The sequence below is a fragment of the Agrococcus phoenicis genome (assembly GCF_047302415.1).
Lineage (GTDB): Bacteria > Actinomycetota > Actinomycetes > Actinomycetales > Microbacteriaceae > Agrococcus.
The window spans coordinates 2358904-2580763 of the sequence record NZ_CP154854.1 but is presented as its reverse complement, the minus strand read 5'-3'; the positions used below and the strand labels follow the sequence as shown (position 1 = coordinate 2580763).

The 221860-nt window shown below is 72.7% G+C and carries 225 protein-coding genes, 3 tRNA genes and 3 pseudogenes (2 of these 231 running past the window's edge); 123 read left to right on the top strand and 108 right to left on the bottom strand.

What is annotated here, in order from left to right; translation table 11 throughout:
• The 3 genes from AA0Z99_RS12420 to AA0Z99_RS12410 form a co-directional block, all read left to right on the top strand.
• Positions 1-732, top strand: the 3' portion of a protein-coding gene (locus AA0Z99_RS12420) for a DUF998 domain-containing protein (protein WP_413317812.1). It extends 438 nt beyond the left edge of the window; the window shows 732 of its 1170 coding nt (coding positions 439-1170); the start codon falls outside the window, past its left edge; its stop codon occupies positions 730-732.
• Positions 729-950, top strand: a complete 222-nt coding sequence (locus AA0Z99_RS12415) for a DUF5302 domain-containing protein (protein ID WP_413317811.1) — start codon at positions 729-731, stop codon at positions 948-950. Before AA0Z99_RS12420 ends, AA0Z99_RS12415 begins: the two co-directional genes overlap by 4 nt.
• Before the next feature lie 87 nt (positions 951-1037).
• Positions 1038-1862, top strand: coding sequence for an SDR family oxidoreductase (locus AA0Z99_RS12410; RefSeq protein WP_413317809.1), 825 nt, complete (start codon positions 1038-1040; stop codon positions 1860-1862).
• A gap of 45 nt (positions 1863-1907) precedes the next feature.
• On the opposite strand, the gene AA0Z99_RS12405 is transcribed toward AA0Z99_RS12410, so the two are convergent.
• Complete coding sequence (locus AA0Z99_RS12405; RefSeq protein WP_413317807.1) at positions 1908-2639, bottom strand: MBL fold metallo-hydrolase; 732 nt, start codon at positions 2637-2639, stop codon at positions 1908-1910.
• A gap of 111 nt (positions 2640-2750) precedes the next feature.
• Between AA0Z99_RS12405 and rmuC the strand changes: the two genes are divergently transcribed.
• Positions 2751-4250, top strand: a complete 1500-nt coding sequence (gene rmuC / locus AA0Z99_RS12400; protein ID WP_413317805.1) for a DNA recombination protein RmuC — start codon at positions 2751-2753, stop codon at positions 4248-4250.
• 4 nt (positions 4251-4254) lie between these two features.
• Positions 4255-4905, top strand: coding sequence for an NUDIX hydrolase (locus AA0Z99_RS12395; protein ID WP_413317803.1), 651 nt, complete (start codon positions 4255-4257; stop codon positions 4903-4905).
• 37 nt (positions 4906-4942) lie between these two features.
• On the opposite strand, the gene AA0Z99_RS12390 is transcribed toward AA0Z99_RS12395, so the two are convergent.
• Together AA0Z99_RS12390 and AA0Z99_RS12385 are read right to left on the bottom strand one after the other, a co-directional pair.
• Entirely contained in the window at positions 4943-6331 is a 1389-nt protein-coding gene (locus AA0Z99_RS12390; RefSeq protein ID WP_413317801.1) for a sodium/glutamate symporter, read from the bottom strand.
• 43 nt (positions 6332-6374) lie between these two features.
• Positions 6375-7502: an NAD(P)/FAD-dependent oxidoreductase gene (locus tag AA0Z99_RS12385; protein ID WP_413317799.1), complete on the bottom strand. Its 1128-nt coding sequence runs from the start codon at positions 7500-7502 to the stop codon at positions 6375-6377.
• Between the two features lie 168 nt (positions 7503-7670).
• Here AA0Z99_RS12385 and AA0Z99_RS12380 point away from each other — a divergent pair, with 168 nt between their 5' ends.
• A complete protein-coding gene (locus AA0Z99_RS12380; RefSeq protein WP_413317797.1) occupies positions 7671-8525 on the top strand; it encodes a MurR/RpiR family transcriptional regulator in 855 nt (284 codons plus the stop codon).
• 23 nt (positions 8526-8548) lie between these two features.
• Positions 8549-9691 carry an NAD(P)/FAD-dependent oxidoreductase gene (locus tag AA0Z99_RS12375; RefSeq protein ID WP_413317795.1) on the top strand — a complete coding sequence of 381 codons (1143 nt, stop codon included), beginning with the start codon at positions 8549-8551 and terminating at the stop codon, positions 9689-9691.
• 9 nt (positions 9692-9700) lie between these two features.
• Here the strand turns inward: AA0Z99_RS12375 and AA0Z99_RS12370 are convergent, their stop codons facing one another.
• From AA0Z99_RS12370 to AA0Z99_RS12360, 3 genes are read right to left on the bottom strand one after another with little or no spacing between them, the layout of a single operon-like run.
• Positions 9701-11281, bottom strand: coding sequence for an AMP-binding protein (locus tag AA0Z99_RS12370; RefSeq protein WP_413317793.1), 1581 nt, complete (start codon positions 11279-11281; stop codon positions 9701-9703).
• Positions 11278-12045 (bottom strand): enoyl-CoA hydratase/isomerase family protein, encoded by a 768-nt coding sequence (locus AA0Z99_RS12365; RefSeq protein ID WP_413317791.1) that lies wholly within the window; start codon positions 12043-12045, stop codon positions 11278-11280. The genes AA0Z99_RS12370 and AA0Z99_RS12365 overlap by 4 nt, the downstream gene beginning before the upstream one ends.
• A 3-nt stretch (positions 12046-12048) precedes the next feature.
• Positions 12049-13614 carry a sodium/proline symporter gene (locus AA0Z99_RS12360; protein ID WP_413317789.1) on the bottom strand — a complete coding sequence of 522 codons (1566 nt, stop codon included), beginning with the start codon at positions 13612-13614 and terminating at the stop codon, positions 12049-12051.
• 187 nt (positions 13615-13801) lie between these two features.
• Here AA0Z99_RS12360 and AA0Z99_RS12355 point away from each other — a divergent pair, with 187 nt between their 5' ends.
• Positions 13802-14701 carry a LysR family transcriptional regulator gene (locus tag AA0Z99_RS12355; protein ID WP_413317787.1) on the top strand — a complete coding sequence of 300 codons (900 nt, stop codon included), beginning with the start codon at positions 13802-13804 and terminating at the stop codon, positions 14699-14701.
• Here AA0Z99_RS12355 and AA0Z99_RS12350 read toward each other — a convergent pair.
• On the bottom strand, positions 14683-15615 hold the full coding sequence (locus AA0Z99_RS12350) for an EamA family transporter (protein ID WP_413317785.1): 933 nt from the start codon (positions 15613-15615) through the stop codon (positions 14683-14685). The two genes, AA0Z99_RS12355 and AA0Z99_RS12350, sit on opposite strands and share 19 nt — an antisense overlap.
• Before the next feature lie 39 nt (positions 15616-15654).
• Here AA0Z99_RS12350 and AA0Z99_RS12345 point away from each other — a divergent pair, with 39 nt between their 5' ends.
• Positions 15655-16206 (top strand): MarR family winged helix-turn-helix transcriptional regulator, encoded by a 552-nt coding sequence (locus AA0Z99_RS12345; RefSeq protein WP_413317783.1) that lies wholly within the window; start codon positions 15655-15657, stop codon positions 16204-16206.
• A gap of 37 nt (positions 16207-16243) precedes the next feature.
• Positions 16244-16816, top strand: coding sequence for a MarR family winged helix-turn-helix transcriptional regulator (locus tag AA0Z99_RS12340; protein ID WP_413317781.1), 573 nt, complete (start codon positions 16244-16246; stop codon positions 16814-16816).
• Positions 16817-16832: 16 nt separating this feature from the next.
• On the opposite strand, the gene AA0Z99_RS12335 is transcribed toward AA0Z99_RS12340, so the two are convergent.
• From AA0Z99_RS12335 to idi, 8 genes are read right to left on the bottom strand one after another with little or no spacing between them, the layout of a single operon-like run.
• Positions 16833-18410 (bottom strand): SDR family oxidoreductase, encoded by a 1578-nt coding sequence (locus AA0Z99_RS12335; RefSeq protein ID WP_413317779.1) that lies wholly within the window; start codon positions 18408-18410, stop codon positions 16833-16835.
• A gap of 43 nt (positions 18411-18453) precedes the next feature.
• Complete coding sequence (locus AA0Z99_RS12330; protein ID WP_413317778.1) at positions 18454-19341, bottom strand: prenyltransferase; 888 nt, start codon at positions 19339-19341, stop codon at positions 18454-18456.
• The gene (locus AA0Z99_RS12325) at positions 19334-19675 is read right to left on the bottom strand and encodes a lycopene cyclase domain-containing protein (protein ID WP_413320865.1); all 342 of its coding nucleotides are present in this window, start codon (positions 19673-19675) and stop codon (positions 19334-19336) included. Before AA0Z99_RS12325 ends, AA0Z99_RS12330 begins: the two co-directional genes overlap by 8 nt.
• The gene (locus tag AA0Z99_RS12320) at positions 19675-20034 is read right to left on the bottom strand and encodes a lycopene cyclase domain-containing protein (RefSeq protein ID WP_413317776.1); all 360 of its coding nucleotides are present in this window, start codon (positions 20032-20034) and stop codon (positions 19675-19677) included. Before AA0Z99_RS12320 ends, AA0Z99_RS12325 begins: the two co-directional genes overlap by 1 nt.
• Positions 20031-21596 carry a phytoene desaturase family protein gene (gene crtI, locus AA0Z99_RS12315; RefSeq protein ID WP_413317774.1) on the bottom strand — a complete coding sequence of 522 codons (1566 nt, stop codon included), beginning with the start codon at positions 21594-21596 and terminating at the stop codon, positions 20031-20033. Before crtI ends, AA0Z99_RS12320 begins: the two co-directional genes overlap by 4 nt.
• A complete protein-coding gene (locus tag AA0Z99_RS12310) occupies positions 21593-22522 on the bottom strand; it encodes a phytoene/squalene synthase family protein (RefSeq protein WP_413317772.1) in 930 nt (309 codons plus the stop codon). Before AA0Z99_RS12310 ends, crtI begins: the two co-directional genes overlap by 4 nt.
• Positions 22519-23538 carry a polyprenyl synthetase family protein gene (locus AA0Z99_RS12305; RefSeq protein ID WP_413317770.1) on the bottom strand — a complete coding sequence of 340 codons (1020 nt, stop codon included), beginning with the start codon at positions 23536-23538 and terminating at the stop codon, positions 22519-22521. Before AA0Z99_RS12305 ends, AA0Z99_RS12310 begins: the two co-directional genes overlap by 4 nt.
• On the bottom strand, positions 23535-24098 hold the full coding sequence (idi, locus tag AA0Z99_RS12300) for an isopentenyl-diphosphate Delta-isomerase (protein WP_413317768.1): 564 nt from the start codon (positions 24096-24098) through the stop codon (positions 23535-23537). The genes AA0Z99_RS12305 and idi overlap by 4 nt, the downstream gene beginning before the upstream one ends.
• A gap of 59 nt (positions 24099-24157) precedes the next feature.
• Here idi and AA0Z99_RS12295 point away from each other — a divergent pair, with 59 nt between their 5' ends.
• On the top strand, positions 24158-24697 hold the full coding sequence (locus tag AA0Z99_RS12295) for a MarR family winged helix-turn-helix transcriptional regulator (protein ID WP_413317766.1): 540 nt from the start codon (positions 24158-24160) through the stop codon (positions 24695-24697).
• Between the two features lie 83 nt (positions 24698-24780).
• Positions 24781-25692: a DMT family transporter gene (locus tag AA0Z99_RS12290; protein WP_413317764.1), complete on the top strand. Its 912-nt coding sequence runs from the start codon at positions 24781-24783 to the stop codon at positions 25690-25692.
• A 274-nt stretch (positions 25693-25966) separates the two neighbouring features.
• On the opposite strand, the pseudogene AA0Z99_RS12285 reads toward AA0Z99_RS12290, so the two are convergent.
• Positions 25967-27226 (bottom strand): annotated as a pseudogene (locus tag AA0Z99_RS12285) (ATP-dependent DNA helicase); the annotation flags it as partial.
• Between the two features lie 218 nt (positions 27227-27444).
• Between AA0Z99_RS12285 and AA0Z99_RS12280 the strand changes: the two are divergent.
• Positions 27445-28254, top strand: a complete 810-nt coding sequence (locus tag AA0Z99_RS12280) for a class II glutamine amidotransferase (protein ID WP_413317762.1) — start codon at positions 27445-27447, stop codon at positions 28252-28254.
• A gap of 48 nt (positions 28255-28302) precedes the next feature.
• Here AA0Z99_RS12280 and AA0Z99_RS12275 read toward each other — a convergent pair whose 3' ends face one another.
• The 4 genes from AA0Z99_RS12275 to AA0Z99_RS12260 all read right to left on the bottom strand — a co-directional run bounded on the left by AA0Z99_RS12275 (position 28303) and on the right by AA0Z99_RS12260 (position 31365).
• Positions 28303-28521 (bottom strand): DUF3618 domain-containing protein, encoded by a 219-nt coding sequence (locus AA0Z99_RS12275; RefSeq protein ID WP_413317761.1) that lies wholly within the window; start codon positions 28519-28521, stop codon positions 28303-28305.
• Positions 28518-29012 carry a phage holin family protein gene (locus tag AA0Z99_RS12270; RefSeq protein WP_413317760.1) on the bottom strand — a complete coding sequence of 165 codons (495 nt, stop codon included), beginning with the start codon at positions 29010-29012 and terminating at the stop codon, positions 28518-28520. The genes AA0Z99_RS12275 and AA0Z99_RS12270 overlap by 4 nt, the downstream gene beginning before the upstream one ends.
• A complete protein-coding gene (locus tag AA0Z99_RS12265) occupies positions 29012-29317 on the bottom strand; it encodes a hypothetical protein (protein ID WP_413317758.1) in 306 nt (101 codons plus the stop codon). Before AA0Z99_RS12265 ends, AA0Z99_RS12270 begins: the two co-directional genes overlap by 1 nt.
• 107 nt (positions 29318-29424) lie before the next feature.
• Positions 29425-31365, bottom strand: coding sequence for a M13 family metallopeptidase (locus AA0Z99_RS12260; protein ID WP_413317756.1), 1941 nt, complete (start codon positions 31363-31365; stop codon positions 29425-29427).
• Between the two features lie 135 nt (positions 31366-31500).
• On the opposite strand from AA0Z99_RS12260, the gene AA0Z99_RS12255 reads away from it, so the two are divergent.
• Positions 31501-32859 carry an MATE family efflux transporter gene (locus AA0Z99_RS12255; protein WP_413317753.1) on the top strand — a complete coding sequence of 453 codons (1359 nt, stop codon included), beginning with the start codon at positions 31501-31503 and terminating at the stop codon, positions 32857-32859.
• A 202-nt stretch (positions 32860-33061) separates the two neighbouring features.
• On the top strand, positions 33062-34318 hold the full coding sequence (locus AA0Z99_RS12250; protein WP_413317751.1) for a serine hydrolase domain-containing protein: 1257 nt from the start codon (positions 33062-33064) through the stop codon (positions 34316-34318).
• Positions 34319-34354: 36 nt separating this feature from the next.
• On the opposite strand, the gene AA0Z99_RS12245 is transcribed toward AA0Z99_RS12250, so the two are convergent.
• Both AA0Z99_RS12245 and AA0Z99_RS12240 read right to left on the bottom strand, forming a co-directional pair.
• Positions 34355-35992, bottom strand: coding sequence for a hypothetical protein (locus tag AA0Z99_RS12245; RefSeq protein WP_413317749.1), 1638 nt, complete (start codon positions 35990-35992; stop codon positions 34355-34357).
• 10 nt (positions 35993-36002) lie between these two features.
• Complete coding sequence (locus AA0Z99_RS12240) at positions 36003-36893, bottom strand: ABC transporter ATP-binding protein (protein WP_413317747.1); 891 nt, start codon at positions 36891-36893, stop codon at positions 36003-36005.
• Between the two features lie 60 nt (positions 36894-36953).
• Between AA0Z99_RS12240 and AA0Z99_RS12235 the strand changes: the two genes are divergently transcribed.
• The 3 genes from AA0Z99_RS12235 to AA0Z99_RS12225 all read left to right on the top strand — a co-directional run bounded on the left by AA0Z99_RS12235 (position 36954) and on the right by AA0Z99_RS12225 (position 39193).
• Positions 36954-38153: an MFS transporter gene (locus tag AA0Z99_RS12235; protein ID WP_413317745.1), complete on the top strand. Its 1200-nt coding sequence runs from the start codon at positions 36954-36956 to the stop codon at positions 38151-38153.
• The gene (nucS, locus tag AA0Z99_RS12230) at positions 38150-38845 is read left to right on the top strand and encodes an endonuclease NucS (RefSeq protein WP_413317743.1); all 696 of its coding nucleotides are present in this window, start codon (positions 38150-38152) and stop codon (positions 38843-38845) included. The genes AA0Z99_RS12235 and nucS overlap by 4 nt, the downstream gene beginning before the upstream one ends.
• 90 nt (positions 38846-38935) lie before the next feature.
• Positions 38936-39193, top strand: coding sequence for a DUF6480 family protein (locus tag AA0Z99_RS12225; RefSeq protein ID WP_413317741.1), 258 nt, complete (start codon positions 38936-38938; stop codon positions 39191-39193).
• A gap of 34 nt (positions 39194-39227) precedes the next feature.
• Here AA0Z99_RS12225 and AA0Z99_RS12220 read toward each other — a convergent pair whose 3' ends face one another.
• From AA0Z99_RS12220 to AA0Z99_RS12180, 9 genes are all read right to left on the bottom strand, one after another.
• Positions 39228-39866, bottom strand: a complete 639-nt coding sequence (locus AA0Z99_RS12220; RefSeq protein WP_413317739.1) for a hypothetical protein — start codon at positions 39864-39866, stop codon at positions 39228-39230.
• 106 nt (positions 39867-39972) lie between these two features.
• The gene (gene hemL, locus AA0Z99_RS12215; protein WP_413317737.1) at positions 39973-41274 is read right to left on the bottom strand and encodes a glutamate-1-semialdehyde 2,1-aminomutase; all 1302 of its coding nucleotides are present in this window, start codon (positions 41272-41274) and stop codon (positions 39973-39975) included.
• Entirely contained in the window at positions 41271-42266 is a 996-nt protein-coding gene (gene hemB / locus AA0Z99_RS12210; RefSeq protein ID WP_413317735.1) for a porphobilinogen synthase, read from the bottom strand. The genes hemL and hemB overlap by 4 nt, the downstream gene beginning before the upstream one ends.
• Before the next feature lie 131 nt (positions 42267-42397).
• Entirely contained in the window at positions 42398-43780 is a 1383-nt protein-coding gene (locus tag AA0Z99_RS12205; protein ID WP_413317733.1) for a tripartite tricarboxylate transporter permease, read from the bottom strand.
• On the bottom strand, positions 43780-44205 hold the full coding sequence (locus AA0Z99_RS12200) for a hypothetical protein (protein ID WP_413317732.1): 426 nt from the start codon (positions 44203-44205) through the stop codon (positions 43780-43782). The genes AA0Z99_RS12205 and AA0Z99_RS12200 overlap by 1 nt, the downstream gene beginning before the upstream one ends.
• Positions 44202-45158 carry a hydroxymethylglutaryl-CoA lyase gene (locus tag AA0Z99_RS12195; protein ID WP_413317730.1) on the bottom strand — a complete coding sequence of 319 codons (957 nt, stop codon included), beginning with the start codon at positions 45156-45158 and terminating at the stop codon, positions 44202-44204. Before AA0Z99_RS12195 ends, AA0Z99_RS12200 begins: the two co-directional genes overlap by 4 nt.
• On the bottom strand, positions 45155-46420 hold the full coding sequence (locus tag AA0Z99_RS12190; protein WP_413317728.1) for a hydroxymethylglutaryl-CoA reductase, degradative: 1266 nt from the start codon (positions 46418-46420) through the stop codon (positions 45155-45157). Before AA0Z99_RS12190 ends, AA0Z99_RS12195 begins: the two co-directional genes overlap by 4 nt.
• A gap of 80 nt (positions 46421-46500) precedes the next feature.
• Positions 46501-48264, bottom strand: a complete 1764-nt coding sequence (locus AA0Z99_RS12185; RefSeq protein WP_413317727.1) for a helix-turn-helix domain-containing protein — start codon at positions 48262-48264, stop codon at positions 46501-46503.
• Positions 48265-48376: 112 nt separating this feature from the next.
• Positions 48377-49213: a helix-turn-helix transcriptional regulator gene (locus AA0Z99_RS12180; RefSeq protein WP_413320863.1), complete on the bottom strand. Its 837-nt coding sequence runs from the start codon at positions 49211-49213 to the stop codon at positions 48377-48379.
• A gap of 177 nt (positions 49214-49390) precedes the next feature.
• Between AA0Z99_RS12180 and AA0Z99_RS12175 the strand changes: the two genes are divergently transcribed.
• Complete coding sequence (locus AA0Z99_RS12175; RefSeq protein WP_413317725.1) at positions 49391-50335, top strand: SDR family oxidoreductase; 945 nt, start codon at positions 49391-49393, stop codon at positions 50333-50335.
• 40 nt (positions 50336-50375) lie between these two features.
• On the opposite strand, the gene AA0Z99_RS12170 is transcribed toward AA0Z99_RS12175, so the two are convergent.
• The 3 genes from AA0Z99_RS12170 to AA0Z99_RS12160 form a co-directional block, all read right to left on the bottom strand.
• The gene (locus AA0Z99_RS12170) at positions 50376-51437 is read right to left on the bottom strand and encodes a serine hydrolase domain-containing protein (RefSeq protein ID WP_413320861.1); all 1062 of its coding nucleotides are present in this window, start codon (positions 51435-51437) and stop codon (positions 50376-50378) included.
• A 57-nt stretch (positions 51438-51494) separates the two neighbouring features.
• Positions 51495-53156 (bottom strand): ATP-binding cassette domain-containing protein, encoded by a 1662-nt coding sequence (locus AA0Z99_RS12165; RefSeq protein ID WP_413317723.1) that lies wholly within the window; start codon positions 53154-53156, stop codon positions 51495-51497.
• A gap of 202 nt (positions 53157-53358) precedes the next feature.
• Entirely contained in the window at positions 53359-53928 is a 570-nt protein-coding gene (locus tag AA0Z99_RS12160; protein WP_413317721.1) for a helix-turn-helix domain-containing protein, read from the bottom strand.
• Between the two features lie 87 nt (positions 53929-54015).
• Here AA0Z99_RS12160 and AA0Z99_RS12155 point away from each other — a divergent pair, with 87 nt between their 5' ends.
• Genes AA0Z99_RS12155 through AA0Z99_RS12145 form a run of 3 tightly spaced genes read left to right on the top strand, consistent with a single transcriptional unit; the run spans position 54016 to position 56026 of the window.
• A complete protein-coding gene (locus AA0Z99_RS12155) occupies positions 54016-55077 on the top strand; it encodes an NAD(P)/FAD-dependent oxidoreductase (RefSeq protein WP_413317719.1) in 1062 nt (353 codons plus the stop codon).
• Positions 55074-55742 carry a class I SAM-dependent methyltransferase gene (locus AA0Z99_RS12150; RefSeq protein WP_413317717.1) on the top strand — a complete coding sequence of 223 codons (669 nt, stop codon included), beginning with the start codon at positions 55074-55076 and terminating at the stop codon, positions 55740-55742. The genes AA0Z99_RS12155 and AA0Z99_RS12150 overlap by 4 nt, the downstream gene beginning before the upstream one ends.
• Positions 55739-56026 (top strand): DUF1905 domain-containing protein, encoded by a 288-nt coding sequence (locus AA0Z99_RS12145; protein WP_413317715.1) that lies wholly within the window; start codon positions 55739-55741, stop codon positions 56024-56026. The genes AA0Z99_RS12150 and AA0Z99_RS12145 overlap by 4 nt, the downstream gene beginning before the upstream one ends.
• 34 nt (positions 56027-56060) lie before the next feature.
• Here AA0Z99_RS12145 and AA0Z99_RS12140 read toward each other — a convergent pair whose 3' ends face one another.
• The 7 genes from AA0Z99_RS12140 to hemE are packed head-to-tail and all read right to left on the bottom strand — an operon-like array spanning position 56061 to position 63259.
• A complete protein-coding gene (locus tag AA0Z99_RS12140; RefSeq protein ID WP_413317713.1) occupies positions 56061-56552 on the bottom strand; it encodes an aminoacyl-tRNA deacylase in 492 nt (163 codons plus the stop codon).
• Positions 56545-57402 (bottom strand): uroporphyrinogen-III synthase, encoded by an 858-nt coding sequence (locus tag AA0Z99_RS12135; RefSeq protein ID WP_413317711.1) that lies wholly within the window; start codon positions 57400-57402, stop codon positions 56545-56547. The genes AA0Z99_RS12140 and AA0Z99_RS12135 overlap by 8 nt, the downstream gene beginning before the upstream one ends.
• A gap of 38 nt (positions 57403-57440) precedes the next feature.
• Positions 57441-58379 (bottom strand): hydroxymethylbilane synthase, encoded by a 939-nt coding sequence (gene hemC, locus AA0Z99_RS12130; RefSeq protein ID WP_413317709.1) that lies wholly within the window; start codon positions 58377-58379, stop codon positions 57441-57443.
• Positions 58376-59758, bottom strand: a complete 1383-nt coding sequence (locus AA0Z99_RS12125; protein ID WP_413317707.1) for a ferrochelatase — start codon at positions 59756-59758, stop codon at positions 58376-58378. Before AA0Z99_RS12125 ends, hemC begins: the two co-directional genes overlap by 4 nt.
• Positions 59755-60471, bottom strand: a complete 717-nt coding sequence (gene hemQ / locus AA0Z99_RS12120; RefSeq protein ID WP_413317705.1) for a hydrogen peroxide-dependent heme synthase — start codon at positions 60469-60471, stop codon at positions 59755-59757. Before hemQ ends, AA0Z99_RS12125 begins: the two co-directional genes overlap by 4 nt.
• Positions 60468-62150 carry a protoporphyrinogen oxidase gene (gene hemG, locus AA0Z99_RS12115; RefSeq protein WP_413317704.1) on the bottom strand — a complete coding sequence of 561 codons (1683 nt, stop codon included), beginning with the start codon at positions 62148-62150 and terminating at the stop codon, positions 60468-60470. The genes hemQ and hemG overlap by 4 nt, the downstream gene beginning before the upstream one ends.
• Complete coding sequence (gene hemE, locus AA0Z99_RS12110; RefSeq protein ID WP_413317702.1) at positions 62147-63259, bottom strand: uroporphyrinogen decarboxylase; 1113 nt, start codon at positions 63257-63259, stop codon at positions 62147-62149. The genes hemG and hemE overlap by 4 nt, the downstream gene beginning before the upstream one ends.
• A gap of 105 nt (positions 63260-63364) precedes the next feature.
• On the opposite strand from hemE, the gene AA0Z99_RS12105 reads away from it, so the two are divergent.
• Both AA0Z99_RS12105 and AA0Z99_RS12100 read left to right on the top strand, forming a co-directional pair.
• On the top strand, positions 63365-63904 hold the full coding sequence (locus AA0Z99_RS12105; RefSeq protein WP_413317700.1) for a PadR family transcriptional regulator: 540 nt from the start codon (positions 63365-63367) through the stop codon (positions 63902-63904).
• Positions 63901-64281: a hypothetical protein gene (locus tag AA0Z99_RS12100; protein ID WP_413317698.1), complete on the top strand. Its 381-nt coding sequence runs from the start codon at positions 63901-63903 to the stop codon at positions 64279-64281. The genes AA0Z99_RS12105 and AA0Z99_RS12100 overlap by 4 nt, the downstream gene beginning before the upstream one ends.
• 16 nt (positions 64282-64297) lie before the next feature.
• On the opposite strand, the gene AA0Z99_RS12095 is transcribed toward AA0Z99_RS12100, so the two are convergent.
• Genes AA0Z99_RS12095 through AA0Z99_RS12085 form a run of 3 tightly spaced genes read right to left on the bottom strand, consistent with a single transcriptional unit; the run spans position 64298 to position 65719 of the window.
• Positions 64298-64612, bottom strand: coding sequence for a hypothetical protein (locus AA0Z99_RS12095; protein WP_413317696.1), 315 nt, complete (start codon positions 64610-64612; stop codon positions 64298-64300).
• The gene (locus tag AA0Z99_RS12090) at positions 64605-65162 is read right to left on the bottom strand and encodes a hypothetical protein (protein ID WP_413317694.1); all 558 of its coding nucleotides are present in this window, start codon (positions 65160-65162) and stop codon (positions 64605-64607) included. The genes AA0Z99_RS12095 and AA0Z99_RS12090 overlap by 8 nt, the downstream gene beginning before the upstream one ends.
• Before the next feature lie 2 nt (positions 65163-65164).
• Entirely contained in the window at positions 65165-65719 is a 555-nt protein-coding gene (locus AA0Z99_RS12085) for an RNA polymerase sigma factor (protein ID WP_413317692.1), read from the bottom strand.
• 169 nt (positions 65720-65888) lie between these two features.
• Here AA0Z99_RS12085 and AA0Z99_RS12080 point away from each other — a divergent pair, with 169 nt between their 5' ends.
• The 9 genes from AA0Z99_RS12080 (at position 65889) to AA0Z99_RS12040 (ending at position 73549) form a co-directional block, all read left to right on the top strand.
• The gene (locus AA0Z99_RS12080) at positions 65889-66365 is read left to right on the top strand and encodes an Asp23/Gls24 family envelope stress response protein (RefSeq protein WP_413317690.1); all 477 of its coding nucleotides are present in this window, start codon (positions 65889-65891) and stop codon (positions 66363-66365) included.
• Positions 66362-66550, top strand: a complete 189-nt coding sequence (locus AA0Z99_RS12075) for a hypothetical protein (RefSeq protein WP_413317688.1) — start codon at positions 66362-66364, stop codon at positions 66548-66550. The genes AA0Z99_RS12080 and AA0Z99_RS12075 overlap by 4 nt, the downstream gene beginning before the upstream one ends.
• Positions 66547-66855 (top strand): hypothetical protein, encoded by a 309-nt coding sequence (locus AA0Z99_RS12070; protein ID WP_413317686.1) that lies wholly within the window; start codon positions 66547-66549, stop codon positions 66853-66855. Before AA0Z99_RS12075 ends, AA0Z99_RS12070 begins: the two co-directional genes overlap by 4 nt.
• 27 nt (positions 66856-66882) lie before the next feature.
• Positions 66883-67470, top strand: a complete 588-nt coding sequence (locus tag AA0Z99_RS12065) for a hypothetical protein (protein ID WP_413317684.1) — start codon at positions 66883-66885, stop codon at positions 67468-67470.
• Positions 67467-68012 carry a hypothetical protein gene (locus AA0Z99_RS12060; protein WP_413317682.1) on the top strand — a complete coding sequence of 182 codons (546 nt, stop codon included), beginning with the start codon at positions 67467-67469 and terminating at the stop codon, positions 68010-68012. The genes AA0Z99_RS12065 and AA0Z99_RS12060 overlap by 4 nt, the downstream gene beginning before the upstream one ends.
• Before the next feature lie 72 nt (positions 68013-68084).
• Complete coding sequence (locus AA0Z99_RS12055) at positions 68085-68270, top strand: CsbD family protein (protein WP_413317680.1); 186 nt, start codon at positions 68085-68087, stop codon at positions 68268-68270.
• Between the two features lie 105 nt (positions 68271-68375).
• The gene (locus AA0Z99_RS12050; RefSeq protein ID WP_413317678.1) at positions 68376-69821 is read left to right on the top strand and encodes a glutamyl-tRNA reductase; all 1446 of its coding nucleotides are present in this window, start codon (positions 68376-68378) and stop codon (positions 69819-69821) included.
• A gap of 15 nt (positions 69822-69836) precedes the next feature.
• Positions 69837-71312, top strand: coding sequence for an MFS transporter (locus AA0Z99_RS12045; protein WP_413317676.1), 1476 nt, complete (start codon positions 69837-69839; stop codon positions 71310-71312).
• Positions 71313-71476: 164 nt separating this feature from the next.
• On the top strand, positions 71477-73549 hold the full coding sequence (locus AA0Z99_RS12040) for a glycogen debranching N-terminal domain-containing protein (protein ID WP_413317674.1): 2073 nt from the start codon (positions 71477-71479) through the stop codon (positions 73547-73549).
• A gap of 22 nt (positions 73550-73571) precedes the next feature.
• On the opposite strand, the gene AA0Z99_RS12035 is transcribed toward AA0Z99_RS12040, so the two are convergent.
• Genes AA0Z99_RS12035 through AA0Z99_RS12020 form a run of 4 tightly spaced genes read right to left on the bottom strand, consistent with a single transcriptional unit; the run spans position 73572 to position 77903 of the window.
• Positions 73572-74405: a carbohydrate ABC transporter permease gene (locus tag AA0Z99_RS12035; protein WP_413317672.1), complete on the bottom strand. Its 834-nt coding sequence runs from the start codon at positions 74403-74405 to the stop codon at positions 73572-73574.
• Positions 74402-75601 (bottom strand): carbohydrate ABC transporter permease, encoded by a 1200-nt coding sequence (locus AA0Z99_RS12030; protein ID WP_413317670.1) that lies wholly within the window; start codon positions 75599-75601, stop codon positions 74402-74404. Before AA0Z99_RS12030 ends, AA0Z99_RS12035 begins: the two co-directional genes overlap by 4 nt.
• 20 nt (positions 75602-75621) lie before the next feature.
• Positions 75622-76869, bottom strand: coding sequence for an extracellular solute-binding protein (locus tag AA0Z99_RS12025; RefSeq protein ID WP_413317669.1), 1248 nt, complete (start codon positions 76867-76869; stop codon positions 75622-75624).
• A gap of 11 nt (positions 76870-76880) precedes the next feature.
• Entirely contained in the window at positions 76881-77903 is a 1023-nt protein-coding gene (locus tag AA0Z99_RS12020) for a LacI family DNA-binding transcriptional regulator (protein WP_413317667.1), read from the bottom strand.
• 117 nt (positions 77904-78020) lie between these two features.
• Between AA0Z99_RS12020 and AA0Z99_RS12015 the strand changes: the two genes are divergently transcribed.
• Positions 78021-79931, top strand: a complete 1911-nt coding sequence (locus tag AA0Z99_RS12015; RefSeq protein WP_413317665.1) for a glycogen debranching N-terminal domain-containing protein — start codon at positions 78021-78023, stop codon at positions 79929-79931.
• A 9-nt stretch (positions 79932-79940) separates the two neighbouring features.
• Positions 79941-81362, top strand: coding sequence for a hypothetical protein (locus tag AA0Z99_RS12010; protein ID WP_413317663.1), 1422 nt, complete (start codon positions 79941-79943; stop codon positions 81360-81362).
• Here AA0Z99_RS12010 and AA0Z99_RS12005 read toward each other — a convergent pair.
• From AA0Z99_RS12005 to AA0Z99_RS11980, 6 genes are all read right to left on the bottom strand, one after another.
• Positions 81266-81784: a hypothetical protein gene (locus AA0Z99_RS12005; RefSeq protein ID WP_413317661.1), complete on the bottom strand. Its 519-nt coding sequence runs from the start codon at positions 81782-81784 to the stop codon at positions 81266-81268. The two genes, AA0Z99_RS12010 and AA0Z99_RS12005, sit on opposite strands and share 97 nt — an antisense overlap.
• On the bottom strand, positions 81772-82320 hold the full coding sequence (locus AA0Z99_RS12000; protein ID WP_413317659.1) for a hypothetical protein: 549 nt from the start codon (positions 82318-82320) through the stop codon (positions 81772-81774). The genes AA0Z99_RS12005 and AA0Z99_RS12000 overlap by 13 nt, the downstream gene beginning before the upstream one ends.
• Complete coding sequence (locus AA0Z99_RS11995; protein ID WP_413317657.1) at positions 82317-83102, bottom strand: hypothetical protein; 786 nt, start codon at positions 83100-83102, stop codon at positions 82317-82319. Before AA0Z99_RS11995 ends, AA0Z99_RS12000 begins: the two co-directional genes overlap by 4 nt.
• A 67-nt stretch (positions 83103-83169) precedes the next feature.
• Complete coding sequence (locus AA0Z99_RS11990; RefSeq protein ID WP_413317655.1) at positions 83170-84159, bottom strand: carbohydrate ABC transporter permease; 990 nt, start codon at positions 84157-84159, stop codon at positions 83170-83172.
• On the bottom strand, positions 84156-85286 hold the full coding sequence (locus tag AA0Z99_RS11985; RefSeq protein ID WP_413320859.1) for a carbohydrate ABC transporter permease: 1131 nt from the start codon (positions 85284-85286) through the stop codon (positions 84156-84158). The genes AA0Z99_RS11990 and AA0Z99_RS11985 overlap by 4 nt, the downstream gene beginning before the upstream one ends.
• 486 nt (positions 85287-85772) lie before the next feature.
• Positions 85773-87113, bottom strand: a complete 1341-nt coding sequence (locus tag AA0Z99_RS11980; protein ID WP_413320857.1) for an ABC transporter substrate-binding protein — start codon at positions 87111-87113, stop codon at positions 85773-85775.
• A 290-nt stretch (positions 87114-87403) separates the two neighbouring features.
• Here AA0Z99_RS11980 and AA0Z99_RS11975 point away from each other — a divergent pair, with 290 nt between their 5' ends.
• Positions 87404-88423, top strand: coding sequence for a LacI family DNA-binding transcriptional regulator (locus AA0Z99_RS11975; RefSeq protein WP_413317653.1), 1020 nt, complete (start codon positions 87404-87406; stop codon positions 88421-88423).
• Between the two features lie 36 nt (positions 88424-88459).
• Here the strand turns inward: AA0Z99_RS11975 and AA0Z99_RS11970 are convergent, their stop codons facing one another.
• Positions 88460-89194, bottom strand: coding sequence for an ATP-binding cassette domain-containing protein (locus AA0Z99_RS11970; RefSeq protein ID WP_413317651.1), 735 nt, complete (start codon positions 89192-89194; stop codon positions 88460-88462).
• A gap of 43 nt (positions 89195-89237) precedes the next feature.
• Here AA0Z99_RS11970 and aztB point away from each other — a divergent pair, with 43 nt between their 5' ends.
• The 6 genes from aztB (at position 89238) to AA0Z99_RS11940 (ending at position 95305) form a co-directional block, all read left to right on the top strand.
• Complete coding sequence (aztB, locus tag AA0Z99_RS11965) at positions 89238-90152, top strand: zinc ABC transporter permease AztB (protein ID WP_413317649.1); 915 nt, start codon at positions 89238-89240, stop codon at positions 90150-90152.
• On the top strand, positions 90149-91423 hold the full coding sequence (locus AA0Z99_RS11960) for a hypothetical protein (RefSeq protein ID WP_413317647.1): 1275 nt from the start codon (positions 90149-90151) through the stop codon (positions 91421-91423). Before aztB ends, AA0Z99_RS11960 begins: the two co-directional genes overlap by 4 nt.
• A complete protein-coding gene (gene aztC / locus AA0Z99_RS11955) occupies positions 91420-92361 on the top strand; it encodes a zinc ABC transporter substrate-binding protein AztC (RefSeq protein WP_413317645.1) in 942 nt (313 codons plus the stop codon). The genes AA0Z99_RS11960 and aztC overlap by 4 nt, the downstream gene beginning before the upstream one ends.
• Before the next feature lie 112 nt (positions 92362-92473).
• On the top strand, positions 92474-93709 hold the full coding sequence (gene aztD / locus AA0Z99_RS11950) for a zinc metallochaperone AztD (protein ID WP_413317643.1): 1236 nt from the start codon (positions 92474-92476) through the stop codon (positions 93707-93709).
• Positions 93710-93839: 130 nt separating this feature from the next.
• The gene (locus AA0Z99_RS11945; protein WP_413317641.1) at positions 93840-95081 is read left to right on the top strand and encodes an inorganic phosphate transporter; all 1242 of its coding nucleotides are present in this window, start codon (positions 93840-93842) and stop codon (positions 95079-95081) included.
• Positions 95078-95305, top strand: a complete 228-nt coding sequence (locus tag AA0Z99_RS11940) for a hypothetical protein (RefSeq protein ID WP_413317639.1) — start codon at positions 95078-95080, stop codon at positions 95303-95305. Before AA0Z99_RS11945 ends, AA0Z99_RS11940 begins: the two co-directional genes overlap by 4 nt.
• 57 nt (positions 95306-95362) lie before the next feature.
• Here AA0Z99_RS11940 and AA0Z99_RS11935 read toward each other — a convergent pair whose 3' ends face one another.
• Complete coding sequence (locus AA0Z99_RS11935; protein WP_413317637.1) at positions 95363-96133, bottom strand: RDD family protein; 771 nt, start codon at positions 96131-96133, stop codon at positions 95363-95365.
• 73 nt (positions 96134-96206) lie between these two features.
• Here AA0Z99_RS11935 and AA0Z99_RS11930 point away from each other — a divergent pair, with 73 nt between their 5' ends.
• Positions 96207-97211, top strand: a complete 1005-nt coding sequence (locus AA0Z99_RS11930) for a pirin family protein (RefSeq protein ID WP_413317635.1) — start codon at positions 96207-96209, stop codon at positions 97209-97211.
• Positions 97212-97217: 6 nt separating this feature from the next.
• On the opposite strand, the gene AA0Z99_RS11925 is transcribed toward AA0Z99_RS11930, so the two are convergent.
• Positions 97218-98006: an alpha/beta fold hydrolase gene (locus tag AA0Z99_RS11925; protein ID WP_413317633.1), complete on the bottom strand. Its 789-nt coding sequence runs from the start codon at positions 98004-98006 to the stop codon at positions 97218-97220.
• A gap of 79 nt (positions 98007-98085) precedes the next feature.
• Here AA0Z99_RS11925 and AA0Z99_RS11920 point away from each other — a divergent pair, with 79 nt between their 5' ends.
• Positions 98086-98730 (top strand): TetR/AcrR family transcriptional regulator, encoded by a 645-nt coding sequence (locus tag AA0Z99_RS11920; protein ID WP_413317631.1) that lies wholly within the window; start codon positions 98086-98088, stop codon positions 98728-98730.
• A 9-nt stretch (positions 98731-98739) separates the two neighbouring features.
• On the opposite strand, the gene AA0Z99_RS11915 is transcribed toward AA0Z99_RS11920, so the two are convergent.
• The gene (locus AA0Z99_RS11915) at positions 98740-99321 is read right to left on the bottom strand and encodes an HhH-GPD-type base excision DNA repair protein (RefSeq protein ID WP_413317629.1); all 582 of its coding nucleotides are present in this window, start codon (positions 99319-99321) and stop codon (positions 98740-98742) included.
• A 192-nt stretch (positions 99322-99513) separates the two neighbouring features.
• On the opposite strand from AA0Z99_RS11915, the gene AA0Z99_RS11910 reads away from it, so the two are divergent.
• The 10 genes from AA0Z99_RS11910 to AA0Z99_RS11865 all read left to right on the top strand — a co-directional run bounded on the left by AA0Z99_RS11910 (position 99514) and on the right by AA0Z99_RS11865 (position 109587).
• Entirely contained in the window at positions 99514-99774 is a 261-nt protein-coding gene (locus AA0Z99_RS11910) for a hypothetical protein (protein ID WP_413317627.1), read from the top strand.
• 76 nt (positions 99775-99850) lie between these two features.
• Positions 99851-101248 (top strand): glucose-6-phosphate dehydrogenase, encoded by a 1398-nt coding sequence (locus AA0Z99_RS11905; RefSeq protein ID WP_413317625.1) that lies wholly within the window; start codon positions 99851-99853, stop codon positions 101246-101248.
• The gene (locus AA0Z99_RS11900) at positions 101245-101979 is read left to right on the top strand and encodes a DUF3159 domain-containing protein (RefSeq protein WP_413317623.1); all 735 of its coding nucleotides are present in this window, start codon (positions 101245-101247) and stop codon (positions 101977-101979) included. The genes AA0Z99_RS11905 and AA0Z99_RS11900 overlap by 4 nt, the downstream gene beginning before the upstream one ends.
• A gap of 265 nt (positions 101980-102244) precedes the next feature.
• Positions 102245-102649, top strand: coding sequence for a GntR family transcriptional regulator (locus AA0Z99_RS11895; protein WP_413317621.1), 405 nt, complete (start codon positions 102245-102247; stop codon positions 102647-102649).
• Positions 102600-103349 carry an ABC transporter ATP-binding protein gene (locus AA0Z99_RS11890; protein ID WP_413317619.1) on the top strand — a complete coding sequence of 250 codons (750 nt, stop codon included), beginning with the start codon at positions 102600-102602 and terminating at the stop codon, positions 103347-103349. The genes AA0Z99_RS11895 and AA0Z99_RS11890 overlap by 50 nt, the downstream gene beginning before the upstream one ends.
• The gene (locus AA0Z99_RS11885) at positions 103346-104173 is read left to right on the top strand and encodes a hypothetical protein (RefSeq protein ID WP_413317617.1); all 828 of its coding nucleotides are present in this window, start codon (positions 103346-103348) and stop codon (positions 104171-104173) included. Before AA0Z99_RS11890 ends, AA0Z99_RS11885 begins: the two co-directional genes overlap by 4 nt.
• Before the next feature lie 104 nt (positions 104174-104277).
• A complete protein-coding gene (locus AA0Z99_RS11880; protein ID WP_413317615.1) occupies positions 104278-105450 on the top strand; it encodes a M24 family metallopeptidase in 1173 nt (390 codons plus the stop codon).
• Positions 105451-105469: 19 nt separating this feature from the next.
• Entirely contained in the window at positions 105470-106738 is a 1269-nt protein-coding gene (locus AA0Z99_RS11875; RefSeq protein ID WP_413317613.1) for a M20 family metallopeptidase, read from the top strand.
• Between the two features lie 78 nt (positions 106739-106816).
• Positions 106817-108298, top strand: a complete 1482-nt coding sequence (locus tag AA0Z99_RS11870; protein ID WP_413317611.1) for an MFS transporter — start codon at positions 106817-106819, stop codon at positions 108296-108298.
• Positions 108299-108414: 116 nt separating this feature from the next.
• Positions 108415-109587 (top strand): zinc-dependent alcohol dehydrogenase, encoded by a 1173-nt coding sequence (locus tag AA0Z99_RS11865; protein WP_413317609.1) that lies wholly within the window; start codon positions 108415-108417, stop codon positions 109585-109587.
• Positions 109588-109652: 65 nt separating this feature from the next.
• On the opposite strand, the gene AA0Z99_RS11860 is transcribed toward AA0Z99_RS11865, so the two are convergent.
• Positions 109653-110282 carry a DUF6226 family protein gene (locus tag AA0Z99_RS11860; RefSeq protein ID WP_413317607.1) on the bottom strand — a complete coding sequence of 210 codons (630 nt, stop codon included), beginning with the start codon at positions 110280-110282 and terminating at the stop codon, positions 109653-109655.
• 83 nt (positions 110283-110365) lie between these two features.
• On the opposite strand from AA0Z99_RS11860, the gene AA0Z99_RS11855 reads away from it, so the two are divergent.
• The 3 genes from AA0Z99_RS11855 (at position 110366) to mgtE (ending at position 113254) form a co-directional block, all read left to right on the top strand.
• Positions 110366-110731, top strand: coding sequence for a PadR family transcriptional regulator (locus tag AA0Z99_RS11855; RefSeq protein WP_413317605.1), 366 nt, complete (start codon positions 110366-110368; stop codon positions 110729-110731).
• A gap of 8 nt (positions 110732-110739) precedes the next feature.
• The gene (locus tag AA0Z99_RS11850; RefSeq protein ID WP_413317603.1) at positions 110740-111834 is read left to right on the top strand and encodes a hypothetical protein; all 1095 of its coding nucleotides are present in this window, start codon (positions 110740-110742) and stop codon (positions 111832-111834) included.
• A gap of 61 nt (positions 111835-111895) precedes the next feature.
• The gene (mgtE, locus tag AA0Z99_RS11845; RefSeq protein ID WP_413317601.1) at positions 111896-113254 is read left to right on the top strand and encodes a magnesium transporter; all 1359 of its coding nucleotides are present in this window, start codon (positions 111896-111898) and stop codon (positions 113252-113254) included.
• Positions 113255-113350: 96 nt separating this feature from the next.
• Here the strand turns inward: mgtE and AA0Z99_RS11840 are convergent.
• A tRNA-Leu gene (locus AA0Z99_RS11840) sits at positions 113351-113434 on the bottom strand.
• A 94-nt stretch (positions 113435-113528) separates the two neighbouring features.
• Between AA0Z99_RS11840 and AA0Z99_RS11835 the strand changes: the two genes are divergently transcribed.
• The 7 genes from AA0Z99_RS11835 (at position 113529) to pknB (ending at position 122579) form a co-directional block, all read left to right on the top strand.
• On the top strand, positions 113529-114206 hold the full coding sequence (locus tag AA0Z99_RS11835) for an FhaA domain-containing protein (RefSeq protein ID WP_413317599.1): 678 nt from the start codon (positions 113529-113531) through the stop codon (positions 114204-114206).
• Positions 114203-114760, top strand: coding sequence for an FHA domain-containing protein (locus AA0Z99_RS11830; protein ID WP_413317597.1), 558 nt, complete (start codon positions 114203-114205; stop codon positions 114758-114760). Before AA0Z99_RS11835 ends, AA0Z99_RS11830 begins: the two co-directional genes overlap by 4 nt.
• 2 nt (positions 114761-114762) lie before the next feature.
• Positions 114763-116004 carry a PP2C family protein-serine/threonine phosphatase gene (locus tag AA0Z99_RS11825; RefSeq protein ID WP_413317595.1) on the top strand — a complete coding sequence of 414 codons (1242 nt, stop codon included), beginning with the start codon at positions 114763-114765 and terminating at the stop codon, positions 116002-116004.
• Positions 116001-117422: an FtsW/RodA/SpoVE family cell cycle protein gene (locus AA0Z99_RS11820; RefSeq protein ID WP_413317593.1), complete on the top strand. Its 1422-nt coding sequence runs from the start codon at positions 116001-116003 to the stop codon at positions 117420-117422. The genes AA0Z99_RS11825 and AA0Z99_RS11820 overlap by 4 nt, the downstream gene beginning before the upstream one ends.
• Positions 117419-118903 carry a peptidoglycan D,D-transpeptidase FtsI family protein gene (locus tag AA0Z99_RS11815; protein WP_413317591.1) on the top strand — a complete coding sequence of 495 codons (1485 nt, stop codon included), beginning with the start codon at positions 117419-117421 and terminating at the stop codon, positions 118901-118903. The genes AA0Z99_RS11820 and AA0Z99_RS11815 overlap by 4 nt, the downstream gene beginning before the upstream one ends.
• Entirely contained in the window at positions 118900-120651 is a 1752-nt protein-coding gene (locus AA0Z99_RS11810; RefSeq protein ID WP_413317589.1) for a protein kinase domain-containing protein, read from the top strand. Before AA0Z99_RS11815 ends, AA0Z99_RS11810 begins: the two co-directional genes overlap by 4 nt.
• Before the next feature lie 89 nt (positions 120652-120740).
• Positions 120741-122579 carry a Stk1 family PASTA domain-containing Ser/Thr kinase gene (gene pknB, locus AA0Z99_RS11805; protein WP_413317587.1) on the top strand — a complete coding sequence of 613 codons (1839 nt, stop codon included), beginning with the start codon at positions 120741-120743 and terminating at the stop codon, positions 122577-122579.
• Positions 122580-122610: 31 nt separating this feature from the next.
• Here the strand turns inward: pknB and AA0Z99_RS11800 are convergent, their stop codons facing one another.
• From AA0Z99_RS11800 to AA0Z99_RS11790, 3 genes are read right to left on the bottom strand one after another with little or no spacing between them, the layout of a single operon-like run.
• Positions 122611-123300, bottom strand: coding sequence for an anthranilate synthase component II (locus tag AA0Z99_RS11800; protein WP_413317585.1), 690 nt, complete (start codon positions 123298-123300; stop codon positions 122611-122613).
• A complete protein-coding gene (locus tag AA0Z99_RS11795; RefSeq protein WP_413317583.1) occupies positions 123297-123512 on the bottom strand; it encodes a hypothetical protein in 216 nt (71 codons plus the stop codon). Before AA0Z99_RS11795 ends, AA0Z99_RS11800 begins: the two co-directional genes overlap by 4 nt.
• Complete coding sequence (locus AA0Z99_RS11790) at positions 123512-124258, bottom strand: class E sortase (protein WP_413317581.1); 747 nt, start codon at positions 124256-124258, stop codon at positions 123512-123514. The genes AA0Z99_RS11795 and AA0Z99_RS11790 overlap by 1 nt, the downstream gene beginning before the upstream one ends.
• 40 nt (positions 124259-124298) lie before the next feature.
• Here AA0Z99_RS11790 and AA0Z99_RS11785 point away from each other — a divergent pair, with 40 nt between their 5' ends.
• Positions 124299-124562, top strand: a complete 264-nt coding sequence (locus tag AA0Z99_RS11785) for a cell division protein CrgA (protein ID WP_072314728.1) — start codon at positions 124299-124301, stop codon at positions 124560-124562.
• A 58-nt stretch (positions 124563-124620) separates the two neighbouring features.
• Here AA0Z99_RS11785 and AA0Z99_RS11780 read toward each other — a convergent pair whose 3' ends face one another.
• Both AA0Z99_RS11780 and AA0Z99_RS11775 read right to left on the bottom strand, forming a co-directional pair.
• Positions 124621-125487 carry a rhomboid family intramembrane serine protease gene (locus tag AA0Z99_RS11780; protein ID WP_413317579.1) on the bottom strand — a complete coding sequence of 289 codons (867 nt, stop codon included), beginning with the start codon at positions 125485-125487 and terminating at the stop codon, positions 124621-124623.
• Positions 125488-125493: 6 nt separating this feature from the next.
• Positions 125494-126033 (bottom strand): peptidylprolyl isomerase, encoded by a 540-nt coding sequence (locus tag AA0Z99_RS11775; RefSeq protein ID WP_413317577.1) that lies wholly within the window; start codon positions 126031-126033, stop codon positions 125494-125496.
• A gap of 193 nt (positions 126034-126226) precedes the next feature.
• Here AA0Z99_RS11775 and AA0Z99_RS11770 point away from each other — a divergent pair, with 193 nt between their 5' ends.
• Complete coding sequence (locus AA0Z99_RS11770; RefSeq protein WP_413317575.1) at positions 126227-126826, top strand: hypothetical protein; 600 nt, start codon at positions 126227-126229, stop codon at positions 126824-126826.
• An 87-nt stretch (positions 126827-126913) separates the two neighbouring features.
• Here AA0Z99_RS11770 and AA0Z99_RS11765 read toward each other — a convergent pair whose 3' ends face one another.
• From AA0Z99_RS11765 to dnaA, 19 genes are all read right to left on the bottom strand, one after another.
• Positions 126914-127099, bottom strand: a complete 186-nt coding sequence (locus tag AA0Z99_RS11765; protein WP_413317573.1) for a hypothetical protein — start codon at positions 127097-127099, stop codon at positions 126914-126916.
• A gap of 39 nt (positions 127100-127138) precedes the next feature.
• Positions 127139-127573: an NUDIX hydrolase gene (locus AA0Z99_RS11760; RefSeq protein WP_413317571.1), complete on the bottom strand. Its 435-nt coding sequence runs from the start codon at positions 127571-127573 to the stop codon at positions 127139-127141.
• A gap of 52 nt (positions 127574-127625) precedes the next feature.
• Complete coding sequence (locus tag AA0Z99_RS11755) at positions 127626-129017, bottom strand: threonine/serine ThrE exporter family protein (RefSeq protein WP_413317570.1); 1392 nt, start codon at positions 129015-129017, stop codon at positions 127626-127628.
• Between the two features lie 137 nt (positions 129018-129154).
• Positions 129155-129227: transfer RNA gene (locus AA0Z99_RS11750), tRNA-Ala, on the bottom strand.
• A gap of 29 nt (positions 129228-129256) precedes the next feature.
• Positions 129257-129333 (bottom strand) — tRNA-Ile (locus AA0Z99_RS11745).
• Positions 129334-129439: 106 nt separating this feature from the next.
• Complete coding sequence (locus AA0Z99_RS11740; protein ID WP_413317568.1) at positions 129440-129847, bottom strand: DUF3566 domain-containing protein; 408 nt, start codon at positions 129845-129847, stop codon at positions 129440-129442.
• Positions 129844-132501 carry a DNA gyrase subunit A gene (gene gyrA, locus AA0Z99_RS11735; RefSeq protein WP_413317567.1) on the bottom strand — a complete coding sequence of 886 codons (2658 nt, stop codon included), beginning with the start codon at positions 132499-132501 and terminating at the stop codon, positions 129844-129846. The genes AA0Z99_RS11740 and gyrA overlap by 4 nt, the downstream gene beginning before the upstream one ends.
• A gap of 15 nt (positions 132502-132516) precedes the next feature.
• On the bottom strand, positions 132517-134577 hold the full coding sequence (gene gyrB / locus AA0Z99_RS11730; protein WP_413317565.1) for a DNA topoisomerase (ATP-hydrolyzing) subunit B: 2061 nt from the start codon (positions 134575-134577) through the stop codon (positions 132517-132519).
• Between the two features lie 219 nt (positions 134578-134796).
• A complete protein-coding gene (locus AA0Z99_RS11725; RefSeq protein WP_413317563.1) occupies positions 134797-135678 on the bottom strand; it encodes a class C sortase in 882 nt (293 codons plus the stop codon).
• 67 nt (positions 135679-135745) lie between these two features.
• On the bottom strand, positions 135746-137152 hold the full coding sequence (locus AA0Z99_RS11720) for a SpaH/EbpB family LPXTG-anchored major pilin (protein WP_413317561.1): 1407 nt from the start codon (positions 137150-137152) through the stop codon (positions 135746-135748).
• Between the two features lie 87 nt (positions 137153-137239).
• Positions 137240-139801: an LPXTG cell wall anchor domain-containing protein gene (locus AA0Z99_RS11715; protein ID WP_413317560.1), complete on the bottom strand. Its 2562-nt coding sequence runs from the start codon at positions 139799-139801 to the stop codon at positions 137240-137242.
• A gap of 332 nt (positions 139802-140133) precedes the next feature.
• Positions 140134-141030 carry an NAD(P)-dependent oxidoreductase gene (locus AA0Z99_RS11710; protein ID WP_413317558.1) on the bottom strand — a complete coding sequence of 299 codons (897 nt, stop codon included), beginning with the start codon at positions 141028-141030 and terminating at the stop codon, positions 140134-140136.
• Positions 141027-142472: a four-carbon acid sugar kinase family protein gene (locus AA0Z99_RS11705; protein ID WP_413317556.1), complete on the bottom strand. Its 1446-nt coding sequence runs from the start codon at positions 142470-142472 to the stop codon at positions 141027-141029. The genes AA0Z99_RS11710 and AA0Z99_RS11705 overlap by 4 nt, the downstream gene beginning before the upstream one ends.
• 100 nt (positions 142473-142572) lie before the next feature.
• Positions 142573-143271 carry a FadR/GntR family transcriptional regulator gene (locus AA0Z99_RS11700; protein WP_413317554.1) on the bottom strand — a complete coding sequence of 233 codons (699 nt, stop codon included), beginning with the start codon at positions 143269-143271 and terminating at the stop codon, positions 142573-142575.
• A 45-nt stretch (positions 143272-143316) separates the two neighbouring features.
• Positions 143317-143811: a DUF721 domain-containing protein gene (locus AA0Z99_RS11695; RefSeq protein WP_413317552.1), complete on the bottom strand. Its 495-nt coding sequence runs from the start codon at positions 143809-143811 to the stop codon at positions 143317-143319.
• On the bottom strand, positions 143804-144901 hold the full coding sequence (recF, locus tag AA0Z99_RS11690) for a DNA replication/repair protein RecF (protein ID WP_413317550.1): 1098 nt from the start codon (positions 144899-144901) through the stop codon (positions 143804-143806). Before recF ends, AA0Z99_RS11695 begins: the two co-directional genes overlap by 8 nt.
• Positions 144902-145789 (bottom strand): phosphogluconate dehydrogenase (NAD(+)-dependent, decarboxylating), encoded by an 888-nt coding sequence (gene gnd / locus AA0Z99_RS11685; RefSeq protein WP_413317548.1) that lies wholly within the window; start codon positions 145787-145789, stop codon positions 144902-144904. It lies immediately after the preceding gene.
• Between the two features lie 27 nt (positions 145790-145816).
• Complete coding sequence (gene dnaN, locus AA0Z99_RS11680; RefSeq protein WP_413317546.1) at positions 145817-146959, bottom strand: DNA polymerase III subunit beta; 1143 nt, start codon at positions 146957-146959, stop codon at positions 145817-145819.
• Between the two features lie 673 nt (positions 146960-147632).
• Entirely contained in the window at positions 147633-149042 is a 1410-nt protein-coding gene (gene dnaA / locus AA0Z99_RS11675) for a chromosomal replication initiator protein DnaA (RefSeq protein ID WP_413317544.1), read from the bottom strand.
• A gap of 333 nt (positions 149043-149375) precedes the next feature.
• Here dnaA and rpmH point away from each other — a divergent pair, with 333 nt between their 5' ends.
• The 8 genes from rpmH (at position 149376) to AA0Z99_RS11635 (ending at position 155658) form a co-directional block, all read left to right on the top strand.
• Entirely contained in the window at positions 149376-149513 is a 138-nt protein-coding gene (rpmH, locus tag AA0Z99_RS11670; protein ID WP_021010601.1) for a 50S ribosomal protein L34, read from the top strand.
• A gap of 11 nt (positions 149514-149524) precedes the next feature.
• A complete protein-coding gene (rnpA, locus tag AA0Z99_RS11665) occupies positions 149525-149848 on the top strand; it encodes a ribonuclease P protein component (protein ID WP_413317541.1) in 324 nt (107 codons plus the stop codon).
• Between the two features lie 8 nt (positions 149849-149856).
• Complete coding sequence (gene yidD, locus AA0Z99_RS11660) at positions 149857-150135, top strand: membrane protein insertion efficiency factor YidD (protein ID WP_413317539.1); 279 nt, start codon at positions 149857-149859, stop codon at positions 150133-150135.
• Positions 150136-150139: 4 nt separating this feature from the next.
• Positions 150140-151102, top strand: coding sequence for a membrane protein insertase YidC (yidC, locus tag AA0Z99_RS11655; RefSeq protein WP_413317537.1), 963 nt, complete (start codon positions 150140-150142; stop codon positions 151100-151102).
• A 2-nt stretch (positions 151103-151104) separates the two neighbouring features.
• Positions 151105-151590 (top strand): protein jag, encoded by a 486-nt coding sequence (locus AA0Z99_RS11650; protein ID WP_413317535.1) that lies wholly within the window; start codon positions 151105-151107, stop codon positions 151588-151590.
• 170 nt (positions 151591-151760) lie between these two features.
• A complete protein-coding gene (gene rsmG / locus AA0Z99_RS11645; RefSeq protein ID WP_413320854.1) occupies positions 151761-152342 on the top strand; it encodes a 16S rRNA (guanine(527)-N(7))-methyltransferase RsmG in 582 nt (193 codons plus the stop codon).
• A 1385-nt stretch (positions 152343-153727) separates the two neighbouring features.
• Positions 153728-154561 carry a ParA family protein gene (locus tag AA0Z99_RS11640; RefSeq protein WP_413320852.1) on the top strand — a complete coding sequence of 278 codons (834 nt, stop codon included), beginning with the start codon at positions 153728-153730 and terminating at the stop codon, positions 154559-154561.
• Entirely contained in the window at positions 154558-155658 is a 1101-nt protein-coding gene (locus tag AA0Z99_RS11635; RefSeq protein ID WP_413317533.1) for a ParB/RepB/Spo0J family partition protein, read from the top strand. Before AA0Z99_RS11640 ends, AA0Z99_RS11635 begins: the two co-directional genes overlap by 4 nt.
• A 64-nt stretch (positions 155659-155722) precedes the next feature.
• Here the strand turns inward: AA0Z99_RS11635 and trxA are convergent, their stop codons facing one another.
• The 5 genes from trxA to AA0Z99_RS11610 form a co-directional block, all read right to left on the bottom strand.
• Positions 155723-156034, bottom strand: coding sequence for a thioredoxin (gene trxA, locus AA0Z99_RS11630; RefSeq protein ID WP_413317532.1), 312 nt, complete (start codon positions 156032-156034; stop codon positions 155723-155725).
• Entirely contained in the window at positions 156031-157005 is a 975-nt protein-coding gene (trxB, locus tag AA0Z99_RS11625) for a thioredoxin-disulfide reductase (RefSeq protein WP_413317530.1), read from the bottom strand. Before trxB ends, trxA begins: the two co-directional genes overlap by 4 nt.
• 44 nt (positions 157006-157049) lie before the next feature.
• Positions 157050-157424: a hypothetical protein gene (locus AA0Z99_RS11620; RefSeq protein ID WP_413317528.1), complete on the bottom strand. Its 375-nt coding sequence runs from the start codon at positions 157422-157424 to the stop codon at positions 157050-157052.
• Between the two features lie 138 nt (positions 157425-157562).
• Positions 157563-159224, bottom strand: coding sequence for a murein biosynthesis integral membrane protein MurJ (murJ, locus tag AA0Z99_RS11615; RefSeq protein ID WP_413317526.1), 1662 nt, complete (start codon positions 159222-159224; stop codon positions 157563-157565).
• A complete protein-coding gene (locus tag AA0Z99_RS11610) occupies positions 159221-161263 on the bottom strand; it encodes a DUF6049 family protein (RefSeq protein ID WP_413317524.1) in 2043 nt (680 codons plus the stop codon). Before AA0Z99_RS11610 ends, murJ begins: the two co-directional genes overlap by 4 nt.
• A 66-nt stretch (positions 161264-161329) precedes the next feature.
• On the opposite strand from AA0Z99_RS11610, the gene AA0Z99_RS11605 reads away from it, so the two are divergent.
• From AA0Z99_RS11605 to dnaB, 6 genes and pseudogenes are all read left to right on the top strand, one after another.
• On the top strand, positions 161330-162787 hold the full coding sequence (locus AA0Z99_RS11605; protein ID WP_413317522.1) for a CCA tRNA nucleotidyltransferase: 1458 nt from the start codon (positions 161330-161332) through the stop codon (positions 162785-162787).
• Positions 162788-162940: 153 nt separating this feature from the next.
• The gene (rpsF, locus tag AA0Z99_RS11600) at positions 162941-163372 is read left to right on the top strand and encodes a 30S ribosomal protein S6 (protein ID WP_413317520.1); all 432 of its coding nucleotides are present in this window, start codon (positions 162941-162943) and stop codon (positions 163370-163372) included.
• A 2-nt stretch (positions 163373-163374) separates the two neighbouring features.
• Positions 163375-163917 carry a single-stranded DNA-binding protein gene (locus tag AA0Z99_RS11595; protein WP_413317518.1) on the top strand — a complete coding sequence of 181 codons (543 nt, stop codon included), beginning with the start codon at positions 163375-163377 and terminating at the stop codon, positions 163915-163917.
• Positions 163918-163974: 57 nt separating this feature from the next.
• Entirely contained in the window at positions 163975-164229 is a 255-nt protein-coding gene (gene rpsR / locus AA0Z99_RS11590) for a 30S ribosomal protein S18 (protein WP_072314759.1), read from the top strand.
• 12 nt (positions 164230-164241) lie between these two features.
• Positions 164242-164694, top strand: a complete 453-nt coding sequence (gene rplI, locus AA0Z99_RS11585) for a 50S ribosomal protein L9 (RefSeq protein WP_413317516.1) — start codon at positions 164242-164244, stop codon at positions 164692-164694.
• 406 nt (positions 164695-165100) lie between these two features.
• Positions 165101-166432 (top strand): annotated as a pseudogene (gene dnaB / locus AA0Z99_RS11580) (replicative DNA helicase); the annotation flags it as partial.
• 196 nt (positions 166433-166628) lie between these two features.
• On the opposite strand, the gene AA0Z99_RS11575 reads toward dnaB, so the two are convergent.
• Positions 166629-166910, bottom strand: a complete 282-nt coding sequence (locus tag AA0Z99_RS11575) for a Fe-S cluster assembly protein HesB (RefSeq protein ID WP_413317514.1) — start codon at positions 166908-166910, stop codon at positions 166629-166631.
• Positions 166911-167054: 144 nt separating this feature from the next.
• On the opposite strand from AA0Z99_RS11575, the gene AA0Z99_RS11570 reads away from it, so the two are divergent.
• Positions 167055-168140, top strand: a complete 1086-nt coding sequence (locus AA0Z99_RS11570; protein WP_413317512.1) for an NYN domain-containing protein — start codon at positions 167055-167057, stop codon at positions 168138-168140.
• A 42-nt stretch (positions 168141-168182) separates the two neighbouring features.
• Positions 168183-168868, top strand: a pseudogene (locus AA0Z99_RS11565) (DNA-formamidopyrimidine glycosylase family protein).
• Between the two features lie 5 nt (positions 168869-168873).
• Here AA0Z99_RS11565 and AA0Z99_RS11560 read toward each other — a convergent pair.
• Positions 168874-169155 (bottom strand): YciI family protein, encoded by a 282-nt coding sequence (locus AA0Z99_RS11560; protein ID WP_413317510.1) that lies wholly within the window; start codon positions 169153-169155, stop codon positions 168874-168876.
• A gap of 90 nt (positions 169156-169245) precedes the next feature.
• On the opposite strand from AA0Z99_RS11560, the gene AA0Z99_RS11555 reads away from it, so the two are divergent.
• Entirely contained in the window at positions 169246-170133 is an 888-nt protein-coding gene (locus AA0Z99_RS11555; protein WP_413317508.1) for a type II CAAX prenyl endopeptidase Rce1 family protein, read from the top strand.
• A gap of 33 nt (positions 170134-170166) precedes the next feature.
• Here AA0Z99_RS11555 and AA0Z99_RS11550 read toward each other — a convergent pair whose 3' ends face one another.
• The gene (locus AA0Z99_RS11550; RefSeq protein WP_413317506.1) at positions 170167-170742 is read right to left on the bottom strand and encodes an NADPH-dependent FMN reductase; all 576 of its coding nucleotides are present in this window, start codon (positions 170740-170742) and stop codon (positions 170167-170169) included.
• A 123-nt stretch (positions 170743-170865) separates the two neighbouring features.
• Complete coding sequence (locus AA0Z99_RS11545) at positions 170866-172086, bottom strand: amidohydrolase (protein WP_413317504.1); 1221 nt, start codon at positions 172084-172086, stop codon at positions 170866-170868.
• 96 nt (positions 172087-172182) lie between these two features.
• Between AA0Z99_RS11545 and AA0Z99_RS11540 the strand changes: the two genes are divergently transcribed.
• The 6 genes from AA0Z99_RS11540 to AA0Z99_RS11515 all read left to right on the top strand — a co-directional run bounded on the left by AA0Z99_RS11540 (position 172183) and on the right by AA0Z99_RS11515 (position 176511).
• Positions 172183-172767 (top strand): hypothetical protein, encoded by a 585-nt coding sequence (locus AA0Z99_RS11540; protein ID WP_413317502.1) that lies wholly within the window; start codon positions 172183-172185, stop codon positions 172765-172767.
• Positions 172764-173030, top strand: coding sequence for an ABC transporter ATP-binding protein (locus tag AA0Z99_RS11535; RefSeq protein ID WP_413317501.1), 267 nt, complete (start codon positions 172764-172766; stop codon positions 173028-173030). The genes AA0Z99_RS11540 and AA0Z99_RS11535 overlap by 4 nt, the downstream gene beginning before the upstream one ends.
• Positions 173027-173650, top strand: a complete 624-nt coding sequence (locus AA0Z99_RS11530; RefSeq protein WP_413317499.1) for a hypothetical protein — start codon at positions 173027-173029, stop codon at positions 173648-173650. The genes AA0Z99_RS11535 and AA0Z99_RS11530 overlap by 4 nt, the downstream gene beginning before the upstream one ends.
• Positions 173650-174486, top strand: coding sequence for a sulfurtransferase (locus AA0Z99_RS11525; RefSeq protein ID WP_413317497.1), 837 nt, complete (start codon positions 173650-173652; stop codon positions 174484-174486). The genes AA0Z99_RS11530 and AA0Z99_RS11525 overlap by 1 nt, the downstream gene beginning before the upstream one ends.
• A gap of 65 nt (positions 174487-174551) precedes the next feature.
• Positions 174552-174974 carry a Fur family transcriptional regulator gene (locus tag AA0Z99_RS11520; protein WP_413317495.1) on the top strand — a complete coding sequence of 141 codons (423 nt, stop codon included), beginning with the start codon at positions 174552-174554 and terminating at the stop codon, positions 174972-174974.
• Positions 174975-175005: 31 nt separating this feature from the next.
• The gene (locus AA0Z99_RS11515) at positions 175006-176511 is read left to right on the top strand and encodes a catalase (RefSeq protein ID WP_413317493.1); all 1506 of its coding nucleotides are present in this window, start codon (positions 175006-175008) and stop codon (positions 176509-176511) included.
• 61 nt (positions 176512-176572) lie between these two features.
• Here AA0Z99_RS11515 and purB read toward each other — a convergent pair whose 3' ends face one another.
• Together purB and AA0Z99_RS11505 are read right to left on the bottom strand one after the other, a co-directional pair.
• Positions 176573-177952: an adenylosuccinate lyase gene (gene purB / locus AA0Z99_RS11510; protein WP_413317491.1), complete on the bottom strand. Its 1380-nt coding sequence runs from the start codon at positions 177950-177952 to the stop codon at positions 176573-176575.
• Between the two features lie 9 nt (positions 177953-177961).
• On the bottom strand, positions 177962-178474 hold the full coding sequence (locus AA0Z99_RS11505; RefSeq protein ID WP_413317489.1) for a low molecular weight protein-tyrosine-phosphatase: 513 nt from the start codon (positions 178472-178474) through the stop codon (positions 177962-177964).
• A 121-nt stretch (positions 178475-178595) separates the two neighbouring features.
• On the opposite strand from AA0Z99_RS11505, the gene AA0Z99_RS11500 reads away from it, so the two are divergent.
• Positions 178596-178853: a hypothetical protein gene (locus AA0Z99_RS11500; protein ID WP_413317487.1), complete on the top strand. Its 258-nt coding sequence runs from the start codon at positions 178596-178598 to the stop codon at positions 178851-178853.
• 31 nt (positions 178854-178884) lie between these two features.
• The gene (locus AA0Z99_RS11495) at positions 178885-180321 is read left to right on the top strand and encodes a hypothetical protein (RefSeq protein ID WP_413317485.1); all 1437 of its coding nucleotides are present in this window, start codon (positions 178885-178887) and stop codon (positions 180319-180321) included.
• Between the two features lie 7 nt (positions 180322-180328).
• On the opposite strand, the gene AA0Z99_RS11490 is transcribed toward AA0Z99_RS11495, so the two are convergent.
• Complete coding sequence (locus AA0Z99_RS11490) at positions 180329-180733, bottom strand: phage holin family protein (RefSeq protein WP_413317483.1); 405 nt, start codon at positions 180731-180733, stop codon at positions 180329-180331.
• A 77-nt stretch (positions 180734-180810) separates the two neighbouring features.
• Between AA0Z99_RS11490 and AA0Z99_RS11485 the strand changes: the two genes are divergently transcribed.
• The 4 genes from AA0Z99_RS11485 to AA0Z99_RS11470 are packed head-to-tail and all read left to right on the top strand — an operon-like array spanning position 180811 to position 185309.
• A complete protein-coding gene (locus AA0Z99_RS11485) occupies positions 180811-181869 on the top strand; it encodes a histidinol-phosphate transaminase (protein WP_413317481.1) in 1059 nt (352 codons plus the stop codon).
• Complete coding sequence (locus AA0Z99_RS11480) at positions 181866-183002, top strand: thiamine pyrophosphate-dependent enzyme (RefSeq protein ID WP_413317479.1); 1137 nt, start codon at positions 181866-181868, stop codon at positions 183000-183002. Before AA0Z99_RS11485 ends, AA0Z99_RS11480 begins: the two co-directional genes overlap by 4 nt.
• A complete protein-coding gene (locus tag AA0Z99_RS11475) occupies positions 182999-184009 on the top strand; it encodes an alpha-ketoacid dehydrogenase subunit beta (protein ID WP_413317477.1) in 1011 nt (336 codons plus the stop codon). The genes AA0Z99_RS11480 and AA0Z99_RS11475 overlap by 4 nt, the downstream gene beginning before the upstream one ends.
• A gap of 13 nt (positions 184010-184022) precedes the next feature.
• Positions 184023-185309 (top strand): dihydrolipoamide acetyltransferase family protein, encoded by a 1287-nt coding sequence (locus AA0Z99_RS11470; RefSeq protein ID WP_413317475.1) that lies wholly within the window; start codon positions 184023-184025, stop codon positions 185307-185309.
• Here the strand turns inward: AA0Z99_RS11470 and nadE are convergent.
• Entirely contained in the window at positions 185306-186148 is an 843-nt protein-coding gene (nadE, locus tag AA0Z99_RS11465) for an ammonia-dependent NAD(+) synthetase (protein ID WP_413317473.1), read from the bottom strand. The two genes, AA0Z99_RS11470 and nadE, sit on opposite strands and share 4 nt — an antisense overlap.
• A gap of 128 nt (positions 186149-186276) precedes the next feature.
• Here nadE and AA0Z99_RS11460 point away from each other — a divergent pair, with 128 nt between their 5' ends.
• From AA0Z99_RS11460 to AA0Z99_RS11415, 10 genes are all read left to right on the top strand, one after another.
• Positions 186277-187401: a metal ABC transporter substrate-binding protein gene (locus tag AA0Z99_RS11460; RefSeq protein ID WP_413317471.1), complete on the top strand. Its 1125-nt coding sequence runs from the start codon at positions 186277-186279 to the stop codon at positions 187399-187401.
• The gene (locus AA0Z99_RS11455; protein WP_413317469.1) at positions 187398-188219 is read left to right on the top strand and encodes a metal ABC transporter ATP-binding protein; all 822 of its coding nucleotides are present in this window, start codon (positions 187398-187400) and stop codon (positions 188217-188219) included. Before AA0Z99_RS11460 ends, AA0Z99_RS11455 begins: the two co-directional genes overlap by 4 nt.
• The gene (locus AA0Z99_RS11450) at positions 188216-189142 is read left to right on the top strand and encodes a metal ABC transporter permease (RefSeq protein WP_413317467.1); all 927 of its coding nucleotides are present in this window, start codon (positions 188216-188218) and stop codon (positions 189140-189142) included. The genes AA0Z99_RS11455 and AA0Z99_RS11450 overlap by 4 nt, the downstream gene beginning before the upstream one ends.
• Complete coding sequence (locus AA0Z99_RS11445) at positions 189142-190023, top strand: metal ABC transporter permease (RefSeq protein WP_413317465.1); 882 nt, start codon at positions 189142-189144, stop codon at positions 190021-190023. The genes AA0Z99_RS11450 and AA0Z99_RS11445 overlap by 1 nt, the downstream gene beginning before the upstream one ends.
• The gene (locus tag AA0Z99_RS11440) at positions 190020-190415 is read left to right on the top strand and encodes a Fur family transcriptional regulator (protein WP_413317463.1); all 396 of its coding nucleotides are present in this window, start codon (positions 190020-190022) and stop codon (positions 190413-190415) included. Before AA0Z99_RS11445 ends, AA0Z99_RS11440 begins: the two co-directional genes overlap by 4 nt.
• 83 nt (positions 190416-190498) lie before the next feature.
• Positions 190499-191437 carry a hypothetical protein gene (locus AA0Z99_RS11435; protein ID WP_413317461.1) on the top strand — a complete coding sequence of 313 codons (939 nt, stop codon included), beginning with the start codon at positions 190499-190501 and terminating at the stop codon, positions 191435-191437.
• A 197-nt stretch (positions 191438-191634) separates the two neighbouring features.
• Positions 191635-191871: a 50S ribosomal protein L28 gene (gene rpmB / locus AA0Z99_RS11430; RefSeq protein WP_128190402.1), complete on the top strand. Its 237-nt coding sequence runs from the start codon at positions 191635-191637 to the stop codon at positions 191869-191871.
• Entirely contained in the window at positions 191871-192041 is a 171-nt protein-coding gene (rpmG, locus tag AA0Z99_RS11425) for a 50S ribosomal protein L33 (protein ID WP_072314797.1), read from the top strand. Before rpmB ends, rpmG begins: the two co-directional genes overlap by 1 nt.
• A complete protein-coding gene (rpsN, locus tag AA0Z99_RS11420; protein ID WP_413317458.1) occupies positions 192041-192346 on the top strand; it encodes a 30S ribosomal protein S14 in 306 nt (101 codons plus the stop codon). Before rpmG ends, rpsN begins: the two co-directional genes overlap by 1 nt.
• Positions 192347-192427: 81 nt before the next feature.
• Entirely contained in the window at positions 192428-192622 is a 195-nt protein-coding gene (locus tag AA0Z99_RS11415; RefSeq protein WP_413317456.1) for a hypothetical protein, read from the top strand.
• A 36-nt stretch (positions 192623-192658) separates the two neighbouring features.
• Here AA0Z99_RS11415 and AA0Z99_RS11410 read toward each other — a convergent pair whose 3' ends face one another.
• Positions 192659-194077 carry a PLP-dependent aminotransferase family protein gene (locus tag AA0Z99_RS11410; RefSeq protein ID WP_413317454.1) on the bottom strand — a complete coding sequence of 473 codons (1419 nt, stop codon included), beginning with the start codon at positions 194075-194077 and terminating at the stop codon, positions 192659-192661.
• Positions 194078-194182: 105 nt separating this feature from the next.
• On the opposite strand from AA0Z99_RS11410, the gene AA0Z99_RS11405 reads away from it, so the two are divergent.
• From AA0Z99_RS11405 to AA0Z99_RS11385, 5 genes are all read left to right on the top strand, one after another.
• Positions 194183-194887 (top strand): YczE/YyaS/YitT family protein, encoded by a 705-nt coding sequence (locus tag AA0Z99_RS11405; protein ID WP_413317452.1) that lies wholly within the window; start codon positions 194183-194185, stop codon positions 194885-194887.
• 186 nt (positions 194888-195073) lie between these two features.
• Positions 195074-195358 (top strand): HU family DNA-binding protein, encoded by a 285-nt coding sequence (locus AA0Z99_RS11400; RefSeq protein ID WP_413317450.1) that lies wholly within the window; start codon positions 195074-195076, stop codon positions 195356-195358.
• 80 nt (positions 195359-195438) lie between these two features.
• Entirely contained in the window at positions 195439-197439 is a 2001-nt protein-coding gene (locus AA0Z99_RS11395; protein ID WP_413317448.1) for a cytochrome c oxidase assembly protein, read from the top strand.
• Positions 197436-198188, top strand: a complete 753-nt coding sequence (locus AA0Z99_RS11390; protein WP_413317446.1) for a histidine phosphatase family protein — start codon at positions 197436-197438, stop codon at positions 198186-198188. Before AA0Z99_RS11395 ends, AA0Z99_RS11390 begins: the two co-directional genes overlap by 4 nt.
• 4 nt (positions 198189-198192) lie before the next feature.
• Entirely contained in the window at positions 198193-198585 is a 393-nt protein-coding gene (locus tag AA0Z99_RS11385; RefSeq protein ID WP_413317444.1) for a PPOX class F420-dependent oxidoreductase, read from the top strand.
• Between the two features lie 4 nt (positions 198586-198589).
• Here AA0Z99_RS11385 and AA0Z99_RS11380 read toward each other — a convergent pair whose 3' ends face one another.
• Positions 198590-199075, bottom strand: coding sequence for an N-acetyltransferase family protein (locus AA0Z99_RS11380; RefSeq protein ID WP_413317442.1), 486 nt, complete (start codon positions 199073-199075; stop codon positions 198590-198592).
• Positions 199076-199138: 63 nt separating this feature from the next.
• Entirely contained in the window at positions 199139-200014 is an 876-nt protein-coding gene (locus tag AA0Z99_RS11375; RefSeq protein ID WP_413317440.1) for a rhodanese-related sulfurtransferase, read from the bottom strand.
• A gap of 63 nt (positions 200015-200077) precedes the next feature.
• Here AA0Z99_RS11375 and AA0Z99_RS11370 point away from each other — a divergent pair, with 63 nt between their 5' ends.
• On the top strand, positions 200078-200647 hold the full coding sequence (locus AA0Z99_RS11370; RefSeq protein WP_413320850.1) for a thioesterase family protein: 570 nt from the start codon (positions 200078-200080) through the stop codon (positions 200645-200647).
• Positions 200648-200656: 9 nt separating this feature from the next.
• Here AA0Z99_RS11370 and AA0Z99_RS11365 read toward each other — a convergent pair whose 3' ends face one another.
• The gene (locus tag AA0Z99_RS11365) at positions 200657-202330 is read right to left on the bottom strand and encodes a phytoene desaturase family protein (protein ID WP_413317438.1); all 1674 of its coding nucleotides are present in this window, start codon (positions 202328-202330) and stop codon (positions 200657-200659) included.
• Between the two features lie 84 nt (positions 202331-202414).
• Here AA0Z99_RS11365 and AA0Z99_RS11360 point away from each other — a divergent pair, with 84 nt between their 5' ends.
• Both AA0Z99_RS11360 and fgd read left to right on the top strand, forming a co-directional pair.
• On the top strand, positions 202415-206527 hold the full coding sequence (locus AA0Z99_RS11360) for a bifunctional proline dehydrogenase/L-glutamate gamma-semialdehyde dehydrogenase (protein WP_413317436.1): 4113 nt from the start codon (positions 202415-202417) through the stop codon (positions 206525-206527).
• Positions 206528-206552: 25 nt separating this feature from the next.
• Complete coding sequence (gene fgd / locus AA0Z99_RS11355) at positions 206553-207545, top strand: glucose-6-phosphate dehydrogenase (coenzyme-F420) (protein WP_413317434.1); 993 nt, start codon at positions 206553-206555, stop codon at positions 207543-207545.
• 38 nt (positions 207546-207583) lie between these two features.
• Here fgd and AA0Z99_RS11350 read toward each other — a convergent pair whose 3' ends face one another.
• Positions 207584-208891 carry an FtsX-like permease family protein gene (locus AA0Z99_RS11350; RefSeq protein WP_413317432.1) on the bottom strand — a complete coding sequence of 436 codons (1308 nt, stop codon included), beginning with the start codon at positions 208889-208891 and terminating at the stop codon, positions 207584-207586.
• The gene (locus AA0Z99_RS11345; protein ID WP_413317430.1) at positions 208888-209838 is read right to left on the bottom strand and encodes an ATP-binding cassette domain-containing protein; all 951 of its coding nucleotides are present in this window, start codon (positions 209836-209838) and stop codon (positions 208888-208890) included. Before AA0Z99_RS11345 ends, AA0Z99_RS11350 begins: the two co-directional genes overlap by 4 nt.
• Positions 209839-209976: 138 nt before the next feature.
• Here AA0Z99_RS11345 and AA0Z99_RS11340 point away from each other — a divergent pair, with 138 nt between their 5' ends.
• Positions 209977-210825 (top strand): type II CAAX prenyl endopeptidase Rce1 family protein, encoded by an 849-nt coding sequence (locus AA0Z99_RS11340; protein ID WP_413317428.1) that lies wholly within the window; start codon positions 209977-209979, stop codon positions 210823-210825.
• Positions 210826-210910: 85 nt separating this feature from the next.
• Positions 210911-211258 carry a VOC family protein gene (locus AA0Z99_RS11335; RefSeq protein WP_413317426.1) on the top strand — a complete coding sequence of 116 codons (348 nt, stop codon included), beginning with the start codon at positions 210911-210913 and terminating at the stop codon, positions 211256-211258.
• A gap of 33 nt (positions 211259-211291) precedes the next feature.
• On the opposite strand, the gene AA0Z99_RS11330 is transcribed toward AA0Z99_RS11335, so the two are convergent.
• Complete coding sequence (locus AA0Z99_RS11330) at positions 211292-211936, bottom strand: hypothetical protein (protein WP_413317424.1); 645 nt, start codon at positions 211934-211936, stop codon at positions 211292-211294.
• 38 nt (positions 211937-211974) lie between these two features.
• Here AA0Z99_RS11330 and AA0Z99_RS11325 point away from each other — a divergent pair, with 38 nt between their 5' ends.
• Entirely contained in the window at positions 211975-212991 is a 1017-nt protein-coding gene (locus tag AA0Z99_RS11325; protein WP_413317422.1) for a nucleoside hydrolase, read from the top strand.
• A gap of 89 nt (positions 212992-213080) precedes the next feature.
• Positions 213081-213980, top strand: coding sequence for a DUF368 domain-containing protein (locus AA0Z99_RS11320; protein WP_413317420.1), 900 nt, complete (start codon positions 213081-213083; stop codon positions 213978-213980).
• 10 nt (positions 213981-213990) lie between these two features.
• Here AA0Z99_RS11320 and AA0Z99_RS11315 read toward each other — a convergent pair whose 3' ends face one another.
• Together AA0Z99_RS11315 and AA0Z99_RS11310 are read right to left on the bottom strand one after the other, a co-directional pair.
• Complete coding sequence (locus AA0Z99_RS11315; protein ID WP_413317418.1) at positions 213991-215157, bottom strand: MalY/PatB family protein; 1167 nt, start codon at positions 215155-215157, stop codon at positions 213991-213993.
• Positions 215158-215195: 38 nt separating this feature from the next.
• Entirely contained in the window at positions 215196-215693 is a 498-nt protein-coding gene (locus tag AA0Z99_RS11310) for a beta-class carbonic anhydrase (RefSeq protein ID WP_413317416.1), read from the bottom strand.
• Between the two features lie 38 nt (positions 215694-215731).
• On the opposite strand from AA0Z99_RS11310, the gene AA0Z99_RS11305 reads away from it, so the two are divergent.
• Entirely contained in the window at positions 215732-216082 is a 351-nt protein-coding gene (locus AA0Z99_RS11305; protein ID WP_413317414.1) for a pyrophosphatase, read from the top strand.
• Between the two features lie 46 nt (positions 216083-216128).
• Positions 216129-217448, top strand: coding sequence for an FAD-dependent monooxygenase (locus AA0Z99_RS11300; protein ID WP_413317412.1), 1320 nt, complete (start codon positions 216129-216131; stop codon positions 217446-217448).
• A 208-nt stretch (positions 217449-217656) separates the two neighbouring features.
• Here AA0Z99_RS11300 and AA0Z99_RS11295 read toward each other — a convergent pair whose 3' ends face one another.
• A complete protein-coding gene (locus AA0Z99_RS11295; protein WP_413317409.1) occupies positions 217657-218073 on the bottom strand; it encodes an NUDIX hydrolase in 417 nt (138 codons plus the stop codon).
• A gap of 95 nt (positions 218074-218168) precedes the next feature.
• Positions 218169-218606, bottom strand: coding sequence for an Lrp/AsnC family transcriptional regulator (locus tag AA0Z99_RS11290; protein ID WP_413317407.1), 438 nt, complete (start codon positions 218604-218606; stop codon positions 218169-218171).
• Positions 218607-218697: 91 nt separating this feature from the next.
• Between AA0Z99_RS11290 and ddaH the strand changes: the two genes are divergently transcribed.
• The 4 genes from ddaH to AA0Z99_RS11270 form a co-directional block, all read left to right on the top strand.
• Positions 218698-219537: a dimethylargininase gene (gene ddaH / locus AA0Z99_RS11285; protein ID WP_413317405.1), complete on the top strand. Its 840-nt coding sequence runs from the start codon at positions 218698-218700 to the stop codon at positions 219535-219537.
• 26 nt (positions 219538-219563) lie between these two features.
• The gene (gene rocD, locus AA0Z99_RS11280) at positions 219564-220790 is read left to right on the top strand and encodes an ornithine--oxo-acid transaminase (RefSeq protein ID WP_413317403.1); all 1227 of its coding nucleotides are present in this window, start codon (positions 219564-219566) and stop codon (positions 220788-220790) included.
• A gap of 158 nt (positions 220791-220948) precedes the next feature.
• Positions 220949-221542: an alternate-type signal peptide domain-containing protein gene (locus AA0Z99_RS11275; RefSeq protein ID WP_413317401.1), complete on the top strand. Its 594-nt coding sequence runs from the start codon at positions 220949-220951 to the stop codon at positions 221540-221542.
• A gap of 50 nt (positions 221543-221592) precedes the next feature.
• Positions 221593-221860 carry the 5' end (the start) of a hypothetical protein gene (locus AA0Z99_RS11270; protein WP_413317399.1) on the top strand. Its footprint extends 332 nt past the window's final position, so 268 of the gene's 600 nt are visible here — the first part of the coding sequence; the start codon lies at positions 221593-221595; the stop codon falls past the right edge of the window.

The following is a 221860-nucleotide window of genomic DNA, read 5'->3' as shown; positions in this document are numbered from 1 at the left end:
CTGGCCTGCGCGATCGCCGCGGGTGCGGCGGCCTACCTCGCCCACCCCCTGGGCGACGACATCTCGACGCGCACCCTCGGCGTGCTCATGCCCACCTTCCTGGTCGTGGGGGTGCTCTTCTCGATGCTCACGGCATCCAACGAGGAGTGGTGGGAGGTGCACTTCTCCGAGCTGGGCGCCGACGGCGGCATCTCGGGCTTCGCCTTCAACATGACGCTCGTGCTCTCCGGCGTGCTCGTGGCCACCATGGGCGGCTGCGTGCGCGCCGACCTCGATCGCATCACCGGCCGGGGCGAGCGGGGCGGCGCCGAGTGGGTGGGCCGGCTGCTCGCGCTCATCGGCGCGTGCATGGTGCTCACCGGCATCGTGCGCGTCGACATCGCGCAGTGGCTGCACATCGGCTTCGCCGCCAGCATGGTCGTGGTCTTCCTCGTGCTGTGCGTCAGCCTGCCTCGCCTCGCGCCTCGGCTGCCGACCGTCGTCCACGTCGTCTCGATCGCGATGGTCGCCGGCATCCTCGTCGCGCTCGTGCTGTGGGTGCCCTTCGGCTACTACAACTTCACCGGCTTCGAGTTCGCGGCCTGCGGCATCATCTTCATCTGGCTGATCGTCTTCGTGCGCGCGCTCGACGCCGCGACCGCCGACCGCGACGCGAGCGCTGCGGCCGCATCTGCCGGAGACGGTGCGTCGGAGTCGACATCGGGCACGCGAGGCGGCAGGGTGGAGGCATGACGACCCACGATGCCGAGCCGGAAGAGGTCACGACCCCTTCGGACACCCCTGAGGGCAGCGAGACGCCCGAGGAGGCGCAGCGGCGCAAGTTCCGAGAGGCGCTCGAGAAGAAGAAGCTCGGCCACCACGGCCAGGGCATGGCAGGCCAGACGAGCGTGCAGGGCGCGCACACGGGCCCCGCCGTGCAGAAGCGCGTGCACCGCCGCAAGAGCGGCTGACGGCTCGCGCCCCTCGCGCCGCTCGCCGTCGTCTGACACGGTGGATGCGCGGCACCGCGGTGCCGCCGACGAGCGAAGGAGCACGCGATGACGCGAACCGCCATCATCACCGGAGCCGCATCCGGCATCGGCCAGGCCACGAAGGCCCTCCTCGACGGGCGCGGATACCGCACCGTCGGGGTCGACCTGCAGGGCACCGACGTCGACGGCGACCTCTCGAACCCTGAGGGCCGGCAGGCAGCGGCAGCAGCGGCGCTCGAAGCCGCAGGAGGATCGGTCGACGTCGTCGTCGCGTGCGCGGGCATCTCGGCGCCCATCGCGAAGACCGTGTCGGTCAACTACTTCGGCGTGACCGAGTTCCTGGAGGCCCTGCGCCCCGCGCTCGCCCGGTCGGCCGCGCCGCGGGTGGGCATCACCTCGTCGTTCTCGTCGCTGCAGCCGACGTCGCCGGCGCTCGTGGACGCGCTGCTCGCGGGCGACGAGGCGACGGCGGTCGAGATCGGCGGCCAGGCGGCAGCGCAGGGCGAGCAGGCCGGCTTCGTGAACTACAGCGGGTCGAAGCGGGCGATCTCCCGCTGGGTGCGAAGGGTCGCGCCGACGCCCGAGTGGGCCGGTGCAGGCATCGCCGTGAACGCCGTGGGGCCCGGCATCGTCGAGAGCCCGATGACGGCAGAGCTCCTGCGCGACTCGCTCGAGATGCTCGACGCGCAGCTGCCGATGCCGCTGAACTACCACGCGAAGCCCGAGACGATCGCGGGCCTGCTCGCATGGCTGGTGAGCGAGGAGAACACGCACGTCACCGGCCAGACCGTCTACATCGACGGCGGCGCCGAGGCGCTGCTGCGCGGCGACGACATCTTCAGCGCGCTGCCCGACGTGGGCGGGCAGGCGCCGGGCGACGCCCCCGCCTAGCGGCGTCGGCGCACGGCCCGGTCAGCGGGGCGGCAGCCAGCCCGCTCAGCCCGCCGCGGCGAGGTACTCGAGCTGCGCCGCCATCGACGCGCGCGCGGCGAAGCGGATCTCGTCGTCGACATCCGCGTAGACCCGGTCGGTGACCGCGTCGACGTCGGCCGCCTCGGCGCTCATGCCGAGCTCGGCGAGCGCGTCGCGCACCTCGGCGAGGCGCTGCTCGCGGTGGGCGCGGTACTCGCGGGCCGCCTCGGCGATCGAGGGGCGCGGATCGCCGTGGCCGGGCAGCACCTCGAGGTCGCCGAGCGCCTCGAGCTTGTCGAGCGTCGCGAGGAACGCGCCGACCGAGCCGTCGGGGTGCATGATCACGGTGGAGCCGCGGCCGAGGATCGTGTCGCCCGTGAGGACCGCCTGACCGGGCACCACGATCGAGACGGAGTCGGCCGTGTGGCCGGGTGTCGCGAGGATCTGCAGCTCGACGTCGTCGACCGGGATCCACTCGCCGTCGACGAGCGGCTCGCCGCGCAGGCAGTGGTCGGTCTCGAGCGCGCGCAGCTCCGCGCCGGTCGAGCGCGCGAGCTCGGCCGCCCCCTCGCTGTGGTCGGCGTGCCCGTGCGTGACGAGGATCAGTCGCGGCCGCAGCGCCACGAGCGGTTCGAGGTGCTCGGGATCGGCCGGCCCAGGATCGACGACCACCTGGCCGCCGAGCACGTAGGTGTTCGTGCCGTCGAGGGTCATGAGGCCAGGGTTGGGCGCGAGGATCCGCTGGATGTCGACCATGCCGACGACCCTACGCGCGACGGGCGTCACGCGGGCTGGGCACGCTGCACCGCGGTCGCCCGCCCCGGCGTGCCGCGGCTCGATGTGGGCGGCCTCTGATGGCATGGGGCCATGGATCCCCTGATCGTCGCCGTCGCCCTCCTGGCCGTCGTGGCGGCCGGCGTGCTCGGCGCTGGGCTCGGCATGCGCGCCGGCGCCGCGCGCGCTGGCGGAGCGCTCGAGGCGACGCGCAGCCGGCTCGAGGCGCTCGAGCAGGAGCGCGACCGAGAGCGGGACATCGCCGAGCGACGGCACGCCGCGCACCTCGAGGAGGTGCGCGAGGAGGCCCAGCGCCGCATCGCCGACGAGCGCGAGCGCGGTCGCGAGGCGATCGCCGCGCTGCAGGCCGACGCCCAGCGCCGTGCCGACGAGTTCGCGCAGCTCTCCAGCGCCGCGCTCGAGCGCAACTCCGCCCTCTTCCTCGAGCGCGCCGAGGAGCGCCTGCGTCGCTCCACCACCGAGGGCGCCGCAGAGCTCGCGAAGCGCGAGGCCGCCGTCCAGCAGCTCGTCGAGCCGCTGTCGAGGTCCCTCGAGTCGGTGCGCGGCGAGGTGACCGCCGCCGAGAGGGCGCGCGCCGAGGCGAACGCCGCGCTCGCCGAGCAGCTGCAGGCGATGCGCTCCTCCTCCGAGCAGCTCACGCTCGAGACGCGCCAGCTCGTCAACGCCCTGCGGGCCCCGCAGGTGCGCGGCCGCTGGGGCGAGCTGCAGCTGCGCCGGGTGGTCGAGGCAGCCGGCATGCTCGAGCACGTCGACTTCACGGAGCAAGCCCATCACGTCACCGACGACGGCGCCCTGCGCCCCGACATGCTCGTGCACCTGGCCGGCGACAAGCAGATCGTCGTCGACGCGAAGGTCGCCTTCAGCGGCTACCTCGAGGCGATGGAGGCGCGCGACGACGCGACGCGGGACAAGCGGCTCGACGCCCATGCCAGGCACCTGCGCGACCACATCGACCAGCTCGGCTCGAAGGCCTACTGGGAGGCGGTGCCCGGCAGCCCGGAGTTCGTCGTCATGTTCGTGCCGGCCGAGCCCTTCCTGAACGCGGCGCTGGAGCGCGACCCCTCGCTCTTCGAGCGCGCCTTCGACCGCAACGTCGTGCTCGCCACCCCTGCCACGCTCGTCGCCCTGCTGCGCACCGTCGGCTACACGTGGCGGCAGGAGCAGCTCGCCGGCGAGGCCATGCAGGTGCTGGAGGTGGGTCGCGAGCTGCACAAGCGCCTCGGGACGATGGGCACGCACCTGACCACGCTCGGCACCCGCCTGAACAAGACGGTCGAGGCGTACAACGCGTTCAACGCATCCCTCGACCGCAACGTGGTCACGCAGGCCCGCCGCTTCTCGAGCCTGCAGGGGCTCGAGCCCTCGCTGGAGGGCAACGCGCCGCTCGAGGTGCTCGCGGTGCCCGCCCAGAAGGCCGACCTGCACGAGCGCAGCGCGGATCCCGCGGGAGCGTCGGACATCGAGGGGGCGTCGGACACCGAGGGAGCGAGCGAGGGCACGCGCGCCGACCGCGAGATCCGCGAGATGACGCGCGGGTTGAGCACAGGAGCGGCCGACTCGGCGATAGCGTGAGCGCGTGACCGCCATTCGCACCGCCGCGACGCTCGTGCTCATGCGCGACGGCGCCGGCGCCATCGAGGTGCTGCTGCTGCAGCGGCCCGACCGCGGCTCGTTCGCCGGTGGTTGGGTGTTCCCGGGCGGCAAGGTCGAGCCCGTCGACGCGGTCTCCGACGACCTCGAGCTGACCGCGCGCAACGCCGCCGTGCGCGAGACGGCTGAGGAGACCGGCCTGGTCGCCGCGCCCGAGTCGCTCGTGCCGCTCTCGCACTGGTCGCCGCCCGTGCAGCTGGACACGAAGTTCCTCACCTGGTTCTTCGTGGCCGAGGCGCCCGACGGCGAGATCGTGCCGCAGCCCTCCGAGGTCGTCGACCACGTCTGGATCCGGCCGGCCGATGCGCTGAAGCGACACGGCGCCGGCGAGCTGCGGCTCTTCCCCCCGACCTGGGTCACGCTCGACACCCTGATGGCCTACCCGACGGTCGACAGCGCGCTCGCGGCGCTGCGCAGGCACGACCTGCGCGTCTACGCGACCAAGCAGGACGCGGCGCGAGGGCTCGCCATCTGGGAGGGCGACGAGGCCTACGAGGGCGAGGCGCCGGAGACCGACGAGGGCCCCCGCCACCGGCTGCACGTGGGCTCGCTCCCCTGGAGGTTCGAGCACCGCTGACCCGGCCCGCGCCGGGCCGGCGGCCCCGTTCCGCGGGTCACGGCGTCGTCGGCACCCGCTCGCTCGCGGCGCCGCGCGTGCGCGGCGACTTCCAGATGCCGGTGACCCTCGCGACCACGATCAGCGCCGCGCACACCGCGGCGCATCCGAGGCCGACCCACAGGTTGCCCCAGCTCGCGACCGCGACCGGGAAGAGCGCCGTGATGAGGCCGCCGCCCACGAAGGGGCTCGCGAAGGGCGCCCTGAGGGCGAAGCCGCGGAACGCGTTGGTCTTGAAGTTCGGGTCGGCGGCGCGCAGCAGCACGAGCCCGACCGAGACGACTCCGGTCATCGCGCCGAAGTTCACGATGCTGTTCTCCACCCAGTCCTTCGCGAAGATGCGCGGGCCGATGAAGGCGAAGATCGCGACGCTCATCGCCGCGACCACCACGAGCGAGATCACGAGCGCCTGCCAGTTGTCGATGAGGACGGGGAGCGAGAGCGACGCGACGGCGGCGACGACCAGGAAGTCGAGCGCGATGCCCGCGATGGCGTTGAGCGTCGCCTTGTCGACGAGCTCGTAGGCCGGCGTGCGGCGGATCACGACGTGGACGATGAGGCCGCCGATCATCGCGAGCGGGAAGAGGGGCACGCCCGTGATCACGAGGTCGACGAGCAGCTTGAGGCCCGTGCCGATCAGCACGGCCGCCGCGATGAGCGCGAAGTGGAACGCGAGGTTGTCGAGCGATGCGCGGTTCAGGCGCCCCTGCGACTCGACGCGCGCCTCCGCCACCGGGAGGATGTCGGTGGAGGGCTCGCCGCCGTCGCCTCGGGCGTGCACGAGGTGCCCTCGGCGCACGGCGATGTTGATCATCACCATGCCGGCGACGATGCCGAAGATGAGGCCGGCGGTCGCCGAGCCGAGCCCGAGCGAGGAGCCCGCGGCCCACCCCAGCGCGCTGTAGGACTCCTCCATGCCCGCAGCCGTGCCGTGGCCGCCGGGCCACGAGACCTCGAAGATCGTCGAGAACAGCGGGTTGGTGCCGAACGCGGGCGTGAAGATCAGGAAGGTCAGCAGCGCGGGCACGGCGACGATGGCGAAGCTGCTGAAGTAGGAGTAGAAGACGTGCGGCGCGGCCTCCTTGATCGCCTCGCGCGCCTTCGGGAGGCGCTCGCCCAGCAGCATGGGGGCGAAGACGATGGTGATGAGGATGCCCGCGAGGCTCGACCAGGTCGTGTTGAGGGCGTCGGGGACGACCCCGAGCGCGTGCGGGCCGAGCAGCAGGCCGATGAGGCCGCCGATGAGCGCAGCGGGGATGAAGTAGCGGCGCAGCGGGCGGATGAGCGCGCGCAGCAGGACACCGGCGAGCAGCAGCACGCCGAGCAGGCTCACGGCGATCAGCAGCGAGCTCAGCATCCCTGCGTCGATCGCGACGAGGTCGGGCATCGAGGCCTCCTGGGTCAGGTCGGTCGGGTCGAGGACATGGGGGTCAGCGGAACCGCTCGGGGCTGAACGGCGCGAGCAGCGGCGAGGCGGTCTCGTGCAGCAGCTGCTCGGCGAGGTGGCGCGAGACCGCGGGGGCGATCGCCCAGCCGTGCCCCGACCATCCGGTGGCGACGGAGAGGTTCGCGCCGCAGCGGCCGATGACGGGGATCTGGTCGACGGAGGCGCTCTCGGCTCGAGACACGTCGGCGCTCACCACCTCGAGATCGGTCAGGTACGGGAAGACCGACTGCAGCACGGCGACGTTGCCGCGCACGCGCTCCTCGTCCACCGCCCCGCCCGTCGCCGTGGCGCGGCCGCGCCACCCGCCGCTCAGCATGAGCTCGTCGCCGAGCGACTTGACCGAGAGCGGGCGGCTCTCGTGCCCGGTCAGCATCGGGATGCGCGGCGCAGCCGAGGTGCGCAGGCGCAGCGCCTGCGGGTAGACGGTCCACAGCGGCAGGTCGTGCCCGGTGGCCTGCACCAGCAGGTCGCGGACGCCGACGTTGTTCGTCAGCAGCAGCTCGCGGCCGACCGCGATGCGCTCGCCGTCGGCGGTGATCACGGCACGCACCTGAGCGGAGGCGTCGAGCTCGAGGCGCTCGACCGCCGTCTGCTCGCGGATCTGGACGCCGAGGGCGCGGGCGGCGCTCGCGTAGGCCTGCGTCGTCGCAGCATGCGATGCGACGCCGTCGGTCGCGACGAAGGATGCCCCGCGCACCGCCTCGGAGATCCCCGGGTACTCGGACGCCACGCGCGCTCGGTCCCACACCTCGGTGGCGATGCCGAGCGCCGACTGCACGCGCGCATGGGCGTCAGCGGCCTCGATGCCCTTGAAGCCCGTGCTCGCTGCACCGTCGATGAGGTAGGTGCCGCCCGTCCGGACGAAGCCGGTCGGCGCACCGAGCTCGTCGTGCAGCGTCGGCCAGGTGGCGTTGGCCTCGGCCATCAGCGGCAGCTCGCGCAGGTCGCGGCGGTTGGCGCGCACGCCGCGCTGCCCGAAGCCGCCGGAGGCGCCACTCGCGATCGTCGCGGATTCCAGCACCAGCACCGTCTGCGCGCCGAGCTTCGCGAGGTGGTAGGCCGTGGCGATGCCGTGGACCCCTCCACCGACGATGACGAACTCGTGCTCCACCTGATCTCCAGACTGCTCTGCCTGCACCGCGACCGCGCCGCTGCCCGGGCTGCGTCGCGACTCCGCGCCTCGCCGAGCGATCAGCCTGCCTTCGGGTGCTGGCTATCGTAGGCTTTCTTTCACCCAGCGTCAAACATGAAGCTATTCTTTCAGCGAGAGGATGTTCCCATGTGGCCGAACCCCATCGCCGCCCTGACGCGGCGCGAGCAGTCCGTCGCGATGCTCGCGCTCGAGCGGCCGCTCCAGTTCGCGACCGCGAGCGGCAGCGAGATCGCGCAGCAGACCGGCACGAGCGAGGCGACGGTCGCCCGAGCGGCCCAGAAGCTCGGCTTCCAGAACATCAAGGAGATGAAGGCGTTCTGCGCCGAGCAGCTCCAAGACCCCGCGAACCTGCAGCACGTGCTGCACGGGCGGCTCGAAGCAGCCTCGGGCTCGACCGATGACGCGCCGGACCCGACGGCACCGGCTGCGATGGTCGCGGTGCTGCGCGCGGCGGCAGCGCTCACGCTCGGCGTCGCGTCCAGCCTCGACTGGGCGGTCGCCTCGCGCGCCGTCGAGGCGTGCAGCGAGGCGCCGAAGGTCACCGTCTACGGGCTCGGCACCGCCGCGTTCCTCGCCGGGTACGCCGATCTCGAGTTCGCCCGCATCGGCCTCGACTCGCGCGCGGTGACGGGCGGCGGCCACACGAACGCCGACGCCGCCTTCCGCATCGGCGCCGACCACGCCGTCCTCATCATCGCGCCGCGGGCGATGTTCCCCGACGTCGAGCGCTTCGCCTCGGCGGCGCTGCGCACGACGCCCAGGGTGTTCGTCGTCACGCAGGGCGCCGTCTCGGCAGAGCTGCGATCCGCTGGAGCCCAGGTGCTGCGGCTGCCGCCGACGCACGGGAGCGCGGCCACGGAGGCGACGAGCTGCATCGCGCTCCTCGACGCGCTCGTGGCCGAGATCGCCCGGCGCGACCCCGAGCGCGCCATGGAGGCGCGCGAGCGCGCGCAGCGCCATCGCAGCGAGTTCTCCCGATGAGCGCGGCCACGCGAGACGACCCGATGCGCGTCGCCGTCCTCGGAGCGGGGTTCGTCGGGGTCGCGCTCGCGCAGGCGCTGGTGCGCCGCGGGTGCAGCGTGACGCTCATCGACCCCGCGCAGGAGATCGCCGGCGCGTCCGCGACGACGTTCGCGTGGCTCAACAGCCACCGCAAGCGACCCGATGCGTATCAGGCGCTCAACCGACGAGGGCTCGACGCCTGGCGCGAGCGCTTCGGCCCGGAGCACGCGGCGCACGTGCGGTGGAGCGGGCACGCGGTCGTCGTGTCGCATCCCGAGCACGTCAGCGCGCTGCGCGAGCGCGTCGCGCACCTGCGCTCCCTCGACTACCCCGCGGCGCTCGTGCCGCTCGCGGACGCGGCCGCGGAGGTGCCCGGCGCGGCCGTCCCCGGTGCGATCGCAGCCGAGTTCCCCCTCGAGGGCCACTGCGCGCCGGCGCCGATCCGCGCAGCCATCCTGGCGAGCCTCGAGGCCTCCGGGCGGTGCACGCGCATCGAGGATCGTGCCGTCGCCGTCGAGGGCGAGGAGGTGGCCCTGGCATCAGGGCGCCGCATCCGCGCGGACCGCGTCGTGATCGCCGCGGGCAACGGCAGCGCGGCGCTCGCCGCATCGGCAGGCTTCGCGCTGCCGATGGTGCCGCAGGCGGCCGGCGGGGCCGCGTGGGGCTACCTCGCGCGCATCGCGGTGGCCGCGCACGGCATCGATCGCGTGCTCTCGACCGACGAGGCGAACATCCGGCCGGACGGGCCCGACGCGCTGATCGCGCAGTGCCTGGACCTCGATCGCACGGCGGGCCCCGACGTGCAGCCGTCGCCCGCGCTCGCCGCGACCTTCGCGCGCCGGATGCGGCAGCTCCTGCAGCGCGAGGACGTCGCGGTCGACCAGGTGCGCGTCGGGCACCGCGTGGTGCCGGTCGACGGGCAGACCGTCGCCGGCCCGCTGGACGGCACCGCCCGCGGGAGGGTGTGGGCCGTCGTGACGCACAGCGGCATCACCCTGGCACCGCTGCTCGCCGAGACCATCGCGGCCGAGCTGGTCGAGGGGAGCGCGAGCCCGCTGCTGGACGGCTTCCGCCCCGCGCGCTTCGCCGACGGCGCAGCGCCGACGGCGGTCGCGACCGCCGCGCGGCGACCCGGTGAGCAGTAGCCCGCGGCGTCAGCGAGCGCGCTCGCTCGCGCCCTCGAGATCCCGCGGCAGGCGATGCTTCGCGATGCGCTGGCTGGGCGTCAGCGGCATCGACTCCACCACGCGCGCATAGCGAGGCACCTGGAACCTGGCGAGCCGCTCGCCGCCCCACGCGAGCACCGCTGCGGGATCGACGCGGCGCCCCTCGGCGGCCGTGCACAGCAGCAGCATCTCCTGCTCGCCGACCTGCGCCTCGACGCCGACCACCGCGCACCGGTCGATGTCGGGGTGCAGCCCGAACACGCTCTCGATCTGCCACGCCGAGATGTTCTCGCCGCGCACGCGGATGCTGTCGCTGTTCCTGCCGGTGAAGTGCAACCGACCCGCATCGTCGAGGAAGCCGAGGTCGCCGGTGCGGAACCACTCGCCGTCCCGGGCGCCGGAGCTCGCAGCAGCGTTGCCGAGGTAGCCCTCGGTCAGCAGCCCGGGGATCCTGCCGCGCACGCGCACCTCGCCGATCGCACGGCCATCGGCGTTCGCCGGCGCGGCGCCGACGCTCGCCGAGGGGTCCTGCGATCCGTCGATGGCGATCTCCACCCACGGCAGCGCCTCACCGACGCCGCCGTCGACCTCATCCCTGTTGACGGTCACGATGCTCGAGGTCTCCGTCATCCCGTAGCACTCGTGGAGCGCGAAGCCGAAGCGCTCGCGACAGGCCGCACGGATCTCGCGCGTCGCACCCGCACCCCACGCGACCCGCACGCGGTTCTCCCGCTCGAGCGCGGTCGCCGGCAGCTGCAGCAGGATCTGCAGCACCCCGCCGAGGTAGTGGATGTGGGTCGCCTCGAGGTCGACGACGTCCTGCCAGAAGCGGCTCGCGCTGAACCTCGGCGCGAGCGCCAGCTCCAGGCGCTCGAACAGGGGCAGGAAGACGACCTGCGCGCCCCCGATGTGGAACAGCGGCTCCCAGACGTAGAAGACGTCGCCCGCGCGCGCCGCGGTGACCTCGAGCGCACCGAGCGCGGCCGCGCGGAGCATGGTCTCGCTGACGAGCGCGCCCTTGGGCGGGCCGGTGGTGCCGGAGGTGTACATGAGCAGGCTCGCCCCGCCGCGCTCGGCCACGGGGCTGGATGGCAGCAGGGTGGCGACCCCCGAGGCGAGGAGCGGCCCTGCCTCCTCCGCCCCCGGGAGCGCGCGCGGCACGCCGGGGTCGATCCCGAGCTCCGCCGCGAGCGGCGCCTGCCGCTGCACGATGACGTCGGTGGCGCCGGAGTCGCGGAGCTGGTGGCGCAGCGGCTCGCCCTGCAGCTGCGGGTTGAGGGGGATCCACAGCGCACCGATGCGCAGCAGCGAGAAGATGAGCACGACGTGGTCGATGCCGACGGGCAGCGCGATCGCGACCCGAGACGATGCACCGAGCCCGAGGCCGCGCAGGTGCGCGACCGCCTCGTCGACGCGGCGATCGAGCTCGCCGATGGAAACGCTGCCGATGCGGTCGCGGGAGTAGCGCCGATCGGGGTCCGTCGCCGCCACTTCGCGCAGCGCGTCGGCGAGCCGAGGCCCGTCGATGAAGCGCGCGGCCTCCGCCAAGGTCGTGCTCGAGGTCGTCACCGGCGCTCGGCGCCCTTGCTCGCGACGAAGTCGCCCGCCGTGCGCTGCGGCTCGCCGTCGCCGTACGCCTGCGTGTCCGCAGCGAGCGCAGCGGCGAAGGCGTCCTCGAGCCCGGGCATGAGCGTCTCGCGGATCCGTCGCTTCGTGAGCGCGAACGCCTGCGTGGGGAGCGCGGCGAGCTCGGTCGCCAGCTCGATGCTGCGCGAGAGCACCTCGCCCTGCGGCCGGAGCTCGGCGATGAGGCCGAGGTCGAGCGCCTCCTGCGCGTCGAGCAGCCGGCCGGTGAGCATCATCTCCGCCGTCTTGCTGTGCCCGAGCGACTGCCAGGTGAGGTACATCCCCGTGATGCTCGGGATCCCGGAGCGCACCTCGGGCTGACCGATGCGGACGCCCGCGTGCCCGATCCGCAGGTCGCACAGCAGCGCGAGCTGGTAGCCGGATCCCGCGGTGACCCCGTTGAGCGCGGCGATCACGGGCTTCGAGGTGGAGAGCACCGCGTCGTAGACGGTGCGGAACGTGTCGAGCCACTCCTCGACGTCCGCCTCGGTGAAGCGCGCGACCTCCTTGAGGTCCTGGCCGGCGCAGAACGCGCGGTCGCCCGCTCCGGTGATGACGACGCCGTCGACCGCGGGGTCCGCGTCGAGCGACGCGAGCTGCACCGCCATGTCGCGCTGCATCTCCTGGGTCCAGGCGTTCATCGCCGAGGGGTTGGTGAGCGTGATGATGCCGATCCGGTCCTGGATCGTGATCTCGAGCGTGGCCATGGCTTACTCCTTCGTCGATTCGTGGTTCGCGGGGGCGCTCGCGGCGGATGCGGCGGCGACGTCGGTCTGCAGCGCGTCGAACTGCGCGGTGATGACCTTGGGCTGCTTGGGCCCGAGCCAGCTGCCCAGCCACAGCGCGAGCATGCCTGCGATGAAGCCCGGGATCAGCTCGTACAGCCCGATCGTGTCGACCATGCGGTAGACGATGACCGTCGATCCGCCCGCCACGATGCTGAGCAGCACGCCGAACCAGGTCGCCTTCCGCGAGTAGAGCGAGGCGAGCAGCGCCGGGCCGAAGCTCGCGCCAAATCCCGCCCAGGCGTAGGCCACGAGGTCGAGGATCGTGCCGCCCTGGAGCGCGACGACCACGCCGACGACGGTGCAGGCGAGCACGGCGATGCGGCTCAGCCAGACGACGGTCTTCGCGGGGGCGTCCCGGTTCACGAACGCGCGGTAGAAGTCCTCGGTCAGCGTCGCCGAGGCGACCACCAGCTGCGAGTCGGCGGTGCTCATGACCGCCGAGAGGACTCCGGCGAGGAAGATCCCCGCCACCCAGCTCGGGAACAGCTCGGAGACGAGCGTCATGTAGGCGTCCTGCGGGTCGGCGAGGTCGGGGCCGAGGATCGCGATCGCCGCGAGGCCGATGACGCCGGCCGAGCCGAGCAGCGTCACCGAGAGGAAGAGGCCGAGGCGCGCGCCGCCGCGCGCGGACTTCGCCTGCTTCATGCCCATGAAGCGCGCCAGGATGTGCGGGGAGCCGAAGTAGCCGACCGCCCACGCGAGCCCGGAGACGATGGCGACGAACGGGACGGCGCTGGTGGTCACCCAGGAGCCCTCCACCTGCTCCACTCCTGCCAGCGGCGACCACAGGTCGGGGTTCTGCGCGCCCACGGCGTCGATGAAGCCGCCGACGCCGCCGACGGTGACGACCGCGACCACGGAGAGCACCAGCAGGCTGCCGAACATCAGGCAGCCCTGGATGACGTCGGTGTAGCTGCTGGCCAGGTACCCGCCGAGCGAGGAGTAGATCATCACCACGAGCGCGCCGATGATGGTGCCCGTCACGACGGAGCCGCCGAAGATCTGCTGGAAGATCACGCCGGTGGCGATGAAGGCCGAGCCGAGGTAGATGACGTAGAAGATGATGATGAAGACGGCCGAGACCGAGCGCAGCGCGTTGCTGCGGAAGCGGTTGGCGAAGAATCCGGGCAGCGTCACCGACTCGCCCGCGGCGGTGCGGCGCCAGTCCCCGACTCGGCTCGAGTACTCCCGCAGACGGCCCGCGAGCACCCGCCAGCTGAGGTAGAAGCCGAGGGTGAGGCCGAGGATCAGCCAGATGTTGCTCATGCCGCTGATGTAGAAGGCGCCCGGCAGCCCGAAGAACACCCACTGGCTCGAGTCGGTCGCCTTGGCGCTCACGGTCGTCACGAACGTCCCGAGGCGGCGCCCGCCGATGGCGAAGTCGCCGATGTCGTTGTTCTTGCGATACGCCCAGATGCCGATCGCCAGCACGGCGATGAGGTAGACGACGAAGACGACCATCGTCGATGGGTCAGCGGTGTTCGACATGGTGCAACTCCGTCGTCGTAGTCGGATCTCCGGCGTCGGCGGGCTCACGAGCACGTCGCCGATGCCTAGCAACTCTAGGAAGCCGTCGCCCCCGCAGCGCTCCCCCAGGGCCAGAGTTGCCGTCGCTCGCCATCAGCCGCGCTTACGCTCGCGCAGCGCCAGCGCCGCACGGGCGTAGGCTCCCGGCGTGGCCGTCGACATCAGAACGCTCCGCACCATGCGGTGCATCATGCGCGCCGGATCCTTCGCCGCGGCGGCTCGCGAGCTGGGCTACACGGCCTCCGCCGTCTCGCAGCAGATGGCCGGCCTCGAGCAGGCGCTCGGGATCCAGCTGTTCGAGCGGGAGGCGAGCCGGGTCGTGCCGACGGAAGCAGCGCACTACCTCGCGCAGCGCTCCGACGAGGTCTTCGAGCTGCTCGACCAGGTGGAGATCGACATCGCGCGGCTCGGTGCGGGGCAGGCGGGGCGCCTGCGCGTCGGTGCGTTCAACTCCGCCGGCGGGCCGCTGCTGGGCACGGCGATCGCGCGGTTCCTCGTGCGTCGTCGCGAGGTGGAGATCACGCTCGACGAGGGCGAGCCGCACGCGCTCTTCCCGCTCGTGGCCAACGGCAGCCTCGACCTGGCCCTGGGCTTCGAGTACGACCTCGTGCCCTCGGCCTTCCCCGCCAACCTGCGCCTGACGGAGGTGATGACGGAGGGGCTGTGCATCGTCGCGCCCAGGAAGCATCGATTCGCGCGCAAGCCCCGGGTCGGGCTGCACGAGCTGGCGAGCGAGACCTGGGTGGCGCACGGCGAGGAGACGCCGTCGCACCAGTGCCTGATGGCGCTCTGCCGACAGCACGGCTTCACACCGCGCATCGCCTTCCGGAGCAACAACCCGGGCACGGTGCAGGGCATCGTCAAGGCCGGGCTGGCGATCGCGCTCATGCCGGAGATCACGCTGCGCGACGCGACGGATGCCACGGTGGTGCTCGCGATGGCCGAGCGCCTGCCGCAGCGGAAGATCATGTCCGCCGTCCGCGCGAGCGACCCGAACCCGCTGGTCGACGCCTTCGTGACCGCCCTGCGTCAGGTCGCCGCCGACTGAGCGGTCGCGTCGATCGGCCGCGGCGCGGTCGGCCGGCGTCTCCGAGCCGCCGTCTGGCCGACCGCCACGCCGGCGAGCACGACCGCGATGCCCAGCCACTGCCATCCGGTCAGCGCCTCGCTGCCGAGCGCGACACCGAGCAGCACGCCGGTGACGGGGTTGAGCAGCCCGAGCAGGCCGACCTGACCGGCCGTCAGGCGGCGCAGCGCGCTGAACCAGCACACGAAGGCCACCGCGGTCGCGACCACCGAGATGTAGGCGTAGCCCAGCACCGCGGTCGCCGGCAGCCCGGTCGGCACGCCCTCGAGCAGCAGCGCGAAGGGCAGCAGGACGAGCCCACCGGCGGTGAGCTGCCAGGAGGAGGAGGCGACCGCGTCCACCTCGCCGCTCCAGCGCTTGCCCAGCACCGAGCCGAACGCGTACATCGCCATGCCGGTCACGGACGCGGCCACGCCCCAGCCGTCGATCGCGCCGACGGAGGCGGCCATGAGCAGCACGACGCCCAGCAGCCCCATCGCCGCGCCGAGCAGTCGCCTCGCGGTGGGCCGCTCGGCGACGAGGCCCCAGGCGATCAGCATCATCGCGATGGGCGACAGGCTCATGAGCATCGCCGCGATCGAGGTCGGCAGCAGCTTGGCAGCGACGTAGACGAGCACGAAGAACGCGCTGCAGTTCAGCAGCCCGAGCACGACCGACCTCCACCACCACGCGCCGCGCGGCAGCCGCCGGCGCAGCACGAGCAGCAGCAGCCCGGCCGGCAGCGACCGCAGCATCGCGGCGGTCAGCGGCTCCTCGGCGGGCAGCCAGTGGAGGGTCACGAAGTAGACGGAACCCCAGGAGAGCGGGGCGAGCGCGCCGATGAGGATCCACCGCAGCGCGTCGGTGCCGCCAGCCGCCGGCGATCTCGTTTCCATGGAAACCACTCTAGTTTCCATCGCAACTACACTGCAACCATGCAGCGCGACGCCGTGACGACCATGATCGACGAGTGGGCGCGCGAGCGCCCCGACCTCGACGCCTCCCCCGTCGCCATCATCGGGCGCCTCAGCCGCATCGCTCAGCACGTGACCGGCGAGCTCGTCGCGCTGTACCGGCGCTTCGGGCTCAGCGAGGGCGAGTTCGACATCATCGCGACGCTGCGCCGCACCGGCGCGCCGCACGCGCTCGCCCCCTCGGCGCTCGCCGGCGCCACCATGGTCACGAAGGGCGCGGTCTCGAAGCGGCTCGACTCCCTCGAGGCGAAGGGGCTGGTGGAGCGTGCCGCCGATGCGCTCGACGGCCGCGGTCGCGTCGTCCGGCTGACGGATGCGGGCCTGCAGCTCATCGACGAGGCCATGCCCGCGCACCTCGAGAACGAGCGCCGGATCCTGGCGCCGCTCTCGGAGCGCGATCGGCGCGAGCTCGAGCGCATCCTGCGGGCCTGGGCGCTGCACGTCGAAGGCGCTGCTGCCGCGGCTGCCGCGCCCTCGGCCGTCAGCCGCGAGCGCGACGGCGAGGATCGTTAGACAGAGCAACTATGAGCCGCGTTGCTAGCATGGCGCCGTGCCGCTGACCGCCGACGACGCCCGAGGAGCCCCGGGCGATGACGACGGCCGAGCCATGCTCGATCCGCGCCGGCTGAGCGCATCCGCACCGATCGTGCGCGAGCGCGGGATGAGCGATGCCGAGGTGGAGGAGATCGTGGAGCTCTTCCACGCCCTGCGCCGCTGGCATCGCACCTCCCAGGCGCACAGCGAGGCCGGCCGGCGCTTCATGCACCTGGGGGAGAACGACATGCGCGCCGTGCGGTACGTCATGGCGGTCGGCCGCGAGGGCACCATCGTCACCTCCACCATGATCGCCGCGCACCTGGGCATCTCCGGCCCCTCCGTCACGAAGATGCTGGATCGGCTCGCCGCCGCCGGCCACATCGAGCGACTGCCGCACCCCACCGATCGACGCGCGCTCTCGATCGTCGTGACCGACGAGACGCGCAGCTCGGCGACCAGCTCGGTCGGCGCCGACCACAGCCGGCGCTTCGAGGTGGCGGCGTCGCTCAGCTCGGCGGAGCGCCGCGCAGCCACCCGCTTCCTCAGCGCCCTGGCCGACCTGCCGGTCATCGAGCACGAGCGCTGAGCCGGCGCCCTCAGCATCAGCCCGCGGGATCCTCCGCAGGGGGCTGCGCGGCGTGGCGACCGGCGTCCGGCGCGGCCGCCGCCTCCTCGGCAGCTGCGACGATGCGGCTCGCCATCACCTCGAAGATCACCTGGTGCGCGGGCACGAGCGACCACCAGTAGAGGCGGCCGGAGAGCCCGCTGGGCAGGAAGATCGCGCGCTGCCGGTAGCGGCTGCCTCCCTCGTGGGGCTCGACGCTGAACTCGATCCAGGCGCGACCCGGCACCTTCATCTCGGCGCGCAGCCGCAGCAGCCTGCCGCGATCCAGCCGCTCGACCCGCCAGAAGTCGACGACGTCGCCCTCCCGCAGTCGATCGGGGTCGCGGCGACCGCGGCGCAGCCCCACGCCGCCCACGAGTCGATCGGCGAGCCCGCGGATGCTCCACAGCAGCGGCACGGAGTACCAGCCGCGGTCGCCGCCGACCGCCTCGATCACTCGCCAGACCGCCTCGGGCGGCGCGTGCGTCGTGCGCTCGCGCGCGTCGTCGAGCACCGTGGAGCCCGACCAGCTCGGGTCGCTCGGCAGCGGATCGGAGGGTGCCCCGACCGAGGAGGCCGAGCGCCAGCTCGACTCGATGTCGCCCGATCGCTCGCGCGCGATCGCCAGCCGCACCGCCTGCCGATAGCCGGTCAGGCCACCCTCCGGCGGCGGGATGAGCGCGTCGATGCGCCGCTCGCCGACCACGCAGTCGTGGAGCAGCGATCCGATGAGCGGCATCGCGATCGCGCGCGGCACCGGCGTCACGAGGTTGACCCACTGCGACGCGAGCCACGGCGTGAGCACCGGCAGCGGCGCGATCGGCCGCTGCGGCAGCCCGGCCTCCACCGCGTAGCCGTTCATCACCTGGCCGTAGCGCAGCACGTCCGGGCCGCCGATGTCGAAGGCGCCGTGCACCTCGCCCTCCAGCGACGCGGCGGCCACGAGGTAGTGCAGCACGTCGCGCACGGCGATCGGCTGCACGAAGTTGCGCACCCAGCGCGGGGCCGGCATGTAGGGGAGCACCTCCGTGAGGTGGCGGATCATCTCGAACGACGCGGAGCCCGAGCCGATCACGATGCCCGCCTGCAGCACGATGGTGGGCACGCCCGAGTCGAGCAGCGCATCCCCCACCGCCACTCGCGAGGCGAGGTGCTTCGAGAGGTGCTCGCCCTGCGGGTGCAGGCCGGAGAGGTAGACGATGCGCTGCACGCCCGCCGACTTCGCGGCGGCGGCGACGTTGCGCGCCTGCTCGAGCTCTGCCGCCGCGAAGTCGCCGCCGGCGCTCATGGCGTGCACGAGGTGGAAGACCACGTCGATGCCCTCCATGGCGCGACGCGTGTCGCCCGGCACCTCGAGGTCGCCGCGCACCACCTCCACGGCATCCGCCCACGACGCGTCGCGCAGCCGGCCAGGGTCGCGGGCCAGCACGCGCACGGCGTGCCCGGCCTCGACCAGGCGCGGCGCCAGCCGGCCGCCGACGTAGCCGGTGGCGCCCGTGACGAGCACGCGCCTGCCCTGCGGCTCGCCCGCCTCCACCGCGCCGCTCGTGTCGCTGTCGCTGTCGCTGTCGCTCATGCTGTGCCCTTCGTGTCGGTCTCGCCCATCACGGGCCCCTCGCTCATCGGACGCCGAGCGCCCAGGCGATGCAGAGCATCGTCACCAGGAAGCCGCAGCCGTAGTTGACCCACAGGAAGCGGCGCCACCCGCGGTTCGCCTCGGCGCTGTCGGCATCGCCCACCGAGCGGAACGGCAGCGCGAGCCACAGGTAGGGCACGGCGACGAGCGCTCCCAGGGAGGCCGGCCACGGCGCGAGCAGCATCAGCAGCCCGGCCGCCAGCCAGAGCCCGATCGCCAGCCGCACGGTCGCCGTCGCGCCGAGCGCCGTCGCGATCGACGCGATGCCGCCCTCGCGGTCGGGCACCACATCCTGCACCGCGCCGAACGCGTGGCTGGCCATGCCCCAGCAGAAGAAGGCGACGAGGATCGCGACGAGCTGCGGGCTCCACTCGGCGCCCGCGAGCACGAGCCCGTAGACCGCGGGGCTCACGAAGTGGGTGCTCGAGGTGATCGAGTCGAGCACCGGCACCTCCTTGAAGCGCAGGCCGGCCGCGGAGTACGCGACGACCGCGAAGAGGCTCACTGCCAGCACCGCCCACGAGAGGGGGTCGCCGAGCACCACGAGCGCGACGACGAAGGGCAGGCACAGCAGGGCCGACCACCACAGCGTCGCCGCGTGGGTCGAGGGCGGCAGCAGCGCGCCCTCGATGCCGCCCTTGCGCGGGTTCTTGGCATCGGATGCGTAGTCGAAGACGTCGTTGATGCCGTACATGGCGAGGTTGTACGGCACGAGGAAGAAGAGGGTGCCGATGATGAGGCGGGCGTCGATCGCGCCCGTCGTCAGCAGCATCGCGGCAGCGAAGGGGAAGGCCGTGTTGATCCAGCTCACCGGGCGGGAGGCGAGCAGCAGGCGGCTGGCGAGGCTGCGCTGCTCGGTGACCTCACGCATCCGTCTGCCCCCGCCCGCTCGCCGCGGAGCCCAGTCTGCCAGCCGGGCGGCGCGCCGGCCACAGCCGCCAGGTGGCAGCGGCGACGAGCACGGCGATGAGCGCGTAGCCCAGATCCTCGACGGGGGCGAGGCCGATGCGCACACCCAGCAGCAGCGCCTCGTCGAAGCGGAAGAGGTCGGCGGCGATCATGAGCGAGTCGAACACGACCGTCAGCAGCAGCACCGCCGCCGCCGCGATGGCGACCGCGGCCCAGCCGCGGCGATCGCGCCGCAGCGCCCAGGCGGCGAGGCCGACCGCGATCACGAGGGCCGGCGCGAGCAGCAGGGCGTACATCACGGGCGCTGCCCTCCCCCGCTGCCGGCCTGCGCGCCCCGACGAGCGCGGGCGGCGAGCACCCGCTCTGCGGCGCAGATCGCGACGATCGACACGTAGGCGAGGAAGGTGACGAAGGCGAGCTCCTCGATCGGCAGGTGCGGGAGCACCTCGAACCCCGTCATCCAGGGCGATTCGCCGAGCCGGAAGTTGCCGGTCGCGATGCCGCCCAGGTCGATGAGCAGCATCGCGAGCGCCGTGACGACGACCGTCGCGATCGCGCGCGGCGCGTCGCGGAAGAGGGCGAGCCGCCAGCGCGCGTCGATCGCGCCGACGCCGAGCGCGGCGAGCAGCAGCGCGCCGAGGTAGGCGAGGGTCATCGAGTGGTCGCCGAGGGCTGCAGCGGGCCCGTGCTGCGGTCGCCGCGCACGTGCTTGACGACCAGCTCGGCCGAGATGAGGCACATCGGCACGCCGATGCCGGGCACCGTCGTCGCGCCGGCGAGCAGCAGGTCGCGGACCCTCCCGTGCTTCGTCGAGCCGCGCAGGAACGCGCTCTGCCGCAGGGTGTGGGCCGGGCCGAGCGCGGTGCCGCGCCACGACGCGAAGTCGGCGGCGAAGTCGGCGGGGCCGATCGTGCGCCGCGCGACGACGCGGGAGCCGAGGCCGTCGATGCCCGCCCAGTCACCGATCTGCGCGATGGCGCGGTCGGCGATCGCCTCGACGGCCGCGTCGCCGGCGCCGTCGATGCCGCCGTGCCCGAGGCGCGTGTCGGCGGGCACCGGCACGAGCACGAACAGCGCCTCCTGGCCCGCTGGGGCGACCGAGGAGTCGGTGGCGGAGGTGCGGCTCACGTAGAGCGACGCGGGATCGGTCACGCCGTCGGCCGGGTCTGCGGCCTGCGCGCCGAAGATGCGGCCGAAGCCCTCCTCCCAGTCGCGCGTGAACAGCAGCGTGTGGTGCGCGAGCTCCGCCAGCTCGCCCTCGACCCCGAGCATGACGAGCACGGCGGACGGTCCCGCGACGCTCCGCGCCCAGCGCTTGCGCGCGCGCTCGGCGACGCCCGGCACGTGCGCGAGCAGTTGGGTGTCGGTGGCGTGCCCGTCGGCGGCCGAGACCACGATGTCGGCGTCGATGCGCTCGCCGCCGGCCAGCTCGACGCCGCGAGCCGCGCCGTCGACGACGAGGATCCTGTCGACCGCGGTGCCCGTGCGCACCTCCACGCCGGCCCGGATCGCCAGCTGCGCCAGCGCATCCACCACCCGCGTGAAGCCGCCCTGGGGGTACCAGACGCCCTCGACGAGGTCGAAGTGGCTCATCAGGTGGTACATGGAGGGGGCGGAGCGCGGCTCGGTGCCGAGGAAGACCGCGGGGTAGCCGAGCGCCTGCCGCAGGCGCCGATCGGTGAACGAGCGGTCGACCTTGCGCTCGAGCGACTCGACGAGCAGGCGGCCGAGGCGCGGCAGCCGAGCGCCGAGCCCGAGCCCCGCGAAGGCCTTCGGCGAGTCGAAGCGGTTCGACAGCAGGGAGGCCGTGGCGAGCGCTGCCGTCTCGCTCGCCGAGTCGAGGTAGCGGCGGAGCGCCTCGCCCGCGCCCGGCTCGATCGCCTCGAAGCGCGCGACGGTCGTCTCGAGGTCGCCGGAGATCTCGAGCGCCTCGGCCTCGCCCTCGTACAGCACGCGGTAGGCCGGGTCGAGGCGCACGACGTCGACCTCGTCCTCGAGGCGCGAGCCCAGCAGCCGGAACGCGTGCTCGTACGGCTCCCGCATGAGCATCCACGAGGGGCCGGTGTCGAAGGTGAACCCGCCCGAGCGCCACACGCCCGCGCGACCGCCGAGCGCCTCGCGCTGCTCGACGAGCGTCACCTCGTGCCCGTCGCGCGCGAGCAGGCCCGCGCTCGCGATGCCGGCGACACCGCCGCCGATGACGACGATGCGGCTCATCGGGCGGGCTCCGCGTCGGCCGAGCGCTGCTCGATGCGCCGTGGGCGGGTCGGCCGCGCGCGGCTGAGCCCGGCGCCGAGCGCAGCGCGCGCGACGATCGCTGCCTTCTGCGCGGGCGGCACGCTGATGCGGCGGGTCGGCAGCACCGCCGCCGGGGTGGCGCGGATGCGCCGAGCCAGCGCCGCGAAGATGTCGTGCGCCGCGATGACGGCGGGTCGGGCGCCGCCCGGCAGCAGCGCCACGGTGCTGCGGGCGATGCGCAGCTCGCCCTCGAGGCGGTCGAGCACCTGGCCGACGGCCTCGTCGGTCGGCGCCGAGGGGTCGACGCCCGGCAGGTAGGCGCGGCCGAGGCCGGCGGAGTCGGCGCCGAGGTCGCGCAGGAAGTTGACGATCTGGAAGGCGCTGCCGAGCGCACGGGCCCCGCGCGCCACGCGTCGCGCCTCCGCGTCCGGCAGCCGCGCGCCACCCAGGAAGCAGCGCACGCACATGATGCCGACCACCTCGGCCGAGCCGTAGACGTAGGCGCGCAGCTCGCGCTCGTCGGCGAAGGCGACGGGATCGAGGTCGCGGCGCATGGCGGCGAAGAACGGCGCCGTCTGCCCGGTGGTGATGCCGACCCGGCGCGCGGTCTCGGCGAAGGCGTGCACGACGAGGTCGGCGCTGAAGCCGCTCTCCAGCGCGCGCTCCACCTCGTGCTCGAGCTCGTCGAGCACGCGGCGGCAGCCCTCGGCGTCGAGCCCCGACTCTGCGCCCGGGCCGTCGACGATCTCGTCGGCCACGCGCACGAGCGCGTAGACCGTCTCGATGTCGCCGCGCATCTGCGGCGGCAGCAAGCGGCTCGCGAGCCCGAAGGACGAGGAGTAGGCGCTGATGACGGCACCGCTCGCCCTGCGCGCGGTCGCGGTGTAGAGCTCGAGCCCCGTCACCGGGCGCGCTCCGCGCAGCGGGAGAGGATGTCGAGCAGGTCGTCGCGCAGGCGCTGCTCGACGGGTGCGACGGCGATCAGCTCGCGCACCTCCGCGCAGCCGTCGGCGATGCGCTGCTCGACGGCGGCGAGGGCGCCGCTGCCGCGCATCACGGCGCGCACGCGGGCGGCGGCGCCGGGGTCGGCGGTCGGGTCGCCGTAGTGCTGGGCGACGGATGCCCACGCGGCGTCGCGCCGCGCCAGGGCCGAGAGGAGCGTGGGTGCGCCCGCGCGGATGTCGCTCAGCGCGCTCTTGCCCGTGACCGCCTCGTCGCCGAAGACCCCGAGCAGGTCGTCGCGCAGCTGGTAGACGACGCCGAGCCGCAAGCCGATCTCGCCCAGCGCCTCGACGGCTGCGTCGTCGCGGCCGCCCAGCAGCGCGCCCACCTCGAGCGGCGCGCGGAACGAGTAGTCGGCGGTCTTGTCCTCGAGGATGCGCGTGATCACGTCCTCCTCCGGGGCGCTGCCTGCGAGCAGCACATCGTCGTGCTCGCCCTCGGCGGCATGCACCATCGACCGCTCGACCACGTCGAGCACTCGGATGCGCGTCGCGGCGGCCACGTCGATGCAGCCGAGCGCGGCGAGGGCGCGCACGAGCAGCGCGTCGCCCGCGACGATCGCGGTGGTGAGCCCGAGGCGGGTCGCCGAGGCTGCGTCGAGGCCCGCGGCGGTGGCCGTGCTGCTGGCCGCGTGCGCGACGGTGGGCTCGCCGCGGCGCTCGGCATCGGCGTCGATCACGTCGTCGTGGACGAGCAGCGCGGCGTGCAGCAGCTCGATCGCGGCTGCCGCCGTGATGACCGCGTCGCGGTCGACGGCGTCACCGGCGGCGATCAGCACCAGGCGCGGGCGCAGCAGCTTGCCGCCGCCGACCGCGCCGGCCGCCGCGGCCTGCACCGGGTGCGGCCGAGTGGGCGCCGCGAGCGCCGCGATCGTGCGCTCGACGTCGGCGAGCATCGTGCCTGCGCCGACGACGGTCATGCGGCACCGGCGAAGAGCGGCAGCTGGTCGGCCTGGAGCACGAGCCACGGGCTGAACGCCCACGGCGTGGCGCGGATCCCGGCGATCAGGCGCTCGGGCTCGACCCACTGCCACTCGACGGTCTCGTCCGGGTCGGGGTGCAGCTCGCCGTCGACGCGGGCGATGTAGACGGGGCAGCGCTCGTGCTCGACGATGCCGCTGGCGTCGACGGCGCGGTACTGGAAGTCTGGCAGCGCCAGCTCCGGCTCCGTGATCTCGACGCCCAGCTCCTGCCGCACCCGGCGCCGCACCGCGTGCTCGATCGCCTCGCCGGGCGCGGGGTGGCCGCAGCAGGCGTTCGTCCAGACGCCCGGCCACGCGCGCTTGCCGAGCGCGCGACGCGTGACGAGCATCCGCCCCGCCTCGTCCAGCAGGTGGCAGGAGAAGGCCAGGTGGAGCGGCGTCGCGGCGGTGTGGACCTCGGCCTTGGGCGCTGTGCCCACCGGTGTGCCGCTCGCATCGAGCAGCACCACGAGCTCCACGTCCGTCACCGGCTCGGGCGCTCCCAGCGTCGTCGTCATGACCCCAGCGTACCAATACTTAGACTGTGCAACTATCAGTTTAGGAATAGAATGGCGGCATGACGACACCGCTGGGAACCCCCGATGAGCGCGCCGTCGTGGATCCCCGCAACCATCCCATGGCGGCGGATGCGATCCGAGAGCTGGGTCTCGCGGATGCGGACATCGACGAGGTCATCGACATGTTCGAGGCGCTGCGCGCGTGGCGCACGGCTGCCGACGAGGAGCAGGAGCAGAGCCGCCGCCTCATGGGCCTCGGGGAGAACGACATGCGGGCGCTGCGGTTCCTGATGACCGCGGGCCGCGGCGACGGTGTCATCACCTCCACGATGCTGGCCGAGCACCTCGGGCTGCAGGGCTCGTCGGTGACGAAGATGCTCGATCGCCTCGAGCGCGCCGGGCACGTGCGCCGACAGCCGCACCCCACGGATCGTCGCGCGCTCTCGATCGTGGTGACGCCCGCGACCGCCGCGAGCGCCACCGAGGGCGTCGGCGCGGCGCACCTGCGGCGATTCCGCGTCGCAGCCAGCATGCCGAGCGCCGAGCGGCGCGCGGTGACGCGCTTCCTGACGGAGATCGCCGCCCGCACCGGGCTCTGAGGCTCGGGGTCGGCCCGCGCGGCCCGCGGGCGCGATCCACTTGCCTCGCGGTGGCGCGCTCGCTCCCGTGAACACTGGCAGGCATGACGGGCGAGCGAGCGGCGACGCGGCCATCGGCGACGACAGCGGCGGGCGTGCGCTGGGGGCTGCTCGGCGTCACCGCCTTCTCCTTCACCGTGATCTGCACCCGGGTCGCCGTCGCCGAGCTCGATCCGCTGCTCGTCGGCGCCGCGCGCGCCGTGGTCGCGGCGTCGATCGCGGCCGTCGCGCTCATCGCCACCCGCCAGCGCCTCCCCCGCGGACGCCAGTGGATCCAGGTGCTCGTGGTCGCCGGCGGCGTGGTGGTCGGCTTCCCGCTGCTCACCTCCTTCGCGCTCACGACCGCTCCCGCGAGCCACGGCGCCGTCGTCATCGCGGTGCTGCCGGCGGCGACGGCGCTCGCGGCCGTCCTGCGCGGTCGCGAGCGCCCGGGCCGCGCGTTCTGGCTCGCGGCGGCGGCCGGGGCGGTCGTCGCCGTCGTCTTCGCCTCGCTCGGCAGCGGCGAGCCGGGGAGGTTCCACGCCGCCGACCTCCTCCTGCTCGGCGCGGTGGCGGCAGCGGCGATCGGCTACGCCGAGGGCGGACTGCTCGCGCGCGAGCTCGGCGCCTGGCAGACGATCTCGTGGTCGCTCGTCGTCGTCGCGCCGCTCATGCTGCTCCTCACCGCCGCCTCCGCGGCGAGGGCGCCCGTCGAGGCGAGCCCGGCGGCTTGGTCGGCGTTCGCGTACTTCGCGGTCGTCAGCATGTTCCTCGGCTTCATCGCCTGGTACCGGGGGCTGGCGATCGGCCCGATGGCGCGCGTGAGCCAGCTGCAGCTCGTGCAGCCGGTGCTGTCGCTCGTCTGGGCGGCGCTCATCCTCGGGGAGCCCCTGACGCCGCCGACCCTGATCGGCGGGCTCGCCGTGATCGCGTGCGCCGCCGTCGCCGTGCGGGCTCGGCGACGCCCGCCCGGGTAGCCGAGCGCACCGCGACGGCGCGTCAGAACGGCGTCGGCCCGTCGGGCGCGAAGCCCGCGTCCACGCGATCCCTCGCGTCGTCCTCCGCGGCGGACTCAGCTGGCGCGTCGTGCGCGGCCGGGGTCGTGGCGAGGGGGCCGGAGGCCGTGGTGGGCGGGCCGTAGGCCGTGGTGGGCGGGCCAGAGGCCGTGGTGGGCGGGCCAGAGGTGGCATCGCGAGGATCCGCCGGCGCATCGCGCAGGTCGTCCCGCGCGGCGCGCGCCGCGTCGCGCTCCCGCACCTCGTGGATGAAGCGGCGCACCCGCTGGTCGACGATGATGTCGCGCGGCTGCAGCGGCCGCGAGAGGTAGAGGCCCTCGAGCGAGGTGAGGCGGGAGAGCGCCACGTAGGTCTGCCCGGGCGCGAACGCGCGCGAGCCGAGGTCGACGATCGCGCGGTCGAAGGTCTTGCCCTGCGACTTGTGGATCGTCACCGCCCAGGCGAGCCGCAGCGGGAACTGCGTGAACTCGGCCACCACATCCCGCTTGATCTCCTTCGTCGTCGGCGAGTAGGAGTACCGGAACTGCTCCCACACCGCCGGCTCGACCTCGTGCTGCTCGCCATCGACCTCGACCCAGACCGTGCCGCCGATGTCGACGACCTTGCCGAGCGAGCCGTTCACCCAGCGCCCGGCGGAGTCGTTGCGCAGGAACATCACCTGCGCGCCGATCTTCAGCTGCAGCTCGGCGTCGGCCGGGTACTGCCGCCCGCCGAAGTCGCCGGAGACCTCGGCGACCGCGGTCTTCGACCGCCCCGCCAAGCGGGCGAGCTCGCGGGAGTTGATGCGCGTGACGGTGTCGTTGCGGGTCGCGAGCGTCAGCACGTCGTCCCCCGGCGGCGTGCGCGCGCCCGCATCGTTCAGCAGCTGGGCGATCTCGGCCGTGACCGTGCCGTGCCGCACCGCGTTGAGCGCCTGCTTGAACTCCAGGTCGCTCTGGCGATGGATGTGCACGAGCTCGACCACCTCGAGCGGCTCGTCGCGCCAGACTCGGGCGTCGAAGAACCACATCGACTCGTAGTGGTCCCCGAAGTAGGCGCGCTCCTCGGCGTCGCCGGGCACGGGCGCCAGCTGGTACGGATCGCCGAACATCACGACCTGCACGCCGCCGAAGGGCACCGAGCGCACGCCGCGCGCCTGCCGCAGCGAGCGGTCGATGGCATCCATGAGGTCGGCGTTCACCATCGAGATCTCGTCGATCACGAGCAGGTCGAGCTTGCCGAGCATGCGCTTGAGCTCGGCGCTCTGCCGCAGCGGCGCGTCGGCGATCACGCCGAGCGGCAGCTTCAGCAGCGAGTGGATCGTCTGCCCGCCGACGTTGAGCGCGGCCACGCCCGTGGGCGCGCAGACGATGATCTGCTTCCGCGAGCTCTCGGTCAGGTGCCGCAGCAGGGTCGACTTGCCCGTGCCGGCGCGACCGGTGATGAAGAGGTGCCCGTCGCCGTGCTCGATGCGCTCATAGATCGCCAGCTGCTCCTCGGTCAGCACGACGGTCATCCCACCATCCTCGCGCACGTCCGGCGCCCTCGGTGCGAGCCGGCGCGCGCGTCTGCGGAGACGAAGCGCCGGGAGGCCTCGCCGGCGCGCGCGACGCGGGCGGCGTGCGCGAGGCGGGCGGCCTGAGCGAGGCGGGCCGTGTGACCGACTGTGACGCCGCATCCGCCCCCTGCTTGACGGATGCGAGAGGATGGAGCCAGGAACGGAGGAACGCGCCCATGTGTCGACTGCTCGCGCACGTCTCACCGACACCTGCCACGACGCAGGAGGTCATCGGGAGCGCGTCCTGCGTGGAGTGGCAGCGGCTCGGCCGCCTGCACACCGACGGCTGGGGCACCGCGTGGATCGACGGCGACCAGGTGCGGCGCTATCGCGACGCGGCCCGCGGCCTCGACAGCGCCGACCTCACCGGCGCCCTCGTCGACACACCCACGCGCGCTCGCCTCACCCACCTGCGGCTCGCGACCGAGGGGCTCGCGACCCGGGTGGCGAACACCCACCCGTTCCGCGTCGGCGAGATCGTGCTGGCCCAGAACGGCTCGGTCGCCCCGATCTCCCGGCTGCGCGCGAAGGTGACGGATGCCGAGCTCGCGCGCGTGGGCGGCGAGACCGACACGGCGATGGTCTTCGCGCTGATCCTCCGCAGGCACGAGGCGGGCGAGCCCCTCTTCGACGCCGTGACCGCGACCGTCACCGAGCTGCGTCGCGAGTTCCCGACCTCGGCGCTCAACCTGCTCGTGCTCTCGCCCGAGGAGCTGATCGCCACGCACGCCAACCAGGGCGCGCCCATCCCCCACGACCTCTTCGAGGAGTCGGGGCTCGGCGACGACCTGCCGGCCGATCACGTCGACCACTACTACCAGCTGTCGTGGCGGCGGGCCGAGGACGGCGCGATCGCCGTCACCTCGAGCGGCCTCACCGGCGACGGCTGGAACCGCATGGCGCCGGAGACCGCCGTGCGCATCGACCTCGCCTCGCTCGAGGTCTCGCGCCGCGAGCTGCACGAGCACGCGGCGCTGTCGGCCTGATCGCGGAGGGCGATCCGCGCCGCGCGCCTGCGCTGCCGGTGGCAGCCGTCAGCGGCGGCTGAAGAGCGCGACCGCGATGCCGCCGACGATGAGCACGGCGGCACCTGCCGCCGCGGCGATCCACGGCGTCGGATCCTCGTTGTAGGAGTCCTGCGCCTTCCCGACGGCGCGGTTCGCGACCTTCTTCGGGTTGACGCGCTCCTCGAGCTCGTTGAGGTGCTGGCGCAGCTCCTCGCGCTTGCGGTCGACCTCGCGCTGTTCGGTCATCGCTGCACTCCGTTGGTCTGAGGTCCGGTGTTCGTGTGGGAGCCGGTGCTGCTCGCGCTCGACGACCGGGCGGGGATGTCGTCGAGCGGGTCGCTGCCGTCGGCCGCGTGGCCGAGGCCGCGCACCATGTTGACGTCGTCCTTGATGGAGTCGACCGCCTCCAGGTCGCTGAAGTCCTTGTTCTTCTTGATCGAGGCGAACCCGGCGAGCGCCAGGATCGCGACCAGCAGCAGCAGGACGCCGGAGACGATCAGGGCGGAGAGCCAGGGGGCGAAGGCCTCGTTGAGGCCCTGGTAGCCCGCGTAGATCAGCCAGCTGAGCAGGAAGACGCCGAAGACACCGGCGACCGCGAGCAGGGCGCCGCCGACGCCGAGGCCCTTCGCCTTGCCGGCGATCTCGCCCTTCAGGTTGTCGATCTCGGCCTTGACGAGCTCGACCACGAGCTTCGGGGTCTCGGCGAGCAGATCGCCGAGCGACTTGCGCGTCACCATCAGACGTCCTCAGGGCGCGCCACGTCGGTGCCGTGACCGCCACGGCGCGAGCCCTTGCCCTTGCCCTTGGTGCGGTGCGTGACCTTGCCGATGGCGTCGCTCGCCGCATCCGTCGCCGTCTCGACGAGCTTGGGGCCCTGCGTCTCGACGAAGTGCTGCACCTCGTGCCGCTGCTTCGAGACCGTGGGCGAGTTCCACACCTTGTCGGCCGCGCTCGCGATCTGCTCGTAGCGCTGTCGACCGGCCTTCGCGCCGAGCACGTAGCCCGCGCCCAGTCCGACCACGAAGAGGATCCTGCCGCGCATGTTCGCTCCTGCCGTTCGGGTGCCAGCAGCGCTGGCGTTCAACTGCCCCAACGATACCCAGCGCATCCCTGGACGCGCTCACAGTCTTCGTACCCCAGGGGCACGCATCACCAGATGACGACGCGCGCCTCCGGGTCGAGCCACAGGCCGTCGCCGGCCTGCACGTCGAACGCCTCGACGAAGGCGTCGATGTTCTTCACCACCTGGTTCGTGCGGTGCTCGTTCGGCGAGTGCGGGTCGATCGAGACGAGGCGCACGGCCTCCTCGGGCCGGATCTTCATCTGCCACGCGTAGGCCCAGGAGAGGAAGAAGCGCTGCGCACCCGTGAGGCCGTCGATCACGGGCGGCTCCTCGCCGCCGAGCGAGCGCAGGTAGGCGCGCCACGCGATGCTGAGGCCGCCGAGGTCGCCGATGTTCTCCCCGATCGTGAGCGCGCCGTTGACGCGGTGGCCCGGCGCTGCGGCCGGCTCGAGCGCGTCGTACTGCGCGATGAGGGATGCGGTGCGCTGCTCGAACGCGGCGCGGTCGGCATCCGTCCACCAGTCGACCAGGCGGCCGTCGCCGTCGTACTTCGAGCCCTGGTCGTCGAAGCCGTGCCCGATCTCGTGCCCGATGACCGCGCCGATGCCGCCGAAGTTGGACGCCGCGTCCCGCCCCGCGTCGAAGAACGGGGGCTGCAGGATCGCCGCGGGGAAGACGATCTCGTTGAAGCCCGGGTTGTAGTAGGCGTTGACGGTCTGCGGGTTCATGAACCACTCGTCGCGATCGATCGGCCTGCCGATCTTCGCGAGCTCGCGGTCGTGCTCGAATCGCGTCGCCGCCTGCACGTTCGAGACCAGGTCGTCGCCGATCTCCAGCGAGCCGTAGTCCTTCCACGCGAGCGGGAAGCCGATCTTGGGCGTGAACTTGTCGAGCTTCTCGAACGCGCGCTGCCGCGTCTCCTCGCCCATCCACTCGAGCGTCGCGATCGAGTCGCGGTAGGCCTCGACCAGGTGCTCGATGAGGACGTCCATCGCCGCTTCCGCCTCGGGCGGGTAGTGCCGCTCGACGTAGATCTTGCCGACCGCGTCGCCGAGCAGCCCCTCGACGAGCGAGATGCCGCGCTTCCAGCGCTCGCGCTGCTCGGTGGCGCCGGTGAGCACGGTGCCGTAGAAGTCGAACTGGGCGCGCGAGATCTGCGTGGTGAGGTAGCTCGCGAAGGAGCGCAGGATGCCGATGCGCAGCCAGGAGCGCCACTCGTCGATGCGCTCGTCGACGAGCATCGAGGCGAGCCCCTCGAAGAAGCTCGGCTGGCGCACCACCGCCTCGGCGTAGACGCCGGCCGGGGCGTCGATGGCCTCCAGCCACGGGCGCAGGCGCGGGTGCTCGTCGAGCAGGCGCTGCAGGTTGTAGGTCTGCTCGTCGTCGCGGCTCTGCACGTTGTCCCAGTGGTGGGTCGCGAGCTCCGTCTCCAGCGCGAACACGACCGCGGCCTCCGACTCGGCGCCCTCGGCACCGATGTGGCCGAACATCGTCTGCAGGTGCTCCAGGTAGGCGGCGCGGATCTCGGCGAACGCCTCCTCGCGGTAGTACGACTCGTCGGGCATGCCGAGCCCGCCCTGGTTCACGTGCACGAGGTAGCGCGACGGGTCACCGGGGTCGGTGTCGACCCACTGGCCGGCGAGCGTGGGGCCGCCGATCGACTCGAGCTCGCCCAGCAGCGCCAGCAGCCCGTCGATGTCGGTGACGGCCTCGGCGCGCTCGAGCAGCGGCCGGATGGGCTCGATGCCCTTCGCGTCCGCCGCCTCGACGTCGAGGAAGGAGGCGTACAGGTCGCCGACCTTGCGCGCATCGGTGCCCGGCTCCGCCTCCTGCATCTCGATGACGATGTCGCGCACGGCCGCCTCGGCCGCCTCGGCGAGCACGGCGAAGGAGCCCCATCGAGCCTTGTCCGCGGGGATCTCGGTGCGCTCGATCCAGCGGGAGTGCACGTGCAGGAAGAGGTCGTCCTGGGGACGGATCGCGTCGTCGAAGTCGTCGACGGGGAGGCCGGAGGGCAGAGTCGTCATGTCCCTCAGCCTACGGCTCGCGCCGTCGAGCGGCCTGCTGATCGAAGGGCGCCACGAGCGCGCGCGGCCCGGCCGCGACGGGCCCGAGCGCAGCGGTCGGTAGCGTGGACCGGTGCGGATGCAGCCGGGCGCCCCATGAGGCCGAGGACGAGGGATCGCGAGGGGGATCGCGACCGCGACCGCTCGCGCGGTCGGCAGCGCGATCGGGAGATCCTGCGCCTGGCCGTGCCGGCGCTCGGCGCGCTCGTGGCAGAGCCGGCGTTCCTGCTGGTCGACACGGCGCTCGTCGGCCACCTGGGCGCCGAGCAGCTCGCGGGCGTCGGCATCGGCGTCGCGGTGCTCTCGACCGCCGTCGGCCTGCTGATCTTCCTCGCCTACGGCACGACGCCCGCCGTCGCGCGCCTCCTCGGCGCCGGCGATCGGCCCGCGGCGATCCGCGCCGGCATCGACGGCATCTGGCTGGCGATCGTCGCCGGTGCCGGGCTGCTGCTCGCGACCCCGCTCGCGCATCCGCTCGTCGCGCTCTTCGGCGCCGAGCCCGCCGTCACCGAGCACGCGGCGGTCTACCTCGGCATCTCGATCCTGGGCCTGCCGGGCATGCTCATCGTGCTGGCCGCGACGGGCCTCCTGCGCGGCCTGCAGGACACCCGCACACCGCTCGTCGTCGCCACGGCAGGCTTCGGCGCGAACGCCGCGCTCAACGCGCTGCTCATCTACGGCCTCGGCCTCGGGGTCGCCGGCAGCGCGATCGGCACCGTCGTCGCCCAGTGGGGCATGGCGGCGTTCTTCCTGTGGTTCGCCGTGCGCGAGGCCCGCCGAGCGCGCGTGCCGCTCGGGATCCGCTGGGCCGACCTCGGCCGCACCGCGTCGACGGGCGGCTGGCTGTTCGTGCGCACGCTCTCGCTGCGCGCCGCGCTGCTCGCGACGACGGCGGTCGCGACGCAGGCGGGCACGACGACGCTCGCGGCGACGCAGATCGCCTTCACCCTCTTCTCGACCCTCGCCTTCGCGCTCGACGCGCTCGCGATCGCGGGCCAGGCGATGGTCGGGAGGTCGCTCGGCGCGGGCGACGTGGCAGAGGTGCGCGCGGTGACGCGGCGGCTGCAGCGCTGGGGCGTGGGGTTCGGATGCGTCGTCGGCGGCGCGCTCCTCGCCGTCGCCTGGGTGCTCGGGCGGGTGTTCACCTCCGACGCGGCGGTGCTCGAGGCGCTGCCGCTCGCGCTCGTGCTCCTGGCGCTCGCGCAGCCGGTCGCCGGCTTCGTCTTCGTGCTCGACGGCGTGCTGATCGGCGCCGGCGACATGCGCTACCTGGCATGGACGGGCGTCGTGAACCTGCTCGTCTACCTGCCGCTGCTGCTGCTCGCGCTCGTGCCGGGGTGGAGCGCGCTCGCGGTGATCTGGGCCGCGTTCTCGTTCGCCTACCTGGGCGCCCGAGCCGTGACGCTCGGGCTGCGCGCCCGCAGCGACGCGTGGATGCGGGTGGGCCGCAGCTGACGCGCCGGCAGCCACGCCCGCGGCCGAGCCCGCCTGCCGGCGCGCCTCGCGCCTCCGCCGATCGACCGAGGCGATCTCCCTCCGCTGATGGATGCGCCTGGCCGCCCTCCCTGCCAGCGTTGACGCGTCGGCGCGGTGCAGCCCAACGGGGCGGCGCCTGGATCCCATCCAGCGCACGACGTCGCGAACAGGAGCAGAGCACATGCGCACATCGAAGCTGCTGATCACCGCCGGGGCGGTCGCCGCCGTCGCGGCCCTCACGGGCGCGAGCCTCGCGCCCTCGGGCCAGCCCACCGCCGCGCCCGACGACGCCGCGCTGCACGAGCAGCTGTGGTCGTCGCCCGCGGTCGAATCGCTGCGCTCGGACGACGCGCAGGGCGCGCAGCAGCGGCCGGGGCAGCCCGGGCCGCCGCAGGACCCCTTCGCGCAGGTCGAGGCCGCGCTCGACGAGGTGGTCGCGGCCGGCGCGGTCGGCGCGGTCGCCCGCGTCGAGACCGCCGACGGCGCGTGGTCGGATGCGGCGGGCACGCGAGCGCTCGACCGTCGCCCGCCGGTGCTGGACCACAGCGGTTTCCGCGCCGCGAGCACCACGAAGATGATGATCGCCGCGCTGGTGCTGCAGGAGGTCGAGGCCGGGACCTGGAGCCTCGACACCCCGATCGGCGAGGTCGTGCCGGGCATCTTCCCCGAGCACCCGGGCGTCACGCTGCGCCAGCTGCTCAGCCACACCGGCGGCACGCCGAACGGCACCGTCGAGCTGCTGCTGGCGAGCATGGAGGATCCGACCTCGATCGACGAGCTCGTCGCCGTGCTCGGCGACCGCTACCCCGACGAGGCGCACATCGCCGCGGCGAACGCCGGCGCCTGGACGCCGGAGGGCGAGTACGCCTACTCGAACGCCGCCTACGTGGCGCTCGGCGTCGCGCTCGAGGAGGCCACCGGCGAGCGCGTCGCCGACCTGCTCGAGGAGCGCATCTTCGACCCCCTGGGCCTGCGCCAGACCAGCTACCCGGATCAGCCGGGCCTGCGCGGCAACGCGATGCAGGAGGCGATGTGGGACGGGCAGCGCTGGCACGACCTCCAGCACTTCGACCCGACCTTCTTCTCGCACGCGGGCGCGCTCGTGACGAGCGCGCGCGACCTGTCGGCCTTCACCGAGGCGCTCATCACCGGCGAGGTCGTCTCGCCCGCGCTGCTGGCGGAGATGCTCGAGCCGGTGACCGAGGCGACCGGCTACGGCCTCGGCATCTACCGGGTGCCGGACCCCTGCGTGCCGGGCGACTACCTCTACGGCCACGACGGCGGCGCGATGGGCACGGTGAGCGTCGCCTACACCTCGGCCGACGGGTCGCGACAGGTGACCTTCGCGATCACGGGCATGGATCGCTCGGGCAGCCCCGAGCCGCTGTACGACATCGCAGGCGTGCTGCAGCCGATGCTCGCGGCCAGCTGCGGCTGACGCCGCGCGTCGCGGTCGCGTGGGCGCGCAGGCGCCTCACGCGACCGCGTCGCGGCGATGGAACCCCACCGCCGCGACCGCGAGCAACGCGGACGCGGCGCCGAGCAGCCACCACGAGCCCGACCAGTCGGGCGAGGCGGCGAGCGGATCGGCGATCCAGTGGAACGGGCTGATGCGCTCGAGCCACACCCACGCGTCGCCGAGCAGCGGCGCGAACTCGCCGCTCAGCAGCAGCCCGACCAGCAGCACCCATCCCAGCCAGGCCACCGTCGACGGCAGCAGGGCGACGAGCGCGGCGCCGACGGCGAGGTAGATCGCGACCAGCGGCAGCATCGTCAGCACCGCAGCACCCAGCTCGCCCCAGCGGTCGTCGCCGCTCGCGCTGAGCACGATGCCCGCCACGAGCGCGAACGCGGCGAGCACGCCGACCCCCGTGAGGCCGCCGAGCAGCACGTGGCTGCCCAACCACCCGAGGCGGCGGACGGTCGTCGCGAGCACGAGCTCGCCGTGCGCCCGCTCCTCGTGCCGCAGGCGCAGCGCGCCCTGCATCGCGGCAGCGCTCGCGACCGCTCCCGCGATGGCGGCGAGCGCCATGATGAACGCCGACGCGCTGTCGCCGTCGCGGTGGTCGCCGAGCTGCTCGACGATCACCCGCAGCTGCGGGATGTCGGCGATCGCGCCCGCCACGACCGGAGCGAGGCGCCCGACGAGCACTCCCAGGGCGGCACCGGTGAGCACCCACGCGAGCAGCTGCCCGCGCAGCAGCCGTGCCGTGAGCCCGAGGGGAGCGCCTGCGGCGCTCGCGCCGAGCATCGCGCTGCCCCTGGCGCGCCCCACCGGCTCGGGCAGCAGCGAGCGACCGAGCTCGTGACGATCCTCGATGGCGATGACGAGCCCGAGGAGGACCGATCCGACGGCGACGAACAGCAGCAGCGGCGTGCCGTCCGGCTGCCAGGGGGCGTCGGCGAACGGATGCGCCTGGGCGCCCCAGCCGATCGGCGAGAGCCAGACGGGCCAGGCGGCCTCGACCCGCGCGAGGTCCGCGCTCGGGGTGCCGAGCGCATCCCCGACGCCTCGCGCGAAGAACCACGCGGCGACGACGATCGAGGCGGCGCCGTTGGCTGCGCGCGAGGTCGGCAGCGCACGGCTGGCGATGAGCCCCGTGAGCATCGCGATGGCGCCGACGCCCACGAGCGCCGCCGCCATGAGCAGCGACCCGGTGGCGTCCAGGCCGAGCCCGAGCGACACCGCGAGCGTCGCCCCGCAGACGACGAGCAGCTCGACCGCGCCGGCGAGGAGCGTCGCCGTGAGCGGGGCCCACCTCCCCACGGCAGTGCCGCGCACGAGCTCGGCCCGCCCCGCCTCCTCATCGCCGCGGGCGTGCCGCACGGCGAAGAAGGTCATCATGAACGCCACCATCACGGCGAGGTAGGCGAAGGTGGACACGAACATCACGGCGCCGAGTCCCGTGCCAGCAGGAGCACCGCGCAGCAGCAGCAGCGCGGGCTGCGCCGACAGCAGCGCGACGAGGCCGCGCCGGGCCTCCTCGTCGAAGGCCGCGCTGAGCCCGCCGAGGACCGCCGCCCACAGGCCGGCGATCGCCGCCAGCCACAGCAGCACCGTGAGCAGGTCGCGCCGCAGCGCGGCGATCAGGAGCAGGCCGGTGCCCGTCACCGCCGAATCCTCACGGCTCGGACTCGTCGCGCGCGCTGCCGTAGTGGCGCAGGAAGAGCTCGTCGAGGCTCGGCGGCGCGAGCGTCACGGCGAGCGCCTCGTGCTCACCCAGCCAGCGGAGCACCGCGGGCACGTCGGCGCCCGCCACGGAGCCGCGCACGTGCTCGCCCTCGACGACGACATCGGTGATCGGCACGCCGACCGGCGCTGCGCCCCGATAGGCGATGACGCTGTGCTGCAGGTGGCGCAGATCCTCGAGCGTGCCCGCCTCGACGATGACGCCGTCGCGGATGATGGAGACCCGCGAGCAGAGGCGCTCGACCTCGCTGAGGATGTGGCTGGAGAGCAGCACGGTCGCGCCCCGCTGGGCGACGCGACGGATCTCGGCCTGGAAGACGGTCTCCATCAGCGGGTCGAGCCCGCTCGTCGGCTCGTCGAGGATGTAGAGGTCTGCCTCGCTGGCGAAGGCGGCGATGAGCGCGACCTTCTGCCGGTTGCCCTTCGAGTAGGTCTTCGCGCGGCGTCGGGGGTCGAGCTCGAACGCCTCGATCAGCCGCGCTCGGTCGGCAGCCGGAGCGCGGTGGCCGCGCAGGCGCGTGATGGTGTCGATGACCTCGCCGCCGGTGAGGTTCGGCCACAGCGTCACATCGCCGGGCACGTACGCGGTGCGACGGTGGATCGCGACGCCGTCGCGCCAGGGATCCATGCCGAGCACCGTGGCGGTGCCGCCGCTCGCGCGCAGCATGCCGAGCAGCACCCGGATGGCCGTGGACTTCCCCGCGCCGTTCGGCCCCAGGAATCCGTGCACGTCGCCCTGCTCCACGACCAGGTCGAGCCCGTCGAGCGCTCGCACCCGCCCGAAGCGCTTCTCGAGCCCGCGGGTCTCGATCATCGAGGTCATGGCGCAGACGCTACTCCCGCCGTCGCGGCGCGCCGCTCTCCGGCACGGCAGAATGGCCCGGTGCACTCCGTGACCTCGTGGCGCAACGCCGTCTTCGCCACCTTCTTCGCCATGGGCTTCGGCTTCGCGAGCTGGATGGCGCGCGTGCCGCACGTGCGCGACCAGCTGGGCGTGACGACGGGCGAGATGGGGCTGATCCTGCTCGGCATCTCGATCGGCTCCGTCACCGGGCTGCTGCTGGCGAGCCACATCATCCACGCCCTCGGCACCCGCCTGGTGGTCTCCGCCGGCATGGTGGTCGTCTCGGTCGGCCTCGCGATCGCGGGGTGGGCGGCCGACTCCAGCACCCTGTGGCTGCTCATCGCCGGCTTCATCCTCGGCGGCAGCTTCACCGGCATCACCGATGTGGCGATGAACATCTCCGGCGCCGCCAACGAGCGCGCCCTCGGCACGCCGATCATGCCGATCTTCCACGCCTTCTTCTCGCTCGGCACCGTCGCCGGCGCGGGCGTCGGCGGGCTCTGCGAGCTGCTCGGCATCGGCATCGGCTGGCAGGCGACGGGCGTCGGCCTCCTCCTGACGACGCTCGCCATCACGGTCTTCCGGTTCCTGCCCGCCGACGTCGAGGCGGAGGACGAGGAACCCGTCACCCTGCGCGAGCGCCTCGCGGTCTGGAAGGACCCGCGCACCATCATGCTCGGCCTGCTCGTGCTCGGCATGTCGCTCACGGAGGGCAGCGCCAACGACTGGCTCGCGCTCACCATGGTCGACGGCCACGGCTTCTCCAACGAGGGCGGCGCCTTCATGCTCGCGCTCTTCCTGACCGCGATGACGCTGGGCCGCGTGCTCGGCGTCAAGCTGCTCGCGCGCTTCGGCCGCGTGCCGGTGCTGCGGGCCACCGCCGCGATCGCGGCCATCGGCCTGCTGCTCGTGATCTTCGCCGAGCCCACCCCCCTCGTCATCACGGGTGTCGTGCTGTGGGGCGTGGGGGCGAGCCTCGGCTTCCCCGTCGGCATGAGCGCCGCCGCCGATGAGCCCCGCATGGCCGCGGCGCGCGTCGGCACGGTCTCGGCGATCGGCTACATCGCGTTCCTGGCCGGGCCGCCGCTGCTCGGACTGCTCGGCGACGTCGTGGGCCTGCGCCTCGCGCTGCTCGCGGTGCTCGCCTTCGTGCTGCTGTCGCTGCTCACGAGCCACGTCGCCCGCGAGCGCGGCACCGCGGCCATCGCCGTCGTCACGCCCCCGAAGGAGACCGCATGAGGATCGTCGTCGCCCACTGCTCCGTCGACTACGCCGGGCGCCTCTCCGCGCACCTGCCGCTGGCACCGCGCGTGCTGATGCTGAAGGCCGACGGGTCGATCCTCGTGCACTCCGACGGCGGCTCCTACAAGCCGCTCAACTGGATGAGCCCGCCTGCGGTGCTCACCGCATCCGCCCCCGATCAGGACCAGGCGGATGCCGGGGTCACCGAGGTCTGGAAGGTCACGCACAAGAAGACGGGCGACTCGCTCATCGTGTCGCTCCACGAGATCCTCTCGGACACCTCGCACGAGCTGGGCATCGACCCGGGGCTCGTGAAGGATGGCGTCGAGGCGCACCTGCAGGTGCTGCTCGCCGAGCAGATCGAGCGCCTGGGCGACGGCTTCGAGCTGTGGCGGCGGGAGTACATGACGGCGATCGGGCCGGTCGACATCCTGGCGCGGGACGACGCGGGGGCGACCGTCGCGGTCGAGATCAAGCGCCGCGGCGAGATCGACGGCGTCGAGCAGCTGACGCGCTACCTCGAGCTGCTGAACCGCGACCCGCGCATCGCGCCGGTCACGGGCGTCTTCGCCGCGCAGGAGATCAAGCCGCAGGCGCGCACGCTCGCCGAGGATCGCGGCATCCGCTGCGTCGTGCTCGACTACGACGAGATGCGCGGCATCGACTCGGGGCGGGCGCGGCTCTTCTGATCGTCCCGGCGGCTTCCCGAGGCGTGGTTGCTAGCCTGTGCTCACGGTCGCGGCAGCACGCGCTGCGGCGACGAACGAAGGCGGGGGACCGTGTCGAACATCACGCCAGACGACGCTCGCGACGACCCTGAGGCAGGAGCCCGGGCCGCCGACGAGCACTCCGGCTACAGCATCGAGGGCGACACGCCGCCAGCCGAGGGAACGGGTGTCGGACCGACGAACCCGGGCCTCGACCGCGATCGCGGCAGTGAGGGCGTCAGGAACAAGGCCTGGCTGATCGCGATCCCCGCGGTGCTCGTGATCGCCGTGCTGCTGGGTGTCGTCGGGCGCATCGTCGGCTTCCTCTGACGCGGCCGGCGCCGAGCGGCGCCAGCGGGTCGCGCTACCGCGCGTACGGGTCGATGCGGTCGCGCCAGCCCTCGCTGCGCTCGGGCAGCCGATCCTCGCGAGAGGCGTAGGGCCCGACGCGCTCGGGGATCGAGGCCGAACCGGTCGGCACGGCATCCTCACGAGAGGCGTACGGCTCGACGCGCTCGGCCGTCGGCACGCCGTGCTCCGGCAGCGGATCCTCGCGGGAGGCGTAGGGCTCGACGTGGTCGCGCCAGTCGCCGCCCGACGCGATGCCGCCGAAGTCGTCGTCGACGAACGGCGAGGCATCCATCGCCGCGCGCACCGCGGCGCCGCCGTCGCTGCGCCCGTGAGCGCTCCGCTCGTGGTCGCCGCCGTCGGGGACGCGCACGCCGGCCTCCTGCCCCGTCGGCTGCGGATTGCTGAACGCCACCGCGAACGGATGCTCGGTCGCGGTCGGCTCCGGCCGCTCGAGCGCGACGCCGTCGGCATCGGCTCGGGTGCCGCACGCCGGGCACTGCAGCGCGGCGACGCGGCCGTCGGGATCGACGTCGATCACGCAGCCGCCGATCACGACGTCACCGGCATCGGTCACGTCGGCGATGGTGCCGTAGCCCCACACGATCTCGCGCATGGTGCTGCCGCAGGTCGGGCATTCCAGCTGGGTCGCCATGCCGCCCACCGTAACCCCGTTGCGCGCTGACGGCCAGGGGTCGGATGCGAGCCGGCGCCGCTCGAGGCTCAACGCGGGTCGCGAGCGACCACGACCGGCCTGGGCGTCACCGGGTGGCTGCCGCCGCAGCGCGGGCTGCGGCCGGCAGCGCGTCGACGATCCGCGCGAGCGGCTCGTCGCCGTGCGAGGCCATCACGAACCACGCCTCGAAGACGCTCGGCGGCAGGCTCACACCCGCCTCGAGCATCGCGTGGAAGAACGGCGGGTAGCGGAAGGCGTCCTGCGCGCGCACCTCATCGAAGTCCGTCGGCGCACCCTCGCGGAACGCCACCGAGAAGAGGCTGCCGATGCGCGTGATCGCGTGCGGCACGCCCTCGGCGCGCAGCGCATCCGTCAACGCCTGCGTGATGACGTCGGCCGCGGCGTCGAGCCTCGCGTAGACGCTGTCGGTCGTGAGGCGCAGCGTGGCGAGGCCCGCGGCGACCGCGACCGGATTGCCCGACAGCGTGCCCGCCTGGTAGACGGGGCCGGTCGGCGCCAGCAGCTCCATGAGCTCGGCCCTGCCGCCGAGCGCCGCGAGCGGCATGCCGCCGCCGATGACCTTGCCGAAGGCGATGAGGTCGGGCGCCTCATCCCCCACCCACTGCTCGAGGCCCCACATGCCGCCGCGATGCACGCGGAAGCCCGTGAGCACCTCGTCGCTGATGAGGAGCGCGCCGTGCGCGTGAGCGGTGCGCGCGAGGAAGCCGTTGAAGTCGCCGTCGGGCTCGACGACGCCCATGTTGGCCGGCGCGGCCTCGACGATGATGGCCGCGATCTCGTCGCCGCGCTCGGCGAAGACCGCCTCGACCGCGGCGCGGTCGTTGTAGGGGATCACGAGGGTCGTCGCGGCGATGGCCGCCGGCACGCCCGCCGAGCCCGGCAGCGCGAGCGTCGCGAGCCCGCTGCCCGCGGCCGCGAGGAGCCCGTCGGAGTGCCCGTGGTAGTGGCCGTCGAACTTGACGAGCAGGTCGCGGCCGGTCGCGCCGCGCGCGAGGCGGATCGCCGTCATGGTCGCCTCGGTGCCGGTCGAGACGAACCGCAGCCGCTCGACGGGCCCCACGCGGCGCTCGACCTCCTCGGCCAGCAGCGCCTCGCCGGGCGTGGAGGCGCCGAACGACAGGCCCCGGCCCGCGGCATCCTGCACGGCCGCGACGACCTCGGGATGCGCGTGCCCGAGGATCGCCGGGCCCCAGCTCGCGACCAGGTCGACGAGCTCGCGCCCCTCTGCATCCGTCACGTGCGCGCCCTTCGCCCCGACCAGGAACGCGGGGGTGCCGCCGACCGAGCCGAAGGCGCGCACGGGCGAGCTCACGCCGCCGGGGATCGCGAGCTTCGCCCGCTCGAACAGCTCTGCGTTGGTGCTCACGGCCGTGCCCCCATCCCTCGCGCCTGCAGCCACTCGGCCTGCTCGATCGCCCAGTACGTCAGCACCGTCTCGGCGCCCGCCCGCACGATGCTCGTCAGGCTCTCGGTGATCAGGCGATCGCGGTCGATCCAGCCGTTCGCGGCCGCTGCCTCGACCATCGCGTACTCCCCCGACACCTGGTAGGCCCAGACGGGCACGTCGGATGCGGCGGCGACGTCGGCCAGCACGTCCAGGTAGAGCCCGGCCGGCTTCACCATCACGATGTCCGCGCCCTCGCCGATGTCGAGCAGCGCCTCGCGCAAGCCCTCGCGGCGGTTCCCGGGATCCTGCTGGTAGGTCTTGCGGTCGCCCGTCAGGCTCGAGTCGACCGCCTCCCGGAACGGGCCGTAGAGCGCGGTGGCGTACTTCGCGCTGTAGGCGAGGATCGCGGCCTGCTGGTGGCCGGCGGCGTCGAGCGCCGCGCGCACGTGGCCCACCTGGCCATCCATCATGCCGCTGAGGCCGAGGATGCTGCTGCCGGCCTCCGCCTGCGCGATCGCCATGTCGGCGTAGCGCTCGAGCGTGGCGTCGTTGTCGACCGAGCCGTCGTCGGCGAGGACGCCGCAGTGGCCGTGGTCGGTGAACTCGTCGAGGCACAGGTCGGTCTGGATGACGGTCGCGTCGCCGAAGCGCTCGGCGAGGAACGCCGTGGCTTGGTTGAGGATGCCGCCCGGATCCGTGGCGCCGGAGCCCACCGCATCCTTGTGCTGCGGCACGCCGAAGAGCATGACGCCGCCGATGCCGGCGGCGATGCCCCGCTCGACCTCGCGTGCCGCGGTGTCGAGGGTGTGCTGCACCTGGCCGGGCATCGAGCTGATGGCGCGCGGCTCGCTCAGCCCCTCGGCGACGAACATCGGCAGCACGAGCTGGGCGGGGTGGATGCGGGTCTCGGCGACCAGGCGGCGCATGGGTGCGCTCTGCCGCAGCCGGCGGGGGCGGATGGTGGGAGGCATTGCCTCCAGGATACTCGCGCGGCTCGGCTCGGGCCCGGCGAGGTGCGCGGGAGCCCCGCTGCCCCGGCCGCCGACCGAGACGACGAGGGGGCCGAGCCGCGCGCTGCGGATCGACCCCCTCGTCGGCCCGCTCAGGCGAAGAGCGCCTGGATCGCGGGCACCGAGAGCGCCGCGACGTAGAAGCCCATGAACTGCACGCCCGTGTGCATGTTGAACATGCGGTTCAGCATGCCGCCGACCAGGCCGACCGTGAGCGTCACCAGCAGCGCGACGATGCCGCCCTCGTAGAGGCAGATGACCACGATGAGCGCCGCGAAGGCACCGATGATCGCCTCGTGCGAGACCTTGCGCATGACCCACTTCGCAGCCCGGTGCGCCTGCGTCATCGCGAAGGGGTAGCTGATCAGCACGGCGATGATGACGGCCACCATGCCGAACACGAGGAACTGCCACGGCTCGAGCATGTCGTGCAGGTTGTTCGTCGTGCCCGCCTCGGTGTCGATCGTGTAGACCGGCGGCGCGTTGAACAGCGGGCTCGCGACGCTCGCCGCCATCGGCGACAGCGGCAGGCCGATCGCGATGAGCGGGATGAGCGTCTCGGCGATGTAGGTCGACTCGGTCGTGCCGTTGCGGATCGACATGCGGGCCGTGAGCCGGTGGTAGCCGTTCTTGAAGCGAGCGCCGAAGAGCTCGCCCATCAGCACCGTCATCGCCACGGGCGAGAAGACGAAGGTCGCGCTCGAGATGCCGGCGGCGGTGGCCGTGTAGCCGAGCTGCTTCCGGTCGAGCACCGTGAGCGGGTTGGGCATGCGGCCCTTCCAGGTGCGCGTGTCGCGGGCGAGCTCGAACGTGCGCTGCTCGGCGCGACCGATGAGCGTGCGCCCCGCGGGGCTCGAGGCCAGGAAGAGGTCGGCGATGAGCGGCCCGGTCGCGATGCCGAGGAAGAACGCGATCGTGAGGCCCTTGTCCAGCGTCGCGGTCGCGAAGCCCTGGAGGCCCACGACGAGGAGCACGAAGGGCACCAGCGCGAACAGCGCCGCCCAGCGGCCCTTCGACAGCACGGCCACGAGCGCGGCGGCACCGAGGAACAGCCACGGCGCCACGGCCCCGATCGCGTCGGCGAAGGGCGTGAGCACCAGCGCGAACAGCACGGCCAGCGGCACGGCGATGATGGCCGCGACGACGCCGCCGGAGATCGCCTTGCGCAGCGCGATGTGCGGCACGCCCAGCTCGCGCAGCATCTGCGCGTCCTGCAGCAGCGGCGCCGCCATGGTGTCGCCCGGGATGCCCAGCAGGGTCGTCGGGATGGCGTGCGTGATGTGCTTCGAGGCGACGGCCGCCATGAAGAACGCGAAGACGCCGGCCGGCGGCACGCCCAGCAGGATCACGAGCAGCGTGACGGGAGCGATGGTGGCGGTCTCGTCGGTGCCGGAGACCAGGCCGAGGAGGCCGAAGACGATGGCGCCGATGAGCGCCATGCCCACGGCCCAGAGGGTTGCGTCGAGGAGCTCCATCAGCGGTTCGCCTCCTTCGCGACGTGCTTCGCGTGCTGACGCGCGAGGTCCTCGTAGAGCCCGAGCTCCTTGACCTCCCGCAGCACCGCGGCGGGCAGCTCGTCGGGGTCGCCGAGCGGGCCGAACTCCTGCTCGATCGAGTCCATCGCGACCTCGCGCGAGCCCGGCTCGTCATCGGCCTCGACGAGCACGCGCTTCGGCGGGAAGATGCGGGCGGAGATGACGCCCGTCAGGACGCAGGCGCCCAGTCCGACCAGCAGCGCATAGGACTTGGACAGGGCGGGGTCGATGGCCTCCGCCTGCCCGAACAGCCAGGCGGCGACCAGGTAGGCCGGGGTGCCCAGGCCGACGCCGATGAGGATGGCGCCGAGCAGGTGGCGCCCGTCGACCGTGTCACCCCAGACCTCGAGATACGTGCGCTTCATCGCGCTTCCTTTCCGCTCGCGAGCGCTCGTGCGACGCGAGATGTCGTGGCCTTGCCGAGCTGCGCGCTCAGCCATCGGCCGGTGCCGGCGATCGCCGACAGGTCCATGCCGTGCTCGATGCCGAGCCCGTCGAGCATCCAGAGGAGATCCTCCGTCGCCAGGTTGCCGGTCGCGGACTTCGCGAACGGGCAGCCGCCCGTGCCGGCGACCGCGCTGTCGAAGATGCGCACGCCCGCCTCGAGGCCCGCGTAGACGTTCGCGAGCGCCTGGCCGTAGGTGTCGTGCATGTGCAGCGCGAGCAGGTCGACCGGGATGCCGCGGTCGCGGTGCGCCGCGACGACGTCGGTGACCGCGCCGGGGGTGCCGACGCCGATGGTGTCGCCGAGCGAGACCTCCGCCACGCCCCACTCGAGCATCCGCTCGGAGACCTCGACGGTCGCCTCGTGCGCGACCGGGCCCTCCCACGGGTCGCCGAAGACCATCGACACGTAGCCGCGCACCCGGATGCCCTGCTCGAGCGCCGCGCGCACGACCGCCTCGGCGGCGCGCTCCGCGTCGGCCTTCGAGGCGCCGAGGTTCGCGAGCGAGAAGCGCTCGGTCGCGCTGAGGAAGACCGCGACCTCGCGCGCGCCGGCGGCGATGGCGTCGTCGAGCCCGCGCAGGTTCGGCGTGAGCACGGCCAGGCGCACGCCGAGGTCGCCGAGCGCGCTCAGCACCTCGCCGGAGCCGGCCATCTGCGGCACGCGGTCGGCGCGCACGAAGCTGCCCGCCTCGATCACCTCGGCACCGGCCGCGGCGAGCCGATGGACCAGCTCGACGCGAGCGCCCGCCGAGAGCGAGGTCGGCTCCGCCTGCAGCCCGTCGCGCGGGCCGACCTCCCAGATGGTCACGCGCTCGGGCAGCCCCGCCCGCGGTCGACGGACGGGGAGCCCGAGGGCGAGGGTGTCGGTCATGCCTGGCCCCTGAGGGTCGCGAGCTCGCGCTCGGCGACGTCGGCGCGCACGGCGCGCTGCTCGACGAGGCGCGCGGCGACGGCCTCGATCTCGTCGCCCTCCGCGCCCGCGGCCACGGCGACGTTGCGCGCGTGCAGGGCCATGTGCCCCCGCTGGATGCCCTCGGCGGCGAGCGCGCGCACGGCGGCGACGTTCTGCGAGAGGCCGACGGCGCAGATCAGCTCGGCGAGCTGCTGCGCGGTCGTGACCTCGGTCATCGCGACGGCCGCCTGGGCTGCGGGATGCGACTTGGTCGCGCCCCCGACGAGGCCGACGGCGAGGGGCAGCTCGAGCGTGGCGACCAGGTCGCCCGCGGCGTCGCGCTCGAAGTGCGAGAGCGAGCCGTAGTGGCCGTCGCGCGCCGCGTGCGAGTGCGCGCCGGCCTCCACCGCGCGGGTGTCGTTGCCGGTCGCGAGCACGACGGCGGTGATGCCGTTCATGATGCCCTTGTTGTGCGTGGCGGCGCGGTAGGGGTCGTCCTCGGCGAGCTGCGCGCCGAGGATCATGCTCTCGACGACCTCGGCTCCGCCGAGCATCTCGGCCGGGATGGTGACGCGCGCGCGGCTGAGGCGCAGGTCGGCCTTGTTGGTGAGGATGCGCAGCAGCGGCCTGCCGCCGGCGAGCTCGGCCACGCGCGGCGCGATCGCCTCCGCCATGGTGTTGACGGCGTTCGCGCCCATGGCGTCGCGCACGTCGACCAGCAGGTGCGCGACCAGGTGCCGCCGCCCACCGCGCTCGACGATGCGCACGATCAGGTCGCGCACACCGCCGCCGAGCTCGACCAGCCGCGGGTCCTGCTCGTCGGCGAGGCGCATGAGCTCGTCGCGCTGCTCGAGGATCCGCAGCTTCGCGCCGTGCGCGTCGGCCACCTCCACGACGTGGATCTGGGCCTGCATGATCGGCGCCGTGCTCGAGGTCGTGAAGCCGCCGCGCTCGCGCGCCATGCGCGCGATGTTGCTCGCCGCCGCGACCACGGAGGGCTCCTCGGTGGCCATGGGCACGAGCACCTCGCGGCCGTTCACCAGGAAGTTGGTGGCGACGCCGAGCGGGATGCCGATCTGGCCGACGACGTGCTCGATCATGCGATCGGCTCGGGCCTCGTCGAGGCCGCCGTCGACGAGCTGCGCGAGCGCATCCGGTGCGCCGAGCGCATCCGCGACGATCGCGCGACGCTCCTCGATCGTGTGGTTGCGCAGCCCGCTGAGCCTGCTCGTCCGTGCCATCCTCGCCACCTCTCGCGCCGCACCCTCGTCGGCCGCCCAAGTCAAGCGCGCGGCGGCTCGCGGGTGCATGCACCGATCGGTCACATTCTAGGCGTCGAACGTGTCCTCTCCAGACCCTCCAGGGCGCGGTGGAGCCGGATGGCGACCTCGATCCGGAAGCGCGGCTCGGGCGCATCCCACTCCGCCCCGAGCAGCGCCCGCAAGCGCGCCGCGCGCTGCTTGACGGTGCTGACGTGCACGCGCAGCCGGCGCGCCGCCGCGACCGCCGAGCCCTGCGCCTCGAGGAGCGCCGCGAGCGTTGCGCCGAGCTCGGTGCCGCGCCGCGCATCCCACGAGAGGACCGGGCCGATGGATGCGTCGATGAAGGCTCGTGCACGGGCGCCGTCGTCGTCGAACATCGCCGCGTAGGGCCCGAGCGCGACCGCGGTCGTCGCGGCGTCGTCGATGCCGAGCCCGCGCAGCAGCCGAGTCGCGCGCACCGCGGCACGCATGCCCGCGTGCGCGGTCGCGAGGCTCGCGACCGGCTCGGCGACCACCACCGCGGGCAGCCCCTCCAGCAGCGACCGCACCGTGGAGGCGGCCTGCTGCGCCTCGCCGTCCGGCACCAGCACCGCGCACCCGTCCGGCGCGATGCTGACGAGCGCGCCGCGCAGCTGCCGCAGCCGGGCGGCGGCCCGAGAGCGCTCCCCCTCGGCCACGCTGACGGCCACGGTGCTCCACGCCCGATCGACCGCGACCCCGCGCTGCCGAGCGCGCCGCACCGCAGCCTCGGTGTCGGCGCTGTCGAGCAGGTCGAGCACGAGCTCGCCGCGCACGCGCTCCTCGGCGTCCGAGACGGCGTTGCGCTGCATCGTCACGAGCGCCAGGATCTGCGCCGAGCGCTCGAGCGTGCGCCGCTGCAGCTCGCTGAGCGGCGTCGCGCCGCCGATGTGGACCGCCCCGATCCGCTGACCGGCGCCCAGCACGGCGATCGACGCGCGCACCGGGCCGCCCCCGAGCACGGCCACCCGGCCCGTCGCGGCGCTGTGGGAGACCGCGAGCGCGAGCTCGGCGCGGGCGACCCGCGCATCCAGCCTCGGCGTGCCCCACAGCGGCGAGCCGTGCAGGTCCTCCGCCCAGACGGGGCGCTCGAGGGCGACCGCGAGCGCCGCGAGCACGTCGGCCTGGCCGCCGCCGCCCACGATCAGCCCGGTGAGCTCGCCGTGCAGCCTGGAGGCCGAGAGCGTCTCGGCCGCGAGCCGCTCGGCTCGCTCGCGCGCGGCCTCGGCCTCCTGCCTGCTGGCGGTCAGCGCGTCGAGGACGCCCGCGATGCGCAGCACGATCGCCGCGTGGTCGGCGAAGGCGGTCAGCAGCGTCGAGTCCTCCTCGCCGAAGCGGCGCGCAGCGCGGTTCGCGACGAAGAGCACGCCGAGCACCTCGCCAGCAGCGAGCAGCGGCGCCCCGAGGATCGCGTGGATGCCCTCGGCAGCGACGATCGCGTCGATCTCGCTGTCGCGCGGAAGGGCCCCGAGCTCGACGTAGTCGGCGACCGACTGGGCGCTGCGCGTGCGCACCGCGAGGCTCGCGACGCCGACGCCCGCTGGCACCCGCATGCCGAGGAACCTCCCGGAGCGCGAGCCGCGCACCGCGCGCACGAAGAGCTCGTCCGTCGCGGGGTCGTACACCGAGAGGTACGTGACGTCGGCGCCGGCGAGCTCGTGCACGCGATCGACGATGCGCTGCAGCATCGCGGTCGCGTCCTGCACCTCGAGCAGGTCTCGCGTGGTGCTCGAGATCGCGGCGAGCTGCGCCTCGGCGCGCTGCAGCCGCTCGAGCTCGTCGCGTCGCGCCCCGTCGTCGACCATGGCACCTCCCGCGCTCGACCGCCATCGGGGCAGCGCCCGCTCGCGATGCTCCCCGGCCGTCGATCAGGCTATCGAGGCGGGCGGGCCGCGGCTCGCTCAGCGCTGCCGGGCCTCAGCGCTGCCGGGCGCTGAGCGTCGAGAGCAGCTGCAGCTTCTCGGCGCTGTCGCTGCCGGGCGCCGCCGTGTAGACGAGCAGGAAGTGCGACTGGCCCGGGTCGATGAGCGTCTGGCACGCGAGCTCGAGCACGCCGACCTCCGGGTGGCGGAACCGCTTGACCTCCTGCGGTCGCAGCCCCACCTCCTGCAGCGCCCAGACGCTGCGGAACTCGGCGCTGCGCTCGAGCAGCAGGTCGAGCAGCATCGCGGCTCGCGAGGGTCGACCGCGCTCGGCGAGCACCTGCCGGATGCCGGAAGCCCACAGGCGGGAGAGGAACGCGTGATCCTCCTCGGCGTAGAGCCCGCGGCTCGCCGGGTCGGTGAACCAGCGGTAGCCGATGCTGCGCTCGGGGCCGCGGATGCTCGCGGTGTCGCCGGTGAGCACGACGCCGAGCGGTGTCTGCCGCAGCGTCTCGCCCAGCTCCGTGACGATCTCGGCGGGCGTGTCGGCCAGCCGGTCGAAGATGCGCAGCATCCCGGGAGCGATGTGGTCGCTCGACGCGCCGCGCAGCGGCGCGCGGTGGCCGCCGAGCCTGAACAGGTGGTCGCGCTCGTCGACGCTCAGGTGCAGCCCCTGCGCGATGGCCGCGAGCATCTGCTCCGAGGGCTGCGGGCCCGTGCCGCGCTCGAGGCGCGCGTAGTAGTCGGTCGACATGCTGCTGAGGCTCGCGACCTCCTCGCGGCGGAGCCCCTCGGTGCGGCGCCGCTGCCCGCGCCCGAGCCCCACGTCCTCCGGCTGCAGCACCGAGCGACGATGCCGCAGGAAGGCCGCGAGCCCGTCTCGATCGATCACCATGTCACCTCCGCCCCATGGTCGTTCCTACCGCTTCGGCTGCGCGCGAGCCACGCCCTGGTGATCCACGGATGCCAGCGGTGGATCGAGAGGTCCTGGTTCGCGCGCTCGCCCGGCACGACAGTGGAGGCAGCGCCGAGGCACGGACCGAGGCACGACCCGAAGGATGGAGCACCCATGGCACGCAGGACGATCGACATCGAGCTGCCCGACCTGACCGGCATGCGAGCGGTCGTGACGGGCGGCAGCGACGGCATCGGGCTCGGGATCGCCGCCCGCCTCGCCCAGGCCGGCGCCGAGCTCGTGCTGCCGGTGCGCAACCAGCAGAAGGGCGCGGCCGCGCGGGCGAGCATCCGGGAGCGCGTGCCCGCCGCGCAGGTCGAGCTGCAGCAGCTCGACCTCTCGTCGCTCGCGTCCGTGGCGGCGCTCGGCGAGGCGCTGCGCGCCGACGGGCGCCCCATCCACCTGCTCATCAACAACGCGGGCGTCATGACGCCGCCGACGCGGCAGACGACCGCCGACGGCTTCGAGCTGCAGCTCGGCACCAACCACCTGGGGCACGTCGCGCTCGTCGCGCACCTGCTGCCGCTCCTGCGCGCAGGTCGCGCCCGCGTCACCTCGCAGGTGAGCGTGGCCGCCAACGAGGGGGCGATCAACTGGGACGACCTCAACTGGGAGCGCGGCTACGACGGCATGCGCGCCTACCGGCAGTCGAAGATCGCCTTCGGGCTCTTCGGCCTCGAGCTCGCAAGGCGCAGCAGCGCGGAGGGCTGGGGCATCACCAGCACGCTCTCGCACCCGGGCATCGCACCGACGAGCCTCCTGTCCGCGCGCCCCGAGCTCGACCGCGAGCGCGACACCACCGCCGTGCGAGCGATCCGCTGGTTGTCGGCGCGCGGCATCGTCGTCGGCACCGCGCAGACCGCCGGGCTGCCGGCACTCATGGCCGCCACCTCGCCGGATGCGCGCTCCGGCACGCTCACGGGCCCGAGCGGCCCAGGGCACCTGGGCGGCAGGCCCGCCGTGCAGCGCATGTACTCGCGCCTCCGCAGCGAGGATGACGCGCGCCGCATCTGGCACCGCTCGGAGGAGCTGACGGGCGTGCGCTTCGCCGAGGCCTGAGGCGGGGGCCCGCGCGATCCGCCCGGCCGCCGTCAGGTGATCAGGTGACGGGCTGGTCGGACGCCAGCACGTCGTCGCGCTGGGCATCGCCCTCCAGCTCGGCATCGATCGCCTCGGCGAGCAGGCGGATCACGGGCCACGCGCCCTCCGAGCTGTTGCCGAGCACGCTGACCGTCGTGTGCGTCGCGGGGATGTGCGTGGTGCGGAAGGAGGCGCCGGCGTCGTAGCCCTCGAGCACGAGCGCAGGGCCGGTCGCGTGCAGGAAGAGCCCGAGCCCCGCGCGCAGATCCTCGTCCGGCACCTCGTGGCGCGGCTGCGTCATCGTCTCGACGCTCTCCTTCGACACGATGCGGCCGTCGAGCAGCGCGAGCCAGAAGCGGTGCAGGTCGCCAGCGGTCGTGAACGCGCCGCCGTCGCCGTTGCCGAGCACCGGCAGGTGCAGGGTGTTGGCGAGGTCGCCCTCCTCGTGCAGGTAGCCGACCGCGGCGTCCCCCGGCAGCGCGTTGAGCGGCAGGAAGCCGGTGCGCGCGAGACCCGCGGGCTCGAGCACGAGCCGCTGCACCGCATCCTGGTACCCCTCGCCCGTCGCGCGCTCGAGCACCACGGCCAGCACCATGTAGCCGCCGTTGCAGTAGGCGAAGCGCTCGCCCGGTGAGAATCGCTGCTCGTGGCCGTCGAGCATCGACAGGAAGGCCTCGGCGCGCGTCAGCGTGTGCACCGGCTCGGTCATGACGAAGTCGCCGATGTCGCCGAGCGTCTCCTCGTCGAGGTAGTCGCCGATGCCGGAGGTGTGGCCGAGCAGGTGCTCGATCGTGACCGCGTCATCGATGAGCGGCAGGTCGTCGCCGAGCAGCTCCCGCACCGGCTGGTCGAGCCGCAGCCTGCCCTCTTCGACGAGCCGCATGATCGCGAGCGCCGTGAACGCCTTGCTGCCGCTCGCGATCGCGATGCGGGTGTCGGCGGTCATGGGCGCCCGGAGCGCGCGGTGCCGATGGCCCTCGCAGCGCTCGAGCGTGCGCGCGGCCGCCACATCGATCGCGGCGACGCCGGTGAAGGCCTCCTCCGCGATGGCCTCGTCGAGCGCTCGGGTGTCCACGTGCATCATCGCCTCCGGGGTCTTCGACGGTGTCCCTCCTCGATGCTACGCGCGCAGCCGCGCTCACCGCGGGCGGTCGATGAGCGCGCCCGCCTGGATCGTCCAGCTGCGCGTGATGCCGATCCGCTCGAGGAACCCGACGTCGTGGCTCACGACCACCATCGCGCCCTCGAAGGCCGTCACGGCCTCCACCAGCCGGTCGATCGCGTCGAGGTCGAGCGAGTTCGTCGGCTCGTCGAGCAGCAGCAGCTGCGGCGCCGGGTCGGCGAGCAGCAGGCGCGCGAGCGCGAGCCTGCAGCGCTCGCCGCCCGAGAGCTCCCGCACGCGCTGCTCGGCGCGACGCCCGCGGAACAGGAATCGCGCGAGCTGCGCGCGCACCTCGCGCAGCTCGCGTCCCGGTGCGGTCTCGCGCACGGCGTCGATGAGCGTCGCATCCTCGTCGCCGAAGCGCACGCGCTGCGGCAGCAGGGCGGCGGTGCGGATGCGGTGGGTCACCGCCGCGACGGGCGCCGGCCGCGCCCCGGTCGCGTCGAACGTCGCGCTGCCGGACGAAGCGCTGCCGAACGACGCGACGGCACCCAGCAGCGTCGACTTGCCTGCGCCGTTCGCGCCGGTCAGCGCGATGCGTTCCGGCCCGCGAACGCGGATGGCCTCGCCAGCCGGGGTGCACAGCTCGAGCACCTCGCGCCCGGCCGGCACGCGGGTGTCGGGCAGCGCGATGCGGATCGCCCGGTCGTCGCGCAGCCGCTCCTCGGCAGCCTCGAGCGCTGCCCCCGCAGCCGCCTCCCGCCCCTCGTGCAGCGCCTTGGAGCGCGCGCTCGTGCCCTCCGCCTTCCGCTGCAGGCCGCCGGCCACGATCTTCGGGATGCCACCCGCGGCACCGGCGCGACGCCCGGCCGCCTCCGACCGAGCGCGCCGCTCGGCCGCAGCGATGCGCTGCCGCTGCTCGCGCCGCACCAGCTGCTCGGCGTCGCGCACGTCGCGCTCGGCCTCGCGCTGCTCGGCCTCGATCGCCGCGCGATAGGCCGAGTAGGGCCCGTCGAAGGTGCGCAGGCTCGCGCCACCCGCATCCGCTCGCCCACTGGCGTGCAGCTCGGCGATGCGGTCGACGCGCTCGAGCAGCTCGGTGTCGTGGCTGACCACGACGAGCGTGCCACGCCAGCCCTCCACTGCCGCGTGCAGGCGGCCGCGAGCGGATGCGTCGAGGTTGTTCGTGGGCTCGTCGAGCAGCGCGATGTCGGCGCGCTGCAGCCGGATGGCGGTCAGGCCCACGAGCACGGCCTCGCCGCCCGAGAGCGATGCGATGGGGCGGCGCAGCAGCTCGGTGTCGCCGACGAGGCCGAGGGCCGCGAGCTCGCCCAGTGCCTCCGCCTCCACGCCCCAGCGGTCGCCGACCTCGTCGAAGCGGGCGGGCGACGCGTCGCCAGCCTCGATGGCCTCGATCGCACCGAGCACGCGAGCGATGCCCAGCGCATCCGCCACCGTGCCGGGCCCGAGCGCGAGCTGCTGCGGCAGCGTCGCGACAGTGCCCTGCACGACGACGGCGCCGGAGGCGGGAGACAGCTCGCCCGCGATGAGGCGCAGCAGGGTCGACTTGCCGACGCCGTTGCGGCCGACGAGGCCGGTGCGGCCGTGGCCGAGGCTGCCGGTGAGGCCGTCGAGCACCGCGGTGCCGTCGGGCCAGGAGACGTGGACGCGCGTGAGCGCGATGGCGGGATGTGCCAAGAGGGATCCTCCGAGAGCGTGGGATGCGCTGACGGATCGATCGACCGTGCGTGTGCGGCCGGGTCAGCGCGTGGTCGCGGCTCCCGTGCGGTCGGTCATCTCTCGGTGCTCCTCGTGCAGGCGGCATCGACGCTGACACCATCGATGATTGCGGTGGCGACACTACGCCATGCTCGCGACGGCCGGCAAGGCCGCGCCCGCCTCAGCCGGTGGGCGCGGCGTCGCCGACGTGCGTGTGCATGCGCACGCCGTCGTCGTTGAAGATGCTGATCACCTGCGCGGGCTTGCCGCCGGCGGCGTGGATCGCGTGCGGGATGCGCGTGTCGAACTCGGCGGCCTCGCCGCGCGTCAGCACGAGATCCTGCTCGCCGAGCCGCAGGCGCAGGCGCCCGGAGAGGACGTACAGCCACTCGTAGCCGTCGTGGACCCGGAGCTCCGGCAGCTCGCGCAGCGGCGGGTAGGTGATCTTGTAGGTGTGCACCGCCGAGCCCTCGGGCGCGAGCGGCGCGATGACGAGGCCGTCGCGCCGGATCTCCGGGCGGCGCACGCGCGGGTCGGGCGGCTCGACGCTGATCAGGTCGTCGATGCGGATGCCGAGCTCGCGCGTGAGCGGCAGCAGCAGCTCGAGGCTCGCCTGGCGCTTGCCCGACTCCAGCCGCGACAGCGTGCTCGCGGACATGCCGGCTCGTGCCGCCAGGTCGTCGAGGGTCCAGCCCTTCTCGTGCCGCACCGCGCGCAGCCGCGGGCCCATCTGCTCCAGCGCCTCGCGCATCCCGCCTTCTCCTCCGTGCTCGTCGTGCGCTTGCCAATCCTGCAAGCGTGCTTGCGATTCTGTCACGCACCGAGATGCAATAGAGCCATGACCTCCTCTGACCCGGCCTCCGACTCCCTCACCGCTGCTGCACCCGCATGGGACGCCATCGTCGTCGGCGGCAGCGCCGCCGGCCTCTCCGCGGCGCTCATGCTCGGCCGCGCGCGCCGACGCGTGCTCGTGATCGACGCGGGGTCGCCGCGCAACCGCTTCGCCGCCGGCATGCACGGCGTGCTCGGCCACGAGGGCACGGCGCCCGCCGACCTCGTGGGCCGTGGCCGCGAGGAGCTCGCCGCCTACGGCGTCGAGGTGCGCGAGGGCAGCGTCGAGGGCGTGAGCGAGCTGGCTGCGGGCTCCCTCGGCCCGAGCGCTGCGAGCCCGGACGACGCGGATGCGCGCCTGTCGGTCGCGCTCCCTGGCGCGGCACCCGAGCGTGCGCGAGCGCTCATCGTGGCGACCGGCATCGCCGACGAGCTCCCGGCGATCCCGGGGCTCGCCGAGCGCTGGGGCACGAGCGTGCTGCACTGCCCCTACTGCCACGGCTGGGAGGTGCGCGGCGGGCGCATCGGCGTGATCGCCACCTCGCCGATGGCGCTCCACCAGGCGCGCCTGGTGCGGCAGTGGAGCGATCGGGTCGTGCTCTTCTCCGCGGCTGCCGGCGCGATCGACGCCGCCGACCAGCGGCGGCTGCGGTCGCGCGGCATCGAGCTGGAGGCCTCGCCGGTGGTCGAGGTGCTCGGTGAGGGCGAGGCGGTGACCGGCGTGCGCACGGCGGACGGGCGCGTCACCGCGCTCGACGCGATCTTCACCGCTGGCGCCCCGCGGCCGCACGACGGCTTCCTCGCCGAGCTGGGCCTCGCGCGCACCGAGCAGCCGTTCGGCCTTGGCTCCTTCGTCACCGTCGACCTCACCGGCAGGACGAGCCACGAGCGCATCTGGGCGGCCGGGAACGTCGTCAACCCGATGGCCAACGTGCCGATCGCGATGGCGGCAGGAGCGATGGCGGGGGCAGCGGCGAACGGCGCGCTCGTCGAGGCCGACTTCGATCTGGCGGAGCAGCGGGCGGCCCGCCTCGAGGCCGGGGCCGAGAGCGCTGGGGTGCGAGCGTGAGCGAGCGCGAGGCTGCCGCAGCCGCCGAGTTCTGGGAGGCGCGCTACGCCGACGCCGAGCGCATCTGGTCGGGCCGAGTCAACGCGGTGCTCGCCGACGTCGCTGGCGCGCTCACCCCCGGCCGGGCGCTCGACCTGGGCTGCGGCGAGGGCGGCGACGCCCTCTGGCTGGCGCAGCAGGGCTGGCGCGTGACCGGCGTCGACCTCTCCCCGACCGCGATCGAGCGCGCGCGTGCCGCGGCGGCCGCGGCGGGCCTCAGCCGCGATGCGCTGCGCTTCGAGGCGGCCGACCTCGCGACGTGGCAGTCGACGGAGGCGCACGAGCTGGTGAGCGCGTCGTTCCTGCAGTCGTGGCCGGTCGTGATCCCGCGGGAGGAGATCCTGCGCCGCGCGACCGACCTCGTCGCGCCCGGCGGGCACCTGCTCGTCGTCGCCCATGCCGGGGCGCCGTCGTGGGCCGACCCCGAGATGGCGCGCACGCACCCCTTCCCGACCCCCGAGGGCGATCTCGCCGCCCTGCGGCTCGACCGCGATGACTGGCACGTGCTCGCGTGCGAGCGCCGGGAGCGCTCGGTCACGGCGCCCGATGGCTCGGCCGCCACGCTCGACGACTCGGTGGTGCTGGTGCGCCGCGGACCGGCTCGATCCGGCACGATGGTGCCATGACCGCACCCGCGCCGCTCGACGTCACCTTCACCGCACCGATCGGCGTCGACGTGAAGGGCGAGCTGTGGTCCTGCGTCGAGGTGCCCGGCTCTGCCGAGCTCTTCGGCACCAAGCGCGCGGTGCGCGTCGACGCATCCGTGGACGGCATCGCGCTGGCGAACGTCGGGCTGCTGGTCACCGGCACCGGCGGCCACATGCTCTCCCTGAGCGCGAAGCTGCGGAAGCAGCTCGGCAAGGAGCTCGGCGACTCCGTGACGGTGCAGCTGGAGCGCCGCCTGACCTGACGCTCGCCCGCGCAGCCGCGGGAGTGCGCGCGGCTCAGCGCGGCTGCTCGGCCTCGGTGACGTCCGCGACCCGCGCGCCCAGGTGCGCGATCAGGGCGTCGCCGTCGAGCGTGGCGGCGACGCCGTGGGCGCCGGCGCCGATCGAGACGCGGTGGCCGCGCACGCGCTCGTCGGCGACGACGGGCAGCTGCCGCGTCGTGCCGAAGGGGGTGATCGTGCCGCGTTCGAAGCCCGTCACCGTGAGCGCCTCCGCAGCATCCGGCATCGAGAGGCGCGTGACGCCCAGCAGCTCGCGCAGCTTCGGCCACGAGATGGTGCGGTCACCGGGGACGAGCACGAGCAGGTGGTCGCCCTCCCCGCGACGGACGACCATCGTCTTGACGACGTCGGCGGGCGCCACGCCCCGCGCGGCCGCCGCCTCGGCGAGCGAGCCGACTCGGCCGTGGCGGGTCACCTCGTGCTCGAGGCCGGATGCGCTGAGCGCGTCGAGCGCAGGGTTCACGGCGTCGCGGTCGGTGTCAGCCATGCGGCCAGGCTACGCCGCGCGGCGCGTGCCCGCACGGCGCGGTGGGCGCAGCCGCGACCAGCGCCGCCACCAGGCCCTCCGCGCTCGGGTGCTTCGCGATGCCCGCGACCGGCAGGCCCGCCCGGCGGCAGTCCTCCGCGGTCTGCTCGCCGATCGCGACGATGCTCGTGCTGGCGGCGAGCCCGAGCCGCGCCACCTGCTTCGCCACCGACCCCGACGTCACGAGCACGGCATCGATCGGGGTCTCAGCGGGCTCGACGGCGGTCAGCACGCCCTCCTCGCCGTCCTGCCCGGCCGCGGTGACCTCCTCGCGGTGCCGCAGCGCATCCGCGTCGATCACCGGCATGACGCCGGTCTGCGCCGCCTCCAGCAGCTGCTCGGCCGAGCGGAAGATGGGGGTGGTGCGGTAGGCGACGACCTCGCTCAGCTGCATGCCGTGCTGGCGCAGGCCGTCGGCGATCGTCGGCTTCGCGTCGAGCGCGTGCGGCCAGAGCACGCGACCGGATCGGATCGGCCACTCGTCCACCAGACCAGCGGCCGACTGCTTCGTCGGGATGAACGCCACGGGCACGCCGCGCTCGCGCAGCGCCGCCGCGGTGACCGAGCCGACCGCGGCGACCGAGGTCGAGGCGGGCACGGGCGGCAGCACCCGCACGGTCGACTGGCTGGTGACGACGAGCCAGTCGAACCGGCCCTCGGCGAGCTGGTCGAGCATGAGCTGCAGCTGCTGCTGATCCTCAGCCGGCGCGAGCTGCACGAGCGGCAGGATCAGCGGCTCGTAGCCGGCGTCGGTGACGCGCCGGGCGACGTCGTCGCCCCAGCTGCCGCCGCGCGGGATCAGGACGCGCATGGGTCTCCTCGGTTCGTCTCGTGCGGGCAGCGAGCGGCTCAGCGGATGAGCTCGGCCGCGCCGGCGTCCATGAGCTCGGTCACGGCGCGGTCGGCGACGTCGCGCGCCGCCTCCGCGAGCTCCGCGGCCGAGGTGGCGTCGAGCGTGTAGGCGTGGGATGCGCCGAGCTTCCTCGACCCGTCGGGCGCGTAGGCGACGGCAGAGAGGAAGAGCATGCCGTCCGCGACCTCCGCGTGCGCGGCCAGCGGCGCCGCGCATCCGGCCTCGAGGCCCGCGAGCACGCGCCGTTCGGCATCGGTCGCGGCTCGCGTGGAGGCGTGGTCGGTCGCGGCCACGGCCGTGCGAGCCGCGGCGTCGCCCGACCGGACCTCGACCGCGAGCGCTCCCTGCCCTGGCGCGGTCGGGAAGTCGATCAGGTCGAGGATCTCGGTGGCGCTGGCCTCGAGGCCCAGCCGCTTGAGGCCCGCGAGCGCCAGCACCACCGCGTCGAGGTCGGCGCCCTCCCCCGTCTCGACGTCGCCGAGCGCGCGCGCGATGCGGGTGGGCACGTTGCCGCGGATGTCGACGATCTCGACATCGGGTCGCGCGAGCCGCAGCTGCGCGGCCCGCCGGGGTGAGCCGGTGCCGATCCTCGCGCCCTCGGGGAGGTCGGCGAAGGCGAGGCCGTCGCGGGCGATGAGCGCGTCGCGGGCATCCTCGCGCTTCGCGACCGCCGCCAGCTCGATGCCCTCGGCGGGCTTCGTCGGCAGATCCTTCATCGAGTGCACCGCGACGTCGACCGTGCCGTCGAGCAGCGCATCCCGCAGCGCCGAGACGAACACGCCCGTGCCGCCCAGCTGCTGCAGCGAGGAGCGGTCGACGTCGCCCTTCGTCGTGATCGGCACGAGCTCGACCTCGCCGGCGAAGCGCGCGGCGAGCGCCGAGCACTGCGCCATCGCGAGCGCCGAGCCCCGCGTGCCGACCTTCAGCGCCGTCACGGCTGCAGCCCGGCGATCGCCGGGCGGAAGCCGAGCCGCGGGTTCTCGCAGCAGCCGGGCCGGCAGACGTCGTACCAGGCGTGGATCGACGTGACGGCCTTCCGGTCCGCGACCGGCCGGCCCTCCAACCGCTCCTGCACCAGGTCGACGAGCGCCCCGACGTACCGCGGGTCGACGCCGGGCGTGGGGGCGCGGCGCACCCACAGGCCCGCCTCGGTGGCCGTCTCGATGGCCTCCTCGTCGAGATCCCACATGACCTCCATGTGGTCGCTGACGAAGCCCAGCGGCACGATCACGATCGCCGTGCGGCCGCCCTCGCTGCCCGCCTGCTTCGCGGCCGCTGCCAGCTCCTCGATCGCGTCGTTGATGTCGGGCTCGAGCCACGGCTGCGACGCGGGGCCGGAGCGCGACTGGTAGACGAGCTGCCAAGCCACGCCCGGCGCCGCCTGGGCCATGACCCACTCGGCCGCGGCGAGGTGCTGGCCCTCGTAGCCGCCGCCGGGGCCCCACTGGTGCAGGTCGGGCGCGCCGGAGCGCTCGGCGTCGGCGGTGGGGATGCTGTGGGTCGCGAAGAGCACCTCGATCTGGGCGTCGGCGACGCCGGCCGCCCGCGCCTCCTCGACCGTCGAGCGCACGCCGTCGACGAAGGTGCCGAGGAACCCGGGGTGGTTGAAGAACTGCCGCACCTTGTCGATCTGCATCGTCGCCTGCAGCCCCGTCGCCTCGAGGGCGTCGGCCCAGTCCTCGCGGTACTGCCGGCACGAGGAGTAGGAGGAGTAGGCGGAGGTGGGGATGGCGAGCAGCTTCGAGGCGCCGGCGGCGGCGGCCTCCTGCAGCGCCTCGTCGAGGTAGGGCGCCCAGTTGCGGTTGCCCCAGTAGACGGGCAGGTCGATGCCCGCCTCGGCGAGCGCGGCCTCGAACACGGCCTTGAGGTCGCGGTTCTGCTGGTTGATCGGGCTGACGCCGCCGAAGTGGCGGTAGTGCGTCGAGACCTCCTCGAGCCGCTCGTCGGGGATGCCGCGGCCGCGGGTCACGTTGCGGAGGAACGGGATGACGTCGTCCTGCCCCTCTGGCCCGCCGAAGCCCGACAGCAGGATGCCGTCGTAGGCGACCGGCTCCTCCACGTGCTCGGGGCCGGCCTGCGCGGCGGGCGTCGCGCTCGGCACCGCGGCGCCGGGCTCGATGTGCACGCCGGTCGCGGCGGGCGCCTTGGTCTCTCGGCGCGCCTGCTGCTCCTGCGCCTGCTGCTGCTGCGCCTGCAGCTGCAGCGACTCCGAGCCAGCGCTCGTCGCGGGCTCCTGCGCCTGGCCGCCACCGCAGCATCCGCCGCCGCAGCATCCGCCCGCGGGCTGCTGCACCTGCTCCATCGACTCGCTCACGCGAGCACCTCCTCGATCTCGTCGGCCGCGATCCGGCGGCCAGTGAAGAATGGGGTCTCCTCGCGCACGTGCATGCGGGCGTCGACCGCCCGCAGGTCGCGCATCATGTCGACGAGCTCGGTGAGCTCGTCTGCCTCGAGCGGGAGGATCCACTCGTAGTCGCCGAGCGCGAACGCCGCGACCGTGTTGGCGATCACGCCCGGGTACGCCGACCCGGCGCGGCCGTGCTCGGCGAGCATCCGACCGCGCTCCTCGGCGGGCAGCAGGTACCAGTCGTAGGAGCGGTCGAAGGGGTAGACGCTCACCCAGCGCTTGGGCTCGACGTCGCGCAGGAAGCCGGGCACGTGCCGCTTGTTGAACTCGGCGTCGCGGTGCACGCCCATGGCGCCCCACACCTGCGCGGTGCCGGCCAGCTCTCGCGAGCGGCGCACGCGGCGCACGGCCGACTGCAGCGCCTCGGGCGGCGTGCGCGCGCCCTTCGCGCCGTGCAGCCAGACGAGCACGTCGGCGTCGGCGCGCATGGCCGACACGTCGTAGATGCCTCGCGCGACGACGCCCTCGGCGGCCAGCTCGTCGAGCACCTCCGCGAGCGGCGCGCGGCCGTCGTCGGCGACCGTGCTGCCGGTGCTGCCGGTGCTGCCGGTGCTGCGCCGGAAGACGGCCCAGATCGTGTAGCCGTCGCCGATCTCGACCTGGGGGCTCTGCTCGCTCATGCCTCTCCTCGTCCTGCTGCTGGGGTGGTGTCGGATGCGTCGGCCGGCTCGGCCGCGCCGGGTTCGGGCTCGGCGGGCACGATGTCGGCCGTCCAGGGCGTGCCCTGCACCGCGAAGCGCTCGCGCCGGATCTCCAGCGCCGTCCTGCGCGCGTCGGGCACGACCTGCGCGAGACCCGTGCCTGCGACGGCGGCGCCGACGACGAAGAGGTTGTCGCGCTCGGCCGCCGCCTCGCGCAGCTCCTGCTGCCGGCGGCGCGCTCCGACGGCGCTCGCGGGCTGGCCCTGCCGCCAGCGCACGCGGGCGCTGGCGACCGGCTGCGGCAGCGCGGTGCCGAAGATCGCACGGGCGTCGTCGAGGGCGAGCGCCGCGGCCGCCGCGTCGTCGAGCTGCTCGGTCGCGGGCTCCGCGGTGCCGGAGCCGTAGGAGAGCCGCACGATCTCGTGACCACCGGCAGCCTCGCGCAGCCACGGCCACTTCGCGGTCGCGTGCGTCATCGCCTTCGCGCGCACGCGGGAGTTGTCGGCGGCGACGAGCACGCCGGTGCCGCGCGGGTCGCCGGTGATGGCGCCGGGCGGGAGGACGAGCGTCACGAGCTCGACGGCGGGGCTGCGAGTCGCCGTGGTCCGCGGCTCCGTCGGGTCCGTCGGCTCCGTCGGGTCCGTCGGCTCCGTCGGCTCCGTCGGCTCCGAGACGAGCAGGGCGCGCGCCGCCGCCTCGGGGAGCGCGACGACCAGCGAGGACGCGTGGAGCGTGCCCGCATCCGTCTCGACCGACCAGCCGGTCGCGGTGTCGGTCGCGCTCAGCACGCGCACGCCCGTGCGGATCAGGGCGTGGTGCTCCCGCGCGCGCTCGGCGAGGCGCTCCGGCAGCTGGTGCATGCCGCCGCGCAGACCCTGGACGGCGCTGCCGGGCGTGGCGCCGCCGTCACCGCCCGCGGCCTTCGCTCGCTCCTCGAGCACGAGGGCGACGCCGCCGGAGAGCGAGCCGGCGCGCGTGACCCCGCCGTTCAGCCCCGGCGCGACGATCGCGACGTCGAGCACCTCGGGATCGGCCGAGTAGACGCCGCCCGCGAGCGGCGCGACCAGGCGGTCGAGCACCTTCTGCCCCATGCGGCGGCGCACGAGCGGGCCGAGCGCGTCATCGGTGCCGATGCGCAGCACGGGCATCAGCCGGTCGAGGTAGGCGCGCAGCGCACCGCCCCAGCCGAGCGCGTCGATCACATCGCGCGCGAGCGGCGTCGAGGGGATGCCGAGCAGGGTGCGCTTCGGCAGCGGCACCGCCCGGTCGGCGAGCTGCAGCCACGCACCGGCCGGGCTGGGGTCGACGACCGCGTCGCCGAGGCCCAGCTCGGTCGCGAGCTCGGCGACCGCGCCGCCCCGCACCGCGAACGACTCGGCGCCGGCGTCGATCGCGAGCGCTGCGCGCCCTGCGCCGGCGGTGCTCGCGCCGACGCCCGGCAGCTCCAGCTTCGCGGCGGTGCCGCCGATCCGGTCGGCGGCCTCGAGCACGAGCACGCGGTAGCCGCGCGCGGCGAGGTCGTGCGCGATCGTCAGCCCGGCGATGCCCGCGCCGGCCACGATCGTGTCGAAGCGCGTGCGCTCGTCGGGCGCCGCGGCATCCGCCCCCGCATCGGTCGCGGGAGCGCCGGTCGGCGCGGCGGCGCTGTGGTCGGTCACCGCTCGTGCACCGCCTGCACGATGCGCGTCAGCACCGCGGGGTCGGCGCTCGGCGGCACGCCGTGGCCGAGGTTGAACACGTGCGCCCGGGCGACGGAGCCGGCCATCAGCACGTGGTCGATCGCGGCCTCCACGATCTCCCACGGCGCGCCGAGCACTGCCGGGTCGAGGTTGCCCTGCACGGTCAGGTCGCTGCCGATGCGCTCGAGCGCCGTGTCGAGCGGGACGCGCCAGTCGACCCCGATGGCGTCGACGTCGAGATCCATGGCGCCGTAGAGCTCGCCCGCGCCGACGCCGAAGTGCACGAGCGGCACCCGGGCGCCGGAGGCGTCGGTCAGGTCGCGCACGCGGTCCAGCGCGATGCGCGAGGCCGGGGCGACGTGCTGCTGGTACTGGTCGAGCGGCAGCGAGCCGGCCCACGAGTCGAACAGCTGCGCGGCGCTCGCGCCCTCCTCCACCTGCGCGCGCAGGAAGCGGCCGGTGACGTCGGCGGCCCAGCGGGTGAGCCGATCCCAGGCCTCGGGGTGCGAGCGCATGAGCGTGCGCGCCTCGAGGTGATCCTTCGAGGGGCGGCCGGCGACCAGGTAGGCCGCGAGCGTGAAGGGGGCGCCGGCGAACCCGATCAGCGGGGTCGAGCCGTCGCCGATCTCGGCGAGCCCGGCGACGGTCTGGCGCACGCCCTCGCGCACCGGCTCGAGCGCTGCGTCGAGCATCGCCGGGTCGTTCGCGACCAGTCGCGCGACGTCGTCGGGCGTGCGGATGGGATGGGCGACGACCGGACCGACGCCGGGCTCGATCTTCACGTCGACGCCGGCGAGGCGCAGCGGCACCATGATGTCGCTGAAGAAGATCGCGGCGTCGACGCCGTGGCGCCGCACGGGCTGGAGCGTGATCTCGCTCGCGAGCTCCGGCACCAGGCAGGTGTCGATCATGTCCCGCGCCGGCCCGTCGGTGCGGGCTCGCAGCTCGCGGTACTCGGGCAGCGAGCGCCCCGCCTGGCGCATGAACCAGACCGGCGTCACCTCCGGGCGGTCGCCGCGGTAGGCCCGCACGAGCCGGGAGGCGCCGGTGCGGGTGGTGAGCGGGTGGTCTGGGGCGAGCGCGGGCATCCCCTCCATCATCCCACCTTCCCCTATGGAACGGCTCCTCTGGACGGGGCTCTCGGGCGCGGTGCTGCAGACTCGACATGCCTCATAGGCATGTACGCTGGCGCGATGCAGTTCGTGATCCTCGGGATGCTGCTCGGCGGCCCCCTCTCGCTCTACGACGTGCAGCGGCACTTCGAGCGGATCGTGTCGCTCTTCTACAGCGCGAGCGCCGGCAGCATCCAGCGCGCGCTGCGCCAGCTGGCCGCCGACGGCCGCGTCGTCGTCGACGCAGCGGCCGTCGCCGCGCGGGGTCGCAAGCCCTACCGCATCACCGACGCGGGCCGCGAGGCATGGAGGGAGTGGATGCTGACGCCGCCGACGGGCTCGGAGCTGGAGACCGCGATGCTCGCCCGCGTCTTCTTCCTCGGGCGGCTGGAGGCGCCGGAGGATCGGCTGCGCGTCATCGACGGCATCCTGATGCGGCTCCGCGCGGAGGACGATCGACTGGCCTCGCTGGCCGGCACCATGCCGTCGGCGGCGAGTCCCGAGGCGCTGCTCGACCCCCTGCTCCGGCCGCAGCTCGCGACGCTCGAGTACGGGCGCCGATCGCTCGCGCTGGCGCTCGACTGGGTGTCCGAGCTCGCCGAGGCGGAGGGCACGCGATGAGCGTCGCGGCAGCCGTCGTGGCCTCGATCGTGCTGGCGGGCCTCGCCGGGCTGCAGGTGCTCGCCGCCGCTGGCCGGCCCGTCGGCCGGTTCGTCTGGGGAGGGCAGCACCGCGTCCTGCCGCGCGCGCTGCGCATCGGCAGCGCGGTCTCGATCGTGCTCTACGCCGCGTTCGCCGCGGTGCTGCTCAGCCGCGCAGGTGCCCTGCCCGGCGGCGGCGCCCCGTTCGTCGAGGTCGCGACCTGGGTGCTGGTCGCCTACTTCGGGATCGGCATCGTCATGAACGCCATCTCCCGCAGCCGCGCGGAGCGCGCCGCGATGACCCCTGCGTGCGCCGTGCTCGCGGTGGCCGCGCTCGTGGTCGCTCTCGGGCCGTGACCCGGGCGCCGACGGCTCAGCCCTCGGGCGGCGCCTCGCGCTGCTCGATGCGCCGCACCTGCACGCGCACCGCGGCGTCGCTCCAGTCCTCCGGCAGCGCGGCGCGCACGGCACCGGCCACGGCGGCGGCGACCGCGCGGGAGTCATCGGCCTCGGTGACGCCGACGCTCACCCCGACGCGACGCGGCAGCAGCGTGACGTGCGCGAGCACGCTCGAGGGCGCCGCCCTGCCGGCTGCGGTCGGCACGGCGCGATAGGCCCGGGCCACGCCGGGCAGCGCGGCCACCGCCGCGTCCACGAGCTCTGCCACGCGCTGGGGGCTCTCAGGCATCGGCGGCCCCTGCCTCGAAGACGTCGTCGATGACGACGTCGAGCTGCTGCACGGGCGCCGGCGCGTGCGCCGCGAGCGCCGTGCGGATCCGCGCCCGCACCTCGTCGGCCCGCTCGCGCATGGGAGCGCCGAAGCGGACGCCGATCGTGACGCGCACCTGCAGCGCCTGCTGCTCGTCGAACCGCAGGTCCACGCTGCCGACGAGCACGCCGTCGACCTCGTCGCCCGCGCGGCGGGCGAGCTCGCGCAGCGCGCCCTCGGTGACGGTCGTCTCGGTGCGGTCGTCGATGGTCTCGAGCGGCAGGTCGCGGCCGGCGCGCACCTCGTCCCGGACGACCGCGAGCACGCGATCGACCCAGCCGGCCTCGACGGCGTGCGACTCGTCGACGGCGAGCGCGCGCGTGAGCCGCGACATCCGCTCCATCGACGCCAGCATCGCCTGGCACTCAGGATCCTGCTCGATGGCCGCGATCTGCGGCGACCGGCCCGCGTCGAAGTAGGCGGACAGCTCCTCGAGCGTCCGGCCGGATCCTCCGATCGTGTCGTCCATCGTCACCTCCACTCTGCCATCCCCGCCAGCACCGCGCCGCGAGCGCGTGCCAGGCGCCCGCGCACGGTGGCGGCGCTGATGTCGAGCCGCTCGGCGATCTCGTCGTAGGAGAGCTCGGCCATCTCTCGCAGCAGCCACACCTCGCGCTGGTCCTGCGGCAGGGCCGCGAGCACGTCGCCCAGCGCCCGCGTCGCGGCACGGCCCTCGGCCACGGCCTCCGTGGCCGGCGCGCCAGAGGCGACCTCGGCATCCGGCAGCGGCTGCACATCGCGCCGCGCCCGGGTGCGCAGCACGTCGGTCGCCCGATGCGCGACGGAGGTCGCGAGCCACGATCGGATGCGCGCGGGGTCGCGCAGCTCGTCGAGGCGGCGCCACCCGGCGATCAGCGCCTCCTGCACCACGTCGTCGGCATCGCTCGAGCCGCCCAGGTAGCGGGTCGCGAAGGCGACGAGGAACGGCGAGTGCCGTCGGATGAGCACGCCGTAGGCCCGCTCGTCGCCGTCCTTCGCGCGCTGCGCGAGGAGGGCGTCGGGCGCAGAGTCCAGCTGCGTCGTCATCGTTCGGGATCGTACGCCCTCGCCGCGGTGAGCGAGGCGCGGCACGCATGGACGACCAGCTCCCAATCCGTCCCAGGCGCACCGTCGAACGGATCTGTGACGAATCCCGCGCTCGTGCCGTCTCAGGTGCAGAGGGGCGGATCCGCCCCACCACGAATCGGAGGACATCATGAGCAGCACCACCCCCGCCAAGCCCAGCACCACCGGCAGCACCGGCAGCACCGGGCTCGACCGCACGGGCCTGCAGGGCAAGGGCACCGACACCACGGGCATCCACGGCACCACCGTGGTCGTCGACCCCGTGGTCGCCAAGATCGCCGGCATCGCAGCCCGCGAGGTGCCGGGCGTGCACGCGCTCGGCGGCGGCGCGGCCCGCGTCGTCGGCGCGGTGCGCGACGCCATCGGCCAGAGCGACCTCGGCCAGGGCGTGCGCGTCGAGGTCGGCGAGCACCAGGTGGCCGCCGACGTCACGATCGTCGTGGCCTACCCCGAGCAGCTGCACGTCGTCGCAGAGAACGTGCGACAGGCCGTCGGCGCCGCCATCGTCGAGCTCATCGGCATGGAGGTCGCAGAGGTCAACGTCACCGTCTCCGACGTGCACATCGCGGGCGACGACGACGAGCCCGAGGGGCAGCGCGTCGCATGAGCGCCATCGCCTTCGGCGCCTTCGCCGGCATCGCGCTGGCCGCGCTCGCACTCGCCTTCGGAGCCGGCGGCTTCTTCCTGGGGCTCGCCCTCGCCGCGCTCGGCGCCCTCGTGGGCGCCATCGCGACGCGACGGATCGACCTCCGCGCCGCGGTCTCGGCCGCCAGGGGCAGGAGCGTCGGGTGACCGACGTGCCCGGTGCCGTGACCATCGCCCCCCGCGCGCTGCGCGCCACCGTGCGCGCAGCCGCGGCGGAGGCGTTCGGCGCCCGCTCCGACGACGTGCGGGCCGACGTGCTCGAGCGCGGTCGCACCCTCGACCTCAGGATCGCCACGCCCATCCGGCTCGGCACCGGCACCGTGCAGGCGGCGGCCGAGCGCTCGCGCGAGCAGCTGCTCGAGCGGGCCGGCGCCCTCACCGGTGCCCAGCTCGGCCGATGCGAGATCCGCATCACCCGATGCGAGCCGCCCGCTCGGCCACGAGTCCGCTGACCACTGCGACTCCAGGAAGGACACGACATGACTCCGCACACGGAGGGCAGCACCGCTGATGCCCGCGCCCTGCGCCGCCTCACGCGACGCGAGCTCCACCGCTCGCGCTCGCTCACGGCGAGCGTGGCGCTGTGGGTCACGGCGCTCGTCGTCGCGGCGATCGCCACGATGCTCGTGCTCGAGCGCACGGGCACCACGATCCCCGGCCTCGCACTGCCCGGCAGCGCCGAGATCGCGACGCTCGCGGGCGGCGCGGGCGCGGTCGGGATCGCCATCGGCGCCGCAGCGGCGGTGCTCGGCGCGTGCATGCTCGTCGCCGCGCTGACGCCGGCGCGCCGCCGCCGGCACGCGCTGCAGCGGCCGGGCATCGCGATGCTCGCCGATGACGCGCTGCTGGCCAGCGCCATCTCCCGCGCCGCATCGCGCGGCTCGCACCTGCCCCTCGACCGCGCCAGCACCTCGCTCGGCCGTGCCGTCGCGACAGTGGCGCTGCGGCCGCAGAGCGGCTTCACGAGCGACGCCCCCGCGGCCGACGCCGCCGTGCGCGCCCTCGTCGATGCGCTGCGACCGACCCCGGGCCTGCGCGTCGTCGTCCGAGAGGAGCGCAGCGCATGAGCGGCTCCTCCCGCACCCTCAACCGGGCGATCCTGATCGTCCTGGGCCTCGCGTGGCTCGCGGCCGGCGCACTGGTGCTGCTGTGGCACCTGCAGGCCGAGGCGGTGGCCACGGCCCTCGCGCCGCTCGCAGGGCCCGCAGCCGGGCTCGACTGGCCCATCGTCGCGGCCATCGCCGCGGTCGCGCTGCTCCTCATCGCCGTGCTGCACGCAGCGACCCGTGGTCGCGGCCGCAGCGACGATGCGCTGGTCGCCGGGCCGATCACGCTCGACAAGCACGCCGTGCGCGACGTCTTCCGCGACGAGCTCGGGCAGCACCCCGACCTGCTCGACGTGGAGGTCCAGCCCTGGCGGGCTCGCGGTCGCGACGCCTGGCACGTCACCCTGCGCGTCCGGCGCGGCGCCCGGCTCGACGAGCTCGCCGACCGGGCTGCAGCAGCCGCCGACGCCACCCGGGCGCAGCTGGGTGCCGCGGCACCCATCCTCATCCACCTCAGTGGCGGTCTGCGAGCAGCCGTCACGCACGCTCGACGGGCCGAGTGACCCGTCGCCCTGCGGCGCATCCGCGCCGCAGTCACCGCGCGTCGAACCGCGCACCCATCGAAGGAGGCCCCCGTGGGCATGGACGACAAGATCCGCAACAAGGCTGAAGAGCTCGGCGGCAAGGCGAAGGAGGCGTTCGGCGCCGCGACCGGCAACGAGCGCCTCGAGGCCGAGGGCAAGACCGAGCAGGCTGCGGCGAACGCCAAGCAGGCCGGCGAGAACGTGAAGGATGCGGCCAAGGACGCGTTCGGCAAGTGAGCCCACGGAGCGGCCCCGTCGACCATCGGCGGGGCCGCTCCGCTCGTTCGCGGCCAGCGGATGCGGTGCGTCCGACGGCAGAGTGGGGGACGGTAGGATGGTGCAGTGCTGATCTGCCTCACGGCGAGTCACAAGAACGCCGACTTCACCGCTCTCGAGACTCTGTCGACGGCAGACGCAGGCCAGCTCCCCACCGCCTTCGCCGCGCATCCCGCCGTGGACGGCGCCGTCGTCATCTCGACCTGCAACCGCTTCGAGGTCTACCTGGACGTGCAGACCGACAAGGATGCGGCGGAGGCCGCCGGCATCGCGCAGACGGCGGCAGCGGATGCGCTCGGCTTCCACCACCCCGAGGCCCTCGAGCCGCTCACCGACGTGCGCGCCGCCGAGCACCTCTTCTCGGTCGCCGCAGGCCTCGAGTCGGTCGTGATCGGCGAGGGCGAGATCGCGGGGCAGGTGCGCCGCGCGCTCTCCTCCGCCCAGGAGGCCGGCACGACGAGCCCGCACCTCGAGCGCCTCTTCCAGCGCGCCTCGGAGACCCAGCGCGGCATCAAGAACCGCACCGGCATCGGCGAGGCGGGCCGCTCGATCGTGCGCCTCGCGCTCGATCTGGCGAGCGCGCGCGTCGACTTCGCCGAGGCCCGCGTGCTGCTGGTCGGCACCGGACGCTTCGCCGGCGTCTCGCTCGCCGAGCTGCGCCGCCGCGGCGCGACGGGCGTCGAGGTCTGGAGCCCCTCCGGGCGCGGCAACGGGTTCGCCCGCAGCCACGCCATCGGCCACGTCGACGGGCGCGACGCGGCCCTGGCGGCTGCGACCGCCGACGTGATCGTCACCTGCACGAGCGCCGACGGCTTCGTGGTCGACGCCGCGCTGCTGGCCGCCGGTCGGCAGCAGCTCGCGGCGACCCACGCGTTCCCCGGCTCCGCCAACCGCGACCACGAGGCATCCGGCTGCCCCATGCGCCTCGTCGGCTCGGGCGCCTCGGCAGGAGCGCCGACGACCAGCACCGCGACGCTCAGCAGCGCGACGAGCGCGACGCCGCCCCTCAGCTGCCCCGTGCACGCCGGCGGTGCGACGGCGGTGGCCGAGTGCCCCGTCGAGCACGGGCGCGCCGCGCAGCTCGTCATCGACATGGGCATGCCCCGCAACGTCGACCCCGACGTGGCGACCGTGCACGGCGTCGAGGTGCTCGACCTGGAGACCATCCGCCTGCATGCTCCGCTCGAGCACCTGACGGCGACCGAGGATGCCCGCGACCTCGTGCGCAAGGCGGCGCGACGCTTCGAGCGAGGCACGGCCGAGCGCCAGGTGGGGCCGGCGATCACGGCGCTCCGGCAGCACGTCGAGGACGCCATGGAGGCCGAGCTCGAGCGCATCGCCAAGCGCAGCACCGAGGCCGAGCGCAAGGCGGCCGAGCAGGCGCTGCGCCACTTCGCCGGCGTGCTGCTGCACAAGCCCACCGTGCGCGCGCGAGAGCTCGCCGCCGAGGGCCGCCACGACGACTTCCTCTCTGCCATCGACGCGCTCTACGGCATCGACGACGTCGCCTAGGCGCGGTGCCACTGCGTGACCGAGCCCCTCGAATCCGGCGGAGAGCCCACCACCGGCGCGCACGGCATCCTGCCGCCGGCCGGCGCACGGCTGCCCGGAGAGGGCGCTGCATCCGCGGCTGACCCCGCGGGGGCTCCCACGGGCGGCAGCACGAGCGCGGGCGAGCCGCTCCGGCGGCGCCGCTTCGTCGACCTGGCCCCGCTGCGATCCTCGCCGGCGTTCGCGCGGCTGTGGATCGGCAACGCCATCAGCGGCATCGGCGCGCAGATGACCATCGTGGCCGTCGGCCTGCAGATCTTCGACATGACGCAGAGCACCATGATGGTCGCGCTCGTCGGCGGGGTCGCCCTGCTGCCGATGGTGGTCGCGGGCCTCTGGGGCGGCATGCTCGCCGACGCCTTCGACCGGCGGCTGGTGCTCATGGTCTCGAGCCTCACCGGCTGGGCGGCCGTGCTGGGGCTCGTCGCGCTCTCCACCTGGGATGCGATGCTCATCGACGCCGGCGAGCGCGCGCTCGTCTGGCCCTTCTACGTGCTCACGACGATCAACACCGTCGCGCACACCATCTCCGGGGCGACCCGCAGCGCTGTCACCCCGCGCATCCTGCCCGCGCACCTCATCTCCCGCGCGGCGGCGCTCAACGGCATCGCGATGGGCATCATGCTCACCGTCGGTCCTGCTGCCGCCGGCGTGCTCGTGGCGAGCGTGGGCCTGCCAATCACCTTCGCGATCGACGCGGTGCTCTTCACCGCGGGCTTCCTCGGCATCATCGGGCTGCCGAAGCTGCCGCCGCTCGGCGCGGTCGTGCGCCCAGGCCTCGCGTCGCTGCTCGACGGCGTCGCGTTCCTGCGTCGCGCGCCCAACATCCGCATGTCCTTCATCGTCGACATCATCGCGATGACCTTCGGCCGGCCGTTCGCGCTGCTGCCCGCGGTGGGTGCGGTCGCGATCGGCGGCGGCCCCGTCACCGTCGGCGTGCTCACGGCCGCTGCGGCGATCGGCACGCTGCTCGCGAGCGTCTTCTCCGGTCCGGTGGCGCACGTGCACCGCCACGGCGTCGCCGTGTCGCGCTCGATCATGCTGTACGGCTGCTTCGTCGCGCTGCTGGGCGCGGTGATCCTGGCGATGGCGATGGGATGGGGCGGCGAGGTCGGCCCGGAGTGGCCCGACGTGTCGTGGGTCGCGCTGGGGGTGGCGGCGGTCGCGTTCGCCGGCATGGGCGCGAGCGACGAGATCAGCGCCATCTTCCGCTCGACGATGATGCTGACGGCAGCGCCCGATGACATGCGGGGCCGCACGCAAGGCCTCTTCATGGTCGTCGTCGCGGGCGGGCCGCGCATCGGCGACCTCTACGCCGGCGCCGCTGCGACCCTCATCGCGCTGTGGGCGCCGCCCCTGTTCGGCGGGGTCGTCATCATCGTGCTGCTCGCCGTCGTGACGCGAGCGCAGCGCTCGTTCCTCGCCTACGACGCTCGCACTCCGACGCCCTGAGGCGATGCCGAGCAGAGCGCTGCGACCCTGCGCTCGAGCCTGAGCAAACTAAAAGATAAGACTTGCTCACTCTTGGGCAGGCTGCGCAGGTGCAGGACTAGCGTTTGGTGCGCCACCCGCAAAAGAACGGATCCGTCATGTCTTCAGAGCGCGCGAGGAGTGCAGTGCGACAGCCCCTCCTCTCGACGGAGAACGTCGCCCTCGCTGCCCCGACCCAGGTCTGGTCAGCGCAGGACGGCGGCATGAGCGCGCCCTCGCACGGCGTCTTCCACGGGGACTGGCGCTACGTCTCCGGCATCGAGCTGCTGGTCGACGGCCTCCGGGTCGAGCCGCTCGCCGCCACCGACGAGCTCGCCGGCACCGTCTTCCGCGCCGTCGCGCTCGACCCGCTCACGCGGCGCCGCCGCCCTCGCCTCGCCGTGGAGCAGCTGCGTCAGGCGCACTCCGGCGGCATGGTCGAGCGCGCGACGATCGTCAACGGCGGCGAGGACGCCATCGACGCCCTGGTGGAGATCGTCTGCCACGTCGCCTTCGCCCCGACCACCTCGGTCGAGGCGGGCTCGCCCGAGGAGGCCGACGTGGTGCTCGAGCTCGTGGGAGGCGAGGCGGTCGTGACCGACGGCTCCCGCGTGCTGCGGGTGCGCAGCACGGGCGGCGACGTGCGGGTCGACGGCCACCGCGTGGTCGTCTCGCAGCGAGCGCGCATCGCACCCGAGGACTGGCTGAGCATCACGCTCGAGATCGAGGTGGACGACCCCTCCCTCGCGTTCCACGGATCCGTCGACGCCGCCCTCGACGAGCCGGTGCTGACGGGCAGGGCTGCGCTCGACCGCTGGTCCGAGCGAGCGACCGTCGACCTCGAGCACCTGCTGCTCGACGCGGGCCACGGGCCGTTCCCCGCTGCCGGCGCACCGTGGCACATGACGCTGGTGGCGCGCGACGCGCTGATCGCGAGCCGGCTGCTGCTGCCGCTCGGCACGGAGGTCGCCGAGGGCACCCTGCGCACGCTCGCCGCGCGACAGGGCGTGCTGCACGACCCCGTGACCCGCGAGGAGCCGGGCCGCATCCTGCACGAGATCCGTCAGGGCGCGACCCAGGCGCCCCGACCCGGCGTCGAGCCGCCCCCCGTCTTCGCGGGCGCGTTCGACGCGACACCGCTCTGGATCGTGCTGCTGCACGACGCCTGGCGGGCCGGCCTGCCGCTGGAGGTCGTGCGCGAGCTGCGCACCGCGCTGCATGCCGCGCTCGGGTGGATGCAGTCGCACACCGTCGACGGGCTCGTCACGAGCCCCGACGAGCACTGCCTCGGCGTCACCGCCAAGGATGCCGACGACGAGGATCAGTGCCAGCGCATCGACGGCGACCGCCGGGGCATCGCGATGGCGCAGATGCAGGGGCTCGCGTGCCGCGCGGCCGTGGGCGCGGCCGAGCTGCTCGACGCGCTCGGCGATGACGGCGAGCCGTGGCGCGGGTGGGCGCAGCGGATGCGCGAGCGCTTCCGCGCAGACTTCTGGGTGAAGGGCGAGCAGACGCGGTTCCCCGCGATGGCGCTCGACGCGGACGGCATCCGGCTGCCGACGCTCGTGAGCGACATCGGGCACCTGGTCGGCACGACGCTGCTCGACGCCCAGGAGGAGGCCGAGGTCGCGCAGCTGCTGCTCGACGAGCGGCTCTCCTCGGGCTTCGGGCTGCGCACGATGGCGAACGACGCCGAGCAGTACTGGCCCCTCGCGCAGCACTGCGGCGCCGTCTGGCCGCACGACACCGCCATCGCGATCGAGGGACTGCTGCGAGCGGGTCTCACGACCGCCGCAGAGCAGCTCGCCGTCCAGCTCGAACGGGCGGCCGAGGCCTTCGACGGTCGGATGCCGGAGGCCTACTCGGGCTCCGGCACCGACGAGACCGACATCCCGGTGCCGCTGCCGGGCGTGCGGGCGCCGCAGGCGTGGTCCGCTGCAGCGGTCGTGCCCGTGCTGCGTGCCGTCACCGAGGCCGCGGCCTCGCGAGCGCCGATGGCCGAGCGCCACCTCGCGGCCGTGTCGACGCTGAGCCGGCGTCGGGACGACCACGACGCCGACCGCAGCGAGGGCGGCGAGTCGGGGGCGGCCTCGCGGTCGGGCTCGCGCTCGGGGTCGAGCGCGCGCGAGCCCGTGGAGATCAACGCGAGCGGCAGGGGCTCCGCGGGGTCGCAGCACCCCCCGCACCTGCACCTCGTGCCGCCGCTGCCCGAGGACTGAGGCCGCGACCGGCGCACGACCGCTAGCCCTTCTCGGCGCCCTCGGTCGTCGCCATGATGCGCCTCTGGAAGATGAAGAACACCACGGCGACCGGGATCGTCATGAGCACCGCCGCTGCGAGCTTCAGCGGGAACTGCGTGCCAGAGCCCAGCTGACCGGAGACGAGCGAGCCGACGCCGGTCGTGAGCGTGTGCAGCTCTGGGCTCTGCCTCGAGATCACGAAGTGCGCGAACTCGTTCCACGACCCCTGGAACGACAGGATCGTGAGCGTGATGAGCGCCGGCGTCGCCATCGGCAGCGTCACCGACCAGAAGGTGCGGAAGACGCCAGCTCCGTCGATGCGCGCCGCCTCCTCGATCGATGCGGGGATCGAGTCGAAGAACTGCTTCATGATGAAGATGCCCGCAGCATCGGCCAGCAGCGGGATGATCATGCCCGCGTAGCTGTCGTAGAGCCCGAGCTCCTTGATCACGAGGAACCGCGGGATCATCAGCACGACGCTCGGCACCGCCAGCACAGCGATGAACAGCGCGAAGATCGCGCTCCTGCCACGGAACCGCAGCCGCGAGAGCGCGTAGGCGGCGAGCGAGTCGAAGAACACCCGGAAGACGGTCACGACGACCGTGATGAACACCGAGTTCGCCGCCCAGAGCGGCAGGTCGGTGCCGGTGAACAGGCGCTCGTACGCGGCGAACGTGAACGTCTCGGGGATGAGGCGCATCGGATCGCCGTTCGCCTCGGCATCCGTCTTGAACGAGCTGCTGATCGCGATCACGAAGGGGTAGATGTACAGCATCGCCAGCACGACGAGGATGACGTAGCCCGCGACCAGACCACCGCTGATCCGCTCCCTCATGTGAGCCCTCCGCCCGTCGTGCTCTGCGGCCCGGCCTGCAGCCGCACCGCGCCCTCCGCCATCAGTCCCGCCTCGCGGTCGTCGCGCTCGCGCCTGCGGCGCCGCTCGCGCTTCGTGCCCATGCCGCTCGCATCCCGCTCGCCGAGCACCCAGCGCTGGAGGAGCGTCATCGCGATGATGATGAGGAACAGCACGAACGCGATCGCCGCTGCGATGCCGGGCTCGTTGTTCTCGAACGCCTGGTTGAAGGCGAGGTACGCAGGGCTCGTCAACGTGGGCGCCGCCGGCGTGCCGCGCGTGAGGTACACCTGGTCGAAGACCTGCCACGTGCCGATCAGGCCGAGCGTGAGTACGGTGAACAGGGTCGGCTTGAGCATGGGCAGCGTGACCGAGAAGAAGGTGCGGATCGGTCCGGCGCCGTCCATCACCGCAGCCTCCCCGACCTCGGCGCCGATGTTCTGCAACCCGGCCAGGAAGAGCAGCATGAAGGTGCCGGAGGTCGTGAAGATCGCCATGATGATCAGCACGCACTGGGCCACCGACGGCCCGGCCACCCACTCCCAGCCGGAGACCCCGAGGAACCCCGGCGCGTCCCAGCCGGCGGGCGGGCCGTCGACCCCCGCGAGCCCGAGCACGATCTGGAAGACGCCGCGCGGGTCTGCGAACCAGTTCGGGCCGTTGATGCTGAGCCAGCCGAGCACGCGGTTCACGACGCCCGTCGCGCCGAAGAGGAAGAGGAAGACGCCCGTGATCGCGATCGACGAGGTCACCGACGGGAAGTAGAAGGCGGTGCGGAAGAAGCCCTTCGCCCTCAGCAGGCGACGGTTGACCTGCACGGCGAGGAAGAGCGCGAGCGCGGTCTGCAGCGGGACGACGAGCAGCACGTAGAAGACGTTGTTGCGGATCGAGCGGCCGAAGAGCTCGCGGGTGAGGGAGTCGTCCGTGGTGATCGCGGCGTAGTTCTCGAGCCCGACCACGTCGACGCTGTCGTTGAACAGCGGCGAGTTCCGGCCGTTCCAGTCGGTGAACGACACCCAGAGCGCCAGAGCGATCGGCGCGATCAGGAAGACGCCGATGATCAGGATCGCCGGCAGCGTGAAGAGCCAGCCGGCGATCGCCTCGCCGCCGCGCTGCGTCTGGCGCCGCGCGCTCCGGCGCCGCGTGGGCGGCGCCGGAGCTGCGGTCGTGGTGCTCATGTCGTCCGTGCCCGGCTGCGTCAACCCTGCGAGGCCTCGTAGGCGGCCTCGAGCTGCGTCTGCACCTGGTCGAGGACGGCCTGCGCATCACCGCCCTGCAGCGTGGTGATCGCGTTGTTGAACTCGCCCACCACGTCCGCTGCGCCGGAGAACGCGACGGGGCTCACGGCATAGTCGGCTCCGGCGACGAACGCCTCGTTCTCCGGGTAGGTCTCGGCATAGGTGGCTGCCGCCGACTCCGTGGAGGGGATCACGCCGAACGCCTCGGAGAACTCGAGCTGCTGCGCGTCGCTCGTGAGGAAGGCGACCAGCTCCTGCGCGCTGTCGACGGAGTCCTGACCCTCCGGGATGCCCCAGCAGTTCGAGAACGTGAAGGTGCCCTGCCCAGCCGGCCCGGCCGGCAGCTCGACGACCTGGAACTCGACGTCCGGGAAGTCGTTCTCGAGCGCGCCGCGGATCCACGGGCCCTCGATCACCATCGCCGCCGAGCCGTTGCCGAACGCCTCGCCGCCCCAGCCTGCACCCAGGTCGGCCGGCCACTGCAGCGCGCCCGCCTCGAGCAGCCCCTGCACGTACTCGAGCGCCTCGAGGTTCTCGGGCGAGCTCGCCGTCACCGCCTCGCCGTCCATGAGGCCGCCACCGGCCTGCTCCATGAAGACGCCGAGGCGCGCGTACTCCGCACCCATCGACAGGCCGACGGTGTCGCCGCTCGTGAGCGTCTCGGCCGCGGACTGCAGCGACGCCCAGTCGGTGGGGATGTCGGCCTCCGTCAGACCCGCGTCCGCCCACAGCTGCGTGTTGATGACGAGTCCGAGGGTCGAGAAGTCCTTCGGCGCGCAGACGAACTCGCCGTCGAAGGAGAAGGCATCGACCAGGGCGGGGTAGAACGCGTCGGCGCCCTCGAGGTTCGCGGCGTAGGGCTCGAGGAAGCCGTCGCTCGCGTAGGTCTGGAACTGATCCCAGCCCATGTAGAAGACGTCGGGTGCCGTGTCGCCCGCGAAGCCCTGCGCGAGCTCCTGGTTGAGGTCGGATGCGGCGATCACCTCGACCTCGACGCCGGACTCGGCGCTCCAGGCGTCGGCCGCCGCCTGGACGGCCGCCGTCTCCGCGTCGCCCGAGGAGCCGATGAGCATGGTCAGCGGCTCGCCCCCGGACGCTCCGGAGCCCGGTTCGCCGGAGGCGTCGGGGGCGCCGCCGCCCGAGCAGGATGCCAGGGCGAGAGCGAGCGCACCGGCGAGGGCGACGCTGCCCAGCTTGCTGTGTCGCATGGTGGTTCCTTTCAGGATGGGGCCGAGCCCCGGTCGGCGGCGGGGGCGATCCCCCACCGTGCGTCATCGCGCCGCACCAGCTGCGGCGTGACGAGGGTCGTGGTGACGCCGGCCGCAGGGTCGAGCGCGAGCAGCGCTGCCGCCGCGACCTCGCCGAGGCTCTGGTCGACGCTCGGGAAGCCAAGACCGGCGGCGAGCGAGGTGTTGTCGAAGCCGATGACCGGCACGCGCTCGGCGGTCTGCGCGAGGGCTCCGAGCGCCCCGGTCGCGAGCGAGTCGGAGGCGCACACGAGCCCGTCGACACCGTGCTCGAGGAGGGTGCGCGAGGCGGCGAGCGCAGCAGCGACGCCGTCCTCGCTGCGCACCGTGAGCGCGTCGAGGTCGCGCCCGTCGAGGTCGAGCCGCTCGCGCATCGCGGTCGCCCACCCCAGCCGGCGGTCGTCGCCGGAGCCGCTGCCCTCCGGCCAACCGACGAAGCCGATGCGTCGATGGCCGCTGTCGAGCAGCGCCTCGGTCGCCTGGCGGGTGCCGGCTGCGCCGTCGACGTCGACCCACGAGTGCTGGGGCGAGGGCCCCCACGGGCGACCGAAGGTCACGAACGGCAGCCCCGCCTCGATGAGCGCGGGCACGCGCAGGTCCCCCTCGTGCGTCGACGTGAGCAGGAACCGGTCGGCGACCTGCCCGCGCGCCAGGCCGCGGATCTTCTCGACCTCCTCCTCGTCGGAGGTGGCGGTGAAGAGCACGACGTGCTGGCCCTGCGCATCCGCCGCGGCGGTCAGCTCGTGCAGGAACCGGTCGAGCAGCGAGGAGGCGATGTTGTCGGCGATCGGCTCGATGCGCAGACCGATGGTCGACACCGTGCGCTGTCGGAGCCGCCGGGCCTGCATGTTGGGCGCGTAGCCCAGCACATCCACGGAGGCGAGGACGCGGGCCAGGGTGTCCTCCGCGAGCAGGGAGGGGTTGTTGAGCGCGTTCGACACGGTCTGCACCGAGACGCCGGCGTGGGCGGCGACGTCGACGAGCGTCGTGGCCATCGTCACTCCTTCGTGCCGGCTCCTCGCAGCGTGGCTGCGCATCGCTCTTGGATCGTTCCAATCGCGACGGTAGCGTATCCACCGTCGGATGTGAAGCAGGACCGGAAGAGGCGATCGATGCACACCGAGCGCGCGCAGCACGAGCACGGCAGGCAGCCGCTGCTGCACGACGCCCTCGTCGTGCTCGAAGCCCCCACCCAGGCCTGGTCGGATGCGTCGGGCGACATGGGCGCAGCACCGATCGAGGGCGTGTTCCACGGCGACTGGCGCTACCTCAGCGCTCTGCGCCTCACCATCGCCGGCGAGACCGTCGAGGGCACGGGCACGGGCACGGCCACGGCCGGCGCCGCGAGCTCCGCGAGCTTCCACGGCATCGCGCGATCGATCGACGACGCGACGCCGGATCCGCGAGTGCTCGTCGAGCGGCGGCGCGAGGTCACGGCCGGTCGCCTCGTGGAGCGCGTGCTCGTGCGCAACGGCCTCGACGCATCCGTCGTCGCACCGGTGCGCCTGTCGCTCGACGTCTCGATCGCCGAGCTCTCGAGCGTCAAGGCTGGGCTCCCGGCTCCCGCCACGATCAGGTGGCAGGAGTGCGCCGATGGGCTCGAGGCCGGCGACGGCACGCGCGCGCTCCGGCTCGCGGCGCCCGCCGGCGCCCTGCGGCGCGACGGCGACTCGGTGCACGTCGAGTGGAGCCTGGAGGTGCCGCCGGGCGAGACTCGCGGCGCACTGCTGGAGCTCACGCTCCACGACGCGACGGCGGTCGTCGGGCCCGCCGCCGGCCGCAGGCTCGGCGCCCTCGCCCCGAGCGGGGACGCCGCCCTCGACCGCTGGGCCGCGCGCGCGCTCGGCGACCTCGAGGCACTGCTCCTCGACGCTGGCCAGGGGCCCTTCGCGGCCGCAGGCGCACCGTGGTTCATGACCCTCTTCGGCCGCGACACCCTCATCACCGCGCGCCTGCTGCTGCCCCTCTCGCTCGACGTCGCGCTCGGCACCCTCCGCACCCTCGCGGCCCGCCAAGGCGTCGCGATCGACCCCGCGACCGCCGAGCAGCCCGGCAAGATCCTGCACGAGATCCGCCAGGGGGCCTTCACGATGCCGGGCGAGGGCATCGTGCTGCCACCGGTCTACTACGGCACGATCGATGCGACGCCGCTGTGGATCGTGCTGCTGCACGAGGCCTGGCGCCACGGGCTGCCGCTCGCGGCGGTGCGCGAGCTGCGGCCGGCGCTCGAGGCCGCGCTGGCCTGGATGCGCGACCACGGCAGCCCCGGCGGCTCCGGGTTCTTGCAGTACATCGACGAGACCGGCACGGGCCTGGCCAACCAGGGCTGGAAGGACTCGGGCGACTCCATCCGCTTCAGCGACGGCTCGGTCGCGGAAGGGCCCATCGCGCTGTGCGAGGTGCAGGCCCAGGCGTGCCAGGCCGCGAGCGCCGGCGCCGAGCTGCTCGAGGCGCTCGGCGGCGACGGCGCCGAGTGGCGCACGTGGGCCGACGCGATGCGCGAGCGGTTCCGCGCCGCGTTCTGGGTCGAGCGGGGCGGCGAGCGCTACCCGGCGATCGCCCTCGACGGCAGCGGCAGACCGGTCGATGCGAAGTCCTCGAACATGGGGCAGCTGCTCGGCACATCGCTGCTGAGCCCCGACGAGGAGGCGCACGTCGCGCGCATGCTCGTCGACGAGCGCTTCGCCTCAGGGTGGGGCGTGCGGACCATGGCGAGCGACGAGGGCGGCTACTGGCCGCTCTCCTACCACTGCGGTTCGGTGTGGCCCCACGACACGGGGATCGTGATCGAGGGCATGCTGCGGGCCGGCCTCGACGAGGAGGCGCGGGTGCTCTCCGCGCAGCTCGTGCGAGCGGCCGACGCATTCGACGGGCGCCTCCCCGAGCTCTTCGCCGGGTTCTCGGCTGCCGAGGCCTCCACGCCCGTCGCGTACCCCGCGTCCTGCCGGCCGCAGGCGTGGAGCGCGGCCGCGGTCGTGCCGGTGCACCGGGCACTCGCGGAGCCGGCGGCCCCCAGCCACTAGATTGATGCCGTGCTCGGCATGCTCGCCACCATCGGACGGATCCTCGTCCAGCACTGGCCCGCGCTCCTCGCGTGGTACCTCGGCGGCGTGCTGGCGCGCTACGTGCTCATCGAGGTCGCCGGCTGGGTCGGCGCCTTCAGCGCGGTCGCCGGCCTGCTGATCCTCCCGCTCGCCGTGCTGGCGCGCCTGGCGTCGTTCGTCGGCATGTTCCTCGTGGTGCGCGGCAGCCTGCGCGAGCTGAGCGCCATCGCTCCCCCGCCCACCACCCCGGCAGCCCGGCGCACGACCTTCATCGCCTCGCTGCTCGGCGGCGTCCTGCCCTTCTTCGCCGTCTACATGGCGACCGGCAACGTGCAGGAGGACGCCGACGCCTACGCCACGCGAGCCCTCGAGGTGCAGTCGTCCTTGCGCTGGGGCGCGTTCGTCACGGGCGAGGAGTTCGACAGCACCGGCACGGTCACCGAGGTCCTCCTGAGTCCCGCGGTGCTCATCGCGCTCGGCATCGCCTTCGCGGGCCGCCTGGCGTGGGGTCGCTGGGAGCAGCGCCTCCCCCGCTGGGTCTCGGTCGTCGCCGTCTACCTCGAGGGCGTGTGGGTCTTCCTGTTCGTGCTGCTCCTCGGCGAGTACCTGCCGCTCGTCACCGCGTGGGTCGACGACCGCCAGGCGATGGCGTGGGTGGCGGATGCGCGGGGCTGGCTCGCCGCATCCGTCGCGCCGGTCGCGTGGCTGTGGGATGGCATCGACTGGGCGATCGGCCACCTCGGCGCGGCGCTCGGCCAGCCGCTGGCGTGGCTGACGATCGGGGGCGTGATGTACGGCCAGGCCGTGCGCGCGCAGGCGCCCGCGATCCCCGCGCAGCTCGTGGACCCTCGCCTCGCGCCCGTCCAGGAGCGCATCGAGCGGGCCCGTCGCCGCTACGGCGCGCTGCCCGCCTGGGCGCAGTCGCAGGCGAAGCAGGCGTGGGGATCGGTGAGCGCTCGCTTCTCGCCCATCTGGCGCGCGATCCTGCTGATGCTGCGCGGCGGGCCGCTGCTGTTCGGCACCGCGGTGCTGCTGTACGCGATCGTGGAGTGGCTCGAGGGCGGGCTCACGCTGCTGACGACGCGCATCGTCGGACCGCAGGGCTTCAACGAGTTCTGGCTGGTGTGGGACTCCCTGCTGTTCCTCCCCACGGCGATGCTCGTCGAGACGCTGCGGATCGTGGTCATCGCCGGCGCGTACGACGCGATGATCGGCCGCCTCCGCCGCCACGAGGCAGCGGCGGCCCCCGCCGGTGCGGCGACGACGGCGACGGATGCGTCGGCGCGCGCGGCGATCGCCGGCCCGGCGGCGCCTCAGGGCAGCTCGAGGACGAACGTCGGCAGCGACGGCTCCGAGCCGAGGATCGCGACCTCGAGCTCGAACGGCCCGGCGTCCTCGGGCACGAGGTAGAGCAGGTTGAGGAACACGGGCTCGGTCGCCTCGTAGCAGGACACCTCGCCCTCCCACCCGAGCGGCCCCCAGCTGCCCTCCCAGGAGCGGCCGGTGCCTCGCTCGACCAGCAGCGGCCGGGCGCACGAGAGCGGCTCGTCGCCGGGGACGAGCGTGAGCTGCGCCGCGAGCGCGCGGGCACCCGGCGGCACGTCCACGTCGACCTCCGCGGGCACCTCCACGAGGCTCGCGGGGCCGATGTCGACGCCGTCGAGCTCGATCGAGGCGCCTGCTGCCACGGGGATGTGCTGCCAGTGGCGGAACTCGTAGTACGTGCGCCACTCCTGCCACGCGATGGCGCCGCCCGTCGCTGGGACGAGGACGGCCAGCGCGACGAGCGCGATCGCGTTCCGGCGCCACCAGCGGGGCTTCACCGCGCCCATCCGGTCTCCTGCAGCTCGATCGAGGGGGAGCGGTCGACGGCATCGAGGTCGATGCGGAGCTCCACGATCGTGTCGACGCGCGTCTCCAGCGATCGGCCCAGCCGCAGCGTCGCGTCGCCCGTGAGCGCGCCCTGCGGCAGCTCGAACGCCAGCGAGCCCGACTGCGGGATCCCGAGCCGCAGCGACGCGGAGCGGAGCGACTCGGGTCGCTCGCTCGCCGAGATGACGCGATCGCCGAGATCGAGCTCGGCCAGCGAGAGCAGGCTCGCCACCTCGGTCTGCATGGCCTCCACGTCGAGGTCGACGACGACCCACGTGCCCTCGGCCCGCCATCCGCTCGCGTCGATCACCTCCTGCTCGGTCGCTCGCACCCCGTGCACGGTGGCGGCGAACAGCCGCGCCTCGGCGCGCTCCCCGACCGCGGCGTCGACGACGAACGGCTGCGCGGTCTCGGCCTCGTCCAGGGTGAGCGTGCCGATCAGCGCCGCGGTCGCGATCATCGCGAGCCCGACGAGCCAGGCCAGCGCGCGCCTCACGGCGCCTCCTCTCCCTCGGCCTCGGCGTCGGCGCCGGCACCGACGTCCTCTGCCTCGAGCAGGACGGTCGCCGCGAGCTCCTGGTCGCTCCAGTACTCGCCGTAGAGCGTGCTCGAGCCGACGTACAGCTGGTGGTCGAGGAGCGAGACGCGCACCTCGTCGCCGTCGGCGAACAGGTCGTCGGGCACGATCCACGTCAGCACCAGCTCGGCGGGCACGCCCGGCTGCACCGCGGGCGAGATGGTCCCGTCGTCCAGCCGCGCGGCTGCCGTCACGCTCGCATCCGGCAGGGCTTCGAGGCGGATCGCCTGCGCGAAGGTGGTGGAGTCGGTGCCGATGGAGCGATCCCACGTCCCCTCCACCGTGCCGACGACCGCGAGCACCCGCTCGCCGGCGGCGGGGTCTGCGGTGGCTCCGGCCTCGTCGAAGGTGTCGATCAGGACCGCGCGCTCGAGCGTGAAGGAGGCGAAGGGGCCCACGTGCGCCTCGCCGGCCGCCAGCTCCTCCGGCAGCGTCGACGCTGCGGTCTCGAGCCCGCCGAAGGCGGCGGTCGCCGCGAGGAAGATGCCGGCGACCGCGGTCGTGAGCCACCGCATCGGCACCTTCTCGGCCGCCTTGCTCATCCAGCTGCCCGCGCGCCCGGTGCCGCGCTTCGCGGCGACAGCGGGCGGCGCCGCCGCGACATCCGCGGCCGTCGCGCCCGATGCGGCCTTCGCCGCGACAGGCGCCGGCGCAGGCTGCTGCGGCGATGCGGCGCTGGCCTTGCCCGGCTGGTCGTTCACAGCACGAGCATAGGGCCGGGACTCGCGCCCCGACCCCATGCCGCGTGCGGCAGCGTGACCCGCAGGGTCAGCCCTTCGCGGAGCCCGCCAGCAGCCCGCGGACGAAGAAGCGCTGCAGGCCGAAGAACACCGCCAGCGGCACGACCAGCGAGACGAAGGCGCCGGCTGTGAGCCGCTCCCAGTTCTCGCCTCGCGAGCCCGCGAGCTCGGCCAATCGTTGGGTGAGCGGCGCGGTGTCCGGTGTCCCGGAGGAGAACACCAGCGCCACAAGCAGGTCGTTCCACACCCACAGGAACTGGAAGATGCCGAACGACGCGATGGCCGGCATCGCCAGCGGCAGGATGATGCGGAAGAAGATCTGGCCGTGACCGGCGCCGTCGACGCGCGCGGCCTCGATGACATCCGCCGGGATCTCGGAGATGAAGTTGTGCAGCAGGAAGATCGCCAGCGGCAGGCCGAAGATGGTGTGCGCGATCCAGACCGGCAGGAACTGCTTGTCGCTGACGAACGGCATGATGTCGTTCAGCCCGTTCTGGAACGGCTGCAGGAAGGTCACGAACAGCTGCAGCAGCGGGATGAGCGCCATCTGCAGCGGCACGATCTGCAGCGCGAACACGACGACGAACAGCGTCGACGATCCCTTGAACTTCACCCACGCGAACGCGTACGCCGCGAGCGAGGCGAGCACGAGGGGGATGAGCGTGCCGGGGATGGAGATCAGCAGCGAGTTCACGAAGTACTCGCCCAGCTGCGGCGACGACGAGGAGGAGGAGAAGAGCACCTCGCCGTAGTTGTCGAGCGTCAGCTGCGGGTCGGTGAAGAACGTCCACCAGCCGGTCGTGCCGATCTGGTCCGCCGGGCGGAAGGACGACAGGAACAGCCCGAAGGTCGGCACCGTCCAGAGCAGCGCGATCACGATCGCCGCGAGCGTCGCCCACGGGCTCGTGAGGCGCTGCTTCACGCGGTCGGCGCGCGTGCCCTTCGGCTTCCCGCCGAGGGCGGCCTCGGCGCTCTCCGTGGTGATCTCGGGGTCTGGGGTCACTGCGGCGCTGGTCATCGGATCGCCTTCTGCTGGTTCATGACACGGATGTTGTAGACGACGATCGGCAGCACCATGATGAACAGCACGAGCGCCAGGGCCGCGCCTCTGCCGGGTTCGCCGGAGCGGAAGGCCTGCGTGTACATCTCGTTCGCGACCACCGAGGTGTCGAAGTTGCCGGCGGTCATCGTGCGCACGATGTCGAACACCTTCAGCGTGGCGATCGAGATCGTGGTGACCACCACCACGAGCGACGAGCGGATGCCCGGCACCACGACGTTGCGGAACCGCTGCCACGGGTTGGCGCCGTCGAGCTGCGCCGCCTCGAGCTGCTCGACCGCGACGCCCTTGATCGCCGCGGAGAGCACGACCATGGCGAAGCCGGTCTGGATCCAGATCATCACGAGGATCAGCGCGAGCGTGTTCCAGGGGCTGTTCTGCAGGATCTGCTGCGGCTCGCCGCCGAACAGCACGATGAGCTGGTTGACGAGGCCGATCTGCTCCTGCTCCGGCCCGCGGTAGGCGTACATGAACTTCCAGATGATGCCCGCGCCGACGAACGAGATCGCCATCGGCATGAAGACGAGCATCTTGTAGACCTTCTCGCCGCGGCTCTTGTCGATGAAGACCGCGTAGGCGAGGCCGACGGCCGTCGAGATGAGCGGCACGAGCACCACCCACACGAGCGTGTTGCCGAGGGTGACGAGCGCCTCGGGCTGCGTGAACATCCACACGAAGTTGTCGACGCCGTTGAACGTGCCGGTCTTGTCGGTGAAGGCCAGCAGCGCGGTGCGGATGGCGGGGTAGACGAGCCCTGCGGTGAGCAGCAGCGCGGCCGGCATGAGGAACACGAGCATGGGCTTCGAGTCCTCGTCCTTGTCGGCGACGTAGCCGAGCACGCCCGCGACGCTGAGCATCGCGGCGAACGCCCACGGCCAGACGCCGACAGCCCGCTCCTCGGATTCGAGCAGGGTCGCGATGCCCACGACGGCGACCGCAGCCACGAGCCAGACGATCAGGCGCAGACCGCGACGGATGCGCGGGGGCGCGAACGCGACGCCCGCGGTCACGACGAGCGCCCCGACGAGGGGCCAGCCGACGATGGTCGCGGCGAGGGTCAGCGGGTCGGTCACCCAGTCGAGCATCGCGATGCTCTCCGAGGCCTGCGCGACCAGCACCACCCCGACCACGACGGCGGCGGCGACGAGGCGCAGCACCGCGCTCCGCACCGCTTCGGAGACGCGCGCGAGCAGCCGGTCGAGGCCCCACTGCAGCAGCACGACCGCCAGGCCGGCGACGGCGAAGATGATCGCCGCGTTCGTCAGCTCCTGCGTCATCCACGGCACGACGCCGTAGAGGATGCGCGCGAGGACCGCGATCAGCACGAGCACCGCGATGATCACGACGCGCGGCTTCAGCCCCTGCTTGATCCCCGCCCAGCCCTTGACGAGCGGCTTGTCCTCCGGGCGGTCGAGGAACGCGAGCAGCAGCGCCATCACGACGGCGAACGCGCCGAGGCCGACGACTGCCTGCATCACCTTGCCGATGAGATCCATCGTGGTCATAGTCACCCCTGTCGTCGATGCGGGCGTGGGGACCGCATGAGCGGCCCCCACGCCCGCATCAGCTCGTTATTCCGGCCAGCTCTGCTCGACCGTGGCGAGCATGGACGCGGAGTCGGCGCCGGAGATCCAGTCGATCATCCCGCTCCAGAGCGTGCCCGAGCCGACGGCGCCGGGCATCGTGTCCGATCCGTCGAACCGGAACGTGGTGTTCTCGTCCTGCAGGATCGCGTAGGCCTCGCGCAGCAGGTCGCTCGAGGCGTTCGCCGGGTCGAGGCCCGAGTTCGCCGAGAGCACGCCGCCGAGGGAGACGCGGCTGTTGGCCCACTCGGGGCTCGACAGGTACGTCTGCACCGCCACGACCTCCTCGTCGTCGCTGAACGCGCCGACGAACTCGCCGCCACCGGTGACATCCGCGGCGCCCGCCTCGGTGCCCGGCAGCAGGAAGGCCCACACGTCGCCGTCCTCAGCGACGTTCACGTCGCCGTCCGGGTTGTAGAAGCCCTCGTAGAACGTCGCCTGGTGGTGCATCGCGCACTCGCCGTCGAGGACCGGCAGGCCGGCCTCGCCGAAGTCGGTGCTCGCGATCGTCGAGACGTCGCCGATGCCGCCGTTGACGTAGTCGGGGTTCTTGATCAGGTCGCCGACGCGGTCGAGCGCCTCGACGATCTCGGGCGAGTCGAAGGGGATCTCGTTCGACGCCCACTGGTCGTAGACGTCCGCGCCCGCGGTGCGGAGCACGTAGTCCTCGAGCCAGTCGGTGCCCGGCCAGCCCGTGGCCTCGCCGGAGCCGAAGCCGACGCACCAGGGCGTGACATCCGATCCGGCGATCGTCGCGGTGAGCTCGTCGACCTCGTCGAGCGTCTCCGGGATCTCCCAGCCGTTCTCCTCGAACACCGAGGGCGAGTACCAGACCATGCCCTTGACCGACGCCATCAGCGGCGCGGCGTAGAACGTGTCGTCGACGGTGCCGAAGCCCTGCCAGGTCTCGTTCCAGTACTCCTGCGCGTTCGCGGCGACGGCCTCCGGCGCCTCGAGCACGGCACCGGTGCCGACGACCGAGGCGAGCAGGCCCGGCTGCGGGAAGATCGCGAGGTCGGGCGGGTTGCCGCCCTGGACGCGGACGTTGATCTGCGCCTCGAACTCCGAGGAGCCCTCGTAGACGATCTCGATCCCGGTGCAGTCGGCGAACTCCGCCCACGACTCGTTGAGCCGGTCGGCCTCGGCATCGAGGATCGTGCCGTAGATGCTCACCTCGCCGCCCTCGAAGGTGCCGTAGTCGGCGTAGGCCTCGCAGCCCTCGGCGGTTGCGGGAGCCGAGCCGCCCGGCTCGGCCGAGGGGTCGGCTGGTGCGTCTCCGACACAGCCCGTGAGGGCGAGTGCCGCGACGCCCGCGACGCCCAGCGGCATCGCGATCCTGCGTGCGTGCTTCACATGAACTCCTTCGCTCAGTGCAATCGGCACGCGCCGCGTCGTTCCGCACAGCGCCGTGCCCGATCCTCAGGAACCGGAACCGGTTCCATTGCCAGCGACGCTAGCGCACTGGGGCGCTCCGCGATGCGCAACGATGTTTCGATTCGGCAACGATCGACGGAGGAGCACCTGTGCCCCCGCCGCGGGAAGGGGTACCTTTGGAACCGGTTCCAACGATGAGACCCGCGGCGCGACCCGAACGCGCCGCCGCAGCACGAGGAGGCGCGATGCCACGGCTCGACGACGTCGCCCGAGCGGCAGGGGTCTCCAAGGCCACCGCGAGTCGCGCGCTCTCGGGCGCCGACGCCGTCTCGCCCGCCACGCGCGAGCGGGTGCAGCGCATCGCCGCCGAGCTCGGCTTCCGGGCCTCGGGGGCCGCTCGCCGGCTCGCGACCGGCATGACGCGCACGATCGGCGTGCTCACCCCCTCCGTCGACCGCTGGTACTTCGGCAGCGTGCTGCACGGCATCGCGCACGCCGCCGACGCACACGAGCACGACGTGCTGCTCTACGACCTCGGCGCCTTCGGGCACGGCGGGCACGAGAAGTTCGAGCGCTTCATGCGGCGCGGCGAGGTCGACGGCCTCGTCACCATCACCTGGAGCCTCGTCGGCGGCGACCTCAGCCGGCTCGCCGAGCTGGGCATCCCGGTCGCGACCGTCGGGGAGCCGACACCCCACACGCGCTCGTTCAGCCTCGACGACACCGCCGCCGGCGAGCTCGCCGCTGAGCACCTCGTCGCGCTCGGCCACACCGACATGCTGCACATCGCGAGCGCCACCGAGGTGCAGCCCTTCGACGCATCGTCGTCGGATCGCCGCAAGCAGGCCTTCGAGGCGGTCTCGGCTCGGCACCGGCTGGCGCTGCGACCCGTCGTGACCGTGCCCACCACGCTCGAGGGGGCGCACAGGGCGGCGGTCGAGCTGCTCTCCGGCGGCGACCTGCCGACCGCGATCATGGCGGGCACCGACGAGGTGGCGGTCGGCGTGCTGCTGGCGGCGCACCAGCTCGGCATCCGCGTGCCGGAGCAGCTGAGCGTCACGGGCGTCGACGACATCCCCTCGGCGAGCTCCTTCGGGCTCACGACCGTGCGGCAGGATCCCGCACGCCACGGGGAGGATGTCGTGGACTGGATCATGGATGCGCTGCACGGCGGGGCCGCGGGCGGGGACGAGCCCGACCGCAGCCACACGAACTACGCGCCGGAGCTCGTCGTGCGCACGTCGACCGCGCCGCCCTCGCGCTGACGCACCAGGAGGCGCCTTCGGGCGCTGAGCGCGGCGCTAGGCCTGCTCGAGCGGCGCCAGCGCGGCCGCCGCCCGGGACGCCTGCGCATCGGCGACCGCGCTCGGCGAGCCGGCTGCGATCAGCCGCCCGCGCTCCAGCAGGATCGCGCGATCGGCGCGCGCGAGGCTCGAGCGATCGTGGGTCGCGATCACCACCGTCGCGCCGGCCGCGGCGGCCTCGGCGATCGCGGCGTCGATGCGGTCGCGGGCCTCCGCGTCCGCAGCGGCAGCGGGCTCGTCGAGCAGCAGCAGGGGCGCGCGCCGGACGAGGCCCTGCGCGACGAGGACGCGCTGCCGCTGGCCCCCCGACATCCCCGTCAGCTGCCGCTCAGCGCTGCCCTCCATGTCGACGGCACGCAGCGCCGCGGCCACGCGCCGGCGCCCGTCGGCGCCGATCCGGCCGAGCAGCCCGCGCTGCCGCCACAGCCCCATCTCGACCGCCTGCCGCGCGGTGAGCGGCAGCCGGTCGCCGCCGTCGGTGCGCTGCAGCACGAGCGCGCGATCGGCGGGCAGTCCCGTCACCTCTCCGGCCGTCGGCTCGAGCAGTCCGGCGAGCACCTCGAGCAGCGTCGACTTGCCGCTGCCGTTGCCGCCCACGATCGCCGTCACCGCCCCGGCGTGCAGCTCGCAGGTCACCGCGTCGAGCGCGAGCGCGTCGCCGCGCGCAGCGCTCAGGCCGTGCACGCGGATGCGCGGAGGGGTCGGTGCGCCATCGGGCTGTGCTGTGTCCATCCCTCGATTGTACTTTGAGAATCATTATCGTTATCGTCGGTGCGTGCCCTGGATCCACGAGCTGCTGCTCGCCCCCTTCGAGACCGCCTTCTTCGGGCGCGCGCTCCTGGGCGGCATGCTCGCCGCGAGCATCTGCGCGATCGCCGGCGCCTGGGTCGTGGCGCGCGGCATGGCCTTCCTCGGCGAGGCACTCGGGCACGGCATGCTGCCGGGCGTCGCGATCGCGACGCTCATCGGCGGCTCGCCGCTGGCGGGCGCCGCCATCAGCGCCGCCGCCATGGCCATCGGCATCGGCTGGCTCACGCGCAGGGCCCGACTCCGCGACGACACCGCGATCGGCATCGCCTTCGTCGGCATGCTCGCGCTCGGCGTCGTGATCGTCTCCCACTCCGGCAGCTTCGCGACCGATGCCACCGCGATCCTCTTCGGCGACGTGCTCGCGGTGCAGCAGGCAGAGCTCATCGCCCTCGCCATCGGCCTCCTCGGCACAGCGGTGCTCGCGGCGGTGCTGCACCGGCCGATCCTCGCCCTCGCCTTCGACGAGCGCATCGCTGCGACGCTGCGCCTGCGCCCCGGCATCGCCAGGATCGGGCTCGCCGCCCTCGTCACCGTCGCGGTCGTCGCCTCCTACCAAGCGGTCGGCACGCTGCTGGTGGTCGCCCTGCTCGTCGCACCGCCGGCCGCAGCCGCCGCCTGGTCGCGCAGCATCGCCGGCAGCATGCTCGGCGGCGCGGTCATCGGCTCGCTCTCGGTCGCCGTCGGGCTCATCGCCTCGTGGCACCTCGGCACCGCCGCCGGCGCATCCATCGCCATCGCCGCGGTGCTCGCCTTCGCCGCCTCGAGCGCCCTGCGCTCGCTCACCGCCCGCCGACCGCGCAACGGTGCGCCGGTCCCGACGACCACTCCAGCACCCGAGATCGGCGAGCCCGCGCTCGCCAGCGAGAGGAGCGCAGCGTGACCCTGCGACCGACCCCCACCCGACGCCGCGCACCAGCGGTGGGAGCAGCCCGGACGACCGCCGTCGTCGCGAGCGCCGCGCTCCTGCTCGCCGGCTGCAGCACGCCTGCGGAGCCGAGCGCTCCGACCGGCGGCGCTGCCGCGTCGGCGGAGGGCTCTCCGACCGACACGGCCGTCCCGCACGGCTACGTCGAGGGCGCCGCAGAGCTCGCGGAGCCGCAGCAGGTGCTCGCGGCGATCGGTCCCGCGGGCGAGGTCAGGCTGCTCGACCTGCTCACCGAGCAGATCGACGAGCTCGACGCCGTCGGCGAGGTGGCGTCGCTCGAGCACGACGGCCGCTTCCTCGCCGCGACCACCGAGGGCGGGGTCACGATCGTCGACACCGGCGTCTGGACGGTCGATCACGCCGACCACGTGCACTACTACCGCGCCGAGGCGCGCGTCGTCGGCTCGCTCGAGCTCGACGGCCCGGCCACGATCTCGTCGACCGAGTCGCGCACCGCCGTGCTCGGCGACGGCGAGGTGGTACTGCTCGACCGCGAGGCCCTCGGGCAGGGCGAGGTCGTCGAGACCGGAAGGTTCCCCGCCACGACGGGCGGATTCGCGACACCGTCGGGTGACGGCGCGATCGTCGGCGCCGATGGCGCCGTCGTCGTGCTCGACGCCGTCGGCGCCGAGCTGGCGAGCGAGCCGTGCACCGACCCGCGAGGCGGCATCGTCACGCGCGTCGGCGCGGTCGTCGGCTGCGAGGAGGGCGCGGTGCTGGCGACGACCACGGATGCCGCGGGAGCGTCGGTCGTCGAGCTCGAATCGATCGGCTACCCCGCCGGCACCGCCGCCTGGCTCCGCGCCACGGGCTTCGACATGCGCGCGGGTCGCGCGACTGCCGCCGCGGTCGCCGGCGAGGCCGGCTTCTGGCTGCTCGACACCCGCGAGCGCACCATGACGCTGGTCGAGACGCCGCAGCCGCTCGAGCGCGTCGTCGCGGTCGACGACGAGGCGGGGCACGTGGTGGCGATCGCCGCCGACGGCCGCGTGCTCGTGCTGGACGAGGCCGGCGCCGAGCTCGGCGCGACGGAGCCGGTGCTCGCGGCCACGCTCGCCGACCCCGTCGCCGCGGCGGCGCTCTCCCTCGAGCTCGACGCGAGCCGCGCCTACGTGCCGGTGCTCGCCGAGGGCGTCGTGCTCGAGATCGACTACGCCGATGGCGCCCGCATCGCGCGCACCCTGTCGATGCCCGCGCCGCTCCACATCGCGAAGACCGGTCGATGAGCCCGCGTCGACCCGTCGCCCGCACCGCTGCGGCGATCGTCGCGGGCAGCCTCGCCGTGGCACTGGCAGGCTGCGCTCCCGGCTCCCCCGAGCACGCCGACGCCGGGCCCGAGCGCCCCGAGGTCGTCGTCACCACGAACATCCTCGGCGATGTCGTCGACGAGCTCGTCGGCGAGCAGGCCGTGGTCTCGACGCTCATGCGCCCGAACGCCGACCCCCACTCCTTCGAGATCTCGGCGCAGGAGGCGGCGGCCATGGAGTCGGCCGACCTCATCGTCGCGAACGGGCTCGGCCTCGAGGAGGGCCTGGCGCAGCACGTCGAGGCCGCAGCCGCAGCGGGTGTGCCCATCCTCGAGGCGGGCGAGCACGTCGACGTGCTCGAGTACTCCTCCGAGGACGCCTCCGGCGCCGACCCCCACTTCTGGACGGACCCGACCCAGATGGTCGCGGTCGTCGAGGCCCTGCGCGAGCAGCTCGGCACGATCGAGAGCATCGATGCGGCGGCGCTCGACACGGCCGTCGACGCGTACGCGGGCGCACTGACCGAGCTCGACGCCGATCTCGCGCAGCGATTCGGCGCCATCGATCAGGAGCGTCGCGCGCTCGTGACGAACCACCACGTCTTCGGCTACCTCGCGGAGCGCTACGGCTTCCGCATCATCGGCGCCGTCATCCCCGGCGGCACCACGCTCGCGGCGCCGAGCGCGAGCGACCTGGCCGACCTCGCGGGCGCGATCGAGGAGGCCGGCGTGCCGGTGATCTTCGCGGAGTCCTCGCAGCCCGACCGCCTCGTGCAGGTGCTCGCCGAGGAGGCGGGCATCGAGGTGCGGGTCGAGACCCTCTTCACCGAATCGCTCACCGAGCCGGGCGAGGGCGCCGAGACCTACCTGCAGATGCTGACCGCGAACGCCGACCGCATCGAGGCAGCGCTCCGCTGATGCCGCCTCGCCCGGCCCGACCCCGAGTCCCCTCACCCCCTGAACCCCCTGAACCCCCTGGCGGCAGCGATCGCTGTCGCCGGACCCACCCGAACCCACACGGAAGGACACCATGCACATCCGCACCCCCCACGGAGGCCGCCGGCTGCTCGCCGCCGCCGGTCTCGCGAGCGCCGCAGCCATCGTGCTCGCGGGCTGCTCGAGCGCCGAGGCACCTGCTGAGCCCGAGACGGCTCCCGAGCCCGCAGCGACCTCGGCCGCGGCCGAGGCGTCCGGCGAGGCCGGCACGCGCCTCGCGCTGGCCTATGAGGGCGGCATCGCCGTGCTCGACGCCGAGACCCTCGAGCAGGTCGCCGACCTGCCCATCGACGGCTTCAACCGCCTCAACACCGCTGGCGACGGCGAGCACGTCTTCGTCACGACCGTCGGCGGCTTCCAGGTGCTCGCCACCGGAGCATCCGGCGACGAGCCCGAGCTCACCGACACCGTGATCGAGGCGACCACGCCGGCGCACGTCGTCCGCCACGCGGGCAGCACCGTGCTGTTCGACGACGGCACGGGCGAGTTCCACATCTTCGACACGGATGCCCTGCTGGAGGGCGAGGGCGTGCCGGAGATGCGCACGTTCGAGTCCGAGGCGGCCCACCACGGCGTCGCCGTCGAGCTCGAGGACGGCACGATCCTCTCCACGCTCGGCGACAGCGAGTCGCGCTCCGGCGTGCGGGCGCTCGACGACCACGGCCACGAGGTCGCGCGCTTCGAGGAGTGCCCCTCGGTGCACGGCGAGGGCGTCGTGGGCGACGAGGCCGTCGTGTTCGGCTGCGAGGACGGCGTGCTGACCTACGTCGACGGCGAGTTCACCAAGATCGACAGCCCCGACGACTTCGGCCGCGTGGGCAACACCTACACGACCGATGCGTCGCCGATCGCGGTCGTCGACTACAAGGACGACCCGGATGCCGAGGGCGTGCTGCTCCAGAACCTCGCCTTCGTCGACCCCGCGGCCAGCACCCTCGACGTGCTGGCGCTGCCGGAGGGCGTCTCGTACACCTTCCGCGGCGTCGGTCGTGACGACCACGGCGACGCGTGGCTGATCGGCACCGACGGCGCGCTGCACCAGGTCGACGTCGACGCGCAGGAGATCGTCGCCTCCTACCCGGTGATCGACGCCTGGGAGGGCCCGGCCGAGTGGCAGATGCCGCACCCGGCGCTGCTCATCGACGGCGACGCCGCCCTCGTGACCGACCCGGCGACGAACAGCGTGCACCGCGTCGACCTCGCGACGGGCGAGGTGGTCACGAGCGGCGAGATCGCCGGGCAGCCGAACGAGCTCGCGCTCGCCGGCTGATCCGCTCGACCGATGCCTGAGGGCCCGGTGGGCGCGACCGCGTGTCGCGGCCACCGGGCCCTCGCTGGCTCAGCTGCCCGTCGTGGCCGTGCCGACGAGCGCCGGTCGGCGGAGGTGGCAGACTAGCGCGGTGCCGGAAGTCGCCATCCTCGTGATCGTCGTGGTCGTCGCGCTCGCCTTCGACTTCACGAACGGCTTCCACGACACCGCCAACGCCATGGCACCGTCGGTCGCCACCGGCGCGCTCAAGCCGAAGCCGGCCGTCGCGCTCTCGGCCAGCCTCAACCTGGTCGGCGCCTTCCTGTCGATCGAGGTCGCTCGGACGGTCGGCAGCGGCATCGTCGACCTGACAGGGGTCGACGGCGAGCAGCTCATGCTCATCGTGCTGTGCGGCCTCACGGGCGCGATCGTGTGGAACGTGCTCACGTGGCTCTTCGGGCTGCCATCGTCGTCGAGCCACGCGCTGTTCGGCGGACTCATCGGCGCGACGATCGCCGCGCTCGGCGTCTCCGGCGTGCTGTGGGGCGGCGTCGCGCAGAAGATCCTCATCCCAGCGCTCTTCGCCCCCGTCATCGCCGGCGCCGTCGCCTTCGGCGGCACCTGGCTCGTGCACCGGGTGACGCGCAGGATCAGCAACCGCGGCGAGCAGCGCGGCTTCCGCTGGGGCCAGATCGGCGCCGCGTCGCTGATGTCGCTCGCGCACGGCACGAACGACGCCCAGAAGACCATGGGCGTGATCTTCCTCGCCCTCGTCGCGCACGGCTCGCTCGACGCATCCGCGGACATGCCGCTGTGGGTGCGCGTCGCGTGCGCGGTCGCGATCGCAGCCGGCACCTACATGGGCGGCTGGCGCGTGATCCGCACGCTCGGCAAGGGCATCGTCGACATCTCGCCCCGCCAGGGCATGGCGGCCGACTTCTCCAGCGCCTCCATCATCCTCACCTCCAGCCACCTCGGGCTGCCGCTGTCGACGACCCACGTGGCGTCGGGCTCGGTGATCGGATCGGGCCTCGCGCGCGACGACGTGAAGGTGCGCTGGAGCGTGGCGCGCCGCATGCTGGTGGCCTGGATCATCACGCTGCCCGCCGCGGGTGCGGTGGGCGCGGTGTGCCTGCTTATCTCCACCCTCTTCGGCCACTTCTGGGGCGCGATCGTCGTCACGACGATCCTCATCGTCGCGTGCACGATCATGTGGCTGCGCTCGCGGCTGAGCCCGATCGGCCACGACAACGTCACCGACGAGTGGGAGCAGCCGAAGGCGGAGCGCAAGCGCAGCATCGACCGCGAGCTGAGCGCCGTCGCCTCGGGCGTCGCGCCGCTCTCGAAGCCGCGCAAGCGCAAGCGCCGCGCCGGGAAGAAGGGCAGGGCATGACCATCGACTTCGGAGCGCTCGTCGTCGCCGTCGGCTCGGTGCTCGGGGTCGGCCTGCTGCTGGGGGCCGGCATCCCGCTGCTCTACGCGCTCGGCGTGCGATCCCGAGAGAGCCGGCGGCCGGGCTCGAGCGCCGTGAGCGTCGCGCTGTTCGCCACCTGCGTGCTGCTCGCGGTCGCGGGGATCATCGTGATCGTGTTCGGCGACGCGCTCTTCGGAGCCTGACGGGCCGCGCTCCGTCGTCCGGTGACCGCTCCCGCCGCGCGGGGGCCGGCCGGCGGCTCAGCGCGAGCGCACCACGACCGTGCGGCCCGCCTTGTCGTGGAAGGCCTGGTTGCGCGGATCCCAGATCGGCCAGAGGTGGTCGGCGATCGAGAACACCCCGCTGACGAAGCCGATCACGGGCAGGCCGTTGACGAGGCTCGGGCTGAACTGCACGAGCCAGCGCAGGCCGGCCGCGCGCACCTCGGGGTTGCGGTCCTCGTCGACGCGGCGCACCCGGATGCCGACGAGCATCTTGCCCGGCGTCGCGCCGCGCGAGACGTGGAACCCGATGTTGTACAGCGCGGAGAAGACCAGGTTCGTGACGGTGATGGCGAAGCCGGTGGGGCTGACGGCCCGCAGCATCGCGTTCACGTCGTCGATCGCCGCGGTGTCGCCAGCGGCGATCGCCGCGTTCATCGCGTCGACGACGCCGAGCACCTGCAGCATGACCATCGTCAGCACGATGAGGGGGATGCTGTCGAGCAGGTAGGCACCGACGCGCCGACCCCAGCTCGCGAGCGGGGGCTGCCCCTGGCCGTCGGGCTGCTCGGCCCACCCCTGCTGCGCGTCCTGCCGCCACAGGGGCGCCACCCGGTGGTCGCCTCGGCCCGCCACGAAGCCGAAGTCATGGCCGCCTCCGCCATAGTCGTCGCTCTCGCGCTGGGCGTGCTGCGGCTCCGGCGCCGGCGCCTGCGCGTTGCTGGTCCAGCGCTCGCCATCCCAGTAGCGCGTCGCCCCGGGCACCGCGGCGAAGGGATCGGGGTACCACCCGGCAGGCTGCTCGTTCACCCCTCGATGGTACGGCGGTCGCCTCTGGTCGGGGGCTCGGGCGCGTCGCGTGGCCGGGTCGTAGCCTGGCGGCATGAGCAACACCGAGGCCACGATCGTCGAGAACAGCGAGGCAGCCTGCTTCGAGGAGGCTGCTGCCGCGGGCCTCGAGCTCCTGCTGCCGCGCGACGTGCCCCTCGGGGGTCCGCGCGCGATGCCCGTGCAGCGCGTGCTGCCGAACAAGCATCGCCACTTCATCGGGGCCTGGTGCTTCGCGGATGCCTTCGGCCCGGCGCCCATGGCCGGGCAGCCGGGCATGGATGTGCCGCCGCATCCGCACACCGGCCTGCAGACCTGGAGCTGGCTCGTCGACGGCGCGATCGAGCACCGCGACTCGGCCGGCTTCTCGCACACGGTGCGGCCGGGCGGGCTCAACATCATGACCGCGGGGCGCGGCATCGCCCACAGCGAGTACTCGACGCCCGACACGGAGGTGCTGCACGGGGTGCAGCTGTGGACGGTGCTGCCCAGCCACGAGCGCGGGCGCGAGCCCGCGTTCGACGGGCTCGACGCGGTGCCGCAGGTGCGGCTCGCGGAGGGCGTCACCGGCAGCGTCTTCGTCGGCGAGCACGGCGGGGCCGCGAGCCAGGTCGGCGCCTACACGCCGCTCGTGGGCGTCGAGCTGCGCATGGCGGCCGGCAGCGAGGTGCGGCTCGAGCTGCGCGGCGACTTCGAGCACGGCGTGCTCGCGCTCAGCGACGGCATCGCGGTGGACGACGTGCCGATCGGCCGCGGCGCGCTCGCCTATGCCGCGCCCGGTCGCGAGGCCGTGCTCGTCTCCGCGGAGCGCGACGGCGTCGCGATCCTGCTCGGCGGCGAGCCCTTCGCCGAGGAGGTCGTGATGTTCTGGAACTTCATCGGCACCGACCACGACGAGGTCGAGCGCGCGCGAGACGAGTGGATGCGCGAGCGCGACGCGAGCGCGACGGCCAGGCCGCGCTTCGGTTCGGTCGTCGACGACGACAGCCAGCCGCTCGCGAGCCCGCGGCTGCCGAGCGTGCAGCTGCTGCCGCGGGGACGCGCGAAGCGGCGCGACTGACGCCCGTCATCCGCCGTTGCGCGCCAGCCGCGCGATGGCGGTCGCCATGGGCCCCGCCTCCCACTCGTGCATCGCGCCGGGCATCACGCGGAAGGTCGCGGACGGGATCGCCGCCTGCAGCGCCTCCGCGGTCTCGGTCATGCCCGGGAAGGTGTGCTCGCCGACCATGACGAGCACCGGCACCGCGATGCCCGCGTAGCGCTGGTCGGCCGGCAGCTCCTCGGCCCAGGCGAGCGATCGCGCGTCGGCGCGGTAGCTGCGGCTGCCGAGCACGATCTGCGGCCAGGAGGGATCCTGCATCGCGCCCTCGAGGAACTCCGGGGGCATGTCGCGCATGTACTCGCGCTGCGCCGCCTCGTGATCGCCCGCGTCGAGGTGCCGCAGGACGTCGGCCTCGAAGCCGGCCGCGCCGCCCTCGAACTGCCCGATGGGCGCCTCCCAGAGGGCGAGCGCCGTGACGGGCAGCCCGGCATCGGCGGCGGCGAGCGCGATCGAGCAGCCGGAGGAGTGGCCGACGAGCACCGCGCGACCCCCCACCTCGTCGATCGCGGCGGCGATGGCGGCCAGCTCGCGATCGAGCGTCAGGTCGCCGTCAGCAGGGCTGTCGCCGCGACCGAGCCGGTCGTAGACGAGCGTCTGCACGCCCTGCTCGGCGGCGAGCCTCGCGGTCTCGGTCGTGGTCGGGTCGCCCGCTCGGAACGGCCCGGCGCCCGCGATGAAGACGACGCCGGGCCCCGTGCCGTAGCGGTCGAAGCCGATGCGGTCGCCCGCGCTGGTGTCGGTGTGCTCGGTCATGCGCGCCTCGCCCTCTGCTCTGCGGTGTACTGGACCGTCCAGTTCTCCTCGTGATCAAACTAGACGGTACAGTTCTGCCATGTCAACGCCCGATCCCCTCCCGGCGCTCGGCCGCAGCGCGCGCATCCGCGCCGCCATCCTGGACGCAGCGGAGCAGGTGTTCCTGCACGAGGGCTACGCGCGGGCGAGCATGGATGCGGTGGCCGCCCGGGCCGGCGCGTCGAAGCAGACCGTCTACAAGCACTTCGGCAGCAAGGAGCAGCTGTTCGTCGAGCTCGTCACCTCGATGACCGTCACGACCGGCGACCCGGTGGGGCACGAGATGGCGCGTGCCTCGGACCCGGTCTTCGAGACGCTCGTCGATCACGCGAGCGTGATGCTCGAGGCGGTGCTCACGCCGCGCATCCTGCAGCTGCGCCGGCTCGTGATCGGCGAGGCCACGCGCTTCCCCGAGCTCGGGAGGGCGCTCTTCGAGCACGGCCCGGCGCGCGCCATGGCAGGGATCGAGCGCCGACTGCGCGCCTGGGTCGAGGCAGGAGCGCTCCCCGAGCACGACGTGGCCGCAGCCGCGCAGCACTACAACTGGCTCGTGATGGGCGCACCGCTCAACGCCGCGATGCTGCTGGGCGACGAGGCGATCCCGAGCGCTGCTGCGCTCCGCGCCCACGCGCGGTCAGCGGTCGCCGCGATGCTGCGCTCGATCGGCGCCGACCCCGCCGGCTGACCCGCCGGCTCAGCCCTTCGCCGCCCTCGCTGCCGCCTTCGCGGCCTGCTTCGCGGCCCGCACCTCGGCCAGGGAGTCGGCGTCGACGATGTCGGCCACCGAGCGCTTCGCGCCGGGCTCGCCGTACGGGCCCGACGCAGCCGCCCAGCCCTCGCCGTCGAAGCCCGCCTGCTTGCCGAGCAGGGCCAGGAAGATCGTGGCCTTCTGCTCGCCGAAGCCGGGCAGCGCCTTGAGGCGGCGCAGCACCTCGGCGCCGTCGGGGGCGCCGCTGCGCCAGATCGCTCCGGCATCGCCGCCCCACTCGTCGACGATGACCCTCGCGAGCGTCTGCACGCGCGCCGCCATCGAGCCGGGGTAGCGGTGGACCGCGGGCTTCTCGGCGAAGGCGGCGAGGAAGGCCTCGGGATCCATGCGCGCGATCTCGGATGCGTCGAGGCGGCCGAGCCGGTCTCGCAGCTTCGCGGGCCCCGCGAAGGCGGTCTCCATCGGCACCTGCTGGTCGAGCAGCATGCCCGTCAGGAGCGCGAAGTCGTCCTCGGAGAGCAGGCGGTCGGCGCGCTCGTCGCCGGTGATGTGGAGGTCGCGCGTCATGGCTCCACCCTGCCACGGCCGTCGACAGGACCGCGCCCCCGGCCCGGTCACGACGGGCGGGGGGCGCAGCTGCCTCCAGTGTGCGGTGCGCGCCGACCTCGCTGCGCTCGTGCCCGCCCAGGTCTGGCTCAAGACCCGCTGTGGTCGCGGGCTCTCGGCTCTCGCGAAGCGAGGCCGCGAGAGGATGGGCGCATGGAAATCAAGCGCTCCAACCCCTGGGCGTGGTGGGCGTTCTGGATCGGCCTGCTCGGGCTGGTCCTCATGCCGATCCCCCTGTTCATCGGCCTCATCCTCGGCGGCGGCCTCGGCGCGATCGCGGCGATCCTCGCCGTCATCGCCCTGTTCAAGTCGCGCCACGCGGGCGGCCGCGGCGTCGCACCAGCGGTGATCGCCGGCGTCTTCGTGCTCCTGACCTACGGCGGCATCTCGCTCGGCGGCGGCGTCTGGTGGTGACGGCCCGGCGCTGACCGCGCTCGGGCCAGAGGCGCAGCGACGACCGGACCAGAGGATCGGGTGCGAGGATCGAGGCATGGCCACTGCGCAGCGCTCGACCTCCCAGCCCGCCACGACCCTCCTCATCCTGGGCGCATCCGGTGACCTCACCAGCCGGCTGCTGCTGCCGGGCATCGCCACGCTGCTGCAGGTCGAGCCGGGCCGCCGGGTCGAGATCGTCGGCGCAGACCTGCGCCAGCTGAGCGACGACGACTGGTCCGGCCGCGTGCAGACCGCGATGACCGCGGGCGGCGCGAGCGGCGAGGCGGCCGAGCACGTGCTGCGCTCGACCCGCTACGTCGCGGCCGACGCGACCGACCCCGAGTCGCTCGCCGCGCTGATCGCCTCGATCGGCTGCGAGCGCCTCGTCGTCTACTTCGCGCTGCCGCCGCACGTCACCGAGCTCGTCTGCACGGCCCTCGAGCAGATCGGCGTGCCCGACGGCACGATCCTCGCGATCGAGAAGCCCTTCGGCGCCAGCCTCGAGTCGGCGCGCGAGCTCAACGCGCTCGTCACCCGCATCGTGCCGGAGGATCGCATCTTCCGCATCGACCACTTCCTCGGGCTGCACACGGTGCTCAACCTGATCGGCCTGCGCTTCGCGAACCGCCTGCTCGAGCCGGTCTGGGATCGCGACAGCATCGCCAAGGTCGAGGTGCTCTACGACGAGACGGTCACGCTCGAGGGTCGCGCCGGCTACTACGACCGGAACGGCGCGCTGCGCGACATGATCCAGTCGCACCTGCTGCAGATCATGGCGCTCATCGCCATCGAGCCGATCTCGAGCGTCACGGCCTCCGACCTCCGCGACGCCATCAGCCAGGTGCTGCGCGCGTCGAGCGTCGTGGACCCGGTGGCGCACTCGCGTCGAGCGCGCTACGCGGCCGGCAGCATCGAGGGCCGGGAGGTGCCCGACTACGTCGCCGAGGAGGGCGTGGACGCCGCGCTCGGCACCGAGACCCTCGCGGAGGTGCAGGTCGAGATCGCCACCGCGCGCTGGGCGGGCGTGCCCTTCATCCTGCGCTCGGGCAAGTCGCTCGGCGGCATCCGCAAGCGCGCCGTCGTCCACTGGAAGGCGCCGGCGCACGTGCCGACCGGCTTCGGCGGTCACGACTCCCCCGACTGCCTCGTGATCGACTTCAAGCCCGACGGCTTCGAGCTGCACCTCACGACGAACGGCAAGGGGGATCCCTTCACGCTCGAGCAGACCGTCCTGCGCGGCGAGCTCGGCGGCGGCCAGCTGCTGCCCTACGGCGAGGTGCTCGCCTCCATCCTCGACAGCGACCCGCGCATCGCGGTGCGCGGCGATGCCGCCGAGGAGTGCTGGCGCATCATCGAGCCCGTGCTCGCCGCGTGGCGAGCGGATGCGGTGCCGATGGAGGAGTACCCGGCGGGCTCGACCGGCCCCGCGGGCTGGGAGACCAGCCGGCCGTGAGCACCGAGCAGCCGGAGGGCGCCGGCGATCCCCCCGCCGCCGACCTCGCCCCTGCGGCGCTCGGGGCAGACCGCTTCGACGCCGACGGCGATCCGACGCGCGAGGAGTCGCTCGCGCGCCTGCTCGGTGGCGGCAGGGCCGCGCTCGAGGGCAGCGTCCCGCCGATCGCCTTCCTCGCGGCATGGCTCGCGAGCGGCGGCGAGCTGCTCACCGCGGTGGTCTGGTCGCTGATCGCGAGCGCCGCGACCCTGATCCCCGCGATCGTCGACCGCCGGAGGCCGAAGGCCGTCGTCATCGGCATGCTCATGACGGTGCTCGCCGCGATGGTGGCCTACTACTCCGGCGAGGCTCGCAACTTCTTCCTCATCCAGCTGCTCTCGAACGCCGCGAGCGCGCTCGCCTGGACGGTCTCGATCGTCATCGGCTGGCCGTTCCTCGGCCTCATCGTCGGGGGCCTCATCGGCACGAAGGTGCGCTGGCGCAAGGATCCGGTGCTGCTGCGCGCCTATCAGCGGGCCTCCTGGATCTGGGTGCTCCAGTACGTCATCCGGGTCGTCGTCTTCTCGGTGCTGTGGTGGATGGACGAGACCACCTGGCTCGCCATCATGCGCGCCGCGCTCACCTACCCGTTGATCATCGCGTGCATCGCGGCGTCGGGCTGGGTGCTGTTCGCCGCCATCCCGAGGTCGCATCCCGGCATCCGCAAGCCGCAGGTGGCGTCGCGCGACTGACGCTCGCGCGTGGCGCGATGCGGCACGACGAGACCGTTGCGGATGCGCCGGGCTCGGCGTACAGTGCCGGGCAAGCGAGCGATGCGGACCGACCAGGCGCCTTCACCAGTACTTGCACTCGAGCAAGCGCCCTTGAGCCAGTCCGCATCGCTCCTTCTCGTCTCGCGACCCTGCCGCTCGGGCGGCCCCTCGTCCTCCCGCGCTTGCACGTCGACGTCCCATGTCTTATTGTACTAATCACGTAGTACAACGAGGAGCAGACGCGATGCAGTTCGACAGCACCCGGCCGATCTGGCTGCAGCTCGTCGACGAGTTCGCTCGTCGCATCGTCGCCGACGAGTGGCCGGCGGGCTCGCGCATCCCTGCGGTCCGCGAGCTGGCCGCAGAGCTGCAGGTGAACCCGAACACCGTGCAGCGCGCGTGCAGCGAGCTCGAGCGCGACGGGCTCCTGCGCTCCGAGCGCACCAGCGGCCGCTTCGTGGCCGACGACACCGCAGCGATCAGCGGCCTCCGGCGACAGCTCGTCGCCGACGCCGCCGACACCTACGCACGCCGCGCCGAGGGGGTCGGGCTCAGCCTGGTCGACGCCCAAGCGCTGCTGGCAGAGAGATGGGACCACCATGACCGCACCGACGACGCTGCCGGAGCAGCAGCCGAGACCGCGCGCTGACACCGTGACCGACGCGATCAGCATCCGAGGGCTCACGAAGTCCTACGGCTCGACCATGGCCCTCGACGGGCTCGACCTCCAGCTGCCCTACGGCCAGGTGGTCGGGCTCCTCGGCGAGAACGGCTGCGGCAAGACCAGCCTCCTCAAGGTGCTCGCGGGCGTGCTCGCCGACTACGACGGCGAGGTGCGCATCGCCGGGCACGAGCCGGGCCCCGAGTCGAAGGCGCGCGTCTCCTTCCTGCCCGACGCCTCCTTCCTCGCCGACAGCGCTCGCGTGACGGAGTGCATCCGGCTCTACGACGACTGCTTCGCGGACTTCGAGCCCGAGCGGGCGCTCGACCTCCTCGGCTTCTTCGGGCTGGATGCCGCGATGCGGCTGCGCGAGATGTCGAAGGGGATGCGCGAGAAGGTGCAGATCGCCCTCGCCATGTCGCGCCGGGCTCGCGTCTACCTCCTCGACGAGCCCATCTCCGGCATCGATCCCGCCGCTCGCGACGTGATCCTCCAGGGCGTGCTCCGGAACCTCTCCGAGGAGTCGCTGCTCGTGATCTCCACCCACCTCATCCACGACCTGGAGCCCATCCTCGACGGCGTCGTCATGATGCGTCGCGGCCGAGCGGTGCTGCAGGGCCAGGTCGACGACCTGCGCGCCGAGCACGGGCGATCCATCGACCAGCTCTTCCGGGAGGTCTACCGATGATCGGCACGCTCCTCAGGCACGAGGCGATCCGCACCCGCGGCTTCCTGCTGGTGATCGCCGCCGCCGCGACCGGTCTCGCCGGTCTCGGATCGCTCATGGCGATGACCGGATGGCCCGTGATCGCCACCTTCGGCACCGTGATCGGCTTCGTCGGGGCGCTCGGGCTCGTGCCCGCGATCCAGCTCGCGCACGCCGTCGACTTCTGGCGCAGCGGCTTCGGCCGCATCGGCTACTTCACGCAGACGCTGCCGGTGCGAGGCTCCCGCATCTACGCGGCGAAGCTGGTCTGGGCCGCCGCCGTGCTGCTGCTCGCCCTCGTGGCGACGCTGGTGCTCGGCTTCGTCGTGATGCTCGCATCCGCCGGCAGCCTCTTCGGCCTGACCGCCGCGCAGATGGTGGCGCAGGTGGGCGAGACGCTCGCCGCAGCGTTCGAGGCATCGCCCTGGCTGGTCGGGCTGGGCGCGCCGCTGCTGCTCGTCGCGCTCTACGCCTTCAACACGGTGCTGCTGTTCGCGGCGGCGACGATCGGCTCGGAGCGCTGGCTCCAGCGACTCGGCTGGGGCGGCCCGGTGCTGGTCTGGTTCGCGCTCTACGCCGCCGCGCAGGCACTCATGTTCGTGCTCGTGCTCGCCGTCCCCTTCGGCATCGGTGCCGACGGCAGCGGCGGCGTCGGCGTCGTCCCCGTCGACCTCATCGGCGCGATGGTGCACGACACGCAGCTGCAGCTCATGCCGATCGGCTTCGTGCCGGCGATCCTCGCAGCGATCCCGGTGCTGATCTGGGCCTCCGTGCGCTCGTGGGATCACAAGGTGTCGCTGGCCTGAGCCGCGCCAGCGAGCCGGTCGCCCGCTGGGCCGGTGCGCGTCCGCTGGGCGCGCACCGGCCCAGCGCTGGCATAGGGTTGCGCCAAGCAGAACGAGGAGGCCCCGTGCGCCCGAGCCCCGACGAGTACGCAGCGCGGCTCACCCGCACGCGCGAGCGCATGGCCGCCGCGGGCCTCGACGGGCTGGTGGTCGTCGACCCGGCCAACCTGCACTACCTCACGGGCTACGACGCCTGGTCGTTCTACATGCCGCAGCTGCTCTTCGTGCCGCTCGCGGGCGAACCGCTCCTGATCATGCGCGACATGGATGCCGGCGGCGCCCACCGCACGGCCGTCGAGACGCCGCGCGAGCGCATCCTCGGCTACCCCGAGTCGCTCGTGCACCAGCGGGACGTGCACCCCTTCGACTGGGCGGCGGAGCAGCTGCGCTCCCACGGCTTCGGCGGTCGCGGCCGCATCGGCTACGAGGGCGAGGCGCACTTCCTCTCCGTGCGCTCGTTCCTCGCGCTGCAGCAGGGCATGCCCCAGTGGCAGCTCGTCGACGCGCACGACCTCGTCAACTGGGTGCGCCTGATCAAGAGCCCCTCCGAGCTCGAGCTGATGCGCCGGGCCGGCCGAGTCGCCTCGGCGGCCATGCGGGCGGGCATCGACGCGGTCGCGGCGGGCGCCCGCCTCAACGACATCGCCGCCGCCATCCAGTTCGCGCAGGCGACGGGCGTCGACGGCGCCGAGGGCGACTACCCGGCGATCGTCCCGATGCTCCCGACGGGCGAGTCAGCCGACACGCCCCACATGACCTTCAGCGCCCGCCGCCTCGACGCATCCGAGGCCGTCTCGATCGAGCTCGCGGGTGCCCACCGGCGCTATCACGCGCCGCTCGCGCGCACGCTCGTGCTCGGCCGCCCGAGCGACCGCCTGGCCCGCCTCGCCGACGTCACGGCCGAGGGGCTGCAGCTCGTCATCGACCGTCTGCGGCCGGGCCGCACGATCGCCGAGGTGCACGGCGCCTGGCAGGCGCACATCGCCAAGGAGGGCATCGAGAAGCCCTCGCGCCTGGGCTACTCGATCGGCATCGGCTACCCGCCCGACTGGGGCGAGCGCACCGTGTCGATCCGCGGCGACGAGCAGACGGTGATCGAGCCGGGCATGTGCCTGCACATCATCGCCGGCATGTGGATGTCGGGCTACGGCTGCGAGCTGAGCGAGTCGCTCGCCGTCACGCAGGACGGGGTCGAGGTGCTGACGGAGGCGCCGCGCGAGCTGATCGTGCGGGCCTGATCGTGGGGAGGGGCTGAGCGTGGAGCAGCAGGCGCATGCGTCGGGTCGCGACGATCGCGACCTCGAGCGGGCGCTCGCGCTCATCGAGGATGCGACGATCGTCGCCGACGCCTCATCGCTCATCCTCGCCGCGAGCGAGAACCCGGGCGGCACCGAGCTGGTGACCGTGCGCGTGCTCGAGTCGATCGCGTCGCGCCTCGGCGGCCGCACGCGGCGCACGCTCGTGGCGCCGGAGCGACCCAACCTCTCCGTCCGCTTCGGCCCGGATGCGAGCGCCGAGCGACCGGCGGTGCTGCTGCTCGGCCACAGCGACGTCGTGCCGGCCGGGGAGGGCTGGAGCGCCGACCCCTTCAACCCCCGCGTCGCCGACGGCTGGCTCACCGGCCGGGGCGCGGCCGACATGAAGGGCGGCATCGCCGCGGCGCTGCAGGCGATGGCGGCGGTGCACCGCGTGCGCCCGGAGCTGCCGCTCGAGCTGCTGGTGACGGTCGACGAGGAGGATCTCGCGACCGGCATCCAGGCGCACATCGCCGAGCCGCCGGGGCACTACCTCGCCTGCATCGTCGCCGAGCCGACCGACATGGCGGTCGTCGTCGCCTGCCGCGGTGCGGCCAACCTGGAGGTCGAGGTCTCGGGTCGCGCCGCCCACGCCGGCAGGCCGGAGGACGGCGCGAGCGCCATCACCGCCGCGGCCCGCATCGCGACCTGGATCGCGGAGGACCACGAGCGGCTGCGCGCGGGCGCCGCGGGCCTGCTCGGCTCGGCGACCTGGAGCGTCGGGCGCATCGAGGGCGGGCACGGCACGTCGATCGTGCCCGACCGCTGCACGCTGCTCGTCGATCGCCGGCTGATGCCGGGCGAGACGGGCGCCGAGGCGCTCGCGCAGCTCCAGGCGGGCATCGCGGCCGCCTCTGAGGGCGTCGGGTGCGAGGCTTCGGCGCGACTGCTCATGGAGATGCCGGGCTTCGAGACCGACGCCGCGCATCCGCTGGTCTCGAGCGCCGTCGAGGCGCTGCGCGCCGAGGGCGCCGAGGCGCCGGTCGAGGCGTGGACGGCGGCGTGCGAGGGCGGCTTCATCGCCCGCCACCACGCCTGCCCGACCATCATCCTGGGCCCCGGCGACATCACCGGGCAGGCCCACCAACCCGACGAGCGGGTGCGCATCGCACACCTCGCCGTCGCCGCACGCGCGTACACTCGCATGCTTGTGCACCTGCACCGAGCGGGCACCGGCACCGCGGAGCCCGGCTCCGCGGAGCCCGCTCCCAGCGCTGACCACCGGCACTGACCCCAGCACCGACCCCAGCACCGGCACCCGGAAGCACGACGAGCACGACCCCCACGGCAGCACCAGAAGGGACACGGCATGACCGAGCAGACCGCAGCAGGAGGCGCCCCCGCGCACGAGCCTCCCCCCATCACGAGAGAGCTCGACCTCTCCCCGATCCAGCGCAAGACCGTCAAGAAGTCCGTCATGGGCGCCATGGCCGGCAACGCCATCGAGTGGTTCGACTACGGCATCTACGGCTACCTCGTCGTGCACCTGTCGAGCCAGATCTTCGGCGGCAGCGAGGATTCCACCCTCTGGGCGCTGTTCGGCTTCGCCGTCTCGTTCCTGATCCGCCCCATCGGCGGTGCCGTGCTCGGCCCGCTCGGCGACCGCATCGGCCGCCAGAAGGTGCTCGTCTTCACGATCATCATGATCTCGGTGGCGACCGCCTGCATCGGCATCCTGCCGACCTTCGAGCAGGTGGGCTGGCTCGCACCGCTCTTGCTCTTCTCGCTGCGCATCATCCAGGGCTTCTCGGCCGGCGGCGAGTACGCGGGCGCCGCGGTCTACATGGCCGAGCACGCGCCCGACGACCGGCGCGGCTTCTGGGGCTCGTTCCTCGAGTTCGGCACGCTGCTGGGCTTCTCGATGGCAGCGATCCTCGTCACGGCGCTCGAGTTCATCGTCGGGCCCGAGGGCATGGAGGCCGGCTGGTGGCGCCTGCCGTTCCTGCTCACGCTGCCGCTCGGCCTCATCGCGCTGCTCATGCGCTCGCGCCTGCACGACTCCGACACGTTCACCGAGGCGAAGCAGCAGGACACCCGCACGAGCGCGTGGCAGGTGCTGCGCGACCTGGTCACGAAGCAGCCGAAGCAGCTGCTGAAGATCATGGGCATCACCGTGCTCATCAACACGGCGTTCTACCTCGTGCTGACCTACATGCCGACGTTCCTGACGACCTCGCTCGACATGGATGCGACGCAGTCTGGCCTGATGCTCGTGGGCGTGCAGCTCGTGATGATGGCGGTGATCGTGCCGCTGGGCGCGCTCACCGACCGGGTCGGCAGGCGGCCGGTGCTGCTCACGGCGGCGATCGGCTTCACGGTGTTCTCGATCCCGGCGGTCATGCTGCTCACCACCGGCAACGTGCTGCTGCAGATCCTGGGCCTGTCGATCTTCGGCATCTTCCTCGTCATGCTGCTGTGCAACATCTCGGCGACGCTGCCGGCGCTCTTCCCGACGACGGTGCGCTACGCCGGCTTCGCGCTCGGCTACAACGTCGCGACCTCGCTGCTGGGCGGCCCTGCCGGCCTCATCAACGAGTGGCTGATCGGCGAGACCGGCTCGAACCTGGTGCCCGGCTTCTACATGACGATCGCCGGCATCATCGGCCTCATCGCCATCTGGACCTTCAACGAGACCGCGGGGCGCAGCCTGCGCGGCGACGTGGTGCCGGGCGACGACGACGTGGATCGCCTGGCGATCGGGCAGGATCTGATCGGCAAGGTCAACGACCCGAACCACGAGCTCGTCGACGGCCGCCTGCCTGCGACGGGCGGCGGTCGCGGCCCAGCCTGACGCGCACATGACGGATGCGGTCCCGCCGACGTGCGGGGCCGCATCCGTTCTCCGATCACGGGATTCACAGGCGATCGGGGTACCGCGATGTACCCCATTCACGTAGCGTCGGGCGCATGCGAGCACTCACCTGGCAGTCCAAGCGCACCGTTACCGTCGAGGAGGTGGCGGATCCGCGCATCGAGCAGCCGACCGACGTGGTCATCAGGGTCACCTCCACCGCGATCTGCGGCTCCGACCTGCACCTCTACGAGCTCTTCGGGCCGTTCCTCGACAAGGGCGACGTGCTCGGCCACGAGACGATGGGCGTCGTGGAGGAGGTCGGCTCGTCCGTCACGTCGTTGGTGCCCGGCGACCGCGTCGTGATCCCCTTCGTGATCGCCTGCGGCGACTGCTTCATGTGCGCGCGAGGCCTCACCACGCAGTGCGAGACGACGCAGAACCGCGAGGAGGGCACGGGCGCGGCCCTCTACGGCTACACCTCGCTCTACGGCTCGGTGCCGGGCGGGCAGGCCGAGCGCCTGCGCGTGCCCTTCGCCGACTTCAACGCGACGAAGGTCGGGCTGGAGCTCCCGGACGACCGCTACCTCTTCCTCAGCGACATCCTGCCGACGGCCTGGCAGGGCGTCGCCTACGCCGACGTGCCCGAGGGCGGCACGCTCGCCGTGCTGGGGCTCGGCCCGGTCGGGCAGTTCGCCGCCCGGATCGGCCGGCACCTCGGGCACCGCGTCATCGGGGTCGACCCTGTGCCGGAGCGGCGGGCGATGGCCGAGCGCCACGGCATCGAGACGCTCGACATGGCAGGCGCGACCGAGGCGCTGCACGAGGCCACCGATGGGCGCGGCCCCGACTCGATCGTCGACGCGGTCGGCATGGAGGCGCACGGCTCGCCCGGTGCCGCGACCGCCCAAGCCGTGGTCGGCATGCTGCCGGATGTGCTGTCGAAGCCGATGATGCAGCACGGCGGTCTCGACCGGCTGTCGGCGCTGATGACGGCGTTCGACGCGGTGCGCCGCGGCGGCACGGTCTCGCTGAGCGGCGTCTACGTCGGCACGGCCGACCCGATCCCGATGATGACGCTGTTCGACAAGCAGCTGACGATCCGCATGGGGCAGTGCAACGTGCAGCGGTGGCGCGACACGCTGCTGCCGCTCGTCGAGGATCCGGCCGACCCGCTCGGCACGCAGGATCTCGTCACGCATCGCGTGCCCCTCGACCGTGCCCCCGAGATGTACGAGACCTTCCAGAAGAAGGAGGACGGCTGCATCAAGGTCGTGCTGCAGCCCTGAGGCCGCGGGCGCGCTCCGCAGGTCGAGGAGCGCGCGCCGCAGGCGCACGCGTCACGAGACCCCCGTCACCCCACCCGCACCGGCCACGCCTGCCAGCCGTTCGGCAGCTCGCGCAGGCGCTTCTGCGCCGCCCGCAGCCGCTCGGCCCCCAGCCCCTCCGCATCCGCGGTCCCGGACCGCGAGCCCGACGCGAACTCCACCCGGTGGTGCACGCCGCGCGACATCACGGTCTCCTTGAGCCAGCCGCGCGAGACCGCGAGCACGAGATCCTCGAGCTCGCCGACGACCCGCTCGACGTCGTCGTCGCACGCATCGCAGCCGCAGACGGGGAACGCGTCGAACTGGAGCACGCCAGCGAGCACCATCACGCCCGGGAAGCCGGTCAGCACGAGCGACAGCGGCGCGGCGGCCCTGTCGCGCGGCGTCACGCGCACGGCACGCACCACGTCCTCGGGCGGGTAGGGCAGCGCCGCGGCGATCGCTGGCCCCTCGTCGACCTCGACGTCGTAGCTCGCGACCAGGTGCGCGAGGAGCGCCTCGGCGACCTCGTGCAGCGGCGCATAGCGCTCGGGATGCGTGACGACCGAGTACGACTCCTCGGGCGGCTGCTGCCAGCGCTCGCCGAAGGGCACGGCCTGGCCATCGGCGTCGCGGATGTCGGGGATCGCGATCTCGGGGCGCACGTACGCGGGCATGGCTGCAGTCTGGTGCAGCGCATCCGAACCGGCAATCGGGGCCGGGGCTATCCGCGCTATCTCTACATATGTAGAGTGGCGCCATGCCGACACCGCTGTCACGCATGACCCCCGCGACGCTCGACGTGCTCGCGCACCTGCTCGAGCGCGACGAGGCCACGTGGGGGCTCGCGATCGCTGGCGCCACCGGGCGACCGACCGGCAGCGTCTACCCCATCCTCGAGCGCCTCGAGTCGCACGAGTGGGTGCTCAGCGAGTGGGAGGCCGATGGCACCCGACCCGGCGCCCGGCGGCGGCTCTACCGCCTCGCGCCCGATGCGCGCGAGCAGGCGGCGGATGCGGTGCGCGCCGCACGAGCGCGGGCCGCAGCCGCGAGCGCGAGGGCCATCGATCGCGCGAGCGCGGCGAAGGCCGGCCGGGCGCGGCCGGCAGCGGGCGGCATCGCGTGAAGGTCGTCGTGGAGCTCGCAGCAGCCTCGCTGCCGTGGGCGATCCGCGATCGCTACCGCGAGGAGTGGCTGCACGACCTGGCGCACGCCGAGGAGGCCGGCGTGCGACGCGGCGACATCGCGTGGGCGGCCGTGCGCACGGCGATCACCGCCGACCGCATGCAGGCGCCGAGCATCGCGCACGCCATCCTGCAGGCGCGCAGGCGCATCGACTCCGGCGGCGCGCACCTCGCCCTCGTCGTGTACCTGACGATCTTCGCGCTTCAATCGGTGATGTGGGGCGTGATGCCCGTCGCAATCCTTCTCGGCCTGGGTGCGCTGACGCACGTCGTGCTCAGCGCGGCGCAGATCCACCTCGCCTCCCGCATGGTGGGCGGACTCAGTCGCTTCGCGATGCCACTCCTGCTGCTCGGCCTCGTGCTCATCGCGAGCTCGCTGCTGCTGCCGCTGCTCATGCGCGAGCTGCCATGGTGGTCGTTCCTCGTCGGCATCGGTGGAGGGGCATGCCTCGTCGGATTGATGCTCTGCATCGAGGGCAGCAAGCCGCCCAAGCCCGAGCTGACGCACTGCCTGCGCCCCCCGGTCCGACGGCGACTACTCGTGCTGGGCACGGCCATCGGCGTGGCAGCCATCCTGCTGGTGGTGCTCGATGTCGTCGTGCTGGTTCCGGCTCGCTGGGCCGCCATGCTCCCGATCGCCGACACCTGGGCAACCATCGCGGCCGCAGGCGGACCAGCGTCGCCGCTCGCAGCAGCGGGACAGCTCATCGCGATGATGCTGGTGCCGATCGCGATCTCCATCGCCGTCGCAGCGCGGTGGGCGCGCTCCGAACGCGCCGTCCTCGTCCGAACGACGGTAGGAGCGCTGGGCGGGATCTTTGTAGCGTTCGTGCACGCCACGACGCTCGCCAACATGTTGCCCTTCTCGAGCGACGGCACGCAGGGTGCAGCCGTGATCCTGCCGCTGATCGCCGGCGTGCTGCTCGAGATCACCACGCGACAGCACCGCGACCTCGCGCCCCTGCCCCCTGCATCCGTCCCGATCCCACCGGGCCCGTGGCACGTCACCCTCGACGGCGCGGGCGCTGCCGCCGCCGAGCGCTGAGCATCGCGCCCCGCGACGCTCAGGCAGCGCCTCAGCACCGGCGGTGCGAGAGGATTGCCCGGTGAGCAAGTCGAACGAGGTGCCGGCCGCCGCGCTCGTCTCGCGCGCGATCGCCGAGCTCGAGCCCCACGACCTCGAGGCCATCGCGGCGGCGATCGAGCCGCTCGACGCGGGCGATCTCGTGGCGCTGCTCGGCCGGCTCTCGCCGGAGCGCGGCGCCGTCGTCTACCGCCTGCTCCCCCGACCGCTCGCGCTCGAGGTCTTCGAGGCGCTGCCCGTCAGCCTGCAGCGCGACCTGCTGGGCGGGCTGCAGGACGAGGATGTCGCATCGGTGTTCGCCGAGCTGGATCCCGACGACCGCGTACAGCTGCTCGACGAGCTGCCGGCGAAGGTCGCGCAGCCACTGCTCGGCGGGCTCTCCGGCAGCGAGCGGGAGCGCACGGCAGAGGTGCTCGGCTACGCCCGCGGCTCGATCGGCCGGCGCATGAGCGCTGCCGTCGTCGCCGTGCGCCCCGGCACCACCGCGCGCGAGGCCATCGCCCGCCTGCGGGCGGCCGCGGTGGGCAGGGAGTCGCCGCTCGCGCTCGCCGTCGTCGACGACCAGCGCCGACCGCTCGGCATGCTGCGACTGGCCGATCTGATCGCGGCAGACGACGCCGACGAGGCGCGCGCCCTCATGCGCGACACGGCCACGGCATCCGTCACCGACACGGCAGAGGATGCCGCCCGCCGCTGCGCCGACCGCCGCGCGCTCGCCCTGCCCGTCGTCGACAGCGAGCAGCGGCTGGTCGGCATCCTGCCGCTCGACGACGCCGTGCGGATCCTGGGCGAGGCCGAGAGCGAGGACGTCGCGCGGCAGGGCGGCGCCGAGCCGCTGCGGCGCCCCTACCTCTCGACGCCGGTGCGCAGCATCGTGCGCTCCCGCGTCGTGTGGCTGCTGGTGCTCGCGATCGGCGCGACGCTCACCGTGCAGGTGCTCGAGATCTTCGAGGACACGATCGAGCAGGTGACCGTGCTCGCGCTGTTCGTGCCGCTGCTGATCGGCACGGGCGGCAACACCGGCAACCAGGCCGCGACGACCGTCACGCGCGCGCTCGCCCTCGATGAGGTGCGACCGGCGGATCTGCTGCTCGTCCTGGCCCGCGAGATCCGCGTGGGAGTGCTGCTGGGGCTGCTGCTGGGCCTGCTGGGCGGCGTGACCACCGGCCTCATCTACTCGTCGGCGATCGGCATCGTCATCGGGGCGACGCTGCTCGCGGTCTGCACGGTCGCCGCGGCCGTCGGTGGCATGATGCCGCTGCTCGCACGGGCGGTGCGCGTCGACCCGGCGGTGTTCTCGAACCCGTTCATCACGACCTTCGTCGACGCGATCGGGCTGGTGATCTACTTCCTGATCGCCCGCGCGGTGCTGGGCGTCTGAGGCGCGCCGGGCATCCAGGCAGCCGCGGGCCCCTGGGCCGCCCGTGGCCGCCCTGGGGCAAGCGAAAGGCCCCGGGGTGGAGCCCGGGGCCAATCGTGCGCGAGGGGGGACTTGAACCCCCACGTCCTTGCGGACACTGGCACCTGAAGCCAGCGCGTCTGCCAATTCCGCCACTCGCGCGAAGCCCGGCGTTCGCAGGGCAACTCGACGAGAATATCAGGTTCTGAGGCGCGGCAGGTACGCTAACGGCGGCTGAAGGGAGGTGACGACACACATGGGATTCCTCGACTCGATCGAGCGTGGGCTCGAGAAGGCCGTCAACGGCGCCTTCGCGAAGACGTTCCGCTCCGGCGTGGAGCCGGTGGAGATCGCGAGCGCCCTCAAGCGCGAGCTCGACACCCAGGCCAGCGTCGTCTCCCGCGATCGCATCCTGGTGCCGAACCACCTGACGGTGCGCCTCGCCCCCACCGACTTCCAGAAGCTGCGGCGCCTCGGCGACACCCTGCTCGACGAGCTGACGGGCACGCTCCAGACGCACGCGCGGCAGTCCGGCTACTCGTTCGCCGGCCCCATCGACCTCGGCCTCGAACCCGACGAGGGCATCTCCACCGGCATGCTGGAGATCCGCTCCGACAGCGAGGCTGGCGAGGTGGTCTGGATGGCCGTGGTCGACATCAAGGGCAAGCGCCACCGGCTCCGCAAGGGCAGCACCGTCATCGGCCGCGGGTCCGACGCCGACATCACCGTCGACGACGCCGGCGCCTCCCGCAAGCACGCCGAGATCATCTGGGACGGCACGCGCGCCCAGGTCAGCGACCTCGGCTCCACCAACGGCACCACGCTCAACGGCAGGGCGCTGAAGAGCGCGCTGCTCGAGCCCGACTCGATCATCGACATCGGCGCCACGCGGATCGTCTACCGCCTGCTGGCGCAGTCGAAGGAGCAAGCGTGAGCGAGCTGACCCTCATCATCATCAGGATCGGCTTCCTCGCCGTCCTGTGGCTGTTCATCTTCATCGTGCTCTACTCGCTCCGCAGCGATCTCTTCGGGCCGCGCCTGACGCCCCTCCAGCGGGTGGCGGTCGAGAACCAGCGCACGCGCGAGACCGTCCCGCAGCCGAGCGGCTCGGCGGATGCGCCCACGACGGCGACAGCGCGCGCCCCGTCGGGCGCGGGGCCGCGCAGCGCCTCCCCAGTTCCCAGCGCTGATCGCGGGCAGGCCGGCCGCATCGTCATCACCTCCGGCCCCCGCGCCGGGCTCGAGCTCGAGCTGCCGGAGACGGGCCTCACGATCGGGCGCTCCTCGGGCAGCGGGCTGCAGATCACGGACGACTACACCTCGACCAACCACGCGAAGATCGTGCGCTGGCGCGACCAGTGGGTCGTGCAGGACCTCGGCTCGACCAACGGCACCTTCGTCGAGGGGAAGCGCATCAGCGAGTCGACGACCGTGCGCGTGGGCAGCTCGGTGCGCATCGGCACGACGACGTTCGAGCTGAGGCGCTGAGCTTGAGCGCTCCGCTCGCGGCAGCGATCAGCCACGTCGGCCGGATCCGCACCGAGAACCAGGATTCCGGCTACGCCGGCGCCCGGCTCTACTTCGTCGCGGACGGCATGGGCGGGCACGCGGGCGGCGACGTCGCGAGCGCCATCGTCACCCGCAAGGCCCGCGAGGCCGACAGGGAGTACGAGACGGCCGAGGAGGCCGCCCAGACCCTGGCTGCGGCCCTCCGCGACGGCAACGACGCGCTGCAGCAGGCGATGCTCGAGCACCCCGAGCTCTCGGGCATGGGCACGACCGGCTCCGGGATCATCCGGGTCGGCGACCGGGTGGGCATCGCCCACATCGGCGACAGCCGCATCTACCGCTACCGGGTGGGCGCGCTCGAGCAGATCAGCACCGACCACACGTTCGTGCAGAAGCTCGTGGATGCCGGGCGCATCACCCGCGAGGAGGCCGAGCACCACCCGCGCCGCAACGTGGTGATGCGCGTGCTCGGCAACGTCGAGCAGCACCCCGAGATCGATACGGCGGTCGAGCAGACGCTGCCCGGCGACCGCTGGCTCGTCTGCTCCGACGGCCTCTCCAGCTACGTCGACGAGGAGCGCATCCGCGCGATCCTCGCGCAGGGCCTGGACACCCCCTCCACCGTGCAGCGGCTGATCAACGAGTCGCTCTCGCGCGGCGCCCCCGACAACGTGACGGTCGTGCTGTGCGACATCGACGAGCGCCACTCGTCGTCGATCCCCCCGACGACGGTCGGCTCTGCCGCGGCCCCCATCAGCTACGAGGCCGTCGAGCCCGAGCGCACCTCGGTGAGCCTCGGGCAGCTCATCCTGCACCCGCGGCAGTCGCGCATGCAGCCGGCCTTCGAGCACTTCGAGCCCGAGAGCGAGGAGTTCCTGGCCGAGCTGCTCGCCGAGCAGCGGCGCATGCGCCGCAACCGACGGCTGATCTGGAGCTTCGGGGCCCTCATCGCCGCCATCGCGGTCGTCGTGGTGTCGGCGTTCTTCTACAACTGGACCCAGGACCGCTACTTCGTCGGCGCGAACGAGGCCGGCAACGTCGCGATCTACCAGGGCATCCAGCAGCAGATCGGGCCGATCGTGCTCGCGACCGAGGTCGAGGAGACCGACATCGCCCTCGACGACCTCTCCCCCTTCAACCAGCGCAACGTGCAGGAGACGCTCTCCGCGGCCTCGCTCGAGGCCGCCCGAGCGATCGTCGAGCGATTGGAGCCGGCGCGATGACCGACCGCACCGCTGCCACGAACCGCACCGGCGCCAGCCTCCAGACCGGCAGCCTGCAGCTGCGCGACGTCACCGAGGCCATCAAGGTGCGCATCCGCAACCCCGCGAAGCTGCGCAACCTCGAGCTGTTCCTGCTGCTCATCGCCTGGGCGATCGGCGGCGCGGCCATGGTGCTCGTGCAGCTCGGCGCGCTGCAGCGCATCGACATCTTCCCGCTGCAGCTGGCGGCAGGTCTCGGCATCCTCACCTTCGCGATGCACATCGCGCTGCGGATCGTCGCTCGCGAGGCCGACGCGATCATCCTCCCGGTGGCGACCGTGCTCAACGGCCTCGGCATCGCGATGATCTACCGGATCGACATCGGCGAAGGGCTGACGGGCTGGGATTCCGCGGCCATGCGCCAGATCGTCTGGACGGCGCTCGCGCTCGTCACCGCGATCGCGGCGATCGTGGTGATCCGCAACCACCGGGTGCTGGCGCGCTACCGCTACGTCGCCATGGCGGTGGCGCTCCTCCTCCTCGTGCTGCCGCTGATCCCCGGCCTCGGCCGCACGATCAACGGCGCCACCGTCTGGATCAGCGTCGGCGGGTTCGCCTCCTTCCAGCCGGGCGAGCTCGCGAAGATCGCGTTGGCGATCTTCTTCGCCGGCTACCTGATGACGGCCCGCGACTCGCTCTCGGTGGTCGGCAAGCGCTTCCTCGGGATCCGCTTCCCGCGGCTGCGCGACCTGGGCCCGATCCTCGTGGTGTGGGGCATGTGCATGCTCGTGCTCGTCTTCCAGCGCGACCTCGGCACGGCGATGCTCTACTTCGGCCTGTTCCTCGTCATGATCTACGTCGCGACCGGGCGCCGCTCGTGGATGTTCATCGGTGTCGGGCTCGTCGCCGTCGGCGGGATCGCCGCCTACTTCTCGCTCGGCTACGTGCAGCGACGCATCCACGCCTGGGTGCACGCCTTCGACCAGGACGTGTTCCTGGCGCCGGGCGGCTCGTACCAGATCGTGCAGGGCGTCTTCGGGATGGCGCACGGCGAGCTGCTCGGCACCGGTCTCGGCGCCGGCCGCCCGGGTCTGACGCCGTACGCCAACAGCGACTACATCATCCCGTCGCTGGGCGAGGAGCTCGGCCTCACGGGCATGTTCGCCATCCTCGGCCTCTACCTGGTGCTCGTCTCGCGCGGCCTGCGCATCGGCTTCCAGGGGCCGGATGACTTCACGAAGCTGCTGGGCGTGGGCCTCGCGTTCGTGATCGCGCTCCAGGTCTTCATCGTCGTCGGCGGCGTGACCCGCCTGATCCCCCTGACGGGGCTGACGACGCCGTTCCTCGCCGCCGGCGGCTCGTCGCTGCTGGCCAACTGGCTCATCGTCGCGCTGCTGCTCAGGCTGAGCGACTCGGTGCGCGGAAGGGGGCTCGCATGACCGACGCCTCGAACGATCAGAGCATGCGGCGCCCGATCCGGCGCGTCAGCGCGCTGCTGCTGGTGATGTTCATCGGGCTCTTCGGCTCGTCGACCATGATCCAGGCGGTGCAGGCCGACGCGCTGCACGCCGACGATCGCAACACCCGCTCGCTCTACGACTCCTTCGCCGTGGAGCGCGGCTCCATCGTGGTCGACGGCGTGCAGGTGGCGCTGTCGGTGCCCTCCGACGACGAGTACGAGTGGCAGCGGCAGTACCCCATGGGCGAGCTCTACTCCCACATCACCGGCTACAACACGCTCGGCCAGGGCAACCGCGGCATCGAGGATGCCATGAACGACGAGCTGACGGGCACGGCGAACAGCCAGTTCCTCGACCAGATCGTCGCGACGATCACGGGGCAGGATGCCGCCGGCTCGTCGGTCGAGCTGACGATCGACCACGAGGCGCAGCAGGCGGCGGCGGATGCGCTGGGCGGCAGGAACGGCGCGGTCGTCGCGCTCGACCCCGAGTCCGGCGACGTGCTGGCGATGTACTCGAGCCCCACCTTCGACCCCAACGCCTTCGCCAGCCACAACACCGCCGCCGTGCAGGAGCTGCACGACCAGCTCGCGAACGACCCCGCCGACCCGCTGCAGAACCGCACGATCGCCGGCGACCTCTACTTCCCCGGCTCGGTCTTCAAGGTCGTGGTGCTCGCCGCGGCGCTCGAGTCCGGGCGCTACACGCTGGAGTCGGAGTTCGAGAACCCCGAGACGCTCACCCTCACGGGCACCACGCGCGAGATCCGCAACGCGTCGCGCTCCACGTGCGGGCCCGGCGAGACGGTGACCCTCGAGACGGCGTTCATCCTGTCCTGCAACATCCCCTTCGCGCAGCTCGGCGAGGAGCTCGGCGAGGACGCCATCGCCCGCCAGGCGGCGGCCCTCGGCTACGGCCAGGGCCTCGAGATCCCCGTTCCCGTCACGCCCAGCACCTACCCGACGGACCTCGAGCCGTCGCAGCTGCAGCTGACGTCGTTCGGGCAGTACGAGGTGCGCGTGACGCCGCTGCAGATCGCGATGACGACCGCGGCGATCGCGAACGACGGCACGATGATGCGGCCCACCATGATCGACCGCGTGCTCGCCCCGAACCTCGACGTGCTCGCCGAGCCCGAGGCGACCATCCTCGACAACCCCGTCTCAGCGGATGTCGCGGCCCAGATGCGTGCGACCATGGAGCTCGGCGTGCAGGAGGGGCTGGCCTCGAACGCGCAGATCGACGGCGTCGTGGTCGGAGGCAAGACCGGCACGGCCGAGAACAACGTCGAGACCGATGCCCCCTTCAACCTGTGGTTCACGGGGTACGGAGAACTGGACGACAGGAGCGTGGCGGTCGCCGTCGTGGTCGTGCCAGATGAGAACATCGTCGGTGATACTTCAAACGTGATCGCCGCGCCAATCGGGAGAGCAGTGATCGAGGCGGTGCTGAACTCATGAGACCATCCAGCGGACTCACCTTCGGTGGGCGATACCAGCTGACCAGTCGCATCGCGATCGGCGGCATGGGCGAGGTGTGGCAGGCGACCGACCAGGTCATCGGCCGCACCGTCGCGCTGAAGATCCTCAAGGACGAGTACATGGGCGATCCGGGGTTCCTGGAGCGCTTCCGCGCCGAGGCCCGGCACGCCGCGCTCGTGAACCACGAGGGCATCGCCAACGTCTTCGACTACGGCGAGGAGGAGGGCAGCGCCTTCCTGGTGATGGAGCTCGTGCCGGGAGAACCGCTCAGCGCCATCCTCGACCGCGACCGCACGCTCTCCGCCGACAAGGTGCTCGACATCGTCGCGCAGACCTCCGCGGCGCTGCACGCGGCGCACCAGGCGGGGCTCGTGCACCGCGACATCAAGCCCGGCAACCTGCTGATCACGCCAGAGGGCCGCGTCAAGATCACCGACTTCGGCATCGCGCGCATCGCCGACCAGGTGCCGCTGACGGCGACCGGCCAGGTGATGGGCACGGTGCAGTACCTCTCGCCCGAGCAGGCCTCGGGCCAGCAGGCCGCGCCGTCGACCGACATCTACTCGCTCGGCATCGTCGCCTACGAGGCGCTCGCGGGGCGGCGGCCGTTCACCGGCGAGTCGCAGGTGGCCATCGCCATGGCGCACATCAACGACTCGCCGCCCGACCTCCCGGGCTCGGTGCCGGAGCCGGTGCGCAACCTGGTGCTCTCGTGCATCGCGAAGACGCCGGCGGATCGGCCGACCTCTGCCGCGCACCTCTCGCGCGCCGCGACCATGCTCCGTCGCGGCGACATCGCCGGTGCCGCGGCGATCGTGCCGGGCATCGCCTCGACCGACTCCTTCGCGACCATCGACTCGCCCACGCAGGCGGCGACGCGCGTCATCACGACGCAGTCGACCCCCGTGACGGCGGCGCTGCCGGTGCCCTCGACGACCGCCACCCGCCAGGTGGCGGAGCGCCGTCGCACGAACCCGTGGATCTGGCCCGTCGTGATCCTCGCCCTGCTGCTGGTCGCGGCAGGCGTGGCGATCGCGATGATGCTGATCAACGGGCAGCGCGAGGAGCCGGTGCCGACGGAGTCGTCGCAGGTGCCCGAGGAGCCGGGCGAGGTCACGATCGACCTCGCCGACTTCGAGGGGCTGACCGAGACCGAGTTCCGCAACGCGATCGAGGCGCTCGACCTGGTGGCGAGCGTCACCACCGGCGAGCCCGCGACGAGCCCTGACGACGTGGCCCGCATCTACGCCGTCGACCCGACCGGGCCCGTGCCCGTCGGCTCCACGGTGACCGGCACCATCCACGCCCCGCTCGCGGTCCTCGACGACCCGACGACCGCGCCGCGGATGTCGGGCGACGAGGATCCGGAGGCGCTCAGCACCGGCACCCCGTACACGGTGGTCTGGGATGCCGCGACGTGCCCGGCCGACTACACGCTCGCGGGCTACGACGTGCTGATCGAGTGGGCGGCGGGCACGCCGGAGACGCTCCAGCAGTCCGCGCCCGAGCTGCGGATCACGCAGATGCCGGCCGGCCCCAACGAGGTCTCCTACGCCTACCGCTGCGACACCGCCGCCGGGGAGACGCTCACGAGCGGCTACTCGCCGTCGCTGACGATGGTGGCGACGGAGCCGGAGGAGACGCCCGAGCCGACGCCGGACCCGACGACGCCGGCACCGACGGAGCCGATCGAGACCCCGCCGGTGGAGGACCCCGAGGGCCCCTGATCGGTCGTTGACGTAGAATCGACCGACCCGGGCGCACGCCTGGGCAGCAGGCCCGAGCCCCGCGCGGGCGCACGAGAAGAGGAGCGGCGATGACCGACAGCATCATCGCGTCGCTGCGGACGCTCGGCGACCGGTACGAGATCGGCGACCTCATCGGTCAGGGCGGCATGGCCGAGGTGCACCTCGCGCGCGACACCCGGCTCGATCGCCAGGTCGCGGTGAAGCTGCTCAAGCCCGAGCTGTCGAAGGATCCGGAGTTCCGCACGCGGTTCCGCCAGGAGGCCCAGTCGGCCGCCCGCATGTCGCACCCGACCGTCGTGCGCGTCTTCGACGCCGGCGAGGAGCCCACCGTCGACGCCCACGGCGAGCCGGCGGCCGTGCCGTACATCGTCATGGAGTACGTCGACGGTCGCATGGTCAAGGACATCATCGCCGAGGGGCCGCTGCCCGAGGCAGAGGCGGTGCGCATCACGAAGGGCGTCCTGACCGCCCTCGAGTACTCGCACCGAGCGGGCATCGTGCACCGCGACATCAAGCCCGGCAACGTCATGGTCACGCCCGGCGGGCAGATCAAGGTGATGGACTTCGGCATCGCCCGCGCCGTGAGCGAGACGAGCGCCAACGTCGCCCAGACCGGCACGATCCTCGGCACCGCCGGCTACTTCTCCCCCGAGCAGGCGCGCGGCGAGTCGGTCGATGCCCGCACCGACCTCTACTCCACCGGCGTCATCCTCTTCGAGCTGCTGACGGGCAGGCCCCCCTTCTCGGCCGACTCGGCAGTGGGCGTGGCCTATCAGCACGTCGCCGAGGAGCCGCCGACCACCTCCTCCATCACGCCCGGCATCACGCCGGAGATGGACTCGGTCGTGGCGAAGGCGCTGCGCAAGCCCCGCGACGACCGCTTCCAGTCGGCGACGGACTTCAAGCAGGCGCTCGACGACGCGCTCGACGGCACGCTCGTGCCCTTCGAGGCGCCGCAGACGACGCCGGTCGAGATCGGCGCGGCGACCACGATGTTCGCGGCCCTCGCCGTCGACGACGCGACCCCCGAGCCGGCGCCGGTCGCCGACCGATCCCGCCGGCCGCACCTGGCGTGGCTGTGGGCGGCGGTCGTGCTCATCGCCGTGCTCGTCGTCGGCGCCGGTGTGTGGGCCTTCAGCCTCGGGCAGCTGCCGTTCGCCGGCCTCTCGGCCTCCGTGCCAGAGGTCGTGGGCCTCACGGAGGATGAGGCCGTGGCCGAGGTCGAAGCGGCGCAGCTCTCCCCCGAGGTGCGGCTGACGGTCGATGCGGCTCCCGCCGGCACCGTGCTCCGCTCCGAGCCGGAGGCGGGCGTGAACCTCGCGATCGACGCCCCCGTCATCCTCACCGTCTCCAACGGCCCACCGCCCGAGCCGCTCATGAGCGTCGCGAACCTCACCGAGGCGCAGGCGAGGCAAGCGCTCGAGGCCGCCGGCTACGCGGTCGGCGAGGTCACGCGCGCGGCGTCGCAGGATGTCGCGGCCGACCGCGTCGTCAGCACCGACCCGAGCGCCGGCACCTCGGTCTCGCAGGGCGCCATCATCGACCTCGTGCTCTCCAACGGCCTCGTGACGATCGACGACGTCACGGGCCTCCCGATCGCCGAGGCGGCAGACGAGATGCAGGCGCTGGGCCTGACCGTCGAGCGTCGCTACACGCTGCGCTGCATGGGCGGCGACGTCGTCGAGCAGTCGCTCCCTCCCGGTGATCACCCGCAGGGCAGCACGATCACGCTGCTCTACTGCAACGGTCAGCCCGAGCCCGACCCGGTCGAGACGCCGGAACCGACGGAGACGGACGAGGAGTCCGAGGACGGCGGCGGCAACGGCAACGGCAACGGCAACGGCAACGGCGGTGGCGGCGGCGGTGGCGGCGGCGGCGGCGGCGAGGGCGGCGGCGACGAGGGCTGAGCGCCCGCGGCGTCGCTCGCGCCGCCCGCCCTCAGGCCACGTGGTCGGGCGGCGGCGCGAGCGTCACGAGGGGTGCGCGACCAGCGGCGCGCTCCGCAGCACCGGCCAGCCCGGCGGCCTCGAGCCAGTTGCCCAGCATGCGGTACCCGCCCTCGGTCAGCACCGACTCCGGGTGGAACTGCACGCCCCACACCGGCGCCCCGCGGTGCTCGATCGCCATGATCACGCCGGCGCCCGTCGCATCGACGTCGCCGGCACCGGCCGCATCGGCGGCAGTGGTGCGCGCCGTGACGCGCAGCGCCTGCGGCACCGTGCCGTCGACGATCGCGAGCGAGTGGTAGCGCGTCGCGACCAGCGGGCTCGGCAGCCCCTCGAAGACGGTGGTGCCGTCGTGCTCGACCTCGCTGGTCTTGCCGTGCATCAGCTCGGGCGCGTGGGTGACGACGCCGCCGAGCGCCTCGGCGATCGCCTGGTGCCCGAGGCAGACGCCCAGGAGCGGCGTCTGCGAGGCGATGGCCGCGTGCACCATCGGGATCGAGATGCCCGCATCCGCCGGCGCGCCCGGACCGGGTGACAGCAGCACCGCATCCCACTCGGTGATCGACGCCGCATCGACCTCGTCGTTGCGGCGCACCACCACCTCGGCTCCCAGCTCCTCGAGGTATCCGGCGAGGGTGTAGACGAAGGAGTCGAAGTTGTCGACGACGAGGATGCGTGTCATGCGGCTTCCGTGCTGGGTGCGGTCGAGGGTGCGGTGCGATGCGCCGACGCGGCAGCGTCGAGCACCGGGTCGGGGGTCGGGAAGTACTCCTGCATGACCCACGGGTAGACGTGGAAGACCATGAGGTACGCGACGCCGGCGACGAGGGCCAGCGCGAGGATGAGCTTGATCGGCCACGGGCCGGGCAGGAGCCGCCAGATGCCTGCGTACATCAGGCCCTCCCCAGCGTCTCGGCCAGCTCTGCCGGCATGCCGTCGTCGTGGCTCTGCCAGCCGACGAAGGTGGCGTAGGCGATGAGGCGTCCCTGCGCCGACCACTCGGGGTTGCAGGTGGTGAGCGTCAGGTAGCGGCCGTCGGCGGGGGTCTCCGGCTGCTGCGGGACGGGGGCGACGACGCCGACGCCCGAGGGGGCGACGTACTCGTGGTTGCGGAACTCGTAGACGTACCAGGCCTCGTTCGTCTTCACGTAGACCCGGTCGCCGATGCGCATCTCGTCGAGGTGCGTGAAGGGGCCGCCCTGGCCGTTGCGGTGCCCGGCGACGGCGACGTTGCCGAGCTCGCCCGGCATCGCCGAGTCGCTGTAGTGCGCGAGCCCCTGCTGCAGCGAGTCGAGCACCTGCCTGCTGGTGCCCTGGCCGACGGCCCGCTCGAACTCGCCGAGCCGCGGGATGTACATGACGGCGAAGGTCTCGGTCTCGCCCGGAACGGTCTCCGCGGGCGGCTCGTCGGTGCGCAGCTCGATCTCCGGCGCTGCGACGGTGCTCGGGCCGAGCTCGGCCGCCACCTCCTGGGCGGCCTGCTGCTGCTGGCCGCCGAGCACCGCGTCCGCGAGCCACACCTGCCACCCGGCGTAGCCGAGCGCGAGCACCCCGAGCGTCAGGAGCAGCTCGCCCAGCACGCTCGCGAACGTGGCACGGCGCCGCGGTCGGCGCCGGCGCTCCCCCTGGTGCCTGGCCACGGGATCAATCCTAGGCCGCGGCTGCATTACCATGGGCTGCATGAGCCCCAGCGAGAAGTCGGTCGAGAAGGCGTCGGCAGCGAAGTCGAAGCAGAGCCGCGAGCGCAACCCTCACGACGAGCAGCGCAACCCCGCATGGTTCAAGCCGGTGATGTTCGGCTTCATGGCGGTGGGCTTCCTCTGGGTGATCGTCTACTACATCTCCGGCACGACGCTGCCGGTGCCGTCGCTGGGCGCCTGGAACATCGTCGTCGGCTTCGTCGTCATGTTCATCGGCTTCATCATGACCACCCGCTGGAAGTAGCCGAAACTACACCCGTGTAGTTCTCCCCAGGTGTGGACAAACCTGTGGAGGACGAGGGTCAGAGGATGATCGCGATCCTGATCGCGAACAGCGCTGCCAGCACGAGCGCGACGCCGCCGATGACCAACCAGGCCGCCTTCGTCGCCTGATCGCCCCGCATCCGCTTGTGCACGACCCCGATGCCGAAGCCGAGGCCCAGGCCGATCACCAGGCCGCCGACGTGCGCGGGCCATGAGATGCCGCCGAACATGAAGGTGATGACGAGGTTGATGCCGACGAGCACGAGCAGCGCCGGCTGCACGCGCCCGATCATGCGCTGCATCCCGATCAGCATGCCGAACAGCGCGTAGATCGCGCCCGAGGCGCCGACGACCGCAGACATCGGCGTCAGCCACGCCACCGCGACGGCGGCACCCGCGGCGCTGACGACGTACGCGGCGAGGAACGGCAGCTTGCCGATGCGCTGCTCGATCGACGGCCCCACCATGTACAGCACGAGCATGTTGAAGGCGAGGTGCAGCACGGTGGCGTGCACGAGCGCGTAGGTGAGGAAGCGCCACGGCTCGACCAGGGAGTAGCCGAGGAAGTACAGCAGCGAGGCGGAGAGGTCGCCCGGCAGGATCTGCAGGACGCCCACGAGCACCGTCACCGCGATGATCGCGAGGGTGACGGGCGCGGGCTGCGCCAGCCACTGGCGCATGCGCACGCCGACAGCCGTGCGCGGCCCGCCCTGGGCGACGCGCGTCTCACGATGGAGGGAGCGCTGCTCCTGCGCGAGCTCGCGCACGCACTCGGGGCAGCGCACGCCGACGGGCGCCTGCTGCTGGCACTCGCCGCAGACGGTGCGCCCGCAGCGCGAGCACAGCACCCAGCTGACCCGATCGGGGTGCCGGTAGCACCGATCAGCGGGAGCTGCTGCGCTCACGGGGCGTCAGGCCTGCTGGATGTCGATCGACTGGATCACGACATCCTCGAGGGGCTTGTCGCGACCGTCGGTCGGCACGGCCTGAATCGCGTCGACGACGCGCTGCGACTCCTCGTCCTCGACGAGGCCGAAGATCGTGTGCTTGCCCTGCAGCCAGGGGGTGGCCACCGTGGTGATGAAGAACTGCGAGCCGTTGGTGCCGCGACCGGCGACCTTCCCGGCGTTGGCCATCGCGAGCACGTAGGGGGCGTTGAACGTGAGATCCGGGTGGATCTCGTCGTCGAACTGGTAGCCGGGGCCGCCGACGCCCTGGCCCAGCGGGTCGCCGCCCTGGATCATGAAGTCGGGGATGATGCGGTGGAAGACGACGCCGTCGTAGAGCGGCGCGGTCGACGTCTCGCCGGTCTGCGGGTGGGTCCACTCGCGCGCGCCGGTGGCGAGGTCGGTGAAGTTCTTGACGGTGATGGGGGCGTGGTCGCCGAGGAGGTTGACCTTGATCTCGCCGAGGTTGGTGCGGATCGTTGCGACAGCGGTGTGGTGAGCCATGGCTCGATCCTCCCATAGGCGAGCGCGGGAGGAGCGGCCACGGGCGCCAGGTTCGTGCACAGCGAAACGCACAGCGAGCGGAGGCAGCGGGACGCCCCGATGCGGGCCCCTGCGGGGGTGCCCGACCACTGGGTGGCGCATCCAGGAAAACCTGCGAAGATGACGCCCAGGCTTCGACCACGGAAGGACAGCCATGTCACTCGAACTCTCGCGCAAGCGCGCCAAGGAGATCAAGAAGCTCCGCAAGCAGGCCGACAAGCTCTGGGCCGAGCAGCGCGCGGTGAGCCACCACGCAGCTGAGATCGCCCGTCGCGCCAAGGACCAGGCTCGCGCCTACGGCAACGAGTCGCTCGTGCCCGCCGCCGAGCGCGCGGTGCACCGCAGCGTCGACGCCGGTCGTGACGGCCTGTCCAAGGCGACCCGCGGCTGGAACCGCAGCGTGGTCCCCGCGATCGCCTCCGGCCTCGGCTCCTTCGCCGCCATGGCGCAGGTCGCGAAGGATGACCGCGTCAAGGACGCGATCGACAGCGTGCGCCGCTACGCCACCGTCCCGGAGGTCTCTCCCTCCCGCTCGAGCCGTTCGGGCCCGAACGGGTTCCAGTGGGTGCTCATCGGCGTCGGCGCCGTCGCCGTGGTCGGTGCAGCCTACGCCGCGTGGCAGACGCTCCGCGCCGACGACGACCTCTGGATCCCGGACGCCGACGACGCCTCGATCGACTCGCCCCCGCGCTCGTCGAGCCAGCCCTCGGGCGGCATCGCCGATGGCCCGGAGGCCGGCGCACCGCAGGCCTGATCCTCAGACCGCTCGACGAAGGGGCTCCGCCGGTGGCGGGGCCCCTTCGTCGTGCGGCAGCGCTGCCGATGCCAGCGCGACCCGCCCTCAGCCCTGCGTGAGCCCGATGAGCACGAGCACGCCGCCGCTCACCAGCAGCCCTGCGGACAGCAGGAACGAGCGCAGCCGCCGCTCGGGCTCTCGGCCCTCGCGGATGGTGCGGAAGATGTCGAAGCCGCTGACGACGCAGCAGGCGATCATGAGGGCGAAGCCGATGACGATGAGTGGATGCATGGTGGGGCCTGAGGTGTGGGTCGTCGGTCGGGCGGTCGTTCAGCGCAGGGGGCTGCCGGCGTCGTCGAGGTGGCGGAGGGCCCAGTCGACCGAGTGCACGTGGCGCAGCCGGGGCACGCGGTCGAGCGGGTGCCAGGCGACGTCGTCGGTCGTGCCGTCGACCTCGACGGTGAGCTCGCCGCCGAGGATCTCGGCCCGATAGAGGATGCGCAGGGCCTGCAGCGCCTCGCCGCGACCCGTCTCCGGCAGCACGGCCGAGTCGACGCCGAGCAGGCTCGTGAGCCGCACGTCGTAGCCGGTCTCCTCCTTGACCTCGCGCACGGCGCCGTCGGCCGGGTGCTCCCCCGGCTCCACGCCGCCGCCGGGCAGGGTCCATCCGCTCATCCCGTGCTCGCGCCAGTGCGGCAGGAGGATCTCGCGGTCGACGCCCTCGCCTCTCGTGATGAGGGCGTAGGCCGCGACTCGCATGCGCATCCGCCCATCCTAGGGCGCGCGAGATGCGCTCTCCTCGGCGAGAGCACCGGCATCAGCGGATGCGGCCGCGGGAGCGCACGCGGCTCTGCATCGTGTCGCGCAGCGGTGCGCCGAGGAACAGGCCGAGCGACGAGCCGGCGGCGAGCGCGATGCCGATCGAGCCGGCGACGATGAGCGTCGCGACGCCGAGCACGAGGCTCTCGACGCTGCCATCGGACTCGACGAGCTCGAGCAGGCCGCGGAAGACGGCCGAGCCGGGCACCATCGGCACGATCGCCGCTGTGGTGACGGCGATCGACGGCACGTGCAGCCGGTGCGCGATCAGGATGCCGATGAAGCTCGCGATCAGCGCACCGATGAAGCTCGCGACCGCGACCTCGAGACCGCCGATCGTCGCCACCGAGTAGCCCGCCCACGCGATGCAGCCGAGGATCGCGCTCACGACGATCGTGCGCATCCCCGCGCCGTTCCAGATCGCGACGGTGATCGCGATCACGAGCACGCCGGCGAACTGCAGCGGCAGTGGGCCCAGCGCCGTCGCCTCGCTCGAGACCACGAAGCCCATGCCGAGCGAGCGGGCGACCCACAGCCCGCCGACGATGCCGATGACGACACCGAGGGTCAGCAGCGCGAGGTCCAGGATCCGCCCTCCGGCCGTGAGCGCGAAGCCGTCGATCGCATCCTGCGCCGCGCCCACCACGGACATGCCGGCGAGCATGAGCACGATGCCGGCGGCCACGATGATCGAGGGCCGCGCATCCTCCAGCAGCGGCACCCCCAGCTGCGCGAGCCAGTTCGTCGCCGCCGCGATCGTCGTGACGACGAACGCGCCGACGATCTGCGAGAAGAAGAAGGGCATGCGGATGCGCGACATGAGGCGCTGCGCCATGGCGGCGCAGCAGGCGGCCAGGAAGGCCACGACGGCGATCACCCAGGATGCGCCGAACAGGAGCGCGACGCCGACCGTCAGCAGGCCCTGCGCGAGCACGATGAAGGCCGGGCGGTACATGAAGGGCAGGCGCCGGATGGCGTGGAACCGCGAGCGGGCCTGCTCGAGCTCGAGGCCGCCCTCGATCTCCGCCACGAGCGCCTGCAGCTTCTGCAGCTTCGAGTGGTCGGGCACGGGTGCCCGCACGACGCGCAGCAGCGTGATGGGCAGGTCGGTGTCGTGCCGGTGGTACGAGACGGTGATCGAGTTGTAGGTCACGTCGACGTGCACGGGCTGGATGCCGAGGGCGGCAGAGACGCGGATCGTCGCGAGCGCGACGTCGTTGGCGGATGCGCCGACGGCGGTGAGCGCCTCGGCGATGCGCATCGCCAGGTCGATGACCTTCCGCGCGTAGACCTCGTCGATCGTCAGGATCGCCTCGGTCATGGGTCGTGCGTTCGCGTCCGTGCGGATCGCGCCCACGATCCGCGTCCGCCAGTCTCGCCGCCTGTCCATCGCAACCATCCTCGCATCCTGGCGCGACCGGCTCGCCGATCGTGCTCGCGGCCTCCGGACCCTGGGCGACGAAGGAGCCTGGGGAATGAAGGAGCCCGGGCGACGAAGAAGCCCGGCCAGTGGCCGGGCTTCTGATGTGGAGCCTGGGAGAATCGAACTCCCGACATCCTGCTTGCAAAGCAGGCGCTCTACCAACTGAGCTAAGGCCCCGTGGCATCTGCATGCCGTGGGAGTGTGCGTGGTGGGGCTACATGGACTCGAACCATGGACCTCTTCGTTATCAGCGAAGCGCTCTAACCGCCTGAGCTATAGCCCCAAGCACAAGCATCGACTCTACCATGCCTGCGCGACAGGTTCGCACACGGCGCTCGCTGCGACGCGCTCAGCACGCTGCGCACGGGGGGCACCGCGGCCGCCGGCCCTCACTGGTTGGCGAAGCCGACCTGCAGCCCGCCCGTGACGCGCACCGAGAGGTTGTAGAGCACCGCCACGACCGCGCCCATCACGGTGATCACGACGAAGTTCAGCACCGCGACCAGCAGCGTGAACATCATGACCTGCGGCAGCGACAGCATCGAGGTGATGGCGAAGTCGGGGTTCGCCAGGATGTCGCGCAGCACCTCGTCGACCTTGTCGAACAGGCCGACGACCTGCAGCAGCGTCCACATCACGAACACGACCACCAGCTGCACGATGCCGAGCACCAGCCCGAGGATCGCCGAGACCTTCATCGCCGACCAGAAGTCGATGTGCACGAGCCGCAGGCGCACCTGCTTGTTCGATCCGCTGCGACGAGGCGCCTTGCTCTGCAGCTTCTCGGCAATGCTCATTCGTCGTTCTCCTCGGTGGTGGGCTCGCCCGCGCCTGCATCCGCAGCCGCGTCATCCGTGCCGTCAACGATAGCGGCATCGGTCTCGGCAGCACCGTCGGATGCGGCAGCGCCGTCGGGTGCAGCATCGGCAGCCGCCTCGGTCTCGGCGGCGGCCTCGACGACCTCCTCCTCGACGTTGCGGGCGATCTGGATCACGAGGTCCTTCTCGCTGCGCTCGGCGAACTGCACGCCCATCGTCGTGCGGCCGGTGGCGCGCACCTCGTCGACGTGCGAGCGGATCACCTTGCCGGAGGTGCGGATGAGCAGCAGCTCGTCGCCGTCGTGCACGATCGTCGCGCCCACGAGCGCGCCCCGGTCGTGCCCACCAGAGGAGAAGGTCAGCACGCCCTGCGTGCCACGGCCCTTCGTCGGGTAGTCGGCGACCGCCGTCTTCTTGCCGAAGCCCTGCTCGGTGACGACGAAGACGTAGCCCTCGTCGCCGATCACCATGGCGGCCAGCGCCTCGTCGTCGTCGCGGAGGCGGATGCCCCGCACTCCCCCGGTGTTGCGACCCATGGGGCGCAGCGCCGCATCCGTCGCCTCGAAGCGCGCCGCCCTGCCCTGCTTCGAGATCACGAGGATCTCGTCGTCGGAGTTCGCGAGCATGGCGGAGATGAGGCGGTCGTCGTCGGCGAGGTTGATCGCGATGATGCCGCCCGTGCGGTTGGTGTCGTAGAGCTCGAGGCGCGTCTTCTTGACCTGGCCCTCGCGGGTGGCGAGCACCAGGTAGTCGGCCTGGTCGTAGGAGCGCAGCGTCAGCACCGTCTGCACCTGCTCGTCGGGCTGGAACGCCAGCAGGTTCGCGACGTGCTGGCCCTTGGCGTCGCGCCCGGCCTCGACGATCTCGTAGGCCTTCATGCGGTAGACGCGGCCGAGGTTCGTGAAGAAGAGCATCCAGTCGTGCGTCGAGTTGACGCTGAAGTGCTCGACCACGTCGTCGCTGCGCAGCTGCGCGCCGCGCACGCCCTTGCCGCCGCGGTGCTGCGCGCGGTACTGGTCGATGCGCGTGCGCTTGATGTAGCCGCCGGTCGTGAGGCTCACGACCACCTGCTCCTCGGGGATCAGATCCTCGATGGAGACGTCGCCGCCGTAGCCGTACATGATCTCGGTGCGCCGGTCGTCGCCGAACTTCGCGACGATCTCGCCGAGCTCGTCGACGATGATCGTGCGCTGGCGCTCAGGGCTCGCGATGATGTCCTGGTAGTCGGTGATCTTCAGCTCGAGCTCGGTCGCCTCGTCCTGGATCTTCTGGCGCTCGAGCGCGGCGAGGCGACGCAGCTGCAGCTCGAGGATCGCCTCGGCCTGCACCTTGTCGATCTCCAGCAGCTCCATGAGGCCGGTGCGCGCCGCATCGGTCGTCTGCGAGCGGCGGATGAGCGCGATCACCTCATCGAGCGCGTCGAGCGCCTTGAGGTAGCCGGTCAAGATGTGCATCCGCTCCTGCGCCTTGGCCAGGCGGTACTGCGTGCGGCGCACGATGATCTCGACCTGGTGGTCGGCCCAGTGCGTGATGAAGCCGTCGATCGGCAGGGTGCGCGGCACCCCGTCGACGATCGCGAGCATGTTCGCGCCGAAGTTCTCCTGCAGCTGCGTGTGCTTGTAGAGGTTGTTGAGCACGACCTTCGCGACCGCATCGCGCTTGAGCGTGATGACGAGGCGCTGGCCGGTGCGGCCGGAGGTCTGATCCTCGATGTCGGCGATGCCCGAGAGCTTGCCGTCCTTCACGAGGTCGGCGATCTTCCGCGCGAGGTTGTCGGGGTTCACCTGGTAGGGCAGCTCGGTGATGACGAGCGCCGTGCGGTTGTTGACCTCCTCGACGGTCACGACGGCACGCATCGTGATCGAGCCGCGACCGGTGCGGTAGGCCTCCTGGATCCCCTTCGTGCCGAGGATCTGGGCGCCGGTCGGGAAGTCGGGCCCCTTGATGCGCTCGATCAGCGCGTCCTGCAGCTCCTCCCGCGTCGCATCCGGGTGCTCGAGGTGCCAGATCGCGCCGGCCGCGACCTCGCGCAGGTTGTGGGGCGGGATGTTCGTGGCCATGCCGACGGCGATGCCCACGGAGCCGTTGACGAGCAGGTTCGGGAAGCGGGCCGGGAGCACCGAGGGCTCCTGCGTGCGACCGTCGTAGTTGTCCTGGAAGTCGACGGTGTCCTCGTCGATGTCGCGCACCATCTCCATGGCGAGCGGTGACATCTTCGTCTCGGTGTATCGCGGGGCCGCGGCCTCGTCGTCGCCGGCGGAGCCGAAGTTGCCCTGGCCGAGCGCGAGCGGGTAGCGCAGGCTCCAGGGCTGCACGAGGCGCACGAGCGCGTCGTAGATGGCCGTGTCGCCGTGCGGGTGGAACTGCCCCATGACGTCGCCGACGACGCGCGAGCACTTGGAGAACGCCTTGTCGGGGCGGTAGCCGCCGTCGTACATGGCGTAGATCACGCGGCGGTGCACCGGCTTCATGCCGTCGCGCACCTCCGGCAGCGCGCGGCCCACGATCACGCTCATCGCGTAGTCGAGGTAGGAGCGCTGCATCTCGAGCTGCAGGTCGACCTGCTCGATGGCGCCGTGGTTCGGGGCGTCGCGGTCGAAGGGCACGGCCGCGGGAGTCGTCTCGTCAGTCATCGGTCTCTCTCAGCCTCAGATGTCCAGGAAGCGGACGTCGCGGGCGTTCTTCTGGATGAACGTGCGGCGGGCGTCGACGTCCTCACCCATGAGGGTGGTGAAGATCGTGTCGGCGACGGCGGCGTCGTCGAGGGTCACCTGCTTGAGCGTGCGGGTCTCGGGATCCATCGTGGTCTCCCAGAGCTCGGAGTAGTTCATCTCGCCCAGGCCCTTGTAGCGCTGCACGCCGTTGTCCTTCGGGATGCGCTTGCCGGCCGCGAGGCCCGCGGTGAGCATCGCGTCGCGCTCCCGGTCGCTGTAGGCGTACTCGTGGTCGGCGTTCGTCCACTTCAGCTTGAACAGCGGCGGCGCGGCCAGGTAGACGTAGCCGAGGTCGATGAGCGGCCGCATGTAGCGGAACAGCAGCGTCAGCAGCAGCGTCGTGATGTGCTGGCCGTCGACGTCGGCATCGGCCATCAGCACGATCTTGTGGTACCTCGTCTTCTCGGGGTCGAACTCCTCCCCGAGGCCGGCGCCGAAGGCCGTGATCATCGACTGGATCTCGGCGTTGCCGAGCGCGCGGTCGAGGCGCGCCTTCTCCACGTTCAGCACCTTGCCGCGCAGCGGCAGGATCGCCTGCGTGTAGGGGTTGCGGCCCTGCACGGCGGATCCTCCGGCCGAGTTGCCCTCGACCAGGAAGATCTCGGAGATCGCCGGATCCTTCGACTGGCAGTCCTTGAGCTTGCCGGGCATGCCGCCCGACTCGAGCAGGCCCTTGCGGCGGGTCTGCTCGCGCGCCTTGCGGGCGGCGATGCGCGCGGTCGCGGCCTGGATGGCCTTCCGCACGATGTCCTTCGCCATCGCCGGGTTCGACTCGAACCAGTGCCCGAGCTCCTCGCCCGTCACCTTCTGCACGAAGGACTTGGCCTCGGTGTTGCCGAGCTTGGTCTTCGTCTGGCCCTCGAACTGCGGCTCGCCGAGCTTCACCGACACGATCGCCGTCAGGCCCTCGCGCACGTCGTCGCCGGAGAGGTTCTCGTCCTTCTCCTTGAGGAGGTTGGTCGTGCGCGCGTAGCGGTTGACGAGCGTCGTGAGCGCCGCGCGGAACCCCTCCTCGTGCGTGCCGCCCTCGTGCGTGTTGATCGTGTTCGCGTACGTGTAGACCGCCTCCTGGTAGGAGCCCGTCCACTGCATGGCGATCTCGACCGAGATGCGGCGCTCGGTGTCCTCGGACTCGAAGTCGATGATCTCCGGGTGCACCGGCTCCGACTTCTTCGACTCGTTGAGGTAGGCGACGTAGTCCTTGAGGCCGTTCTCGTAGAGGAAGGCGTCGGATCGCTGCTGCGGCGCGGAGGTGTCGTCGCCGTCGGGTTCGAGCAGCGCATCGGGGCGCAGGTCCTCGATCGCGATGCGCAGCCCCTTGTTGAGGAACGCCATCTGCTGGAACCGCTTGGCGAGCGTCTCGTAGTCGAACTCGACGGTCTCGAAGATGTCGGTGCTCGGCCAGAAGGTGATGATGGTGCCGGTGCCGTCGGTCGCCTCGCCGGTCTGCAGCGGCCCCTCGGGGTCGCCGACCGCGAACGACTGGCGGTGCACGTGGCCCTCGCGGTGGATCTCGACCTCGAGGCGGGAGGAGAGGGCGTTCACGACCGACGAGCCCACGCCGTGCAGGCCGCCGGAGACGGCGTAGCCGCCACCGCCGAACTTGCCGCCGGCGTGCAGCACGGTCAGGACGACCTCGACGGTCGACTTCGTCGGGTCGGAGGAGTGGGGGGCGACGGGGATGCCGCGGCCGTTGTCGGTGACGCGAACGCCGCCGTCGGCGAGGATCGTGACCTCGATGTTGTCGCAGTGGCCGGCGAGGGCCTCGTCCACGGCGTTGTCGACGATCTCGTAGACCAGGTGGTGCAGACCGCGCGGGCCGGTGGATCCGATGTACATGCCGGGGCGCTTGCGCACCGCCTCGAGGCCCTCGAGGATCTGGATCTGGTCGGCACCGTAGTCGCCCTGCTGCGCCTGCGGGGCAGCCTTCGCCGTGGTCGGCTCGGTGTGCTCGGGCGCCGGCTGCCCGGGCTGTGCGTCGTGCTCGTTCACCATGGTTCTTCGCATCCGCCTTCCGCGCCCTCCTGGGACGGCGCAACCCTCCGATTCTACCTCGTCCGGGCGCGAACGCTCGCTTCCACGCGCCTGTGCGGGCCGATCCGCGGCTCGGATGACACGAAACCCTGGTTCGGCGGAGTTCTGAGGCGCAGGATGCCTCCACACGCCTCCGCGGGGCGATGCAGGTCGGGAGACGATCCCCGCCGCGAACGAGGGTCAGCGCGAGCGGGCGAGGAGGCTGCGGTATGCCGCCGCCGCGGCCCAGCCGCCGGCCAGCGCGATCGCCCACCACGGGGGCCCCGGCACCTCGGGCATCGCCAGCTCGGGAGCATCGGGCTCAGGAGAGGGGATGCGCTCGCCGGTGACGATGATGCGGTGGCTGTTGATGCCCAGCGGCGTGCAGGTGACGAGGCTGACCAGGTCGCTCCCGATCTCCGGCAGCAGCAGCTCCGTGTCTCCGGGGTCGATCACCTGCACCTGGCGAACCCGGTAGGTCTGGGTCTCGCCGTAGACCTCGACCTCGAAGACCTCGCCGACCTGGACCTGATCGAGGTCGGTGAAGAGGGTCGACTCGGGCAGACCGCGGTGGCCGGTGAGGACCGCATGCCCGCCAGGGCTCCCGACGGGCAGCGCCGAGCCGAGGAGGTGCCCGATGCCCCGTCGCAGCGTCGCCTCGTCCGTGCCGTGGTAGACCGGCAGGTCGACGGCGATCGACGGGATCCGGATCCGCGCCATGACGTCGTCGGGGCCGAGTGCGAGCTGCGACTCGTAGGTCGCGACGATCTGCTGCTGCTCGCTGAGCGGCGTGCCGCCGTACGGATCGATCAGCGCCCCGCCCGTGAGCGTCGCGTTGTAGTCGTGCGCGTCGCGCAGCGCGCGATCGCGGCCCTCAGGACCGAGCGCCGTCATCACCTCCGCGTACTCGTCGACCCGCTGCGACTGCTCGAGCAGCGCGAACCAGCTGGCGCCCGCGGGATACAGCAGCGTGGACACCCCGAGCATGACCAGCAGCGAGACGATGAGCGTCGAGCGCGCGCCGCGGTGGCGTTCGGGCGCACGACGATCGACCCGGTGGGTCTCGGTCGCTTCGATGATCACGGTCGCTCCTGGCACGGAGCCCCGTGGCAGAGGCTGGAGCCTCTGCCACGGGGCGGGGGTGTGGTGGTTACGCCTGCGCGGCAGCCTTGCGGCGACGCACGAGCGCGAAGCCGACCGCGAGCAGCAGGAGGCCCGCGCCGCCGACCACGAAGGCCGTCTGGCCCTCGCCGCCGGTGAGGGGCAGCGTGTAGGCGGGCACCTGCGTGTTGGCGATGCTCACGTCGACGCTCGCCTGGGTCACGTCACCGGCGACAACGGTCACGGCGACAGGGGTCTGGTCGATCTGGTAGCCCGCGGGTGCGCGCGTCTCGACGATCCAGTACTCACCGACGACGAGGCCGGGCACGAATGCGATGCCGTCGGCACCCGTGACGAAGGTCGTCTCGCCGGCGACGGCGACGGGGTTGGTGCGCGCGAGCGCGTCGGCCTCGGAGGCGAACACCTGGAACTCGGCACCGGCGAGCACCGCGGTCTCGTCGCCTGCCTGGTGCTTGAGGATCGAGATCGTGCCCCACTCGGTGGTGACCGGGGTGGACGTGAAGCCGGTGTCCTCGCTCATGGTCGGGTCGTTGACCCAGAGCTGCGCCTCGTTCGTGATGATGCCGTCGCCCAGCGTCTCGACGGTCGTGTCGATGACGACCGAGACGGTCGCGCCGTCGGCCGCAGCCAGCTTGGCGAGGCCGGCAGCGGTGAAGGTCACCGTGATCTGCTGGCCGTCCTCGGTCACGACGTAGTCGGCGGCGTCGAGCGTGACGCCCGTGGCCGTGACGGTCGCGCCGACGTAGGCCAGGCGGCTGTCGAGCGTGTCCCCGATGATGAAGGAGGTCAGCGAGGCATCAGCGGCGATCTCGGGCACCTCTGCGGTGACCGTCCAGGAGACGGCGCTGCCGAGGCCGAGCGCTGCGGACTCGTCGACCGACTTCTCGATCGCGGTGACCGAGTTCTTCGGGTAGACGTGCACGTCGTACAGCCAGTCGCCGTCGAGCGGCAGCGGGATCGAGACGAGGAAGGGCTGGCTCGCGATCGCGATGTCGTTGGCGCCGGGGTCCGTCTCGGTCACCAGGTAGACGCCGACGGGCAGGTCGGCGAACGCCGCGGTCCCGGCACCGTCGGTGGCGACCGAGGCGGCAGGACCGAGGTTCATCGCAGCGGCCTCGGCGGCATCGGTCTCGGCGGCGAGGGCCCAGCCCTCGTCGGTGGTGAGGTCGATGTCCGTGACCTGCTGCACCGTGAACTCGACGCCGGCGAGGGGCGTGAGGCCGGAGGTGTCGACCTCGGTGCCGTCGTTGGCGAGGCCCGAGGCGGTCGCGGGCTCCTCGAACTTGTGGATCGTGATCGATCCGAGCGCTGCCGGGTCGATGTTCGGCGCGGCCGACGCGGGCAGGGCCCCGCCGAGCGCGATGATGGCCGCGAGCGCGAGCGCTCCGGCTCCGGAGGCGACGCGCGCGCTCCGGGCTTGCTTGCTGTGTGCCATGGCGGCACTCCTCTCTTGTCCGAAGCGGATGCTCGGTGCTGGGTGGGGATGGGATGTGGTGGGTCCGACCGGGTGGTCGAGGATCGTTCAGCTCATGGGGATGCTCCGCCGCTGACGGATGCGCAGCGCCAGCGCCGCGAGGCCGGCGAGGAGCAGCACGCCCGCACCGCCGATCGCGTAGGCGTCTGCCCCGATCCCGCCGGTGAGCGGGAGCCAGAGCGGGATCGTCGAGATGTCGACGAGCTCCAGCCGGTGATCGTCGACGTCGTCGACGGGGTCGCCGATCGCCGGGGTACCGGTGGCGGTGGCGGTGTTCAGGATCTCGCCGGCCTCCACGTGCGCCTCGGTGATGGCGAGCCTCGCTTCGAACCGCATCTCCTCGCCGGGGGCGAGCGAGCCGGGGACGCCGGGCCACGCCCCCACCGCGGAGATCTCTGCGGCGGTGAACATCGGGTCGGTGACGACCACCTCGTGCAGCGTCACGCCGCCGGTGTTGGTCACGAGGAACTCGTAGGTGACGGTGTCACCGGGCGTCGCGAAGCCCTCGACGGAGCCTGTCTTGACGAGCGCGATCGCCGCAGGCGGTGGCGTCAGGGCGACCGTCGCGCTCGCCTCGTCGGAGACGTCCTCGCCGGAGGGCGGCGTGCCGCCCGCGGAAGCGGTGTTGTCCACCCGCGCCTGGTCGATGTCGGCCTGCGTGACGACGTACGTCGCCGTGGCGACGACCGACTCGCCGGGGGCGAGCGAACCAGGCGTGGAGGCGGCTGACCAGTCGTAGCTCAGCGCGGACAGCCCTGGGAGCGGATCGGTGATCGCCACGTCGGAGAGGGTGACCTCGCCGGTGTTCTCGGCGCGGAAGGTGTACGTCACGACATCGCCCGGCGCAGCGGGGTCATCCACTCCCGAGGCGTCCGCGACCTTCTCGAGCGAGATCGCCGCGGGCGCGCTGAGCACCGTGGTGGTGCTGTCGGGAGGGGATGTCACCCGGGTGCCGGAGGTCGCGGTGCCGGAGGCCGTCGCCACGTTCGTCACGCTGCCGGCATCGACGTCATCCTGGGAGATCGGATAGGGGATCGTCGCGAGGCACGTGACGGTGGCGCCCGGCGCGAGGCGGCTCGCCGGGCAGGTGACCGAGCCGGCCGCGAGACGGTCGTCGGCGATCGAGATCGCATCGAGGGGCAGCGAGCCGGTGTTCGTCACGTCGAACGCGTAGTCGATCGTGTCGCCCGCGTCGTCGAAGCCGTTGCCGTTGGTGTCGTTCACGCTGACCACGCGCTTGTCGAGCGCGATCCTCGGCGTGCCGACGACGAGCGTGGCGGCATCCGGCGGCACGAGGTTCGTGGTGATGTTCGAGGCCCCGTTGACGTACGTGCCGTCAGCGGGCGCCGTCACGGCGACGGTGATCGTGCACGACTGCTGACCGGCGGCGAGGTCGCCGCCCGTGACGGCGATCGTCGTGCTGCCCGGCACGGCGGTCCTGACCAGCGGAGCCCCCGTCGCGTTCGTGCAGGTGCCGGAGACCGCCGGGTTCGCTGCGACGCGGACCCCCGCAGGCAGCGCGTCCGTGAAGTACCAGTCGGTCTTCGCGAAGAGGTCGGTCGTGTTCGTGATGGTGAAGGTGAGGGTCGAGGTACCGCCGGCGTCGATGGTGCCGGGCGTGAACTGCTTGTCGAGGCTCGGCGTGACGTCGAGCACGCGGATGTTGTCGAAGCCGCCGTCGTTGCCGTTCGTGCGCCCGCTCGCGTTGTACATGCGGATGCCGAGCGACGAGGAGGGGTAGAGGAACGCGCCGTCCGCCGCGAGCGAGTTGCCGAACGCCGTCATGGTCGTCGCGGTGCCCACGGCGCGCGGCCGCGTGACCGTGAGCTGCTCGCGCTCAGGGCCCGGGCGGCAGCCGTTCAAGATGCCGCCGACGTTCTGCGCGACTCCTGCCGCGTTGACGAGCTGGAACTGGTACTGCGGGTCGCTGGCCTGCGTCGCGGTGCTCGCCGGGGAAGCGCAGTTGCCGAAGATGGTGTCGACGCTGAAGGTGTAGTACCGGTTCGGCGCGACGGGGATGCTCTGCGTCGTCTGGAACATGACGCCGTTCGTCGGCCCGTTGCCGATGATGTCGCACGTGCTCGTGTTGCCCGCCGACGTGAGCTGGCACTCCGTGTAGCCGGACACGATGTGGTTGCTGTCAGTCACCGCGTTCGACGTGGTCCTGCCTGCGAGGTACATGCCCATGCCGCGAGCGAGGGTGCGGATGCCGTTGTAGCTCTGCACGCCCGCGACCGTGCTGCAGGCGTTGCCCTGGTTCGGCGTCGACCACCACGCGGGAGAGGGCGCTCCCGCGACCGTCGCGTCGCCGTTGTTGTAGCTCAGGATCACGCCGTTGCACCTGGACCCGTTGATCCAGCTGGGAGAGCCGGTGTACGACTGCCCGCTGGCGCCGACGTAGGAGGCTCCCGGCACCGAGTAGCCTCGCGCTCCGGTCGCCGTCTGGGTCATGCCGTTCTCGAAGTCCTCGGTGAACACCGGCACCGGTGCCTCCGGCACGTTCGCCGCGAGCGCGATCATGCCCGGAGCGCGCGCCGCCATCGAGGGCTCGGCGCCCGCGGCGTGCGCCGGCAGGATGCTGATGCAGGTCAGCAGCGCCGCGGCGAGCACCGCATGCGGTGCGAACCGTCGCCGGGCAGTCCGCGGAGCGGGGGCGGTCCGTGAGGTCACGTGAGACGTCCAAGGGGAGGGGGCAGGGAGGCGCTCCACCCGAGGTCATGGGCCGCCCCGACTCAGGGGGCGGACCGACGTCGGCGACGTGGAGAGCCCTCACCGTACGCATCTCGCGGCACGTATCACATGCGATCGGTCGAGATTTACCCTTTACCTATGCGTTTCTTGAGGATATGCACGAAGCAACGTGCATGCATGCGCAATCCAGTGCCCCGCAATGCGGTCGGCGCACTTCGGACCGCTCGGCGCAGGGGCAGCCGGGGCGCCGCTCAGTCGCGACCGCGCCGCTCCGGCGCGACCACCCGGATCACGGCTGAGTCGTCGAGCGCTCCGAGCCCTTGGGCCTCGCCCAGCAGGAACAGCTGCTCGGCAGCCGCCGCCACCGGTGTCGAGAGGTGCTGCGCGCGAGCAGCCGCTCCGACGATGCCGAGATCCTTCACGAAGATGTCGAGCCGACTCAGCACCTCCGCCCCGCCCTCGTCGTAGGCCTGCAGGGCCCGCGGTCCGCGGTTGCCGAGCATGAAGGAGCCGGCCGCCCCCGCCGAGAGCGCCTCGAGGGTGCGCTCCCGATCGAGGCCCAGGGCATCCGCGAGCGCGAGCGCCTCTGCCGCCGCCGCGATGTGCACGCCGCACAGCAGCTGGTTGACCGTCTTCAGCGCCTGCCCGTCGCCGGGCTCGTCGCCCACCACCGTCAGGGTCGAGGCGAGCTGCTCGAGCACCGGCCTCGCCACCGCGAGCGCCGCGGGGGCCGCGCCCACCACGATGAGCAGGTCGCCCTCGCCGGCGCGCACGGGGCCGCCCGAGAGCGGTGCGTCGACGAGGCTCGCGCCGGACTCGGCCAGGCGTGCGGCGAGCTCGGCGATGCCGTCCGTGCCGACGGTGCTCGTGAGGATCACGACCGCGCCCTGCTCGAGGTGACGGGCGAGGCCTGCGTCGCCGAACAGCAGCTCGCGGAGCTGCTCGCCCGTGCGCACCGCCACGATGACGGCCTCCGCCCCCGACACCGCCTCGGCGGCCGAGGCGGCCGGCGCGACACCGTGCTCAGCGGCGAGCGCGAGGCGCTGCTCGGCGATGTCGAAGCCGCGCACCGCGAAGCGCTGCGCGAGGCGCGCGGCCATGGGGAGCCCCATGGCGCCGAGTCCGACGACGGTGACGGTGCTGGTCATGGGGTTCCTGCTTCCTGTGCGCGAGCGGGTGTCGAGGCTCCGTCGGCGAGCGTGCGCACGACGAGCGAGAGGGAGTGCTCGGTGCCGACGTTGCCGGCGAAGACGACGTAGGGGATGCCGACGGCCGGGCCGACCTGCGGCTGCCAGAGCGACACGATGCCCGGCAGCATCGGCCCGACGACCCGGGCGCGGCGGATCTGCAGCGCCTCGCTGGCGACATCGCTCGAGGTGATGCCCCCCTTGGCGATCACGAAGCGCGGCGGTGCCAGCTCCAGCACACGGGCGACGAGCTCGACGAGGCCGGCGGAGACGCGGCGCGCGATGTCGAGGCTGGCCTCGCCGTCGTGGCCGGTCACCAGCTCGCGACTGGTGTGCACGATGACGGTGCCGCGCTCGATCGCGCGCGCCACCGCATCCGCCTGCTGCGCGAGGTGCTGGTCGCGGCGCTCGTCGATGAGCGATCGCACGTCCAGCTCGACCGTGGCGGTCTCGGGGCGGTCGGCCTGCAGCGCCGCGAGCTGCGCGGTGGTGAGCGGCACGTGGCTGCCGACGACGACCAGGCCGCCGCGATCGTTGGCGAACTCGATGCGGTCGGTCGTCACCGGCTCGGCGATCGGCTGGCCGATGTGGGCACGCAGGTAGGGCGGGCCGATGCGCAGCAAGGAGGTGAGCCCCTCGCGATCGAGCGCGTGGAGCGCGAGGGCGACCTGGCGCATGTCGTGCTCGTCGACGACGTCGACCACCACGACGGTGCCCGCTGCGAGCCCGCGGAGGAAGCCGGCGACCGCCTCGGTGCCCGCGCGGATGATGTCGATGGTGAGCGCCGCGACGTCGGTGCGCGCCACACGGCCGCCGGTCTTCTCCTCGACCCAGTCGCGCAGGTCGGAGGAGCGGTAGCCGAAGCTCGCGTCGGCGGCGAACGGGGTCTCGCCCACGGGCGTGGCCTCATCGTCGACGACCCAGTAGTGCACGGATCCGACCGTGATGCGACCCGAGTCCGGGAACGCGGGGATCAGCATCGTGAGGTGCGGGGCCGCGCCCCCGTGCTCGGCGAGCGCCTCGGCGAGCACGTCCGTCTCGAGCGGGAAGTGGCCGCGGAGGGTCGAGTCGCTGCGGCTCACGAAGGAGACGCGCTTGCCGGCGCGGGCTGCGGCCTCGATCGCGACCGCCACCACCTCCCGGTTGCGGGAGGCGGCGTCGGTCTCCGAGAGCGAGCGGGTGTTCGTGAGCACGTAGACGGCCGCGGCATCCTGGGCGAGGGCCCAGTCGAGGTCTGCGGCCTCCCATCGCGTCAGCACCGGGAGACCGGCGACCGACTGCGTGCCGGTCGGGTCGTCGTCGAGGACGATGAGCACCAGGTCGTCCGCGCGGGCGGCCGCGACGTCAGCAGCGTCGATCTGCGAGGACGCGGGCAGCGGGGCGAGCAGGTCGTCGAGGCGCAAGAGAACTCCTGTGTTCCGGTGAGATATCAGATATCTTCACGGCACAGGTCGCGGATGTCAACCCTCGCCCCGCGCCCGCGTCGACGGTGAGGGATGGCGCTCAGTCGAAGACGAGGCCGACCAGGTCGTCGTGCGTCTGCTGCATGTGGCGCGCCATCGCATCGCGCGCCTCGGTCGCACCGCCGGAGCGGACGGCATCCAGCACCGCCCGGTGCTCGGCGATGGCGTGCTCGCGGATCGCGGGCACGGCGCTCGTCTCCCCGCGCGTCTCCTCGAGCATGGTCGTGAGCGGGCGGATCGCAGCGACCAGGATCCGGTTCTCGGCCGCCCGGATGATGGCGTCGTGGAAGTCGAGGTCGGCCGCCACGAAGCCGTCGACGTCGCCCGAGCGGTGATGCTCGCCCATCCGCGCCAGCGCGTCCTCGAGCACCGCGAGGTCCTCGTCCGTCCTGCGCTCAGCCGCGAGCCTCGCGGCGCCGGTCTCAATCATCATGCGCACCTCGAGCAGCTCGAGCGACGACTGCTCGCGCTGACCGGCGCTGCGCGCGTGCCGCACCACGGCATCCATGCCCGTCCACTCCGCGACCGGAGCGATGCGGTGGCGGCTGCCCGGCACCTGCACGATCACGCCCTGCGCCTGCAGCAGGCGCACCGCTTCGCGCATCGTCAGGCGCGAGACGCTGAACTCGAGGGCGAGCTGACCCTCGGGCGGCAGCTGCTCGCCCGCGGTCAGGGTGCCGTCGATGATCGCGTCGAGCAGCTGGTCGACGGCGTCGTGGGTGCGTGATGGCCGAGGCATGGGTCCTCCTGTGACGGGTGTCAGACAGCGTACCCATCGCTCGGCCTAGCCCCATGTGTCTCGCGGACCGCGACCGGGCACCGAGCGGCGACCCCGGTTGAAGCTCGGCAGATCGGGCCCGATGAAGCGCACCTGCGTCAAGCCGCAGTCGGGGAACCGGGCGAGGATGCGCGTGGTGGTCTCGGCGCGCAGGATGCGCATCTGCTGGGTCCAGGCCGTGGAGGCGCAGCGCACCGTCAGCACCCCCTCCTCGAAGGACACCGGCTCGGTGCGCCCGGCGTTCTCCTCCCCCACGAGCTCGGGCCAGTGCACCATGACGTCGGCGCGAGCGAGCGTGGCCGTCCAGCCGCGGTCGTCGGCGAAGCCGGCGAGCACGTCGCCCAGGCCCTTCGGATCGCGCCCCTTGCCGAAGGGCACGGAGGCATCCGGATCGCGCCGAGACCGTCGGCGACCGTCGCGCGTGACCAGCGCCGGGTCGCCCATCTTCGCCTTCAGCCGCAGCCAGACGCGCTCCGGCTCCGTCGGTGCGAGCTCACGCATCCTCGACCACCACCGCGCCGGCGTCGATGCGGATGCGGTGGTCGCGCAGCGCCTGCGGCACGTCGTCCTCGACGGCGGCGGTGATGAGCACCTGCTCGAAGCCGCTCGCGGCCTCCGCGAGGCGCTGGCGCCGCCCCGCGTCGAGCTCGGCGAACACGTCGTCGAGGATCATCACCGGATCGCCGCCCGAGCCGTCGCGCAGCAGCTCCGCGGAGGCCAGGCGCAGCGCGAGCGCGAAGGACCACGACTCCCCGTGGCTCGCGTAGTGCCGCGCGAGCAGGTCGTTCAGCTGCAGCTCCAGGTCGTCGCGGTGGGGACCCACCAGGCTCACACCGCGATCGAGCTCGTCGCGTCGGCGCTCGGCGAGCAGAGCGCGGAAGTCATCGGCGGAGTCCGGCACGTTCGTCACGAGGCCGATGCGAGCGTCGTGCTCGTCCCCGGCCACCAGCCGATACGCCGCCGCGACATGCGGCGCGAGCTCGTCGACGAGCGCACGCCGCGTGCGCATGACCTCGAGGCCGAGGTCGACCAGTCGGCCGTCCCACACCTCGAGCGTCGTGAGGTCGTCGGGCCGCAGTCGCGCGGCGCGGGCGCTCTTCAGCAGCGAGTTGCGCTGCTTCAGCACGCGGTCGAGGTCGCTGTGCACGCCCGCGAGGCGGGGCGCGCGCATGACGGCCAGCTCGTCGAGGAACCGGCGTCGCCCGCCGGGATCGGCACGGACGAGCTGGAGATCCTCGGGGCTGAACAGCACCGCCTGCAGGTAGCGCGGCAGGTCGCGGATGCGCACGCCCTGGCCGTTCGCCTGCGCGCGGTTGGCGCCGCGCACGTTGAGCTCCACATCGAGCTGGAACGCGCGCTCGTCGTTCGTGACCGTGCAGCGCACGATCGCCTGCTGCTCCCCCGCCCTGATCAAGGCGACGTCGGTCGGCACGCGGTGGCTCGACCCGGTCGCGATCCACACGAGCGACTCGACCATGTTGGTCTTGCCCTGGCCGTTGCGCCCGACCAGCAGGTTCGCACCGGCTGCGAACTCGACATCCGCGACCCGGTAGTTGCGGAAGTCGGTCAGGGCGAGCCGACTGACGCGCACTCAGGCCTTCTTGATCGCGTGTCCGCCGAACTGGTTGCGGAGCGCGGCCACCGCCTTCATGGCCGGGCTGTCATCCTGTCGCGACTCGAAGCGCGCGAAGAGCGAGGCGGCGATGGCGGGCATCGGCACCGCGTTCGCGATCGCCTCCTCCACCGTCCAGCGACCCTCGCCCGAGTCGTCGACGTAGCCCTCGATCTCGGACAGGTCGTCGTCCTCGTCGAGCGCGCGCACCATCAGGTCGAGCAGCCAGGAGCGCACCACCGTGCCGCGCTGCCACGCCTTGAAGGAGCCGGCCACGTCGTGCACGAGCTCCTTGCGCTCGAGCAGCTCGAAGCCCTCGGCGTACGCCTGCATCAGGCCGTACTCGATGCCGTTGTGCACCATCTTCACGTAGTGGCCCGCGCCCGTGGGTCCGGCGTGCACGAAGCCCTCCTCGCGCGGACCCTCGGGCCGCAGCGCATCGAAGACGGGCATGAGCTCCTCGACGTCGGCGCGCTCACCGCCGACCATGAGGCCGTAGCCGTTCTCGAGCCCCCAGATGCCCCCGGAGACCCCCACGTCGACGAAGCGCACGCCGCGCTCCGCGAGCTGCGCCGCGTGCCGCTCGTCCTCGGTGAAGCGCGAGTTGCCGCCGTCGATCACCAGATCGCCCTCGGACAGCTTCGCACCGAGCTCGGTGACGACCGCATCCGTGATCGCACCGGCGGGCACCATCGCCCAGACCACGCGCGGCGCCGGGAGCGCTGCGACCAGCTCGTCGATGCTCGCGACGTCGCTGATCTCAGGATTGGTGTCGAAGCCCGTCACCTCGATGCCCGCCTGCTCGAGGCGGGTGCGCATGTTGCCGCCCATCTTGCCGAGGCCGATCAAGCCGATGTGCGTCGTCATGGAGCTCCCTCGTCGCGATCTGGTGGGTCAGCGCAGCAGCAGGTTGGGCTGCAGCAGGTACTTGAAGTCGGTGGCCTCCGCGTCGTCGCGGGACGTCTGCCCGCGGATCAGCATCGGGCCGGGCTTGTTCGTGTTCTCGGAGTGGGTGAACGAGACGCGCACGAACTCCGAGTGCGTCGCCTGGATGCCGTCGATGAGCAGCTGCGGCTTGATCGACAGCACGATGTCGTCGCCCTCGAGCACGGCGTCGATGATCTCGGAGGCCTGCGCCTGCTCGGAGCCGATCGCCTCGAGCTGCACCTGGCCCTCGCTGAACGTGTAGCGGATGGCGGCCTCGGCGTCGAGCACCAGCTGCACGCGACGCGTGGCGTCGACGAGCTCCGAGGTGCTGACGACCGCGTGGTGGTCGACCGCCTCCGGGAAGAGTCGGCGCACCGGCGGGTAGTTGCCCTTGATCAGCAGGCTCGTCACCGTGCGGTCGGCGGTCGAGAAGGCGATCTGCTGCCGCTCGCCGGCCTCGCTCATCGTGATCTGGATGCGGTCGGCACCGCCGAAGGTGCGGCCCACCTCGGTCAGGGTGCGGGCAGGCACGAGCGAGGTCAGCGCTTCGGTCGCGTCGCCGGCATCCCACGGGATGCTGCGCACCGAGACGCGGTAGCGGTCGGTGGCGATGAGCGTCAGCGTCGTGTCGGACGCCTCGAGCTGCACACCGGTGATGACGGGCGTGACGTCCTCGCGCGATGCGGAGATCGCGACCTGGCCGATCGCCTCGGCGAAGGCCTTGCCCTCGACGACGCCCGTGCGGCCCTCGACGGTCGGCACCGTCGGGTACTCCTCGAGCGGCATCTTGGCCAGCGAGAAGTTCGCGTTGCCGCAGCGGATCGAGACCTTCGTGCCGTCGTCCTCGAGGCGGACCTCGCGCTGGGGCAGCTTCGCGGCGATGTCGCTCATCATCTTGCCGGAGACCAGCACCACGCCCTCGGTCTCGACGTCGGCCTGCACCGAGGTGCGCGCCGACGACTCGAAGTCGAAGGACGAGAAGACGACGCCCTCCGGCGTGGCCTCGATGCGCACGCCGCTCAGGATCGGCATCGTGGGCCGCTGCGGCAGCAGCTTGACGGCGAACGACACGGCATCGCTGAAGACATCGCGGTTGATGACGAACTTCACGGGTCTCCCTCGTTCACTGAGCAGATGTCCACAGCGCAGGTGCTTCGGCGCTCGTGGCGCCGCACGACGGCGCCGCGGTGCAGAGCCTTGGCGGCGGTGTCGATTCTGGCACAGCCTCGTGCCGCGCGACCCGCTGCTCCCGGAGCCGGCGCCGACCGTCATGGTTGGCGACTCGACGAATCCTCTTCTCACTCACACTGTCATTCATAACCCCTGTGGAAGCTGTGGATCGTGCGCGTGCTCGCGGCTCGGAGCATGGGAACTACACGCGTGGAAGTTGTAGAGCGCCTGTTGACGCTCACCCCCTGGTCGGTGGAGGACGGCGGATGTGTCATTCGACCGCGCTCACAGCCCCGGGGGCGTTGTGCACAGGCAGCGCCACTTCTCCACAGGTCGAATCACATGAAGTGCACGTTGAGGGTTCGGGTCCGATCCGTCGGTCGAGGAGCGCGCGCGGGAGGTGCGCGTCACGGGGCCGAGAGGGGGTGCGAGGGAAGGGGGATCGGCGAGGGTTCTGGAGGGGGGCTCGGCGAGGGCTCTGAGGGGGGAGATCGCCGAGGGCTCTGAGGGCGGGGGGGGGGGGGGGGGGGCTCGCTGAGGGCTCCCTCTTCACCGATCCCCTGGACGGGGATCGGCGCTGGCGTCGCGGCGAAGGCCCGAAAGGGCCTTCGCTCTACGCTCCAGCGCGCTGTCTGATCCTGGCGGTCAGCTCCGTCACCTGCGTGTAGACCGAGCGGCGCTCCTGCATGAGCTTCTCGATCTTCTTGTTCGCGTACATGACGGTGGTGTGGTCGCGATTGCCGAACAGCTGCCCGATCTTCGGCAACGACATGCTCGTCATCTCGCGGCACAGGTACATGGCGATCTGGCGAGCGAGCGCGATCGTCTGCGAGCGCGACGAGCCGTGCAGGTCGTCGACCGTGAGCTTGAAGTAGGCAGCGGTGTGGCTGATGATGTCGCTCGGCGACACCGGTGCCTCCTCGTCGAACGAGAAGAGATCCTTCAGCACCGTCTGGGCGAGCTCCATCGTGACCGGCAGCCGGTTGAGGCTCGCGAAGGCGGTGACGCGGATGAGCGTGCCCTCGAGCTCCCTGATGTTCGACTGCACCTTGTCGGCGATGACCGACAGCACCTCCGGCGGGATCTGGATCCGCTCGGCCTCCGCCTTCTTGCGCAGGATCGCGATCCGCGTCTCGACGTCGGGCACCGTGACATCGGTGATGAGCCCCCACTCGAAGCGGCTCACCATGCGCTCCTCGAACCCCTGCAGGTGCTTCGGGGCGACATCCGAGGTGATCACGACCTGCTTGTTGTGGTCGTGCAGCGTGTTGAAGGTGTGGAAGAACGCCTCCTGCGTCGACTCCTTGCCCCTCAGGAACTGGATGTCGTCGATGAGGAGCACGTCGACCTCGCGATACCGCTGCTGGAACGACTGGTTCAGGTTGTTCGCGATCGCGTTGATGAAGTCGTTCGTGAACTCCTCGCTGGAGACGTAGCGCACCCGGATCCCCGGGTACATGCCTTCGGCGTAGTGGCCGATCGCGTGCAGGAGGTGCGTCTTGCCGAGGCCCGAGTCGCCGTAGATGAACAGCGGGTTGTACGCCTTGGCGGGCGTCTCGGCGACTGCGAGGGCCGCCGCGTGCGCGAAGCGGTTCGAACCTCCGATGACGAAGTTGTCGAAGGTGTACTTCGGGTTCAGCCGCGAGTCGATGCGCCGCTGGCTCTTCTCGCTCGAGTCGCGCTCGTAGCTCGCGACCGGTGCGACGACCGGGTCCGCGGCAGGATCGTCGATGAGGTCCGGCAACGGCTCCTCGCGCTCGAGCTGCGGGTTCACCACGATCTTGAACTGCGAGATCTCCACAGCGTTGTCCACAAGCGCTTCCGTGACCGGGAGCCGCAGGCGCTGCTCGAGCATGTCCCGCGTCAGGTCGTTGGGGACATCGAGGTAGAGCACCGAACCCATGACGCCCTGAGGCTCCACGAGGTCGAGGAATCCGCGCAACGACGGGGGAATCCGGTCGTCGGTCTCGAGGGTCGCCAGGACGGAGGACCAGAGGTGTCCGGTGCTGTCGTCCGGGGCCATCGGATGCGGTTCCTCTCGGAGAACAGTCGTGTGACGGGTGCTATCCACACCATTATCCACAGGATGTGTGGATGAGAGGTCCGCTCGCAGCGACGCTCAAGAGGCACCGTGCGTGTCGCGGATCAGTCGAGTCTGCACGCATAGACCATCGGGTGCAAGTCCCGGCGGCACGAGAGCGGCGTGGCGCCAATCGCATCCCGCCTCCGTTGACCGGCGCCCGCGGTTCGCGTATGCTCGTCAGGTTGCCGCGCCCGCAGTGCGGCGCATCGTCGAGCCCGTCGGCTCGCCACCATGACTTGCGGCGCCACCTGCGCCGGACCACGGGAGAACACCATGAGCAAGCGCACGTTCCAGCCGAACAACCGCCGCCGCGCCAAGAAGCACGGCTTCCGCCTCCGCATGCGCACGCGTGCCGGCCGCGCCATCCTGGCAGCGCGTCGTCGCAAGGGCCGCACCGAGCTCTCGGCGTAAGACCGAGCGAGGTGCTCGCGAAGGCGAACCGGATCGTGCGCGGCGATGACTTCCGTCGCATCGTGCGCACCGGTCGCCGCGCGGGCTGCGACCTGGCGGTGGTGCACCGCGCGAGACCCGAAGCGGCAGTCGCCCGCTTCGGGTTCATCGTGTCCAAGAAGGTCGGCAACGCCGTGATCCGCAACCGCGTCAAGCGGCGCCTGAGCGAGATCGTGCGCGCCGAGCTCGGCGACATCGACACCGCGGACATCGTCATCCGCGCCCTCCCCTCGTCGGCCACAGCCGACCTGGCTACACTGAGGGCCGGCATCGCGCCGCTCCTGGTGCGTCGGTGAGGAGCCTCATGCTCCTGCCGCGCAACGTCTGCGTCGCGATCCTCGTCGCCTACCGGGCAGTGATCTCACCGCTCTACGGCGACGTGTGCCGCTACTACCCCAGCTGCTCGCGGTACGCCATGCAGGCGATCCAGCAGCACGGAGTGGTGCGCGGCATCTGGTTCGGCGCCAGGCGCCTGCTCCGCTGCCACCCGTGGGCGGCGGGCGGGGTCGACGACATCCCTGAGCCGCGTGAGCGGCTCGCAACGACTCGGGCGGGGTTCGTGCTCGCCCACAAGGAGCAGTGACAGCTTGGACATCTTCGCCCTGCTGATGTGGCCCATCAAGTGGGTCATCGAGGCGATCCTGGTCGGATTCCACACGGTGCTGACTGCCGTCGGGCTGAGCGAGGGCGCCGGACTGACGTGGGTGCTCGCGATCGTGGGCCTCGTGCTCGTGATCCGCAGCGCGATGATCCCGCTGACGGTCCGCCAGATCGTCTCCTCGCGCAAGTCGCTCGAGATCCAGCCGGAGATCCAGCGCATCCAGAAGAAGTACAAGGGCAAGAAGGATCAGTTCTCGCGCGAGGCGATGCAGCGCGAGACCATGGATGCCTACAAGAAGGCCGGCACCAACCCCTTCGCCTCCTGCCTGCCGCTGCTCGTGCAGATGCCGATCTTCCTCGGTCTCGTGCAGGTGCTCACCGACGCGAACAACCGTCGCGCAGGAGTCGGCCTCCTGACCCAGGATCTCGCCGAGCTCTTCAGCGACTCGACGCTCTTCGGCGTCGTTCCCCTGCACATGACGATGCAGGGCGGCTTCGCGGAGGGCAACCTCCCCGTCATCATCACCGCGATCCTGCTGACCGTGATCATGTGCGCGACGCAGTTCTACACGCAGCTGCAGATCATGACGAAGAACCAGACGCCGGCGATGAAGGAGTCGCCGATGTACAAGCAGCAGCGCATCCTGCTGTACATCATCCCGGTGTTCCTGCTCGTCTCGGCGTGGCTGTTCCCGCTGGGCACCATGTTCTACTGGCTCGTCTCCAACATCTACACGCTGGTGCAGCAGCTCATCATCATCAACAGGCTGCCGACGCCCGGCTCCGAGGCGGCGCTCGCGCGCGAGGCTCGGCTGGCGCGCAAGCGGCAGCGCATGGGGCTGCCGGCGGTCGACGAGGCGCAGCAGGGCGAGACCCAGGCCGAGATCGACATCCGCACCCAGCGGCAGCAGCCGCGGGGCAAGAAGCCGAAGTCGCAGCGAGAGGGCTGAGCATGACCGAGCAGGAGACGACGGTGCGCGACGACCGGCCCGAGCTGGACGAGGGCGAGATCGCCGCGGACTACATCGAGGCGCTGCTCGACATCGCCGACCTCGACGGAGACATCGAGATCGATCAGTCCGACGCGCGCACGACGATCGTGGTGGGCGAGGCCGACGATGATCTGGGCGGACTGTCGAAGCCCGAGGTGGTCTCGGCGCTGCAGGAGCTGACGCGGCTGGTCGTGCAGCAGCAGACCGGCGAGTTCTCGCGGTTGGTGCTCGACGTCGCCGGCTCGCGCGACGCCCGTGCTGGAGCGCTGCAGGCGATGGTCGACCGGGCTGCCACGGCCCTGGCGGAGGGCGAGGAGCGTGTCGCGCTGGAGCCCATGTCGTCCTACGAGCGGAAGCTCGTGCATGACCTGATCCGCGATCGCGGCCTGTCGAGCGAGTCCGAGGGTGAGGCGGGCGACCGCCACATCGTCGTGCTGCCCGCCTGACCGCGCCACGAGCGGTGTCGAACCACGAGCGCCTCGGCGATGCTGGTGCCGCACCTGCGGCCGCACCGCCGGCTGCGGAGCCTCGCGCTGGGCGGACGACCACTCCCCCGCCGAGCGCACGGGGGCTCGAGGACGAGCCCGCTGCGGCAGTCGCGCTCTTCGGCGATCGGATCGAGCTGGCGAGGTCGTTCACGGCGTCGCTCGCCGCGCAGGGCGAGACCCTCGGCCTGATCGGTCCCAGGGAGCTGCCGCAGCTGTGGAGTCGACACATCCTCAATTCCGCGTTGCTCGCGCCGCTGCTGCACGGCCGCGTGGGCGACGTCGGCTCCGGAGCCGGACTCCCCGGTCTCGTGCTCGCCATCGCACGGCCGGACGTCGACCTGACGTTGATCGAGCCGATGGAGCGCCGCACCGACTGGTTGCAGTCGGAGGTCGATCGGATGGGCCTCGACAACGTGACGGTGCTGCGTGCTCGGGCTGAGGAGCTGCCCGGCTCGGGACTGCTGCGGCCGCTGGACCAGGTGACGGCTCGGGCCGTCTCCGCGCTGCGCACCCTCATCCCACTGACCGCTCCCCTGGTGCGCAGCGGAGGGCAGCTCGTGCTGCTGAAGGGCGGTCGGGCTGAGGAAGAGATCGCGGCCGCGCAGAAGGTGATCCGCAAGCACCGGATCCATGACGTCGAGGTGCTGGAGCTCGGTGGCGAGCACGGCCTCGAGACCACGCGCGTCGTCCGAGCCGTCGTCGACCCCTGAGCTCACTTCGACCCCTGAACGCGCCTCACACGTGTTCGAGTGTCCGCGATGACAGCGGCAGTGGCGGCGCATCACAGCGTCGAGTCCATGTTCCACGTGGAACATCGCTGGCCGCCGCAAGTGTCGCGGATCTCGCGATTGGGTGAAGGATGCCGGCCATGGCCCGCAGGAGTGCCGGGCTGCGGAGGCCGTCATCGATGCTGCCGGCACCGCACCGCTCGAAGACTGACGGTGGTGAGCGGGCAGGTGGCCAGGGGTGCAGGACGTGGAGCGGCCAGCAGCCGGGATCGCGCTCGCCATGCCACCGTGCGCGTTCGAGGTCTGCGCTCGTTCCTCAGTTGATCCGGAGCGAGCGGGATGGATGTTCCACGTGAAACAGTCGCCGGCGAGCTCTACCGGCCGCACTGTCCCGGTGCAGTGCGCGATCGCCGTGCAGCGGGACGGCTGATGCAGATGACGATCCGCGTGCCAGACGGGCCGAACACGCGTGTTCCGCCCGACGTGACGGAGATGGGCGAGTATCGCGGCTTGCGTGGTCCGCGCTCAGAGAGCCACCATGACCGCGTCTCGGCGCCGTTCACTCCGATCACGCCCGCGTCTCGCGCCTCGTCGATCGAGCTCGGAGAGGCGCGAGGACGTGTTTCACGTGAAACGGATCGAAGGATGTGGAGCGCCGCGACCCCGACCACGAACGACTCGCAGCCCTGCGCGTCCCTCGAGTGCACGGCGACCGGCGAGGGGCATACGACTTCGGCGGTTTCACGTGAAACGGCAACTGCCCATGTCGGAGCCATGAACGCGAGGGCGACGATCGCGCAGCACGACACGGTACGTGTTTCACGTGAAACGGGATGCCTCGCGCAGTACGCATACCGGGGCGCTGCCGGCATGCCTCCGACCGGAGCACGACCTCTGAAGGATCATGAGTTGGCCTCGCAGTGCGCTTCGACGCGACGAGCAGGGCGCTAGGAAGGCATCGCCGGAACGCGGCGCCGTCGACACGTGCCTGTGGAGAACTGTGGAGAACTCTGGTCGCGCTGTGAGCGGACTCGAGGCGCGAGGTCCCTCAGATGGCGGGAACTCCCCCGGAATCACGCGGAATCTCGTCTGTACCCCGGAATGCTCACCCTCGCGTTGAGGTCGACGCGAGCTCTCCACAGGGTGCTCGATGACTGTGGAGAACCCTGATGACCGTGCGCGCGCCAACCGACCAGAGCGGGGACGTGACGGACTTTGCGAATCGGCCTGCGCGGGCCAGACTGGTACTTCACTCACACGCGGTTCGGGGCGCTCGGCGCGACGTTCCACGTGAAACATCGTTCAGGAAGGCACGCGTGACCACGGGAAAGTTCGATACGACCCCGATCGCCCGCGAGCTCGCAGCCATGGCTCGACGCAGACAGGCGCTCTCGGCTCAGCAGCTGCCGCTCCCGGCGCGCACCCGGATCCTCACCGTGGTGAACCAGAAGGGCGGGGTCGGCAAGACGACGACCGCGGTCAACCTCGCGGCCGCCCTGGCCCAGGCCGGAGCACGCGTGCTCGTCCTCGACCTCGACCCGCAGGGCAACGCATCGACGGCGCTTGGCATCGATCACCACGCCGACGTGCTGAGCACCTACGACGTCCTCATCGACGGGGAGTCGCTGACCGAGGCGATCACCATCAGTCCGCAGAGCAAGAACCTCCAGGTCGTGCCATCGACGATCCACCTGGCCGGGGCAGACCTGGAGCTCGCGGGGATGGAGCGTCGGGAGCATCGCCTGCGCGAGGCGCTCGACGCGCACCTCTCCGGTGCGGGGGAGCCTCCGCACTACGTCTTCATCGATTGCCCGCCCTCGCTGGGTCTGCTGACGATCAACGCCTTCACGGCGGCGACCGAGGTGCTCATCCCCATCCAGTGCGAGTACTACGCGCTCGAGGGCGTCACGCAGCTCCTCGACACCATCGGTCGCATCCAAGCGCACCTCAACCCCAAGCTCGACGTCAGCACGGTGCTGCTGACGATGTTCGACGGGCGCACGCTCCTGTCGCGCCAGGTCGTCGACGAGGTGCGCGCCCACTTCCCCGACCAGACGCTCGAGGCGGTGATCCCGCGCTCCGTGCGCGTGTCCGAGGCGCCCGGCTATGGGCAGACCGTCATCGCCTACGACCCCAACTCGCCCGGCGCCCTGTCGTATCGTGAGGCCGCCGCAGAGATCGCACGCAGAGGAACGGCATGAGCAAGAAGTCAGGACTGGGGCGCGGCATCGGAGCGCTCATCCCCACGGGCCCGAGCAGCGCCGCCCCAGCCGACACCGGATCCGACGACGCACCCGCTGCGCAGGCGCCTGCAAGCGCGACGGCGACGGCAGCAGGAGACGGCAGCGCAGCGGGTTCCTCGCGCGAGAGCGCACCGGCGCGCCGTCGCCGGCCGTCCAAGGCCGGCGCGCGCCCTGTCGACGTCTTCTTCTCCGGTGAGGAGGAGAACGCCGAGCTGCTCGAGGTGCCCGGGGCCACCCTCGTCGCCGTCGCTCCCACCGCGATCCGCCCGAACGCCAGCCAGCCGCGCACGGTGTTCGACGAGGACGACCTCAGCGAGCTCGAGCACTCGATCCGTGAGTTCGGCGTGCTGCAGCCCATCGTCGTGCGTCCGGCCGAGCTCGGCGAGGACGGCACCCAGTACGAGCTGATCATGGGGGAGCGGCGCTGGCGAGCGAGCCAGCGGGCCGGCCTCGAGACGATCCCCGCGATCGTCAGGGACACGGCCGATGACGCGATGCTCCGAGACGCGCTGCTGGAGAACCTGCACCGAGCGCAGCTCAACCCGCTGGAGGAGGCGTCGGCCTACCAGCAGCTGATGGAGGACTTCGCCATCACGCAGGAGGAGCTCTCCAAGCGCATCGGCAGGAGCCGGCCGCAGATCTCGAACACCATCCGGCTCCTGAAGCTGCCGGAGGGCATCCAGACGCGGGTGGCGAGCGGGGTGCTCTCCGCCGGTCACGCGCGAGCCATCCTCTCGCTCTCGACGCCTGAGGCGCAGGAGCAGCTCGCGGCGAAGATCGTCAATGAGGATCTTTCAGTTCGCGCGGCGGAGGCCGCCGCCGGGCTCGTGCAGACGCGCAGCCCCAGGAAGGCACCGACCAAGGGCGCACTGCAGCACGGTCTCGACGAGATCGCCGTGCGCCTGGAGGATCGCCTCGACACGCGCGTCAAGGTGACCCTCGGGCGCTCGAAGGGTCAGCTCACGATCGACTTCGCGACGGTGGCCGATCTCAACCGCATCCTGGCGCAGCTGGGGGAGCAGGGCTTCGGCGCAGAGGAGCCCGCCTCCGAGTGAGCGGCACGCGAACGAGTGAGGGCCCCCGGAACGCGTCCGGGGGCCCTCACTCGTGCGCGGGAGCTCAGAGGAACTTGGCGAGCTCCTGCTCGATCGCGGGCTTCGGGCGCGCGCCGATCAGCTCGTGCACGACCTCGCCGCCCTGGAAGACCTTCATGGCGGGGATCGACGTGATGTTGTAGCGCATCGCCAGGTCGGGCTCCTGGTCGACGTTCACCTTGACCACGTCGAGCTTCTCGGTCTCGTCGTTGATCTGCTCGAGGATCGGGCTGACCGCGCGGCACGGGCCGCACCACGCTGCCCAGAAGTCCACGACGACGGGCTTCTCTGCCTTCAGCACGTCCTGCTCGAACGATGCGGTGGTGACTTCCTTCACAGTGCTGCCTCCGTAGGTGCGGTTGCGAGAGCCGGCACGGCGTGCGCGGCCAGGTAGTGCTGGGCATCGAGCGCCGCGACGGTGCCGGAGCCCGCTGCGGTGATCGCCTGCCGGTAGGTGGGGTCGATGACGTCGCCGGCAGCGAACACACCGGCGACCGAGGTGCGCGAGGTGCGGCCGTCGACCGCGATCGTGCCCTCCGAGGTCAGGTCGAGCTTGCCGTGCACCAGGTGCGTGCGCGGGTCGGAGCCGATCGCCACGAAGACGCCGTCGATGGGCATCTCCCAGGTCTGGCCCGAGGAGGTGTCGCGCAGCGTGACCGCCGAGACCTGCTGGGTCCCGTTGACGTCGGTGCCGGTGATCTGCTCGACCACGGCGTTCGTCAGGAACTCGATCTTCTCGTCGGCGCGAGCGCGGTCGAGCATGACCTCGCTCGCGCGGAAGCTGTCGGAGCGGTGCACGATCGTCACCTTGTCGGCGAACTTCGTCAGGAAGGTCGCCTCCTCCATCGCGGAGTCGCCGCCGCCGACGACGATGAGCTGCTTCTGCTTGAAGAAGAAGCCGTCGCAGGTCGCGCACCACGACACGCCGTGGCCGGACAGGGGCTCTTCGCCGGCGACGCCGAGCTTGCGGTAGGCGGAGCCGGTGGCGAAGATCAGCGTGCGCGTCTCGAGCACCTCGTCGCCCACGTGCACGCGCTTGACCTCGCCGTCGAGCTCGAGCTCGGTGGCGTCCTGCATGCGCACGTCGGCGCCGAACCGCTCGGCCTGCTGCTGCATCGCGAACATCAGGTCGGGGCCCTGCACGCCGTCGGGGAAGCCGGGGAAGTTCTCGACCTCGGTGGTGGTCATGAGGTCGCCGCCCATCTCGACGCTCGAGGCGAGCACGATCGGCTGCAGGTTGGCGCGGGCCGCGTAGATCGCAGCCGTGTAGCCGGCCGGCCCTGAGCCGATGATGATGACGTCGTGCACGAGACCTCCTGGGTCATGGCGGGTTGCTTCGGGGACAACCGATTCTAGGTCGTCGGCATTCCCCGCAGCTCGGTCAGCAGGTCGCCCGTCGCGGCGTCGACGACGATCAGCCCGCTGGCGGGCCACTCCGGTGTCCTGCGCACGACCGGCTGCGCGACGCGGGCGCGGATGCGGCGATCCCACGAGTCGATGAGGCGGGCGGAGTCGGCATCCACGATGAGCACCGCCGGATGCGCGTGCGCGAGCGACGACGAGGCATCCGAGGACCACCAGCCCTCGACCGCGAGCGGCCGGGCGGGCCCAGCGAGCGCTCGCTGCTCCGCGCGCTCCCGCGTGAGGCTGCTGGCGACGATCGCGCCGACGGCAGCGAGGCCGCCGACGAGCAGCGGTGCCGCGATGCGGAAGAGCGGAGTGGCCATGCACGCCTCCTGACGTCCCTGCGTGGTCGTGCGAGGCATCCGCCCCGACCGATCGCCATGGTAGACGGCGACCGTGTGCGCCGCCTCTGCGGTCGCCGCCCGCTGCCGGCTCCGCGACCCCGGCGGGCGCGTCGCTCGTTAGGCCGGGTCGGTCTCCGTGGGCGGGAGGCCGCCGCCCCGCCCACCGCGGAGCTTGCCGACGACGATGGCGACGGTGGCGCGGAAGTCGGGGTTGCGCGTCAGGTAGAGCAGGCCGAAGTAGATCGCGGCCATCACGACGCCCGCGGTGAGCGAGGTGGTGATGGCGCCGAGGAAGTTCAGCGTGCCGAAGCCCCCGGGCCGGTAGCCGCCCATCGCCCACACGGTGGCCGCACCGGCACCGGCCGCGGGGAGCGCGTACGCGAGGTACTGCAGGTGCCGCACCGCGATGAGCCTGAAGCCGAAGGGGCCGATCTTGCGCCGGACGAGGATCAGCCAGACCGAGCAGGAGACGAGGTTGGCGCCGGAGACCGCGAGCGCGGTGCCGACGATGATCCACTCGCCGGGGAGCGTCGACGCCGCCCACAGCAGCGCGAAGGTGACGAACATGCCGAAGCACGCGTAGAAGAAGGGGGTGCGCGTGTCGCCGAGCGCGAAGAACACGCGCTGGATCACGTACTCGGCGCTGAACGCCACCAGGCAGATGAGGAACGCCCAGATGACCTGCGCCATCGCGATCATGAGCTCGAACTCCGGGTCGAGCAGGCGCGCGAAGGGCACCGCGATGACCGCCACGGCGAAGGCCGAGATGGTGGTGAGCATGCCGACGCCGCGCAGGGCCGACGAGAGGTCGCTGCGGATGCCGGCCATGTTCGACTCGCTCGCGTGGTGCGACATGCGGGTGAAGTAGGCGATCGCGATCGACACGGCGATGATCGAGTGGGGCAGCGAGAACACGAACCAGGAGTTCTGCATGGTGGCGACGTTCGCCACCTCGCCCATCGTCGCCACGCGCGACTGCACCACGCCCTTGATCTGGCCGATGATCACGATGCCGAACAGCCACAGCGCCGCCTTGCCCGTGGCGCGCAGGCCCACGCCGCGCCACCCGAAGTCGAGCCGGAACCTCAGCCCCGTCTTGCGGAAGAACAGCACCAGCACGAGCGCCTGCACGGCGACACCGGCGGTGGTGACCACGCCGAGGACGGTGATGCGATCGGCATCCCAGACCTGGACGGCGCGGTTGACCCGCTCGCCGCCGAACAGCAGGATGAACCCCAGCAGTCCTGCGATCGAGACGACGTTGTTCACGACGGGTGCCCACGTGTAGGGCCCGAACTGGCCCCGCGCGTTGTAGATCTCGCCGAGCAGCGTGTAGATCGCGTAGAAGAGGATCTGCGGCATGCACCAGTAGGCGAGCGCGGTCGCCAGCGCGAACTGCTCGTTCGTGAAGCCGAGGCCGCCGTCATCCGCGCTCACCGCGTAGAGCTGCACGAGCCACGGGGCTGCGACGGTCGCGATCGCCGCCAGCAGCAGGAACACCGTGCCGCCGAGGGTCAGGATCTTCGAGACGTAGGACTCGCCGCCGTCGGCGGCCTTCGACGCCTTGACGATCTGCGGCACGAGCACCGCGCTCATGACGCCGCCGGCGACGAGGGCGTAGACGTTGTTCGGCAGCTGGTTCGCGAGGCCGAAGGTCTCTGCGGCGGCGGATCCCGACTGCCCGATCGCGGCGGCGAGCACGATCATCTTCACGAAGCCGAGCACGCGCGACACCATGGTGCCCGAAGCGATGATCGCGCTCGCCCTGCCAGCGTTCACGCGGTCTCCTCCCGGGTCGTGCCGGCGCCGCTGCCGCCCTGGTCTCGGGCTGCGAGGTCGATGTCGCCCCGCGCCTCGCCCCGTCGGCGCTTCTGGATCGAGCGCAGGATGCCGAAGCCGAGCAGCAGCACGATCGCAGCGCCGAGCGCCCAGGCGACCGCGACCTCGATCGTGGGCTGCGCCGAGATGCTCATGCGCTCGGTCTGCCCCAGCGGCACGCCGTCGGGCGTGTAGAGCTGGGTGAGGACGAGCAGGCTGCCGGTGCCGACGACGTCGATCGGCACCTGCACGCGCTGCTGGCTGCTCGGTGCGATCGTGACCTCCACGCGAGGCTGGTCGACGCTCACGAGCGCGTTCGTGGGGCGCAGCGTCAGCACGACGTTCGCCGGCACGTCGAGGTCGTTGGTGATGGTGACGGGCAGGCCGACGCTCTCGCCGACCGCGCGGATCGGGCTGCCCGGCACGATCTGCACGGCGCTGCGCACCTCGCTCAGCGAGCCCGCGAGGTTCGCGATCGCGGTGCGGTCCGCGTCGGTCACGGGCGAGCCCGCATCGGGCAGGGCGACGAGCAGCGCGAGCCGCAGCTCGGCGAGCAGCGTGCTCGGCTCGTCGACGATCGAGGCGATGCTGGCGACAGCGGCCTCCTCCTCGAGCGCCTGGGCGACGAGCGCCGCGCCCTCCCCGAGCTCCGGCTCGTCGATCGGCGCGAGGGCAGCCTCGCGAGCCGGGCCCTCGAGCGCCGCGTCGAGCCCCGCGGTCTCGACGAACCGCGCACCCGCGAGGTCGTCGAGCAGGGCGGATGGGTCGCTGCGGCTCGCGGGCGGCAGCACGGCCGCGAGGGTGCGCGGATCGCTCGGCCGCTCGCGCGTGACGGTGGCCAGCAGCGCGAGCACCTGCGCGCGCACGGCGGACGCCTCGAGCGGGTCGGCCGCGGCCGAGTCGTCGATCAGCTGCTGCAGCTGCGCGTCCGCTGCGAGGAGCCGGACGCCATCGACCTCGACACCGGCGCTCGGGGTCGCGCCGCCGAGCTCCTCGTCGAGCATGCCCGTCGAGACGACGAGCGTGCCGGCCTCGGTCAGCGATGCCAGCTCTTCCTGCTGCACGCTCGAGCGCGTCGCGTCGATCACGGGATCGCGGCTGCCGGTGGAGCCGAAGGAGGCCGGCAGCGGCCGGCGCCCGTCCGCTCGCGGGATGCCGAGCGGCTCCAGCGGATAGGTGCCGGCGCGCAGCTGCGCGAGCGGATCGGCGTTGCCGTAGAGCAGCGGATAGGTCTCGCGGGTGTCCGCGCGCTCGAGCCACTCGACCGCCGCCTCGGGCGCATCCGCGCCCAGGGCCTCGACGCTGGTGCCGAAGGCCGGATCGATGCCGATCGTCGCGCCCGAGTCGAGCGCGGCGTCGAGGGCGCTGCGCGCTGCTCCGCCGAACTCCGTGGTCGCCTCGAGGTCCGCTGCGCCCAGGAGGCCCGTCGCGTCGACGCCCGAGTCGATCGGCGCGGCGAGCGCGAGGGTGGTCGGCTGCGCCTCGCCCGGTGCATCGCGCACGACGACGCTGTTGGCCGCGCCATAGGTCTCGGTCGCCGCCGCGATGCCGTACGCCCCCCAGGCGCGGTCATCGAGCCCGAGCTGCTCGGCGCTGATCGTCGTGCGCAGGGCGTAGTCGTCGTCGGCGGCGATCGCGGGCACGTTGACCGTCGCGACCACCGAGCTGGCGAGGAACCCCTCACCGGCGAACCAGCGGCTCAGGCTGTAGCGGGTGCCGATCGGTGCCGAGGTCAGCAGCACGTCGACGGTCGAGGCGGCGGTGGGCTCGGCGCTCGCGTTGTCGAGCTCGAGCTCGAGCACGAGGCCCTCGCCGTCGCCGACGAGCGGGTCGACCGGGGCGATGCGCACGGAGGGCTCCTGCGGCGCAGGTTCGTCCGGCGCGCCCGTCGCCGAGGCCGCGGCCGGCGCCAGCAGGGGTGCGGCGAGCGCCGCCGTCGCGAGCAGGGCGACGGCGCACGAGGTCGCGCGCCGGCGCGCGAGGCGACCTCCCGACAGCATGGTGGCAAGTGTAGGCCGCCCGCCTACGACCGCCGCCCTCCGCACGGCCTGCCAGAATGGTGCGTCGTGACCGACATGGCTGAGGCGACCGCGCGACTGCACGCGCTCGTCGCGACCGCGCCCACGAGGCAGCTGGCGGCGGCGTTCACCGCTGCCGGGCACGAGCTCTCGCTCGTCGGCGGCCCCGTGCGCGACGCCTTCCTCGACCGGCCGGTCACCGACCTCGACTTCGCCTCGAGCGCGAGCCCCGACGAGATCCTGCGCATCGTCGCGCCGCTCGCCGACGCCACCTGGGATGTCGGGCGCGACTTCGGCACGATCGCCGCGCGCATCGGCGATGACACGATCGAGATCACCACCTACCGGGCCGACACCTACGACGGCGTCTCCCGCAAGCCATCCGTCGCCTTCGGCGACACGCTCGAGGGCGACCTGGCGCGGCGCGACTTCACCGTGAACGCGATGGCGCTGCGGGTGACGCCGCGGCGCGGCGAGCAGGCGGCGGACGCGTCGCCGCAGCTCGTCGACGTCGGCGGCGGCCTCGAGCACCTGCTCGCGGGCACCCTCGACACCCCGCAGGCCGCGGAGCAGTCGTTCGACGACGACCCGCTGCGCATGATGCGCGCCGCGCGGTTCGCCGCGCAGCTCGGCTTCGACGTCGCACCGCGCGTCGTGGCGGCGATGACCGACCTGGCCGACCGCATCCGCGACATCTCCGCCGAGCGCGTGCGGGACGAGCTGAGCAAGCTGCTGCTGACGGCCGACCCCGTGCCCGGCATCCGGCTGCTGACCGACACCGGCATCCTCGACCGCGTGCTGCCGGAGGTGCCGGCGCTGCGCCTGGAGGCCGACGAGCACGCGCATCACAAGGACGTCTACGAGCACTCGCTCACCGTGCTGCAGCAGGGCATCGAGCTCGAGGCGATGCGCAACCCCGGCGCCGCACCGGATCTCGTGTCCCGCCTCGCCGGCCTGCTGCACGACATCGGCAAGCCCGCGACCCGACGCATCGAGGGGCGGACGGTCACGTTCTACCAGCACGACCTCGTCGGCGCTCGGATGGCGAAGCAGCGGCTCAAGGCGCTGCGCTTCGACAACGACACCGTCAAGGCTGTGGCGCGGCTCATCGAGCTGCACCTGCGCTTCTACGGCTACGGCGAGCAGGCGTGGACCGACTCGGCGGTGCGGCGCTACGTGCGCGACGCCGGCCCCGTGCTCGAGCGCCTGCACATCCTGACCCGCTCCGACGTCACCACGCGCAACCGCCGCAAGGCCGAGCGGCTCGAGTTCGCCTACGACGACCTCGAGCAGCGCATCGCCGAGCTGCGCGAGCAGGAGGAGATGGATGCGGTGCGCCCCGACCTCGACGGCGAGCAGATCATGGGGATCCTTGGGCTCCGACCCGGTCGCGAGGTGGGGGAGGCCTACCGGATGCTGCTCGAGCAGCGGCTCGAGCACGGCCCGCTGGGCGCCGAGCGCGCCGAGGCCGTGCTGCGCGAGTGGTGGGCGGCGCGCCAGGCCTGATCGCGCTGCGCCCTGGTGCCGGATGGGCTCCTGCGGTAGGCTTCACAGGTTGCGCTCTGCGCTGCTCGTCCTCGAGTGGTCGCCGCGCACCATGCATACCCTCCTGCTGCAGACCGCCTGCAGCCGTTCTAGTCCGAAGGAGGTGGGTGAAGCATGCAGGAATACGAACTGATGGTGATTCTCGACCCGGAGGTTGACGAGCGCACTGTCGCTCCGTCGCTCGACAAGTTCCTCAACGTCGTCCGCAACGACGGCGGCTCGATCGACAAGGTCGACATCTGGGGCCGTCGCCGCCTGGCCTACGAGATCGACAAGAAGTTCGAAGGCATCTACGCCGTCGTCAACTTCACGGCCGAGCCCGCGACCACGACCGAGCTCGACCGCCAGCTGGGGCTGTCCGAGGCCGTTATGCGCACGAAGGTGCTGCGCGCCGACGTCGCCGTCTCGCAGACCAGCGGCTCGCGCCGCCAGGCCGAGGCGAAGGCTGCGAAGGCCGCTGAGGCACCTGCTGCTCCGGCAGCAGCGCCCGCGACCGACGCGAAGCCGTCGGACGCAGCGACCCCCGCAGAGGCAGAGGCCAAGTAGTCGTGGCTGGCGAGACGATCATCACGGTGGTCGGCAACCTGACTGCCGACCCGGAGCTGCGCTACACGCAGAACGGCCTCGCCGTCGCGAACTTCACGATCGCGTCGACCCCCCGCACGTTCGACCGCCAGGCCAACGAGTGGAAGGACGGCGAAGCGCTGTTCCTCCGCGCGTCGGTGTGGCGCGAGTTCGCCGAGCACGTCTCGCAGAGCCTGCAGAAGGGCAGCCGCGTCATCGCGCAGGGCCGCCTCAAGCAGCGCTCGTTCGAGACGCAGCAGGGCGAGAAGCGCACGGTCATCGAGCTCGAGGTCGACGAGATCGGCCCCTCGCTCCGCTACGCGACCGCGCAGGTCACCCGCACCACGGGTGGCGGCGCCGGGCGCAGCTCGGGCGGCAACCAGGGCGGCGGCGGCTTCGGCCAGCCGCAGCAGGTCGCCGACGAGCCGTGGGGCCAGCCGCAGTCGCAGCCGCAGGCCGGTGGCCAGCAGGGCGGCGACGTCTGGGGTGCCCCCGGCACCTCCTACAACGACGAGACGCCCTTCTAAGCCTCTCGCACTCACCACTCTCCCGGGACGGCAGTCCCGAGCACGAAAGAAGGACACATGGCTGGCAAGCCGCAGAACCGCAAGCCGCGGGGCCCGAAGGGCGGCAAGAACGTCGCCCCGGCCAAGGCGATCAAGGTCGGCGTCATCGACTGGAAGGACGTCGCGACGCTCAAGAAGTTCATCTCGGAGCGCGGCAAGATCCGCGCCCGTCGCATCACCGGCGTGTCGGTGCAGGAGCAGCGCCTGATCGCCAAGGCGATCAAGAACGCGCGAGAGATGGCGCTCCTGCCCTACTCGGGCGCCGGACGCTGAGGGGGCTGAACGATGGCAAAGCTCATTCTCACGAACGAGGTCTCCGGCCTCGGCTCCGCCGGTGACGTGATCGAGGTCAAGAACGGCTTCGCTCGCAACTACCTCGTGCCCCAGGGCCTGGCTGTCGCGTGGACGTGCGGCGGCGAGAAGCAGGTCGAGTCGATCAAGGCAGCGCGCGTCGCACGCGAGCACGCCACGATCGAGGAGGCGCAGGACCTGCGGGCCCGTCTCGAGGCGAACCCCGTCACGCTGACGGCGAAGGCCGGCGCTGAGGGCCGCCTCTTCGGCTCGATCCAGACGAAGGACATCGCCGACGCCGTCGAGGCAGCCGGTCACGGCTCGCTCGACAAGCGCGTGATCGAGATCCCGACGCCGATCCGCTCGATCGGCGACCACCAGGCGACCGCTCGCCTGCGCGACGAGATCGTCGCGACGATCACCCTCAAGGTGGTCGCCGCGAAGTAGTCGCGACGCTGACGACGAAGGCCCGCATCCCGCTCGGATGCGGGCCTTCGTCGTGCGCTGTCGGGCACCGCGACGCGGGGGATGGGTGTCAAACCGCGATGGGGGACAAGAACCTTCAACGTGTACTTCAGTGATGCTTCTCCCCACCGGGTGTGGAATCAGAAATGCCCGGTCAGCGCAGCTTTGATCGCCAAACCGGATCTGCGTTCCACAGGTCTATGCACAGGGCCACGGTGTGTCCTGACCGCGTTGCGGCGGCGTTGTCCCCAGGTCTCCACAGCGCTCTCCACAGGGCGATTCGACGGCCGGTCGTGCGGCTTCTAGCCTGTGCGAGGCTCCCTCATCGCGTGTGGGTGGAGTGCGGCATCGTCGACTCGGAGGGGGCAGCGTGACGAACCTGGCTGAGATGGGCATCGACGAGAGCCGCTACAGCGAGCGCACGCCCCCGTTCGACATGCTCGCCGAGCAGTCCGCCATCGGCGGCATGCTGCTGTCGAAGGACGCGGTGGCCGACTGCCTCGAGACCGTGCGCGGGCCCGACTTCTACCAGCCGAAGCACGAGATCGTCTACGAGGCGATCCTCTCGCTCTACTCGCGCGGTGAGCCGACCGACGTCATCACGGTCTCGGACGAGCTCACCAAGACCGCCATGCTCTCCCGCGCCGGCGGCGTGGAGTACCTGCACTCGCTCACCTCGATGGTGCCGACCGCCGCCAACGCCGGCTTCTACGCCGAGATCGTCGCCGAGAAGGCGGTGCTGCGCCGCCTCGTCGAGGCCGGTACGCGCATCGTGCAGATGGGCTACGCCTCCGAGGGCGAGGTCACCGACCTCGTGAACAACGCCCAGGCCGAGATCTACGCCGTCATGGGCGACGACCAGTCCGAGGACTACGTGCCGCTCAGCATCGCCGTGGAGATGGCGATCGAGGAGATCGAGGCCGCGAAGGGCCTCGACGGCGTCATGACGGGCGTGCCAACCGGGTTCCGCGAGCTCGACGAGCTGACGAACGGCCTCCACCCCGGGCAGCTCATCGTCATCGCCGCCCGCCCTGGCCTCGGCAAGTCGACCCTCGCCATGGATCTCGTGCGCTCGGCGTCGATCAAGAACGACATGCCCTCGGCGTTCTTCTCGCTGGAGATGGGGCGCACCGAGATCGCGATGAAGCTGCTCTCGGCGGAGTCGAACATCCTGCTGCAGAAGCTGCGCAAGGGCTCGATCGAGGGTCGCGACTGGACGACGCTCGCGCAGGTGCGCGGCCGCATCAACGACGCGCCGCTCTACATCGACGACAGCCCGAACCTCACGCTCGTCGAGATCCGCGCCAAGTGCCGTCGCCTCAAGCAGCAGGCCGGGCTGAAGATGGTCGTCGTCGACTACCTGCAGCTCATGACGAGCGGCAAGAAGGTGGAGTCCCGCCAGCAGGAGGTCTCGGAGTTCTCGCGCTCGCTCAAGCTGCTGGCGAAGGAGCTGCAGGTGCCGGTCATCGCGCTGTCGCAGCTCAACCGAGGCCCTGAGCAGCGCGGCGACAAGAAGCCGGCGATCAGCGACCTGCGCGAGTCGGGCTCGATCGAGCAGGACGCCGACATCGTGATGCTGCTGCACCGCGAGGACGCCTACGACCGCGACATCCGACCGGGCGAAGCGGACATCATCGTCGCGAAGCACCGAGGCGGCCCGACGAAGACGATCCCCGTCGCGTTCCACGGGCACCTCGCGCGCTTCGCCGACATCGCGCCCGGCATGGGGCCGAGCGACGGCGGCGGCATGCCCGCGATGCCTCCGGGCGGCACGCCCTTCGGCGGCTCGCCCTACGGCGCGCCCCAGGAGCCGCCGCCCGTCGAGGGCTGACGCTCCGCGCTGCCCGGGCAGAGCGCGAAGCGGGGCCCCGGCGTCGTGCCGGAGCCCCGCTCCTGAAGGCGCTGCTGCGCCTGGGTCAGTCCTGCTGACCGATGGCGAAGTCGACGCGGCCATCGGGCTGCGCGGATGCGTCGAGGACCTTGTCGTCGAGGGTCTGGGCGGCCTGCGGGTCGAGGAAGACCTTCGCACCTGCCGACTCGACCACCTGGTCCTCGGCCTCCGGCTGGTTCGCGACGGCGACGTTGAGGCCGGAGCCCTCGACGTCCTGGGAGATGCGGATGCCGCCGGTCTGCGGCGCCTGCGCACCGCCGACGATGCCGGTGATCACGGTCTGGGCGTTCTCGGTCAAGGTGAGCATGGCGCTCCTTCCGTTGGCGAGCAGGCCACGATGCCGTTCCTTCGCCGACGATGCAAGCCCCCGAGACCCGCCGGGCGTGTCGCCATGCCCGTCTCCGGCGGGCCGGGAGCCGGAGCCGGCTCCGGCGACTGACAGACTGGCTGCATGCCCACTGATCTCGAGGCGCGCGTCGCCGTCTACATCGACTTCGACAACATCCTCATCTCCCGCTACGACCAGCTGCACGGTCGGGGTGCCTTCCACTCCGACAAGGTGCGCACGCTGCACGCCGACGGCGGCCGCGAGTCGAAGGCCCGCACCCGCTTCCAGCAGGCGACGGTCGACCTCGGGGCGATCATCGACTACGCCTCGAGCTTCGGATCGATCGTGCTGAGCCGCGCCTACGCCGACTGGTCGGTGCCGGCCCACGCCGCGTATCGCGACCAGCTGCTCGCCCGCGCCGTCGACCTCGTGCAGATGTTCCCCACCACGCGCGCGCTGAAGAACGGCGCCGACATCCGGCTCGCGGTCGATGTCGTGGAGGATCTGTTCCGGCTCGACGCGATCACGCACGTCGTGATCGTGGCGGGCGACAGCGACTACATCGCGCTCGCGCAGCGCGCGAAGCGGCTCGGCAGCTACGTCGTCGGCATCGGTGTCGCCGGCAGCACCTCGAAGTCGCTGGCGGCGGCGTGCGACGAGTTCGCCGACTACGACGCGCTGCCCGGCATCGACCCCGTGCAGCTGGACGAGCTCGAGGCCGAGCCCGAGGTGCCCGCGGCCGCTGTGCCCGCGGCCAAGCGTCGGTCCAAGCGCGGCGCGAAGGCGGAGGCGAGCGCCGGAAGCGGCGCAGCCGAGGTCGAGCAGGCGACCGAGCCGGCCGCAGAGCCGGCCGAGGAGGCCGCGCAGCCCGCCGATGCAGAGCCCGCGCGCCAGCCGGCGCGCCGCAGCCGCCGCGCGACGAGCGCGTCGGTGGCTGCCGAGCAGGACGAGGTGGCGATGACGCCGGATCAGCGCGGCGACGCCGCGACCGGCCTCCTCGAGCGCGCCATGCGCATCCTGCACCAGAAGACCGACGACGAGTGGCTGCACGCCAACGTCGTCAAGGAGCAGATGAAGCGCATGGACCCGGTGTTCAACGAGAAGTCGCTCGGCCACAAGTCCTTCTCCGACTTCGTGACCGCGCGCGGCGACCTCGTGGACATGCGCGTGGAGGGGCAGGCGCGCCTGCTGCACCTCAAGGAGGCGTAGTCCGGCGCAGCAGCGCTGGCGGATCCAGGGCAGACTGGAGCCATGCCGGAGCTGCCGGAGGTCGAAGCGCTGGCGGCCGATCTGCGCGAGCGAGCGGTGGGCCGCACGATCGATCGTGTCGACGTCACCGAGATCGCCGCGCTGAAGACCTTCGACCCGTCCCTCGACGCGCTGCGCGGCACGACGCTCACGGAGGCGAGGCGACGCGCAAGCGGCTCGCGCTGCACGTGGTGCGCGACCCCGAGCAGGTCATGTCGATCGCGACGCTCGGCCCCGAGCCCCTCGATGCCGCGTTCACCGAAAAGCGGTTCGCGGGGATCCTGGCGCGGGCCGGCCGCGCGCAGATCAAGGGCGTGCTGCGCGATCAGCAGCGGATCGCGGGCATCGGCAACGCCTACTCCGACGAGATCCTGCACGCGGCGCGCATGTCACCCTTCCATCCGGCGTCGATGCCGGACGACGACGTGCATCGGCTCTTCGAGGCGCTGCAGCAGGTGCTCGGCGACGCGGTGGAGCGCGCGGTGGGCGGCAGCGCGGCGACGCTCAAGGCCGAGAAGCGGCAAGGGATGCGCGTGCACGGGCGCAAGGGCGAGGCGTGCCCCGTGTGCGGCGACGCCGTGCGGCAGGTGATCTACGCCGACTCGACCTTCGAGTACTGCGCCACGTGCCAGACGGGCGGCAAGCCGCTCGCCGACCGCGTGCTGTCGCGGCTGGGCGTGCGCCGGTAGCGCTCTCAGCGCGTCCGGTCGGGGATCTCGCCGGTCGCGATCGTCCAGGGCTGCGCGGTCACCACGCGCACGCCCGGCGCCGAGTAGTAGGGGTCGTCCTGGATGGCTGCCTCGACGACCGCCATGTCGTCGGTGCTGAACAGCAGCAGCGCGCCGGACTGGTCCTCGAAGGGGCCGCCGGCGAGGAGCACGCCCTGCTCGTGCAGCGCGGCGGCGCGCTCGCGGTGCGCAGGGCGCAGCTCGAGGCGGGCGAGGTCGTCGGAGAACGAGAGGATGACGGCGATCATGGTTCCAGCCTAGGCACACGGGGGTTGTCCCACCCCCACCGTCCGGGAAACCCGGGCGACCGGGCGCGCGGCGCCGAGGAGGCTGGATGCATGACCTCCAGTGCGCCCCGCACCTCCTCCTCCGACCGCGATGCTGCTTCGAGCAGCGCGCCGCCGCTCGGTCGATCGGCTCCGCTGCCGCGCTCGCGCGTCGCCTTCGTCGCCTTCGCGGCGCTCACCGTCCTGCCGATGCTCGGCCTCGCGGGGCTGGCTGTCGCCGGCGCGGTCGACGGGGCATCCCTGTCGATGCTGTCGCCGGCCGCGATGCTGCTGCCCGCCCTCATCGCGGTCTCCGTCTGGTCGCTGACGCGGCCGCTGCCGCTCGGCAGTGCGTTGCGCGTGCGTCCCGAGCGCGGCTGGCCCCGCACCATCGGTTGGTCGCTCGTCGCGCTCGCCGTCGTCGCAGCCCTCGGCGCCGCCACCGCCGCGCTGGCGGTGCTGCTCGGCCTCGCGCAGCCTGGGACGACCTGGCGAGCGGTGCTCCCGGCGCTCCCGGGTGTGCTCGCGACGATGCTCGTGCTCTCGCTGGCCGAGGAGGTCGGCTGGCGCGGCTTCGCGCAGCGGCTGCTCGCGCCGATCGGCCTCGTGCGCGCCTCCTTCGCCGTCGCCGCGCTCTGGGCGCTCTGGCATGCGCCGGCGATGGCGGTCTGGGTCTGGGAGGGCACGATGTCGCTCGCCGGTGCGCTCACGACCCTCGGCGGGCTGCTGCTGGGCGGCCTCGTGCTCTCGGCGCTCTCGGCGCTCGGCGGCAGCGTCTGGCCCGCCGTGGTCGGGCATGCGGCGATGAACTCGCTCGTCGTCTTCGCGACCAGCACGCTCGTCACCGGCGACCCTGCGGCGATCGGAGCGATCGGCTGGATCCCCTGGGCGCTCGCGGCGGCGGCGCTGCTGCTGCTGGCGAGCCGGGCGCCCCGGGCGCGACGGCTCGCGGCCGCCTGACTCGAGTCGAGCGGGCGACCCGTGCAGCGCGGCTCAGGCCGCGATGCGCTCCTCGATCGCTGCGGCGACCACGAGGTCGACGCTCTCGCGCAGCGCCGCCTCGGAGCGACCCACGAACGCGGGGGCATCGATGATGCGCATCGAGTCGTCGAAGTCGGTGGGCTCGAACGGCATCTGCACGCCCTCGCCCTGCAGCGCGAGCCCGATGTAGCGCAGCACGGCGCTCAGCTGCGCCGCCGCCGAGCGACCGCCCGCCCAGCCGTAGGAGACGACGGCGGCGGGCTTGCCCACCCACTCGGCCTTCAGGTAGTCGATGGCGTTCTTCAGCGCGGCCGGGTAGCCGGAGTTGTAGTCGGGGGTGACGAACACGACGCCCTCGAGGGCATCGATCCGCTCGGCCCATGCGATGGTGTGCGGCTCGGTGCGCACGCCGGAGGCCGGCGGCAGCGCCTCGTCGAGCAGCGGCAGCCGGATCTCGGCGAGGTCGAGCATGACGGGGTCGGCGCCGGCCGACTCGACCAGGGCCACGAGCTCGTCGGCGACCGGTCGGCCGACGCGGACGGGGCGGGTGCTGCCGACGATGATGCCGATCTGCGGGCGTGCAGACATGGTGCTCCTCAGGGTCTTGGTGGGGGATGGCGCGCCTCGACGCGACGCCGTGATCAGACAACGCGGTCAGCACGCCACTATTCCGAGCAGCGCTGCCGCTCGCGGGATGCGGCCAGCGCCCGACTAGGCGAGGAAGGCGCGCGCCGCGGTGACCATGGCGGTCGTCGCGGTGTCGAGCGTCGGCTGCAGCACCGGGATGAAGTCGGGGGAGTGGTTCGAGGGCACGTCGGCGTCTGCCGTGCCGCGCGCGGTCGCCTCGGCGACGAGCTGCGGGTCGAAGCCGCCATAGAACCAGTAGACCGAGGGCGCGCCCCAGGTGTCGGGCAGATAGCTGAAGTCCTCGGAGCCGAGCACGGGGGTCTGCGGCAGGTGCTGCTCGCCGAAGACCGCGTCGAACGCTGCGCCCACGGCCGCAGCCGCATCCGCGTCGTTCACCGTGAGCGGCGCGCGCTCGCCCGTCTCGATGATGGCCGGCGGGGCACCGGCGACGGCGCACTCGCCCTGCACGATGCGCTCGATCGCGGCGATCATCCGCGTGCGCACCTGCTCGTCGAAGGTGCGGATGTTGATCTCGAAGCGCGCCGTCTCGGGGATGATGTTCTGCCGCGTGCCGGCGTGGAAGGTGCCGATCGTGAGCACCGCCTGCTCGCGCGGCGCGACCTCGCGGGAGACGATCGTCTGCAGGCGCAGCACCATGCTCGCGGCGAGCACGATCGGGTCGATCGTCTTCTCGGGCTGCGAGCCGTGGCCGCCGCGCCCTCGCACGGTGACGACGACGTGGTCGCTGGCCGCCATGACCGGGCCTCCGGCGGTGAGCACGGTGCCGGCGGCGCCCGGCATGACGTGCTGGCCGAGCGCCACGTCGATGCCGTCGGGCAGCAGCGCTCGCAGCGCATCCTGCATGCCGAGCGCGCCGTCCATGGTCTCCTCGGCGGGCTGGAACAGCGCGATGATCGTGCCCGACCAGTCGTCCTGGTCGACGAGGATGCGGAGGGCGCCGTGCAGGGAGGCCATGTGCGTGTCGTGGCCGCAGGCGTGCATGACGCCGACGGGCGAGCCGCCGAGGTCGGCAGTGGCCCTCGAGCGGTAGGGGACCAGGTCGACCTCGGTCACCGGCAGCCCGTCCATGTCGGCGCGCAGCAGCACCGTCGGGCCCTCACCGCGCCGCAGCACGCCGACCACGCCCGTGGCCGTGCCGACCTGCTCGTGCACCTCGAAGCCCGACTCCCGCAGCAGCTCGGCCATGCGGGCGGCCGTGCGGTGCTCGCGGAGCGAGAGCTCAGGGCTCGCGTGCAGCTCTCGGTAGAGGTCCTCGATGAAGGGGCGGTGGTGCTCGAGCGTCATGCGGCCAGGCTACGCCGCCGGCCCAGCGCTGCGCCGCCCCGCCCTCCTGCGCTGCCGCGGCGCCGATAGGATCGAGGGCGAACCGTGAGGAGATCCGTGACCGCCACGCCCGTCGCCTCGCAGGGGCTGCAGCACTGGCACCTCCCTGCGCTGCGCGCCATCCCCGCCCTCGTCGTCGGTCTGCCGCTGCCCTTCATCCAGCTGCACTCGCCGCTCGTCGGGCTGATCGCGCTCGCCGCGCTGCTGCTCGGCAGCGCCGCTGCGATGTGGGTCGCGCGCCACCGGGTGCCGGAGGGAGCGGGAGCCTGGCCGACCGTCGTGGCCGTCTGGTCGGGCGTCGCAGGCCTGGTCGCCGTCGCCATGGCGTTCATCGCGCCGACCCCGGCGGTGCTCGGGCTCACCGTGGCGCTCTGGGCGGTGCCCAGCGGGCTCGTCGAGCTGCAGGGATGGGTGCGACTGCGCGCCAGCAGCGAGCCGCGCACGCGCCAGCTGGCTCGCGACTGGCTCGTGGTCGGCGGCGTCACGGTGCTGCTCGGCATCGTGTTCGCCTTCCTGCGCGACCCGGTCAGCCTGACGGGGTTCATCGGCGCCTACGCCGTCATCGTGGGTGTCTTCCACGCGGTCGCGGCGCTCTCCGCGCGCCCCTCCCGCACCACCTCGACCGAGCGGAGCGACGCATGAGTGACGCAGATCCCCAGCAGCCCGGCCAGCCCAGTCGCCGCCAGAAGCTGAAGCCCTTCGAGTACCTGGTCTTCGCCGTCGTCGCGGGCGGCTTCATCGGCCTCGTGGTCATGCTGAGCGTCCGCGACATCACGCTCGCGATCATCTTCGGCGGCATCGGCTTCATCGGCACGCTGCTGCTGACGGCGACCATGATGCTCGCCATCAAGCCGAAGGGCCGCTCGGCGGCCGATCTCGACAAGCGCGAGGGCTTCGAGGCGTGACGCGCGCCTCGGGGCTCGCGGCGGCGCTGCTGCTGCCGCTGGTGCTCGCGGGCTGCACTGCCCTCACCGCCGTGGAGACCGCGTCGCCGGCGTCGAGCGACGGCGGCTCCGGCCAGGGCGAGGAGCACGCGGGCGATGAGCACCAGGGTGCCGGGCATCCGAACAGCCCCCACCTCCTCGCGGAGGGCCGCGCGTTCGACCCCGTCGCCGACGACGTCGACCCCGATGCCAACTGCGACGGCCGCGGCGGGCGCGAGACGCTGACGAGCTTCGACCGGGCCGCCTGGCCCGACCTCGACCTGGCTGCGGGAGACGCGCGCCTGACGTGCGGCAACGCCTCCGGCGCCGGCTGGCGCCACATCGCCGACGGCCACACGGGCGACTTCGGCGAGCTCGCAGACCTGGTCGACGCCGACTGGGAGGACGTGGCGTGGTTCGCGATCGACCGCGCGCTCGAGCAGCCGACCCGGGTCGAGGAGTACCGCGACGACATCGTGAACTACGACGTCCTGGTCGAGCTCGTCGACGCCGGCGCGGTCGAGCGCTCCTGGATGGTGACGGTCGGCGTCGGGCTCGGCTCCGGGCAGATCATCACCTCGTTCCCCGACGAGCAGCGCTGATGCCCATGCGCGATCTCGTCTCCGTCGACTGGCTGGCCGAGCGCCTGGGCGACGAGGGCCTCGTGGTGGTCGACGCCTCCATGCGGCCGCCGGGCTCCGACGCGCCGCTGCCGACCGAGGGCATCCCCGGCGCCGTGCGCTTCGACCTCGAGGGCGCGATGTCGCGGCACGACGAGTCGGATGGGCTGGGCCCGGTGGGCGTGCACGACATGCCCGCGCCGGCCGGCTTCGAGCGCGCGCTGCGCGCGCTCGGCGTGCGCGAGGGCGACCGCGTCGTCGCCTACGACGCGGCCGGGCTCTTCTCCAGCGCCCGCGCGTGGTGGATGCTGCGCGCCGCAGGCATCGATGCCGCCGTGCTCGACGGCGGGCTGCCCGCCTGGGTCGCCGCCGGGCATCCGCTGACGGAGGTGGCCGCGACCACCGGCCGCCGTGGCGATGTGGCGGTGAGGTGGGATGCCTCCGCGATGGTCGACGCGGAGGTCACGGCCGCAGCGCTCGCCTCGGGCGACGCCGCGGTGCTCGACGCGCGCTCGGCCGCCCGGTTCTCGGGCGCAGAGCCCGATCCGCGGGCGGGCGTGCGCGCGGGGCACATGCCCGGTGCGGTCTCGCTGCCCTTCGCCGAGCTCGCGCCCGGAGGCAGCATGCTGCCGGTCGAGCAGCTGCGGGCGCGCCTGAGCGAGGCGGCGGGCGATCGATCGATCATCGCGAGCTGCGGCTCGGGCGTCACCGCCTCCGTGCTGGCGCTCGCGGCGGTGCTCGTCGGCCGCTCGGCCGCGGTCTACGACGGCTCCTGGTCGGAGTGGGGCCACGAAGCATCGGGCAGGCCGGTCGCCTGACCTCGACGAGGCCGGTCGCCCGTCGATAGATTTGATCGATTCACGATAAGCGATACGGTGGGTCCATGACCGATCGCGACGCCGAGCTGCTGCGCGAGCGGGGCCTGCGCGTGACGCAGGGCCGGCTCGCGGTGCTCGACGCGCTCGAGCGGATGCCGCACGCCGGTGCTGATGCAGTGCACAGAGCGCTCGCCCTGACCGGCTCCGACCTCAGCCTGCAGTCGGTGCACAACGTGCTCGGCGACCTGACGGCGGTCGGGCTGCTGCGCCGCTTCGAGCCCGAGCGGCAGGCGGCGCGCTACGAGCGCCGGGTCGACGACAACCACCACCACGCGGTCTGCTCGCGCTGCGGCAGGGTCGAGGACGTCGACTGCGTCGTCGGCGCGGCGCCGTGCCTGCACGCCGACGCGCCGCCCGGGTTCGCCGTGCGCACCGCGGAGGTGACGTTCGTCGGCGTCTGCGCCGACTGCGTCGAGGCAGCCGCCTGAGCGAGACCGAGACCGAGACGGAAGAGGATCCATGACGACACCCACCACGAACAGCGTCGGCACCCCGATCGCGAGCGACGCGCACTCGCAGAGCGTCGGCGCCGACGGCGCGATCGCCCTGACCGACCACTACCTGGTCGAGAAGCTCGCGCACTTCAACCGCGAGCGCGTGCCGGAGCGGGTGGTGCACGCCAAGGGCGGCGGCGCCTACGGTCGCTTCGTCACCACCAACGACGTCTCGCAGTACACCCGCGCCGCGCTCTTCCAGCCCGGGGTGGAGACCGAGATGCTCGCGCGCTTCTCGACCGTCGCCGGCGAGCAGGGCAGCCCCGACACGTGGCGCGACCCGCGCGGCTTCTCGCTGAAGTTCTACACGAGCGAGGGCAACTACGACCTCGTCGGCAACAACACGCCCGTCTTCTTCATCCGCGACGGCATCAAGTTCCCCGACTTCATCCACTCGCAGAAGCGCCTGCCCGGCTCGAACCTGCGCGACAACGACATGCAGTGGGACTTCTGGACCCTCTCGCCCGAGTCGGCCCACCAGGTCACCTGGCTCATGGGGGACCGCGGTCTGCCGAAGACGTGGCGCCACATGGACGGCTTCGGCTCGCACACCTACCAGTGGATCAACGCCGAGGGCGAGCGCTTCTGGGTCAAGTACCACTTCCAGACGGACCAGGGCAACGACTTCCTCACGCAGGAGGAGGCCGACGAGCTCGCGGGCAGCGACGCCGACCACCACATCCGCGACCTGTACTCGGCGATCGAGGACGGCGATTTCCCCTCGTGGACGCTCTCCGTGCAGGTGATGCCCTACGCAGACGCCGCGACCTACCGCTTCAACCCCTTCGACCTGACGAAGGTGTGGCCGCACGGCGACTACCCGCTGATCGAGGTCGGTCGCATGACCCTCGACCGCAACCCCGAGAACTACTTCGCAGAGATCGAGCAGGCGGCGTTCAGCCCGGCGCACTTCGTGCCCGGCATCGCCGCCAGCCCCGACAAGATGCTGCAGGCCCGCATCTTCAGCTACGCCGACGCGCACCGCTACCGCATCGGTGCGAACCACGCCGAGCTCCCCGTCAACCGCGCGAGGGCCACGGAGGTCAGCTCCTACGACAAGGACGGCCAGCTGCGGCACACCTTCCGCTCGCCCGCCGCCCCGGTCTACGCGCCGAACTCGTTCGGCGGGCCTGCGGCGGATGCGGCTGCGGCGGGGGACGACGGCGGGTGGGCGTCGGACGGCGAGCTCGTTCGCTCCGCGGTGACGCTGCACGCCGAGGACGACGACTTCGGCCAGGCAGGGACCCTCTACCGCGAGGTGCTCGACGACGAGGCGCGCGCCCGCCTGGTGGAGAACATCGTGGGGCACGTCGGCAAGACGCGCATCCCCGCCATCCGCGAGCGCGCCATCCAGTACTGGAAGGACGTCGACGCCGACCTGGGCGCCCGCGTCGAGGCCGGTCTGACGCCCATCGAGGAGCCGCGCACCTCGCTCGCGGCCGAGCCGGTGCGGACCCCCGCGGTCTTCTAGCGGGATCCTCGTCGCGGCCCGCGCTGGTGCTCACCGGCGCGGGCCGCGACGCGTCCGGCGGTCACGGCAGCCGGTCGACGAGCGCGCTGGCGACGCCCGTGTACGCAGCCGGCGTGAGTCGGCGCAGGCGCTCCTTCGCCGCATCCGAGACGTCGAGGCCGTCGACGAAGGCGACGAGCTCCGCCTGACCGACGCGCTGCCCGCGCGTGAGCTCCTTCAGCTGGGCGTAGGGATCGTCGATCGACGAGCTGCCGGCGAGCACCTCGGCGCGGATCACCGTCTGGATCGCCTCGGCGAGCACCTCCCAGTTGCCCTCGAGCGCGGCGTCGAGCGACGCATCCGACACCGCGATCTCGCTGAGGCCGCGGCGCAGGTTGTCGAGCGCGAGCAGCGAGTGGCCGAGCGCCACGCCGATGTTGCGCTGCGTCGACGAGTCGGTGAGGTCGCGCTGGAGGCGGCTGGTGACGAGCGTGGCCGAGAGCGAGTCGAGCAGGGCGGAGGCGATCTCGAGGTTGGCCTCGGCGTTCTCGAAGCGGATCGGGTTGATCTTGTGCGGCATCGTCGACGAGCCGGTCGCGCCCGCGATCGGGATCTGCGTGAAGGTGCCGAGCATGATGTACGTCCACACGTCGGTCGCCAGGTTGTGCAGGATCCGGCCCGCGTGCGAGACGGCGCCGAAGAGCTCTGCCTGCCAGTCGTGCGACTCGATCTGCGTCGTGAGCGGGTTCCAGGTGAGCCCGAGCGATTCGACGAACGCGGATGCCGTGGCGGGCCAGTCGGCGCCGGGCTCGGCCACGACGTGGGCCGAGAAGGTGCCCGTGGCGCCGGCGAACTTGCCGAGCACCTCGACCGCCTCGATGCGCGTCGCCTGCCGCTCGAGGCGCCAGGCGACGACGGCGAGCTCCTTGCCGAGCGTCGTCGGGGTCGCGGGCTGCCCGTGCGTGAGCGAGAGCATCGGCCGCTCGCGGTGCTCGATCGCGAGCTCGCGCAGCCGGTCGATGACGGCGCGGAACGCGGGCATCCAGACCTCGGCCACCGCGGTGCGGATCGTCAGCGCGTAGGAGAGGTTGTTGATGTCCTCGCTCGTGCAGGCGATGTGCACCGCCTCCGAGAGGCGTGCGAGCCCGAGCTGCTCGAGCTGGTCGCGCACGAGGTACTCGACGGCCTTCACGTCGTGGCGGGTGACCGCCTCCTTCTCGGCGAGCCAGTCGATCTGCTCCTGGTCGAACGCCGCCGCCCACTGCCGCAGCGCATCCGCCTGATGCGCCTCGACCGGGGTGGCGCCGAACAGCCCGTGCTCGGCGACCCAGAGCAGCCACTCGACCTCGACGTGCACGCGGGCGCGGTTGAGGCCGGCCTCGGAGAGGTGCTCGGCCAGCGCCGAGGTCTGCCGCTGGTAGCGGCCGTCGAGGGGCGAGAGCGGCTGGATGGGGAGGGGCATGGGGCTCCTTCAGGGGCGCATGGCGGGCTGGATCTGTCGGAACAGCCTGCTGACGGCGGTCTCGATCTGGTGGAGGACGGTGCCGAAGAAGGCGTCCTCCGAGTAGTAGGGGTCCGGCACGTCGAAGCCGGCCGCCTCGGGGTCGAACGACAGCAGCAAGCGGATCTTCGACTCCTGCTCGTCGCTGCGGGCGAGCGAGCGCAGGGCGCGCTCCTGGCCGCGGTCGAAGGCGATCACGAGGTCGAAGGCGTCGAGCCACTTCGCCTTGAACTGCTTGGCGCGGTGGGCGACGGCGTCGTAGCCGGCATCGGTGAGCGCGACGAGGGTGCGCGGGTCGGCCGTCTCGCCCACGTGGTACTCGCTGATGCCCGCGCTCGCGACCAGCAGGCGCTCCGCGACCCCGTGCTTCTTGGCTAGGTGCTCGAAGACGGTCGCGGCCATCGGGGATCGGCAGATGTTGCCGGTGCACACGAAGCAGACGCGGAAGCGCGTCGCATCGGCGAACTCCCGGTCGATGGTCACGGCTCCATTCTGGCGCACGGCAGAGGGCCTCTCCACAGGGTCGAGCCTCACCGCCGCGAGCTGCCCCGCAGCGGTGCGATCGTGCGAGCGGCATCGAGGCGGGCGAGGGGCGGGTGGCGAGATGACGGTGACAGACGCGGTGGTCGCGGCGGCGAGGGCGAGCGCCGCTGCGGAGGCGCACGAGGCGATCGGTGCGGTGGAGCGGGCGGCCCGTGCGCTCGAGGATGCCGCGGCGCTCGCGGTGCTGCGCGGGCAGGAGGCGTGGCTCGGGCCCGCCCGCGAAGCCTTCGACGCTCGCGGGCAGGCGCTCCGCGCACGGCTGCTCGACGAGTCGACGGCGCTGCAGCTGCTCGCGTCGTCGATCCGGGGCGCGCTGTGATCCCGGGGCGCGCGGTGATCCGGGGCTCGGCGTGAGCGAGAGCGGCCCGAAGCTGCGGGCCTGGGATCCATCGGTGACGGGGATGGCGTGCGCGCAGCTGCGCGAGGCGCGAGCCCGCGCCCAGGATGCGCTCCACGCGCTCCGGGCAGCGCCCGACCTCCTGGTGCCCGCCGCGCAGGGCATCGACGTCGCGACGCTGCGCCTGTGCGGGGCCGCGATCCGCGAGCGGGCCGTCGAGGCGCGGCGGCTCGTCGAGGATCTCGACGGGCTGCACGACCACACCGCGCTCGCCGGCCGCGCCTACGCGTGGGCGTCGGATGCGGTGCGGCACCTGATCGAGCAGACCGCGGGCGGCGTCGCCCACGCCCTGGGCTCGGCGGCGCGGGGCGCCCTGCTCGCCGTGGCCCCCGGGGCGGTGGCGATCGGCCTCGTGGCGGTGCCGCTGGCCGCGCGGCTGCTGCTCCTGCACCCCGAGCTGCTCGCGAGCGTGACGCAGCGCGCCGGGCGGGTCGGCACCGACGTCGCGCGCTTCCTCGACGACACCTCGGGCTTCTGGGAGCGCGCGGGCGAGCTGCTGATGGCGAACCCGGTGTTCACGACGGCGCTCGCGCTCGCGGTCGAGTCGACCGACGAGGCGCTCGCCGGCCTGCTCGGCATCCCTGCCCCGATGGCCGCCCAGCTGGAGTCGCGGGTGGGCGACGACGAGGTGCTCGGCATGATCGCGCTCGCTGCAGCCGGCGGCGCGGGGCTCGTGACGGGCGGCGGCCGCGTGCAGGCGGTGTTCCGCCGCCCGGTCGCGGTTCCGGATGCGCCGATCGCGGATCCGGCGGCGGCGATGCGCATCATCGTCGAGCAGGACGACCAGGTGACCATCCACGAGCACCGCATGCCCGACGGCGCCCGCCGCTTCCAGGTCTTCGTGCGGGGCACCGAGTCGATCGGGCCAGACCCCTCGACGGGCCTCGACATGCGGGCGAACCTCGAGAACGCGGGCGACGACGGGGCGCGGCTGCACGGCTCGAGCGCCGCGGTCGCCGCCGCGATGCGCCAGGCGGGCGTGCAGCCGGGGGACGCGGTCGACCTCTTCGGCTTCTCGCAGGGCGCCGGCGCGGTGGCGAGCGTCGCGGCGTCGGGGGAGTTCGACGTGCAGACCGCGCTGCTCGTCGGCGGGCCGGTCGACGCCGCCGGCATCCCGCCGCAGGTGGCCGTCTTCAGCGTCGCGCACCACGGCGACGTCGTGCCGTCGCTCGACGGCTGGGGCGACGAGCGCGTGCACGCGACCACGGTGGTGGAGAGCGCCGGCGGGCACGGTTCCGGCCCCCTCGCGCGGCACTCGGGCCTCGAGTACATCGAGACGCTCGATGCCCTCGACGACCTCGCCTACGACCGGTACCGCGAGCGGCTCGCCACGCTCGCGGCGGGCGGCATCGGCATCGCGGGGGTCAGCGTGCACCTGCGGCGCCGCTGATGCCGGATCACCGCTCGCGCGGGCGCTCCTTGCCGAAGATCGGGCGCGTCACGATCGTGATGAGCCACGTCAGGAACGCGATGCACACGGCGGCCAGCATGCCCCACCAGAAGCCGTCCACCTGCAGCCCGTAGCCCACGGCCTCCGAGATCCAGTGGACGATCATCAGCAGGAACGCGTTGACGAACAGCGCCACGATCCCGAGCGTGAGGATGTAGAGCGGGAAGGCCACGATGCGGATGACGTTGCCGATCGTCGCGTTCACGATCGCGAAGACGATCGCGACGCCGAGCGTGGTCAGCGCGACCTGCCACCCCTCGTCGCCGAAGGGCACGATGTGCACGCCGCCCACGAACAGCGTGACGAGCCAGATCGCGATGGCGGTGAAGACGACTCGGAGCAGGAAGCGCATACCGGGATTCTCGCACCATCTCCCCGACGCCGGCCCATATCCCTGCACCGGGCGGCTGGTCGCAATAGCCTGAGGGCGTGACTGTGCGACTTCGACCCGAGATCGCGGCGGTACCGCCGTACCAGCAGGGGCGGCCAGCGCCGCAGGGGGGCTTCAAGCTCTCGAGCAACGAGAACCCCTTCCCGCCGCTGCCCGCGGTGGTCGAGGCGGTGCAGCGCGAGGCCGAGCGGGTCAACCGGTACCCCCGGCCCGGCGGCCCCGAGCTGCAGGCGGCGCTCGCGAGCGAGCTGGGCGTCGACGCCGCGCGGATCCTGATCGGCGACGGCTCCGCCGCGCTCATCCAGCAGCTCATCCACGCCGTCGCCGGCCCGGGCGACGAGGTCGTCTACGCCTGGCGGTCGTTCGACGCCTACCCGCTGTTCGTGCGGATGGGCGGGGCGACGGCGATCGAGGTGCCGGTCGATGCCGAGCACGCGCACGACCTCGACGCGATGGCCGACGCGATCACCGAGCGCACCCGCGCCGTCATCGTCTGCAGCCCCAACAACCCCACCGGCACGATCGTCGACCGCGAGGCGCTCGACGCCTTCATCGCGCGGGTCCCCTCCGACGTCCTCATCCTGCTCGACGAGGCCTACATCGAGTTCGTGCGCGTCCCCACCGTCGACGGCATCGCCCTGCAGCGCGCCCACGACAACCTCGTCGTGCTGCGCACGTTCTCGAAGGCGCACGGCCTCGCGGGCCTGCGCGTGGGCTACGCGGTCGGCGACCCCGCCGTGCTCCGCGGCGCCGACATGGCGGGCGTGCCGCTGTCGCAGACCGCCCTCGGCTCGGCCGCCGCCCTCGCCGCGCTCGAGCACGTCGGGGAGACCTTCTCGCGCATCGAGCGCCTCGCCGAGCAGCGCGACGCGCTCTGGCAGCGGCTCGTGGAAGCGGGCGTGCAGGTGCCTCGCCCGCACGGCAACTTCTTCTGGGTGCCGGCGACGCCCGGCCAGGAGGAGCAGGTGCACGACATCCTCGAGGCGAACCGCATCGTCGCGAAGGTCTTCCCCGGCGGCACCCGGATCTCGGTGGGCGAGCCCGAGGCCGACGAGCACATCCTCGCGGCGGCCGTCGCGATCCAGGCGCTGCAGTGACCGCTGCCGACGCGCCCCGCGCGCCGCAGGCGACCGAGCCCATCCGCCTGCTCGACGCCGAGGGCGTGCTGGTCGAGAGCGCCGCCGCCGAGCAGTGGCATGCGCTCGCGGCGCAGCTGAGCACCGACGACCGCGTCGCGATGCACGGCGAGATGGTGCGCACGCGCCGCTTCGACATCGAGGCCGGCCACCTGCAGCGGCAGGGCAAGCTCGGCCTCTGGGTGCCCTCGATCGGGCAGGAGGGCGCGCAGGTCGGCGCGGCGTGGGCCGCTCGCGACCAAGACACGATCTTCCCCTCCTACCGCGAGCACCTCCTCGCGCTGCACCGCGGTGTGACGATGGACCAGATCATCGACATCTTCCGCGGCGCGCGCCACGGCGGGTGGGACCCGCTCGAGGTGCGCGGCATGCGCATCTACTCGCTCGTCATCGCCACGCACGCCCTGCACTCGACGGGCTACGCCATGGGGGTGCGGCTCGACGGCGCATGCGGCACCGGCGACGCGCTGCGCGACGAGGCCGTGATCGCCTTCTACGGCGACGGCGCCGCGAGCCAGGGCGACGCGAGCGAGGGCCTCGTCTTCGCGGCGAGCTACGAGGCGCCGATCGTGTTCTTCGTGCAGAACAACAAGTGGGCGATCTCCGTGCCCTCCACCCGGCAGAGCCGCTTCCCGCTGCACGAGCGCGCCCGCGGCTTCGGGCTCGACGCCGCCTGGGTGGACGGCAACGACCCGCTCGCCTCCTTCGCGGTGACGCGGCGGATGCTCGACGCGGCGCGCCAGGGCACGCCCGGCTACATCGAGGCGGACACCTACCGGATGGGCGCGCACACGACGAGCGACGACCCCACGCGCTACCGCACGAGCGACGAGGAGGAGTCGTGGCGGCGCCGCGACCCGATCATCAGGCTCGCGGCGCACCTGCGCTCGCTCGGCGTCGCCGACGCCGTGCTCGACGAGCAGGAGCGGGAGGCCGCCGACCTCGCCGCCGACATGCGGCGGCGGGCGCTCGAGGCCCGGACCGCGATCAGCGACGACATCTTCGACCACGTCTACGCCGAGCCGCACCCGCGCATGACCGAGCAGAAGCGCGCGCTCGCCGAGTTCGAGTCCAGCTTCGGAGGCGACGCATGACCGAGCCCACCGCCGCCACCACCACCATGCCGATCGCGAAGGCGCTGAACGCCGGCCTGCGGGCTGCGATGCAGCAGGACGACAGGGTGCTCCTGATGGGCGAGGACATCGGCCCGCTCGGCGGCGTCTTCCGGATCACCGACGGCCTGCACGCCGAGTTCGGCGACCACCGCGTGCTCGACACCCCGCTGGCGGAGTCGGGGATCATCGGCACCGCGATCGGGCTCGCGATGCGCGGCTACCGGCCGGTGATCGAGATCCAGTTCGACGGCTTCGTCTACCCCGGCTTCGACCAGATCGTCTCGCAGCTGGCGAAGATGACCGCCCGGCACCGCGGCGCGGTGCGCATGCCGGTCGTGATCCGCATCCCCTACGGCGGCCACATCGGCGCCGTCGAGCACCACCAGGAGAGCCCGGAGGCGTACTTCGCGCACACCGCTGGCCTGCGCGTCGTGAGCCCCTCGACCGCCAACGACGCGCACTGGATGCTGCGGCAGGCGATCGATAGCGACGACCCGGTCGTCTTCCTGGAGCCGAAGTCGAAGTACTGGTCCAAGGGCGAGGTGCTCGCCTCGCCCGCCCCGGGGCTCGACGGCGTCGCCGGCATGCACCGCGCCGTCGTCGCGCACCCCGGCACCGACGTGACGCTCATCGGCCACGGCGCGATGGTGCACGTGCTCCTGCAGGCGGCGCAGATCGCCGAGCGCGAGGGCACCTCGTGCGAGGTCGTCGACCTGCGCTCGCTCTCGCCCGTCGACTGGGAGACGCTCGTCGACTCCGCGCGCCGCACGGGTCGCGTGGTCGTCGCCCAGGAGGCGCCGGGCCACGTGTCGGTCGGCAGCGAGATCGCCGCGACGATCGCCGAGCGCGCGTTCTACTCGCTCGAGGCGCCGGTGCTGCGGGTGTCGGGCTTCGACACCCCGTTCCCGCCGGCGCAGCTCGAGGACATCTACCTGCCAGACGCCGACCGCGTGCTCGACGCGGTCGATCGCGCCATGGCCTACTGACGGAAGGCGCACCATGCAGGAGTTCCGACTGCCCGATCCGGGCGAGGGCCTCACCGAGGCGGAGATCGTGACCTGGCGCGTGAAGCCGGGCGACACCGTCCACGTCAACGACGTGCTGCTCGAGGTCGAGACGGCCAAGTCGCTCGTCGAGCTGCCGAGCCCCTTCGAGGGCACCGTCGAGGCGCTGCTCGTCGAGGAGGGCCAGACGGTCGAGGTCGGCTCGCCGATCATCCGGGTCTCGGGCGGTGACGCGGATGCGGTGGAGACCGCGCAGGACACCGCCGACACCGTCGAGAAGGATGAGGACGGCGGCGCCGTGCTCGTCGGCTACGGCGTGCGCGGCGGCGCCGAGACCCGCAGGCGCAAGCCTCGGACGGTGCGCTCGGTGCCGGCGCCGGCCCAGCCCGTGCGGCCCGCCTCGGTGCCCGCTGCCTCCGCCTCGCCCGTGATCGCGAAGCCCCCCACGCGCAAGCTCGCGAAGGATCTCGGGGTCGACCTCACCGCCGTGGCCGGATCGGGCCTCGCGGGCGAGGTGACGCGGGACGACGTCGTGCAGGCGGCGCAGCAGGCCACGGTCTTCCGCAACCTGCAGGCGCCGGAGTGGTCGGGCGGCCGCGAGGAGCGGATCCCGGTCAAGGGCGTGCGCAAGGTGATCGCGCAGGGGATGGTCGACTCGGCGTTCACCGCGCCGCACGTGTCGGTCTTCACCGATGTCGACGCGACGCGCACGATGGAGTTCGTGCAGCGGCTGAAGTCGTCCACCGACTTCGCGGGCGTCAGGGTCTCGCCGCTGCTGATCATGGCGAAGGCGATCCTGTGGGCGATCCGCCGCTCACCGCAGGTCAACTCGACCTTCACGGGCGACGAGCTCGTCGTGCACCACTACGTGAACCTCGGCATCGCCGCAGCGACGCCTCGCGGGCTGCTGGTGCCGAACGTCAAGGACGCGCAGGACATGTCGCTGCTGGAGCTGGCGACGGCGCTCCAGGAGCTCACCGCGACCGCCCGCGAGGGGCGAACGCAGCCGGCCGACATGCAGCACGGCACGTTCACGATCACGAACATCGGCGTCTTCGGCATGGACACCGGCACGCCCATCCTGAACCCGGGGGAGACCGGCATCATCGCGCTCGGCACGATCCGGCAGAAGCCGTGGGTCGTCGACGGCGAGGTGCGGGCGCGCTGGGTCACGACCGTGGGCGGCTCGTTCGACCACCGGGCGATCGACGGCGACGTGATCAGCCGCTTCGTCGCCGACGTCGCCTCGATCCTCGAGGAGCCGGCGCTGCTGCTGGACTAGCTGCGCTCGCCCTGCCACCACGAGTCGTCGGGACCGACGGGCATGCGGCGCTTGTGCTCGGTGGCGTCGTAGCGGGCGATGATCTGCTCGGCGACGCCGTCGTCGACCGGCTCGCCGCGCAGGAACGCGTCGATCTGCTCGTACTGCAGCCCCAGCTCGGACTCGTCGGTCTGGCCGGGCCGCTCGTCCAGCAGGTCGGCGGTGGGCACCTTCTGCCACAGGCGGTCGGGCGCGCCGAGCTCGCGCAGCAGCTCCTTGCCCTGGCCCTTCGTGAGGCCGGCGAGCGGCAGCAGGTCGGCGCCGCCGTCGCCGTGCTTCGTGTAGAAGCCGGTCACCGCCTCCGCGGCGTGATCGGTGCCGAGCACGAGCATGCCGAGCTGACCGCCGATCGCGTACTGCGCGATCATGCGCGCGCGAGCCTTCACGTTGCCCTTGTGGTAGTCGTCGACCGGGCCGATCCCTGCCTCCACGGAGGCCTCGAGCGCGTCGACGCCCGGCTTGACGTCGATGGTGACCGCGCGGTCGGCCGCGATGAAGCCGAGCGCGAGCTGCGCGTCGTCCTCGTCGTGCTGCACGCCGTAGGGGAGTCGCACGGCGACGAAGCTCGCGTCGCCGCCGCCCTCGCGCACGCGCTCGACGGCGAGCTGCGCGAGACGGCCCGCGAGCGTGGAGTCCTGCCCGCCGGAGATGCCGAGCACGAAGCCGCGGGCGCCCGTCGTGCGCAGGTAGTCGACGAGGAAGCCGATGCGGCGCTCGAGCTCTGCGGGGGGATCGATGCTGGGCCGGGAGCCGAGCGCTGCGGTGATCGCCGACTGCCGAGTCTCATTGCTGGTCGCCATGGTGCGAGCCTACGCGCGCTCTGTGACGAGCGCGTTGCGGGCCGCCCAATGTTCGACATTGACAATCGTTCTCACATCCCCGTAGCGTGGAGCGGCACGGCAAGGCGTCGTGCTGAGAAGGAACCTCCATGCGCTTGCTCCCCGCCCTCGGCACCGCCGCGGCCGTCGCCCTCGTGCTCACCGGATGCGCGGGTGCGGGTGCCGATCCCGGCGCGCCCGGGTCGACCGGCACCGACGGCGATCGCCTCCGGGTCGTCGCCACCACCACGCAGCTCGCCGACGTCACGCGCCAGATCGTCGGCGAGGAGGCCGAGGTGACGAGCTTGCTGCAGCCGGGCGCGTCCGCGCACTCCTTCGATCCCGGCCCCGCGGCGCTCAACGCGCTCGCCGACGCCGATCTGCTCGTCATCAACGGTGCCGGCCTCGAGGGCTGGCTCGACGACACCGTCGAGGCCTCGGGCTTCGCGGGCACCGTCGTCGACACCTCGAGCGAGCTCGAGCTCATCGCCGCCGACGAGGACCCGCACGCGGGCCACGACCACGCCGAGCACGACCACGCCGAGGAGGGCCACGAGCACGCCGAGGAAGGCCACGAGCACGAGCACGAGCACGACGAGGCCGGTCACGAGGGCCACGAGCACGAGCACGAGCACGACGAGGCCGGTCACGAGGGCCACGACCACGGCGAGTTCGACCCGCACGTGTGGTCCGACCCGGCGAACGTGATCGTGCAGGCCGAGGCGATCGCCGCGGCCCTGACCGAGGCGGACCCGGAGCTCGACATCGACGCATCCGCGAGCGCCTACGTCGAGCGCCTCGAGGCTCTCGAGGCGTGGATGCGCGGATCGATCGAGCAGGTGCCCGTCGATGAGCGCCTGGTCGTGACGACCCACGACACCTTCGGCTACCTCGAGCGCGCCTTCGACGTGCAGGTGGTGGGCACGGTGCTGCCGAGCCTCGACGACAGCGCCGAGGCGAGCGCCGCGCACATCGACGAGCTCGTGGCCGAGATCCGCGAGACGGGCACGTCGGTGGTCTTCAGCGAGAGCGCCATCGACCCGCAGCTCGCGGCCACGATCGCCCGCGAAGCGGGCGTCGAGCTGCGCGAGGGCGAGGACGCGCTGGCGGCCGACGCCCTGGGGCCGGAGGGCAGCGACACCGCGACCTACATCGACTCGCAGATCCACAACATCACCGCGATCGTGACCGCATGGGGGGTCGAGCCGCTCGCGGTGCCAGAATCGCTGACATGAGCGAGCAGCTGAGCGAGCCCGGGCGCGCGATCGTCGAGATCGAGGGGGCCTCGTTCGGCTACGGCGGCGCGCCGGTGCTGACGGACGTCGCGTTCGACGTGCGCGCGGGCGAGGCGCTCGCGCTGATCGGCCCGAACGGCGCCGGCAAGTCCACGCTGCTCGCCGGCATCCTCGGCCTCGCGAGGCACGAGGCTCGCACCTTCCGGGTGCCGACCGGTCGTGGCGAGATCGGCACGCTCCCGCAGACGAGCGAGATCGACCCGGCGTTCCCCGTGACCCTGGAGCAGGTCGTCGCCATGGGCCGCATCCCGCGCCTGGGGCTGCGCTGGCCCGGGGGAGGGGATCGGCGAGTCGTCACGGATGCGCTGGAGGCCGTCGGGCTCGAGCAGCTGCGGCGCACCCGCTTCGGCGACCTCTCCGGCGGCCAGCGCCAGCGCGGCCTGCTGGCCCGCGCCCTCGCCAGCGAACCGCGGCTGCTGCTGCTCGACGAGCCCTTCAACGGGCTCGACCAGGGCTCGAGGGATGCGCTGGTCGACACCATCGGCACGCTCAAGGCCCGCGGGGTGGCGCTCATCATCACGACCCACGACCTCGAGCTCGCCCGACTCGTCTGCGACCGCACGCTGCTCGTCAACGAGCGCCAGATCGCGTTCGACGACACCGCGTGCGTGCTGACGCTCGAGCGGGTCGAGGCCGCCTTCGCGAGCCACGTGATGGAGATCGACGGCCACACCCTCGCGACCACCGAGCACCACGCGACCGAGCACGGCCACCGCCCGCGCGCCGACGAGCGGCGGGCGGGGCGCGACTCCGGATGACGGCGTCGACGGGTCTCGCGGCGCTGATCGACCCCTTCACCCCCTTCGCCGCGCCCTTCCTGGGCAGGCCGCTGCTGCTGCTCGTCGCGCTGGCCGTGGCGGCCGGCACCGTCGGGATGCTCGTGCACCTGCGGCGCCTCGAGTTCTCGACCGACGGCCTCACGCACGCCGTCTTCCCCGGGCTCGCGATCGGCGCAGCCGCGGGCGGCACGGCAGGCCTGCTGCCGGGCGCGATCGGCGCCGCGCTCACCGCCGCGATCGTGCTCGCGCTGCTGTCGCGCCGCGGGCAGCCGCGCGACACCGCCGTCGCGATCGTGCTCACCACCTTCTTCTCCTTCGGCGTGGTGCTCGTCTCCATCGGCGGCGGCTCGAGCGGCAGCCTCTCCGACTTCTTCTTCGGGCGACTGCTCACCATCACCTGGAGCTCGCTCGGCGTCGCCGTGGCGCTCGTCGCCGTCGCCGTGGCGCTCGTCGTCGCCACCGGGCGCCAGCAGCTCTTCGCCGCCTTCGACGCGGCGGGCGCTCGCCGCGCGGGGCTGCCGGTGCTCGCGCTCGAGATGGTCGGCACCGTCGCGATCGCGCTCGTGGTGGTCGCCGCCTCCGCATCGGTCGGCACCCTCCTGGCGCTCGCCGTCGTCATCGTGCCGGCGGCCGCCGCTCGCGCGCTGACGCGGTCGCTGCCAGGGGCGATCGCGGTGTCGATGCTGTTCGGCGCGCTGACCGGCTGGATGGGGCTGTGGATCGTCGTGCAGCTCGCCGAGCTGGGGGTGGATGCCGCACCGGGCGCGACCGTCGCGCTCACGATGGTGCTGGCCTACCTGGTCGCGCTGGGCGTCGGGGCGCTGCGCGGCTCGGCGCTGCGCCGCTCCGCACAGCGCGGGCGCGCGCCCCGCATCCGCCCGCGGCAGTCGGCGGTGCGCTGATGGGCGGCATCGACTTCTTCGGCCTCGCCATGCTGGAGGTCGTGCTCGCAGGGGCCCTCGCCGGAGTGGTCGGCGTGCTGGTGGTGCTGCGCGAGCGCGCGTTCTTCACGATGTCGCTGACCCACGCGACGTTCCCGGGCGCGGTCGCCGCCGCGATCCTCGGCGTCTCGATCCCCGCGGGAGCCGCGGTCGCGGCGGTCGCGCTCATCGGCATCGCGGTGGGCATCGGCCGCATCCGCTCCCAGGGGCCGGCCGTGGCATCCGGGGTGATGCTCACCGCGGGCTTCGCCCTCGGCGCCTTCCTGCAGTCGGTGTCGCCGCTCGCGATCGACGTCGAGTCGTTCCTCGTCGGGCAGGTGCTGGCGGTGACAGGCGCCGACCTCGCCCTGACCGGTGCCGTCCTGCTGGTCGCGCTGGCGGTGTGGGCAGTGCTCGGCGGCCACCTGCTCTTCTCGAGCGCCGACGAGCAGGGCTATCGCCGTGCCGGGCTCGCGCCCTGGCTGCCGGAGCTCGCCTCCCTCGCGCTCATCGCCGGCACCGTCGTCGCGATCATGCCGGTGGTCGGCGCGATCCTGGGGGTGGCGCTCATCGTCGCCCCGGCCGCGGCGGCGCGGCTGGTGGTGCGCGACTGGCGATGGATGCTCGTGCTCGCACCCGCCGGTGGCATCCTCGCCGGCGTGCTCGGGCTCCTCGCGTCGCGCGCACTCGACATCGCGGCCGGTGGCGCGATCGCGCTCGTCGCAGCCCTGCTGTACGCGCTCGCATGGCTGATCAGCGGTCGCCGCAGGTCGCCGCGCGCGTCGTCGCAGCGCCGGGCGCGACCGCGCAGGACTGGGCGCCAGGACGCCGAGCGTGCCACTATCGAGGCGAGGAACCGATGACCGACACCACCCGCCGCCCCACCCGCCAGCGCGAAGCCGTGCGCGAGGCGCTCGCGTCGAGCGACGAATTCGTCTCCGCGCAGGCGCTCCACCAGTCGCTGCGCAGCGGCGGCTCGACCGTCGGCCTCGCGACGGTCTACCGGGCGCTCGCGGCCCTCGCGGAGGACGGCGAGGCGGATGCGCTGCAGTCGGGCGGCGAGCTGCTCTACCGCGCGTGCACGCCCACGCACCACCACCACCTCATCTGCCGCAGCTGCGGCCGCACCGTCGAGCTCGAGGCCGCGGCGGTCGAGCGCTGGGCCGGCCAGGTGGCGGCGCAGCACGGCTTCGTCGAGCCCGAGCACGTGGTCGACATCTTCGGGCTGTGCGCGGCCTGCGCCGCCGCGCGCTGACGCTCTCCACAACGGGTCGCGCGGTGCTGGCGCGCGCCCGGCCGCGACTGTGAGACTGAGCGCATCGATCGAGGAGGTCGCCCGTGACGAACCCGCCCAGCCCCTACGGCACCCCGCAGTCCGCGAACCCCGACACCGAGCCGGTGCACCGTTCGGGCTCCGCCGCTCCTCGCCGCATCATGGGCATCCAGCCGGTGCTCTTCGTCGGCATGTGCCTGCTCGCCGTCGTCACCCTCATCACGGTCGTGCTGATCTTCGTCGGCGACTTCGAGAGCCAGGCCGCGCGGGTGGTCTGGACGGTCGTGGTCTTCCTGGCCTTCACGGCGCTGCTGGCGCTGGACCTCGTGCTCGCCCGCCGCTCTGCCACGCCGCTGGTCATCGGCGTGGCGGCCAACACCTACCTGCTCGCGGTGCTGATGATCGCGATCTGGGTGCGCGGCGGCGATGCAGGCGAGCCGGTGGACGAGTACGACTTCGGCGCCGGCTGGTTCTTCGCGGAGCTGCTCGGCATCGTGCTGCTGACACTGCTCGTGGTGCGATCCGCTGCGGCTGGGGCCTGGGGCCTCATCAGCCTCGGCCACCGCTCGGGCACGGCGTTCGGGCGGGTGCTCGGCCAGGTCGCCGCCGCGCTGCTGGGGCTGGTCGGCGTGCTGCTCACGCTGCACTTCGCGATCGAGGCGTTCGGCTTCGAGCTGGGCGAGTGGTACTGGCGCGCCACGGTCGCGGCGATCGTCGTGACGGCGCTCGCGGCGTCGGTGACCGTGCTGCTGTTCTGGAACCGCCGCAACCTCGACTGGCAGGAGGCCGAGGCGCGCGGCGAGCACGTGCGGCCGGCCGCCGCGCCCGGCTCCGTGCTCCCGGGCGGCGCGCAGCAGCAGGCGTGGCCGCAGCAGCAGGCGTGGCCGCAGCCGCCCCGGCAGCCCGACGCGAGCGGCCTGCTGCCCTGGCCGACGTTCGCCGACGGCACGCCCTACCCCATCGGCGCCGACGGCCAGCCGGTGTTCCCGCCCAGCGCGCGCTGACGAGTCGTGCCCCGCGCGCATCCGCCGTCAGATCCGGCCTTGCCGCACGGCCCGCGCGTGCCGTAGGCTAGACCCTTGGTGCGGCTTCGGCCGCGCAGCACACGCCCCCTCCAGCGCCCGCAAGGGCTCGGCAGCGGCGTGGGCAGGCAAGTGATCTTGGGTGGGCTTCGGCCCACGGTAACCACTCTGGAGGCACCATGGCAGCCGTATGCCAGGTGACCGGAGCCGTCCCAGGCTTCGGGCACAACATCTCGCACTCGCACCGACGCACGAAGCGACGCTTCGACCCGAACGTGCAGCGCAAGACCTACTTCGTCCCGTCGCTCAAGCGCAACGTGACGCTCAACGTCTCGGCCAAGGGCATGAAGGTCATCGATGCCCGTGGCATCGAGGCCGTCATCCGTGACATGCAGGCTCGGGGGGTGAAGCTCTGATGGCGAAGAAGTCGCAGGACGTCCGTCCGATCATCAAGCTTCGCTCCACCGCGGGCACCGGCTACACCTACGTGACGAAGAAGAACCGTCGCAACAACCCTGACCGCCTTGTGCTGAAGAAGTACGACCCCGTCGTCCGCCAGCACGTCGAGTTCCGAGAGGAGCGATAATGGCCAAGAAGAGCATGATCGCCAAGAACGAGCAGCGGAAGGTCATCGTCGCCCGCTACGCCGAGCAGCGCCTGGCGCTGAAGAAGGCCCTCGTCAACCCCAAGAGCACCGATGAGGAGCGCGAGGCCGCTCGTCTCGGTCTCCAGAAGCTGCCCCGCAACGCGTCGCCGGTGCGCGTGCGCAAGCGCGACGCCATCGATGGACGCCCCCGCGGCCACGTCGGTGCCTACGGCATCTCGCGCGTGCGCTTCCGTGACATGGCGCACGCGGGCGAGCTGCCCGGCGTGACCAAGTCGAGCTGGTAAGCACCCGCTGACGACGAAGGCCCCGACCATGAGGTCGGGGCCTTCGTCGTGCCCTCCCACGGCGTCTGCGAGGCTGGTCCCATGAGCAGCTACCCCGTGACCTTCGGCCTCGTCGGCCTCCTCGTCCCCGCCATCTCGCTCGTGCTGCTGATCGGGCTCGTGATCGCGGTCGTGCTCGTCGTGCGGGCGCTGCGCGGCATCGACGGCTCGCTCCGCGCGCTCGTCGAGCAGGGCGTCGCCCGCGGCGAGGGGCCGTACGACGGCCCGCCGCGCTGACGCAGCCGGCCTCGCGCCGGCCGGACTCCCGCCCCGTCACACGACGGCGGATGCCGCCAGTCGCGTGGAGTCCGGGAGCTCCCCCGCGTGCAGCGCGCGCCAGGCGCCGCCGAGTCGCTCCAGCGCCGCGGCGGTGACCTCCGGCTCCCAGGTGATGGGGATGCGCGCGAAGCGGTCGAGCACACCCGAGGGGGAGAAGCGCGGCCCCGGCGGCAGGAGCAGCCCCCGGTCGCGCGCGCCGAGCGAGAGCGAGGTCGACCAGGGGCCGCCGAGGTCGATCCAGGCCGCGAGGCCGCCGGGCACGTGCGGCATGGCGACGCCCGGCAGGTGCTCGGCCAGGCCGGCGGCGACGGCCGCGCGCCCGGCCGACAGACGCTCGCGCGCACGCTCGAGCAGCGGCGCCATGTCGTCGAGCAGCTCGATCGCGATGCACTGCTCGAGCAGCGGCGTGCCGAGGTCGATCGAGGGCCGCACGGCCAGCAGTCGCGCCGTCTGCTCGGCGCTCGCTGCACGGACCCAGCCGATGCGCATCCCGCCCCAGGCGATCTTCGACATCGAGCCGATCAGCAGCGCCGGGCCGTGGGCGGCGAAGGGGCGCGGGGTCCAGCCGCGATCGATGTCGAGCTCTGCGCACGTCTCGTCCACGACCAGCAGCGTGCCGGTGGTGCGCGCGACCGCGGCGAGCCGCGCGCGCTCGAGCTCCGGCATGGTGGCGCCGGTGGGGTTGTGGAAGTCGGCGATCACGTAGGCGAGGGCGGGCCGCTGCGCGCGCAGCGTCTCGATCAGGTGCGCGGGATCCCAGCCGCCGGTCGGCTGCTCGGGTGAGACGGGTGTCGGCACCAGCCTGTGGCCGGTGCGGCGCAGCGCCTCGAGCGCGTGCGGGAACGAGGGCTGCTCGACCAGCGCGCCGCGCCCGCGCTCGCCGAAGGCGGCGAGCACGATGGTGAGGGCGTGCATCGCACCGCTCGTGACGACGATCTGGTCGGGGTCGGTGGGCAGGCCGCGGGCCGCGTAGCGCGCGGCGATGCGCTCGCGCAGCTCCGGCAGCCCGTCGAGCGAGTAGCCGGGCGTGCCCAGCAGGCCGGCGAGCCGGTCGAGCGCGCGCACGGTCGCGGCGTGCATGCCGGGCGCCGACCCCACCGAGGCGATGGTGAAGTCGATCACGCCCTCCCCGGCGGCGGCGGGGCGATGGATGCGCTGGGCGGGCAGCGCGGCGCGAGTGCCGGAGCCGTGCGCGCGGGTCGCGTAGCCGCCCGCCTCCAGCAGCTCGTAGGCGCGAGCGATGGTGGCGCGCGATCGGCCGAGCTCGGCGGCGAGCGCCCGCTCGCTCGGGAGCCGCTCGCCGGCGGTGATGCGGCCGTCGAGCAGCAGCATGCGGATGCGGTCGGCGAGCGATCGCGCGACGGCGGTCGTCGCGCGCCACTCGACGAGCTGGGTGCCGAGCCGGGATGCCATGCGCCCATCCTGGCGCACGATGGTCGTGCAGTGGACTGCGCAGGGCGAGCCACTTGTCGACCAGTGGCTCGTCCATGCGCTGGTCGACAGGAGTGGAATGGGGTCGTGCACCGGATCCGCCGCCTCTTCCTGCCCTTCGACTCGCTGGGCGCCGCCGACACGGCCGCCCGCATCGCGCAGCTCATGGCCGGGCTCGTCCTCTACGGCATCTCGCTCGCGCTGCTCGTGCGGGCGACGCTCGGGGTCGGGCCCTGGGACGTGCTCTCGCTCGGCATCGCGAACCACCTGCCCATGAGCTACGGCGCCGCGACCATCGTGGTGTCGGGGCTCGTGCTGCTGCTGTGGATCCCGCTGCGGCAGCGCGTCGGCATCGGCACCCTGCTGAACGCCGTGCTCGTCGGCCCCGCTGCGGATCTCGGGCTCTGGCTCATCCCGAGCCCGACGGCGCTGTGGGGGCAGGCGCTCATGCTCGCCGGCAGCATCGTGCTGCTCTCGATCGCGACCGGCATCTACATCGCCGCCCGCCTCGGGCCGGGCCCGCGCGACGGGCTGATGACGGGGCTCGTGCGCATCACGGGCTGGCCGATCTGGATCGTGCGCACGCTCATCGAGGGCTCCGCGCTGCTGATCGGCTGGCTGCTCGGCGGTCCGGTGGGGGTCGGCACGGTCATCTTCGCGTTCGGCGTGGGGCCGCTGATCGGGGTCTTCCTGCCCTTCTTCGAGCGTCGCCGGGCCGCGACGGAGAGCAGGCTGCGGGTCCGGCGGCTCGCCGCGTCGACGGCGATCGCGCCGTCCCCTGGGCAGGCCTGACGCCCGTTCTGTACCCCAATTCCGTTCGCAGACCGCGAAAACACGCGGAATTCGCGGCGTGTCGGGGTGTTCCTCCGCGCGTTCCGGGGCCCCCGGGCTACGTTCGTGTGTGGTCGGAGCCCCACCAGGCCCCGGCGAATGCCCGCCCCCTCGGCGGGACGGACATGCCACCACCAGGAGGACATCATGGCTGAGACCATCAACAAGACCACCCTCGCTTCGAAGATCGCCGCATCGACCGACCTCTCGCAGGCGAAGGTCACCGCTGTGCTCGACGCGCTCTTCGACGAGGTCTCGGAGGCCGTCAAGGCCGGCGACAAGGTCTCGATCCCCGGCTTCTTCAGCGCCGAGCGCACCGCGACCGCTGCCCGCACGGGCCGCAACCCGCAGACGGGCGAGGAGATCAAGATCGCTGCCGGCCACCGCGTCAAGCTGACCGCCGGCTCGAAGCTCAAGGCAGCCGTCAAGTAAGACCGCTCCACACAGCACGCGCAGGGCCCCGCCACCTCGGCGGGGCCCTGCGCGTCGCCTGCGACGACTAGCCTGGACAGGTGCAGCGCCTCCGTCTCCTCGCGCCGGCACTCGCGATCCTCGCGGGGCTGGTCGCCACCTGGGCGGCGCTCGACTTCGGCGGCGGCGCCGACCCGCTGCCGATCGCGAGCCAGGACCCCGGCGCCGGCGTGCGCTACGGCGTGCCGATCGCGAGCATGCTGCGCAACATCGCGATCGCCAGCGGCCTCGGCGGCCTCGTGCTCGCGTGCTTCGCGCTCCGACCCGGCAGCCGCGACTGGCACCGCACGCTCGACATCGCCGCCGCATCCACCGGCATCGCCGCTGTCGCGCAGGGCTTCCTCGCGTGGGGCGGCTTCCGCACCGCGGTCACGAACCCGGTCAGCGCGACCAACGAGTTCGGCGCGCTGCTGCAGTTCTACTTCATCCAGGTCGAGACGGGCAGGCTCCTGCTCGCCACCCTGCTCTCGCTCGCGCTGCTCACCGTCGTGCTGCTCGTCGCCCGCGGCACCGTCTCGGTGGCGCTGTCGACCGTCGCCTGGCTCGTGCCGCTCTGGTTCATCGCCTCCGGCGGCCACGCGGGCGGCACCGCTGGCCACACGCTCGCGGTCTCGTCGCTGCTGCTGCACCTCCTGTTCGTCTCGATCTGGCTCGGCGGGCTGCTGCACGTGGGGCTGCTGGTGCGCCCGCGCGACGATGCGGCATCGCGGGCATCCGCGTCGGAGGCCACGGCGCCGAACGCCGCCTCTGGCGACGTGCTGCTGCGCTACTCGAGCCTGGCCGCGGCGAGCTTCGCCGTCGTCGCCTTCACCGGCATCGTCTCCTCCTGGGTGCGCATGGAGGGCGACTGGTTCAGCGACTACGGCCTCCTCTCGATCGCGAAGGCCGTGCTGCTCGTCGTGCTCGGCGGCTTCGGAGCCTGGCAGCGGATGCGCCTGCTGCGCCCCGCGACGACGCTCGGCGAGCGGCTGGGCGGCAGGGCGATCGCGATGGTCCTGACGCTCGAGCTCGTGGTGATGGGCGTCACCGCCGGCGTCGCCGCAGGGCTCGCCCGCACGGCGACCCCGGTGCCCGAGACCCCGCCCGGGCTCGAGGCCACGCCGGCCGAGATCCTGACGGGCAGCCCGCTGCCGCCGCCGTTCGACATCGGGCGGCTCTTCACCGAGTGGTCGCTCGACCCGCTCTGGTCGGTCGTCTGCGGGCTGCTGCTCTTCTTCTACCTCGCCGGCGTGCGGCGGCTGGCGCGGCGCGGCGACCGCTGGCCCGTGCTGCGCACCGCCTCCTGGACCGCGGGCGTGCTGCTGCTGTGGTGGTGCACCTCCGGCGCGCTCAACCTGTACCAGGAGTTCCAGTTCTCGCTCCACATGCTCGTGCACATGCTGCTCGGCATGGCGGTGCCGGTGCTGCTCGTGCCCGGTGCGCCCATCACGCTCGCGATGCGCGCGATCGCGAAGCGCCGCGACGGCACGCGCGGCGGACGCGAGTGGCTGCTCGCGATCGTGCACTCGCGCTACATGCAGGTGGTCGGGCACCCGGTCGTCTCCGCCGCGATCTTCGTGCTCAGCCTGTGGGTCTTCTACTACACGCCCATCTTCGGCTGGGCGATGGAGGAGCACGTCGGGCACGTCTGGATGGTGGTGCACTTCGTCGGCGCCGGCTACCTCTTCGTGCACGCGATCATCGGCATCGACCCGGGCCCGCCGAAGCCTCCCTACGCGCTGCGGCTCGTGCTGCTGCTGGGGGCGATGGTCTTCCACGCCTTCTTCGGCGTCACCCTCATGTCGGGCGAGCTGCTGCTGCTGCCCGACTGGTTCGGCGCGATGGGCAACGGGATGGACGCCCTGCGCGACCAGCAGGAGGGCGGCGGCATCGCCTGGTCCATCGGCGAGATCCCGACCGTGATCCTCGCGATCACGACCGTGGTGATGTGGGCGCAGGGCGACAAGAAGGAGCGCACGCGCCTCGACCGCGCGGCGGACCGCGACGGCGGCATCGAGCTCGATGCCTACAACGAGATGCTCGACAGGATGGGGAAGCGATGACCGAGGATCAGCAGCAGCTGCCGGAGGACCTGGCGGCGATGGCCGAGGGGCGCGGGCTGCGCCTGCGCATCGTGCGGCACGCCGAGACCGAGTACAACGTCGGCCACCTCATGCAGGGCTGGTCCGACTCGCCGATCACCGAGCGTGGTCGCGAGCAGATCGCCGCGGTCGCCGAGCGCCTCTCGCACGAGCGGTTCGACCTCGCCTTCTGCTCCGACCTGCAGCGCACGCGCACGACGGCCGAGGGCATCCTCGCCCGCCTCGACCCGCAGCCGCCGATCGAGCACACCGAGCTGCTGCGCGAGTGGAACTTCGGCTCGCACGAGGAGCGCCCGGCGTCGGAGGTCTGGCGCGAGGTGATCGTCGAGCACGGCTTCGAGGTGGACCGCGAGCTGAGCGCCCTGCGCACCATCGGCGAGCAGGTGGGCTGGCGCGGGCTGTTCGACACGATCGCGAGGCTCGACTCGAGCGGGCAGGCCGAGCAGGCCGCCGCGACCGTGCTGCGCGCCGACCGCGCGCTCGAGCGCGTCATCCGGGCTGCCGCCGCGCTGCCGGGGGAGGACGACGCCGAGGTGCTGATCGTCTCGCACGGCGGCTTCATCACCTCGCTGCTGCGCCAGCTCGTGCCCGACGTCACGCCCGACGTGATCCTGCCGAACTGCTCGGTCTCGACCGTGTCGCTGCCCGCGGGCACGCTCGCGTGGCGGCTGGACGGTCTCGGCGAGACGGCCGAGCACCTGGCAGGCTGAGCGCATGGCGAGCATCCCCGAGCAGTACCGCTTCCTGACCGACGCGCCCCTGTTCGCCCACCTGGCGACGGTGCGGCCCGACGGCACGGCGCAGTCGAACCCGATGTGGTTCAAGGCGGTGGGCGACGAGATCCACTTCACCCACACCTCGAAGCGGCAGAAGTACAGGAACCTGCAGGCGAACCCGTCGATGAGCCTGTCGATCACGGATCCCGAGCAGCCGCACCACTACGTCGAGCTGCGCGGGCACCTGGCAGGCGTCGTCGCAGACCCGACCGGTGCCTTCTACGTCGAGCTGCAGAACCACTACGGCAACCCCTCCGAGCAGGCGCCTCCGGATGCTGCCGATCGGGTCATCCTGCGGATGGCGATCGACGCGGTGTCGGGCCGCGTCTAGCCGCTCACTCCCGCGAGGGCAGGTGCACCTCGAGCTCGTACCGCGCGCGCGGCTCGGCCTCGTCGGCACGCTCGCCCGCCAGGCCGAGCCTGCGGTAGAACTCGGCGGCGACGTCCAGCGACTGCCACTCGAGCACGCGGATGCGGGTCTGCTCCTCGGCCCACTGCCGCACCGCGAGGAAGAGCGCGGTGCCAGCACCGCGGCCGCGCGCCTGGGGCGACACCCAGAGGTCGTGCATGCGGGCGATCGACCAGTCGCGCTGCGGCGCCGGGCCGTAGTCCTGCGCGGCGGCGTAGCCGAGCAGCTGCCCCTCGGCCTCGGCGACCACGATGTGGTGCGCGTCGTTCACGACCAGCGCCTCGAGGCGCTCGCGGTAGCGGTCGACCTTCTCGTCCTCTTCGTCCACCGAGCGGTGGGCGGCGATCAGGTGCTGCAGCACCGCCGCGTCTGCCGCGGTCGCTCGCCGGATCGTGAGGTCGCCATCGCCCATGGGGCCAGCGTAGCGCCGCGGATCCGCGCGGAGGATCCGGGCGCCTGACCGCAGACGACCGGACTATCCGGCCGAGGCCACGGCCGCGACGTGCGCGGCGCACGCCGGCTCGCACGCGCCGCACACCGGCACCTGCCTGCGGCACGACCACAGCCGGCAGTTGGCCATGTCGCCCGTCGGCGCCCCGCAGCTCGCGCACGCGCCGATCACGGCCGCATCCGCCCCGAACGACACCGTCTGGCGCTGGTCGAAGACGTAGAGCGAGCCCTCCCAGAGGCCGCGGTTGCCGAAGCTCTCGCCGTAGCGGACGATGCCGCCCTCCAGCTGGTAGACCTCCTGGAAGCCGCGCTTGGCCATCAGCGACGACAGCACCTCGCAGCGCACGCCGCCGGTGCAGTAGGTGACGACCGGCTTGTCCTTCAGGTGGTCGTAGGCGCCGGAGTCGAGCAGGTCGACGAAGTCGCGCGTCGTCTCGACGTCGGGCACGATCGCGCCCCTGAAGCGCCCCACCTCGGCCTCGAAGCGGTTGCGCCCGTCGAAGAACACCACGTCGTCGCGCCGCTCGACCAGCTCGTGCAGCTCGCCGGGCTGCAGGTGCCGCCCGCCCCCGACGACGCCGTCGGCGTCGACCTCGAGCTCGTCGGGCGCGCCGAACGTGACGATCTCGTCGCGCACCTTGACACTCAGCCGCGGGAAGTCGGCTCCGGTGCCGCTGGACCACCTGATGTCCATGCCCCGGAAGCCCGAGTACTCCCTGGTGGCGCGCGCGTAGCGCTTGAGCGCATCCGCCGCGCCGCCGACCGTGCCGTTGATGCCGTGCGGCGAGATGATGATGCGGCCGGTCAGCCCCAGCTGCTCGCAGAGCGCGCGCTGCCACAGCCGCACCGCCTCCGGGTCGGCGATGGGCGTGAAGCGGTAGTAGAGCAGCACCTTGTGCATTGTTCGATTCTCCCAAACGACGACGGATGCTCCGCACGCCTCGGGCAGGATGCTCACGTGAACATGTGGGTGCAGTGGCTGCTGGCGATGACCGTGAAGAGCAAGGGGCGCCCCGCGCTCGGCCTCGACGAGGTGGCGCGCACGCCCTTCGTCGTGCTGCCGACCGACATCGACCTGCTCGGCCACATGAACAACGGCCGCTACCCCTCGTACATGGATCTCGCACGCGTCGACATGACCGTGCGCACCGGCATGCAGGCGGCGCTGGAGCGCGCGGGCATCTACGCGGTGGTGGGGCAGTCGACGATGGTCTACCGCCGCTCGCTCGACCTCTGGCAGCGCTTCGACATCGAGACGGCGGTGCTCGGCGCCGACGAGCGCGCCGTCTACCTCCAGCAGCGCTTCGTCGTCGACGGCGAGCTGCACGCGCGCGGCATCGTGCAGGGTCGCTTCATCGAGAAGGGCGTCGGCACCGCGACCGTGGCGCGCGTCGTCGAGGTGCTGGAGGCGGCGGGCATCCGCGTGGCGCTGCCCGAGCTCGACGAGCGGGTGCGCGAGTGGGCCGAGACGAACCGGCTGCCCTCGAACCGCCTGCCCGCGCCCTCGACCTGGTCGGGCCGCACGCCCCGATAGCGCCGCCGGTCAGAGGCGGTCGGCGAGCAGCTCGAGCGCGGCGTGCGCCGCGTTGTGGCCGCCGATGCCCGAGACCGCGCCGCCGCGCCGCGCGCCGGATCCGGCGAGCAGCACCCGCGGGTGCGCCGTCTCGACGCCCCACGCCGCGGCCGGCCCCTGCGGCTCGGCCTCGAGCCACGGCCAGGAGAGCGGCCCGTGGAAGATGTTGCCGCCGGGCATGGCGAGCGCCTCCTCGATGTCGCGCGTCGTCTTCGTCTCGATCGCGCGGCCGCCGGCGATCCCGGCCCCCTCGAGCAGCAGCGGCTCGATCGGCTCGCCGAGCACCGAGTCGAGCGAGGCCAGCACCGCGCGCTCGAGCTCGTCGCGCATGCGATCGTCGTCCTCGCCCGTCAGCAGCCGGTCGGGGGTGTGCAGGCCGAAGACCGTCAGCGTGTGGGCGCCGGATGCGCGCAGCTCGTCGCCGAGGATCGTCGGGTCGGTGAGCGAGTGGCAGTAGATCTCGCACGGCAGCGGGTCGGGGATGCCGCCCGCGCTCGCGGTCGCGTGCGCCGCCTCGAGCTGCGAGTAGGCCTCGTTGCTGTGGAAGGTGCCGCCGAAGGCCGCCTCCGGTGCGACGTCGTCGCGCAGCCGCGGCAGGCGGCGCAGCAGCATGTTGACCTTCACCTGCGCGCCCTCCGGTCGCTGGGTGGCCGGGGCCTCGTCGCCCAGCAGCTCTGCGAGCACGTGCGGGGCGACGGCCGAGAGCACCAGGTCGAACGCCGCCGTCAGCTCGGTGCCGCTGGGCAGGCCGGGGCTGCCGAAGGGCAGGCCGCCGACGCGCTCCTGCCAGGTGACCTCGCCGTCCGGGGTCACGCGGGTGACGGTCACGCCGGTGATGATCGACGCGCCAGCGGCTCGCGCGGCCGCTTCGAGGCCGCCGGAGACCCGCCCCATGCCGCCGATCGGCACATCCCAGTCGCCGGTGCCGCCGCCGATCACGTGGTACAGCAGGCAGCGGTTCTGCTCGAGCCCGGGGTCGTCGAGCGCCGCGAAGGTGCCGATCAGCGCATCGGTCGCGATGACGCCGCGCACGAGGTCGTGGTGGACGGCGCGCTCGATCGCATCGCTGATCGGCGCGTCGACGATCTCGGACCACGCGGATGCGCCGCCCGCGGCTGCGCGGGCGGCGGCCGCCGTGGGCAGCGGCTGCGTCAGGGTGGGGAACAGCGCCGCCGCCAGGCGCGTGGTGCGGTCGGCGAAGGCCGCGAAGCCATCGGCATCGCCGGCGGCGCCGATGGCCGCGAACGAGGCGCGGGTGGCCGCCTCGTCGCCCGCGTCGACCAGCAGGCCCGGGCGGCGCGATGACGACGCCGAGTCGGGTCGCAGCGCATCCGGCATCGGCGTGTAGCTCGAGTAGCGGCGCCGGGCGAGCTGCACGTCGAGGCCGAGGTCGCGGATGATCTGCGCGGGCAGCAGGCTCACGAGGTAGGAGTAGCGCGACACCCGCGCGTCGAGGCCCGCGAAGCCGTCGGTCGAGACGGCGGCGCCGCCCACGTGCGGCAGTCGCTCGAGCAGCGTCACGTCGACGCCCGCGCGAGCGAGGTAGGCGGCGGCGGTGAGCCCGTTGTGGCCGCCGCCGATGACGGCGACCCTCGGCGGGCGTCCCGTGCTGCCGATCGTGCTGCTGGATGCTGCGCTGACCATGCTGTCTCCTCGTGCGACGACGGATGCGTCGGCCCGCCCCCGTGCGGCGACGCGGCTGGGGCCTGCACGCATACGATATGCGGCATGACCCAGCAGCCCAGGGACGACGACTTCGACGCGCTCATCAAGGAGGGCATCGAGGCGGCGGACCAGGAGCACACGACCGCGCCGACGGATGCTGCACCGCAGCACGAGCGCGCCGAGGTCGTCGAGCAGGTCGCCGATGAGGAGCAGGAGCCGACGCCGCCGCCCTCCGACGCGCTGCCGGGCGAGGCCTTCGAGCCCGTGCCGCTCAGCACCGGTCCCGCGTTCGAGATCGACGACGCGACCTGGGCGCGCGCGGTCGCCCCCTATGAGCCCGTCGAGGTGCCGCGCATCCCGCGATCGGTCGACGCTCCGCCCGCCGGGTGGTCGCTGTCGGCCGAGGTGGCCGATGTGCCGACCGTGCAGATGGATGCGCTCCAGCTCGAGGCCGAGCTGCGCGCGGCGTCGCTCGCGCCGGTGCCGGAGGCGGCGCAGGTCGAGGTGCCGGAGGTCGAGCAGCCGGAGGTCGAGCAGCCGGAGCCGACGCCCGAGCCGATCCCCGAGCCCGAGCCAGCTCCCGAGCCCGAGCCAGCTCCCGAGCCCGAGCCGGAGCCGACTCCCGAGCCCCAGCCACGACCCGCCCCAGCCCCCGCCTCCGGCGACGACCCCTTCGCCGCCGCCGCCATCGAGCGCGTGCGCGGATGGGTCGCGCGCCCCACCGCCGGCAAGCGCGACAAGGCGGAGGAGCGGCTCGCGGGGCTGCTCAAGGACCCGCAGGGGCTCGCGTTCGCGGTCGCCTTCGTCGACAGGGTCGTCCGCCCCGAGGATCCGCGCATCAGCGCCCGCAACTTCGAGGAGCTCAGCCGAGACATCCCCGGCTTCCTGGAGTGGCACCTCAAGCTGGGCGTCACCCTCGGCGGCGGCTTCGGCATCGTGACGCCGAAGCTCATCATCCCGGTGGTCAAGCGCGCGATGCGCGAGATCGTCTCGCACCTCGTCATCGACGCGACGCCCGCGCGGCTGGCGAAGCCGCTCGCCAAGCTGCGCGACGAGGGCAACCGCCTCAGCGTCACCCTGCTCGGCGAGGCCGTGCTCGGCGACGAGGAGGCCGCCGACCGCCTCGAGCGCACGATGGAGCTGCTGCGCCGCGGAGACGTCGACCACGTCTCGCTCCCGATCTCCTCCGTGGCGCCGCAGCGGCAGCTGTGGGCGTTCGACGAGACGGTCGAGCGCGTCGTCGAGCGCCTCCTGCCGCTCTGCCAGCTCGCCGCCCAGCCGAGCGCGCCGAAGCGCGTCACGCTCGAGGCGGAGGAGTACCGCGACCTCGACCTGACGATCGCCGTGCTCGAGCGGCTGCTCATGCGGCCGGAGCTCGTGCGGCTCGAGGCGGGCATCGTGCTGCAGGCGTACGTGCCGGATGCGCTCGCCGCTTACCGGCGCCTCGCCGCCTTCGCCAAGGAGCGCCGTGCGCAGGGCGGCGCAGGCATCGCGGTGCGGCTCGTCAAGGGGGCGCACCTCGCCACGGAGCGCGTCGACGCGGCGATCCACGGCTGGCCGCTCGCCGCGCTGCCGTCGAAGGAGTCGACCGACGCGAACTTCAAGCGCGTGCTGCACGAGGCGCTGCTGCCGGAGAACGCCTTCGCCGTGCGCGTCGGCGTCGCGAGCCACAACCTCTTCGACCTCGCCTACGCGGCAGAGCTCGCCCGCCATCACGGCACGCACCAGCGCGTCGACGCCGAGATGCTGCTCGGCATGGCCGCCGACCACCGCGAGGCGGTCCGCGAGCTCTTCCCGAACCTCGTGGTCTCCACGCCCGTGGTGCACCCCGACGACTTCGGCGCGGCGGTCGGCTACCTGGTGCGCCGCCTCGAGGAGAGCGCTGCGGGCAGCAGCTTCATCTCGAGCATGGCCGACCTCGCGGACCCGGCGGTGCTGGAGCGCGAGCAGACCAGGTTCCTCGACTCGCTCGCGCTGCTGCGCCGCGAGGACGCGGCGCGTGCCGAGGGTGAGGCGCCGCGGCCGAACCGCACCGAGGATCGCGCCGGCGACCTGCAGGCGGCCATGGCGCATCCGACCGGCTTCGCCAACGAGCCGGACACCGACCCCGCGCTCGCGGCCAACCGCGACTGGGCGCGCCAGGTGGTGCAGCGCGCCGCCGGCACCGAGCTGGGCCTGCGCACGCTCGAGCTCAACCGCATCGACGACTGGCCCACGCTCGAGCGCCGCATCGATCGGGCGGCCCAGGCGGCGAGCGGATGGGCCGGGCTCGGCGCCGAGGGCAGGGCGCAGGTGCTGCGCGACGCGGCTGAGGCGCTGGCCGCCTACCGGGGCAGGCTGATCGAGATCACGATGGCCGAGACGGGCACGCCGCTCGCGGAGGCCGACGCGGAGGTCTCGCAGGCGATCGACTTCGCCCGCTGGCACGCCGAGCAGGCGCTCGAGCTCGACCGCCTCGCGGATGCCTCGCCGCGACCGGTCGCCCTCACCGTGGTCGTGCCGCCGTGGAGCGCCGCCGTGGCGATCGCGGCCGGCGGGGTGACCGCGGCGCTCGCGACCGGCTCGGCGGTCATCATCGCGCCCGCGCCGCAGGCGCGCCGCTCCGCGGCCGTCATGGCCGAGGCGCTCTGGCAGGCGGGGGTGCCGCGCGAGGCGCTCGTGCTGTGCGACGTCGAGGAGGGCGAGCTCTCGCGCCGGCTGATCGCCCACCCGGCGGTCGGCCGGGTGATCCTGACCGGCTCGACCGAGACGGCCGAGCTGTTCGCCTCGTGGCGGCCCGATCTGCCGCTGCTCGCCGCGACGAGCGGCACGAACGCCATCGTCGTCACGCCCTCCGCCGATCTGGAGCTCGCCGCCTCCGACATCGTGCACAGCGCGTTCCGCCGCGCCGGGCAGCACTGCTCCGCCGCCTCCGTCGTGATCATGGTGGGCACCGTCGGCGACTCGGAGCGCTTCCGCCGCCAGCTCGTCGACGCGGCCAGGACCCTGCGGGTCGGCAGCCCGCTGGATGCCCGCACCCACGTCGGTCCGCTCGTCGAACCGGCGCAGGGCAGGCTGCTGGATGCCCTCACGACGCTCGAGGAGGGCGAGGAGTGGCTGCTGGAGCCGAAGCAGCTCGACGACGCCGGTCGCCTGTGGTCGCCCGGCATCCGCGACGCGGTCGAGCCGGGGTCGGCGACGCACCTGGCGGAGTGCTTCGGCCCGCACCTCTCGCTCATCGAGGTCGAGACGCTCGAGGAGGCGATCGATGTGCAGAACGCCACCGCGCACGGCCTGGCGGCGGGCATCCACTCGCTCGATGCGGCCGAGGTGGCGCAGTGGATCGACGAGGTGCGCGCCGGCACCCTCTTCGTCAACCGCGGCACCACGGGCGCGAGGGTGCGCCGCCAGCCCTTCGGCGGCTGGAAGCGCTCGCAGGTCGGGCCCGGCGTCGCGGCGGGAGGGCCGAGCTCCCTGATGCCGCTCGTCGACTGGGAACCGATCGACCGAGGCCCTCGCGCCTCCGTGCGCCTGCACGGCCTCGACCGCCGCGTCTCGGAGCTCATCGAAGCGGCGCAGCCTGCCCTCGGCTTCCTGGAGTTCGATCGCGTGCGCGCCGGTGCCATGAGCGATCAGGCGGCGTGGGACGCCGAGTTCGGCACCGCCCGCGACGTCGCCGCGCTCGGCATCGAGCGCAACGTGCTGCGCTACCGGCCGGCCGACGTGCTCATCCGCGTCGCCGAGGACGGCTCGGTCGCCGACCTCGTGCGGCTGCTCGCCGCCGCCGCCAGGACGCGGGCCGTCGTGCGCATCTCGACCGCCGTCGAGGTGCCGAGCGGCATCGTGAAGCTCTCGAAGCAGGCGATCCCGCACGTGCGCATCGAGGAGCTCGTGGAGGAGACCGACGCGCAGTTCCACGCGCGCATCGCCGACGGCTCGGTGCTGCAGGCGGTGGAGAACGAGGATGCGCTGGGCATGACTCGCGTCACCGAGCCGCTCGGCCGCATCCGCCTGATCGGCACCGATGCGGGACTGCGGGCGGCGCTCGCGGGCACGCTGGCGGTGGCGGTCTACGACGGCCCGGTGACCGCCGAGGGGCGGGTCGAGCTGCTCCCGCTCCTGCGCGAGCAGACGATCTCGATCACCGCGCACCGCTTCGGCATGCCCGACGCCGAGATGCGGGCGCTGCGGCTCTGACGCACGGCCTGCTTGACTGGGCACCATGCGGTACGGATACAAGGCCAGCGCCGAGCAGTTCAGCCCGGCGGAGCTGCTCGAGCTCGTGCAGCTCGCTGAGCAGGTCGGGCTCGACAGCGCGTTCATCAGCGATCACCTGCAGCCCTGGCGGCACGACGAGGGGCATGCGCCGAACGCGGTCGCGTGGCTCGGCATGGCGCTCGAGCGCACCGAGCGCATCGTGCTCGGCACCTCGGTGCTCACGCCCACGCTGCGCTACCACCCGGCGGTCGTCGCGCAGCAGTTCGCGACGCTGGGGCAGGTCCACCCCGGCCGGCTGATCCTCGGCATCGGCACGGGCGAGGCCCTCAACGAGCAGATCATCGGCGTGGAGTGGCCGGAGCTCAAGGAGCGCTTCGCGCGGCTGCGGGAGGCGGTGCGACTGATGCGCCGGCTCTGGAGCGAGGAGCGCGTGGAGTTCGAGGGCGACTACTACCGCACCACCGGCGCGACGATCTACGACCGGCCGGAGCAGCCCATCCCGATCTACGTCGCCGGCGGCGGTCCCGCCACGACGCGCTACGCGGCGCGCTTCGCCGACGGCCACATCTGCACCTCAGGCAAGGGCGACGAGTACTACCGCGACACGATCGTCGCGAACCTGGAGGAGGGCCTCGCGAAGGCCGAGCGCGACTCGGCGGAGGTCGACCGCATGATCGAGATCAAGGTCTCCTACGACCGCGACGCCGACGCCGCGCTGCACAACACCCGCTTCTGGGCGGCGCTCTCGCTCTCGCAGGAGCAGAAGCACTCGGTGCACGATCCGATCGAGATGCAGCGGCTGGCCGACGAGCTGCCGATCGAGCAGGTCGCGAAGCGCTGGATCGTGGGCTCGGATGCGGCCGAGGTGGCCGCTGCGATCGGCCACTACGCGGAGCTCGGGTTCACGCACCTCGTCTTCCACGGCCCCGGCGGCGACCAGCGCCGCTTCCTCGAGCAGTTCTCGGAGGACGTGCTGCCGCTGCTGCCCGCGCGCTGAGCGCGGCGGGCGGCAGCGGCAGGCGGCCGAGCGACCGGTCACGCCGGAGCGGCCTCCGTCGCCACGCGGCGCACGAGCGGCAGCGCGCACGCGGTGGCGCCCAGCGTCACCGCGACCGCACCGACGGCCATGGCCGCCCAGGTGAGCACCGAGCTCGGGTTGTCCCACCAGATGACGATGGTCGGCAGGATGAGCAGCAGCGCCATCGCGGCCGCGCCGCCGACGGCGACGAGCAGCGGCAGCGTCACCTGGCGCATGATCGCGCCCTGCATCACGGGCAGGTCGACACCCATCTTGTGCATGGCCTGGTGCTCGCGGCGCTGGTCCAGCACCTTCGCCGACTGGGCGATGCCGGCCAGCACGGCGCCGAGGACGGCCGCGATGGCGATGGTCAGGGCTGCGCCGGTGGCCATGTCGCGGCTCATCGGGTCGTCGCCTGCGGCCATCGCCGGTGCCATGGAGGCGAACCCGCCGGCCATCACGGCGATCGCCATCGCGCCGACGATGTTGAAGGCGCCGCGGGGGTCGTCCACCACGCGGCGCGCGGCGAGGAGCGTCGCCGGTCGACGGGCGCCCTTCGCGACGAGCCACGCGATGCCCTGGATCACGAGCGGCCCGATGAGCGAGTAGGCGAGCACGACGATGCCGATGAAGACGATCGCGACGCTCGTCTCGACCGGGATCCACCCGAGGCCCACCGTGACCACGTAGGCGGCGACGACGACGCCGAAGCCCGCGACCCGCCAGAGCGACAGGCGCTTGGCGGTGACGCGCTGCGCGACGCCGAGGGGGGTCACGTGCACGCGGCGCAGCGAGGCGAGGGCGGCGCCGAGGGCGATCAGGATCACGGCGCCGCCGGCGGCGAGCCAGACCCAGGCGGGCGGCAGCAGCTCGGCGACCGTGAACGGCAGCCCCTGGAACTCGATCCTGGCGATGCCGGGCGTGACGGCGAGCGCGAGCATCGCGCCGACGAGCACGCCGACGAGCGCCTGCGCGACGGCGTCGAGCACCGCCATGGCGCTGACCTGGCCGCGGGTGGCGCCGGCGAGGCGCAGCGCCGCGAGCCGGTCGTCGCGGCGGGCGATCGCGAGCCGCACGGCCGCCTGCGCGAGCGTCCACACCGCCGGCAGCAGCAGGGCGGCGGCGACGAAGGCGAGGGTCAGCACGAAGGAGCCGCTCGCCTCGTCGACGGCGCCGGTCTCGAGGCGCAAGCGGAAGGCGTTGACCCCGCCGAGCACGGCGAGCAGCGCCGCGGTGGCGAAGGCGAAGGCGATCGCGCTCAGCACGTCGGTCGCACGGGGGCCGGTGGCGCGCAGCAGGCGCGCCCAGAGCGCGATGGCGGTCATCGTGCGCCCTCGATGCTGCCGGTGCCCCACTGCTGCATCGGGTTGGCGACGCGCGCGTCGCCGCCGCGCGGGTCGGCGTAGGACGGCGCGGCGTAGGGACCGCCCTGGGGCGCGCCGGAGGGCGCGGGGTGCGCGGGCACGGGCGTCGCGGCCCAGCGCGCGGGCTGGCCGGGAGCGGCGTGCAGCTCGCTGACGGGCGCGGCGTGCTGCGTCGCGGGGTGCGCCCGCTGGTGGTCAGCGGGATCCGACTGCTCGTTCGGGCCGTCGCTGACGACGTGGCCGTCCTCGAGGCGGATCACGCGCGAGCAGGCAGCGGCGACCTCGGGGTCGTGGGTGACGACGACGAGCGAGGCGCCGTGACCGAGCGTCGCGCCGATGAGCAGCGCCATGACCGCCTGGCCGGTCGAGCGGTCGAGGGCGCCCGTGGGCTCGTCGGCGAAGACGATGCCCGGGTTGCCGACGAGCGCGCGGGCGATCGCGACGCGCTGCGCCTGACCGCCGGAGAGCTCGCCCGGCCGGCGGTGCAGCATGCCGCCGAGGCCGAGCCGGTTGAGCAGGGCGCCGGCGGCGGCCTCCGCCCCCGAGCGCAGCCCGCCGCCCAGCATCAGCGGCAGCGCCACGTTCTCGATCGCCGGCAGCTCGGGCAGCAGCTGCCCCGACTGGAAGACGAAGCCGAAGTCGCTGCGGCGCAGCTTCGTGCGCTGCCCGTCGCGCATGGTCGCGAGATCCTGCCCGCGCCAGACGACCCGCCCGTTCGCGGGGGCGATGATGCCGGCGAGCACGTGGAGGAGGGTCGACTTGCCGGAGCCGGAGGGGCCCATGATCGCGACGGCCTCCGGCCCGTCGGCACCGATCGTCAGGCTCACGTCCGCGAGCGCCGCCGCGGCCGAGTTGCCCTCGCCGTAGGTGTGAGTGAGCTGGTGTGCGTCGAGTCTGTTGGTCTGCATGGTTCCACCTCACACCGGTGCCGGTCGCCGTGGGGGGCCTTTGCATCGGGCGTCGGATGCGGGATCATCCGAGCGGATGACAGCGCGCGGGCGACCCGAACCCGGGGTCCCCCAGCCCCGCCTCTCTAGGCTGGTCCCGTGACGATCGCAGCCGAGAGCATCCAGGCGGAGGGCAGCGCGACGCGACCCATCGCGATCGTGCCGGCCGCGCTCGTGACGCTCGGCGCGATCGTGCTGTTCTGGATGCTGAGCGACTGGGGCTACCTGCCGCTCGTCGCGGGGGTCGTGGGCGGCATCCTCACCGATCGCGCCGGCGCCTCGCGCAAGCTCGGCCAGGACCTCGCGATCATCGCGATCGCCCTCACCTGGATCAGCTTCATCTCGCTGCACGCCGACCTCTCGAACGAGGGCATCCTGCGCTTCGCCGTCGCGCTCGGCGGCGCGGTGCTGATCCCGTACGCGATCACCCGCTGGGGCTTCAAGGATCACGCCATCCGCTTCCCGTGGCGGGGCGGGCGCTGGAGCAGGCGCATGTGGACGTACATCGCGGTCGTGGTGCTGGCGGCCTACCTGATCCTGCCGTTCTACTTCCTCACCTCCGGCGTCTACCGCAACTGGCCGGCGGTCGAGGATGCGGACATGATCGCGCGGCTCTTCATGGGCGTGAACGCGGTCGGCCTCTGGGATGAGCTGTTCTTCATCTGCACCGTCTACACGCTGCTGCTGCGCCACTTCCGTCCCTGGATCGCGAACGTGCTGCAGGCGGGCATCTTCGTGTCGTTCCTCTGGGAGCTCGGCTACCAGTCCTGGGGTCCGCTGCTGACGATCCCGTTCGCGCTCGTGCAGGGCGCGATCTTCTCCTGGACGAAGAGCCTGCTCTACGTCGTCACGGTGCACCTGCTGTTCGACGCCGTCGTCTTCCTCGTCATCGTGCACGCGCACCACCCCGAGGCGCTGCCGATCTTCCCGCTGATCCACGGCTTCTGAGCCGCGGATGCTGCGGATCGACCGACCGTCAACCGGCCCCGCGGTCGGGCGAGCGGTCAGGAGGCTCGAGCCACCGGCTCACCGGTTGGGCGACCAAGGATGCGCGGGGTTCCGCGCGTGGGTCGGGGTCTACGGCGCCCTGCTCGACTGGCCCGTGCGGCCCGGCGGCGACGACGATGACGACTGGGTCGAGATCCGCGCCGAGCACGGGCAGGTCATCTGCTTCCAGCAGGTCGACGACTACCGGGCGCCCGCGTGGCCGGGGCAGGAGCACCCGCAGCAGATGCACCTCGACGTGAACGTCGACGACCTCGACGAGGCCGAGGCGGCGGTCGTCGCGCTCGGCGCCACGACGCACGAGCACCAGCCGGGCACGACCTTCCGCGTCATGCTCGACCCGGCCGGGCATCCGTTCTGCCTCTGCGTCGCCTGACGCGGCGCTCCCCGACGCGGCCTCGGCGCCCGCTCAGTCGCGAGCGCGCAGCGCGAGGAAGCTCGCGAGGTCCGCGACCACGTCGGCGGAGACCGCCGGGTGCGTCAGCAGCGTCAAGAAGCGGCTGGAGAGGGCCGCGTGCGCGCGCCCGTGCTGCAGGCGCTGGATCCAGCGCTCTGTCGGCAGCAGCACCCGCAAGGATCTCGGCAGCGAGCGCTCCACGGCCGCTCGGGCATCGGGCTCGAGGTAGGCGGTGATCTCCTGGCCGCGCAGGCGCGACCGCTTCGCGCTCGCCGTCACCGCGCGCACGTGCAGCCACGAGACCGTCTGCCCGCCGCGCAGCGCGAAGCCCTCGCGCGTCAGCGTCAGCGAGGGCTCGCCGCGCACCATCTTCGCCACCAGCACCGCCTCGAGCCACAGGATGCCCGCGGCGATCGCGCCCATGAGCGCTGTCGGCCACAGCATCCGCTCGTCGCCGTCCACGAGTCGCATCGCGGCGCCCACGGCCACCGCGGCCGGCACGACGAGCGCGCCGAGCCCGGCGAGCGCCGACCACAGCTGCCACCGCCAGCTCGAGCGGATCGTCACGGAGCCCTGGTCGAGCTCGTCGATCAGCGCGTCGAGCTCGTCCTGGAACGCCTGGGTCCTGCGCCGGGGGATGCCCGCCTCGTCAGCCACCCCTCGATCCTCTCGCACCGCCCCTCTAGGCTCGAGCGGTGACCGATCCCCGCACCGCCCTCACGACCGTGCTGCTCGACGTCGACACGGGCATCGACGACGCGCTCGCCATCTTCACCGCGGCACTCTCGAACGCGATCGACCTGGTCGGCTGCACCGTGGTGTGGGGCAACGTCGATGTCGAGCAGGGGGCGCGCAACACCTCGACCGTGCTGCAGCTCGCCAGCCACGGCGACGTGCCGATCGCGATGGGTGCCGCCGGGCCGCGCGACGGCGCCGAGGCCGTCTTCTCGCCGCAGGTGCACGGCGCAGACGGGCTGGGCGGATGCGCGGACGCGGCGCACGTGCCCGTCCTGTCGCGCGGTCGGTCGGCTCCCGGCGCCGAGTCGCCGGCCGCCTCCGAGAGCGCCGTCGAGCTCATGCTCCGGCTCAGCCACGAGCACGCGGGCGCGCTCGAGATCGTCGCCGTCGGCCCGCTCACCAACCTCGCAGCGGCACTGGACGCGGACCCGACGCTGCCGCAGCGCATCCGCCAGGTCACCGTCATGGGCGGAGCCGCCCTCGCGCCCGGCAACGTCAGCGAGACGGCCGAGGCCAACATCTGGCACGACCCGGAGGCCGCGCAGGTCGTCTTCGACGCGCCCTGGGAGCTGACGATGGTCGGCCTCGACGTGACGATGACCTCGCTGATCACCGACGAGCACCGCGCCCGGCTCGCCGCCGGCGGGGCCGTCGGGCGGTTCTCGAGCGAGATCCTCGACTTCTACCTCGACTTCTACGAGCAGTACACGGGGGAGCGGGCCTCCGGCAACCACGACGCGCTCGCGCTCGCGGTGGCGACGGGCCTCGTGCAGACGACGCTCTCGCCCATCGTCGACGTCACCGTCGACTGCTCCGACGGGCCCGCCCGCGGGCGCACCGTCACGACGCTCGAGGGGGAGTGGGGGCAGTGGCCCGAGCGCGAGGGCGCCCGTCACCGGGTCGTGATGGAGGTCGAGCCGGGCTTCGAGGAGCGCATGGTCGACCTGCTGGCGTCAGCGCGCCCGGAGGCCTGAGGGCTGGCAGACTGGGACGCTCGCGCCCGAGCACCCCGGCCGGGCATCCCTCGAGCGGCGCCGCCACGAGCGCCGAGAACGGCGGCTGCGTGCCTGCGATCCTCCTGCTCTGGAACGTGCTGCGCGGCGCGCTCATCGGCATCAGCGAGATCATCCCCGGCGTCAGCGGCGGCACGATCGCCCTGCTGGTGGGTGTCTACGAGCGCCTGATCCAGTCGGCAGCGGAGCTCGTGCGGGGGGTCGTTCGCTTCGTCCTCGACGTGCCGCGGGGGCGGGGGACCGCGGGCGCGCGCGAGCACCTGCGCGAGGTCTCGTGGAGCACCGTGCTGCCGGTCGGCATCGCGATGCTCGCGGCCGTCGTGGTCGGTGCCCGCATCGTCGCGCCGCTCGTGGAGGCGCACCCGCTCGAGGCGCGAGCCCTGTTCGCGGGGCTCATCGCCGCATCGCTCGTCGTCCCCGCGCGCATGCTCGGCGGGCGCTGGCGGCTGCGCGACTGGGGCCTCGCGGTGGCGGCAGCCGTGCTGAGCTTCGTGCTCACGGGACTGCCGGCCGCGGACGCCGGCGACCCCGGCGCGGTCGCGATCATCGCATCCGCCGCCGTCGCCATCTGCGCGCTCGTGCTGCCGGGCGTCTCCGGCTCCTTCGTGCTCGTCACGACCGGCATGTACGAGCCGACGCTGCGCGCCCTCAACGCCCTCGACGCGGCATACATCGCGCTGTTCGCCGTCGGCGCCGTGCTCGGGCTCGCGGTCTTCGTGCAGGTGCTGCTGTGGCTGCTGCAGCGGCACCACCGCGTGACGCTCGCGATCATGACGGGCCTCATGGCAGGCTCGCTGCGAGCGCTCTGGCCCTGGCAGACCGAGGAGCGCGCGCTGCTGGCACCCGGCGGGGACATCCTCGCCCCGGTGCTGTGGTTCGCGCTCGGGCTCGTCGTCGTGGGCGCGCTGCTGGCTGCCGAGGCCCTCGCGAAGCGCCAGCCGATCCGGTAGGCCAGCCCGCTCAGGCGATCGAGCCCATCCGCCGCACCGCCTCCTCGAGCACGTCGGGACGGGTGCCGAGGTTGAGGCGCACGTGGTTCTCGCCCCCGGTGCCGAAGGCCTCGCCGGCGTTGAGGCCCACGCGGGCGCGCTCGAGGAAGGCCTTGGCCGGGCCGGTCGAGAGGCCGACGTCGCCAGCGTCGGCGCGCGAGTCGGGGTCGGCGACGCGGGTCTCGCGGCAGTCGAGCCAGGCGAGGAACGTCGCCTCGCCGGGCTGCCAGCGGATGCTCGGGGCGTGCTCGGCGAGCAGGCGCGCGAGCAGCGCGCGGTTCGACCGGAGCCCGGCGAGCACCTCGTCGAGCCAGTCGCGGCCGTCGTCGAAGGCGGCGATGTGGGCCATGGAGGCCAGGTGCGAGGGGCCGTGGCTGACGACCTCGGCGATGCCGGCGAGGTCGGGGCCCGTGTCGTCGCCGCCCACCACGAGCGCGGTGCGCAGGCCCGCGAGGTTCCAGGCCTTCGAGGCGCTCGTGATCGAGAAGCCGCGCGGATCGACGCTCCAGTAGGGCGTGAACGCGGCGTCGAACACGATCGGCGCGTGCACCTCGTCGGCGACCACGCGCACCGCGTGGCGGGCGGCGATCTGCGCGACGGCTTCGAGCTCTGCCCGCGTGTGCACAGTGCCGGTGGGGTTGTGCGGGTTGCACAGCAGCAGCACGGCGCCCGCCTCCGCCGAGGCGGCGCAGGCCTCCTCGATCGCCGCGAGGTCGAGCCGCAGGTCGGCGCCGAGCGGCGCGTCGACCACTGCCCGCTCTGCGTGCCTCGCGTAGGCGTGGAAAGGCGGGTACACGGGGCTCGTCACGATGACGCGGCCGTCCGGCGGGGTGAGCAGGCGGATGAGCTCGAACGCCCCCATCATCACGTCGGAGACGAGCGCGGTGCGCGGCACATCGACCCGAGCGCCCCAGCGATCCTCGGCGAAGCGCGCGAACGCCTCCGCGTAGCCCGTGCCGAAGGGGTAGCCGGTGTCGCCGCGACCCAGCGCATCCGTGACCGCGCGGGTCACCGCCTCGGCGGGCAGCACATCCATCTCCGCCACCCACAGCGGCAGGACGTCGGGCTCGAAGAAGCGCCACTTGATGCTGGTGCGCTGTGAGAGGTCGGCGAGGGGGACGCGCTCGAAGGGGTGCATGCCCCCATCCTGCCGCCCCTCGCCGGGCGGTCGGGCGGTCAGGCGACCTGGCGCATGAGGCCCGTGTCGACGTCGTAGAGGAACCCGCCGACGCGCGCGCGGTCACCGATCAGCGGGTGCGAGCGCACGCGGTGCACGTCCTCGACGATCGCCAGCTCCTGGTGCTCGATCGCCCCCAGGTCGAGCCAGGACGCGTCGTGCCCGGCCGCCGAGGCGATGTCGGCGAGCAGCTCGCGCTCCGACTTCGAGGCCATCGCGCAGCGCGTGTGCTGCACGAGCAGGATGCGGTCGACGCCCAGCAGGTTCACGCCCAGCACCAGCGCGACCAGGGTGCGCTCGGTGGCGCGGCCGCCGGGGTTGCGCAGGATCTTCGCGTCGCCCGGCGCGAGGCCGATCATGCCGAGCGGGTCGATGCGGGAATCCATGCACGTCACCATCGCCACCCCGGACTTCGCGACCCCGTCGAAGCCCTGCAGGTCGAAGCTGGCGGAGAACTCCCGGTTGTGGGCGAGCAGGTCGTCGAACGCGGCATCCATAGCCATCGAATCTACGCCCTCGTGCGAGCATTGCCCGCATGGAGATCCGCGCCACCGCCCGACAGATCGACGCGATCTCGCGCCGCTACGCCGAGATCTACGGCTTCGAGCGGGACACCGACTGGCTCGTGCTGAAGCTGCAGGAGGAGGTCGGCGAGCTGGTGCAGGCCTACCTGGCGAAGACCGGCAGGCAGCGCGACAAGGGGCACAGCCCCGAGGAGGTCGAGCGGCGCTTCAGCCTCGAGCTCGCGGACGCCCTCGGCATGCTGCTCGCGCTCGCGGAGGCGACCGGCGTCGACATCGAGCAGGCCATCGACGACAAGTGGCTGGTCTGGGATCGCCGCACCTCGCAGCGCGCCGGAGAGCTCGACGCTCCCGCGCACGACTGATCGATCCGCACTGCTGCGCGCCAGGCGCGGCAGATAGCCTGCCTGCATGACGCAGACCGCCATCATCGTCGGTGCAGGATTGGGCGGCCTCGCCGCGGCTCGCGGCCTCGAGGCCGTGGGGTGGCAGGTGCGCGTGCTGGAGGCGGCGCCGCAGGTGCGCGCCCTGGGCGCCGGCATCTCGATCACCGAGAACGGCCTCGCCGCGCTCGACGAGCTCGGCGTCGGCGACGCCGTGCGCGAGGTCGCGGTGCGCGCGCTGCCCGAGGGGACGTTCACGGACCAGGGCACCCCCCTGCAGCGCGGCATGCAGGCCGACTCGAGCGCCGTGCACGCGATCCACCGCGGCACGCTGCTCGAGATCCTGCGGGGCGACCGCGAGGTCGAGACGGGCATGCGCGTCGTGTCGGCGACGGCTGCCTCCGAGGGCTCGCGCGCCTCGGTCACGATCGAGCACGGCGCGGCCGACCCCGACTCCTCCGACGCCCGCTCGGAGCGCGAGCGCCGCAAGGATCGCGCGCGCGGCACGAAGCTCGGGCGCAGGCTGCACCGCGTGCTCGAACCGGGCGACGACCCCATCGACCGCAAGGCCGAGGCACGAGCGTCGAAGGCGCAGGTGCGCGCCGTCGAGGCCGCCCGCTTCGAGCGCCTGGAGGCCGACCTGATCGTGGTCGCCGACGGCATCGACTCGGCGGTGCGGCGCGCGCTCTGGCCGAAGGCCCGCACCGACTACTCGGGGGCCACCTCGTGGTTCGGCGTGGTGCAGGCGGAGGCCGACTCGCCCGCCGGTCCGCGCATCTACCTCGGTCGCGGCGCCGAGTTCGGCATGGAGCCGATCGACGGCGGCCGCGTCTACTGGTGGGGCATGGCCTACGCGCGCATGGGCCGCAGCGCCGAGGACGAGATCGCCGCCGCGCTGCGACAGTTCGACGACTGGGCCCCGGCGGTGCGCGACCACATCGCGGCGACCGCGCAGCAGGGCATCGTCCACCGCGACCTGTGGTCGCTCGCGACGCGCCTCGACTCGTACCACCGCCCGGGCGTGGTGCTGGTGGGCGACGCCGCGCACGCGATGCTGCCGACGCTCGGCCAGGGCGGCAACGCGACCTTCGAGGATGCCGCGACCCTCGCGATCCTGTTCGAGCAGCACGACGCGGAGGATGCGCTGGCCGCCTACGACCGCGAGCGCGTGCGCCGCACCCAGCAGCTCATGGGGCTGTCGGAGCGCATCGCCCGCTCGTCCACGCGCACGCGCAGCCCGCTGCTCGTCGCGGCGCGCAACGGCCTGCTGAACCTCACGCCCGCGCTCGCGAGCGAGATCGCGGCGGACTGGGTGCTCGCCTGGCGGTCGCCGCGCCTGCCGAGCTGAGATCCGGGGCCGATGGGCACTTCTCCCCATCGACGCGCCGCAGCGGCGCGCGTAGCGTCGGCGGTGCAGCCCGGCTGGGGCCCCGCGAGGGGAACGGGCTCGTCAGGGTCCCGTCGCTTCGGCGGCGGGAGGCGCAGCGCACCGCCCCGCGGGCGGAGCCTCGCTCGGCGCCGATGCGCCGCCCTGCGTCGCGCGGTGGGCCCGGCCGTCAGGTCGGGCTCCCGTCGCGCTCCGCGAGCAGCAGCGGGAACACCAGCTCGCGGTTGAGCGGCGCCTCGGCCTCGTCGTCGATGCCCGCGGACGGCTCGATCCACCGGATCGCCTCGATCTCCGCGCGAGGCTCCGGCTCGATCGGGGCCCGGGCGCGGAAGACGCTGGCGCGCAGCGCGAAGCCCGCCTCGTTGGCGGCGCGGGTCTCGAACTCGCCCATCGGCTGCAGCGCATCGATCGCGACCTCCACGCCGAGCTCCTCGTGCACCTCGCGCACGGCGCACTCGATCGCCGTCTCGCCGGGCTCCGGCTTGCCGCCCGGCAGCATCCAGGCGCTCGTGCCGCGCTTGCGCACGGTGAGGACCGCTCCGTCGGCTCGCTCGAAGCAGATCGCCGACACGGTGATGACGCCCATGCGATCAGGCTAGGCGCTCGGCGCGGCAGCCCTCCGCGGCGGGCGCCGGCTCCCGCCGTCGTGCATCTCCGGCTCCGATCGGAGCCCCTCGCCGCCTACCCGGCGTGGCGGCTGATGAGCTTCGAGAGCAGGATCGCGGAGGTCGTGTGGTCGACCGAGGCGGCGGCGCGCACCTTCTCGAGCGCCTCCTCGAAGGCGATGACGTCGCGCGCGCGCATCATGACGATCGCGTCGGCCTTGCCGGTGACGGTGCTCGCCTCCACCACCTCCGGCACGCCGGCGAGCATGCGCTTCAGGTCGGCGGGGGAGACGGTGCCGCGGCAGAACAGCTCGACGTAGGCCTCGGTCGCCAGCCCCTCGACCTTGGGATCGATCTGCACGGTGAAGCCGCGGATCACGCCGTCGGCGACGAGGCGGTCGATGCGCCGCTTCACCGCGGAGGCCGACAGGCCCACCTCAGCGCCGATGTCTGCGTAGCCGGCCCGTGCGTTGAGGCGCAGCTGGTCGATGATGCCGTGATCGATGCGGTCCATATGCATGAATCTACGGCCCAGACCGCCCGATCTGCAAAGAACGTGCGCCGGGACTCGCGCATTTGCGTCGATTCGTTGCGACCATCGAAGCATGCAGCACACCACCACCTCGCCCGCGCTCCAGGGCGACCGCATCGCGAAGCACAAAACGGTCCTGATGTGCCGGCCGGAGCACTTCACGGTCAGCTACGCCATCAACCCGTGGATGGATCCGTCGAAGCCGACCCGCACCGAGGTCGCGCTCGCGCAGTGGCAGACGCTGCACGACGCCTACGTCAGCCTCGGCTACGACGTCGAGCTGATCGACCCGGTCACCGGGCTCGACGACATGGTCTACGCCGCGAACGGCGGCTTCACGCTGGACGGCAAGGCCTACGGCGCCAAGTTCACCTACGCCGAGCGCATGCCGGAGGGCCCCGCCTACATGGCGTGGTTCGCCGACAACGGCTTCGAGGTGCACGAGCCCGAGCACGTCAACGAGGGCGAGGGCGACATGCTGCTGTCGCAGGGCGCGATCCTCGCCGGCCACGGGTTCCGCACCAGCCTCGAGTCGCACGACGAGCTGCGTCGCGCGTTCGATCGCGAGGTCGTCAGCCTGCGCCTGGTCGACCCGCGGTTCTACCACCTGGACACCGCGATGGCGATCCTCGACGACCAGCAGATCGCCTACCTGCCGGCCGCCTTCGACGAGGCCAGCCGTGCCGAGCTCGAGCGCCGCTACCCCGACGCCATCATCGTCGACGAGGCCGACGCGTCCGTCCTGGGCCTGAACTCCTTCGGCGATGGCCGCACCATGGTCATCGCCCAGCGGGCCACCGGCTTCGAGCGCCAGCTCGCCGAGCGCGGCTACGAGACCATCGGCCTCGACCTCTCCGAGCTGCTGCTCGGCGGCGGCGGCATCAAGTGCTGCACGCTGGAGCTGCGCCGATGAACCACGACGCGACCACGGAGGCGACCATGCAGCACGCGACGGAAGCGCTGAGCCCGACGACGCAGGCGGCCATCGACCAGGTCGAGGCCCACGCCGCCCACAACTACCACCCGCTGCCGGTGGTGGTGGAGCACGCGGAGGGCGCCTGGGTCACCGACGTCGACGGCCGTCGCTACCTCGACTGCCTCGCCGCCTACTCCTCCATGAACTTCGGGCACGGCAACCCGCGCCTGCTGGCCGCGGCGCATGCGCAGCTCGACCGCGTCACCCTCACGAGCCGCGCCTTCCACTCGGCCGCGCTCGGGCCCTTCGTCGAGGCACTCGCCGCGCTCGCCGGCAAGGAGATGGTGCTGCCGATGAACACCGGCGCCGAGGCGGTGGAGTCGGCCATCAAGGTCGCGCGCCGCTGGGCCTACCAGGTCAAGGGCGTCGAGGCCGGGCGCGCCGAGATCATCGTGATGGAGGGCAACTTCCACGGCCGCACGACGACGATCGTCTCGTTCTCCGACGACCCCGACGCGACGACCGGCTACGGCCCGTTCACGCCCGGCTTCGTGCGGGTGCCGTTCGGCGACGTCGCGGCGCTCGAGGCGGCGATCGGACCGCGCACGGCGGCGGTGCTGCTCGAGCCCATCCAGGGCGAGGCCGGCATCATCGTGCCGCCCGCCGGCTACCTGCAGGCGGTGCGCGAGATCACGGCGAGGGAGCGCGTGCTCATGATCGCCGACGAGATCCAGTCGGGTCTGGGGCGCACGGGTGCGACCTTCCAGTGCGACAACGAGGGCGTCGTCCCCGACGTGTACCTGCTGGGCAAGGCGCTCGGCGGCGGTGTCGTGCCGGTGTCGGCCGTCGTCGCGAACAGCGACGTGCTCGGCGTGCTCACCCCCGGCTCGCACGGCTCGACCTTCGGCGGCAACCCGCTGGCGGCGGCCGTCGGCCTCGAGGTGGTGCGGATGCTGCAGGAGGGCGCCGTGCAGGCTCGCGCTCGCGAGCTGGGAGCCCGGCTGCAGGAGGGTCTCGGCGCGCTGATCGGGCACGGGGTCACCGCGGTGCGGGGCGCGGGACTGTGGGCCGGCATTGACATCGATCCTGCCGTCGGCACGGCGCGCGACGTGTGCCTGCGCCTGCTCGAGCGCGGGATCCTCGCCAAGGACACGCACGGCCAGACCGTGCGCCTGGCGCCGCCGATCGTGATCGACGAGGACGACCTCGACATGCTCGTGCGCGAGTTCGAGGCGGCCCTCGCGCGGTAGGTCCGAGTCGGATCCACCCTCGACGCGACGCCCTCCGTCGAGTAGGATTCTTGCTGAACTCGTTGATTTGCCGCCGCCGCAGAGATTCCGTTCCCGAAGAGGGAGGATCGTCGCGCGTCTGGGAGATCGATCCACACCGGACTCGCAAGGGGCGAACCATGAAGAAGATCACCAAGGGCACGATCGCCGCAGGCGCGGCGGTGGCCCTCCTGCTCGGCGCGGGCGGCACGCTCGCCTACTGGAACGACACCGTCGACGTCAGCGAGACCGCGGTCATCACCGCCGGTGACCTCGCGCTGACGCAGGCCTCGGCGCCCGCGTGGACCATCACCCACACCGACGGCACCGCGACCGCGGTGGCCGACATCAGCGCCGTGCGCATCGTGCCGGGCGACCAGCTGACCTTCAGCGCCGACTACGTGATCACGGCGCTCGGCCAGAACCTCGTCGTCGAGGCCGGCGTCGCACCGGGCGCCATCACCGCCGCCTCGACGGACGCGGAGGACGTCGCGCTCGCGTCGCGCCTCGCGCAGACAGCGACCTTCACGATCAACGGCGTCGCGGGCGAGACCGCGACGATCGAGCACCGCAGCAACACCGAGGGCACCTACGACGTCACGATCGACGTCGACCTCGACTGGGCCTTCGGCGACGCGGCGTCGCCCGCGCTCGACAACCCGGCGAAGAACGGCGCGGTGAACCTCTCCGAGTTCGCCGTCACCGTCACGCAGGTCGACGGCACCACCCCGTGATCGCGGGCGGCGGTCGGCGCGCGAGCGCAGGCCGCCGCACCGATGCACCGATGCACGCAGCCCCGCAGCACGCGCCGCGCCGCGCCGCCCACACGCGGTCGCGGGTCCGCAGGGGCAGCCGCTTCCGCTCGGCAGCGGTCACCGGTCTCATCCTGACCGGTGCGACAGTGCTCGGGATCGCCGGGGCCGGCGGCACCTACGCCCTGCTCTCGGCGCGCGCCGAGACCGCGGGCGCGACCGTCACGGCCGGCACGCTCGACCTCCGGGTCGACGGCCAGGCCGCGGCCGCGCTCGGCACGCTGCCGGTCACCCCCGCGA

Coding starts and splice junctions, on each gene's coding strand:
- AA0Z99_RS11290 (WP_413317407.1), bottom strand. CDS start 218,606: ATGGACCGCATCGATCACGGCATCATCGACCAGCTGCGCCTCAACGCA.
- AA0Z99_RS11545 (WP_413317504.1), bottom strand. CDS start 172,086: ATGACGCTCGAGCACCACCGCCCCTTCATCGAGGACCTCTACCGAGAG.
- AA0Z99_RS11345 (WP_413317430.1), bottom strand. CDS start 209,838: ATGCAGACCAACAGACTCGACGCACACCAGCTCACTCACACCTACGGC.
- AA0Z99_RS12295 (WP_413317766.1), top strand. CDS start 24,158: ATGACGACACCGCTGGGAACCCCCGATGAGCGCGCCGTCGTGGATCCC.
- AA0Z99_RS11985 (WP_413320859.1), bottom strand. CDS start 85,286: ATGCTCGACTGGGTGACCGACCCGCTGACCCTCGCCGCGACCATCGTC.
- AA0Z99_RS12020 (WP_413317667.1), bottom strand. CDS start 77,903: ATGGCCACGACGCTCGTCGACGTCGCCGCCCACGCCGGCGTCTCGGTG.
- rpsF (WP_413317520.1), top strand. CDS start 162,941: ATGCAGGAATACGAACTGATGGTGATTCTCGACCCGGAGGTTGACGAG.
- rocD (WP_413317403.1), top strand. CDS start 219,564: ATGCAGCACGCGACGGAAGCGCTGAGCCCGACGACGCAGGCGGCCATC.
- AA0Z99_RS11635 (WP_413317533.1), top strand. CDS start 154,558: ATGAGCAAGAAGTCAGGACTGGGGCGCGGCATCGGAGCGCTCATCCCC.
- AA0Z99_RS11310 (WP_413317416.1), bottom strand. CDS start 215,693: ATGGATGCCGCGTTCGACGACCTGCTCGCCCACAACCGGGAGTTCTCC.
- rplI (WP_413317516.1), top strand. CDS start 164,242: ATGGCAAAGCTCATTCTCACGAACGAGGTCTCCGGCCTCGGCTCCGCC.
- AA0Z99_RS11795 (WP_413317583.1), bottom strand. CDS start 123,512: ATGTACGCAGGCATCTGGCGGCTCCTGCCCGGCCCGTGGCCGATCAAG.
- AA0Z99_RS11975 (WP_413317653.1), top strand. CDS start 87,404: ATGCCACGGCTCGACGACGTCGCCCGAGCGGCAGGGGTCTCCAAGGCC.
- AA0Z99_RS11500 (WP_413317487.1), top strand. CDS start 178,596: ATGACGGTGACAGACGCGGTGGTCGCGGCGGCGAGGGCGAGCGCCGCT.
- gnd (WP_413317548.1), bottom strand. CDS start 145,789: ATGACGACGCACATCGGCTTGATCGGCCTCGGCAAGATGGGCGGCAAC.
- AA0Z99_RS11470 (WP_413317475.1), top strand. CDS start 184,023: ATGCAGGAGTTCCGACTGCCCGATCCGGGCGAGGGCCTCACCGAGGCG.
- gyrA (WP_413317567.1), bottom strand. CDS start 132,501: ATGACTGACGAGACGACTCCCGCGGCCGTGCCCTTCGACCGCGACGCC.
- AA0Z99_RS12170 (WP_413320861.1), bottom strand. CDS start 51,437: ATGCACGTGGACACCCGAGCGCTCGACGAGGCCATCGCGGAGGAGGCC.
- idi (WP_413317768.1), bottom strand. CDS start 24,098: ATGACGACGACGCTGGGAGCGCCCGAGCCGGTGACGGACGTGGAGCTC.
- AA0Z99_RS11450 (WP_413317467.1), top strand. CDS start 188,216: ATGACGGCGTCGACGGGTCTCGCGGCGCTGATCGACCCCTTCACCCCC.
- AA0Z99_RS11380 (WP_413317442.1), bottom strand. CDS start 199,075: ATGGGCGATGGCGACCTCACGATCCGGCGAGCGACCGCGGCAGACGCG.
- AA0Z99_RS12005 (WP_413317661.1), bottom strand. CDS start 81,784: ATGGGCGCGGTGAAGCCCCGCTGGTGGCGCCGGAACGCGATCGCGCTC.
- AA0Z99_RS11980 (WP_413320857.1), bottom strand. CDS start 87,113: ATGCCGCTGGGCGTCGCGGGCGTCGCGGCACTCGCCCTCACGGGCTGT.
- AA0Z99_RS12025 (WP_413317669.1), bottom strand. CDS start 76,869: ATGCGACACAGCAAGCTGGGCAGCGTCGCCCTCGCCGGTGCGCTCGCT.
- AA0Z99_RS11535 (WP_413317501.1), top strand. CDS start 172,764: ATGAGTGACGCAGATCCCCAGCAGCCCGGCCAGCCCAGTCGCCGCCAG.
- AA0Z99_RS11835 (WP_413317599.1), top strand. CDS start 113,529: ATGGGATTCCTCGACTCGATCGAGCGTGGGCTCGAGAAGGCCGTCAAC.
- AA0Z99_RS11905 (WP_413317625.1), top strand. CDS start 99,851: ATGGCCACTGCGCAGCGCTCGACCTCCCAGCCCGCCACGACCCTCCTC.
- ddaH (WP_413317405.1), top strand. CDS start 218,698: ATGCAGCACACCACCACCTCGCCCGCGCTCCAGGGCGACCGCATCGCG.
- AA0Z99_RS12365 (WP_413317791.1), bottom strand. CDS start 12,045: ATGGCCACGCTCGAGATCACGATCCAGGACCGGATCGGCATCATCACG.
- crtI (WP_413317774.1), bottom strand. CDS start 21,596: ATGAGCCGCATCGTCGTCATCGGCGGCGGTGTCGCCGGCATCGCGAGC.
- AA0Z99_RS12335 (WP_413317779.1), bottom strand. CDS start 18,410: ATGAGCGACAGCGACAGCGACAGCGACACGAGCGGCGCGGTGGAGGCG.
- AA0Z99_RS11785 (WP_072314728.1), top strand. CDS start 124,299: ATGAGCCCCAGCGAGAAGTCGGTCGAGAAGGCGTCGGCAGCGAAGTCG.
- AA0Z99_RS12410 (WP_413317809.1), top strand. CDS start 1,038: ATGACGCGAACCGCCATCATCACCGGAGCCGCATCCGGCATCGGCCAG.
- AA0Z99_RS11370 (WP_413320850.1), top strand. CDS start 200,078: ATGTGGGTGCAGTGGCTGCTGGCGATGACCGTGAAGAGCAAGGGGCGC.
- AA0Z99_RS11610 (WP_413317524.1), bottom strand. CDS start 161,263: ATGCTGTCGGGAGGTCGCCTCGCGCGCCGGCGCGCGACCTCGTGCGCC.
- AA0Z99_RS11490 (WP_413317483.1), bottom strand. CDS start 180,733: ATGCGCTTCCTGCTCCGAGTCGTCTTCACCGCCATCGCGATCTGGCTC.
- AA0Z99_RS12135 (WP_413317711.1), bottom strand. CDS start 57,402: ATGCGCGTCCTGATCCCGCGCGGCGGCAGCTGGGGCGACGACGTCGCC.
- AA0Z99_RS11885 (WP_413317617.1), top strand. CDS start 103,346: ATGATCGGCACGCTCCTCAGGCACGAGGCGATCCGCACCCGCGGCTTC.
- AA0Z99_RS12415 (WP_413317811.1), top strand. CDS start 729: ATGACGACCCACGATGCCGAGCCGGAAGAGGTCACGACCCCTTCGGAC.
- AA0Z99_RS11815 (WP_413317591.1), top strand. CDS start 117,419: ATGACCGACGCCTCGAACGATCAGAGCATGCGGCGCCCGATCCGGCGC.
- AA0Z99_RS11740 (WP_413317568.1), bottom strand. CDS start 129,847: ATGAGCATTGCCGAGAAGCTGCAGAGCAAGGCGCCTCGTCGCAGCGGA.
- rpmB (WP_128190402.1), top strand. CDS start 191,635: ATGGCAGCCGTATGCCAGGTGACCGGAGCCGTCCCAGGCTTCGGGCAC.
- AA0Z99_RS12350 (WP_413317785.1), bottom strand. CDS start 15,615: ATGGAAACGAGATCGCCGGCGGCTGGCGGCACCGACGCGCTGCGGTGG.
- rmuC (WP_413317805.1), top strand. CDS start 2,751: ATGGATCCCCTGATCGTCGCCGTCGCCCTCCTGGCCGTCGTGGCGGCC.
- AA0Z99_RS12330 (WP_413317778.1), bottom strand. CDS start 19,341: ATGCGTGAGGTCACCGAGCAGCGCAGCCTCGCCAGCCGCCTGCTGCTC.
- AA0Z99_RS12375 (WP_413317795.1), top strand. CDS start 8,549: ATGCGCGTCGCCGTCCTCGGAGCGGGGTTCGTCGGGGTCGCGCTCGCG.
- AA0Z99_RS12075 (WP_413317688.1), top strand. CDS start 66,362: ATGAGCGCCATCGCCTTCGGCGCCTTCGCCGGCATCGCGCTGGCCGCG.
- AA0Z99_RS12270 (WP_413317760.1), bottom strand. CDS start 29,012: ATGGTGACGCGCAAGTCGCTCGGCGATCTGCTCGCCGAGACCCCGAAG.
- AA0Z99_RS11300 (WP_413317412.1), top strand. CDS start 216,129: ATGACGCAGACCGCCATCATCGTCGGTGCAGGATTGGGCGGCCTCGCC.
- AA0Z99_RS11305 (WP_413317414.1), top strand. CDS start 215,732: ATGGAGATCCGCGCCACCGCCCGACAGATCGACGCGATCTCGCGCCGC.
- rpmG (WP_072314797.1), top strand. CDS start 191,871: ATGGCGAAGAAGTCGCAGGACGTCCGTCCGATCATCAAGCTTCGCTCC.
- AA0Z99_RS12250 (WP_413317751.1), top strand. CDS start 33,062: ATGCGCACATCGAAGCTGCTGATCACCGCCGGGGCGGTCGCCGCCGTC.
- AA0Z99_RS12105 (WP_413317700.1), top strand. CDS start 63,365: ATGCAGTTCGTGATCCTCGGGATGCTGCTCGGCGGCCCCCTCTCGCTC.
- AA0Z99_RS11315 (WP_413317418.1), bottom strand. CDS start 215,157: ATGCACCCCTTCGAGCGCGTCCCCCTCGCCGACCTCTCACAGCGCACC.
- AA0Z99_RS11440 (WP_413317463.1), top strand. CDS start 190,020: ATGACCGACACCACCCGCCGCCCCACCCGCCAGCGCGAAGCCGTGCGC.
- AA0Z99_RS11770 (WP_413317575.1), top strand. CDS start 126,227: ATGTCACTCGAACTCTCGCGCAAGCGCGCCAAGGAGATCAAGAAGCTC.
- AA0Z99_RS11910 (WP_413317627.1), top strand. CDS start 99,514: ATGGAAATCAAGCGCTCCAACCCCTGGGCGTGGTGGGCGTTCTGGATC.
- AA0Z99_RS11865 (WP_413317609.1), top strand. CDS start 108,415: ATGCGAGCACTCACCTGGCAGTCCAAGCGCACCGTTACCGTCGAGGAG.
- AA0Z99_RS12185 (WP_413317727.1), bottom strand. CDS start 48,264: ATGGTCGACGACGGGGCGCGACGCGACGAGCTCGAGCGGCTGCAGCGC.
- AA0Z99_RS12065 (WP_413317684.1), top strand. CDS start 66,883: ATGACTCCGCACACGGAGGGCAGCACCGCTGATGCCCGCGCCCTGCGC.
- AA0Z99_RS12140 (WP_413317713.1), bottom strand. CDS start 56,552: ATGGCTGACACCGACCGCGACGCCGTGAACCCTGCGCTCGACGCGCTC.
- AA0Z99_RS11820 (WP_413317593.1), top strand. CDS start 116,001: ATGACCGACCGCACCGCTGCCACGAACCGCACCGGCGCCAGCCTCCAG.
- AA0Z99_RS11755 (WP_413317570.1), bottom strand. CDS start 129,017: ATGGACAGGCGGCGAGACTGGCGGACGCGGATCGTGGGCGCGATCCGC.
- AA0Z99_RS11940 (WP_413317639.1), top strand. CDS start 95,078: ATGACCATCGACTTCGGAGCGCTCGTCGTCGCCGTCGGCTCGGTGCTC.
- AA0Z99_RS11860 (WP_413317607.1), bottom strand. CDS start 110,282: ATGCCCGCGTACGTGCGCCCCGAGATCGCGATCCCCGACATCCGCGAC.
- AA0Z99_RS11475 (WP_413317477.1), top strand. CDS start 182,999: ATGACCGAGCCCACCGCCGCCACCACCACCATGCCGATCGCGAAGGCG.
- AA0Z99_RS11375 (WP_413317440.1), bottom strand. CDS start 200,014: ATGCACAAGGTGCTGCTCTACTACCGCTTCACGCCCATCGCCGACCCG.
- AA0Z99_RS11760 (WP_413317571.1), bottom strand. CDS start 127,573: ATGCGCATGCGAGTCGCGGCCTACGCCCTCATCACGAGAGGCGAGGGC.
- AA0Z99_RS12360 (WP_413317789.1), bottom strand. CDS start 13,614: ATGTCGAACACCGCTGACCCATCGACGATGGTCGTCTTCGTCGTCTAC.
- AA0Z99_RS12200 (WP_413317732.1), bottom strand. CDS start 44,205: ATGAAGCGCACGTATCTCGAGGTCTGGGGTGACACGGTCGACGGGCGC.
- AA0Z99_RS12220 (WP_413317739.1), bottom strand. CDS start 39,866: ATGGCGACCCAGCTGGAATGCCCGACCTGCGGCAGCACCATGCGCGAG.
- AA0Z99_RS12260 (WP_413317756.1), bottom strand. CDS start 31,365: ATGACGACTCTGCCCTCCGGCCTCCCCGTCGACGACTTCGACGACGCG.
- aztC (WP_413317645.1), top strand. CDS start 91,420: ATGAGCCCGCGTCGACCCGTCGCCCGCACCGCTGCGGCGATCGTCGCG.
- AA0Z99_RS12405 (WP_413317807.1), bottom strand. CDS start 2,639: ATGGTCGACATCCAGCGGATCCTCGCGCCCAACCCTGGCCTCATGACC.
- AA0Z99_RS12100 (WP_413317698.1), top strand. CDS start 63,901: ATGAGCGTCGCGGCAGCCGTCGTGGCCTCGATCGTGCTGGCGGGCCTC.
- AA0Z99_RS11855 (WP_413317605.1), top strand. CDS start 110,366: ATGCCGACACCGCTGTCACGCATGACCCCCGCGACGCTCGACGTGCTC.
- AA0Z99_RS11925 (WP_413317633.1), bottom strand. CDS start 98,006: ATGACCGAGCACACCGACACCAGCGCGGGCGACCGCATCGGCTTCGAC.
- AA0Z99_RS11870 (WP_413317611.1), top strand. CDS start 106,817: ATGACCGAGCAGACCGCAGCAGGAGGCGCCCCCGCGCACGAGCCTCCC.
- AA0Z99_RS12275 (WP_413317761.1), bottom strand. CDS start 28,521: ATGACCGAACAGCGCGAGGTCGACCGCAAGCGCGAGGAGCTGCGCCAG.
- AA0Z99_RS12060 (WP_413317682.1), top strand. CDS start 67,467: ATGAGCGGCTCCTCCCGCACCCTCAACCGGGCGATCCTGATCGTCCTG.
- AA0Z99_RS12205 (WP_413317733.1), bottom strand. CDS start 43,780: ATGGAGCTCCTCGACGCAACCCTCTGGGCCGTGGGCATGGCGCTCATC.
- AA0Z99_RS11915 (WP_413317629.1), bottom strand. CDS start 99,321: ATGACGCGCGACCTCCACATCACCGGCGACGAGCGCGCCGACCGCCTG.
- AA0Z99_RS12240 (WP_413317747.1), bottom strand. CDS start 36,893: ATGACCTCGATGATCGAGACCCGCGGGCTCGAGAAGCGCTTCGGGCGG.
- AA0Z99_RS11400 (WP_413317450.1), top strand. CDS start 195,074: ATGGCTGAGACCATCAACAAGACCACCCTCGCTTCGAAGATCGCCGCA.
- AA0Z99_RS11990 (WP_413317655.1), bottom strand. CDS start 84,159: ATGACCAGCGCCGCAGTGACCCCAGACCCCGAGATCACCACGGAGAGC.
- nadE (WP_413317473.1), bottom strand. CDS start 186,148: ATGGCGACCAGCAATGAGACTCGGCAGTCGGCGATCACCGCAGCGCTC.
- AA0Z99_RS12085 (WP_413317692.1), bottom strand. CDS start 65,719: ATGACGACGCAGCTGGACTCTGCGCCCGACGCCCTCCTCGCGCAGCGC.
- AA0Z99_RS11720 (WP_413317561.1), bottom strand. CDS start 137,152: ATGGCACACAGCAAGCAAGCCCGGAGCGCGCGCGTCGCCTCCGGAGCC.
- AA0Z99_RS11620 (WP_413317528.1), bottom strand. CDS start 157,424: ATGGCCACTCCGCTCTTCCGCATCGCGGCACCGCTGCTCGTCGGCGGC.
- AA0Z99_RS11410 (WP_413317454.1), bottom strand. CDS start 194,077: ATGGCATCCCGGCTCGGCACCCAGCTCGTCGAGTGGCGCGCGACGACC.
- AA0Z99_RS11350 (WP_413317432.1), bottom strand. CDS start 208,891: ATGACCGCCATCGCGCTCTGGGCGCGCCTGCTGCGCGCCACCGGCCCC.
- pknB (WP_413317587.1), top strand. CDS start 120,741: ATGACCGACAGCATCATCGCGTCGCTGCGGACGCTCGGCGACCGGTAC.
- AA0Z99_RS11800 (WP_413317585.1), bottom strand. CDS start 123,300: ATGACACGCATCCTCGTCGTCGACAACTTCGACTCCTTCGTCTACACC.
- AA0Z99_RS11360 (WP_413317436.1), top strand. CDS start 202,415: ATGACCCAGCAGCCCAGGGACGACGACTTCGACGCGCTCATCAAGGAG.
- AA0Z99_RS11525 (WP_413317497.1), top strand. CDS start 173,650: ATGCCCATGCGCGATCTCGTCTCCGTCGACTGGCTGGCCGAGCGCCTG.
- AA0Z99_RS11765 (WP_413317573.1), bottom strand. CDS start 127,099: ATGCATCCACTCATCGTCATCGGCTTCGCCCTCATGATCGCCTGCTGC.
- AA0Z99_RS11520 (WP_413317495.1), top strand. CDS start 174,552: ATGACCGATCGCGACGCCGAGCTGCTGCGCGAGCGGGGCCTGCGCGTG.
- AA0Z99_RS12080 (WP_413317690.1), top strand. CDS start 65,889: ATGAGCAGCACCACCCCCGCCAAGCCCAGCACCACCGGCAGCACCGGC.
- AA0Z99_RS11650 (WP_413317535.1), top strand. CDS start 151,105: ATGACCGAGCAGGAGACGACGGTGCGCGACGACCGGCCCGAGCTGGAC.
- AA0Z99_RS12195 (WP_413317730.1), bottom strand. CDS start 45,158: ATGACCGACACCCTCGCCCTCGGGCTCCCCGTCCGTCGACCGCGGGCG.
- AA0Z99_RS12155 (WP_413317719.1), top strand. CDS start 54,016: ATGACCTCCTCTGACCCGGCCTCCGACTCCCTCACCGCTGCTGCACCC.
- gyrB (WP_413317565.1), bottom strand. CDS start 134,577: ATGGTGAACGAGCACGACGCACAGCCCGGGCAGCCGGCGCCCGAGCAC.
- AA0Z99_RS11700 (WP_413317554.1), bottom strand. CDS start 143,271: ATGCCTCGGCCATCACGCACCCACGACGCCGTCGACCAGCTGCTCGAC.
- AA0Z99_RS11365 (WP_413317438.1), bottom strand. CDS start 202,330: ATGGTCAGCGCAGCATCCAGCAGCACGATCGGCAGCACGGGACGCCCG.
- AA0Z99_RS11890 (WP_413317619.1), top strand. CDS start 102,600: ATGACCGCACCGACGACGCTGCCGGAGCAGCAGCCGAGACCGCGCGCT.
- AA0Z99_RS11455 (WP_413317469.1), top strand. CDS start 187,398: ATGAGCGAGCAGCTGAGCGAGCCCGGGCGCGCGATCGTCGAGATCGAG.
- rpmH (WP_021010601.1), top strand. CDS start 149,376: ATGAGCAAGCGCACGTTCCAGCCGAACAACCGCCGCCGCGCCAAGAAG.
- AA0Z99_RS12015 (WP_413317665.1), top strand. CDS start 78,021: ATGCACACCGAGCGCGCGCAGCACGAGCACGGCAGGCAGCCGCTGCTG.
- yidD (WP_413317539.1), top strand. CDS start 149,857: ATGCTCCTGCCGCGCAACGTCTGCGTCGCGATCCTCGTCGCCTACCGG.
- AA0Z99_RS11385 (WP_413317444.1), top strand. CDS start 198,193: ATGGCGAGCATCCCCGAGCAGTACCGCTTCCTGACCGACGCGCCCCTG.
- AA0Z99_RS12160 (WP_413317721.1), bottom strand. CDS start 53,928: ATGCGCGAGGCGCTGGAGCAGATGGGCCCGCGGCTGCGCGCGGTGCGG.
- AA0Z99_RS11970 (WP_413317651.1), bottom strand. CDS start 89,194: ATGGACACAGCACAGCCCGATGGCGCACCGACCCCTCCGCGCATCCGC.
- dnaA (WP_413317544.1), bottom strand. CDS start 149,042: ATGGCCCCGGACGACAGCACCGGACACCTCTGGTCCTCCGTCCTGGCG.
- AA0Z99_RS12305 (WP_413317770.1), bottom strand. CDS start 23,538: ATGACCGTCGTCGGCGCAGGCACGATGCTCGCCGACGTCGAGCGCACG.
- AA0Z99_RS11555 (WP_413317508.1), top strand. CDS start 169,246: ATGACCTCCAGTGCGCCCCGCACCTCCTCCTCCGACCGCGATGCTGCT.
- AA0Z99_RS12390 (WP_413317801.1), bottom strand. CDS start 6,331: ATGCCCGACCTCGTCGCGATCGACGCAGGGATGCTGAGCTCGCTGCTG.
- AA0Z99_RS12265 (WP_413317758.1), bottom strand. CDS start 29,317: ATGCGCGGCAGGATCCTCTTCGTGGTCGGACTGGGCGCGGGCTACGTG.
- AA0Z99_RS12090 (WP_413317694.1), bottom strand. CDS start 65,162: ATGGACGACACGATCGGAGGATCCGGCCGGACGCTCGAGGAGCTGTCC.
- AA0Z99_RS12280 (WP_413317762.1), top strand. CDS start 27,445: ATGTGTCGACTGCTCGCGCACGTCTCACCGACACCTGCCACGACGCAG.
- AA0Z99_RS11560 (WP_413317510.1), bottom strand. CDS start 169,155: ATGATCGCCGTCATCCTCTCGTTCTCCGACGACCTCGCCCGCCTCGAG.
- AA0Z99_RS11895 (WP_413317621.1), top strand. CDS start 102,245: ATGCAGTTCGACAGCACCCGGCCGATCTGGCTGCAGCTCGTCGACGAG.
- rpsR (WP_072314759.1), top strand. CDS start 163,975: ATGGCTGGCAAGCCGCAGAACCGCAAGCCGCGGGGCCCGAAGGGCGGC.
- AA0Z99_RS11415 (WP_413317456.1), top strand. CDS start 192,428: ATGAGCAGCTACCCCGTGACCTTCGGCCTCGTCGGCCTCCTCGTCCCC.
- AA0Z99_RS11550 (WP_413317506.1), bottom strand. CDS start 170,742: ATGTCTGCACGCCCGCAGATCGGCATCATCGTCGGCAGCACCCGCCCC.
- fgd (WP_413317434.1), top strand. CDS start 206,553: ATGCGGTACGGATACAAGGCCAGCGCCGAGCAGTTCAGCCCGGCGGAG.
- AA0Z99_RS11445 (WP_413317465.1), top strand. CDS start 189,142: ATGGGCGGCATCGACTTCTTCGGCCTCGCCATGCTGGAGGTCGTGCTC.
- AA0Z99_RS12325 (WP_413320865.1), bottom strand. CDS start 19,675: ATGTACGCCCTGCTGCTCGCGCCGGCCCTCGTGATCGCGGTCGGCCTC.
- AA0Z99_RS12380 (WP_413317797.1), top strand. CDS start 7,671: ATGTGGCCGAACCCCATCGCCGCCCTGACGCGGCGCGAGCAGTCCGTC.
- hemE (WP_413317702.1), bottom strand. CDS start 63,259: ATGCCCGCGCTCGCCCCAGACCACCCGCTCACCACCCGCACCGGCGCC.
- AA0Z99_RS11575 (WP_413317514.1), bottom strand. CDS start 166,910: ATGCTCACCTTGACCGAGAACGCCCAGACCGTGATCACCGGCATCGTC.
- AA0Z99_RS11640 (WP_413320852.1), top strand. CDS start 153,728: ATGGCTCGACGCAGACAGGCGCTCTCGGCTCAGCAGCTGCCGCTCCCG.
- nucS (WP_413317743.1), top strand. CDS start 38,150: ATGAGGATCGTCGTCGCCCACTGCTCCGTCGACTACGCCGGGCGCCTC.
- AA0Z99_RS11460 (WP_413317471.1), top strand. CDS start 186,277: ATGCGCTTGCTCCCCGCCCTCGGCACCGCCGCGGCCGTCGCCCTCGTG.
- AA0Z99_RS11295 (WP_413317409.1), bottom strand. CDS start 218,073: ATGGGCGTCATCACCGTGTCGGCGATCTGCTTCGAGCGAGCCGACGGA.
- AA0Z99_RS12345 (WP_413317783.1), top strand. CDS start 15,655: ATGCAGCGCGACGCCGTGACGACCATGATCGACGAGTGGGCGCGCGAG.
- AA0Z99_RS11390 (WP_413317446.1), top strand. CDS start 197,436: ATGACCGAGGATCAGCAGCAGCTGCCGGAGGACCTGGCGGCGATGGCC.
- AA0Z99_RS12290 (WP_413317764.1), top strand. CDS start 24,781: ATGACGGGCGAGCGAGCGGCGACGCGGCCATCGGCGACGACAGCGGCG.
- AA0Z99_RS11775 (WP_413317577.1), bottom strand. CDS start 126,033: ATGGCTCACCACACCGCTGTCGCAACGATCCGCACCAACCTCGGCGAG.
- hemQ (WP_413317705.1), bottom strand. CDS start 60,471: ATGAGCGAGCAGAGCCCCCAGGTCGAGATCGGCGACGGCTACACGATC.
- aztD (WP_413317643.1), top strand. CDS start 92,474: ATGCACATCCGCACCCCCCACGGAGGCCGCCGGCTGCTCGCCGCCGCC.
- AA0Z99_RS12320 (WP_413317776.1), bottom strand. CDS start 20,034: ATGACCCTCGCCTACCTCGGCGCGCTGCTGCTCGCCGCGCTCGGCGTC.
- AA0Z99_RS11695 (WP_413317552.1), bottom strand. CDS start 143,811: ATGCGTGAGCTCGCACCGACGGAGCCGGAGCGCGTCTGGCTGCGGCTG.
- purB (WP_413317491.1), bottom strand. CDS start 177,952: ATGCCCCTCCCCATCCAGCCGCTCTCGCCCCTCGACGGCCGCTACCAG.
- rpsN (WP_413317458.1), top strand. CDS start 192,041: ATGGCCAAGAAGAGCATGATCGCCAAGAACGAGCAGCGGAAGGTCATC.
- AA0Z99_RS11930 (WP_413317635.1), top strand. CDS start 96,207: ATGAGCAACACCGAGGCCACGATCGTCGAGAACAGCGAGGCAGCCTGC.
- AA0Z99_RS11710 (WP_413317558.1), bottom strand. CDS start 141,030: ATGACCAGCACCGTCACCGTCGTCGGACTCGGCGCCATGGGGCTCCCC.
- AA0Z99_RS11275 (WP_413317401.1), top strand. CDS start 220,949: ATGAAGAAGATCACCAAGGGCACGATCGCCGCAGGCGCGGCGGTGGCC.
- hemB (WP_413317735.1), bottom strand. CDS start 42,266: ATGCCTCCCACCATCCGCCCCCGCCGGCTGCGGCAGAGCGCACCCATG.
- AA0Z99_RS12035 (WP_413317672.1), bottom strand. CDS start 74,405: ATGAGGGAGCGGATCAGCGGTGGTCTGGTCGCGGGCTACGTCATCCTC.
- AA0Z99_RS12145 (WP_413317715.1), top strand. CDS start 55,739: ATGACCGCACCCGCGCCGCTCGACGTCACCTTCACCGCACCGATCGGC.
- AA0Z99_RS12175 (WP_413317725.1), top strand. CDS start 49,391: ATGGCACGCAGGACGATCGACATCGAGCTGCCCGACCTGACCGGCATG.
- AA0Z99_RS12030 (WP_413317670.1), bottom strand. CDS start 75,601: ATGAGCACCACGACCGCAGCTCCGGCGCCGCCCACGCGGCGCCGGAGC.
- AA0Z99_RS12255 (WP_413317753.1), top strand. CDS start 31,501: ATGAGGCCGAGGACGAGGGATCGCGAGGGGGATCGCGACCGCGACCGC.
- AA0Z99_RS12190 (WP_413317728.1), bottom strand. CDS start 46,420: ATGGCACGGACGAGCAGGCTCAGCGGGCTGCGCAACCACACGATCGAG.
- AA0Z99_RS11515 (WP_413317493.1), top strand. CDS start 175,006: ATGACGACACCCACCACGAACAGCGTCGGCACCCCGATCGCGAGCGAC.
- AA0Z99_RS11810 (WP_413317589.1), top strand. CDS start 118,900: ATGAGACCATCCAGCGGACTCACCTTCGGTGGGCGATACCAGCTGACC.
- AA0Z99_RS11570 (WP_413317512.1), top strand. CDS start 167,055: ATGCCCACTGATCTCGAGGCGCGCGTCGCCGTCTACATCGACTTCGAC.
- AA0Z99_RS11920 (WP_413317631.1), top strand. CDS start 98,086: ATGTCAACGCCCGATCCCCTCCCGGCGCTCGGCCGCAGCGCGCGCATC.
- AA0Z99_RS12095 (WP_413317696.1), bottom strand. CDS start 64,612: ATGCCTGAGAGCCCCCAGCGCGTGGCAGAGCTCGTGGACGCGGCGGTG.